This is a genomic window from Hymenobacter sp. NBH84, assembly GCF_014217645.1.
Taxonomy (GTDB): Bacteria; Bacteroidota; Bacteroidia; order Cytophagales; family Hymenobacteraceae; genus Hymenobacter; species Hymenobacter profundi.
In genome coordinates this window covers 1,027,917-1,258,602 of sequence record NZ_CP043644.1, presented here as the reverse complement: position 1 = coordinate 1,258,602, position 230,686 = coordinate 1,027,917, and the positions used below count along the sequence as shown (strand labels likewise).

General features: G+C 54.3%; 197 protein-coding genes, 3 tRNA genes, 1 other RNA gene and 2 pseudogenes (2 of these 203 only partly in view). 106 read left to right on the top strand and 97 right to left on the bottom strand.

Translation table 11 applies throughout. The features are described 5' to 3' along the window. The 23 genes from F1C16_RS05240 to F1C16_RS05130 form a co-directional block, all read right to left on the bottom strand. On the bottom strand, window positions 1-1,582 hold the 5' portion of the coding sequence (locus F1C16_RS05240; RefSeq protein WP_185283300.1) for an Ig-like domain-containing protein. 560 nt of this gene lie to the left of the window's left edge; the window shows 1,582 of its 2,142 coding nt (coding positions 1-1,582); it begins with the start codon at window positions 1,580-1,582; the stop codon falls past the left edge of the window. A gap of 125 nt (window positions 1,583-1,707) precedes the next feature. Beyond that, complete coding sequence (locus F1C16_RS05235; RefSeq protein ID WP_185283299.1) at window positions 1,708-3,273, bottom strand: hypothetical protein; 1,566 nt, start codon at window positions 3,271-3,273, stop codon at window positions 1,708-1,710. A 13-nt stretch (window positions 3,274-3,286) separates the two neighbouring features. Further along, entirely contained in the window at window positions 3,287-5,638 is a 2,352-nt protein-coding gene (locus tag F1C16_RS05230; RefSeq protein ID WP_185283298.1) for a hypothetical protein, read from the bottom strand. A 29-nt stretch (window positions 5,639-5,667) separates the two neighbouring features. Further along, window positions 5,668-9,228 carry a hypothetical protein gene (locus F1C16_RS05225; protein WP_185283297.1) on the bottom strand — a complete coding sequence of 1,187 codons (3,561 nt, stop codon included), beginning with the start codon at window positions 9,226-9,228 and terminating at the stop codon, window positions 5,668-5,670. Window positions 9,229-9,255: 27 nt separating this feature from the next. Then, window positions 9,256-12,294 (bottom strand): tape measure protein, encoded by a 3,039-nt coding sequence (locus F1C16_RS05220; RefSeq protein ID WP_185283296.1) that lies wholly within the window; start codon window positions 12,292-12,294, stop codon window positions 9,256-9,258. Window positions 12,295-12,318: 24 nt separating this feature from the next. Then, complete coding sequence (locus tag F1C16_RS05215; RefSeq protein WP_185283295.1) at window positions 12,319-12,591, bottom strand: hypothetical protein; 273 nt, start codon at window positions 12,589-12,591, stop codon at window positions 12,319-12,321. A gap of 104 nt (window positions 12,592-12,695) precedes the next feature. Further along, complete coding sequence (locus tag F1C16_RS05210) at window positions 12,696-13,076, bottom strand: hypothetical protein (protein ID WP_185283294.1); 381 nt, start codon at window positions 13,074-13,076, stop codon at window positions 12,696-12,698. Window positions 13,077-13,114: 38 nt separating this feature from the next. Further along, window positions 13,115-13,537, bottom strand: coding sequence for a hypothetical protein (locus tag F1C16_RS05205; RefSeq protein ID WP_185283293.1), 423 nt, complete (start codon window positions 13,535-13,537; stop codon window positions 13,115-13,117). Window positions 13,538-13,573: 36 nt separating this feature from the next. Further along, window positions 13,574-14,020, bottom strand: coding sequence for a hypothetical protein (locus F1C16_RS05200; RefSeq protein WP_185283292.1), 447 nt, complete (start codon window positions 14,018-14,020; stop codon window positions 13,574-13,576). Next, complete coding sequence (locus tag F1C16_RS05195; protein ID WP_185283291.1) at window positions 14,021-14,365, bottom strand: HK97-gp10 family putative phage morphogenesis protein; 345 nt, start codon at window positions 14,363-14,365, stop codon at window positions 14,021-14,023. After that, the gene (locus tag F1C16_RS23310; RefSeq protein ID WP_185283290.1) at window positions 14,355-14,681 is read right to left on the bottom strand and encodes a phage head closure protein; all 327 of its coding nucleotides are present in this window, start codon (window positions 14,679-14,681) and stop codon (window positions 14,355-14,357) included. The genes F1C16_RS05195 and F1C16_RS23310 overlap by 11 nt, the downstream gene beginning before the upstream one ends. Then, the gene (locus tag F1C16_RS05185; protein ID WP_185283289.1) at window positions 14,671-15,219 is read right to left on the bottom strand and encodes a head-tail connector protein; all 549 of its coding nucleotides are present in this window, start codon (window positions 15,217-15,219) and stop codon (window positions 14,671-14,673) included. The genes F1C16_RS23310 and F1C16_RS05185 overlap by 11 nt, the downstream gene beginning before the upstream one ends. A gap of 28 nt (window positions 15,220-15,247) precedes the next feature. Then, window positions 15,248-15,481 (bottom strand): hypothetical protein, encoded by a 234-nt coding sequence (locus F1C16_RS05180; RefSeq protein WP_185283288.1) that lies wholly within the window; start codon window positions 15,479-15,481, stop codon window positions 15,248-15,250. Between the two features lie 62 nt (window positions 15,482-15,543). Beyond that, window positions 15,544-16,674, bottom strand: coding sequence for a phage major capsid protein (locus F1C16_RS05175; protein WP_185283287.1), 1,131 nt, complete (start codon window positions 16,672-16,674; stop codon window positions 15,544-15,546). A gap of 30 nt (window positions 16,675-16,704) precedes the next feature. Then, window positions 16,705-17,448 carry an HK97 family phage prohead protease gene (locus F1C16_RS05170; protein ID WP_185283286.1) on the bottom strand — a complete coding sequence of 248 codons (744 nt, stop codon included), beginning with the start codon at window positions 17,446-17,448 and terminating at the stop codon, window positions 16,705-16,707. 86 nt (window positions 17,449-17,534) lie between these two features. After that, entirely contained in the window at window positions 17,535-18,878 is a 1,344-nt protein-coding gene (locus F1C16_RS05165; protein WP_185283285.1) for a phage portal protein, read from the bottom strand. A 48-nt stretch (window positions 18,879-18,926) separates the two neighbouring features. Next, complete coding sequence (locus F1C16_RS05160; RefSeq protein ID WP_219733416.1) at window positions 18,927-20,297, bottom strand: terminase large subunit domain-containing protein; 1,371 nt, start codon at window positions 20,295-20,297, stop codon at window positions 18,927-18,929. A gap of 229 nt (window positions 20,298-20,526) precedes the next feature. Next, complete coding sequence (locus F1C16_RS23305; protein WP_185283284.1) at window positions 20,527-20,892, bottom strand: N-acetyltransferase; 366 nt, start codon at window positions 20,890-20,892, stop codon at window positions 20,527-20,529. A 226-nt stretch (window positions 20,893-21,118) separates the two neighbouring features. After that, on the bottom strand, window positions 21,119-21,622 hold the full coding sequence (locus F1C16_RS05150) for a hypothetical protein (RefSeq protein WP_185283283.1): 504 nt from the start codon (window positions 21,620-21,622) through the stop codon (window positions 21,119-21,121). Between the two features lie 666 nt (window positions 21,623-22,288). Next, window positions 22,289-22,534, bottom strand: coding sequence for a hypothetical protein (locus F1C16_RS05145; RefSeq protein WP_185283282.1), 246 nt, complete (start codon window positions 22,532-22,534; stop codon window positions 22,289-22,291). Window positions 22,535-22,644: 110 nt separating this feature from the next. Further along, on the bottom strand, window positions 22,645-23,358 hold the full coding sequence (locus F1C16_RS05140; RefSeq protein WP_185283281.1) for a hypothetical protein: 714 nt from the start codon (window positions 23,356-23,358) through the stop codon (window positions 22,645-22,647). Window positions 23,359-23,394: 36 nt separating this feature from the next. Beyond that, window positions 23,395-24,054 carry a DUF3223 domain-containing protein gene (locus tag F1C16_RS05135; protein ID WP_185283280.1) on the bottom strand — a complete coding sequence of 220 codons (660 nt, stop codon included), beginning with the start codon at window positions 24,052-24,054 and terminating at the stop codon, window positions 23,395-23,397. 11 nt (window positions 24,055-24,065) lie between these two features. Then, the gene (locus F1C16_RS05130; protein ID WP_185283279.1) at window positions 24,066-25,352 is read right to left on the bottom strand and encodes a hypothetical protein; all 1,287 of its coding nucleotides are present in this window, start codon (window positions 25,350-25,352) and stop codon (window positions 24,066-24,068) included. 906 nt (window positions 25,353-26,258) lie between these two features. Between F1C16_RS05130 and F1C16_RS05125 the strand changes: the two genes are divergently transcribed. Beyond that, complete coding sequence (locus F1C16_RS05125) at window positions 26,259-26,483, top strand: hypothetical protein (protein ID WP_185283278.1); 225 nt, start codon at window positions 26,259-26,261, stop codon at window positions 26,481-26,483. A gap of 34 nt (window positions 26,484-26,517) precedes the next feature. On the opposite strand, the gene F1C16_RS05120 is transcribed toward F1C16_RS05125, so the two are convergent. The 3 genes from F1C16_RS05120 to F1C16_RS05110 form a co-directional block, all read right to left on the bottom strand. Beyond that, window positions 26,518-27,168, bottom strand: coding sequence for a hypothetical protein (locus tag F1C16_RS05120; RefSeq protein ID WP_185283277.1), 651 nt, complete (start codon window positions 27,166-27,168; stop codon window positions 26,518-26,520). 149 nt (window positions 27,169-27,317) lie between these two features. Then, on the bottom strand, window positions 27,318-27,851 hold the full coding sequence (locus tag F1C16_RS05115; RefSeq protein WP_185283276.1) for a DUF6169 family protein: 534 nt from the start codon (window positions 27,849-27,851) through the stop codon (window positions 27,318-27,320). Between the two features lie 197 nt (window positions 27,852-28,048). Continuing rightward, complete coding sequence (locus F1C16_RS05110; RefSeq protein ID WP_185283275.1) at window positions 28,049-28,951, bottom strand: replication initiation protein; 903 nt, start codon at window positions 28,949-28,951, stop codon at window positions 28,049-28,051. Window positions 28,952-29,313: 362 nt separating this feature from the next. Here F1C16_RS05110 and F1C16_RS05105 point away from each other — a divergent pair, with 362 nt between their 5' ends. The 10 genes from F1C16_RS05105 (at window position 29,314) to F1C16_RS05060 (ending at window position 34,955) form a co-directional block, all read left to right on the top strand. Next, window positions 29,314-29,637: an NUMOD4 domain-containing protein gene (locus F1C16_RS05105; RefSeq protein WP_185283274.1), complete on the top strand. Its 324-nt coding sequence runs from the start codon at window positions 29,314-29,316 to the stop codon at window positions 29,635-29,637. 570 nt (window positions 29,638-30,207) lie between these two features. Beyond that, window positions 30,208-30,459: a hypothetical protein gene (locus F1C16_RS05100; RefSeq protein ID WP_185283273.1), complete on the top strand. Its 252-nt coding sequence runs from the start codon at window positions 30,208-30,210 to the stop codon at window positions 30,457-30,459. A 30-nt stretch (window positions 30,460-30,489) separates the two neighbouring features. Then, complete coding sequence (locus F1C16_RS05095) at window positions 30,490-31,206, top strand: hypothetical protein (protein ID WP_185283272.1); 717 nt, start codon at window positions 30,490-30,492, stop codon at window positions 31,204-31,206. A 75-nt stretch (window positions 31,207-31,281) separates the two neighbouring features. After that, window positions 31,282-31,845: a phage antirepressor KilAC domain-containing protein gene (locus F1C16_RS05090; RefSeq protein ID WP_185283271.1), complete on the top strand. Its 564-nt coding sequence runs from the start codon at window positions 31,282-31,284 to the stop codon at window positions 31,843-31,845. Continuing rightward, a complete protein-coding gene (locus tag F1C16_RS05085; RefSeq protein WP_185283270.1) occupies window positions 31,845-32,408 on the top strand; it encodes an HNH endonuclease in 564 nt (187 codons plus the stop codon). The genes F1C16_RS05090 and F1C16_RS05085 overlap by 1 nt, the downstream gene beginning before the upstream one ends. An 83-nt stretch (window positions 32,409-32,491) precedes the next feature. Then, window positions 32,492-32,869, top strand: a complete 378-nt coding sequence (locus tag F1C16_RS05080; RefSeq protein WP_185283269.1) for a hypothetical protein — start codon at window positions 32,492-32,494, stop codon at window positions 32,867-32,869. Between the two features lie 259 nt (window positions 32,870-33,128). Continuing rightward, window positions 33,129-33,554 carry a hypothetical protein gene (locus F1C16_RS05075; RefSeq protein WP_185283268.1) on the top strand — a complete coding sequence of 142 codons (426 nt, stop codon included), beginning with the start codon at window positions 33,129-33,131 and terminating at the stop codon, window positions 33,552-33,554. Between the two features lie 456 nt (window positions 33,555-34,010). Then, entirely contained in the window at window positions 34,011-34,295 is a 285-nt protein-coding gene (locus F1C16_RS05070; protein WP_185283267.1) for a hypothetical protein, read from the top strand. A 29-nt stretch (window positions 34,296-34,324) separates the two neighbouring features. Continuing rightward, on the top strand, window positions 34,325-34,642 hold the full coding sequence (locus tag F1C16_RS05065) for a hypothetical protein (protein WP_185283266.1): 318 nt from the start codon (window positions 34,325-34,327) through the stop codon (window positions 34,640-34,642). A gap of 7 nt (window positions 34,643-34,649) precedes the next feature. Continuing rightward, complete coding sequence (locus F1C16_RS05060) at window positions 34,650-34,955, top strand: hypothetical protein (protein WP_185283265.1); 306 nt, start codon at window positions 34,650-34,652, stop codon at window positions 34,953-34,955. Between the two features lie 576 nt (window positions 34,956-35,531). On the opposite strand, the gene F1C16_RS05055 is transcribed toward F1C16_RS05060, so the two are convergent. The 3 genes from F1C16_RS05055 to F1C16_RS05045 form a co-directional block, all read right to left on the bottom strand. Continuing rightward, window positions 35,532-35,605: transfer RNA gene (locus F1C16_RS05055), tRNA-Arg, on the bottom strand. 52 nt (window positions 35,606-35,657) lie between these two features. Further along, window positions 35,658-35,731 (bottom strand) — tRNA-Pro (locus F1C16_RS05050). 102 nt (window positions 35,732-35,833) lie between these two features. After that, window positions 35,834-35,921 (bottom strand) — tRNA-Ser (locus tag F1C16_RS05045). A gap of 196 nt (window positions 35,922-36,117) precedes the next feature. Between F1C16_RS05045 and F1C16_RS05040 the strand changes: the two genes are divergently transcribed. The 22 genes from F1C16_RS05040 (at window position 36,118) to F1C16_RS04935 (ending at window position 71,323) form a co-directional block, all read left to right on the top strand. Continuing rightward, entirely contained in the window at window positions 36,118-37,089 is a 972-nt protein-coding gene (locus tag F1C16_RS05040; RefSeq protein ID WP_185283264.1) for a VWA domain-containing protein, read from the top strand. Continuing rightward, window positions 37,086-38,078, top strand: a complete 993-nt coding sequence (locus F1C16_RS05035) for a tetratricopeptide repeat protein (RefSeq protein ID WP_185283263.1) — start codon at window positions 37,086-37,088, stop codon at window positions 38,076-38,078. Before F1C16_RS05040 ends, F1C16_RS05035 begins: the two co-directional genes overlap by 4 nt. Window positions 38,079-38,211: 133 nt before the next feature. Then, window positions 38,212-39,396, top strand: coding sequence for an acetyl-CoA C-acyltransferase (locus F1C16_RS05030; protein WP_185283262.1), 1,185 nt, complete (start codon window positions 38,212-38,214; stop codon window positions 39,394-39,396). A 172-nt stretch (window positions 39,397-39,568) separates the two neighbouring features. Beyond that, on the top strand, window positions 39,569-40,924 hold the full coding sequence (locus F1C16_RS05025; RefSeq protein ID WP_185283261.1) for a sigma-54 dependent transcriptional regulator: 1,356 nt from the start codon (window positions 39,569-39,571) through the stop codon (window positions 40,922-40,924). Between the two features lie 570 nt (window positions 40,925-41,494). Then, window positions 41,495-41,605, top strand: coding sequence for a potassium-transporting ATPase subunit F (locus F1C16_RS05020; protein ID WP_195809197.1), 111 nt, complete (start codon window positions 41,495-41,497; stop codon window positions 41,603-41,605). Between the two features lie 82 nt (window positions 41,606-41,687). Beyond that, window positions 41,688-43,391, top strand: a complete 1,704-nt coding sequence (gene kdpA / locus F1C16_RS05015; RefSeq protein WP_185283260.1) for a potassium-transporting ATPase subunit KdpA — start codon at window positions 41,688-41,690, stop codon at window positions 43,389-43,391. Between the two features lie 124 nt (window positions 43,392-43,515). Next, window positions 43,516-45,549, top strand: coding sequence for a potassium-transporting ATPase subunit KdpB (kdpB, locus tag F1C16_RS05010; protein WP_185283259.1), 2,034 nt, complete (start codon window positions 43,516-43,518; stop codon window positions 45,547-45,549). 195 nt (window positions 45,550-45,744) lie between these two features. Next, on the top strand, window positions 45,745-46,311 hold the full coding sequence (gene kdpC / locus F1C16_RS05005; RefSeq protein WP_185283258.1) for a potassium-transporting ATPase subunit KdpC: 567 nt from the start codon (window positions 45,745-45,747) through the stop codon (window positions 46,309-46,311). A 215-nt stretch (window positions 46,312-46,526) separates the two neighbouring features. After that, window positions 46,527-47,618, top strand: a complete 1,092-nt coding sequence (locus F1C16_RS05000; RefSeq protein WP_185283257.1) for a porin — start codon at window positions 46,527-46,529, stop codon at window positions 47,616-47,618. 25 nt (window positions 47,619-47,643) lie between these two features. After that, window positions 47,644-49,614 carry a KUP/HAK/KT family potassium transporter gene (locus F1C16_RS04995; RefSeq protein ID WP_185283256.1) on the top strand — a complete coding sequence of 657 codons (1,971 nt, stop codon included), beginning with the start codon at window positions 47,644-47,646 and terminating at the stop codon, window positions 49,612-49,614. Window positions 49,615-49,624: 10 nt separating this feature from the next. Further along, a complete protein-coding gene (locus F1C16_RS04990; protein WP_185283255.1) occupies window positions 49,625-50,794 on the top strand; it encodes a sensor protein KdpD in 1,170 nt (389 codons plus the stop codon). 58 nt (window positions 50,795-50,852) lie between these two features. Further along, entirely contained in the window at window positions 50,853-52,637 is a 1,785-nt protein-coding gene (locus tag F1C16_RS04985) for an ATP-binding protein (RefSeq protein WP_185283254.1), read from the top strand. Between the two features lie 109 nt (window positions 52,638-52,746). Next, complete coding sequence (locus F1C16_RS04980) at window positions 52,747-54,030, top strand: hypothetical protein (protein ID WP_185283253.1); 1,284 nt, start codon at window positions 52,747-52,749, stop codon at window positions 54,028-54,030. Between the two features lie 345 nt (window positions 54,031-54,375). Continuing rightward, window positions 54,376-58,902, top strand: coding sequence for a glutamate synthase large subunit (gene gltB / locus F1C16_RS04975; protein WP_185283252.1), 4,527 nt, complete (start codon window positions 54,376-54,378; stop codon window positions 58,900-58,902). 223 nt (window positions 58,903-59,125) lie between these two features. After that, window positions 59,126-60,595, top strand: a complete 1,470-nt coding sequence (locus F1C16_RS04970; protein WP_185283251.1) for a glutamate synthase subunit beta — start codon at window positions 59,126-59,128, stop codon at window positions 60,593-60,595. Between the two features lie 150 nt (window positions 60,596-60,745). Beyond that, on the top strand, window positions 60,746-62,146 hold the full coding sequence (locus F1C16_RS04965; RefSeq protein WP_185283250.1) for a toxin-antitoxin system YwqK family antitoxin: 1,401 nt from the start codon (window positions 60,746-60,748) through the stop codon (window positions 62,144-62,146). A gap of 626 nt (window positions 62,147-62,772) precedes the next feature. Then, complete coding sequence (locus F1C16_RS04960; protein ID WP_185283249.1) at window positions 62,773-65,166, top strand: TonB-dependent receptor domain-containing protein; 2,394 nt, start codon at window positions 62,773-62,775, stop codon at window positions 65,164-65,166. A gap of 228 nt (window positions 65,167-65,394) precedes the next feature. Next, window positions 65,395-66,051, top strand: a complete 657-nt coding sequence (locus tag F1C16_RS04955) for a TIGR02117 family protein (protein ID WP_185283248.1) — start codon at window positions 65,395-65,397, stop codon at window positions 66,049-66,051. 178 nt (window positions 66,052-66,229) lie between these two features. After that, window positions 66,230-66,595: a hypothetical protein gene (locus F1C16_RS04950; protein WP_185283247.1), complete on the top strand. Its 366-nt coding sequence runs from the start codon at window positions 66,230-66,232 to the stop codon at window positions 66,593-66,595. Between the two features lie 150 nt (window positions 66,596-66,745). Beyond that, a complete protein-coding gene (hisS, locus tag F1C16_RS04945; RefSeq protein ID WP_185283246.1) occupies window positions 66,746-68,164 on the top strand; it encodes a histidine--tRNA ligase in 1,419 nt (472 codons plus the stop codon). A gap of 7 nt (window positions 68,165-68,171) precedes the next feature. Next, window positions 68,172-69,332, top strand: a complete 1,161-nt coding sequence (locus F1C16_RS04940; RefSeq protein ID WP_185283245.1) for an aromatic amino acid lyase — start codon at window positions 68,172-68,174, stop codon at window positions 69,330-69,332. A 65-nt stretch (window positions 69,333-69,397) separates the two neighbouring features. Beyond that, entirely contained in the window at window positions 69,398-71,323 is a 1,926-nt protein-coding gene (locus F1C16_RS04935) for a gliding motility-associated C-terminal domain-containing protein (RefSeq protein WP_185283244.1), read from the top strand. Window positions 71,324-71,326: 3 nt separating this feature from the next. On the opposite strand, the gene F1C16_RS04930 is transcribed toward F1C16_RS04935, so the two are convergent. Continuing rightward, the gene (locus F1C16_RS04930) at window positions 71,327-74,119 is read right to left on the bottom strand and encodes a PAS domain-containing hybrid sensor histidine kinase/response regulator (protein WP_185283243.1); all 2,793 of its coding nucleotides are present in this window, start codon (window positions 74,117-74,119) and stop codon (window positions 71,327-71,329) included. A gap of 739 nt (window positions 74,120-74,858) precedes the next feature. Here F1C16_RS04930 and F1C16_RS04925 point away from each other — a divergent pair. The 4 genes from F1C16_RS04925 (at window position 74,859) to F1C16_RS22810 (ending at window position 78,755) form a co-directional block, all read left to right on the top strand. Then, the gene (locus F1C16_RS04925; protein ID WP_185283242.1) at window positions 74,859-75,194 is read left to right on the top strand and encodes a YbaB/EbfC family nucleoid-associated protein; all 336 of its coding nucleotides are present in this window, start codon (window positions 74,859-74,861) and stop codon (window positions 75,192-75,194) included. Further along, a complete protein-coding gene (locus F1C16_RS04920; protein WP_258049033.1) occupies window positions 75,184-76,275 on the top strand; it encodes a glycosyltransferase family 2 protein in 1,092 nt (363 codons plus the stop codon). Before F1C16_RS04925 ends, F1C16_RS04920 begins: the two co-directional genes overlap by 11 nt. Before the next feature lie 178 nt (window positions 76,276-76,453). After that, a complete protein-coding gene (locus F1C16_RS04915) occupies window positions 76,454-78,022 on the top strand; it encodes a GH92 family glycosyl hydrolase (RefSeq protein WP_219733413.1) in 1,569 nt (522 codons plus the stop codon). Then, window positions 77,970-78,755, top strand: coding sequence for a glycoside hydrolase family 92 protein (locus tag F1C16_RS22810; protein ID WP_219733412.1), 786 nt, complete (start codon window positions 77,970-77,972; stop codon window positions 78,753-78,755). The genes F1C16_RS04915 and F1C16_RS22810 overlap by 53 nt, the downstream gene beginning before the upstream one ends. 64 nt (window positions 78,756-78,819) lie before the next feature. Here the strand turns inward: F1C16_RS22810 and F1C16_RS04910 are convergent, their stop codons facing one another. Beyond that, window positions 78,820-79,038 (bottom strand): PspC domain-containing protein, encoded by a 219-nt coding sequence (locus tag F1C16_RS04910; protein WP_185283241.1) that lies wholly within the window; start codon window positions 79,036-79,038, stop codon window positions 78,820-78,822. Between the two features lie 240 nt (window positions 79,039-79,278). On the opposite strand from F1C16_RS04910, the gene F1C16_RS04905 reads away from it, so the two are divergent. From F1C16_RS04905 to F1C16_RS04895, 3 genes are all read left to right on the top strand, one after another. After that, on the top strand, window positions 79,279-81,006 hold the full coding sequence (locus F1C16_RS04905; RefSeq protein ID WP_185283240.1) for a hypothetical protein: 1,728 nt from the start codon (window positions 79,279-79,281) through the stop codon (window positions 81,004-81,006). A 162-nt stretch (window positions 81,007-81,168) separates the two neighbouring features. Next, window positions 81,169-82,152: a pyruvate dehydrogenase complex E1 component subunit beta gene (locus F1C16_RS04900; protein WP_185283239.1), complete on the top strand. Its 984-nt coding sequence runs from the start codon at window positions 81,169-81,171 to the stop codon at window positions 82,150-82,152. Window positions 82,153-82,420: 268 nt separating this feature from the next. Further along, entirely contained in the window at window positions 82,421-82,960 is a 540-nt protein-coding gene (locus F1C16_RS04895; RefSeq protein WP_185283238.1) for a DinB family protein, read from the top strand. Between the two features lie 152 nt (window positions 82,961-83,112). Here F1C16_RS04895 and F1C16_RS04890 read toward each other — a convergent pair whose 3' ends face one another. The 4 genes from F1C16_RS04890 to F1C16_RS22800 form a co-directional block, all read right to left on the bottom strand. Further along, window positions 83,113-83,562: a thioesterase family protein gene (locus F1C16_RS04890; RefSeq protein ID WP_185283237.1), complete on the bottom strand. Its 450-nt coding sequence runs from the start codon at window positions 83,560-83,562 to the stop codon at window positions 83,113-83,115. A 121-nt stretch (window positions 83,563-83,683) separates the two neighbouring features. Continuing rightward, window positions 83,684-85,021, bottom strand: coding sequence for a RagB/SusD family nutrient uptake outer membrane protein (locus tag F1C16_RS04885; RefSeq protein ID WP_185283236.1), 1,338 nt, complete (start codon window positions 85,019-85,021; stop codon window positions 83,684-83,686). A 19-nt stretch (window positions 85,022-85,040) separates the two neighbouring features. Beyond that, window positions 85,041-87,029 (bottom strand): TonB-dependent receptor, encoded by a 1,989-nt coding sequence (locus F1C16_RS22805; protein WP_219733409.1) that lies wholly within the window; start codon window positions 87,027-87,029, stop codon window positions 85,041-85,043. Beyond that, entirely contained in the window at window positions 87,020-88,009 is a 990-nt protein-coding gene (locus tag F1C16_RS22800; protein WP_219733407.1) for a TonB-dependent receptor plug domain-containing protein, read from the bottom strand. Before F1C16_RS22800 ends, F1C16_RS22805 begins: the two co-directional genes overlap by 10 nt. A 236-nt stretch (window positions 88,010-88,245) precedes the next feature. On the opposite strand from F1C16_RS22800, the pseudogene F1C16_RS04875 reads away from it, so the two are divergent. Next, window positions 88,246-89,444, top strand: a pseudogene (locus tag F1C16_RS04875) (anhydro-N-acetylmuramic acid kinase). Window positions 89,445-89,596: 152 nt separating this feature from the next. On the opposite strand, the gene F1C16_RS04870 reads toward F1C16_RS04875, so the two are convergent. Further along, the gene (locus tag F1C16_RS04870; protein WP_185283235.1) at window positions 89,597-90,331 is read right to left on the bottom strand and encodes a bifunctional 2-polyprenyl-6-hydroxyphenol methylase/3-demethylubiquinol 3-O-methyltransferase UbiG; all 735 of its coding nucleotides are present in this window, start codon (window positions 90,329-90,331) and stop codon (window positions 89,597-89,599) included. A 170-nt stretch (window positions 90,332-90,501) separates the two neighbouring features. On the opposite strand from F1C16_RS04870, the gene F1C16_RS04865 reads away from it, so the two are divergent. From F1C16_RS04865 to F1C16_RS04850, 5 genes and pseudogenes are all read left to right on the top strand, one after another. Further along, window positions 90,502-90,894: a hypothetical protein gene (locus tag F1C16_RS04865; RefSeq protein ID WP_185283234.1), complete on the top strand. Its 393-nt coding sequence runs from the start codon at window positions 90,502-90,504 to the stop codon at window positions 90,892-90,894. A 470-nt stretch (window positions 90,895-91,364) separates the two neighbouring features. Continuing rightward, window positions 91,365-92,912, top strand: a pseudogene (locus F1C16_RS23300) (Ig-like domain-containing protein); the annotation flags it as partial. A 579-nt stretch (window positions 92,913-93,491) separates the two neighbouring features. Then, the gene (locus F1C16_RS22930; protein ID WP_258049031.1) at window positions 93,492-95,534 is read left to right on the top strand and encodes a T9SS type A sorting domain-containing protein; all 2,043 of its coding nucleotides are present in this window, start codon (window positions 93,492-93,494) and stop codon (window positions 95,532-95,534) included. Between the two features lie 544 nt (window positions 95,535-96,078). Then, window positions 96,079-96,555, top strand: a complete 477-nt coding sequence (locus F1C16_RS04855) for a nucleoside deaminase (protein WP_185283232.1) — start codon at window positions 96,079-96,081, stop codon at window positions 96,553-96,555. A gap of 156 nt (window positions 96,556-96,711) precedes the next feature. Next, entirely contained in the window at window positions 96,712-99,627 is a 2,916-nt protein-coding gene (locus F1C16_RS04850; protein WP_185283231.1) for a heparinase II/III family protein, read from the top strand. Window positions 99,628-99,702: 75 nt separating this feature from the next. Here F1C16_RS04850 and ffh read toward each other — a convergent pair whose 3' ends face one another. Beyond that, the gene (gene ffh / locus F1C16_RS04845) at window positions 99,703-101,061 is read right to left on the bottom strand and encodes a signal recognition particle protein (protein ID WP_185283230.1); all 1,359 of its coding nucleotides are present in this window, start codon (window positions 101,059-101,061) and stop codon (window positions 99,703-99,705) included. Window positions 101,062-101,304: 243 nt separating this feature from the next. On the opposite strand from ffh, the gene F1C16_RS04840 reads away from it, so the two are divergent. Then, window positions 101,305-102,618, top strand: a complete 1,314-nt coding sequence (locus F1C16_RS04840; protein WP_258049030.1) for a glycosyltransferase family 4 protein — start codon at window positions 101,305-101,307, stop codon at window positions 102,616-102,618. A 19-nt stretch (window positions 102,619-102,637) separates the two neighbouring features. Here the strand turns inward: F1C16_RS04840 and F1C16_RS04835 are convergent, their stop codons facing one another. Then, window positions 102,638-104,476, bottom strand: a complete 1,839-nt coding sequence (locus F1C16_RS04835; RefSeq protein ID WP_185283229.1) for a hypothetical protein — start codon at window positions 104,474-104,476, stop codon at window positions 102,638-102,640. Between the two features lie 341 nt (window positions 104,477-104,817). Between F1C16_RS04835 and pseB the strand changes: the two genes are divergently transcribed. The 7 genes from pseB (at window position 104,818) to F1C16_RS04800 (ending at window position 113,739) form a co-directional block, all read left to right on the top strand. Beyond that, window positions 104,818-105,840 carry a UDP-N-acetylglucosamine 4,6-dehydratase (inverting) gene (gene pseB / locus F1C16_RS04830; RefSeq protein ID WP_185283228.1) on the top strand — a complete coding sequence of 341 codons (1,023 nt, stop codon included), beginning with the start codon at window positions 104,818-104,820 and terminating at the stop codon, window positions 105,838-105,840. A 199-nt stretch (window positions 105,841-106,039) separates the two neighbouring features. Next, the gene (pseC, locus tag F1C16_RS04825) at window positions 106,040-107,200 is read left to right on the top strand and encodes a UDP-4-amino-4,6-dideoxy-N-acetyl-beta-L-altrosamine transaminase (protein ID WP_185283227.1); all 1,161 of its coding nucleotides are present in this window, start codon (window positions 106,040-106,042) and stop codon (window positions 107,198-107,200) included. Window positions 107,201-107,228: 28 nt separating this feature from the next. Then, entirely contained in the window at window positions 107,229-107,966 is a 738-nt protein-coding gene (locus F1C16_RS04820; RefSeq protein ID WP_185283226.1) for a cytidylyltransferase domain-containing protein, read from the top strand. Between the two features lie 98 nt (window positions 107,967-108,064). Beyond that, window positions 108,065-109,528, top strand: a complete 1,464-nt coding sequence (gene pseG / locus F1C16_RS04815) for a UDP-2,4-diacetamido-2,4,6-trideoxy-beta-L-altropyranose hydrolase (protein WP_185283225.1) — start codon at window positions 108,065-108,067, stop codon at window positions 109,526-109,528. A gap of 76 nt (window positions 109,529-109,604) precedes the next feature. Continuing rightward, window positions 109,605-110,672, top strand: a complete 1,068-nt coding sequence (gene pseI, locus F1C16_RS04810; protein ID WP_374940592.1) for a pseudaminic acid synthase — start codon at window positions 109,605-109,607, stop codon at window positions 110,670-110,672. 128 nt (window positions 110,673-110,800) lie between these two features. Next, window positions 110,801-112,087 carry a hypothetical protein gene (locus tag F1C16_RS04805; RefSeq protein ID WP_258049029.1) on the top strand — a complete coding sequence of 429 codons (1,287 nt, stop codon included), beginning with the start codon at window positions 110,801-110,803 and terminating at the stop codon, window positions 112,085-112,087. A gap of 56 nt (window positions 112,088-112,143) precedes the next feature. Continuing rightward, on the top strand, window positions 112,144-113,739 hold the full coding sequence (locus F1C16_RS04800; protein WP_185283224.1) for a glycosyltransferase family 39 protein: 1,596 nt from the start codon (window positions 112,144-112,146) through the stop codon (window positions 113,737-113,739). Window positions 113,740-113,781: 42 nt separating this feature from the next. Here F1C16_RS04800 and F1C16_RS04795 read toward each other — a convergent pair whose 3' ends face one another. Continuing rightward, window positions 113,782-114,528 carry a DUF92 domain-containing protein gene (locus F1C16_RS04795; RefSeq protein ID WP_219733404.1) on the bottom strand — a complete coding sequence of 249 codons (747 nt, stop codon included), beginning with the start codon at window positions 114,526-114,528 and terminating at the stop codon, window positions 113,782-113,784. A 77-nt stretch (window positions 114,529-114,605) separates the two neighbouring features. Between F1C16_RS04795 and F1C16_RS04790 the strand changes: the two genes are divergently transcribed. The 5 genes from F1C16_RS04790 to F1C16_RS04770 all read left to right on the top strand — a co-directional run bounded on the left by F1C16_RS04790 (window position 114,606) and on the right by F1C16_RS04770 (window position 117,937). Continuing rightward, window positions 114,606-115,385 (top strand): prolipoprotein diacylglyceryl transferase, encoded by a 780-nt coding sequence (locus F1C16_RS04790; protein ID WP_185283223.1) that lies wholly within the window; start codon window positions 114,606-114,608, stop codon window positions 115,383-115,385. Window positions 115,386-115,668: 283 nt separating this feature from the next. Continuing rightward, entirely contained in the window at window positions 115,669-115,920 is a 252-nt protein-coding gene (locus F1C16_RS23295; protein WP_185284223.1) for a YcxB family protein, read from the top strand. A gap of 29 nt (window positions 115,921-115,949) precedes the next feature. After that, a complete protein-coding gene (locus tag F1C16_RS04780) occupies window positions 115,950-117,347 on the top strand; it encodes a radical SAM protein (protein ID WP_185283222.1) in 1,398 nt (465 codons plus the stop codon). Then, window positions 117,344-117,628, top strand: coding sequence for a hypothetical protein (locus tag F1C16_RS04775; RefSeq protein ID WP_185283221.1), 285 nt, complete (start codon window positions 117,344-117,346; stop codon window positions 117,626-117,628). The genes F1C16_RS04780 and F1C16_RS04775 overlap by 4 nt, the downstream gene beginning before the upstream one ends. A 75-nt stretch (window positions 117,629-117,703) precedes the next feature. Next, entirely contained in the window at window positions 117,704-117,937 is a 234-nt protein-coding gene (locus tag F1C16_RS04770; protein ID WP_185283220.1) for a hypothetical protein, read from the top strand. A gap of 81 nt (window positions 117,938-118,018) precedes the next feature. Here F1C16_RS04770 and F1C16_RS04765 read toward each other — a convergent pair whose 3' ends face one another. Then, window positions 118,019-119,017 (bottom strand): phosphotransferase enzyme family protein, encoded by a 999-nt coding sequence (locus F1C16_RS04765; RefSeq protein ID WP_185283219.1) that lies wholly within the window; start codon window positions 119,015-119,017, stop codon window positions 118,019-118,021. 138 nt (window positions 119,018-119,155) lie between these two features. Between F1C16_RS04765 and F1C16_RS04760 the strand changes: the two genes are divergently transcribed. From F1C16_RS04760 to rpiA, 4 genes are all read left to right on the top strand, one after another. Further along, a complete protein-coding gene (locus F1C16_RS04760; RefSeq protein WP_185283218.1) occupies window positions 119,156-122,542 on the top strand; it encodes a S41 family peptidase in 3,387 nt (1,128 codons plus the stop codon). Window positions 122,543-122,713: 171 nt separating this feature from the next. After that, window positions 122,714-124,081: a DUF7033 domain-containing protein gene (locus F1C16_RS04755; protein ID WP_185283217.1), complete on the top strand. Its 1,368-nt coding sequence runs from the start codon at window positions 122,714-122,716 to the stop codon at window positions 124,079-124,081. Between the two features lie 109 nt (window positions 124,082-124,190). Next, window positions 124,191-125,660 carry a lipopolysaccharide biosynthesis protein gene (locus F1C16_RS04750; protein WP_185283216.1) on the top strand — a complete coding sequence of 490 codons (1,470 nt, stop codon included), beginning with the start codon at window positions 124,191-124,193 and terminating at the stop codon, window positions 125,658-125,660. A gap of 149 nt (window positions 125,661-125,809) precedes the next feature. Beyond that, window positions 125,810-126,556, top strand: a complete 747-nt coding sequence (rpiA, locus tag F1C16_RS04745) for a ribose-5-phosphate isomerase RpiA (protein ID WP_185283215.1) — start codon at window positions 125,810-125,812, stop codon at window positions 126,554-126,556. Window positions 126,557-126,591: 35 nt separating this feature from the next. Here the strand turns inward: rpiA and F1C16_RS04740 are convergent, their stop codons facing one another. After that, on the bottom strand, window positions 126,592-127,041 hold the full coding sequence (locus F1C16_RS04740) for a hypothetical protein (RefSeq protein ID WP_185283214.1): 450 nt from the start codon (window positions 127,039-127,041) through the stop codon (window positions 126,592-126,594). 302 nt (window positions 127,042-127,343) lie between these two features. Here F1C16_RS04740 and F1C16_RS04735 point away from each other — a divergent pair, with 302 nt between their 5' ends. Further along, a complete protein-coding gene (locus F1C16_RS04735; RefSeq protein WP_185283213.1) occupies window positions 127,344-127,529 on the top strand; it encodes a hypothetical protein in 186 nt (61 codons plus the stop codon). On the opposite strand, the gene F1C16_RS04730 is transcribed toward F1C16_RS04735, so the two are convergent. The 5 genes from F1C16_RS04730 to F1C16_RS04710 form a co-directional block, all read right to left on the bottom strand. Further along, window positions 127,483-128,271: an EcsC family protein gene (locus F1C16_RS04730; protein ID WP_308461648.1), complete on the bottom strand. Its 789-nt coding sequence runs from the start codon at window positions 128,269-128,271 to the stop codon at window positions 127,483-127,485. The genes F1C16_RS04735 and F1C16_RS04730 overlap by 47 nt on opposite strands. Window positions 128,272-128,332: 61 nt before the next feature. After that, on the bottom strand, window positions 128,333-129,361 hold the full coding sequence (locus F1C16_RS04725) for a Gfo/Idh/MocA family protein (protein ID WP_258049028.1): 1,029 nt from the start codon (window positions 129,359-129,361) through the stop codon (window positions 128,333-128,335). Window positions 129,362-129,507: 146 nt separating this feature from the next. After that, window positions 129,508-130,314, bottom strand: coding sequence for a M48 family metalloprotease (locus F1C16_RS04720; protein WP_185283211.1), 807 nt, complete (start codon window positions 130,312-130,314; stop codon window positions 129,508-129,510). Window positions 130,315-130,427: 113 nt separating this feature from the next. Next, window positions 130,428-130,613 carry a hypothetical protein gene (locus F1C16_RS04715; RefSeq protein ID WP_185283210.1) on the bottom strand — a complete coding sequence of 62 codons (186 nt, stop codon included), beginning with the start codon at window positions 130,611-130,613 and terminating at the stop codon, window positions 130,428-130,430. 149 nt (window positions 130,614-130,762) lie between these two features. Continuing rightward, entirely contained in the window at window positions 130,763-131,911 is a 1,149-nt protein-coding gene (locus F1C16_RS04710; protein WP_185283209.1) for a DegT/DnrJ/EryC1/StrS aminotransferase family protein, read from the bottom strand. Window positions 131,912-132,058: 147 nt separating this feature from the next. Here F1C16_RS04710 and F1C16_RS04705 point away from each other — a divergent pair, with 147 nt between their 5' ends. Further along, window positions 132,059-132,976 (top strand): DUF6565 domain-containing protein, encoded by a 918-nt coding sequence (locus F1C16_RS04705; RefSeq protein ID WP_185283208.1) that lies wholly within the window; start codon window positions 132,059-132,061, stop codon window positions 132,974-132,976. Window positions 132,977-133,013: 37 nt separating this feature from the next. On the opposite strand, the gene F1C16_RS04700 is transcribed toward F1C16_RS04705, so the two are convergent. The 5 genes from F1C16_RS04700 to F1C16_RS04680 form a co-directional block, all read right to left on the bottom strand. After that, window positions 133,014-133,946, bottom strand: a complete 933-nt coding sequence (locus F1C16_RS04700) for a glycosyltransferase family 2 protein (protein WP_185283207.1) — start codon at window positions 133,944-133,946, stop codon at window positions 133,014-133,016. Window positions 133,947-133,979: 33 nt separating this feature from the next. Continuing rightward, window positions 133,980-134,672: a cell division ATP-binding protein FtsE gene (locus F1C16_RS04695; protein WP_185283206.1), complete on the bottom strand. Its 693-nt coding sequence runs from the start codon at window positions 134,670-134,672 to the stop codon at window positions 133,980-133,982. 89 nt (window positions 134,673-134,761) lie between these two features. After that, window positions 134,762-134,965 (bottom strand): fructose-6-phosphate aldolase, encoded by a 204-nt coding sequence (locus tag F1C16_RS04690; RefSeq protein ID WP_185283205.1) that lies wholly within the window; start codon window positions 134,963-134,965, stop codon window positions 134,762-134,764. Between the two features lie 154 nt (window positions 134,966-135,119). Further along, window positions 135,120-135,216: signal recognition particle sRNA small type (ffs, locus tag F1C16_RS04685), an RNA gene on the bottom strand. Between the two features lie 117 nt (window positions 135,217-135,333). Beyond that, on the bottom strand, window positions 135,334-135,726 hold the full coding sequence (locus tag F1C16_RS04680) for a carboxypeptidase regulatory-like domain-containing protein (RefSeq protein WP_185283204.1): 393 nt from the start codon (window positions 135,724-135,726) through the stop codon (window positions 135,334-135,336). A 206-nt stretch (window positions 135,727-135,932) separates the two neighbouring features. Here F1C16_RS04680 and guaA point away from each other — a divergent pair, with 206 nt between their 5' ends. After that, window positions 135,933-137,465 (top strand): glutamine-hydrolyzing GMP synthase, encoded by a 1,533-nt coding sequence (gene guaA, locus F1C16_RS04675; protein ID WP_185283203.1) that lies wholly within the window; start codon window positions 135,933-135,935, stop codon window positions 137,463-137,465. An 89-nt stretch (window positions 137,466-137,554) separates the two neighbouring features. On the opposite strand, the gene F1C16_RS04670 is transcribed toward guaA, so the two are convergent. The 3 genes from F1C16_RS04670 to F1C16_RS04660 all read right to left on the bottom strand — a co-directional run bounded on the left by F1C16_RS04670 (window position 137,555) and on the right by F1C16_RS04660 (window position 141,727). Further along, window positions 137,555-139,423, bottom strand: a complete 1,869-nt coding sequence (locus F1C16_RS04670; RefSeq protein WP_185283202.1) for a DUF4153 domain-containing protein — start codon at window positions 139,421-139,423, stop codon at window positions 137,555-137,557. 256 nt (window positions 139,424-139,679) lie between these two features. After that, window positions 139,680-141,344 (bottom strand): beta-N-acetylhexosaminidase, encoded by a 1,665-nt coding sequence (locus tag F1C16_RS04665; protein WP_185283201.1) that lies wholly within the window; start codon window positions 141,342-141,344, stop codon window positions 139,680-139,682. A 71-nt stretch (window positions 141,345-141,415) separates the two neighbouring features. Continuing rightward, window positions 141,416-141,727 (bottom strand): DUF6686 family protein, encoded by a 312-nt coding sequence (locus F1C16_RS04660; RefSeq protein ID WP_185283200.1) that lies wholly within the window; start codon window positions 141,725-141,727, stop codon window positions 141,416-141,418. Window positions 141,728-141,914: 187 nt separating this feature from the next. Here F1C16_RS04660 and F1C16_RS04655 point away from each other — a divergent pair, with 187 nt between their 5' ends. Both F1C16_RS04655 and F1C16_RS04650 read left to right on the top strand, forming a co-directional pair. Then, window positions 141,915-145,139 carry an AsmA-like C-terminal region-containing protein gene (locus tag F1C16_RS04655; RefSeq protein ID WP_185283199.1) on the top strand — a complete coding sequence of 1,075 codons (3,225 nt, stop codon included), beginning with the start codon at window positions 141,915-141,917 and terminating at the stop codon, window positions 145,137-145,139. Window positions 145,140-145,183: 44 nt separating this feature from the next. Next, window positions 145,184-145,879 carry a hypothetical protein gene (locus F1C16_RS04650; protein WP_185283198.1) on the top strand — a complete coding sequence of 232 codons (696 nt, stop codon included), beginning with the start codon at window positions 145,184-145,186 and terminating at the stop codon, window positions 145,877-145,879. 117 nt (window positions 145,880-145,996) lie between these two features. On the opposite strand, the gene F1C16_RS04645 is transcribed toward F1C16_RS04650, so the two are convergent. After that, the gene (locus F1C16_RS04645; protein ID WP_185283197.1) at window positions 145,997-146,695 is read right to left on the bottom strand and encodes a DUF1361 domain-containing protein; all 699 of its coding nucleotides are present in this window, start codon (window positions 146,693-146,695) and stop codon (window positions 145,997-145,999) included. Window positions 146,696-146,883: 188 nt separating this feature from the next. On the opposite strand from F1C16_RS04645, the gene F1C16_RS04640 reads away from it, so the two are divergent. The 5 genes from F1C16_RS04640 (at window position 146,884) to F1C16_RS04620 (ending at window position 152,568) form a co-directional block, all read left to right on the top strand. Next, complete coding sequence (locus F1C16_RS04640; RefSeq protein ID WP_185283196.1) at window positions 146,884-148,617, top strand: ABC transporter substrate-binding protein; 1,734 nt, start codon at window positions 146,884-146,886, stop codon at window positions 148,615-148,617. A 233-nt stretch (window positions 148,618-148,850) separates the two neighbouring features. After that, complete coding sequence (gene hemL, locus F1C16_RS04635; protein ID WP_185283195.1) at window positions 148,851-150,179, top strand: glutamate-1-semialdehyde 2,1-aminomutase; 1,329 nt, start codon at window positions 148,851-148,853, stop codon at window positions 150,177-150,179. 163 nt (window positions 150,180-150,342) lie between these two features. Continuing rightward, entirely contained in the window at window positions 150,343-151,161 is an 819-nt protein-coding gene (locus F1C16_RS04630; RefSeq protein WP_185283194.1) for a hypothetical protein, read from the top strand. Window positions 151,162-151,283: 122 nt separating this feature from the next. After that, entirely contained in the window at window positions 151,284-151,820 is a 537-nt protein-coding gene (gene dcd, locus F1C16_RS04625; protein ID WP_185283193.1) for a dCTP deaminase, read from the top strand. A 193-nt stretch (window positions 151,821-152,013) separates the two neighbouring features. Beyond that, the gene (locus F1C16_RS04620) at window positions 152,014-152,568 is read left to right on the top strand and encodes a hypothetical protein (protein WP_185283192.1); all 555 of its coding nucleotides are present in this window, start codon (window positions 152,014-152,016) and stop codon (window positions 152,566-152,568) included. Window positions 152,569-152,661: 93 nt separating this feature from the next. On the opposite strand, the gene gldC is transcribed toward F1C16_RS04620, so the two are convergent. The 4 genes from gldC to F1C16_RS04600 all read right to left on the bottom strand — a co-directional run bounded on the left by gldC (window position 152,662) and on the right by F1C16_RS04600 (window position 158,061). Next, entirely contained in the window at window positions 152,662-153,000 is a 339-nt protein-coding gene (gene gldC / locus F1C16_RS04615) for a gliding motility protein GldC (RefSeq protein ID WP_185283191.1), read from the bottom strand. A gap of 134 nt (window positions 153,001-153,134) precedes the next feature. After that, window positions 153,135-154,259: a DNA polymerase III subunit beta gene (dnaN, locus tag F1C16_RS04610; protein WP_185283190.1), complete on the bottom strand. Its 1,125-nt coding sequence runs from the start codon at window positions 154,257-154,259 to the stop codon at window positions 153,135-153,137. A 231-nt stretch (window positions 154,260-154,490) separates the two neighbouring features. Next, the gene (locus tag F1C16_RS04605; RefSeq protein ID WP_185283189.1) at window positions 154,491-155,834 is read right to left on the bottom strand and encodes a DUF5103 domain-containing protein; all 1,344 of its coding nucleotides are present in this window, start codon (window positions 155,832-155,834) and stop codon (window positions 154,491-154,493) included. A gap of 166 nt (window positions 155,835-156,000) precedes the next feature. Then, window positions 156,001-158,061 (bottom strand): hypothetical protein, encoded by a 2,061-nt coding sequence (locus F1C16_RS04600; protein WP_219733402.1) that lies wholly within the window; start codon window positions 158,059-158,061, stop codon window positions 156,001-156,003. Window positions 158,062-158,522: 461 nt separating this feature from the next. Here F1C16_RS04600 and F1C16_RS04595 point away from each other — a divergent pair, with 461 nt between their 5' ends. Then, window positions 158,523-159,107 (top strand): hypothetical protein, encoded by a 585-nt coding sequence (locus F1C16_RS04595; RefSeq protein ID WP_185283188.1) that lies wholly within the window; start codon window positions 158,523-158,525, stop codon window positions 159,105-159,107. Between the two features lie 136 nt (window positions 159,108-159,243). Here F1C16_RS04595 and F1C16_RS04590 read toward each other — a convergent pair whose 3' ends face one another. The 3 genes from F1C16_RS04590 to F1C16_RS04580 form a co-directional block, all read right to left on the bottom strand. Further along, a complete protein-coding gene (locus F1C16_RS04590) occupies window positions 159,244-161,154 on the bottom strand; it encodes an ABC-F family ATP-binding cassette domain-containing protein (RefSeq protein ID WP_185283187.1) in 1,911 nt (636 codons plus the stop codon). A gap of 93 nt (window positions 161,155-161,247) precedes the next feature. Next, window positions 161,248-161,676: a hypothetical protein gene (locus F1C16_RS04585; RefSeq protein ID WP_185283186.1), complete on the bottom strand. Its 429-nt coding sequence runs from the start codon at window positions 161,674-161,676 to the stop codon at window positions 161,248-161,250. Between the two features lie 355 nt (window positions 161,677-162,031). Continuing rightward, window positions 162,032-163,546 (bottom strand): PD40 domain-containing protein, encoded by a 1,515-nt coding sequence (locus tag F1C16_RS04580; protein WP_185283185.1) that lies wholly within the window; start codon window positions 163,544-163,546, stop codon window positions 162,032-162,034. Between the two features lie 149 nt (window positions 163,547-163,695). On the opposite strand from F1C16_RS04580, the gene F1C16_RS04575 reads away from it, so the two are divergent. Beyond that, entirely contained in the window at window positions 163,696-164,214 is a 519-nt protein-coding gene (locus tag F1C16_RS04575) for a GNAT family N-acetyltransferase (protein WP_185283184.1), read from the top strand. Window positions 164,215-164,298: 84 nt separating this feature from the next. Here F1C16_RS04575 and F1C16_RS04570 read toward each other — a convergent pair whose 3' ends face one another. The 3 genes from F1C16_RS04570 to F1C16_RS04560 all read right to left on the bottom strand — a co-directional run bounded on the left by F1C16_RS04570 (window position 164,299) and on the right by F1C16_RS04560 (window position 166,637). Beyond that, the gene (locus tag F1C16_RS04570) at window positions 164,299-164,631 is read right to left on the bottom strand and encodes an ASCH/PUA domain-containing protein (RefSeq protein WP_185283183.1); all 333 of its coding nucleotides are present in this window, start codon (window positions 164,629-164,631) and stop codon (window positions 164,299-164,301) included. A 151-nt stretch (window positions 164,632-164,782) separates the two neighbouring features. Next, window positions 164,783-166,411 carry an amidase gene (locus F1C16_RS04565; protein WP_185283182.1) on the bottom strand — a complete coding sequence of 543 codons (1,629 nt, stop codon included), beginning with the start codon at window positions 166,409-166,411 and terminating at the stop codon, window positions 164,783-164,785. A gap of 43 nt (window positions 166,412-166,454) precedes the next feature. Next, complete coding sequence (locus F1C16_RS04560) at window positions 166,455-166,637, bottom strand: DUF2256 domain-containing protein (RefSeq protein WP_185283181.1); 183 nt, start codon at window positions 166,635-166,637, stop codon at window positions 166,455-166,457. Between the two features lie 138 nt (window positions 166,638-166,775). On the opposite strand from F1C16_RS04560, the gene F1C16_RS04555 reads away from it, so the two are divergent. Continuing rightward, a complete protein-coding gene (locus tag F1C16_RS04555) occupies window positions 166,776-167,780 on the top strand; it encodes a gluconolaconase (RefSeq protein ID WP_185283180.1) in 1,005 nt (334 codons plus the stop codon). A 97-nt stretch (window positions 167,781-167,877) separates the two neighbouring features. Here F1C16_RS04555 and F1C16_RS04550 read toward each other — a convergent pair whose 3' ends face one another. Both F1C16_RS04550 and F1C16_RS04545 read right to left on the bottom strand, forming a co-directional pair. Then, window positions 167,878-168,246 (bottom strand): DoxX family protein, encoded by a 369-nt coding sequence (locus F1C16_RS04550; RefSeq protein ID WP_185283179.1) that lies wholly within the window; start codon window positions 168,244-168,246, stop codon window positions 167,878-167,880. 161 nt (window positions 168,247-168,407) lie between these two features. Next, window positions 168,408-170,585 carry a hypothetical protein gene (locus F1C16_RS04545; protein WP_185283178.1) on the bottom strand — a complete coding sequence of 726 codons (2,178 nt, stop codon included), beginning with the start codon at window positions 170,583-170,585 and terminating at the stop codon, window positions 168,408-168,410. A gap of 181 nt (window positions 170,586-170,766) precedes the next feature. On the opposite strand from F1C16_RS04545, the gene F1C16_RS04540 reads away from it, so the two are divergent. Together F1C16_RS04540 and F1C16_RS04535 are read left to right on the top strand one after the other, a co-directional pair. Beyond that, a complete protein-coding gene (locus tag F1C16_RS04540; protein ID WP_185283177.1) occupies window positions 170,767-171,354 on the top strand; it encodes a 2'-5' RNA ligase family protein in 588 nt (195 codons plus the stop codon). A 72-nt stretch (window positions 171,355-171,426) separates the two neighbouring features. Further along, on the top strand, window positions 171,427-171,897 hold the full coding sequence (locus tag F1C16_RS04535; protein WP_185283176.1) for a hypothetical protein: 471 nt from the start codon (window positions 171,427-171,429) through the stop codon (window positions 171,895-171,897). Window positions 171,898-172,108: 211 nt separating this feature from the next. Here F1C16_RS04535 and F1C16_RS04530 read toward each other — a convergent pair whose 3' ends face one another. The 6 genes from F1C16_RS04530 to F1C16_RS04505 form a co-directional block, all read right to left on the bottom strand. Then, the gene (locus F1C16_RS04530; protein WP_185283174.1) at window positions 172,109-172,780 is read right to left on the bottom strand and encodes a hypothetical protein; all 672 of its coding nucleotides are present in this window, start codon (window positions 172,778-172,780) and stop codon (window positions 172,109-172,111) included. Further along, entirely contained in the window at window positions 172,780-173,550 is a 771-nt protein-coding gene (locus F1C16_RS04525; protein WP_185283173.1) for a hypothetical protein, read from the bottom strand. Before F1C16_RS04525 ends, F1C16_RS04530 begins: the two co-directional genes overlap by 1 nt. Window positions 173,551-173,574: 24 nt before the next feature. After that, the gene (locus tag F1C16_RS04520) at window positions 173,575-174,090 is read right to left on the bottom strand and encodes a hypothetical protein (protein WP_185283172.1); all 516 of its coding nucleotides are present in this window, start codon (window positions 174,088-174,090) and stop codon (window positions 173,575-173,577) included. A 236-nt stretch (window positions 174,091-174,326) separates the two neighbouring features. After that, complete coding sequence (locus F1C16_RS04515) at window positions 174,327-175,088, bottom strand: SDR family NAD(P)-dependent oxidoreductase (protein ID WP_185283171.1); 762 nt, start codon at window positions 175,086-175,088, stop codon at window positions 174,327-174,329. Window positions 175,089-175,165: 77 nt separating this feature from the next. After that, the gene (locus F1C16_RS04510) at window positions 175,166-175,582 is read right to left on the bottom strand and encodes an AraC family transcriptional regulator (protein WP_185283170.1); all 417 of its coding nucleotides are present in this window, start codon (window positions 175,580-175,582) and stop codon (window positions 175,166-175,168) included. Window positions 175,583-175,647: 65 nt separating this feature from the next. After that, window positions 175,648-176,406 carry an OBAP family protein gene (locus F1C16_RS04505; protein ID WP_185283169.1) on the bottom strand — a complete coding sequence of 253 codons (759 nt, stop codon included), beginning with the start codon at window positions 176,404-176,406 and terminating at the stop codon, window positions 175,648-175,650. Between the two features lie 120 nt (window positions 176,407-176,526). Between F1C16_RS04505 and F1C16_RS04500 the strand changes: the two genes are divergently transcribed. From F1C16_RS04500 to F1C16_RS04485, 4 genes are all read left to right on the top strand, one after another. After that, window positions 176,527-177,429 (top strand): AraC family transcriptional regulator, encoded by a 903-nt coding sequence (locus F1C16_RS04500; RefSeq protein WP_185283168.1) that lies wholly within the window; start codon window positions 176,527-176,529, stop codon window positions 177,427-177,429. Window positions 177,430-177,510: 81 nt separating this feature from the next. Then, window positions 177,511-178,350, top strand: coding sequence for an SDR family NAD(P)-dependent oxidoreductase (locus tag F1C16_RS04495; RefSeq protein WP_185283167.1), 840 nt, complete (start codon window positions 177,511-177,513; stop codon window positions 178,348-178,350). 189 nt (window positions 178,351-178,539) lie between these two features. After that, on the top strand, window positions 178,540-179,394 hold the full coding sequence (locus F1C16_RS04490) for an SDR family oxidoreductase (RefSeq protein ID WP_185283166.1): 855 nt from the start codon (window positions 178,540-178,542) through the stop codon (window positions 179,392-179,394). A 267-nt stretch (window positions 179,395-179,661) separates the two neighbouring features. Then, window positions 179,662-180,609, top strand: a complete 948-nt coding sequence (locus F1C16_RS04485; RefSeq protein WP_185283165.1) for an N-acetylmuramoyl-L-alanine amidase — start codon at window positions 179,662-179,664, stop codon at window positions 180,607-180,609. Between the two features lie 15 nt (window positions 180,610-180,624). Here the strand turns inward: F1C16_RS04485 and F1C16_RS04480 are convergent, their stop codons facing one another. From F1C16_RS04480 to F1C16_RS04450, 7 genes are all read right to left on the bottom strand, one after another. After that, window positions 180,625-180,954: a hypothetical protein gene (locus F1C16_RS04480; protein WP_185283164.1), complete on the bottom strand. Its 330-nt coding sequence runs from the start codon at window positions 180,952-180,954 to the stop codon at window positions 180,625-180,627. 175 nt (window positions 180,955-181,129) lie between these two features. Beyond that, entirely contained in the window at window positions 181,130-182,698 is a 1,569-nt protein-coding gene (locus F1C16_RS04475) for a DUF6770 family protein (protein ID WP_185283163.1), read from the bottom strand. A gap of 61 nt (window positions 182,699-182,759) precedes the next feature. Next, window positions 182,760-184,094: a M48 family metallopeptidase gene (locus F1C16_RS04470; protein WP_185283162.1), complete on the bottom strand. Its 1,335-nt coding sequence runs from the start codon at window positions 184,092-184,094 to the stop codon at window positions 182,760-182,762. 400 nt (window positions 184,095-184,494) lie between these two features. Continuing rightward, complete coding sequence (locus F1C16_RS04465) at window positions 184,495-185,466, bottom strand: deoxyhypusine synthase family protein (protein ID WP_185283161.1); 972 nt, start codon at window positions 185,464-185,466, stop codon at window positions 184,495-184,497. Window positions 185,467-185,594: 128 nt separating this feature from the next. Beyond that, the gene (gene hslV, locus F1C16_RS04460; protein WP_185283159.1) at window positions 185,595-186,134 is read right to left on the bottom strand and encodes an ATP-dependent protease subunit HslV; all 540 of its coding nucleotides are present in this window, start codon (window positions 186,132-186,134) and stop codon (window positions 185,595-185,597) included. 151 nt (window positions 186,135-186,285) lie between these two features. Further along, entirely contained in the window at window positions 186,286-188,016 is a 1,731-nt protein-coding gene (locus F1C16_RS04455; RefSeq protein ID WP_185283158.1) for a pyruvate dehydrogenase complex dihydrolipoamide acetyltransferase, read from the bottom strand. A gap of 154 nt (window positions 188,017-188,170) precedes the next feature. Further along, window positions 188,171-188,785 (bottom strand): histidine phosphatase family protein, encoded by a 615-nt coding sequence (locus tag F1C16_RS04450; protein WP_185283157.1) that lies wholly within the window; start codon window positions 188,783-188,785, stop codon window positions 188,171-188,173. A 77-nt stretch (window positions 188,786-188,862) separates the two neighbouring features. Between F1C16_RS04450 and F1C16_RS04445 the strand changes: the two genes are divergently transcribed. The 9 genes from F1C16_RS04445 to F1C16_RS04405 all read left to right on the top strand — a co-directional run bounded on the left by F1C16_RS04445 (window position 188,863) and on the right by F1C16_RS04405 (window position 198,549). Continuing rightward, window positions 188,863-189,291 carry a hotdog fold thioesterase gene (locus F1C16_RS04445; RefSeq protein WP_185283156.1) on the top strand — a complete coding sequence of 143 codons (429 nt, stop codon included), beginning with the start codon at window positions 188,863-188,865 and terminating at the stop codon, window positions 189,289-189,291. Between the two features lie 149 nt (window positions 189,292-189,440). Beyond that, a complete protein-coding gene (locus F1C16_RS04440) occupies window positions 189,441-190,652 on the top strand; it encodes a chorismate-binding protein (RefSeq protein ID WP_185283155.1) in 1,212 nt (403 codons plus the stop codon). A gap of 164 nt (window positions 190,653-190,816) precedes the next feature. Then, window positions 190,817-192,658: a 2-succinyl-5-enolpyruvyl-6-hydroxy-3-cyclohexene-1-carboxylic-acid synthase gene (gene menD / locus F1C16_RS04435; protein WP_185283154.1), complete on the top strand. Its 1,842-nt coding sequence runs from the start codon at window positions 190,817-190,819 to the stop codon at window positions 192,656-192,658. A 96-nt stretch (window positions 192,659-192,754) separates the two neighbouring features. After that, entirely contained in the window at window positions 192,755-193,579 is an 825-nt protein-coding gene (gene menB, locus F1C16_RS04430) for a 1,4-dihydroxy-2-naphthoyl-CoA synthase (RefSeq protein ID WP_185283153.1), read from the top strand. Between the two features lie 418 nt (window positions 193,580-193,997). Next, a complete protein-coding gene (locus tag F1C16_RS04425; protein WP_258049027.1) occupies window positions 193,998-194,735 on the top strand; it encodes a DUF2490 domain-containing protein in 738 nt (245 codons plus the stop codon). A 110-nt stretch (window positions 194,736-194,845) separates the two neighbouring features. Further along, window positions 194,846-195,313 (top strand): DUF305 domain-containing protein, encoded by a 468-nt coding sequence (locus tag F1C16_RS04420; RefSeq protein WP_185283151.1) that lies wholly within the window; start codon window positions 194,846-194,848, stop codon window positions 195,311-195,313. A gap of 84 nt (window positions 195,314-195,397) precedes the next feature. Next, window positions 195,398-195,820 (top strand): hypothetical protein, encoded by a 423-nt coding sequence (locus F1C16_RS04415; RefSeq protein ID WP_185283150.1) that lies wholly within the window; start codon window positions 195,398-195,400, stop codon window positions 195,818-195,820. A 114-nt stretch (window positions 195,821-195,934) separates the two neighbouring features. Further along, on the top strand, window positions 195,935-197,053 hold the full coding sequence (locus F1C16_RS04410; protein ID WP_185283149.1) for an AMP-binding protein: 1,119 nt from the start codon (window positions 195,935-195,937) through the stop codon (window positions 197,051-197,053). 263 nt (window positions 197,054-197,316) lie between these two features. Beyond that, on the top strand, window positions 197,317-198,549 hold the full coding sequence (locus tag F1C16_RS04405; protein ID WP_185283148.1) for a sodium:proton antiporter: 1,233 nt from the start codon (window positions 197,317-197,319) through the stop codon (window positions 198,547-198,549). A gap of 187 nt (window positions 198,550-198,736) precedes the next feature. Here F1C16_RS04405 and F1C16_RS04400 read toward each other — a convergent pair whose 3' ends face one another. Then, window positions 198,737-199,399 (bottom strand): hypothetical protein, encoded by a 663-nt coding sequence (locus F1C16_RS04400; protein ID WP_185283147.1) that lies wholly within the window; start codon window positions 199,397-199,399, stop codon window positions 198,737-198,739. A 183-nt stretch (window positions 199,400-199,582) separates the two neighbouring features. On the opposite strand from F1C16_RS04400, the gene F1C16_RS04395 reads away from it, so the two are divergent. From F1C16_RS04395 to F1C16_RS04385, 3 genes are all read left to right on the top strand, one after another. After that, window positions 199,583-200,032: an ABA4-like family protein gene (locus F1C16_RS04395; protein ID WP_185283146.1), complete on the top strand. Its 450-nt coding sequence runs from the start codon at window positions 199,583-199,585 to the stop codon at window positions 200,030-200,032. Window positions 200,033-200,060: 28 nt separating this feature from the next. After that, the gene (locus F1C16_RS04390; RefSeq protein ID WP_185283145.1) at window positions 200,061-200,930 is read left to right on the top strand and encodes a hypothetical protein; all 870 of its coding nucleotides are present in this window, start codon (window positions 200,061-200,063) and stop codon (window positions 200,928-200,930) included. A gap of 63 nt (window positions 200,931-200,993) precedes the next feature. Beyond that, window positions 200,994-202,046 carry a sensor histidine kinase gene (locus F1C16_RS04385; protein WP_185283144.1) on the top strand — a complete coding sequence of 351 codons (1,053 nt, stop codon included), beginning with the start codon at window positions 200,994-200,996 and terminating at the stop codon, window positions 202,044-202,046. Window positions 202,047-202,123: 77 nt separating this feature from the next. Here F1C16_RS04385 and F1C16_RS04380 read toward each other — a convergent pair whose 3' ends face one another. Then, complete coding sequence (locus tag F1C16_RS04380) at window positions 202,124-202,390, bottom strand: hypothetical protein (RefSeq protein WP_185283143.1); 267 nt, start codon at window positions 202,388-202,390, stop codon at window positions 202,124-202,126. Window positions 202,391-202,632: 242 nt separating this feature from the next. Then, the gene (locus tag F1C16_RS04375) at window positions 202,633-203,295 is read right to left on the bottom strand and encodes a response regulator transcription factor (protein ID WP_185283142.1); all 663 of its coding nucleotides are present in this window, start codon (window positions 203,293-203,295) and stop codon (window positions 202,633-202,635) included. A 132-nt stretch (window positions 203,296-203,427) separates the two neighbouring features. Here F1C16_RS04375 and F1C16_RS04370 point away from each other — a divergent pair, with 132 nt between their 5' ends. Then, window positions 203,428-204,195: a LytTR family DNA-binding domain-containing protein gene (locus tag F1C16_RS04370; protein WP_185283141.1), complete on the top strand. Its 768-nt coding sequence runs from the start codon at window positions 203,428-203,430 to the stop codon at window positions 204,193-204,195. A 212-nt stretch (window positions 204,196-204,407) separates the two neighbouring features. Here the strand turns inward: F1C16_RS04370 and F1C16_RS04365 are convergent, their stop codons facing one another. From F1C16_RS04365 to F1C16_RS04355, 3 genes are all read right to left on the bottom strand, one after another. Further along, the gene (locus tag F1C16_RS04365; RefSeq protein ID WP_185283140.1) at window positions 204,408-205,190 is read right to left on the bottom strand and encodes a LytTR family DNA-binding domain-containing protein; all 783 of its coding nucleotides are present in this window, start codon (window positions 205,188-205,190) and stop codon (window positions 204,408-204,410) included. Window positions 205,191-205,303: 113 nt separating this feature from the next. Beyond that, a complete protein-coding gene (locus F1C16_RS04360) occupies window positions 205,304-206,356 on the bottom strand; it encodes a sensor histidine kinase (RefSeq protein ID WP_185283139.1) in 1,053 nt (350 codons plus the stop codon). Window positions 206,357-206,456: 100 nt separating this feature from the next. Beyond that, window positions 206,457-207,137, bottom strand: coding sequence for a hypothetical protein (locus F1C16_RS04355; RefSeq protein WP_185283138.1), 681 nt, complete (start codon window positions 207,135-207,137; stop codon window positions 206,457-206,459). Window positions 207,138-207,391: 254 nt separating this feature from the next. Between F1C16_RS04355 and F1C16_RS22925 the strand changes: the two genes are divergently transcribed. After that, a complete protein-coding gene (locus tag F1C16_RS22925; RefSeq protein ID WP_258049026.1) occupies window positions 207,392-207,739 on the top strand; it encodes an SDR family NAD(P)-dependent oxidoreductase in 348 nt (115 codons plus the stop codon). Next, a complete protein-coding gene (locus F1C16_RS22920) occupies window positions 207,729-208,169 on the top strand; it encodes an SDR family oxidoreductase (RefSeq protein WP_308461656.1) in 441 nt (146 codons plus the stop codon). The genes F1C16_RS22925 and F1C16_RS22920 overlap by 11 nt, the downstream gene beginning before the upstream one ends. Window positions 208,170-209,123: 954 nt before the next feature. Here the strand turns inward: F1C16_RS22920 and gldG are convergent. From gldG to F1C16_RS04330, 4 genes are all read right to left on the bottom strand, one after another. Next, a complete protein-coding gene (gene gldG, locus F1C16_RS04345) occupies window positions 209,124-210,845 on the bottom strand; it encodes a gliding motility-associated ABC transporter substrate-binding protein GldG (protein WP_258049025.1) in 1,722 nt (573 codons plus the stop codon). An 80-nt stretch (window positions 210,846-210,925) separates the two neighbouring features. Next, the gene (gldF, locus tag F1C16_RS04340; RefSeq protein WP_185283137.1) at window positions 210,926-211,651 is read right to left on the bottom strand and encodes a gliding motility-associated ABC transporter permease subunit GldF; all 726 of its coding nucleotides are present in this window, start codon (window positions 211,649-211,651) and stop codon (window positions 210,926-210,928) included. A 151-nt stretch (window positions 211,652-211,802) separates the two neighbouring features. Further along, window positions 211,803-212,711, bottom strand: coding sequence for a gliding motility-associated ABC transporter ATP-binding subunit GldA (gene gldA, locus F1C16_RS04335; RefSeq protein ID WP_185283136.1), 909 nt, complete (start codon window positions 212,709-212,711; stop codon window positions 211,803-211,805). Between the two features lie 158 nt (window positions 212,712-212,869). After that, window positions 212,870-213,559, bottom strand: coding sequence for an SDR family oxidoreductase (locus F1C16_RS04330; protein ID WP_185283135.1), 690 nt, complete (start codon window positions 213,557-213,559; stop codon window positions 212,870-212,872). On the opposite strand from F1C16_RS04330, the gene F1C16_RS04325 reads away from it, so the two are divergent. Then, window positions 213,560-214,345: a GIN domain-containing protein gene (locus F1C16_RS04325; protein WP_185283134.1), complete on the top strand. Its 786-nt coding sequence runs from the start codon at window positions 213,560-213,562 to the stop codon at window positions 214,343-214,345. It abuts the gene before it with no gap. Between the two features lie 87 nt (window positions 214,346-214,432). On the opposite strand, the gene F1C16_RS04320 is transcribed toward F1C16_RS04325, so the two are convergent. Continuing rightward, window positions 214,433-215,146 (bottom strand): SDR family oxidoreductase, encoded by a 714-nt coding sequence (locus F1C16_RS04320; protein WP_185283133.1) that lies wholly within the window; start codon window positions 215,144-215,146, stop codon window positions 214,433-214,435. 114 nt (window positions 215,147-215,260) lie between these two features. Between F1C16_RS04320 and F1C16_RS04315 the strand changes: the two genes are divergently transcribed. Then, window positions 215,261-215,992, top strand: a complete 732-nt coding sequence (locus F1C16_RS04315) for an ABC transporter permease (protein WP_185283132.1) — start codon at window positions 215,261-215,263, stop codon at window positions 215,990-215,992. A 98-nt stretch (window positions 215,993-216,090) separates the two neighbouring features. Next, window positions 216,091-216,897 (top strand): ABC transporter ATP-binding protein, encoded by an 807-nt coding sequence (locus tag F1C16_RS04310; protein WP_185283131.1) that lies wholly within the window; start codon window positions 216,091-216,093, stop codon window positions 216,895-216,897. A 221-nt stretch (window positions 216,898-217,118) separates the two neighbouring features. Here the strand turns inward: F1C16_RS04310 and F1C16_RS04305 are convergent, their stop codons facing one another. From F1C16_RS04305 to F1C16_RS04290, 4 genes are all read right to left on the bottom strand, one after another. Further along, window positions 217,119-217,661: a YfiT family bacillithiol transferase gene (locus F1C16_RS04305; protein ID WP_185283130.1), complete on the bottom strand. Its 543-nt coding sequence runs from the start codon at window positions 217,659-217,661 to the stop codon at window positions 217,119-217,121. Between the two features lie 117 nt (window positions 217,662-217,778). Next, complete coding sequence (locus tag F1C16_RS04300) at window positions 217,779-218,396, bottom strand: bifunctional nuclease family protein (RefSeq protein ID WP_185283129.1); 618 nt, start codon at window positions 218,394-218,396, stop codon at window positions 217,779-217,781. Window positions 218,397-218,495: 99 nt separating this feature from the next. Beyond that, on the bottom strand, window positions 218,496-219,473 hold the full coding sequence (locus tag F1C16_RS04295; RefSeq protein ID WP_185283128.1) for an electron transfer flavoprotein subunit alpha/FixB family protein: 978 nt from the start codon (window positions 219,471-219,473) through the stop codon (window positions 218,496-218,498). A gap of 122 nt (window positions 219,474-219,595) precedes the next feature. After that, window positions 219,596-220,336, bottom strand: coding sequence for an electron transfer flavoprotein subunit beta/FixA family protein (locus F1C16_RS04290; protein WP_185283127.1), 741 nt, complete (start codon window positions 220,334-220,336; stop codon window positions 219,596-219,598). 74 nt (window positions 220,337-220,410) lie between these two features. On the opposite strand from F1C16_RS04290, the gene F1C16_RS04285 reads away from it, so the two are divergent. From F1C16_RS04285 to F1C16_RS04275, 3 genes are all read left to right on the top strand, one after another. Further along, the gene (locus F1C16_RS04285; RefSeq protein WP_185283126.1) at window positions 220,411-220,752 is read left to right on the top strand and encodes a tetratricopeptide repeat protein; all 342 of its coding nucleotides are present in this window, start codon (window positions 220,411-220,413) and stop codon (window positions 220,750-220,752) included. Window positions 220,753-220,853: 101 nt separating this feature from the next. Then, window positions 220,854-221,531, top strand: a complete 678-nt coding sequence (locus F1C16_RS04280) for a response regulator transcription factor (protein ID WP_185283125.1) — start codon at window positions 220,854-220,856, stop codon at window positions 221,529-221,531. Between the two features lie 205 nt (window positions 221,532-221,736). After that, a complete protein-coding gene (locus F1C16_RS04275) occupies window positions 221,737-223,134 on the top strand; it encodes a cell wall metabolism sensor histidine kinase WalK (protein ID WP_185283124.1) in 1,398 nt (465 codons plus the stop codon). 7 nt (window positions 223,135-223,141) lie between these two features. Here the strand turns inward: F1C16_RS04275 and F1C16_RS04270 are convergent, their stop codons facing one another. Next, window positions 223,142-223,579 (bottom strand): hypothetical protein, encoded by a 438-nt coding sequence (locus tag F1C16_RS04270; RefSeq protein WP_185283123.1) that lies wholly within the window; start codon window positions 223,577-223,579, stop codon window positions 223,142-223,144. A gap of 261 nt (window positions 223,580-223,840) precedes the next feature. On the opposite strand from F1C16_RS04270, the gene F1C16_RS04265 reads away from it, so the two are divergent. The 3 genes from F1C16_RS04265 to F1C16_RS04255 all read left to right on the top strand — a co-directional run bounded on the left by F1C16_RS04265 (window position 223,841) and on the right by F1C16_RS04255 (window position 229,551). Next, entirely contained in the window at window positions 223,841-225,133 is a 1,293-nt protein-coding gene (locus F1C16_RS04265; protein WP_185283122.1) for a TolC family protein, read from the top strand. A 42-nt stretch (window positions 225,134-225,175) separates the two neighbouring features. Beyond that, window positions 225,176-226,279 (top strand): efflux RND transporter periplasmic adaptor subunit, encoded by a 1,104-nt coding sequence (locus tag F1C16_RS04260; RefSeq protein ID WP_185283121.1) that lies wholly within the window; start codon window positions 225,176-225,178, stop codon window positions 226,277-226,279. 107 nt (window positions 226,280-226,386) lie between these two features. Continuing rightward, window positions 226,387-229,551 (top strand): efflux RND transporter permease subunit, encoded by a 3,165-nt coding sequence (locus F1C16_RS04255; protein ID WP_185283120.1) that lies wholly within the window; start codon window positions 226,387-226,389, stop codon window positions 229,549-229,551. Between the two features lie 65 nt (window positions 229,552-229,616). Here F1C16_RS04255 and F1C16_RS04250 read toward each other — a convergent pair whose 3' ends face one another. Then, window positions 229,617-230,686, bottom strand: partial view of a family 43 glycosylhydrolase gene (locus F1C16_RS04250; protein WP_185283119.1) — the 3' portion only. 13 nt of this gene lie beyond the right edge of the window; only the last 1,070 of its 1,083 coding nucleotides appear in the window; its start codon lies off the right edge, out of view; its stop codon occupies window positions 229,617-229,619.

The window sequence follows — 230,686 nt, the reverse complement described above, 5'->3', positions numbered from 1 at the left end:
CGGTTTGATTACCTGCCGTGGTAGCCACCATCTGCTGTAGGCCAACTGGTGTGCCATTGGCTACTACCACGTTAAGTCCCCCTTCTTGGTGTAAGCTAAACGACTGAGCTTCTACCCCACCGATTTTTACGCTGGTAACTGCTGCCATTGCATCGCCAGGACCGCCGCCGAATCTTACAGATTGCCCCGCCGCCGCCGAGCTGGGTAGTGCAGAGTTGAAAATTGGGATTGGGCCGGTTGGGCCGGTGCTGGTGCCAGACACAGAGAAAGCTCTAGCTGCCGACCTACCCCCCGGTGTCGTGACGGTAATCGGTTGGGAGCCGCTACCAGCATTAGCCGGAATAGTGACTGTTATTTGTGTCGGAGAATTGACCGTGTACGCAATAGCCGGGGCCGTGCCAAATAACACGCTGGAAACCGAGTAGAAGTTTGTGCCTGTGAGTACAACCGTGCTGCCAGCCGCGCCACTGCTTACGTTTGTGCTAGCAATACTTGGAACTTGTGAAAAATATGGGAATGGTAACGCAATAGCAGAGCCAATTATTTCACTCCATACTTTCACACGTCCAATCAAATATTGAACACGTGCTGAGAAGTGTAGGTTATCAGCATTACCAGCTAAACCAGTAAGAGCAAATGCCTTAGCAAAACTATTGGCTGTTACGTACTGATTTTGAGCTTGCTCTACGTTTTGTAAGTAACCGTGAAAACCCGCCAAGATAACCCGGTCATTCGCCGCCCGTAGGCCATCGGTAACGTAGTTGTTAAATACCGCTGTGAGCTTATCCAAGTAATACTGTGTCGTGTCGTTTACGTTTGCCTCTCCTTGGTCCCAATAGTTGATAGTCGTGTACGAAATGCCGGCCTGGGCCAACAGTGTGCGGGCACGGCCTACTACCGTTTTCGTGCGCGTATAAAGTCTGCCACTAGGATAATCCCATTCGACAATATTTTGTGCCCCCTGCGCTACTACTGTTAAATACAGGGTGCCAGTAGAATAACGGCGCTCGAATTCATCTGCAATACCAATAGCAGCATTTACACCATTTGCTCTGTCATTTACAGTTGGTTGAAAAGCTTCCCATTCCAGGGTAGTTTCGTTGAGGATTTTTACGCGTGAATATGTGCGAAAAGGCGAAGGCGAAATATTAGCGTCTGCGTAGGTTTTGAACACACCAACATTGTCACCATAACCTAGCGACGTTGCATTTGCTCCTTCTGCATTACTCTGTCCACCAATATTTATCAGATAATTGTTACCGCCACTGTTGCCGCCAGCTGTTACATTAATAGCAATTGGTGCTGATGTACGCGAAGCTCCTAGATTATCTGTCGCTTTAGCTGTTACTGTATAATTACCTGTTTGTACATTTTGCCATAAATAATTATAAGTACCTGTTGTAGCTGAGCCTAAAAGCGTTGAACCATTATAGATTTCCAGCAAGCTAATGGTACCATCTGTATCACTCGCACTAGCTGTTAATGTAATATTACTACCTGCTGTTACATTCGTCGCACTAGATGTTAATGAAACATTTGGTGATTGATTAGTTGTGCTCGAATTTCCGCTCAATGCATTCACATAATCAATAATCTCATTTATTTTATTTTTTATTTGGTTAAATTCAAGTGCAGTAAATATGTCACCTGTATTTTTTATTAGCCAAACCTAATTTAATTAAACTTGTCATTTATTATTATATTATTTTAATGTAATGTCATAGGTAAGCAGTAAGAAAATGCATAATTATTATCGTTGTCATTTCCAGTACCTTTATGTATTAAATAGCTATAACTTATTTCATCACCACCTAAAATCTTTGCTTCTGGTGAAATAATTAGCTGGTTGTTGTCAATTTGATAATGTGTTTGATAAATACCTCTCACACCACTGTTATTTGCACCCAGAACTTTAAGGTCAAAGGCGTATACAGTATCAGCAGGTAACGGTATAGATTGAGCGCCACTAGTTTCAACTAAATAAGGATTTGATGTAATTGGTAAGAATGTATTAACACCAATCTGTTCAGAAACCTTATTTTCAAGTATCGTTAGCCTGTTATCGTTAGTAGTATTATTATAATTAAATACGCTGCTTAGGCGTTGAATCTCACTCTCAGCAATTAAATTTTTACCATCTACTTTACTAACCTTGTTTCCAACATCAGTTTCAACAGCAGTTAGCCTATTTTTTAATATTGTATCATCGTAAGTAGTACCAGAACTAATAGGACGGTTTTCTAATACCTCTACCCTATCTTCCAATCCGTTTACCTCATTCTGAACTGCTATTACTTCAGTCTCAACAGCATCAAGGTCACTTTCTACCAGTTGGATTCTACCTCTTAACTCACTGTCATTGTAGACTTCACCAGCTGGCTTATTCTCAAGGGCTGTAATTCGAGTATTATTGGTTGTGTTGTCAAAGTTTTGGAGTCCAGCCAGTTTAGCCTTTTCAGCATCAGTCATTAGGCCAGAACCAGCAACCTTATCAACTTTATTATTTTCTAAATTGGTTAATCTATTTGCGTTGGAAGTATTGTCAAACTGTTGTGGTTCAGGCTTATTTTCCAGTGCTGTAACTCTATCTTTTATAGCAGTATCATTATAACGAAAACTCGCAAGACTAACACTGTAATTATCTTGGTCAGTATGGAGAATCAGGTTATCTCCTACTACTTCTAAGCTTGCTACATTTTCACCACCAGTACTAGTACCACCAGAAGCAGGAGCTGGAATAGTAGCCGTGAAATTACCTTTGTCTGTTGCAATAGTTAATATACCACCAGCAATAGTTACTGTCTGGATTGTATCACCAACATTATCAACCTTATTCTCAAGGCTGGTTATCCGGTTATTATTGGAACTATTATCAAAATTGGTTAAAGTAAGTAATCTTGCAATCTCTGTATCACTCAATAAACTTTTACCAGTAACCTTATCAACTTTATTATTTTCTAAATTGGTGAGACGAGTATTATTAGCAGTATTGTCGTAGGTTTCGCCACTTTCTACAACTTCCTTCCAGTTACCATTATCTGTTAGGACGTTGGAAACAAGACCTTTCGTTAGCTTGTATTTCTTTCCAGTAGCTTCAACCACTACCTCCATAAACCATTCACGACGGGCTGAAATGATAGCGTTAAGAGCTGCCATATCAGGGACCGTACGCAACCCACCTTTCCCATATTCGGCTAGGTGAGTTGGATAAATATCTTCTGTAGTGAATGGAGTTATTGGAGCACCTATATTGTTACCTTTAATATCTGACACTTAATATATATTTTTAATTAATTCTTAGGTTAAAACTTGAGCTAAACTGAATGGTATCGGTATAGAATAATTTGTAATTACGTAGGATACCAAACACGTCCTTTATAACAATATCCTCCACTGTGTAGGCACTGAAGTTATTAGGACCTTGCTGAACACTACCAGGATTACCGAAACCAGCTTGATATAAATAGTAGGGATATTTACCACCACTACAATTAAAGTTGCTTTCTAGTCCTCTACCACCACCTAAATCTTTATTAGATAGTACACCGTTGGCATTATTAGCCAGTTGGGCCTTTAATTCACCAGGAGTAAGACTAGATGCACCATAATAGCGGGCTAATTGAGTATTGATAGTTAATCCTCCTGTAAATACGTTGTTTTGGCTGTTTGTAGCCTCTATACTGAAACTTCTTGACTGTCCAGCATCTAGCGTGAATGTTGGTAAATCCAAGGTCTGAGAGCCATTATTTGCAAGTCCAGAACCAATAACATTACCATTAGATTTGATAGTAATAGTACTTGGCTTGGTGTTATTATTATTACCAATAGACCAACTAAAAGTATCGACCCCTGTAAAGGTTGTTCCAGCTTCTACCGTTCTACTACCAGCACCATTATAGTTAAATCCACTGAAGAAAGGAGCTTGATATTTTATCAGAATCTTGGTTAGTAAATCCTCTAAAGTACCAGTGAAATTTCCAGGAGTTAGACCACCAATAGTTTCTGTTATTCCAGTGAACCCAACTAATACTTTTTCATCATTCAACGAATCGATAGTTCCTGTTTCACCAGTTGGAGTAGGTCGGTTTTCTAGTGCTGTTACTCGCGTGTCTATACCAGTTAGTTCAGACTCATTTGTATCCAACCGATTAACAATAGCTGTATCATCAAAACCAGGAGCATTTTCTAAGGCTGTTAGACGAGAATCGTTGGAAGTATTGTCGAAAGGTTCTACAGCTGGTGCATTCTCTAACGTGGTAACTCTTGTGTCTATAGCATCTACCTCAGAACGTAGCTCAGTATCATCATAACCCGTTGGCTCAGGAGCATTCTCAAGGGCTATTACTCTATTGGTTAGGTTGGTATCGTTGTAGCCAGATAGAGTAGCTAAACGGGCTATTTCTGTATCAGCAATCAGGGACTTTCCAGTAACCTTATCTACCTTACCAGCTACTAGATTCCGTAGCTCAGAGTCATTGTAACCTGTCTCAACAGCATTCAATTTGGCCCGTACTTCAGGAGATAATTTGGCTTCTGTTACGCTATTGTCAAGTAGAACGTAATTCTGAATAGTGGCTAATCTTGCTATCTCATTATCTGATACTAGGCTATATCCAGTACGCTTTTCGACCTTGGTGTTTCCAATTGCATCTGTCTGAGCCTTAGTGTAGTAATTGCTCAAATCGACAGTACCACTACTTGTAGAGCCACTTGACGTACCATTAACCAGGAGCCAATAAGCGTTTGTGGCCGTTGGTGCTACAGTGCTATTAGCAATATCCTGACGAGCCATAAAGATTAGGCCCCCACTATGCACCAGCTGACCAAAGGAATAGCTATCTGGTACGTAAGGGATTACAGCAGTTACAATACCATCAATCCTGTTATTTAGGTTGGTTTTAGCTGTTTCAATGTTGCCTAATAAGTCTATATCAGCAGCTTCCAATACTTCTACACGTCCTCTTAGCTCAGTATCATCATAACCAGGATTTTCAACACCATCTGAAGCACCTAGTTTTTGCCAATATTGGTCTGTTACATTTCCAGTTGGTTCAGGAATGGCATTACCAGGAAAAGTAGATTTAATAAGTGTCTGTTTGGCTGCAAATAATGTTAGTGTACCATTTAAAACATACTTAACAATATCATCTTTTTGGTAACTATTTTCAAATGGATTAAACTCAACAATTCTTGAATATTTATCTTCTAAGCTATCCTTTTCTACCCAACGTCCCCCAATAGTATTTCCATTAAACGAGCCATCTACGGCAACATTTAATGACGAATTTGGGTCATAAACTAAACGGTATTCCCTTGATGGGTGCGGAAATTCTACAAAGCAAATAGTACCAAGACACAGAAAACGTGGGTCTAAATCTACCAGTGTAGCATATCCAGCTTCGTAACCAGAAAGCGTTGTATCATAGGTTCTTACAACCTTATATAAGGAACTTGAGTTATTACCTTTTGGCAAGGCATTAGCAACACCAGTTACCATAGTGCCGAAACTGACACTATGGTTTGCTGGTTCTCCATTAATAACTTTCTCTACCTCTAATTTTGTATTATATAAATCTTGTGGTGTTACAATTTGGGGTAACTGATAAATATAACTTTCTTTAATTTCTTCAATCGGCATCTTATATATAAATACGTCTAATTCTTATTTTATCTGTTAGCAATTCTAAATAGTTTCATACCACTAATATTTGCAACTCTATAATTTTTAACTCCATTAATGTTTGCAATACGTGCATTATTTGGAGTCAAGTTTTCATCCTCTTCACCATAATTTCCAGGAGCTAATTTCTTAAGGGTTATTTGGGCTATCCTCTCCTTTTCGCGTTTGAAGCAAGAGATTACCATAAAGCGTCCCGAGATATTTTCAGTAGGCAAATCCAGCATAGTTCCAGCCGTTAAAGCATCAAAACCAGGGCCTGAGACCTCTCCTGTGATTTCGTCGGTGGCTGTAGTTCTGAGTGCCATTCTATCCTGAGCGGCTGAATCCAAGAGCGGAGTATAAGCAGGATAACCAGGACGTTTCCAGCCACTTGTAGCAGTACCATCTTCCAAGCTAAGAGCGTGTTTCCAGGCATAAATAGACATACCACTTGGAATCTGGGGACTATCGTTGGCTCCTGCTACCGTTGGTTGGTCAGCATGTGTTAGCTCAATATCTTCTAATTTGATACCTGTTTGACTTTGGCGGTTTATTACGCTTATGTAGTCTTCAGTTGTATCCTTCCAATCCTGAGCAAAGGGTAGGACTGACAAGGCAACAGAACCAATGTATGTCACACTATTCCCAGACGTGCTAATTGGATTCAACACACGAATACGAATCTGATTTCCAGGCATTCCAAGGGGTAAATAGGTTTCATATTCCTTCCATTTGTCCTTAGAACTTAACTCAGTTTCGATAATAGGGCCGAACGGCTGACCATCAGAAACTACTTGAAATAAGAGTTTTGCAGTTACTTCTTCATCTCCGTAAGGGTCAACAGCATTTTCAACTTTGGCCTTTACCTTGAGCTGCATTAGTTCTTCTTCTTGGCCGGTTAAGTGTGGAGCTTCGCTGGAAAGGAGATAGCTACCATTTTGGATATTACCTGTGTATCCAGAGATTTTAACAGCTCTTTCACCAGCCTTTTCACCTTTGCCTATTGCCGTTCCGATAGCACCATTTAGTGTCCAATCGAGAGGTTTAGTAGGTGTTGACCAGTCTTGGAATCCTCCATTTTTCAATAGATTATCTTGAAACAGTAGAGGAACAGTAGCTTTAACCACGTTGGCACTGGCTATTACGTCTCTGTTTTGGTTGGCATTTATCCAGAATAATTCATTGTCAAGAGTAGCAGCACCAGGAGGCAAGATTCTAAGTGCATCCTGAGCCGTACCACCAGTAGTATTTCCAATCAACTTTCCAGCTGGACTCCATACCCGAGACTCGTATTCAAATGGAGCCTCATTCAAGCTCACTATGTACCAAGCTCCCTCACGTTGGTAGAGAAAAGCATTGAAGTTTCTGAGAATAGCATCTAAAACAGCCCTCATATCTACCGTATCTTCTACACTGATATTTGCTGTAGAATCACTGTCTTTTTTCTGGTAAGCTTCTCTATGCCCGTAAGCCAGCTGTAGAGGGTCGCCGGTTTCATTCATCAGACGGTCCCGTAGATTCAATCCAATGTTGACAGGAAAATTCACGTCACATCGAGAAAGGCAGCTTAGAAGGGTAGATAATAAGTTGGTACGTCCTACCTGTTTCTCTGCCTTGTGATTCAAAAAGAAGGTATTCTTCAATTGGCCTAATCCATCCGTAGCAGTTAGTTGAACCTCCTGACCAGGACCTAATAGCTTCTCACTGTAAGACGTTGCATCTAGATAGCCTCTGAATTGTATTTTACCCTGTCTATAATGGTCAACTCTATGGCTTCTGTCGTCCTTTAAAATAGTATCTACAAACTCCTGAGCAAACTGAGTCCTGAGGTTGAAAACAAGGTTAGCACCAATACTTTCAGGCAGATAACCAGCTTTACTACTACCAGAATCCCATGAAAGCTCAACCGGCGAACCTTGCCCTAGCACGTCGGTTACGTCTCCTTTCCAGTCTCTCTCAAAAATGTACGTTTCTAAGTTCCCACCTTTTAAATCTGAGTAGAGCAAACGCCAACGGGGTCTGTATCGGTCTTCTATCGTAAATGTGTCTACAGCACGTCGGTTTTGAGCATCTGTTACTAGGACCTCATATACACCAGGAGCAAGATTTTCAAACTGGCCTGAGCCATTACTTGCCGTGAAATTCGTGGTTGAGATTTGATACTTAAGAGGCAAACTGGGACTAGTAGCAATAATCCATGCACTACCATTTGTAGAACCAGCATTGTCAATATCGTTCTTTACTATATCGATAATCCGTAGGTCTCCACTTGTAGATTCTTGCTTGGTGTCTGTATCCAGGTAATAGAACCTATCAACGTCTCCCTCTATATCTGGATTTTGGAGATGAAAGAACCACTGACGGTAGATAGTGCCAATAAAATACGCGTCAATTGGTTGACTCTCAGGGATTACGTAGGTAAAATAACTTCCAGGCCAATTAGTTAGATATTCCCAATAATCATTACTCTTTTTGTAGGTTGGCTTTGGGTTTTTCTTATCAAAGAACTGGCGAGAATCAATGAATTTCTTAGCTCTATAATAGGTATCAAAACCATATCTTACTATCCAACCTTCTGCATAACTAGGATATTTTAATTGCACATTTTCACCTTTGTTGTTTTTAATTATAGCAGTAAAATTTGGGTCCCAATACAGGATATTATCTGGTGTTAATTCTTCCCATGTTCCAGCATTTACACCAGCTTGGTCAGGATATGGAATCTTGTTTTTGTTGTCTGCATAGTTCTTACCAATTAAATCCACTGTTGCACGATAATAACGCAATGCACTATATTTTTCCTGCTTATATGCTACAATACTCCCTTTAAGATATTGCTTTTCGTACTGGTAAAATGTTGGATAAGTAAGTGGTGGAGAGACTTCCTGAATACCTTGCTTATTGTAATTATCCCAAGACAATCCTTCGAGATGACTTGGTAAATCAAACGACCTTGGATTAAAAGCAATCTCATACTTTGCCCACGTCACTCGCAGAGGACCAGGCGTGAACGTACCAGGAGCTTGACCAGCACCAACAGTTACACTTTGAGTTGTAAGTTGGTTGTTATTAGCATCTTGTAAACGGGCTGCATAGGTTCCAGGCTTGACATTATTGAACGTAAATTCTACCTCACTACCAGGAGCTGTACGACTACCAAGACCAGGAATATAGACACTGATTGGCGGGGCAGAACTACTAACATACACTCTTATTGTACCATCTTCAGCAGTCAAATTTGAGGTATTGGTACTGCTAATAGATAATAATGTTAGGTCCGAAAATCCAGCACACTCAGTACTATCAGAATATTCCGTTTTAAATAGAAATCCAGTTGTTGAATCTGAAATAACTGTTGCTTTTTTACCGTCACCTTCGTAAATTGTACAGAAAGAGTCCAGTATTCTACCAGACTCTATTGTATAATCTATTTGCGAGATACTAAATTCACTTTCAGTTACAGTTGGATTTGCACCAGATTCACGTTTATCAGTATCGTAGAAGAAAGAATAATTTTGATAACCACCTTCGTAATTTAAACTATATGCGCGTAATAATATTTTTGCCATTGATTATAAATACTCTTAAATTCTATATTAACGGTAATTATTCATTCTATAACTTTCAACATTAAGAACTGATACCAATCCTCTACCATCTGCACGTAATTCAGCTGGTTTAAATGTTACTTCAATATTTAGTTTGTCCTGTTTGTTACTTGCAGCTGAAGAACCACTATAATTACTACCACCACTTGTAGACGGTCTGTAACTACCACCACTCTTACCAATATTACTTGCAGCACCTTTTACAGCAGTACCAAGAGCCACAAGAGCAATACCACCAGCAATAGCAGCTACAGGGTTAAGTGACTCCAATGCAGCTTTGATACCTAGGGTTGCGAAACCAGTTGAAATAGCCAGTTTACCTACGTTCACGGCCATATCTCCTAAAACACCAAGTAGCATCGCTGGTAGTGCCTCGATACCAGCAGCACCACTAATAATCTGACCTATAGCCTCCCCAAAACCAGACGCTATATCACTCATCCCTTGTACTAGGATTGCGGATAGTTGCTGGTTGAAATTGTCCAGTGGCGTTTGAACGTTGGCGAGTTGGTTGAAGCTCTGGATTAGACGTTGAACCTCTTCAGATTTAGCATCAAAACCGGCACTTAATAGCTTCTGGATGCTTGTGTAGAGAATATCCATCTGTGCTCCTGTGTAGTCGAAACTCTTACCAAAGGCCACACTTGCTACTGTAGCGTCGCCAAGAGCTTTATTCATGCTAATCGTGGTATCCAGCAGCACTTTACCCTTGTCAGCACCTTGGTAATCCAATTGAATAGGCACCTTCACAGGCTTCATTGCCAAGTCTGGTACTTTCAAATCCAGTTGCTCAAAACCTAGGTCTAAACTTTGGCTCAACTTTAGGAGCTGATTGTTGAGAGCTTGGAGCTTTGCGCTGGTTGGACTTACACCTAAATCACTCAGCTTTTTCAATCCATTTTCCAGGATTTTTATCTTCTCAGTAGCAGCTTCAGCACCAGGAGCCACAATACCCAATTTCACCTGAGTATCTACCCCGCGAAGTTTAGCAGCAACCTCTTGGAAGGCTTTTGCTATATCCTCACCAGCTTTTTTAGCAGCTTTTCCCGTATCGGTGTACTTCTTAATAAGTGCCTCTAGACGTGCAATTTCAGCCTTAGTGGCGTTGAAATCTGAGCTACCTAGTTCTTGTGTGTCCAGTAGTTCTCTTGCTGCCTTGAGCTGATTTTTCAGTACTTCCAGCGTTTGAACCTGTCTTTCCTGAGCACCAGTAGCTTTATCCGTATTCGTAGCTAATTGCGTGAATCCAGCATTAAGGTCAGCAATGATTGGAGATATGATTTTACCAATACCAACACCAGCACTTGAATATTCACCAAGAGTCGTTTTTAGGTCCTTTACAGTGGCGTTTTGCTCATCAAACTCCTTACGAACTTGAGCATATTGCTCCTGAAACTTTACAACAATATCGATATCATCGGTAGCCACTGGTGAGAGTGAAGCCAGCTTGATTTTCCCGGTCTTATTGAAGTTGTCTTGGACCTTTTGATATAGCTCAAGTCTCTTTCTTCTCTTCTCTAATTCCTCTGTTTCGTCACCAATCGATTTCCGAGCCTTGCTAACTGTCAGCTGTTGTTGGGCTGCAATGAATTCCCGAGTCCGTTTGGTGTTGATAGCAATAGCATTTCCGTAGGCGTCAATTTCACTCTTAGCACCAGGAACAGCAGCCGTAACTTTCTTAACTATCGTTTCAAGCTCCTTTTGCTCTTCTACATTCAGTGCTGTTTTGGCCTTTAACTCGTCGTAACGGTCTAAAAGAGGTTGGATACTGGTAGTTAACTCAGTAGTAGCTTTCTTCTGTTCTTGGTAAGATTCTAAGGCTCTATCACTGGCAGTAACAAAGTAGTAGATACCAGCACTCAAGGCAGCAATAGCAGCAATAGCCAAACCTACCGGACCAGTAGCCACCGTCACAGCCGTACCAAGCGCACTGAAACCAGCAATAGCAGTTGGGAGGATAGAGATTACACCACCAATCGCAAGCGCAAGAGGACCGATACCAGCAGCAAGACCAGCAACAGTCAGAATGGTAGCCTGAGCACTTGGAGGCAACTTGGAAAAGCTATCTGCAAGTCCTTCAAGACTGTCACCAAGACTATTAATGATATTCTCTACACCAAGACTTTTATTAATGGCCGTGCCAATGGTGCTCAGGCTCTTAGTAGTGCTATCACTTAGGTTTTCGAAGCTGTTATTTAAGCCTCCTGTAACCTTTGGTAGCTTACCTAATTCTGCTACCAGCGTATTAATAAAGTCCTTACTGTTTTTGCCGGTTTCTGCGAGTTTGGCGCTAATGGTTTCAGCGTCGATAGTCCCGTAGATTTTTAATAAAGCCTCACTGACAATTGGTGCAGCTTCAATAATTGGACGCAAATCAGAAGTCAGAACTTTTCCTTTGGCGGCAAGCTGAGATAACTGTGTATTGATTCTACCTAACTCAACCTTACCACCACCCGTTGTTGCTACTGCATTACCAAAGGCTAACAATGACTTACGAGCCTCTTCAGCACTTAGACCAACAGCTTGTAGACGTGTTGAGCCTTGGATTGCTTCTGCGAGTCCTAAGCCCGGTAATTTGGCTACTTCTTTAACTTTTTCAAGTTCCTCTGCTACGTCACCACCACTTTTATATACTGCTTTAAAGCCCGTTTCTAGTGCCTGTATATCTCCTGCACTCTTTAAGGCAGCGGCACCAAGTAATGTGAGAGGTAGCGTTACATTTCTGGTTAAACTTTCGCCTACTGAATCGAATACACCACCAAGCTTGCCTACTCCTTGCGCATACTTGTCCTGTGTGGCTTCTAAATCCTTGAAACTCTTGGCAATCTTGGTATTAGCAGCATCAAACCCAGCGGCGAAGTCATTACCAGCTTGTCTACCAGCAGCACCAGCACGGCGGGCAAAATCGGCTAAATCTCTACCACCTTGCGCCCCGAACCTTTGTATATTATTTGCAGCATCCTTTAGCCCTTGTTGTAACCCTTGGATATTTGCACTTATTAATAATTTTAAACTCTGTAAATCCACTAATTATAATCGGTAATCACTTATTTATTTTTCATCATCATTCGATTTTGGTTTAGGTTTTCTGTAGAAGTTATTAGCAATCATACGAGCCATAAATTCCTCATGTGACTCAGCATTAGCATTCACCTTTTTCTCTTCACCATCTATCAAATTGAGACGCATATATTCACTAGGTTTTAGCGGTTTCTTAGCAAGCATATTGAAAACTTGTACTGCTACTAACCTGTGTCCCTCTAATTCACGCTGTATCTTGTAATTGTGTGCCTTTACAGCATATTCGTATTCAGGCCACGTCATATCCCAAAACGTATCGGCCAATAAACCCATTTCACCTAAGGCATAATCTAAAATAGCCGCCCACGTTGTAGCGGAACGGCTATCATTAGTACCATCTTTGGAGCTTATTGGCCCTTTACTTTTTTTAGGCCTTCAGCTGTTTTATTCACCATTTCAGCAAATAATTGCAAAGGCTTTAGTAATTCAACACCTTCACTATCATCAGCATCTTCAAACCAGTTGATAACATCATCTAAATCGAAATCAATTGGAAGCTTTTCACGTTTGGCACCAGCAAATAAAGCACTATAGATAAATGCTTGTGTAATATCCAAGTTAGATAGTACACCATTTGTTGTCATTTTGGCTACCTCAGTCCAGTATTCATCATGGTCACACTCACGAATTTCACAGAAAGCTTTAGTTTGACGTGTGCCGTGAACTTGAAACGGTCTTTTTTTACCTGCTATTGTTAAATAATCAAATCCTCTAATTTTCTCACTCATATAATATTAGTTTCTACTAAATAGTATACGTTGGGAAATTAGGCAACAGGAGTTTCGGTTAGCAATAGTGGTGTATAACCTTGCAATGAAGCACTCCAAGTAACAGCGTCGGAAGGTCCTGAGCTATCGATTGAAACGTTCTGGATATAAGCTTTTGCACTGAAACGGAAACCACCAAAGGTATATTCAACATCTACTAGACTACCGTTTTTGAGCTTGGTGTATACATCCATAATACTCACGTTACTAGCCTGTTCAGCTTCATTAAACTCACGTAATACAGAATTCAAATCACCACTCCAAGACTCAGTACCAGGAACTTGCTGACGGAAACCATTCGAAGCAGCACAGGTAACATCTACCATTTCTACTTCAGTCGAAAAACTGAGACTCTGTACGCAACCTAGTACTACATCATCAAGCGAAATCACGGTATCTTTACCAGTAATATAATTTGCCATAATTTATTTTATTCTTTAATTTAAATAGTTAGTTTATTATTGATGCTGCTCTAATCCGAAGCTAAATCTTAAAAATCGGTGAACATCTATCATATCTTTTGTCTTATTATCTATTAGATTGTTAGACATAATTAATTGCGTCGGACTCATTTGGAATCCATTAGTTAATTCCAATCTCTTCCCTTCCAATACTTCTAATACCTGAGCTGCTATTTCTCCTGCTACTGTACTTGTGCTCTGTTGAATGCTTGGAAATCCTGTTACTATATCCAGCAATATTGTACACTCCCAAACTTTACACCTTGCAGCACTAGTAGCACCAGGAATACAAGACTGTTGAGATAGTAAAATATAGTGATTTGGGGCACTCTCAGGAACAAACTCGTAGATAGATATAGGAGTAGACACATAATTAATTTGCGCTTCACCTAGGGCCTTAAATACAGCTTTTTGGATAGTTAGAATAGGGTCGTAGGTTGGCACTTATTTAATATTATTAATAGCTTCTCTGATATTTGTCAGAAACTTATTTTTATGTAACTGATATGCTGGAAATAAGAATGGTTTTGCTACACTACCTCTCACTCCTAATTCAACCTTGGCAGCATAAGGAGCGTCGGCTACAACTTCATAACCAGCAGCATCTTTTACCACATGGATACTATTTTTCAACCTGCCACTTTTAACAGGAGCAAAAGATTTAGCGTCAGTTGCAATAGCTTCAGCAGTTTCGCGGTTTACTTTATCAATTTTGGCTTCTACGTCGGCTGCTATCTTATTTATTTGCTTAAGTAGTATATCTAATCCTTGGATATTATTAGTTGCCATTCGTAGCGTAAATAGTTATTTCAGTGCGGCGTTCGTCGGTTGTCATACTCGTAATTTTCATATCCTTATTACCCCAAATCAATCTATCAGCTGTTAGAAGCGTCGGACTGAAACGGGTATAAATCCTGAAAACTTCGCTGGAAATCTCTTTACCTAGTGCGAGTAACTGACTACCCTTTAATTGCTGGATTCTAGCCCACACAAGCACCTTTCTACCTTCGCCACTAGTTATCCAACCTCCTACCCCATCACTCACAGCTTCAGAAGGAAACACCAGTTGAATCTGCTCTCTAAACTGTCCTGCTCTAACTGCCATCTCCAATTACTCGGTAAGGGTTTAGAAGGACTTGGTAGTTAATTCCGAGTGCCTTATTTGAGGCTCCTGTGACAGAGTTTTCCCGGTTTTCGTACAAATCACTAGCTATTTTCAGGATAGCTTGGATTACGTCGGCTTCTGCGTTGGCTGTGAAGTTGTAACGGACTGTGTAGGTAGGTAGGTTATCGTAATCAATTGGATATTCCCTTGAAATTGATATTCCCTTTACATACTCATTCCAATACTGTCCTAACGTCGGTAGTTGGCTCAAATCAGTGATAAAACCACTTACAGACAGGATTTCACCAGCACCAGGAGGCAAAACAAAAGGCTCAGTGACAGTAAATGTTGTCTCTAAGACTCTACTTGCAAAAGGTTGATTGCAGTACTTTTCCGCTTTACCTCTTCCAGCACTCAAACAATGTAGCAAAAAGGCATCTTCAGCAGTATCCTCAGGTTGCAGCCTCAGTTGAGCTTTAAATAATTCAATAGATACAGGCTCAGTTGTTGGTTTTGTTATAGATTTTGTAATACTCACTTATTATAATCCTGTATTCTTATTATCGTTATTTCTGCTCTAAATCTTGTGTTTTAGCAGGTTTAGTCTCGCGGTTTTCGGCCTTTAGACGTGGTTTCTTAGCACTTTTTGTAGGCGTCGGCTCTTGATATTCTTTCACAAATCCTAGTCTTAACCAATGTGCGGCCCGTTCTGGACTTACTTCTAAAACAGTATTAACTAGGACCATACCCTCATTAGATAAAAATGTAGTCACGCTTATAAATTTCTTTTTCGTACTCATATTTGGATTCTATTGTGTTGGATATAATAATTTGAGCGTATGGCCCTAGTAATATTGTATTATTAAACAGCAGTTAGCGTAGCAATAGCGGCTGTGAACGTACCTTTAACGAATGCAGAAGGACGGGTTACAGCTTGCATTAGACGCTCTTCATTCACTACCGTTACCTTGTTGTTTACAAAGTCGTCTTCATTGCTATCAGTAGCTTTCAAAGTGATAGGCTCTACTTGGTAGGTATCTACACCCATATCGAAGGCACCAGCAAGGAATTCACCTTCATTGATTGCGTCAATTTCGATAATCTGAATGCGTCCTACGGCTGGGATAGTACCAGTGAATACAGAAGGCAATAGGTAATTACCATTCTCGTCTTTGGTCAATTCCAATCCAGCCACGTCGTTCGGGTGCATGAGGATAGCATTGGCACGGTAAAGCGAAGCGCGAACCTGAGCAACAGCAGCACGGAGAACGTCAATACGTTGTGGCTTATCTACCGTTAAACCAGGAGCGAAAGGGGCGGCAAGAGGGAAAATGCCTTGTAGGTGGCCGGGGGTACCGTCGCCGTAGATTAGCTCTGCATCTTCCTCGTTTAGAAGCATCTCTTTTGCACGGCCTTGAAGCGAAGCAACGAAAGCTGGTGCATCGTGAATCAATTCGCTCGAAAGCTTATAGTGCATTGCAATCTTCTCAGCACCTACAGCAACAGTTTGAGTCGAGAAACTAACTTTTGGCTTACGGGTACCTTCAGCAACAATAGCTGGCTTACCTTCAGGAGCAAGTTCACGGTCATACTTTAGGTATGGAGCGGCAATAGGCGAAAAACGCATAAAGTCGCGCATGTGCTTGGGGCGGTTTGGTAGTTGAATGTAACCAGATGTGGCAATTAGAGACTGTGATTCAGCTACAGTATTAGCGCGTAGCATGTCTACAGACGCTTTGGTATCGAGCTTAATTTCTACCGTCTGATTGCGCTGGCGAGACTTCAATTCACCAACCTTGGCTTCTACAGCCTTCAATAGAGGCGATTTGGTTTCAGTTTCAACCTCACGGCTCTCTTTCAACTTAGCTTCTACAGCGTCAAGTTGTGACTGAAGTTTAATTACCTGAGCGGCGGTGGCTTCAGCTTTGGTTTCTACTTTTTGAACGTCGGCTTTTACTTCTTTACCTAGTTGTTCGATTACTTCTTTTTCCACTTAAAATTTTGGATAATTATATTTTATTATTTATTTGTTATAACCTTTCGTAAATGCAGCAATAATATCTTCAGCAGTAATAACTTTAATCGGCTCAATAACTTCAGGAGTGGTAATAATAATTTCCGGCTCTTGGCTCTTGAGTGATTCTATCAAATCATTCATAGCTTTATTTATTTGTACGTGCTCTAAGGCTAATAATTCACAGGTTTCATCTGTTAGATTACCCGTTGTGAATGCTTTGTATAATTTCTGGCTTCTTTTGTTTAATGCAGCCAAATAATCTGCTTTCTCTTCTAATGACTTTACAGCAAGCGTCGGTGTATATTCGTTGCTACCGTGCGTTACTGAACTATATTCAAGTAAATGCGTCTCTAAAATTGTGCGTGTGCCTGAATCCTTATTAATCCGGTCCTTCATAGTGAAAAAACCTACACTGTGCTCATTAATAACACCGTCTACATAAAGAATTAAAGCATCTTTACCACGTTGTGTCTTAGATATTTTTGAATGGATTTTAAGACCATAATCATCAGATTCCATTGTAACGGGTTTGCCAATAGGCTCCTTTGTATCGTGCTGCCATAAATGCGCAATACGATTCTTACCAGATGGACCGTTTTCCTTAATAGTTTTATCGTACGCACTTGGAGCCATTATATCTCCATGTGAGTCTTCATTACCAAACTTAGAAGCATACAGAATAACATTGTTACCTGTCGTGTCTACGTCTACTATTTCAGCTCCGATAGATTTAATTTGATACTTATTCATTAACTATAATAGGCTCTTATAAATAAATACTCCGATTCTATGATTAAATCAGAAATATTGATAATAATTTTTAAATATTTTTATTATTATTCTTTTTCAGCGTCAGTTTCTCCCTTTTCTGGCGTCTGGGGCTGAAGTGCGTCGGTTGAATCTACTGGACCTAAATTTTTAGGGATTAACACTGTGTCCATTAGCTCTTCATTAATTTTTTGATAACCCATCAGCTCCCTTTTCTCATTTGCAGTCAGATACCAAGCCTTGTCTATCCAAACAGACAAATCTTTCTTATCTTCCTGTAATTCAGGTATTAATGACGTGTCAAAGTCTACGTAAATATTCTCACCAGCTTTAATAAACTTGTCTGTGAGGAATCGATTAAGCTTTTCCTGTATCTGACGTAGTAGCGGAATTATACATTTGGTGTATAGACCTTTACTGGCTTCACCAACATTGCTATATGTCGTTCCTTCGGCGGCACTTAGTAATTGTGTCGGGAAAGAATATATATCACAAATAGCATTTTTATCAAACCTAGCAGCCTCTATCAAATTTAAATCAGCAGAACTAGAACCTACTTTTAAATACCCTAATTTGGCGTCGGAGTAAGGAATATCATACAATGCGCGTCGGGGACTGAAGAAAGATTTAATCTTAGCCTTTATTGAATTAGCAGCAGCAGCATCAAGAGGTTCTGAGTTGGGGTCGTCGTGGAATAAAATACCCTGTGGACCTCCATTCTGATTATGTTTGGCACGTAAATCAGTACCAGATTCAGCAGCAACAATAAGCTTAATAGCTGCGGCCATAGGGGATGAACCATATTTTGAATCAGTAGCACTAATATATTTCAAGTGCATCACGTCTTCAGCTTTTAGATTCTCATAAGTTCCATCTGATTTATAGTATCTATAACCTGTCACATACTCTCTCCAACCACCACCAATGATTTCTACTTTACTTGGAGGCAAAGACCATAAAGCACCAATACGATTACCAGAAACTCTATTAGCCCACAAATACGCATTACCCTCAGTCAGTAAACTCAGTCCTAACTTGTAGATTAGTTCTCCTGTTGATTCTTTATCATTAGGATTCCATAATCTGTTCGTTACTTCATGATTCTCTAATAGCTTCGCCGGTTTACCTTTTGCATCCAGTTCCCATACTTTCCAAGGTATCTGTGAAGCAAACCTTAGAATATAACGGATGATTATATTTGGTGTACCATTTGTCTCGTAGATATTAGCAAAGTCTTTCTTATTACTCCAATCGATTTCAGCACCACCAATTACAGATAGTGAGATTGGGTTTGGTCTACCTAAACTATCTACTCCGAAACTTTTCTTTTCGGAGTAATCAACTAACTTTTGGTCATAAGATTTTATAGCAGCATTATACTTAGCCACTACTTCATTTAAATTCAGATTCATTAATTATAATATTCTACTTACTTATAAATACTCGTTAATTGGATACTGTTAGTAAACATTGGATACACGTTTCTCTTTAGTGAGTGCTAATTCTGTTATTCCCCATACCAAAGCGTCTACCCTATCTGGGCTTTTCTCGCCGGTACCAGCACTCCATGAAGTCATTTGATTCTCAAGCTCCCTCAGATTCTCAGTAACATGTCTGACTCTGGCTTGCTCATAAAGTGCTACAATAGGTTCAGCGCGTAATACCTTGCCCCTACTTGCTCTTACTGCTTTATACCTGGCTGTCTTATTCACTTGCCTCATGGTATTTTCCACCATGTCTCCACCTTGATTGACCTCAGCTACAAAGCAATCAGCCTCATGCTTTTCGTAGAGTGCGTTGGCTTCTAATGCCCATTCTCCCGGTGTGTAGACTCCTGAAGCATCATCTAGGACATATAAGAGGCCATCATAACCAATACCTACTGCTACAATGCCTGTTAAGTCACTACCCTTTGTGGCTGAAATAGCAGGGTCGATAGCAATGACAATGCGTCGGAGGTCAGGAACTTTAGAAGCTTGGACTCTGATAGGCTCAAGGTGTTTCCAAGTCCATAATGCTCCTTTGGTTTCCTCTAATAATTCACCATCTAATTCTTGTCTACCAATCGTGGTACCAGCATAAGCGTCTACTACAGCTGCCTTGAAGTTTGCTGATAGATTTTGGAGGTTATCTGTAGTCTTGCCCTTGGTAATATGTACGTCTCCCCTCTCCTTAGCCCGTTTCACCAAGTCTTTCAGGAGTGCTACTGGCCTTGGAGTAGTGGCTATTACTGTTCTGCTCTTCTTACCGAGACGCATGGTCATTGTCAGGTTTGACCATGTTGTTCCCTGTCCTTCTGTATCTACCTCACCTATACTGGCGTCTTTCCAGGCGGCTAACTCGTCACACCAGCAAGCGTGATGCTCGTGACCACGTAAACCATTCGGGCTTTCTGCGGTGTATACATTGAATTGACTACCGTTTTCTAACCAAAGTTCTCCTGAAGTTCTGTTGTAGGCTGTGTCTTGACTTCCCCCTAGTAGCTCGTGTGGCTTGAAGAGACTTAGGATACCTGAGCCACCTTCTAGCATGGTTAATCGAGCATCTTTCAGCGTAGAAGCTACCAGTGCAAAACGGCCATTCTTGGTCTTTCTAGCTTGGTCTACAATCCATTCAGCAGCAGTCCGAGTCTTACCCCATCCCCTACCAGCAAGAATCAACCATATATTCCAATCACCAGGAGGTTCAACTTGCTCAGGTCTCGCTAAGTATGTCCATCTAGTCTGAGCTTCCTCAAGAATCTGAAGCAGCTTAAGTTTCTCTTCTGGTGTTGGATTCTGTTGTAACCTATCTCGTATCTGTTGTTTTAATAATTCACCCTTTTCGTTCACCTAATAATTAATTCTAACATAATATTTAGCCTAGCCTTTAGTATCTAGACTTTTAGCTTTAGCATTTCTAAAATTGAAGCTCTTGAAATCCACTTTCTCACCTTTCCGAATCATAGAATTAATGGTATTTGTATCTGCTACCATCTGTCTAAATACTTCTCTCCAATCTGTCTTTCCTTGCCAATTCATCTGTATCTAATATTTCTGTGTCACTCAGTTTCCTCAGCAACTAGTGAGGCTCCGAGATTCTGAGGTAACAATCTATTAAGCCCCTATCATCTGGGTCACTGTATTCAATGAAACCATAACTAGCATATAGAGTCCTAGCCACTGAATTAGTCTCATGTACTTGAAGGACAATAGTATCTTTACCATTATCCTTTGACAATTGAATTACTTTATCTATAATTAATTTACCATATCCTCTACCCCGATAACTAGGAGCCACAAATAATCCTTCCAAATGACATTCAGATAGTATCTCTCTATCATTTAACCATAATTTGCACACACCAATAAGTTGATTACTATCTAACGCTACAATATCAATCAATTCATAACCATCAATACTGATTTCCAGAGTACATATATTCATTCTATTCACACTATTTACTATCTATTACCAACTTGATTATCATTACTTTACCTGTCACCGCATCATTGAAAAGCCGGAGCTAAGTCATCTGAAAGATTTTTGAAACAGATGATTCCTAAGCGGCCTGAGCAACAGCTGATTCTTTTTTCGTGCCTTACCAGTAGCTCCAAATCGTTACTAATTCAATCGTTGTTCCGTTGCTGATGTTGTTTAGTCGGGACCCCCGTTACTTATCTAATAGCTTAGTCAACTCATTATCAAGGTCATTATCACTCAATTTATTTAGACTCTCTCCATTTGTGGTCACATCTACTTGAGTTACATGCTTCAGATTCAAGTCATTAAATTTCCTCTCTCCTATCCATGCGTATCTTTGCCATAATGAATCAGTCTGAATAGCCATTGTCAAAAACCGCTTCTGATTTCTTAGTGCCTTTTTAATAAGACGTAAAAACTCAGGACCAAAAGCATCATTCTCATCAAATTCATCACGTATAGCCTTAGCTTTCCATTTCTCAAATGTGCTCTTACAAATTCTATACTGAGGTTCTAGCTTATCATTTATCTCATCTACCACTTCATAATCAGTGAACAGAATAATATTATTGTCATTCAGTACTACCTCAGCAGCATTAATAAATTCTGGCCCCAGCTTAGACGGTCTACCCCCTTTATTTGGAACATGAGGTAGAATAATAGTCTGAGTGATAGGTTGTTTATAATCTGCCATATATAATAAATACTGTCATTTTGTCTTTAATACAGAATTAGTTTAATAAATAGTTATTTTAAATGATTGGGTAGGTAGATTCTTATTCGGATAAGCTTCAAAACCTCTGAATATCCCTTGAGTATCGTTGTGAATAATCTTTAACTCTCTCATAAGGTCCACGAATATCTTAATACACCCACCAGCAGCATTGTCCACGTCATATCTACAATTGTATTCGTATTTCAATTTGAAGAATGCCAATGTGGGTAAATCAGCCGCTATGATGAAAGGTCGTAGCTTATCCTTGAAATCATCTTGAATAGCTTTTCTCTCTTGCCAAGTTTTAGTGTATAACTGGTTGGTACTTGGGAATTTTCCAATGTATAATACTTCTCCTATCACAGTCTTATATCTAAATATCTATCATTGAGCAACTTGTTTTCATTGCAACATAATTCTATAAGTTGTTGAACCAGAGCACTATTGTTACTATAATAAGCTGTGTAGATATGCCCTGACTCAAATGCAATAGTTATTAGATTCGATTGTTCACGCTTGATATAATTAATGGGGCCATGTAGAGTAGGTCTAAACAGTATCATTCCATTTTCTTCTACCTCTTGATAACCTAATATCTCCAAGTCTACTGTATCAATTGCCTCGTAGTATGTTTTCTTACTCATATTATCCAAGAATCATTATTTCTTCTCTACCTTCTCTACGTGCCTCCATTAGTGCGATACCAAACAATTCTTGAATCAGAGCACTTTTGTTCTTAAATCTAGCAGTGTAAACTTTATCTGGATTAGTTGTGGTAGAGTATTCTATTACATTCAAATCATAGGTTAGCCATACATTGAACCCGTTACCATGAATGCTTTCAATATCTTTTTCTGTTATTACTTCATATTGTTCTTTTACAGTTTCCATATAATTGATTGTATTTGTCTTATTCTATACGTCTAAATAGTCTGGACATGAAAAAACCTCTCACCAGAAGCAAGAGGTTTAGTGGTATTTTGAATTCTATGTTAAATACGTCACTTATTATGATTATTCTTTATATATATCCTTTTAACGTCTGAATTTGGGTAAACATGAGAGAATTTGGTTTGACGGTTATAGAAGAATGTATAGTTTTTAGTTCGCCCAATATAGATATAATGTTTTGTTGTCCTTATAATCTTGTTATTGTACTCAATCGTTACTATATCATTGTCTTCAGAGTCCCTTATTGCTCTACCACTCAAAGAACCAATGACAGCATTAACAGTTGTTAAATACAAACCCGTTGTTAACATCAACATACTAAAACCTTGTTCACGATAAGCAAGCTTTGCATTAAAAAAAGCTATCTGTATTAACATTTCAATTCCATATAGCAAAAATAATAATAACAGTGAAATTATTACAGAAAAAATTAATTCAATACCAGTACCAAAAAATATCAAACTAAATACTATAAAAAACACACCACAAAATATGTATTCAGCATAAGTATATTTATCAAAATGCTTATTAAATATTGAAAGCTTTTTCGAGTACATGTAAATCATATAAATTGACAACAACACAACACTGATAAAACCAATAGATGTTATATAATAAAAACTCAAGCTAAATATTTCAGACAAATCAAGATACGATATAACATCAATACCAAATGCCTCATAGAAGAATATTAATCTTGTGCTACCAAGGATAAACATTATAGCAGTAATAAAGGGTAGGTTATCCTTAATCTTGGTGAGCATAGTATCAGTCTTGATTTGTTGTTTGACAGTGTTTAGCTATTTATCTACTCTTGCATTACTCAGATTACCTCTCTTGCTCAGAATCCTTAGTTTAGCGTGAGTCTTGTGATATTGATAGAAGTCTTCTGCTAGGTTCTGATTCAACAGCGTATAGGGCAGCTTATTTGGCTCTACTAATCCGTTGAAGTCTGTTATATTCTTTTCCTGAATCCAGTTATCAGTTAGTTCCTTAAATGTTGGGGTTTCATGGTCTACGTGATGATTGTCTAGTGTTGCAGCTTGATTCGTGTAGGGGCAAGTAATATAGAATCTACCGTTGAATTCTTTATCTCTGAAATCGTATATCTGTTGTGCTATCGTATTTCTTAATGCCTTCACCAAGTCATTTCTGTCATTAGTCTTACTTATGTTGCTGATAATGAATGATATATCATCTTGGGAACCATCGATTCTCACTAATTCAAACTGAAGATTACCGTATGGACTTAGTGTTCTGGTGAAATAATTAATTCCTACGCCATTTTTAGTTTCGAAATCATGGTGAAACTGTTGAAAATAATCATACATGAAATTAAATTCAACTTCTGTCAGATTGTCATTGGCTTTACCATTATATAATATTCCTCTTGCGTAGGCTTCCGCTTTATTCTTTGGGTTAAATGGTAGATTAGCTACTGTAAATTTTGGGGCTTTCATTTGGGTTATTGTTAATTTTTTATGTTTGGAGTTATATCATATTGGGCATATTCGGCCCTTATGGTTTCTATTATTTGGTTGTAGTGCTGTTGTGTCGTGTATATAGCATCATGCAGGGTCACAAATGCCTTAATTCCTGCCTTGTACAGCTTTGCAGCCACTCCCTGAAGCATTATGTCAGATTCTAGCAGCGAGAGCATAGAGGTCATTTTTTGCGGCTCTCCTTTGCATTCATAAGGCACGGCCCCCTTCACCCTTAGAATAGCTTCAGAGACACCAGGAAAGTACATATGGAATAGACACCGCCACTTGTGGAACTTCTTTTCCTTGCTGTAGAAGACTTTTCCAAAAAATTCGGCCTTGAATGTGTCTGGACTGAACTTCTGATTGTGGTGTATCAGTAGGCTCTTGATATATCCGTAGAACTCGCCACTTTGAACCAGCTGTAGATAGTGCTCCATATCTGGTGTTAGCTCCTTATAGGCTTGCTTTAGGTAGAGACCAAACAGCAGAGGTTGGCTACAGCTAATGTCAGCTACTACCATTGGTTCACCATTGAGCGTCACGAACTGTCTGAAGTAGTGTGGTAGGCTTGTCATTATTGTATATGCTCTACCCTTATCCTCTTTCTCGATATGCACACAGAAGCGTTTAGGGTCTTGGATAGCATCACGTAGGGAATCCAGGGTAGTTAGCCACCGCGAGTAGATTTCTGGTGTTATTCTTCTGTTTTTCTCTTGACGCCAACCTTTGATTCTGTCCCTTACTTTCATGCGAGTTTGAAGAGCACGGTCAGCAAAGGCTTTAGCACCTTCATAATCTAGCTTCAGTAGACTTAGACTGGATTTGAGCTTTCCATACACACCAGGGAGCTTTTCTAATCCCTCATCTTCTGGATTGACCTCAGTAACAACTTGGGCTTTTGTGTCCCATTGTTTCCATCCTTGCTCTACAGCCTCATCTTTAATCTTAGCTAATGCTTTATTTCTGATTTCGATTTCACCGTAGCTGTTTACTTGTCTCTGTTGGATATACTTATATTTGATAATATTCCATTCAGCTAAATCCTCACGAACCTTGTCAATAAATTGGAATGGTTTACCGTTGATTTTGCTATTCCCTAGCACTTTTCTCATTCTTTCTATATTCAGCACTACCCAACCATAATCCAGTGTTGTACGGCGTTGTTTATGAATGATATTCGTGATTAGAAAATGATATTTCCACTCATTATTCTTTATGTAGGTCTGTGAATAGCCTTTTGAGAGCAACAGTGACTTGATATCAGTAGTATTCAATTGATACAATCTAGTTTTAAGAGGACGTGGCATTTGGCAGGCAGCATATCCATTAGAGGCATAGCGGTTTTAAATAGTAGGGGGCAACAAAAAAACCGACCGAACATGGCTGCCACCACATTCAATCGGTTTAGTTTGTCCCGAGAACGAATTATCTAATCAGTATTTGTCGTTAGTCGGGAAATATCTTTAGCTCACCTTGGCAGAAGTGAAGAACTTGAATAGCTCTGACCAAACATCACAGTTTTCCAGTTACCGCGATAGTGCTAGTGTGAACTTTTATTCTGTTTTCTTCACTTGCCGGATTTTCGTTGTACTCTGATTCAACGACAGCAGTAGTAGTTATTTTCTCTTATTTCTCTCCTTATTATCGTTCCACCACTACTATTACTACTCTACCATACTCTACTATTATCTCTCTCCTTTATCTCCATATCGTTCATATCTCCCTATACTGTATGCTTTTCTATATAACATATTAATAATCAATACTATATACAGTGCAAATTAGGTATGATAACAATATTGAATATATGTAATCAATAATTACCTTTGACACGTAGACATTATCAAACCTATTCTATTAGAAAGAGCATGGAAGAAAGCAATGCTGTAAGGTACGCGTACTCTGATTACCTATACAAAGAACGTACTGTCAGAATGGTAATGGTCAGTGACGAGATAATTAAACAAAACAAACTTCAATCACTATTCAACTTGCCAGAGCACCAGGACAAGTTTGTTATAGTATTTGTTGAGACATTCGGTGATGAAAGGCCAATCTATACACGCACACCTGAAGACATGGAATTTGGAAAAGATTTTAGAAGAAACTTTCCACCTAATAAGCTCAGAGGATTCAAATCTGCTTCCATTTAAAATTTTCATTACACAATAAACAACACAATGGCAATCGACCTCCAACAAATCCAGCAGCTTGTAGATAATGCAGCTAAGAATGAAAACGTACTGAATAGTGTCCGTAAGAATGTAAACAAGGTAACAGTCTTGATGGACGAAATCAACGCTGTTTTAGACCCATCCTACGTACCTGAACCAAAGGCTAAGAAAACCCCGGCTGAAGGAGCCAAACGCCCAGGGAGACCTAAGAAGGTAGCTACAGCTGAATAGATTCTACCGGCATCTCATAAAAAATCCCCAATCGCTATGATTGGGGATTTTCTGTTTTAGTAACTATTGGAGTCTTCGGCCCCATAAAGACAGAATTAGGTGTGCCTTCCTCAATAGTAGCCATTTGTGTGAGGATAGCGTGCTTACCATCAGCTAATTCTACTATATGGTTATTTAATAATCTTACTAGTTTAACGGACCAATCATCGAATAATGCTTCATATTTTTCAATATCAACTGGTGGGTTAAACGGTGTTGAGGCATGTAACAAGTCTCCGCAAATTTTATACATCTCAATTAGTTCATTTTCAGTCATCCATAAACCATCTGGTACGTCTGTTATCTTTCGACTACCATTCACTTTCTCATCTGCAACTTCTACAGCTCGTGGATAGTAGTTAGGATTGAATGCTTTTATTTTCTCTATTATTCCTTCAATACGCCAATGGTGCTGATAGCCAGGATATAGATTTGCATATTCAACTTCATGACCAGCCAAATTAGCATACACAATTATTTCAGCAGTTTTACGAAAGTTAAGTGCAATTACTTCGGTATTTGTCCCTTTGTAACCAGTGGTCCTTTCCCCTTCTCTTAGTGCATCAATAACCTCCTTGCGAACGGTTATCTCATACATTCGCTCATTATAAGCAGTCAGTATTTTGGTTACGTAAGCATCATCCATATTCGCAAGTAACTTATGTGTTTATGTTGATTTTAGCTTCACCACAAGCATTTTAGCATCAAGAGAAGGGAATCATAAGGCTCAAGAATTTGAGTGCAGCAGAGAAAAGAAAAGACCTCAACTAGCGCTAGTTGAGGTCTTTTCTTATTCTATGGAAGATATTGGTTAATCTTTTCCGTTATTTCTAAAACCGCGTTATCGACTGCTTTAGGATTTGGATGATTAACGTGGTAGAATAAGTAGGCAGGTAATTTAGCTTTATTAGCAATTTTACGTTGCACTACACTACCATCATTATATTCCTTGAACCATCTATCGAATCTTGTTTCCCTTTTAAATTCTCTCTCATCCTTTGTATCACAGACATAGAGAATAGTCAGCGTAGTGTCTGCATTGAAAGTACCAGCTAGGAATTTGGCTACAGTTGCGCCTATTCTTGGGTCTATTCCCCTAGGTAGCTCACCACCAACTAATTCTAGTCCAAAAGTCAGGCTATTCTCACCTATAGGATTGTCTCCAAAATAGCCCTGTGCATCAGTGTAGTAGAGGTTGTATCTATATCCCTTATCTGTTATAAAATAGTAGTCTTTACCATTCTCAGAATCTTTAATCTTGTAAGGGATAGGCTTTAACAAATTTGATGTCATTAATTTTATTGATTTGCGGATTAGCGTAGTGGTCACGAATGCGCTTCTTATCAGCAGCAATTGCTTCTACTATCTCAGTCCAGTTAATTTTTTCTTTTACGGTCTTCATAATTGTATCTTTCTCATTTAGAGTTAACGAATTTTAACTCTGATTTTGAGGTCAATAGAACTTTAATCAGCGCTAATTATAGTTCCAGTGCGTTAACCCACAAGTTACGCAATTAGTTCCAAACTCAATCTTTAAAAGAGTTACGGACATAAGTTAGAGTCAATTTCCTTAGGTCTTTTATGGCATTACCAGCTTTGTAGACACTCACCTTGTATAGAGTCTCCTGTAGCTTATTAGCCTTGTTAGCGTCTTTGCACACCATCTTTATAATGTCCCATGCTTCAGGTTTGGTCAGCTTGTATTTCAGGAGCCATGAATAGCAATCATTCAGAATTGGAGGCTGACGTTCCAACCAATCTACCCAGATAGCCTCCTTCTCCTGTATCTCTTCAGTAGGTATGGCTTTTGGTGCTTCCAGAGTCTTCCAGATGATAGCAACCACGCTCCTACCCTTCTTCTTCACTCGATAGGAGAACGTCAAACCAGCAGCCTTAAAATCAGCCTCAATCACGTCTAGAAAGTGACGCTTCAGGTTGGCAAACACAGCGTAGGTAGAAGTATCAGCAAAGAAGAATTGGCGTAGTTCCTCAAGTGGCTGAATGATTTCGACCTTGATGCTATTCCACGAATCCAAAAGCCACAGGAGACGGTAACTATGGGCATTCTTGAATTGTATTCGCGTGAAGTTGATACAGGAGCATTCACCAGTTGGCTTTAGGTGTTGCTGCATTTGGTTGTTAAACTGGCCTTGAATCGTAGCAGTACCATCTTCTATCCGTAGGTCCAGAAATAGAGGTTGCCCATCATACAAGCGAGAATTCAGCCGTTCTAGGGCCTCTCTCACCATCTTGTAACCCGCGCCCGACGCCACCGGCAGCACTTCACTTACTGGAATAGAAATCTCAGGTAACGCATTACGCTTGTGTATCCGTCGTAGAGCACTGATAAATATCTTAGTCTCAGCCAGCGTCATAGGTGTTCCAGGTTGGCGCACCAGCTGATTCGAGAGACAGGCTATAGTGTTCATGGTACTTTGGTGTTGATTACAAGACAAAGGTACGAATACTTTTGTAATATGCAACACCGTAGAGTAAAACATACCAATTGACAGTAATAAACAGCAATCTAATGAGTAAGGGACACCACGATAAACCCTGTTTTACAGTAGTATACAACCACCAATCTTGTAACCAGCACCAATCCAAGCCTCACTACCAACTGTTAATCAAGTAGTTACGCTGCCTAGAATAAGGAGAATAATATAAAGAGAATAATATTCCAGAGAATAGGAGCTTGGATTTTTTAATTTTTAAGAATTTAAAGTGAAAATATAGGAAAACGATTATGGATATTATTTCGTAAATTAGCATCTGAATTCAGGGAAATGCTATGGAAAATATTGTAGAAATTGAGCGTTGGTTACCAATACCTTACGCACCATATTATGAAGTATCGCAACTTGGTAATGTTCGGGAAGTTGAAACCGGACAATTAATGATTCCAGAAACAGCGCACCTAGTATTGAATATTCCTGTAGCACGTCTGGTAGCGAACGTATGGCACACACATTATCAAAATAAGCCAGTGCCTTTGAATCCAGATGCTAAACTTGTTTTCGTAGATGGTAACCCTGAAAACCTCAACTACAGGAATCTAGTATTTGATGAATTGTCTCAAGAGGATTTTGCTGAACTAGACGCTCTCAACAGCTAACAGAACTCCACTCCTACTTTCTTGCAACAGCCCTAAGAGCCTCAGCCGTAATTGGTTGGGGCTTTTTTGTGCGTTATACAGTATCGAATTGATGTTGGTACATGGTTTAGACAAATATCTAACAGCTTTCCCGACGTAGGCCCCTCCCCTCTTGAGCCGACGTGGATTACAATAATTATTAAATATTCAGAGCTGACAAATTGACATTAATTATTTTTCACCCACCCCCTATCGCGCTAAATAAATCGCTGGTATTTTTGAATAAGAAATTTGGTGTCTTAGCCGTTTCCAGTTTTCTTATTGTTATTTCATAATTCATATTGTTGTTAAAAGTTATTGATTGAGAGCCGGGTTTTTCATGTTCCCGGTTCTCTTTTAATAATCCCAGACACACAGATTGAAAAATAAATATCAACCTAGCTATTACGTTAGAAAATAAAGGCTAGTATTTTTGTCTAGAAGAAAATTAACTCTGCATATAAGTTCTAAATCTAGTGGTGTAACAACCGCTTTTTTTAGCAATGCAATAGAAATGATTCGAAATACTTATGATTCATATCACATACATACATGGAAAAACAAACCAGTAGAATTCAGGAGATAAGCGAAACACAGATTAAGAAAGAGTTTGACGGTCAGATATTATTGACTGAAGATGAAATAGGGGAACGATATAAGGACTATATAACAAACCTAAATTATTGGATGCGAAACAACTTGCCTCCACACTACAAATGCAAAAATAAATACTTCTACCCTCAACAGGTAATAGAAGAAATGCTAGGAATAGCTCAGAGTACCCCCAACAGCCCGCTAAACTAATAGGGTCTAGGGTTTTTAAATTACAATGTTATGCAAGAGTTAATCAAAATTGAACTAACAGATGGTTCACTAACAGAAAGCGCAAAGCTCAAGGATTATTTCACAACAATTTTCGAAGCTGAAAAGTCTGGTGAAAAATTCCCTGTAAATCTTGATGATGTTTGGCCTATCGGATATGGTAGAAAAAACACAGCAGTAAAAGCACTCAAGAAGAAATTTATAGAAGGTGTTGATTATCAGTCAGTAATCCAATTGGTGCAGCGAGAAGTAGGAGCTAGTAAAGAAATAGTTTATCTGCTATCCGTTTCGTGTGCTGAATATTTTTCAGTACGTGCTAACCGCGAAGTTTTTGAAATCTACAGTCAGTGCCGCAAAGCAGTACAGAATGTGGTAGCAGCCAAACCACAAAGTCAGCTGGATATTCTAGCAGGAGCAATCCAGGCACTACAGCACCAGGAACAACGCATGGTAGCAGTAGAAACCGACGTGGCCGACGTTCAGCAGGAGGTTAAGCAATTACTACATACCTACGAGAACAATGTAACTCCACAAGATTATTACACTGTCTCCTACTATTGCAGAAAAAATAATAAGAGTCTTACTCCTAGTGATTCTCAAAGACTTGGAAAATTAGCCTCAGCACTGAGTAAAGATTCAGAATTCCCAAAGCGTTCCGTACCAGATGCTAAATATGGTCAAGTTGGTATTTACCATGTGTCTATTCTAAAAATGGTAACTGGTTTCTAATAATTAATAACCGGAAAGGGTGTTGTAAATGTGACACCCTTTCTTTTAAACTCAAACAAAAAAACAAATAACGATATGCAAGTTTCACAAAAATATTACAAGAGAGAAGTGGGAGATTTTACCGGATTGGCAGTATTACAGGATGGTAAATTATTGGTCACAGATTACATACCTAAAGATTCATGGGAATATTTTGTACCCAACGTCTTATTTGCAGATGATGATGATGGGATTCCACAAAGTCTCGCCTATATTTTTAAACTAGGCTGTGAAGCCCACTTTAAACAAAAGACTGAGGCATTGAATAATCTAGCCCTTTATGCTGACGCAGTTGGAAGCCATAAACCCAACACAACCCGACAAGAAAAAATTGATTGGACTAATAATATGTTGGAAGCAGAAGGTAGTTATACTATTGGTATTGCTGCTAGTATTCTAAGACATGGAATCAGAGGTTTATTTAAGTTCCTAGTTGAGCGTAAGATGTTAACCAAAAGCGGAGGACGTTATCATATTGCTGAAGCGTACAAGGATAAAGGATATTTTGCCTCTGTTGACCGCACAATTGAAATCACTAGTCCAGGTATGTATTTCATCTGGGAACAGCTAACGAAAGAAAATTTGATTCCTCAGTACTAATGAATACCAATAGAATTGAATTAATGAAAATAAAACCAATCAAAGGAATAATTAAGAACCACATTTTCTCAATCAAGATTAGTAATCACAGTCTTGGGCTACCACTTCAGGAAGATGATAACTACACGGTCTTTACGGATGGGACTGTTTATTCTGAGAAAAGGAGAAAGTATTTGAAACCTGGGACTCATAAAGGTGGGTATAAATATTTCGGAATATGTACTAATGGTAAAAGTAAAAGTCAATTAGCCCACCGACTAGTAGCAAATACATTTATTCCAAATTTTAACGATTCCCCACAAATAGACCATATTGACCATAACAGACAAAATAACAATGTTAACAATTTACGTTGGGTTACTAATCAGAAAAATCAATTCAATACGAGTTCAGTTAAAGGTAGTAGTAGCCAATATGTTGGGGTTAGTTTGGCTAAAGATAGAAACAAATGGAGGGCTCAGATAGAAACAAATGGTAAAAATGAAAATCTAGGATACTTCAAAACAGAGATAGAAGCCCATGAAGCATATCAGACAGCTAAAGCCCAATTGCATACTATTTAAGCCTATGGAAATCCTGAAAATAACTCGCCAACTAGGTATTAAGAATAACCTACGTGACGCACTAAATTTAATTAATAACTAAGATGATGAATATAATTGAAAAATTCCTCAAGGAGCGTAGAGAATCAATGACTCCTGAGCAAATAGAGCAACGAGACAAGGAATACCAGGAGCGTCTTGAAATGGAGAGACTATCTGAAGAGCTATACGACCTTGAGCAAGAATATAAATCCAACGCTGAAGCCATTGAAGCTCTTGAAAAAGAAGGTGGCAATGACAGACAGATTAGCATGATTTGGGACACACAGCACCAACTAGAATGGAATATATATTCTATAAAGCATCAATTAGAACCTGAAAAGTATCCTATTATCAAAGGTCCAAGTTTCACCGTGGCTCAGGACGTGGTAATAAAGGTTAATGGTGTTAAGGTAAAAGAAGATGATAACGACCCTTTTTAATTATCGAATATGACAAGGATTGAACACTTTCTGTCTCAGGAATATACACCATCGGAAATCCAGGATATGCAGCAAGAGGTAAGGAACAAGAAACAATATCTTAAAATGCTAAAAAGTTCTGTTTTGGATTTGGAGATAGAAATAAAGAAGATTGAAAATAATATTGGCATTGCGCTAATTTATAACTAATAATTTATGGCTGTTACCAGATTTAAGAGTATTTAGGTTTGGACTGTAACACCATTAAACATATAATATTATGACATACGACGAACTAAACAAACTAAGCATTGAAGAGCTAACACTTAAACTAATACAAGTGCGTGAAGAAAACGAATTAATTAACACAATTGACTCTGTAGAAGATATTGTATTAAACTTCACCAAAGATGGTCAGGAACACGAAATAGAGGGAAGTAATATTATTGTTCGGAAAATGACACCTGAAGAACATAGGATACATTTCCTGCTTGATAAAAAGAAGCGTCAAATGACTGAATATGTTGCTGAAAATCTAAAGAACACTGATTTCTATAAAGAGATTCAGCAGCTAAAAGAGAATAACCAACGACTCCAAGCCGCTGTTGATGATTTGGTTAATAAGTTCTCAGGTACGCTAACAGCTAGTGGTAAAGGATTGGTTGCTATTATAAATAGTGATACCTATCATAAGAATTACCGCTAATCGGTTACAATAACAGCAGATGAATAAAGGGAGCCATAATAGGTTCCTTTTATTGTTTAATGAGATATATAATAATTAAAAGAATATTGGTCAAACGCTGGGAAGAAACATTTAGGGAAATCTGAATATTAACTCTGAATTATTCTAAAAGGCTTTGATTCTGATTAATAGAGCCACATTATTACAATAAAACTAATTATTTGGCGCGGTTTTCCAGATTATAATGTTCTCCGAATTAATAAATGAGGCTTGACAGGCAGCGTTAAACACCAATATCTTTGCATCGTTGGTTTTAATAATCGACACAGACATATTGGATTTACGCTGGTACTCGCACTACTGGTTAATAAATAAAACAAGAAACACTTTTAATAGTGGCAGGCTTGGTTGGTTAGGACGTGCGAGGTCCGACCAGCTGAGCCTTTTCTTTTTCACAACACTTAATAATTCAACAAAATGAAAAAAGTAATCGGAGGCAAACTGTATAACACAGCAACAGCCACATTAGTAGCAGGAGATGATGCTTGGAATGGTCAAACCTATGGGAGTGATTTCAGCAAGGACTACCTCTATAAGACTCAAAAAGGCAATTTCTTTCTCTACCACACTACCAGAATGCAAGGTGAGACGGAATATATAAAGCCAGTTACTAAAGAAGAGGCAATGGAAATCTTTGAGGAAATGGATAACCAGCGTCTTGAATATGCTGAAGCGTTTGGAGTAGAACCACAGGAGGCATAAACCCAATTTTTAATAGAACTTCTCAGAATTTGAATTTCACCACACTCAATAAAAACATGAAACTATCACGAAAAGTAACAACACAAGAATTTGTACAAACAATCCGCCAACGTCTTGCAACTGGACAAAAAGTGACGGTGCGATATGGTGCGATTGATGGATATTTTCTGATATTCAAAGAGGACGAAAATACCAGTGTAATGCATCCCAGCCGCCAAGATTTTATGTGGTTCTTGGAGCAAATTAACGCTAAAGAAACAATGGAGGAAATTGATGACGAAACTGCAAAAGGCGGAAATCCTTGCATCGAATCAACACTTTACACGCTAGACAACAGACTTAACTAATAAGACCATGTACAGACTTACAGAAACCAGCCACGCAATTAAGTACATGCAGTATGTTAGAGAAAGACTGTCTGAGAATATAAGAACTTCAGCACAGTATTACGACTGCTTAGAAAGTGTTGAGGAATGTATTACACCAGAATCTTTACTACAGGCTTGGATAGATAGCTTTAATGCTGGTGAAACTGAGGCTGAAATGTTTGATGTTCGTGAGAAGGACGTAAAGGAGGCAAAGCGTTTATTCCTCAACATTGCTACTACTGAGATTGAGGATTATGTAGCTGGAAAACGTTTAGCTGAGCAGGAGGACTAAGACTATGTTTAATATCATCCTTCGCAACACGCTACTACTTGATAAGATGGTAGCCACAATGCCAAGTGCAGTAAAAGTCTACCACCACTCAGCACCAGACTTAGCCGACGCTATAGAGCAACTGTTCAATAGCAATGAGCATGTAGATTTTCTGTGTGACCCTCAGCACGAGTTTGTGGCATATTTTTCTAGCACGAAAGGAATCATGGTTAATCTCATGGACTAGACTCCTACTCTACCACCGACGATGCAACGAAACCGGCCATGAGTGCCGGTTTTTGCATTTATAGGCTCACCAGCGAACGTTTAGCCGACGTAGAAGGGAATCACATTAGCCAACGCCCGAACGTCAATCCTGAGAGACCACTTTCCCGACGTTGAAGCCAACATTCAAAAATATAACAAAAGATAGTTACCCTACTATTGGTCCTACTTTCCTAAAACATGGTCTTATAAAAACAGATAGTAAGACCAATTTCATCAAAAAAGTAAGACCATCTTTTAACCTATGCTCATCAAAAACCGCGTTTCCAGAGTATAGAGCAAGAAAAAGCCCCTCATTTCTGAGAGGCTACGTGACCCCGATGTGATTCGAACACATGACCGGCTGCTTAGAAGGCAGCTGCTCTATCCAGCTGAGCTACGGGACCAAAAACAAAAAGCCGGCCGTCCGGCTAGGCGGACGGCCGGCTTCAGCACGGGTCGGGGTGGCAGGATTCGAACCTGCGGCCTCCTGCTCCCAAAGCAGGCGCGATACCGGGCTACGCTACACCCCGAAAAACAATTAAGAATTATGAATTAATAATTAGCAATTAAAATCGGCTCTGGTAGACCAAATGATTTTTAATTATTAATTCATAATTCTTAACTACAAACAGCGGAGAGAGGGGGATTCGAACCCCCGGTAGCCTTTAGAGCTACGGCAGTTTAGCAAACTACTGGTTTCAGCCACTCACCCATCTCTCCAGAAGACGGCTATTCCGTCTGATTGGTGCGCAAATATACGACTGGAATGGAGAAATCAAGCATTTTCAAAAAATATCTTCCTCGCGGCGGCGTTGTCGGAAAGGCCGTGCTACCTGGCAAGAGCTATATTTGCCAGTATGAGTAACGTGAGGGCAACCCCTTATCAAATGAGACCCAACGGCTTGGGCAAAATTCAATGAATTGGGCCTACCCTCTTGGCTGGCCCGAACTGACGGCGCTGCTGGTCTTTCTTTTTTTATACATGGGCTACGCCGTGCGTACGTGGCGCCTAGCCGCCCCGCTCCAACAGCGCGGTTGGCGGCTGGCGTGGAAGCTGGTGCTGCGCCTCACGTATTTCAGCTTGCTGCTGGTGGCGCTGCTAGGTCCAGCCTATGGACTCACCCAACAGCCCGTACGCACGGCCGGCAAAGATGTATGGCTGCTACTCGATGTGTCGCGCTCCATGGATGCGCCCGACGTGTCGCCTACCCGCCTGCTAAAGGCGCGGGCCGAGCTGAGCGAATTGATCAACCGGTTTCAAGCTGACCGTATTGGGTTGGTGGTATTTGCGGCTGATGCTTACGTGCAGTGTCCGCTGACGTATGACCAGAGCGCGTTGCAGCTGTTTGTGAATACCATCCAGACGAATTTGCTGCCTGCTGGCACTACGGATCTGGCGCCGGCGTTGGACTTGGTGCTGGCCCGGCTAAGTGCCACGCCCCAGCCCGCGGGAAGCCCGCCCCGGGCCACGGCATTGGTGCTGGTGAGCGACGGCGAGGATTTCGGGGAAAACCTGGAGCCCACGGTGCGCCAGCTGACCCGCTCGGGCGCCCGACTGTTTACTGTGGGGGTAGGCACGCCCGAAGGGAGCCGCATTCCGCGCAAAGGCGGATACGTGCGCGACGCAAATGGCCGCGACGCTATTACGCGTCTGGAGCCTAAAACGCTGCGCCGCTTGGCAGAACAAACCGGCGGGCAGTATTTTGAGTTAACGGATCAGCGCAACGAGTTTCCGCTGCTCGTGAATGCCCTAAACCGGGTGGAAGGCCAGGCCGAGCAGGTACGTACCGTGTCGGTGGCTGACAACCGCTACCGCTACCCCCTGGCCCTGGCGCTATTGCTTTTGGGGGTTGATATCTTGCTGACTGTGAAAATAATTCGTCCGTGAAAATCTTTGCTCTGTTGCTGGTTTTGTTGCTCAGTGGAGCCGGTGGGCTAGATCAACTCACTCGCATTCATCATCGCAACGTGGCCGTGCAGGAGGCGCAAGCAGCCTACGCCCGGCAGGATTTTGCGGCGGCGGCGCGCGCCTACCAGGCGGCCGTGGTGCAGTATGGCGCTACGGAAGATGCCATCATTCTGAACCTGGCGCATTCTTGCCTGCGGGCCGGCCAGTCGGCGCTGGCGCGCGCTTACTACGGCCAACTGCTAGACAGCCCTACCCGCACCGTGCGCAGCGTGGCGCAGCAGCAGCTGGCGCTGTTGGCCAGTCAGCGCGGCGAGTATGCTCAGGCAGTGAGGTTGCTGCGCCAAGCGCTGCTTGCCTCTCCTACCAATGCGGATGCCCGTTATAATTATGAGTTGCTCCGCGATTATCTGGCTCGTCGGCAGCAGTCGCCGGACATACCGCCGCCGGCTGTGCCTCCTACTGCCCCGGCTCCCAAAAAGCCTACCCCACCTCAGGAGCAACAGCAGCAGCAACGCCAGGCAGACACCGGACAGCAAGGCCAGCGCAACGACCCTACCTTACCCGACGACCCGCGTAATGCACCCCAGCCCCGCGCCGACCAGCAGGGTCAGCCCAACGCCAACCAACCCGATGCAGCGCCCGGCTCCGCAGCGCGGGGCGGTTTTCGGCCGGGTGGCGGCACCCGGCGCGAGGTAGCCACGGGCAACGCACCGGGTACTGTGCGCGGCCTCAGCAACGACGAAACCGGCCCTACCGCACGTCAGGGCGCTAGCCGGCGAGCCGGCACCGACCTGGCCACCGACGAATCCCAATTGCAGACCCAACGCGCCCGCTTGGAGCAGATGAACCTCAGCCCCGACAAAGCACGACAGCTCCTGAACGCGTTGGGCGCCGCCGAACAGCAATATTTGCAGCAGATTCCGCACAAAGCAGAAAAGAAACCCGATTCCGACAAACCAGCGTGGTGATTGTTGATAGGTTGATTCTTGATGTGGCGATGTACGAATCAATTTTCGACACATTAATTAGTTAGCATATCAACTCATTTAAGAATCAACACGTCAATAATCACCACATTAAATCCCACCCCACCCTTTTGTTATGCAAATCAAAGACGTAGTAATTGTAGCCGCTGTTCGTACTCCTATTGGTAGTTTCGGCGGTAGTCTGTCCTCTCTCTCGGCTACGGAGTTGGGCGGTATTGCCCTCAAAGGGGCCTTGGATAAAGCCGGTGTATCGCCTGATCAAGTACAGCAGGTGATTATGGGCAACGTGATTTCGGCCAATTTGGGTCAGGCGCCCGCCCGCCAGGCGGCCCGCAACGCCGGCCTCCCCGACACGGTGGAGTGCACCACTGTGAACAAAGTGTGCGCTTCGGGCACCAAAGCCATTATGTACGGTGCACAGGCTATTATGCTGGGTCAGGCCGACGTGGTGCTGGCTGGCGGCATGGAAAGCATGAGCAACGTGCCGTACTACCTCGACAAAGCGCGTTTTGGAGCGAAGTATGGTCATGGCCAGATGATTGACGGCCTGGTGCGCGACGGCCTCTGGGACCCCTACCACGACTACGCGATGGGCAACGCGGCCGAAAACACGGCCAAGGAAATGGGCTTCACCCGCGAGCAGCAGGATGAGTTTGCCATTGAGTCGTACACCCGTAGCGCCAAAGCGGCCCAGGAAGGCAAGAAAAAAGACGAGATTGTGCCCGTGACTATCACCAGCCGAGGCAAGACCACGGTGGTAGAAGACGATGAGGAATACCTCAAAGTAGACTTTGCGAAACTGCCCGGCCTGAAGCCTGCGTTCCTGAAAGACGGCGGCACCGTAACGGCCGCCAACGCTTCTACCCTCAACGACGGCGCCGCCGCCGTGCTACTCATGAGCCGCGAAAAGGCCGAGGAGCTGGGCGTAACGCCCCTGGCCCGCATCCGCGGTTTCGCCGATGCCGAGCAGGCGCCGGAGTGGTTTACTACCTCGCCTTCTTTAGCTATTCCGAAAGCGCTGAAGCACGCCGGCGTAGATGCGTCGGAGGTTGATTTCTACGAGATTAACGAGGCGTTTTCGGTAGTTTCGCTGGCAAATAATAAGCTGCTGAACCTGGAAGGCACCAAGGTAAACGTGTACGGCGGCGCTGTAAGCTTAGGCCACCCGCTGGGCGCCAGCGGCGCCCGCATCGTGACGACGCTGGTGAATGTGCTGCACCAGGAAGGCGGTAAAATCGGCGTAACCGGCATCTGCAACGGCGGCGGTGGGGCAAGTAGCATAGTGATTGAGCGGTTGTAGTCGATTAGCTGACGCCAGACCGTCATGCTGAGCTTGTCGAGGAATCTCGCGTGCTGACGACAGATAGTATCTCACATCAGCACGCGAGATTCCTCGACAAGCTCAGCATGACGGTCTTATTTTTTTCAAACCAACCTTAGCAACAATGGGCGCGTGCTACGCGCCCCTACTTATGCCTACTGGAACCATTCTGCTCATCGACGACGAAGCCGTGCTGCGCCAGGCCATTGCCCGCACTTTGGAGCTAGAAGGATACACCGTGCGCCAAGCCCCCGATGCTAAGCGCGGCCTGGAGGAGCTGCGCGCCCACGCCGAGGAGGTGCTGGTAGTGCTGTCGGACGTGAAGCTACCCGACGGTCGCGGCCTCGACCTGCTACCCCGCTACCGCGCCTTGGCGCCCCTGGCCGAGGTGGTGCTCATGACCGCCTACGGCACCATTGCCGACGGCGTGCGGTCCATGAAGGAAGGCGCCTTCGACTACCTCACCAAGGGCGACGCCGACGACCAGCTGGTGGTGGTGGTAGACCGCGCCGCCGACAAAGCGCGCCTGCAACACCGCGTGGCTACGCTGGAAAAAAAGATAGGCACGCAGTACAGTTTCGACTCGATGATTGGGCACGCGCCGGCTTTGGAACAGGCCAAAACCGTAGCGCAGCAAGTGGCCCTCACAGATGCTACCGTGCTCCTGGAAGGCCCTACCGGCGCGGGCAAGGAATTGTTTGCCCAAGCCATCCACCAGGGTAGTCCGCGACGGGGCAAGCCGTTTGTGGCTGTCAACTGCTCGGCTTTTCCGAAGGATTTGCTGGAATCGGAGCTGTTTGGGTACAAGAAAGGTGCTTTCACGGGGGCGCTGACTGACAAGAAAGGCCAGATGGAAGAAGCCAGCGGTGGCACTCTGTTTCTGGATGAGATTGGGGAGCTGGAAGCCGGCGCCCAAGCCAAGCTGCTGCGCGCCCTCGAAACGCAGGAATTCACCAAGCTCGGCGACAGCAAGCCTACCCGCGTGAACGTGCGCCTAGTGGCTGCCACCAACCGCAACCTGCGCCAGGAAGCCGCCGACGGTCATTTCCGCCCCGATTTGTACTACCGCCTGTCAGTCGTCACGATTCAGGTGCCAGCCCTGAGTGCCCGCCGCGCCGACGTGCCGGCGCTGGTGACGCACTTTGCCCGGCAGTTTGCGGTCAAGCTGCGCCGCCAGCCCTTAGAAATCAGACCTGAAGCCATGCAGGCGCTGGCAGCCTACCCCTGGCCGGGCAACGTGCGCGAGCTAAAGAATGTGCTGGAGCGCGCCTCCATTCTTACCCCGCCAAACCATGCCCTTGCCGTGGATGACCTGCCACTGGAAATTCAGCTGGCCATCACCACCAACGCCCCTACCCCCGACGACCCGCGCAGCCTGCGCAACGCCGAAAAGCAGCATATCCAGCGCGTGATGGTGGAAGCGGGCGGCAACAAGGCCGAGGCGGCGCGGGTACTGGGCATCGCGCACACCACGCTCTACCGTAAGTTGCAGGAATACGGGTTGTAAGAAATTTGCCTTGCGTCCGAACGATGTAGAGACGCATACTTGCGTCTCGTCGTTGAACGATGCAAGCGGCGGACGTTCACCAATGAGAATTTGCGCCTGGACGGTGTAGAGACGCATATTTGCGTCTCGTCGTCCGCGCCGTGTGGCCGATATCGGTCAACGACGAGACGCAAATATGCGTCTCTACACCGTTCAGGCGCTTCTAAGATTTCGTTCAGCTGTTCGCGGCCACGCCTTACCCGGCGGGGCCGCACGCGTTTAGCGGTAATCAACTCTGTTCAGCCACTAGCATTTCGCACACCGGACTAGCAAAACGCTAGTCCGGTGTCCTTCTTTATGGGGTAGCAGGATCTGCGCATTTTATTTTTTATTACTGCATATCAGCTAGTTATATATCAACTACACAAGAATCTATGGTGGTAGGGCTGGGAATTGCTCACTGGTTGGCATCACCAATACAAGCAAAAAGCATATGTCTACTCCCCTGCTTCTGCCGCTCCTTATGGCTACTGGTTGCGCCGGCTTCTGGCTGTTCTACCGTTCCATTTCCTTTTTCGAGCGCATCTGAAGGTGCGTTCTGACTTCTATCGCTACCCTACCATGATGCTTGCCCTGCTCCTGCTTTCTCTGGCCACTTTCGCCTACCTCAGCTACGTGCTACTGAAGCCAGAAAAATTCTAGCTGCGAGTTGCCGGCTGTGAGCTGCGCGTCATCCACGCTAGGTCTCACCCCGACAACTACCACTTGACAACTACCCACTACAATGACTATCGAACTTCTCGGCATCCTCCTGATAATGGGTGCCACGATGCTGCTGGCGGTGCCGCTGGGGCGCTACCTGGCCACCATCTACCGCGGCGATACAAGCTGGTCGGATTTTCTAGCGCCGCTGGAGCGCTTGCTGTTTCGCCTGGCTGGCATCGACCCTACCCGCGAAATGCGCTGGCAGCAGCATTTGCTGGCGCTGCTCACCATCAACCTGCTGTGGTTCTTCTGGGCGATGCTGGTGCTGACCACCCAAGGCAGCCTACCCCTCAACCCCGACCACAACCCCTCAATGCCCGCCGATCAGGCCTTTAATACGGCCATATCGTTTCTGGTGAACTGCAACTTGCAGCACTACTCCGGCGAGTCGGGCGTGACGTACTTCTCGCAGGTGTTCTGCCTGATGTTTCTGCAATTCGTGACGGCCGGCACGGGCATGGCGGCGTGCGTGGTGGTGTTCAACGCCCTGCGCGAAGGCACCACGGAAAAGCTCGGCAACTTCTACAACTACTTCGTGAAAAGCATCACGCGGGTGCTGCTGCCCCTGTCGTTGGCGCTGGCGCTGGTGCTGGTATTCCAGGGCACGCCCATGACGTGGGAGGGTAAAATGTCCCTCGTAACGGTGCAGGGCGACACCACGGCGGTGAGCCGCGGGCCGGCCGCTGCCCTCATCGGCATCAAGCAGTTGGGTACGAATGGCGGCGGTTTTTTCGGCGTCAACTCGGCCCACCCCCTCGAAAACCCTACCTACCTTACCAACGCCCTGGAAAACATGGGCATCCTGCTCATTCCGATGGCCATGGCCTTGGCCCTGGGGTATTACCTGCGCCGCCCGCGCCTGGGTTGGATGGTGTTTGGGGTGATGACAGCGGGTTACCTGCTACTCCAACTCCCTACCCTCTACCTGGAAATGCACGGCAACCCCGCCCTCACCGCCATGGGCGTCGACCAAAGCCAGGGTGCGCTGGAAGGCAAGGAGATGCGCCTGGGTGCGCCGGCCTCGGCGCTATGGGCCATCAGCACCACCGTCACCAGCAACGGCTCCGTGAATGCCATGCACGACTCGCTGATGCCACTCTCCGGTATGAACACGCTGCTGGGCATGATGACCAACTCCTTTTATGGGGGTGTGGGGGTAGGCTTCCTGAACTTCTTCGTGTTCATCATCGTGGCCGTGTTTATCTCGGGGCTGCTGGTGGGGCGCACACCTGAGTTATTGGGCAAGAAGGTGGAAGCCCGCGAGATGAAAATTGCCGTCATCATTGCGCTACTGCACCCGCTGCTGATTCTGGCCGGCACGGCCCTCACGGCCTACCTCTATGCCCGTAGCCCCGCGGATTACGCCGGCTGGCTGGCTAACCCCGGCTACCACGGCTTTTCGGAAATGCTCTACGAATTCACATCCTCGGCTGCCAACAACGGCTCGGGTTTCGAGGGGCTGGGCGACAACACGCCCTGGTGGAATATCTCCACCGGCGTGGTGCTGCTGCTGGCGCGCTACCTACCCATCATCGGGCCGGTGGCTATTGCCGGCCTGCTGGCCGCCAAGAAGTACACGCCCGAATCGGCCGGCACGCTCCGCCTCGACACGGCCACGTTCGGCCTGATGGTCTTCTTCGTCATCTGGATTATCGCCGCCCTGGCCTTCTTCCCGGCCCTGGCGCTGGGGCCACTGGCCGAGCACGTTTCAATTGGCTATTAGCTGCTGGCTGTTAGCTGTCAGCTTTCCTTCTAGCAACAAGCTACCCAATTCTCAACTGTCACTAGCTTCTGTTTTTTCTATTAAAAGCTAATAGCCTACAGCTATCAGCTAACAGCTTAATAATATGTCTTCTCTCTTTCAACCCGCGCTGGTAGCGGAGGCTACCAAGCAAGCCTTCGTGAAGCTCAACCCGCGCACGATGTTCCGCAACCCGGTGATGTTCACTGTGGAACTGGGCACGGTGGTGATGCTCGTTGTCACGCTGGGTCTGCTGTTTCGGCCCGATGCGAGCCAGGGTAGCTTCGGCTACAACTTCACGGTATTTGTGGTGCTGCTGCTCACGTTGCTGTTCGCCAACTTTGCCGAAGCCATTGCCGAAGCACGCGGCAAGGCCCAGGCCAACTCCCTGCGCAAAACCCGCCAGGACACGCCCGCCCGCCTGCGCCTCGACAACGGCAGCTTTCAGCAAATCAGCTCGGCGCAACTTCAAAAAGGCCAGATTTTCGTGGTGGAAGCCGGCGAAATCATCCCTACCGATGGGGAGATTGTAGAGGGCCTGGCTACCATCGACGAGTCGGCCATTACGGGCGAGTCGGCACCGGTGATACGCGAGGCCGGCGGCGACAAGTCCAGCGTAACGGGCGGTACCACGGTGCTGTCGGACCGCATTGTGGTGCTGGTGACTACGGCCCCCGGCGAGTCGTTTCTCGATAAGATGATTGCCTTGGTGGAAGGCGCTTCGCGGCAGAAAACGCCCAACGAAATTGCCCTTACCATCCTACTGGCTGGCTTCACGCTGGTGTTCATCATTGTGTGCGTCACGCTGAGCCCATTTGCCGATTACGCCCAGACGCCCATCGCCATTTCGGCTTTCATTGCGCTGTTTGTGTGCCTGATTCCGACTACCATTGGCGGGCTGCTCTCGGCCATTGGTATTGCGGGCATGGACCGCGCCTTGCGCGCCAACGTCATCACCAAGAGCGGCAAAGCCGTGGAAACGGCCGGCGACATCGACGTGCTGCTGCTCGACAAAACCGGCACCATCACCATCGGCAACCGCAAGGCCACCCACTTCTGGCCCGCACCGGGGGTAGACGCCCGGCAGTTCATAGAAGGCGCCACCGTCTCGTCGCTCACCGACGAAACGCCCGAGGGCAAGAGCATTGTGGCCCTGGCCCGCGAGCAGCAGATCAGCCCCGAGCAGTTGCAAGGCAGGCTGGAAGGCGCCGAACTAATCCGCTTCACGGCCGAAACCCGCAGCAGCGGCGTGACTCTCCCCGACGGCACGCGCATCCGCAAGGGCGCCGCCGACGCCATCCGTCAGCTCACCGAAAAAGCCGGCCACCCCTACCCCGCGGAAGTAGCCGAACGGGTGCAGGCCGTATCCGCCAACGGAGGTACGCCGCTGGTCGTCAGCCAAAACGACCAGGTACTGGGCGTGGTGGAGTTGCAAGACATCATCAAGCCCGGCATTCAGGAGCGGTTTGCGCGCCTGCGGGCCATGGGCATCAAAACGGTGATGGTAACCGGCGACAACCCCCTCACGGCCAAGTTCATTGCGGAGAAAGCCGGTGTTGATGACTTCATTGCCGAGGCCAAGCCCGAGGACAAGATGCAGTACATCCGTGCCGAGCAGCAGCAAGGTAGGCTGGTAGCCATGATGGGCGACGGCACCAACGACGCCCCCGCCCTGGCCCAGGCCGACGTGGGGGTAGCCATGAACAGCGGCACCCAGGCCGCCAAGGAAGCCGGCAACATGGTCGACCTCGACAACGACCCTACCAAACTCATTGAGGTAGTGGAGATTGGTAAGCAGCTGCTAATGACGCGCGGCACGCTCACCACCTTCAGCATCGCCAACGATGTGGCCAAGTACTTCGCCATTGTGCCGGCCTTGTTCATGACGGCCATTCCGGCCCTGGGCGCGCTCAACGTGATGGGGCTGCACTCCCCGCAGTCGGCCATTCTGTCGGCCGTGATTTTCAACGCCCTCATCATTCCGGCCCTGGTGCCGCTGGCCCTGCAAGGCGTGGCCTACAAACCCCTAGGCGCGGCGGCGCTGCTGCGCCGCAACCTGCTGGTGTACGGGGTAGGTGGCGTGGTAGTCCCGTTCGTCGGCATCAAGCTGATTGACCTGGTGGTCGGGCTTTTTGTGTAGTCAAAGAACATGAATTAAGACCGTCATGCTGAGCGGAGGCGCAGCCGTAGTCGAAGCATCTCTACCGCAGCGCTAATTATTTGAAAATAAGAACGTCATGCTAATCCGCCTTCGCATCGCTTAAGTAGTTCGAACGAAGCGGTAGAGATGCTTCGACAAGCTCAGCATGACAGTTACTAGCAAACATTAACAACCATGAAAACGCATTTGCTTCCTGCTTTCCGTCTCACGCTGGTACTCCTTATTGTATGCTGCGTACTCTACCCGGCCGTGGTATGGGCCGTAGCTCAAGCCGCTCCCGGCCACGGGCAGGGCGTACAGGTGTCGCATAAGGGCCGCGTGGTGGGCTTCGCCAACGTAGGCCAGAAGTTTGACCGGCCCGAGTATTTCAACTCGCGCCCCTCGGCCGTAGACTACCACGCCGACGGCTCGGGCGGATCCAATAAAGGTCCCAGCAACCCCGAGTACCTATCCACGGTACGCACCCGCGTAAGCGAGTTTCTGCGCCAGAACCCTACCCAGCAAGGCTCAGTACCCGCCGAGCTAGTGACGGCCAGCGGCTCCGGCCTCGACCCGCACCTCTCGCCGGCCGGCGCCTATGCTCAGGTAGGGCGCATTGCCCGCCTGCGCAACCTACCCGAAGCCCGCGTGCGGGCGCTGGTAGCAGCCCATATTCACGAGCCGCTGGTGGTATTTTTCGGCCCGGCCACGGTGAACGTGCTGGAGCTGAACCTAGCGCTGGACTCACTAGCTAACCGGTAGTTTATAATACATACGTTGACCTCACCCCCCGGCCCCCTCTCCTCGGGGAGAGGGGGAGCCTGACAAAAAGAGGGATGAGGGTATGAATAGTCTTTCCTACCCTCCCTCTTGCCACAACAACCTCTTACCCCAACAATGGTCTCCCCCTCTCCCCGAGGAGAGGGGGCCGGGGGGTGAGGTCACTTCACGCGCCTTATCTTGCGCAAAATCACCCCATGAAACACGTTGCATTGCTGGTGGCTGCGGCCCTAATCGGCCCCGCCGCACTGGCTCAAACAGATACCACCCAGGCCACGCCTACGCTTACCCCTCTCACCTTCTACGGTTTCGTGGATGGCTATTACGGCTACGATTTCAACCACGCCGCCACCCACGACCGACCCGCGTTCCTCTATTCCCACGACCGCCAGAACGAGTTTACCATCAACCAGGCACTGGTGGGCGTGCGCTACAACAACGACCGGGTACGCGGGGCCGTGGGGCTGCACGCGGGCACCTACGTGAGTGCCAACTATGCCGCCGAAGACCAGGTGCTCAAGCACGTATTCGAGGCGTACGCAGGCTTCCGGCCGTTTGCCAAAGCCTGGCTCGATGTGGGCATCTTCGGCTCGCACATTGGGTTTGAGTCGGCGTTGAGCAAGGACAACTGGACGCTGACCCGCTCGCTGATGGCCGAAAACTCACCGTATTACGAGTCGGGGGCCCGCTTCACCTACGAGGTGGCTCCGCAGCTCACGCTCACGGGCCTGGTGCTCAACGGTTGGCAGAACATCCGCGAAACCAACCAAGCCAAGGCCCTGGGCACCCAAATTCAGTGGAAAATCACGGACAAGCTGCTTCTCAACAGCAGCACGTTCTACGGCAACGAGCAGCCCCAGGACTCCGTTATCCGCCGCCGCTACTTCCACGATTTCTACCTCACCTACGCCGCTACCAGCCGCCTGAGCGTGGCGGGCGTGTTTGATGTGGGCAAGCAGCAGAGCCAGGGTCGCCGCGGCTACGACACGTGGCATACCGGCGCGGCCTTCGTGAAATACCAGCTCAGCGACCAATTTTCCACTACCCTGCGCGGCGAGTACTACTATGCCGAGCGTGGGGTGTTCATCAACAACATCACGCCGGCCCGCACCGACGTGGATTTCCGCACCAGCGGCGGCTCCCTCAACCTCGACTACCTGCCTACCCCCAACGTGGCCGTGCGGGTAGAGGGCCGCTACCTGCGCGCCCGCAACGCCATTTTTCAGCACGACGACGGTTTTAGCCGCAACTACGGCAACCTGACCACCAGCGTGGCGCTGTCGTTCTAAGCGGCGGACAATCCGCTACCTTCTCATGAGCACTGCTGTTTCCCCCGTCGTCTCCCCCTCTGCTACTACTTCCGTGCACGAGCGCGTGACGGCGGCGGGCTTGCTGGTGGCGCTGGGCATTGTGTACGGCGACATTGGCACTTCGCCGCTGTACACTGTGCGGGGCGTATTTGTGAGCCAGCCCGTGACGGAGGCTGTGGTACTGGGCACAATCTCCTGCGTCATCTGGACGCTCACGCTGCTGACCACGGTGAAGTATGTGCTCATTGCGCTACGGGCCGATAACCACGGCGAGGGCGGCATTCTGGCGCTGTACGCCCGCTTGCGGCAGTTGCCGGTACGGCGGCTCTACCTCCCGGCCATTGTGGGGGCGGCGGCCCTGCTGGCCGATGGCATCATTACGCCGCCTATTTCCGTGGCATCGGCCATAGAAGGACTGCGCATCCTGAAACCCGACCTGAACACGGTGCCTATTGTGGTAGCCATTCTGGTGGCCTTGTTTGCGTTTCAACAATTTGGCACCCAAATCATTGGCAAGCTGTTCGGGCCGGTAATGGCGCTGTTTTTCTCGATGCTGGCTGTGCTAGGCGTGGTGCATCTGGTACAGGAGCCCAGCATTTTACGTGCATTCAGTCCGCACTACGCCTTGGCTATGATTACGCAGGTGCCCGGCGCGTTCTGGCTGCTGGGCTCCATCTTCCTGTGCAGCACCGGGGCCGAGGCGCTGTACGCCGACATGGGCCACGTGGGTAGGCGCAACATCTACGGCTCCTGGACTTTCGTCAAAACGTGCCTGATTCTCAACTACCTAGGGCAAGGCGCGTGGCTGCTGCGCCACCTGGGGCCACCGTTGGGCGAACAAAATCTGTTCTTTTTGCTGCTACCCCAGTGGGCGCTACTACCCGCCATCGGGCTGTGCACGCTGGCTACCATCATTGCATCACAGGCCCTGATTTCGGGCTCGTTTACGCTCGTGATAGAGGCGTTGCGGCTGCACTTTTGGCCCAAGGTACGGGTGCAGTACCCTACCGAGCTGCGCGGCCAGGCCTACGTGCCCAGCCTGAACTGGCTGCTCTGCGCCGGCTGCGTGGGCGTGGTGCTCTACTTCCGCGAGTCGGGCCGGATGGAGGCCGCGTTTGGGCTGGCCGTTACCGTCACCATGCTCATGACCACCGTGTTGCTTGCCTATTATCTGCGCCTGCGCCGCACGGCCGTTGGCTGGATTGTGACGCTGATTGGCACGTATCTCCTTATTGAAGGCTCATTTTTGATAGCCAACCTGGCCAAGTTTGCTCACGGCGGCTGGTTGAGCGTGCTGCTGGCCGTGGTGTTGCTGCTGGTGATGCTGAGCTGGATAGCCGGCCAACGGATTCGCAACGAGCTGACCGAGTTTACGGGTCTGGCGGAGTGGGTACCCCTGCTCCGCCAGCTCAGCAACGACCATTCGGTGCCCAAATACGCTACCCATTTGGTATACCTCACTAAATCGGAAAACCCTGATTTGGTAGAGAACGGGGTGATTCACAGCATCTTCAAGAAGCGCCCTAAGCGGGCCGATGTGTACTACCTGGTGCACGTGACGACGACCGACGAGCCGTATACGCGTCGCTACCACGTTACGCACGTGCTGCCCAACGAGCTGGTTCGCATCGACTTTTACCTGGGCTTCCGCGTTGATCATGCCCTGAACTACATGTTCCGCCAGGTGGTAACCGAGCTGGTGCAGCGGCGCGAGGTCGATATCACGTCGCGCTTCGAGTCGCTACGGGGGCAGGATGTAACCGGCGATTTTCAGTTTATCATCCTCAACAAAACCCTACCCTACCAGTACCTGCTGCGCGGTTGGCAGCGCATGGCCCTGCGCCTGCACGGGTGGCTGAAGCGGCTGGGCGCATCCGAAACCGAAAGCTTCGGCCTCGACAATAGCACTTTTACCGTGGAAAACGTGCCGCTGCACATGCCGCCGCGCCCCGAGCTACACCTCACCCGCGACTAATCTTTCTCCGATGACCAGCACCGAGCAAGCCCTGCGCGATACGTCTGCCGAGCGGTTTCTGCACCTTGTGCAGGCCAAGCGCCGCGGTACCCTGAAGGTGTACCTGGGCCTGGCCGCTGGGGTAGGCAAAACCTACCGCATGCTGCAAGAAGCCCACGACCTGCACCAGCACGGCGTGGATGTGCTGCTGGGCTACATCGAAACGCACCAGCGCGCCGGCACCGTGGCCCAGCTGCGCAACGTGCCTCTGCTGCCGCGCAAGCAGCTGTTCTACAAAGGCAAGGCACTGGAAGAAATGGACCTGGAAGCCATTGTGCAGCGCCGCCCGCAGGTGGTGGTGGTGGATGAGCTGGCCCACACCAATGTGCCCGGCTCGCGCCACGAAAAGCGTTGGCAGGACGTGGAATACCTGGTGCAGCAGGGTATTTCGGTAATTACGGCCGTGAACGTGCAGCACCTGGAAAGCCTGCACGACCAGGTGCTGCGCATCACGGGCACCGACGTGACCGAGCGCATTCCTGACCGCCTCCTGAGGCAGGCCGACGAGGTGGTGAACGTGGACCTGACCGTGGGTGAACTGCGCACCCGCCTGGAGGAAGGCCGCATCTACCACGCCGCCAAAATACCCACTGCCCTCAACGGCTTTTTTCAGGCCGAAAATCTGTTGCAGCTCCGGCGCTTGGCCGTGCGCGAGGTAGCGCAGCTACTGGGCCAGCAGGTGGCTTCCGATGCCGGCGGCGCGCCCGCCGTGGCCGCCCCCCGCCGCACCGACGACCGGCTGCTGGCCTGCATCAACTCCAACGAGCGCGCTGCCCGCGAAATCATCCGCAAAACCTCGCGCCTGGCCGATCAGCTGGGCGCGGCCGTGTGGTACGTGCTTTACGTGCAAACTGCCCGCGAAACCGCCGACCGCATCGGGCTAGCTACCCAGCGGCACCTATTGAAAAACCTACAGCTAGCTACCGAGCTGGGCGCGCAGATTTTGCGGGTGAAGGACAATGACGTGGTAGGCGCCATTCGGCAAGTGGCGCAGGAAAAAAACGCTACCCTGCTGGTGTGCGGCATCACCGGCGAAAAAGGATTGTGGGAGCAGGTCAGTCGGCGTAGCGTGACGCACGACTTGCTCCGCGCGGTGGCCCGCACCACCCCTACCCTCGACGTGTATTTGGTAACGTATTGACGACAGCATTGCGCGTCGTGCGCCGCACGACCAAACCGACTTCCCGAACAGCTTCATCATGAATCTTAAAACGAAAATCAACCTGGGCTTTTTGGCGATGCTGCTGCTCGTGCTCAGCATTGGGGGATATGCGTGGTATTCGCTGCGCCAGCTCGACCGTAGCTCCCGCGATGCCCTCACGGCCAACGTATACTCTCTGGAGCTAGGCCACCGCATGCTCCGCAGCCTCGACCAGCTGGCTGGGCAGCCCATCCAAGACACCACCGGTACCGCCCAGCTGATGAATCTGGTGCAGCAGGAGGCCCGCAACGTGACCGAGCCCGGCGAGCAGCAGGTAGCCGATGCGCTAGTGCGTGGCACGCAACAGTTAGTGCGAACCCAACAGGCTGCGCAAAATGGTCAATTGCAATCAGCTGCCGCATCTCCCTTGGTGGAGCTACGGGCGCTTACCTACCGCGTCATTTCCCTGAACACGGAGGCGCTTACCCGCAAAACGGAAGCCGCCAACCAACGCACCGACCGGTCCAATCGTAACCTGTTAGTGTTCATCACCTTAGCCACATTGCTGGCGCTGGCACTGGCGAGCAGCGTGCCCGAAATAGCCGTGCAGCCTCTGCGCAAGCTCACGGCCGCGCTGGGCCACGCCACCGAGCGCAACTTTTCGGCCACCATTCCGCAGGAAAGTCGCGACGAGTTTGGGCAGGTAGCGCGGGCCTTCAACCAGATGCTGGCCCAACTGCGCGAGTACCGCACCTCCACCACCGCCGAGCTGATTACGGAGCGCAACCGCGCCGCCAGCATCGTAGACACCCTGGACGAAGGCCTGTTGCTGCTCGACGAAAACCGGCGGATTCTGCTGGCCAACCCCGTGATGTGCGAACTGCTGGCCCTACCCGCCACCCGGCTCGTGGGCCAGTCGGCGACTCAGATGCGCCTCGAAAACGATTTGCTGCACACGCTCCTCCTACCTCTGGATGCGCCCAACCAGGCTGCGGCCGTGGCGGCAGCTCCTCTGCTGCACATTGCCCAGCGCGGCGAGGAAGCGTTTTATCAGCTGGCCGCGCAAGACCTCGTTTCTTATAATGAGGCCACCGACAAAACCGAGTTGGTAGGCCAAATGCTGACCCTGCGCAACGTATCGGATTTCAAAAAGCTGGATCAGGTGAAGTCTGATTTCTTAGCTACGGTGTCGCACGAGTTGAAAACGCCCCTATCGAGCATCAACCTGAACGCCCGCCTGCTTCAGGATGAGCGCCTACCCGCCGACGAGCGCCAGCGCGTAACCACCCACATCCGCCAGGAAACCCAGCGGCTGCAACGTATGGTGGCCGAGTTGCTAGCCGTGTCGCGCCTCGATGCCGGGGCCGGCATTCAGCTTGATATGCGCCCTACTAGCCTGGCCGAAATCGTAGCTTACGCCACCGATACCGTGCGTCCTCAGCTCACTGACAAAAAGCTCCGGCTAGAGTTGGAACTGCCGCCTACCCTCCCCGCCGTGCGTGCCGACGTGGAAAAGACCACTTGGGTGCTCATTAACTTACTTGCCAACGCCATTCGCTATTCGCCTAGTGAAGAAGTACTGACCGTAACTGCCACCGCCACCGGCGGCTTTGTGCAGGTGCAGGTAGTGGACCATGGCCCTGGCATTGCCGCCGAACACCACGAGCGCATCTTCCAGCGCTTCGCCCAGATTCCGGACAAAGCAGGATACCGGGGTGGCTCGGGCCTGGGTCTGAGCATCGCCCGCGAGTTCATTACTACCCAGGGCGGGCGGCTGTGGGTGGAGAGCGAATTGGGCAGCGGCAGCCGATTCTGTTTCACGTTGCCGGTGGTGACTGGGTAGCCCGCGCACGCGCAAGCGGCACGTAGAAATAGCATAGACTTATTTTATTTGTTTACCCTGTTTCCAATAACTTTGTTTTATAATTATTTTCATTTCACCTCTTTTACCAATGCCCAGATTATTACCGTTTTTCTTGCTTTTATTAACGCTTTTTGCTTGTCAAAAAGAAGATGATGCGGATGAGCCAAAAAGCTACTCCGACAAAATTGTATTGCAGGATTTAGTGTTGGCCGGCGACTCTATTAAACTGACTTGGTCCAAATTGGAAGATGCTACCCTAAAGGAATACCGAGTAGTGCGACGTGAGGAAACAAATGGACCAGAAAGTATTTTAAATCGTTTTTATCCTCCTTCCGGCTCCTCACTGGCGACCGGATTTACGGATGACGCCGTGCCGTATGTACCTACCCTCGAATACCAGGTGGTGGGCGTATTGACCTCCGGACAGACGGTTACCAGCAACATCGTTACACACAAGCGCCCGGAGATTAAAATTATCAATGCCGTTCCGTTTGATGTTCAGTTTGACAGTCAGCGAAGAGTATTATATTTTTTCGAGAATGACGGCAAAATATCACAATATGATCTTGCCAAAAGTCAAGTAACCAAATCCATTAAAACCGATGCCACTATCGGGTACTGCGATTTTGCTACCTACAACGGCACGCCGGAGCTGTATGTGCCGCGCAACGATGGCTGGATTTTTATCTATAATGCAGAGACGCTAGACAAGATTGATCAGCTTAACGTCGGCTCGCCGGCTACGTGCGTGGTAGCCAATCATGACCTGCTATTTGTAGCGGCCAACAACTCGTCTTGGCCGTATCGTCCTGTTCAAGTATACAGCCGGGCCTCTAAAACGCTGGTATCGCAGAGCACCTATTATACCAGCGGTAACCCGCGCCTCAAGCGTATTCCCAACACGGACACTGAGTTGCTGAGCATAGGCAGCAGCAACCAGCAGTACTACAGTTTTTCTCCAAAAGGCGATTTACTCAACCAGTCTCAAGGCTATTACAGCAATTATCCGCTGGATGCCAACATCCTCGAGCTGTTTCCCTCGAGCCGAAAGTACTTGTCGTCTTCGTCGGGCGTTATCTATTCTATTTCCCAGGGCTACGAGGCAAGCCTACCGAAGGGGAATCTGGCCTACACCAGTTTCCTTATTGATGCCGCCGAGCGATATATCTACGCAGGCACTAGCACCAAAAGCGTGGAGGTGTACACCAACAATAACTACGTGCAAACACGCTCCATCAAAACGAAAGCCTACCCGTACCGCTTGTTCCAGGATGGTAGCAACGGCCTACTATGCATCAGCAGCACCACACCAAGTGCGAGTATTTACTATTATAATACGCCGAGTAAATTTGTAATAGAGCAGCTGCGGTAGCCCTAGCTCCAAGGCCTTACGCACGCCACGCCACGCACCCTGAGGAATACGCAGGGTTGCGTGGCGTTTTTTTTAGTTACTGCTGTTACGCAGCGTCGTCGTTCCGGGAGCGCGCGAGAGCAGTTGACGGGCGCAACTGGAGGATGAGCAGCAGTATCTTCATCATGCTAAGAGCACTTATAACTGAAGCATCATTTTATCGAAAAAACCCATTTTTATTGAAAATAATATAAATAATACCACTAAAACAAGCTACCCGTATGGCAAATCGAACATTTTGTTATAACTTAAATTTTTAGCTAGGCTGCACTACTTCTGGTTGCGGTATCAGGCTATTCTTTCGCGATGAAACTTACCGGTGACAACCAGCAGGGACTGTACCGTCCGGAATTCGAACACGACTCCTGCGGCACGGGCTTTATAACGGCCATTGACGGACAAAAATCCCATCAAACCATCTCCGATGCCCTCACCATGCTCGAGAACATGGAGCACCGAGGCGCCTGTGGCTGCGATTCCGACTCGGGCGATGGGGCGGGCATTTTGTTCCAGCTCCCGCACGAGTTTTTGCTCGATGAATGCATTGACCAGGCCGTGCGCCTACCCGAGCCGGGCCAGTATGGGGTAGGCATGCTGTTCCTACCCAAGCGCATTGCCACCTACGCCGCCTGCAAAACTATTATTACAGAAGTAGCTGCCCAATTGGGCGTGCCGGTGCTGGGTTCTCGCAAAGTGCCCGTCAACCCGGCCGGTATCGGCGAAACGGCGCTTTCGGCCGAGCCGCACGTGGAGCAGGTGTTCTTTGGCCGCCCCACCGGCTTAGCCACCGACGACGATTTTGAGCGCAAGCTCTACGTGCTGCGCCGCGCCATCAACAAGCGCGTGAACGAGACGGTGGATTTGGGCAACGAGACATTCTACTTCACCTCGCTTTCCTGCCGCGTCATTGTCTATAAAGGTCAGCTCACCACCTACCAGGTGCGCTCCTACTACCCCGACCTGTCGGATGCGCGGGTGGTATCGGCGTTTGGCATGGTGCACTCGCGCTTCTCTACCAACACCTTCCCTAGCTGGAAGCTGGCCCAGCCCTTCCGAATGCTGGCCCACAACGGCGAAATCAACACGCTGACCGGCAACCTGAACTGGTTCTACGCCGGCCTGCGCTCCATCTCCTCGGCCTACTTCACGCCGGAGGAAATGGAATTGCTGTTGCCCGTTATCGATAACAACCAGTCGGACTCGGCTTGCCTGGATAACATCATTGAGATTCTGCTGCACTCGGGCCGCTCCCTACCCCAGGTGATGACCATGCTGGTGCCCGAGGCCTGGGATGGCAATGACCAGATGGACGCGCTGAAAAAAGCGTACTACGAGTTCAACGCTACCCTGATGGCGCCCTGGGACGGCCCCGCCGCCCTCACCTTCACCGACGGCCACATCATCGGCTCGATGCTGGACCGCAACGGCCTGCGCCCTTTGCGCTACACCATTACCAATGATAACCGCATTATTGTAGCCTCCGAGGCTGGCGTACTGGATATTCCGGCGCACACTGTTGTGCGCAAGGGCCGCTTGCAGCCGGGCAAGATGCTGCTGGTAGATATCGAAGCCGGCCGCATCATCACCGACGAGGAAATCAAGCACCACATTGCCAGCCGGCAACCCTACGGGCAATGGCTGGAAAACTATAAAATCCGGCTGGAGGAGCTGCCCGAGCCGCGCCTGGCTTTCACTGGCCTCAACGCGGAGGCTGTGTTCAAATACCATCAAGTGTTTGGGTACAGCCGGGAGGACATCGACACGCTCATTAAGCCAATGGCCCTGGAAGCCAAGGAACCCATTGGCTCGATGGGTACCGATGTGCCGCTGGCGGTACTCTCGGACCGGCCGCAACACTTGAGCAGCTACTTCAAGCAGTTCTTTGCCCAGGTAACCAACCCACCTATCGACCCCATCCGGGAGCGGTTGGTGATGAGCCTGGCGACCTTCATGGGTAACAACGGCAACATCCTGGACGAGGACAAGATGCACTGCCACTGCGTGGCCCTGCAACAGCCGGTGCTCACCAACACCGAGCTGGAAAAGCTGCGCAGCATCGATACGGGCATGTTCAATGCCAAGACCCTGCAAACCTACTTCCGCGCTGATGGCAAGCCCGGTTCCTTGGAGGCTGGTTTGGCCCGCTTGTGCCGCTATGCCGAGGACGCGGTGGAGGACGGCTTTGAAGTGCTGATTCTGTCTGACCGCGCCCTGGACTCGGAGCACGCCGCCATTCCGTCGCTGCTAGCCGTGTCGGCCGTGCACCACCACCTGATTCGGAAGGGCTACCGCGGGGCCGTGGGCCTGGTAGTGGAAGCCGGCGACGTGTGGGAAGTGCACCACTTTGCCTGTTTGCTGGCTTTCGGCGCCACGGCCATCAACCCCTACTTGGCGCTGGCCACCATCAAGACCATGCAGGCCGCGGGGCAGTTTGAAACGAAGCTGGACGCGCCCGCGCTGGTGAAAAACTACATCAAGGCGGTGTGCGATGGGTTGCTCAAGATCTTCTCCAAGATGGGCATCTCTACCCTGCAATCGTACCACGGCGCGCAGGTGTTCGAGATTCTGGGCCTCAACCAGGAGGTAGTAGACCGCTACTTCTGCGGCGCCGTAACGCGCATTGGTGGCCTGGGCCTTGATGAAATTGCTCGCGAAACCCTCTACAAGCACCACCACGGTTTCCACGACAACTCGCCCGAGCAGGTGCGCTTGCTACCCGAGGGCGGCCTCTACCAGTGGAAGCGTCGGGGCGAAGCGCACTTGTTCAACCCTCAAACGGTGCACCTGTTGCAATACGCCACCCGCACCGACGACTACAAGACGTACCAGAAGTACGCCCGTCTCATCAACGAGCAGACCGAAAAGGCCTTCACCATTCGGGGCTTGTTGCACTTTGCCAAGCACCGCAACGCCGTGCCGCTGAGTGAGGTAGAGCCGGCTGAAAGCATTATGCACCGCTTTGCTACCGGCGCCATGTCGTTTGGCTCCATTTCGCACGAGGCGCACAGCACGCTGGCTATTGCCATGAATCGCATTGGCGGCAAGAGCAACACCGGCGAGGGTGGCGAGGACCCCATGCGCTACGAAAAGATGGCCAACGGCGACTCCATGCGCTCGGCCATCAAGCAGATTGCCTCGGCCCGCTTCGGCGTGACGGCGCACTACCTCACCAACGCCGACGAGTTGCAAATCAAGATGGCGCAGGGTGCCAAGCCCGGCGAGGGCGGCCAGCTGCCCGGCCATAAGGTAGACGAGTGGATTGCCAAGACGCGCCACTCCACGCCGGGGGTAGGGCTGATTTCGCCCCCGCCCCACCACGACATCTATTCTATTGAGGACTTAGCCCAGTTGATCTTCGACCTGAAGAACGCCAACCGCGCCGCCCGCATCAACGTGAAGCTGGTGAGCAAGGCAGGGGTAGGCACCATTGCCGCCGGGGTGGCCAAGGCCCACGCCGACGCCATCCTGATTGCCGGCTACGACGGCGGCACGGGCGCCTCGCCCATCAGCTCTATCAAGCACGCCGGCCTACCCTGGGAGTTGGGCCTGGCCGAAGCGCACCAGACCCTGGTGCGCAACCGCCTGCGCAGCCGCGTAGTGCTGCAAGCCGACGGCCAGGTGAAAACCGGCCGCGACCTGGCCGTGGCAGCTCTGCTGGGCGCCGAGGAATGGGGCGTGGCCACGGCCGCCCTCATTGCCGGTGGCTGCGTGATGATGCGCAAATGCCACCTCAACACCTGCCCCGTAGGGATTGCCACCCAAGACCCCGAGCTGCGCAAGCTGTTCACCGGTCAGGCCGACCATATCGTGAACCTGTTTCGGTTTATGACCGAGGAATTGCGCGAGATTATGGCCGAATTGGGCTTCCGCACGGTGAACGAGATGATTGGCAAGGTGCAGTACCTGAAAGTGCGCGATGACATCGACCACTGGAAGGCTCGTACCATCGACCTGTCGGGTATGTTGCAGTTGGTGTTGAACCCTGGCGGCGGCACCCTCTACAACAGCGAAACCCAAGACCACGGCCTCGACAATATCCTGGATTGGCAGTTGCTGGAGCACGCCCAACCAGCCCTAGAAGGGCGCGAGCCGGTATTTGCAACCTTCCCGGTCAAGAACACCGACCGCACCCTGGGCACGCTGCTTTCCAACGAAATTACCAAGCGCTACCACGCCGCCGGCCTCCCCGAAAACACCCTCAACTACAAGTTCACTGGCTCGGCCGGGCAGAGCTTCGGTGCGTTCTGCGTGAAGGGCCTGGCGTTTGAACTGGAAGGTGAGGCCAACGACTACGTGGGCAAAGGCCTGAGCGGTGCTCAGCTCACCATCTACCCCGACAAGAACAGCGGCTTTGTGCCGGAGCAGAACATCCTGATCGGCAACGTGGCGTTGTACGGCGCTACCAGCGGCGAGCTGTTTGTGCGCGGGCAAGCCGGCGAGCGGTTTGCGGTGCGCAACTCCGGCGCCACCGCCGTGGTGGAAGGGGTAGGCGACCACGGCTGTGAGTATATGACCGGTGGCCGCGCCCTTATTTTGGGCAAAACTGGCCGCAACTTCGCGGCCGGCATGAGCGGCGGCATTGCCTGGGTGTACGACGAAGACGGCACCTTCCGCGAGAACTGCAACATGGAAATGGTGGAGTTGGAGGGCCTCGACACCGAGGATGAGGACCACATCCAGACGCTGCTGCGCAAGCACCAGCACCTCACTGGCAGCCAGCTGGCGGCCTACCTGCTGGGCAACTGGCAGGAAGCCGCCGGCAAGTTCCGCAAGGTGTTCCCTGTGGAGTATAAGAAGGTGCTGAAAATGGCCAAATACGAACCCGCGCGGTAGGGGCGCCTTGCAGGCGCCCGTCGTGCTGGTGTTCACCCCACCCCCCGGCCCCCTCCCCTCCGGGAGAGGGGGAGCTAGCCGACGAAATATTACATAGTGAATGGTAAATGCTCGTTGAGCAGCATTCAATACAATACTTAAGTACTCAGAAAGCCCTATCGCCTGGCACCCCCTCTCCCGGAGGGGAGGGGGCCGGGGGGTGGGGTGAACACCAGCACGACCCATGTCCCACATCACCGGTTTCAAAGAGTTTCCCCGCGTTCTACCCCCCAAAGTGTCTCCTACCGAGCGGGTGCGCCACTACCAGGAGTTTATTGGGATGTACTCGGAGGCGGAGCTGAACCACCAGGCGGCTCGCTGCATGGACTGCGGCATTCCGTTCTGCCACTCGGGCTGCCCGCTGGGCAACATCATTCCTGAGTTCAACGACGCTGTGTACCAGCAGGACTGGCAGGAAGCCTACCGCATTCTGGCGTCTACCAACAACTTTCCGGAGTTTACGGGCCGCATTTGCCCCGCACCTTGCGAGTCGGCGTGCGTGCTGAGCATCCATAGCCAGCCGGTTGCTATTGAGGAAATCGAAAAGCACATCATCGAAATTGCCTTCGAGAAGGGCTTTGTGCAGCCTACGGCGCCTCTGCTGAAAACCGGTCAGACGGTGGCTGTGGTAGGCTCGGGTCCGGCGGGGCTGGCCGCGGCGGCGCAGCTGGTGAAGGCGGGCCACACCGTCACGGTATTCGAGCGCGACGACCGGCCGGGCGGCCTGCTGCGCTACGGCATTCCCGATTTCAAGCTGGAAAAATGGGTGATTGACCGCCGCATTGAGCTGCTGGAAAAAGACGGCGTGGTATTCCGGTGCAACGTGGAGGTAGGCAAAGACATTTCGGCCGATGAGCTGACCAATAGTTTCGATGCTGTGGTGCTGGCCGGGGGCGCTACCATCCCGCGCGACCTCACCATTCCAGGCCGCGACCTGCATGGCATCTACTTCGCCATGGACTACCTCAACCAGCAAAACAAGCGCGTAAGCCAGCCCGACTGGGCCCACGACCCCATCCTAGCCACCGACCAAGATGTGGTCGTAATTGGTGGCGGCGACACCGGCTCCGACTGTGTGGGCACGGCCAACCGCCAGGGCGCCCGCTCGGTGCGGCAGTTTGCTATGATGATGGAGCCACCCACCGAGCGCACCAAGCACATGCCTTGGCCTACCTACCCCTTGCTACTGAGCACTACTAGCTCGCACGAAGAAGGCTGCGAGCGGCATTGGGGTGTGAACACCAAGGCCTTTTTGGGCGATATGCAAGGCAACCTGCGCGCCCTGTTGGTCACGGACATCACCTGGGAAACCGACGAGCGGGGCAAGCGCGTAAAGTTTGAGGAAATTGCTGGCTCGGAGCGCGAAATTCCGGCGCAGCTGGCTTTCTTGGCCATTGGCTACCTACACCCGAAGCACGATGGTCTACTCACCGACCTGAAGGTGGAGCTGGACGAGCGCGGCCACGTGCAAGCCACTGAGCGCGACTACCGCACCAACGTAGACAAGGTGTTTGTAGCCGGTGATGCGCGCCGAGGGCAGTCGTTGGTGGTATGGGCCATTTCGGAAGGTAGGGAGGCCGCCCGGCAAGTAGATCTGTTCCTGACCGGCAAAACCGCCCTACCCAGCAAGGACGCAGTAGGCATGTTTGCTTAAAATTATTTCCCGCCGAGGTTCGCGGAGGCAAAACGCCGAGGTTCGCAGAGTTCTAACGATGGTCGTCGTTAGAACTCTGCGAACCTCGGCGTTTTGCCTCCGCGAACCTCGGCGGGAAATTTTCTTCCCCAACTTTCCGTTCTTGCCAGCATGAAACGTTTGCTGTTCCCGCTGCTGCTGCTGCCTACCCTCGCCTACCCCCAGAAACTGCGCCGCTTGGTCACGTACCAAGACTCGACTAAGACGAGAGTGCGCGAGGTGTACTCGGCCATTGTGGCCGGCGACACCGTGATGGAAGGCCCCTACAAGCGCTTCTACCGCTCGGGCGCGTTGGAAGCCCAAACCAGTTACCGCGCTGGCAAAGCAGATAGCGCCTATGTGGAGTTTTTTCCGGATGGCAAAAAGCGAGTAGAAGTGACCTTTCGGCAGGGCGAGCGGCAGGGGCCGTTCAAGACGTTCTACAACTCGGGCCAGGTGGCCCAGGAGGGCACCTACACCAACGACCAGCCCACCGGCACGCTGCGCTACTACCATCCGGATGGTAAAATCAAGATGGAAACCACCCTAGCCAATGGGCAGCCGGCGGGCACTGTGCGGGAGTTGTATCCGTCGGGCAAGGTGCGGTCCGAAATCACCTACGCCAACGGGCAGCCCAACGGACCATCCAAAACCTACTACGAAAACGGCCAGCTACAAAGCGAGTCGATGTACCGGGGCGGCTTGCTCACGGGCTCCTACAAAACCTACTACCCCAACGGCCAGGTAGAAACCGAGGTGCAGGCCGATGCTAAAGGCAAGGGCACCTACCGCAGCTACTACCCTTCCGGCAAGCTCCGCACCGAGGGGAGCTATGCCGCGGCTACCCTCCAGCAACGAGCCGTATCGAACCCATTGGGCGACAACAGCACCAAAGCCCCCACAGCCAACCTGGGCGGCACCAGCAACCTCGATGGTCCCGCCAAATCATACTACGAGAGCGGAGCCTTGAAAAGCACGATGACCTATAAGAACGGCACGCTGGTAGGCACCCAAAAGGATTTCTACGAGTTGGGGAAGGTGGAGCAGGAAATCGAGTACAGCAACCAGGCCCGCGACCGGAAGCTGACCACTTACTATCCAGCCGGAGCCCTGAAAGCAGAGCAACAGTTCAAGAACAATCAACCGGCGGGCACGTGGCGCACGTTTTTCCCCGATGGCAAGCAGCCCCATTTTGTAGACCCCTACCAAAACGGCAAGCTGGTAGGCGAACGGCTGGAATACTTCGAGAACGGCACCGTGCAAAGCCGCGTGACGTATGAAAACGGCCGCCCAACCGGCCTGAAGCAAGAGTTTTACCCATCGGGCAAGCTTAAGAGCGAAACCAACTACGCCAAAGGCCTGAAAGTCGGCCCCTACCGCCAGTTGCGCGAGGATGGTACTTTAGAGGAAGCAGGCGCCTTCCGCAACGGCAAGCAAACCGGCGTGTGGACGTATTACAAAGCTGATGGCAAAGCGGTACAGGAAAAGAAAACATTCCGCAACGGGCAGGTAGTAACACCGGGAGCCAAATAGCCAATTTATTCCGCCCCGAAGCGAAGGAGCATAAAAGAGGGAGTGAAAGGGAGCAGGCTAACTGATAAAGTTAGTTCTCCTTTCTCACTCCCTCTTTTATGCTCCTTCGCTTCGCGTAAGATTCTTTAGTTAAAGTATATCAACTAAATAGCTATTCGCAGGCAACCGTGCTGTGAAACCTCGCATCTACCATATCAAATACCATCTCTTCCGGTCTATATATAGAAAAACGAAAATAAATTTACCTAGTACCTTGCGTTGCATAGTACCTTATACTACCTTTGAATCACTAACCTAAGATACCTGCTGTGGCGCCCGATTCTCTACCGGCGTCGCCCGCCACGGCCACCGGACACCGCCCCGCCAACCGGGTTGGGCTGCTGATTGCGCTCTGGAAAAATTATACTTTTCCGAGTTACAGTCTTTCGTGTTTCGGTTTGTGGAGTTGCTTGCAAGCAGCTTCCCCCCTGCGTGTGTACTTACTCTGGTGGCAATGCCCCTCCCCCTTGACGGAACCGCGGCCGTTGGGCTGGCCTCGCATTGCCGGATTTTTCATCCAACTCACCACTCCGATGAACTCCTTCCTGACTTTTCGCCGGGCACTGCGGTGCCTGGGGCTCCTCGTTATGCTCTTTCCGCTGACCGCCTGGGCCCAAACTGCCGGCACCATAACCGGCACGCTACTCGATGCCGCCAACAACCAGCCCCTACCCTTTACGACCGTAGTGCTTCTGCAAGCGCGGGACAGCAGCCAAGTAGCCACCGGCACGCAAACCGCTGAAAATGGCACCTTTACCTTAGAGCCCGTGCAGCCTGGCTCCTACCTGTTGCGCACCTCGGCAGTGGGCTACGGCACTCTGCGCCGGGCGGTTACCATCACGGCCGCCGCGCCTACCATGCGTCTGGGCACATTGCGGCTGGCTTCTACGACCACCAAGCTAGGCGAAGTGACTGTGACGGGTGAACGGGCTGCTGTGGTGGATAACCTTGATAAGAAGGTGATTAACGTGGACAAGGACCTAAACAGCGCCGGCGGTACGGCCGTGGACGTGCTGCAAAACGTACCCTCCGTGGCCGTGGACCAAAACGGGCAAGCTACCCTGCGCGGCGCCGACGTGGCCATCTACCTCGATGGCAAGCCGGCTCCATCCAACTTCCGGCTGGAGCAGTTGCCAGCCAGCCGCATCGAGAACGTGGAGGTTATTACCAACCCCTCGGCGCGCTACCCCGCGGCCGGTGCGGGTGGGGTCATCAACATCACACTTAAAAAGCAGCAGAAAGACGGCTGGAATGGCCAGGCGGCCGGTATTCTGGGCACGCGGGAAAAGTATAACCTGTCGCTGAGCGCCAACCGCAAGCTGGGTAAGCTCAACTTCTTCGGCAGCTACGATGCCAACGACAACCACTACCGGGGCGAATCAGATCTGCGCCAGGCGGCTACGGTAGAAGGTCTTACCACGCGCACCGACCAGAACGGCCGCAGCCTACGCCACCAGCAATACCACGGCGGCCGCTTCGGGGTAGACTACGACCTCACAAAAGACCAAAAAATCACGGTTTCGGCCGATCTGAGCCAGAGCCGGGGTTCTTCGCGGGAAAATCTGAATACTATCCTCACCCGTGGTACCGATGCCCCACTGGCCCTGCGCAACCTGGGCTACTCCAACGAAAAGCAGCACCAATCGGTGTACTCGGTGGACTACCGCCGCACCTGGGCCGAGCACAAAGGCCGCGAGCTGACCGCCAACGTTAGCCTCGTAGATGTAGGCGTGGATGTGCAGGTAGGACAGCGCGTGCTGGATGGCCCCGCCTCCTACCCCCGCCAGGAACGCCGGCAGTTGTATGGCGTAGGCATCAACGTCCTGCAAGGTCAAGCCGACTACGTACACCCGCTAGGCGAGAAAGGCCGCCTGGATGTGGGCCTGCGTAACGAGTCGTGGTGGTCGGATGGCACAACGGACTACCTTCTGCAAGCTGGTGAAAACGAAGCCTTTGTTCGACTTGATAATCAGTCGTTTGCCTACCGCTACCAGCAGCATGTGCAGGCCGGCTATGCCACCGCCCAGCAGGAATTTGGCAAGTGGAGTCTGCAAGGCGGGCTGCGGGCCGAGCACACTACCCTCGATGGGCGCGTGCTACCCAACACTGGTCAGTTCACCCAGCGCTACCTCAATCTGTTTCCCACGGCTACCTTGGTGCGCACCCTACCCGGCGACCAGCGCCTGCAACTCAGCTACTCACGCCGCCTCAACCGGCCCAACTTCATGCAAGTGCTGGCCCTACCCATCTACAACGACCAGCGCAACTACCGCATCGGCAACCCCGTGCTGCGGCCCGAGTTCATCAACTCGGTGGAGCTGGGCCACCAAGCCACCTGGAAGCAGACCTCGCTGACGACCACACTGTTCTGGCGCCAGACCACGGATGCCATCCAGGCCATCCGCGCCATCGACACGGCGGCTACTCGCCTCAGTGGCCAACCCGATTTCATCACCCGCACCAGCTACCAGAACTTCGGCCAAACCAACAACTACGGCCTGGAAATGTCGTTGAATCAGCCCCTTGCAAAGTGGTGGAAAATCACGGCCAGCGGCTCGGTATACCGCAATGAGGTGACCAGCTTCCTAGGCGACGGCCGCAACCGCAGCACCGTCACGGGCACGGCTCGCCTGATGAACAGCTTCACGCCCACCAAACAGCTTGATGTGCAGCTTACTGCTAATTATCGGGCGCCGCAACTCACGGCCCAGGGCCGCTTAGCTGCTTTCCACGGCATTGATGTGGCCCTGCGCCAACGCCTGTTTGAAGACCGCGCCGCCCTTACCCTGCGGGTAAGCGACATCTTCAACACCCGTCGCAACTACACCCAACTGTATTCTGACGGCCTGGAATCCAACTTCCGCACCAAGTACGAAACGCGCGTGGGCTACCTCGGCTTCACTTGGTTCTTCGGCAACAGCAAGCCCTCCAAGAAAATCGACCAGGGGCCACAGGGCGGTGGCGGCGGTTTCGGTGGCTAAGGCTGATGAGTTGATGGGTTGATTATTGATGTGTTGGTGAGTTGATGTATCTGTGTCATCCTGAGCATTCCGCGCATCAAGCGGCGACGAAGGACCTTATCTTGTAAGAACGACTGGCGTACCAACGACTCGTTCAACTGGCATAAGGTCCTTCGTCGCCGCTTGATGCGCGGAATGCTCAGGATGACACAGATACATCATCACACAAGCACATCAGCTCATCACCCCATGCCGCTTGCTGCCCTGGTTTTATTGCTGCTCACCGGCACGCTGGTGCCCATCAACCGGAAATTCCGCGAAACACCCGGCGGTATTACGGTTTTTGTGGTATCCAACGGCCTGCATACTGATATAGTAGTGCCCACCCAGGAGGCGCGCACGGGCCTCGACTGGCGGCCATTGCTCACCGCGCCAAGCCAGCCGGCACGGCCGGCAGCCTACCCTTTCGTGGCATTTGGGTGGGGCAACGCCGGCTTTTACCGTAGCTCCCGCGGCGGGCACACGCCGGGCGTGGGCACTACCCTGCGGGCCGCCCTACCCTCGCCTACCTTGCTGCACGTGAGTTGGTGTGCCGGGCCACCGCAGCCCGGTACCCGCGTAGCAGCGTTGCGCATTTCGGCCGCGCAGTATGAGGCCCTGGCGGCTACCATTCGGGCCTCGTTTCAGGCTGATTCTGTGGGGCGCTTTGTGCCGGCCGTTATGCTTGGCTACACCGCTCAGGACCAGTTTTTTGAGGCACGCGGGCGCTACCATGTACTGCGCACTTGCAACGACTGGACGAACCGCATATTGCGGCGCGCTGGCCTGCGCGCTGCCCTTAAAGCGCCGCTAGCCGGTTCTGTACTTTACCAAGTACAACACGTTCCTAAAACAAGGAACCATTAAAGCACTTGAATAATAGTATGTTAGTTTTTATGCCGGTTTATCGGATTATTTTGATGAAAACTGATAATTTTCGATAAAAAGCTACTTTTACGTGCACTTTATATGAATCTAGCCGTTTAAGTATCATTATTCTCACTGCTCTTGCATTCGGGGTAGTAACGAATCGATCCAAATTACGATGCTGCATATTCACCGCGACCCACTGCCCGACCGCTTCCTGCTGATTCCGGCTTCCGATTCTTCGGAGTCGGCGGAGTTGGATTTATCACGGTCGTTGCACCGGGCTTCGCGTAGCGACAAACCTTCTATTTGGCTCGACTGTAGTCTGATTACGGATCAGCTTTCGGAAGATGCGGTAGACATTCTGTTGGCCTACTCTTTCATGCTACGCCAGCAAGGCCGGCAGTTGGTACTTTGCCACGCCAATGAGGCTATCCAGGCCGAATTTGCCCGCCACGACGAGGCCTCCCAGCCCAGCATTGTCTCCACCCTCCTCGATCAGCCCGACACGGAATCCGGGCAGGTCCACCATATCAGCTTGTAGCCCTAGACATCGGTCTACCGGTCGGGTTTGTGTACCTTCGCGGTTTCATTCACTTTAATGGATTAAAAGGGAAGAGTTGAAAATTAAGAATTAGCTAACTGGCCCATAGCCGGCTTTTTTAATTCTTAACTTTTGATTCTTAAGTTTTAATTGAATCAGATGAAACCCAGTATACCGCAAGGTACCCGCGACTTTGGACCGGCCGTAGTGGTCCGCCGCAACTATATTTTTGGCATCATTCGCCGCACGTTCGAGAAGTTTGGCTATGCTCCGCTCGAAACCCCTACCCTCGAAAACCTGTCGGTGCTGACGGGTAAGTACGGCGAGGAAGGCGACCAGCTGTTGTTTAAGGTGCTCAACTCGGGCAACTTCCTGAAAAAGCAGAAGGGCGATGTGGTGAAAGAGGAAGTGACGCCCGACGACTTGCTCGCCGGTGCCAAACAGGTGCTACCCAAAATCGCGGAGAAAGGCCTGCGCTACGACCTGACGGTGCCGTTTGCCCGCTACGTGGTGATGAACCGGGGCACGCTCACGTTCCCCTTCAAACGCTACCAGATCCAGCCCGTGTGGCGCGCCGACCGCCCCCAGCGCGGCCGCTACCGCGAGTTCTACCAGTGCGACGCCGACGTGGTGGGCACCGACTCGCTGCTCTGCGAGGCCGAGATTGTGCTCATGATGTGCGAAGTACTGAACGGGCTGGGCCTGACGGAATTTACTATCAAAATCAACCACCGTCGGGTGCTGAGCGCTATTTACCAGGCGCTGGGCGGCGAGGGCACCGAAACGGCCCTGTTCACGGCCATCGACAAGCTCGACAAAATTGGGCAGGAAGGCGTAGAGAAAGAGCTGCGTGAGAAAGGCTTCAGTGACGACGCGCTAGGCCGGTTGTTTGCGTTACTGGGCGTAGAGGGCACTTTTGGCGAGAAGCTGGAGCGCTTGCAGGCCGCCTTCGTTACGGCTGGGGTAGCGCCCGAAAACGAAGAAGGCTACAAAGGCCTGGAGGATCTGGCACGCGTGCAGGAGCTGCTGCAAGGCTTTGGCTTCTCGCAGTTCGACCACCTGGATTTTGACGTGACCCTGGCCCGCGGCCTGAGCTACTACACGGGCTGTATCTTTGAAATCAAGATCAACAACGTGAACATGGGCAGCGTGTCGGGCGGCGGGCGCTACGACAACCTGACCGGGGCCTTTGGCCTGCCGGGCGTATCGGGGGTAGGGTTTTCCTTTGGCGTCGACCGGCTCTACGATTGTCTCGACGAGCTGCAACTTTTCCCCACCGACGCCACCACTACCACGCGCTGTCTGCTGGTTAATTTCGATGCCGAGAGCGAAACCGCCGTGCTGCCCGTGCTGCGCCAGCTGCGCGACGCTGGTATTGCCAGCGAGCTATACCCAGAGGCCGGTAAACTGAAAAAGCAGTTTCAATACGCCGACCAGAAAGGTATTCCCTATGTGCTGCTGCAAGGCTCGGAGGAACGGGCGGCTGGGCAGTTCAAGCTGAAAACCATGCGTACCGGTGAAGAACGGACTGTTTCGCTGGCTGATGCACTCGCGGAGCTAACAAAGTAAGACACGTATGGCCGAGGACTTCCTCCTTACTCCTACCACTCCGCTCACGCTGCCTACCCTGCGCACACTGCTAGCCAGCGATGCCCGCGTGGTGACGGATGCTGGCGGTGTTCCAACTTCCAGCCCGGACACTACAGCGTCGGCTGCACCGCTCCTGGCGGCCGCCTGCGGGGTAGGCGCCGAAGCGCCTGGCGAGTTGGTGCGCCTCATGTTGCTGCTCCAAGCCGGGCAGCAGCAGCGGCGCGGTGCTTCGGCCGCCACCGTGCGCCGCCTACTCGACTTCTACAACCGCGAGGTGCTACCCGTGGTCTACCAGCAGGGCGGCGACCAGGCCGGGCTGGCCCATTTAAGTTTGCCGCTGTTTGGCTTGGGCGAGGTAAACTACCAGGGCTACCGCCTGCAAACGAGCGACGTGCTGGAGCTATTCGGCTGGGCACCCCTGCCGCAAGCTGATGCGGACGTAGCAACCTTACTGACCGGAACGAGTTTCACGCTGGCCTACGCGGTGCGGGCGTGGCTACGGGCTGAGCACCTGCTGTTGGTGGCCGACAGCCTCATTTCCTTGTCGTTGGCTGTATTGCGGGGTGATGAAGAGTTGGTTGCTTCACCTACCCATACGGCCTGCCATGCGGCGTTGGCTTATGTGCAGCAAGCGTTGGAAGCAGCGTTTACCGCTCCTACCCCCGATGAGCAGCATACCCCACGAAGCCCCCTCTCCACACCGGACGCGGCAGACGTTTCGCTGGCCCTGCGGACACTGTTGCTAACAGTAGCCGAGTTGGGCAGCCGTTCGGCTGGGCGCACGGAACAACTGCTACGTAGTGCAGCCCCTATGCTAGCAGGTTTACGCCACCCGGTTGGCAGCTTGCTGCGGCAGAACAATCAGCTTTGCGCCGTGCTGCCGGCAGCAGATGGCCGCTATGGCAACCCCAGCGCCGAGGTCGCCATCAGCGCGTATCAGCTACTCGATAATACGGAGCAATTGCTTGGAATTGAGCTGGTAATGACTTCACAACAGCTACCTGCGCAGCTACCCGTCGCGGCGCATTTGGTACTGGATGCCCGCGAAAAAATACCGCCGCTCGTTGAGCAGCAACCTGTGTACCCGGTGGTGCACGCAGCCGCGCAGTTTGTGCGCCGTTACGCTCAGCCGGGTCAAGCTGTTTAAGCTGGTCTTATCTATTCTTCGACTGTTTCAGACACGCAATCAGGCTTGGCCGCCGTTAACACCTCGTGAAACTCTACCAACTCTTTTTGTGTGGATTGCTGAACATCGTCGGGCTGACGGCGGCACGGGCGCAATGCCCTACCTCACCGCCCTCGGAGCAGGCGCGCTTCCGGTTTTTTGACGTCGAAACCAAACAGGAAATCACCGACCGGTTTTTGTGTGTGGGCAAGCGCATCCGGATTGTAGATGCCAGCAATCCGCGCCTCGTATCCGGCCAGGTGTTTTACCAGTGGCAAGCCAGCGTAGCGTGCCGCGGATTTACAGATACCACCTCGTTTTACACCCCTACCACCGCCGGCCCGATAGTACTGACGGTCAACATCAACCAAAACCAGACGGGTGGCGGCTCCTCGGGGTTGTTAGTAGCCTATCCGGCTTTCGAGGTGAAAACCTCCCCGCCGCCTACCTTCTCGCTCGTGAGCTGCACGCCGGGCGCGGTGCAAGTCACCATCACCGACCCTACCTACGACCGGTACACGGTGCAGGTAGGCAGCGGCCCGGCCGTGGCGGCTACCCGCAATACAACGACTACCTACCCTGTTCCGGCCGGCAGCCCCAGCACCGTGACTGTGGCAGGCTACTACGTGGCGGCTACCCTGTGCAGCAACACGGCTACGCAGTCGTTTACGCCGCCCGCTCTGGCTCAGGCAGCGCAGTTTCAGCGGCTGAGCCTGAACGGCACCACGGCCCAGCTCACGTTTGCGGGGTTGCAGGCTGGGTATCAGTACAGCTTGCAGTTGCGCGACGCCAGCGCACCCGGCGGCTACCGTACCCTGACGGCTCTTTCGGCGGCAGCTTCCACTTACTCGCTGCCCAATGCAACTGTGCCGGGCTGCTATCGACTACTGCAAACAGATGCCTGTCAGCCTTCCGTTACCAACCTACCATCCAACGAGCTGTGCACGGTGGCTCTCACTGCCACTGCCCAGAATAACCAGAACCTACTTACCTGGACTACCGACCAAGCCGGGCCTTTTGAGATGGTGCGCGATGGGCAGGTAGTAGCGCAGCTGCCCGCCGGCACCACCCGCTACGCCGATGCGGCCGTGACGTGCGGCACCAGTTACACCTACCGTGTGCGGGCCACTGGCGGTGGCCTGTCAGAATCCGGTGAGGTGCGCGCAACGGCGGTTTCGACGGACGCGCCACCCGCGCCGGTGCTGCTGGCCAGCTACACGCTTCGCAATCAGGTAGAACTGTCGGTGAGCGGCCCTGCAAGCGGCAGTTTGCAGTATACCTACCTGCGCGATGCCGCTACGCTAGCTACCACCACGGCCCGTTCATTGCGTGATTCCACGCAGGCGACGCCAGCGCGGGCGTGCTATACGGCCACCGTGCGCGATGCCTGCGGCAATACCTCAGCTCCCAGCGCAGCCGTATGCCCCGTCGTCCTGACGGCTGAATCTACTATCCCAGAAGGTACCACCGTGCGCCTGACCTGGACGGCTCTCGGTGCGCCTACCCCCGCCATGCCGGTCACCTACCGCCTGCTCACTCTAGCCCCCGACAATACGGTGCTTAATGCTCGCGTCGTGACGCTGCCTACTACCCTCGACCAGCCCACAGCCGACCAACAGGTACTGCGCTACCGGATAGAGGCCACAGGAGGCGGCCTGCCGGCGCCCAGTTATTCCAACGTGGCCACGGTGGCGCGTCGCCTGCAAGTAGTCATTCCCAACGCGTTTTCGCCCAATGGCGACGGCCAGAATGATGTCTTTGGCGTGAAAGGCCGCTTTCTCGGCCCTTTTCTACTGGTAGTGGTAGACCGAAGTGGCCAGGAGGTATTTCGGGCCACCGACCGTTCCCAGACCTGGGATGGCCGCATAGGCGGGCGCCTACCAGTACCTGCTACTTATGTATGGCGCTTCGAGGCAACGGATGCCACTGGCCAACGCACGGTAGACCACGGCACCGTCACGATTTTGCGGTAGTGTTTACTTTGGTTGTGTACTGGCCAATGGTGGGTATTCGCTGATAAGCTGTACGAGCAAGCGGCACAGGTCGTCCTCCTCAAAGGGTTTGGTCAAGCAGGCATTCATACCAGCAGCCAGATAGCTGGCTCGATCTGCTTCGAATGCATTGGCTGTCAGTGCAATAATAGGCACGCCGGCCCGCCGCTCATTGGTGCACAGCCGGATGGCCTGAGTTACTTCTACCCCACTCAATCCCGGCATCTGGATGTCGAGAATAGCTGCGTTGTAGTCGTTTTCTTGTAGTTGTGCCAGCGCATCGAGGCCATTACCCACGGCGTATACCAGCACGCCCCAGTGCTCCAGCATCACAGTGGCCAGCCATTGGTTCACCATGTTATCTTCGGCCAGCAGCACACGCACCCCATGCAGCTCCGGGTAGCCGGGAGCGGCTGGTTGCTCGGCTGGTTGTTTGGCGGCCGTAGTGTCTTCGGCGCGGGGCAGCGAGAGGACGAACGAAAACGTAGTGCCCTCATTGGGTAAACTACTCAGCAACAGTGTACCGCCCATATAGCGCACCAGCTGTTCGCTGATAGCTAACCCCAGGCCGGTCCCCCCAAACCGCCGACTGGTTTCGAGGCTGGCCTGTGCAAAGGTCCCGAAAATAGCCTCCTGTTGCTCGGGCGCGATGCCTATGCCCGTATCTGTTACCCAGAAGCGAAGCGTTAGGGCTGCGCTATTTTCGGCCAGCACGGTTACCCTTAGCTGCACACTACCCTGCTCCGTGAACTTAATGGCATTACCGAGCAGGTTAAGCAACACCTGGCGCAGGCGGTAGGCATCGCCAAGCAAGCGAGGAACGGGGGCGCAGTCCAATGGCTGAATAATCAACTGCAACCCTTTTTCGATGGCTAAAGGGGCTACCGTTTGACTAACCGCTTCTAGCAGCACATCCAGGCTAAAGGCCGCCTGATCCAGCTCCAGATGGTTGGCCGTTATTTTCGCCATGTCCAACACGTCATTAACCAGCGCCAGCAAGTGCTGCCCAGCCCGCTGCATCGTAGATAGGTATTCCTGCTGTTGGCTGGTGAGCGGGGTTTTCTCTAGTAGGGCAGCCATGCCCAGTACCCCATTCAGTGGCGTTCGTATTTCGTGACTCATACGTGACAGAAACGCTTCTTTCGCGCGCGCGTTGTCTTCTGCCTCCTGCTGCGCCTTTTTTAACGCTGTGATATCGGTACTGACTATTAACAATTCTGGCTCTTTGCCCAGCTGCGGCAGAGGATGCATGTACGTTTGCAGTATGCACGTTTCACCCGAGGCCATTTCCAGTGGCATTTCCGTCGTCAGCGACTTCTGCGACGTTAAGACTTGTTCACCTAGCTTACGAATCTGCCGAAGCTGCTGCTTCACAACAGCAGTTTGCTGACTTGCGGGCAGCATATGCTGGCTACGGGCGGCCATTTCATCGAAAGCTGCATTCCGGAATACTACGTCATTGTTGGCATTCTTCACGTAGATAACGCTGGGTAGCGAGTCTACGATAAGCCGGATGAAGGCTTCCTGCGCCCGCATCTGGGCCTCGGCCTCGCGCTGTCGTTCTTCGGCCGCAGACCGGGCCGTGATGTCAATCCCCGATCCTACCACCATCTGCAAGTCACCCACAGCGTTGATGACGGGGCGCAGGTGGCGCAAAATGCGTTTGTTGCCGGTAGGAATCCTGATGGTTTCTTCCCACAGCACATCCGTACGAGTTTTCAACGCCTGCTGGAAACGATCTTTTCTTTCCTGCGCCAATTCCGTAGAGCGTCCCCGAAGTTCAAAGTACTCATCGCTGGTCAGGCCCAGTACCTGCTGGCGCACTCGTGCATCAGAAATGGAAGAAGGATTGGTGAACAGGAAGCGGTGCTGATCATCGAATACGGCCACGTCGACCGGCAGCAGATTTAGGATAGACTCGTAGAACTCCCGCTGTCGTGCCGCGGCTTCCTCCGCCTCTTTGCGCTCAGTGATGTTCAGGCCGGAACTGACGACCATGCGCACATTTCCATCGGGTCCCATGATGGCCCAGCTACGCCGCAGCCAGTATTGCAGTTTACCGGTGGTATGATCAAGCAAATGCTCCTCCCACACCGACTCGCGCCGGTTGCCTATTGCTTCGGCGAATGCCCGTTCGCGCTGTTGAATAACCTCTTCTGGCCGCTGCCGCATCTGGCACAACTCACGGGTAGTTTTGCCCAGCATCTGCTGCCGCCGAGCGGGGTCTGGCTCTACAGTAGGGTTCACGAACAGGTACCGATGTTCCACATCGAATACTACTACCCCTGCGGGTACCTCCATCAGAATAGTTTCGTAGAACAGTTGTTGCTCCAACAACGCCTGCTTGGCCTGTAAAATCGTAGTGACATCGGTTAAGTAATACGTAACGCTGGTTTCGTCAGGCGTGGCACCGTCTACCATCAGCAGATAATGCCGTTCGCCTACCGTCAGCTTTTGTATGGGCTGCTCCGAAGCTGAAGCCGCTAGCGCCCGCAGACGCTGTGTCAACCTATTGTGCGCCTGCAACAACGTATTGCCGGCTCTATTGGCCCAGCACAACGTATCATCCGCATTCACCCGCAGAATTGGGTTGGGGTTTTGTTCTAAGACGTGCGTCAGCGTATGGAGAGTAGCAAATTGGGATGTGGTGGCAGCCAGTTGCTGTTCGAGTGCCGCTATACGGGCTTCAGCTGCAGCCAGCGCTTCTTCGGCCCGAAGCCGGCCGGCCTTCTCCACTGCGATATAGGCAGCGCATTGCTTAGGGGTGGGTGGTAGCATTGTATCCATAGGATGCGTAACATCTAGACTACTTCAAACATACCATTTGCAGACGCCTGCAGATGTATGGAGGACATTGTTTGCCCATAAACTACGCCAATACATTATCCAACTTCGCGATTTCCACCTATAGTACACTAAGGTGTACTACCGTCCCAATTTGGTTGATCCTTTTCGCCTGCATAAGTATATACTCCTTTAGTAGGCTTAATGGCTACGCATGAACCAAATAAGTAAGCATATTGGTCGGTCCAGAGGATTACCTAATTAGCTTGCTCGCTGTAATTTGCTGCTCATATCATATCCTATTTTATTGCGAATAATGTGCTTACCACGGAACATGACAGCACCACAGGACCGCAGTTGCTTTCTCATTAGCGCATTTCAATTCCCTGAATTAGATACCTAATCCTGGGCTAGCGCCGTTATGGAGCGGTTGTATAGTAGAATTCCGACTAAACAATTGCCCGCACTACCTTAAAACGGCTCCTTGCTTATTGTATTGCTGGTTACTACTCTACCCTCAAGAGCTAACAAGCCATAGGCATACGGCGTCCCGCTTCATTTCGCGTAAATTGCGCCCGCCGCAGCTTCCTTGCCACTTGGCGGATGGAGCATAGGCGGTTTGGGAGCTTTCGGTATGAGCACGGCTAGCACGGCTGCCACTTCTCGCCGTCAGCTGCGAGCTATTTCTTTTCAAGAACCGCGTTTCTAATGAATACGCACAGATTGTACGACTATGTTTGATATGATGGGCATGATGGGCAAAGTGAAAGAGCTGCAAGAGAAAATGCAGCAGGCCCAGGGTGAGTTGCAATACCTGACTGCTACGGCCGAATCGGGTGGGGGCTTGGTGAAGGCAACTGCCAACGGCCAGCGCCGGTTGCTGAAGCTGGAAATTGATGAGTCGCTGCTGACGCCGCAGGACCGCGATATGTTGGCTGACCTGGTGGTAGCGGCCGTGAATAAAGTGATGGAGGATGTAGGCGAACAAGCCAAGCAGGAGCTGAAAAGCAAAACTTCCGGCCTGCTACCCAACCTACCTGGTCTCGACCTGAGCAACTTTGGCCTCTGATACCGCCTCCACGCCCGGCCCGTGCGCCGACGTGGCCGTAGTCATTCTGAACTGGAACGGGCGCCGCTGGCTGGAACAGTTCCTACCCACGGTGCTGGCCCATGCCGACGGCGCCACAGTGGTAGTAGCCGACAATGCCTCTAACGACGACTCGGTGGAACTGGTAGGGCGTGCTTTTCCGCGGGTTCAACTCATTCAAAACACTGCTAACCTAGGCTTTTGCGAAGGATACAACCAAGCGCTGGAAGTCTTGCACACCACGGCAGCGTTTCGCTATTATGTGTTGTTGAACTCCGATGTGGAGGTGACGGCCAACTGGCTGCCGCCCCTGCGCGCGCTGCTGGAGCAGCAGCCCAGCGTGGCCGCCGTGCAGCCCAAAATCCGGCAGTATAGCGCCGATGTGGTGGAGCGGGCGCAGTTTGAGTACGCCGGTGCCGGCGGCGGCTACCTCGACCGCCTGGGCTACCCTTTCTGCCGGGGCCGCCTGTTTGACACGCTCGAAACTGACCGCGGCCAGTACGACGACTCACGCCCTGTGGCGTGGGCTACCGGCGCGTGCCTGCTGGTGCGCGCCACGGCCTGGCACGCTATGGATGGACTAGATACCGCCTATTTTGCCCACATGGAAGAAATCGACTTGTGCTGGCGCCTCTGGAACGCCGGGCACGAGGTGTGGTACCACGGTGGCAGCACCGTTTTTCATGTGGGCGGTGGCACGCTGGCGAAGTCCAATCCGCACAAAACCTACCTTAATTTCCGCAACGGTCTAGCGCTAGTCTACAAAAATTCTACCGCGGCCGAGCTACCGGGCGTGCTGGTGCAGCGCCTCCTGCTTGATTGGGTAGCTGCTTTACGCCTACTCACCCAAGGGCAAGTAGCCGATTGCCGGGCTGTATTGCGGGCGCACTGGTATGTTGCGCGTCACGTACGCGGCTGGCAGCAACGACGGCGCCAGTTTCCGCCCCGGCTGCGCATCGACGAACGGCTTGGCGTATACCGGGGTAGTTTGGTCTGGGCGTATTTTGCCAAGGGAAAGCGTGCATTCCCAGCGCTGAGCCGGAAGCTGTTCAACAAAGCGTAGCAGTAGTATGTACTGCTCAGCAATTTCTCAGACCGTCCTTCCAAACTTGTTGAGAAATCTTGCGTGCTGATGATGGATACTGTTTCTCGTCAGCACGCAAGATTTCTCAACAAGCTCGGAAGGACAGTTTGGGACCCAGACTTTCCAGCCATCCTTCTTTACTCATCTTTATCACGTTATGCCTTCTAGTTATTTTAAACGCATTGCCACCAAACAGCACGTTTTCGTCTGGTCGCTGTTACTAATCAGCGGCGTAGCGCAGGCGCAAGCACCCGAAAAAGATCTAGCGGCTTACGTAAACACGTTGCAGGGCACGAATTCCGACGCACATCTAACCCGCGGCAACACCTACCCTACCACGGCCCTGCCCTTCGGGATGCACACCTGGACGCCGCAAACAGGCGAGAATGGGAGCGGCTGGAAATATCAGTACGACAAAAAAACCATCCGGGGCTTTCAGCAGGCGCACCAGTGCAGCTCCTGGACCCGTGACTACTGCGTGTTTTCCTTTATGCCGGTGAGCGGGCCGCTGGTGGTAGCCGAGGACGTCCGCGCCACCGGCTTCTCGCACACCGACGAAACTGCCCGCCCCGACTACTACAAAGTAACGCTCGCCAACCACATTACCACCGAAATTTCGCCCACCGAACGCGGCGCCCACCTGCGGTTTCGCTTCCCCGACGCGGCCAGCTACGTGGTGCTTGATGGCTATACCGGCATCAGTGAGTTGAAGATCTGGCCGGAGGAGCGGAAAATAACCGGGTACGTCAGCAACAACAAACACAACCGGAACGCGCTCAAGAACTACCTAGAAGTGGTATTCGACCAGCCCTTCACAGCCTACGGCACTTGGGAAAACCGTAAGAACACCGTGCAGGAAGGTCAGCAGCAGGGCGCCGGCGAAGGCGTAGGCGTGTACCTCCGCTTTGCGGACGGCGCCACGGTGCAGGCCAAAACCGCTTCGTCCTATATCAGTCCCGAGCAAGCCGGTGTGACGCTGCAAGCAGAGCTGGGCAAATTTGAAAATCTAGACGATACCAAAGCCGCCGCTACCACCATCTGGAACCAGCACCTGGGCCGGATTAAAGTGGAAGGTGGCAGCGAGGAGGATAAAGCCACGTTCTATTCCTGCTTTTTCCGGGCCAGCCTGTTTTCGCGGCAGTTTTACGAGTATGACAAAACGGGCAAACCCTACTACTTCAGCCCTTACGACCGGCAACTACACGACGGGTATATGTTCACGGATACGGGCTTGTGGGACACCTTCCGGGCGCAGTTTCCGCTGAACGCGCTGCTCTACCCCACTATGCACGGCCGCTACATGCAAGCCTTGCTGGCGGCGCAGGAGCAGTGTGGCTGGCTGCCGTCGTGGTCGTTTCCGGGCGAAGAGGGCGGTATGATTGGCAACCACGCCATTTCATTGCTCACCGACGCCTGGATGAAGGGCATTCGTACGTTTGACCCCGAACAAGCCCTACGCGCCTATCACCACGAGGCTACCAACAAAGGCCCCTGGGGTCGCTCCAACGGCCGGCATGGCTTGCCGGAGTACTACGAGCTAGGCTACCTACCCTACCCCAAATACCGCCAGGCTACGGCCCAGACCCTGGAATTTGCCTACGACGACTTCTGCGGCTACCAATTGGCTAGCGCCGTTGGCAACACTTTCTACAAAGATTTTTTTCGCTCGCCAGATGTACAACTACCGCAACGTGTACGACCCGCAAACGGGCTTTATGCGGGGTAGGAAACCGAACGGCAAGTGGACAAAAAAATTCAACCCTTTTGCGTGGGGAGGCCCCTATACTGAGGGCAACGCCTGGCACTGGGAGTGGTCGGTGTTTCATGATATGCAGGGCCTCATCAACCTATTGGGCGGCCCCGCCAACTTCACCAGCAAGCTCGATTCGGTGTTTACGCTGCCGAGCACGGTAGATATAGGCACCCATCACAAGCCTATCCACGAGATGACGGAAATGGTGGCGGCCGGCATGGGGCAGTACGCCCACGGCAATCAGCCGATTCAGCACATGCCCTACCTTTACACCTACGGTGGGCAGCCTTGGAAAACCCAGCAACACGTGCGCGAGGTGATGCGCAAGCTCTACAACGCCACCGAAAACGGCTACCCCGGCGACGAAGATCAGGGCCAAACCTCCTCCTGGTACGTGCTCAGTGCTATGGGCCTCTACAGCGTGTGCCCCGGCACCGACCAGTACGTGGTGGGCAGTCCGGCCTTTCCCAAGGCCACCCTTACCTTAGAAAACGGTCAGCAGTTCACCATTGAAGCCAAGGACAACTCGCCGCGCAACGTCTATATCCAGTCGGCCACGCTCAACGGCCAACTTTACACCCACCATTGGCTCACATACGGCGACCTGACCAAAGGCGGCAAGCTGACGTTTCGGATGACCGATACGCCCGCACTAGACAGAGGCCTTTCCCCAGCCGACGCCCCTTTTTCCCTATCGAAAAAATAAAGAAAGGCCCGCAAAATTCGTTTCGCGGGCCTTTCAGTAGTGGTGCCGAATAGATAACGTGTGCCTACAAATCCCACACGGTGTAGCGCTGGCGGCGCATGGCTTGGCGTACGTTCATCCAGAACGCCAGCACGAAGTACAGCACGATGGGTGAGCCAAACGTGAAAAAAGATGCGTAGACAAACGACAGGCGTACGCTGCTGCGGGAAAAGCCTAAGCGGTTTCCCAAGGCGTTGCAGACGCCAAAGCTTTGCTTTTCGATGAAATCCGTAATTCGTCTCATGGTTTCTCGTTCGATAAGCGTGTATAGTACTCTAGCAGAAAGTCAAAATAACAGTATTTCAGCCAGGTCGCAAGCTCAACTGCGCAAATCGGGCAAAAACGCAGCCTTTAAGCAAGCTTTTGCGTTTGTTGACCGACCTTTCGTCTGCTTTATCCTCACCGTATGAGAAACTCGCTGCGCTTTGTACCTGCTTTGCTGACCGTAGCCGTCTGTGTGTTACCGGGTTGTACGTTGCCCCGGATGCTAAAGGTTGCGCAAAATGGGCAGCAAGTGCGCGTGGCGCCGAGTGTGCTGGAAAGCAACGGCGAAAATGTCTTGTTTGAAGTGACGGCGAAAGTGCCAGCCAAGCACCTGCACAAAGGCGCCGCCTACCAGTTGCAATTTGCCTACCGCTACAACAACGGCCTGTACCAAGACACGGTAGGCACGCTGCGTTTTATCTCGGGCGAGTACGTATACGACGACTCGGTGAAAAACCAGTTGGTCATTCGGCGGCAGTTGTCGTTTCCGTACGCCCAGCGCAAGTCGCCGGGCGAGTTGGTGGTGCTGCCCGTGGCGCGCGAGCTGAAGCCGGGCGGCAAGCAGCTGCCCGGCAAATCTTTTGTGGCGGCCCGCGGCATCGTGACCACCGACCGCCTAGTGGTGCGCGAGGATACGGCCATTGCCCTCCTACCTGAGTCGATAGACAACAATATGAGCGGCACGCGGGTGCTGCCGTTTTTCTTTGATGCGGGCCAAGCTAAAATCCGCAACTACCTGGGCACCAACGTAGCGGCGCTGGAAGATTTCATTGAGGCAAACCAGCAAACCGAAAAGGTGATGATTGCGGCCGGTCACTCACCCGATTCCCTTGACCGCCACGACCCGCACCTAGCCGACAAGCGCGTGCGCGTACTGCTGGACTACTACAAGCACCGCGTCGATACGGATTCCTACCTCAACTCCGTCAAAAATATCGACTTCGAAACCCAGGCTTACCACCGCCGCTGGGACCTGTTTCTGACGAAGGTGCAAAGCTCGGCCCTCAAGCCTGCGCAGATAGATTCGGTGGTGCAGCTCATCAACGATACGCCCGGCACTTACGCCCAGAAAGAGCAGAGCCTGCACCAGCTCAGCTACTTCGACTACATCGAGCAATACATCTATCCGGTGATGCGCTTCGGCACGGTGGCCGTGAAGTACACCGCCCCCAAACGCTACGATTCGGAAATTTACCTGCTTTCCAAGAAGATAGTGGAAAAGCAGACTGAGCTGGATGCCCTCACGCCCGAGGAGCTGCGCTACTCGGCCCAGCTCACACCTCTGCTGGCCGAAAAGCAACGCATCTATGAAACGTCGGCCGCGGCCACGGGCAACTGGCAGTCCTACCACAACCTAGCGGTAGTGCTACTGCAACGCGCAGAGAAGGAGCCAACTGACAAAGTGCGGCGGGCCTACCTACGCCGGGCGGCCGTCAACTTCACGCTGGCCGCGCACCGCAACCCCACGGCTCAGCAGTTTTTCTACGTAGCCACCGCCTACCATCGCGCCAACGACCGGCTAGAGGCCCTCCAGAACTACGACTATGCTATTAAGCTGGGCGGCCCGCGGCCGTTGCTGGAAAAAGTATTCGCTGATAAAGCAGCGTTGGAAATTGAAGTTGGCCAGCTCAGTGATGCTTATGCCAGCTTGGGCTACTCCGGTTCATCGTATCAAAACACCATGAACCGGGCGCTCATCTATCTGTTGAAAGGCAACTACCCCGACGCGGCCAGCATTTACCAGCAAGCGCAGGGAATGCGCCCCCAAGACGCACTGGTGCATTACTGCCTAGCCGTAGTAGCCGCCCGCCAACGTAACGAAGCCGCCGTGGGCACCTTGCTCCGCCAAGCCGTGCAGCTCGACCGCAGCTACGCCAACCGCGCCGTAGAGGACCTCGAATTTGCGGAGGTAGCGAAGTCGAAAGCATTTCTGGAAGCGGTGCGGTAGGAAATAATCTGTCATCCTGAGCATGTGGCGCATTAAGCCACATGCTCAGGATGACAAAAGGTAGGATACGAATCCGATTTGCCCAACCCGGCTAGTAGTCGTAGCTTTACGGGCCGGATATTGCCGGTTTTTCTGTTTTCTGATTGTTGTCATTTACTGTCTATGCGGACTATTCAATTCCGGGAAGCCCTGCGCGAAGCCATGACGGAGGAAATGCGGCGCGATGAGCGCGTGTTTCTGATGGGCGAAGAAGTTGCCGAATACAACGGCGCCTACAAAGTGAGCCAGGGTATGCTCGACGAGTTCGGCCCGGAGCGCGTGATTGATACGCCCATTGCTGAGCTGGGCTTTGCCGGCATTGGGGTAGGCGCGGCGGCCAACGGCCTGCTGCCCATCATCGAGTTCATGACGTTCAACTTCTCACTGGTTGCTATTGACCAAGTGATTAACTCGGCCGCCAAAATCTACTCTATGTCGGGTGGGCAGTACTCCTGCCCCATCGTGTTCCGTGGTCCTACGGGTAGCGCCGGCATGCTGTCGTCGCAGCACTCGCAGAACTTCGAGAACTGGTACGCCAATACCCCTGGCTTGAAAGTGGTAGTTCCTTCGGACCCCTACGACGCAAAAGGCCTGCTAAAATCGGCCATCCGCGACCCCAATCCCGTGATTTTCATGGAGTCGGAGCAGATGTACGGCGACAAGGGCGAGGTGCCCGAGGAAGAATACCTGCTACCCATCGGCAAAGCCGCTGTGAAGCGCGAAGGCAAAGACGTGACGCTGGTGAGCTTCGGCAAGATGATGAAGGTAGCCTTCGGCGCTGCCGAAGAGCTGGCCAAAGATGGCGTGGACGTGGAGGTAATCGACCTGCGCTCGGTTCGTCCTATCGACTACGATACCATCATCGAATCGGTGAAGAAAACGCACCGCCTCGTGATTGTAGAAGAAGCTTGGCCGTTAGCCAGCATCAGCGCCGACATCGCCTTCATGATTCAGCGCCGCGCCTTCGACCACCTCGATGCCCCCGTGGAGCGCATCACCTGCGCCGACGTGCCCCTCCCCTACGCCCCTACCCTCATTGAGGCTTCGCTGCCGAACGTGTCGCGGGCTATCAAGGCTATCAAATCCGTGATGTACGCGGAGAAATAAAGGCGCATATAATCTCCCGTCATCCTGACGAAGGAAGGACCTTATCTCACCAGAACGGCGTGTCCGTCTGAGATAAGGTCCTTTTGTGTTACGTATAACGATAGAAGTTATCAGCAGGCCGTCATTCCGAGCCTGTCGAGAAATCTCGCCTGCTCCCGCTAATGCTCTAGTGATTGAATTAGTGCTGCATGCGAGATTTCTCGACAGGCTCGGAATGACGGCCTTTTTTATTCTTTGATTTCCTGCCCTACCCTCTTTTTCCTACACAATGAATTACCGCCTGAGCATCCGCCTGGAGCAACTGGAATGTGCTACTGAACGCTTAATTCAATCGGCGGAGGCGCTGGGTGAGCGGGCGCACCAGTCGCCGGGACCGGGGAAGTGGTCGGCGGCGCAGGTGGTGCAGCACTTGCTGATTTCAGAAACTGGCATCAATCAGTACCTAGAGAAGAAAGTTCTGGAGGCCGAGGGCTTGCAACACGCTGGGCTAGGGCATTTTTTGCGCAGCCGAGTGTTGCGGGTCCTGCTGCGGGTGCCGTTTCTGCGTTTTAAGGCACCCACCTATCTCGCCTCCAAGATGCCCGTGTCGGCCCCGCCCCTACCCCAGCTACGCCAACAATGGGCTAGTGTGCGGCGGCGGCTGGAGCAGCTTTTAAATGAATATCCGGAACATCTGATGCGCCGCGCTATCTTCAGACACCCGCGTTCGGGCATGCTCACCATCGCGCAAACGCTGGATTTTATGGTAGACCACGTGCTACATCATCAGAAGCAGCTAGAGCGCATTGCAAAAGTGGTGAAGTTGTGATTTTTGGATTGCAGATAGAATTACAGTTTTCATCCTGAACGCAGTGAAGGACCTTATCACGCTAGAGGGACTGTCATAACAACGACTCGTTCTAGCGTGATAAGGTCCTTCACTGCGTTCAGGATGAAAACTGTAATTGTGTACTCTCTTTCCTACTTCGCTTCTTTCACGATATCCTGGTAGCTCTCGTGGCGGGCGGCGTTGGCCATAGCGGCGGCTAGCTCGGCGGGTGGCACCGTGAGCTTGCGGCGCTGCAAGTCCAACCAGGCGCCATCTACGGTGACGGTGGCCGCTACTACCCCATCGGGCTTGCGAATGGTGTGGATAATCCGCCAGCGCGAGCCGTCTGCGTTCAAGCCAGCCACTTCCGATGACACCGTGATGGACTCGCCCAGACGTACTTCACGCATGAAACGCGTGTCTTCCCGGAACAGAATTGGCCCCAGTTGGTGTTCCGCGAAATACTGCATCGTGAAGCCCGCTTCGGACAAATATTCCAGACGCGTGTGGGCGGCATAATCGGTGTAGGCCGAGTGGCGCATGTGGCCGTTGGGGTCCATATCAGCCCAGAGGGCGGTGTAGGTTTTTTCGTAGGCGGGCATAGATACAGAAGAGAATGTTGGGGAATAAAACGGGGAAGTATTCTGGTTGTTCAAAAAACAGCCCCGTCGGGTTTCTGACGGGGCTGTTTTTCTTGAAATAAACTTTCGTTGCTTACCCTAGCTAAATAGCCGGATCTTCAGGTACGTTGGGGTTAGTCAAACGTTCTTGCTGGGGGTAAGGATAAAAGTTGCGGGTGCGCTCGATGAGTGAGGCGGGTGGCGCTGGGCGTCCCAGACGGCGGCTGTCGGGTAGGCGCAGGCCGGTCATGAACAATTCGGCGGCCCGCTGCCGGTAAATTTCCGTGAGCAGGGCATCGGCGGTTACGGCGCCAGCGTAAGCGGGCAGCGCGGCCCCTACCCCAAACGCGTCGTCGCTAGGGGCCTGGGTACGCACGGCGTCGATGAGCGTCACGGCCTGAGCTAGGTCGCCGTTCTGGCGCACAATGGCTTCGGCCTGAATCAGGCGCATCTCGTCGGGCAGATAGACGGGAATGGAGGTATTCTGCAACGCGAAAAAACCGGCCACCGAGCGCAGTGTATCGCTGCCCAGCAGCGGGTCTTGCACCACATTGGTAGGATTGGTTAAGTAAAAGCTCAGGCGGGCATCGCGGCGGTTGACCAGTGGAGCGGGTAGGCCAAACAGGTTGCGCGGCCGGAAATTCCTACCAAACACAATGCTTTGGTAAATTGGGTTGGGATTCTGCGCATTGTAGACGAAGGCCGACTTACTTCCCAGGTTTACCAACGCGGCGGCCGCCGCGGCCGCCGCGTAGTTGCCAGCAGCCAGGTTGTAGCGCGCCCGGTGGGCATTGATAGTATTAGCCAGGTCCAGCGTGCCCGCCGTTACTTTGGTGGTAAACTCCGCCGAGGGCGCGGTGGTCGTAATGAGTTGTTGGGCCTCGTTGAGCAGGCGAATGGCCTCGGCCAACAGTTGGGTGCGCGGCACAAACGTGGCTTGGCCTGAGCGGTCGGAATTAAGCGGGGCCTGCTCGAAATTCTGCGCCAGTGTGCCCAGCGCAATAGCTTTGAATAGGTTGGCGTGGGCCAGCACTGCGTCGCGGGTGGCGGGGTCGGCACTGAGTACGGTAGGGGCGTTGGCCTGCAAGTCCTCGGCCATCGACATCACCCGGTAGAGCTGCGACCAAAGGTTGCCCACGTAGCTGTTGAAGTTGGGTAGGGCGGCAGTGCCGGTTTCAATTTCCAGCACGCTGGTGAAGGTAGCCACGCCGCGTAGCTCGCGGGTGGTAGCGCCCGGTCCCAGAATAACGGAACCTAGTGTGTTGTTGGCGTAATACTGTCGCATGCCCACGCTCAGGGCCAGCAGGCCGTCGCGGGTGGTGAGCACCACGGCGTCGGAGGGGCTATTGGGGTTCGGAATGTTAAGGTCGCAGCCGGGCGCTGTGAGCAGCAGCAGACTGCCGGCCGCCAGTGCGGCCAATCGGGTTCTATAGCGTTTCATCAAGAAGAAAATCAGCAGGTTAGAAGGAAGCACTTATGCCCAGGCGCACGGTGCGCGGAATGGGCACCTCCACGAAGTCGAAGCCACGCACTACGGTGCTCTGGCCGGCCGCGTTTATCTCGGGGTCGTAGCCGCTGTAGTTTGTGAATACGAACAGATTGCGACCCGTCAGGGTGGCGCGTATATTCTTCAATCCCAGAAACTTCGGCGCAAACAGGTAGCTCACCGAAGCCTCGCGCACTTTCACGAAGGAGCCGTCTTCAATCCAGTTTTCAAAGATGCCAAACAGCGCCGCGCTGGTGCCCTTGGGTACGTCGCCACGCAACTCGGCTTCGTAGCCGGCCAGGCCGCCGTAGATGTCCCGGTCGCCCACACGCCGCGTGAAGTTGAACACGTCGAAGCCCTGCACCGCGTCTAGCTGCACCCGGAAGGAGAGCTTCTCGTTCACTGTCACCTCGTTAATCAGCGAGGCCAGATACTTGGGGTTGGGGTTGCCAATGACTTTGTTGAGCACGGAGCCAGTAGGCTGGCCAGCCGCGTTGCGCTGAGGCACCCCGTTCACACCCAGCTCGCGTTGGGGTAGGCCGGCCGCGTTCAGCAGCAACGACCCATCGGGGTTGCGGGCAAAGTAGGTGCTATAGAACACACCCACAGGCTGACCATTTACAGCAGCCACTTGACCAAAGCCGCCATCGAAGGGCAATACGCCATTGCCTTCTATGCCATTCACCTCGTTGCGGTTGTGGGTGAAGGTGCCCGTAATATTCCAGAGCACTTTAGATATTTGAACAGGCACAGCGCGGACTAGCAACTCTACCCCACGGTTGTCCATGGTACCCACGTTTTCGTTGCGGTTGAGGTAACCTGTGCTGGGTGAGAGCGTACGGTTGAGCAGCAAGTCCGTCACGTGTTTATCAAAATACGTGGCCTCTAGCCCTACCCGGTTGTTGAATAGGCCAATGTCAAAGCCTAGCTCAAACTCCCGTTGGCGCTCTGGGATGAGCTGGTTGCCCAGGCGGGCACCTGGATACAGCCCCTGCTGCCCGCCTAAGCTCACCGGCGCATACAATGTATATTGTCCGTAGGGGTCTAGGGCCGTGAGGTTGCCGGCTTGGCCCCAAGAGCTGCGCAATTTCACCTGCGGAACCAGTTCGCCCAAGCGGCCTTCTTTCCAGAATTTCTCTTCTGAGAGGAGGTAGGAGCCGCTGGCTTTGAGGTAGCGTTGCCAGTTACGGTCCTGGTTGAGGTTGTCGTAGAAGGGTGAGGCGGCATCGAAGCGAATAGCGCCGGTGAGGTATAGGCGCTGACCCAACCCAAAGGTTTGCTGCAAGAAATAGCCTTCTATTCGGCGCTCGGCCCGATAGTCGTTGGCCAGATACGTGCCGCCCGTAGACACCTCTACCCCCGTCACCAATTGCTGCGACGCAATACTGGTGAGCATAGTGCGGTCGTACTGCCAGGTGCCACCCAGCGAAGTAGTCGACTCCAGCCAGTCGGCGAAGGTACGGCGGTAGCCTAGGGTCAGGTCGTTGTTGTATTGCAGCACCGTTTGGTCGCCGCGGCGAGCATAGCCGGCCGAGTAGGTAGGCGTAGTGTTGCCGGGCGGAATAAAGGCCGTGCCAATCTGCGTGTAGGTATCAAAACCAAACACATTGTCTACGGTAAAGCCTTCGAAGGGCGTGAGGTTTAACTGAACATCGCCAATCACGCGCGAGGTGCGCTGCTGAAACTTAAACCGGTTGATGGCCTCCAGCGGATTCGTGCGCGTTACGATGCTGGTAGGCGTGGTGCTGGGGTAGACGCCCGTGGCCTCATTGGGCTGCGGGTTGATGAAGTTGTTGCTGAAGATGAAGCCCGTTAGCGCCCCATAGGCCTCATTGATGCCGCCGTTGGGCACTTCGTTACTGGTACTGAGCGTGTAGCTGGCGCCGCCCGAAATGCTAGCCCAGTTGGTGAGCGTCTGTTGCAGGCGCCACGCGGCCGGTGTTGCGGTTGAAATCAGTAGCATCGATGATGCCCTGGTTTTTGAAGTACGGAGCCCGACAGCGTGTACTTGGTGCTTTGGTTGCCGCCTGATATCGACGTGTAGTTTTCGGTGCCGATGGCCGTCCGGAAAATCTGGTCCTGGTAGTCGTAGCGCTCCACGGGCACCTGCGTCAAGTCGGTAGCAGTGGTGTTGGCAAAGCGGAACGGGTACCGGTTGTAGTCCAGCTTCTTGCGCAGTTTCGACACGATGAACTCGCTGGAAACCGTAACGGAAGGCTTGCCTTCCTTGCCGCGTTTCGTAAAAATCTGCACGACCCCGTTGGCTGCCCTAGATCCGTAGATAGCAGCGGCAGCGGCGCCTTTAATCACCTCAATCCGTTCAATATCATTGGGGTTGATATCGGCCAAGCGATTTTGCGCATAGCCGCCTAGGTCTAGCAGCGCAGGCGAATCGTTGTTGATAATCACCCCATCCACCAAATACAAGGGCTCCGATGACCCCAGCACAGTGCTGGTGCCGCGCAGACGCACCGAAATACCGCCAGCTGGGTTACCCGAGTTCTGCGAAATCTGCGCGCCGGCTATCTTGCCCTGCAAGGCCTGGTCAATCTGGGTAGGGGCACCGGCCGTCAGCTCGCGCCCGCCCACTGTACTGATGGCATTGCCAAGCTGCTGCTTGCTAGTGGCTATGGAGGTACCCGTCACCACCACTTCTTTCAGTCCGATGAGGTCCTGCCGCAGCTGCACATTGGCCGTAACGGTAGGGTCGGCACCCAGCGTAATGGTTTGAGTGCTGTTGGCGTAGCCTACCGAGCTGACTACCAATTGATACGTACCCGGCGCAACGGCCGCACGCAGGTCGTAGACGCCGTCTGCGTTGGTAGCGCCGCCCAGCACCGTGCCCGTGAGGCGCACCGTGGCGCCCGGCACACCCTGGCTATTCGAAATATCCGTAACGGTGCCTCGGATGGTATACGTAGTGTTCTGCGCCCAGGCAGGCATACTGCTAAGTAGCAATAGTAGCAGCCACCAACCGGCAGCCCTCCGTGGCGGACTGCCTAGGCTTTTGGAAAGAGAAGCGTAGTGTTTGGTCATGCAGTAAAAGATTGGGGTGAAAGAAAGATAAACTGGTTGCGTGAGCCACTACTGTATGGCGTACATTCTCAGTCAATTGCTCAATGTAAGTGGTTTTGCCTTTTCTTGCAGCGCTTTCCCGGTACTTCCTTCCTCCTTTTTTCATGAATCCTAATCTACTTCACCTCCTCCGTATTGCCCAACAGCCCGCACGTCGGATCATCGGTCTGATGTCGGGCACCTCTCTCGATGGGTTGGATGTGGCCTTGTGCCGGTGCGAGGGAAACGGCCTCCACACGCGGGTGCAGGTGGAGCATTTCCACACAGTGCCCTACCCCGAGGAAGTGAAAAAACAGATTAGGGAGGTGTTTGCGAAGGCCGAAATCAGCTTCGAGCAGTTGTGCCTGCTACACCCTGGATTGGCAACCTACACGCCGATATGGTGCTGGACTGCCTGCACCAGTGGCAGGTAGCGCCTATCGAAGTCGACTGCATCGCAAGCCACGGCCAAACCGTCTACCACGCGCCCCGCCACCAGCACGGCCGCCCCGATTTTCCCAATGCTACCCTCCAACTCGGCGACGGTGACCACGTGGCCGTACGCACGGGTATCCTCACCCTCAGCGACTTCCGACAGAAGCACCTAGCCGCAGGCGGCGAGGGTGCTCCCCTAGCTGTGTATGGCGACTATCTGTTGTTTTCAAAGGAAGGCGAAGACCGGATTCTGCTGAATATGGGCGGCATTGCCAACTTCACATACTTGCCCGGTTCACTGCAATTAAATGGCATCTTCTCCACCGATGTCGGCCCTGGCAACACCTTGCTGGATGCCTTTACGCAGCAGTACTTCCCTACCCTTAGCTACGACGCCAACGGCGCGTTGGCCGCCCAAGGCCAAGTGCACGAAACCTTGTTGGCCGCCCTCCTCAACCATCCTTTCTTTCAGGCTGATTTTCCAAAAACTACTGGCCCCGAACTATTCAATAAAGAGTATGTGCAGCAAGCACAGATGCGCAGCGGCACACTGGCTCTCTCGCCCCACGATTTACTGGCTACCCTCACCCAGTTCAGCGCCGAGGGCATCGTGCGGGCTTTAGAGCGGTGCTTTCCTGTTCCCAATCTTACTGTTTACGCCAGCGGTGGCGGTATGCACAATCCCGTGCTGATGGCCGCGCTACGCCAGCGCCTACCCCAGTGCCGTTTCACCACCACCGATGAGCTGGGCATCCTGCCTGATGCCAAAGAAGCCGTACTATTTGCCGTACTAGCCAACGAAGCGCTGGCTGGTACGCCAGAAACCTTTCAGGGCGGCCAGGCTGGTAATCCTGCCGTGAGTATGGGCAAGATTTCTTTTGCTCGGTGAGGTAATGAGTAAAAAGACGTGTGTCATCCTGAGCGCAGCGAAGGACCTTGTCACAATAGAACGACAATCATAACAACGACTCGTTCAACAGGCACAAGGTCCTTCGCTGTGCTCAGGATGACACACGTCTTTTTACTCATCACCTCACCATCTTACAGCAGCGTAAGGCGAACCAAGTACTGGTCCTGCTCGTCGTGGTCCAAGAATTCGACGGTGTAGCCGGCGGCTTCGGCGTAGTCTTGTAGAATGCTGGCATCGGCAAACAGCCAGTGGAAGGGCGCGCCGGTTTCCTCCTTATAACTCATGCTATACTCTACCTCGCCGTAGTAAGGACCGTTGAGGTTGATAACCAGAGCGCCTTCCTCATCCTCGTAGAGGTAGGCAATGTCGGCGGAGGTAGCCAGGATTTGTCCGCCGGGTGCCAGCAAGGCACGAGCGTGTATCAGGAATTTTTCGAGGCCATCGAGAGTGCCCACCAGCCCCAGGCCGTTCATCAGCATCAGGATGGTATCGTAGGGTAGGTCGTTGGTGAGAATAGGGTCGAACAGGTCGTGGCAAGCTACCTGCTGCACGCCGCGCTGCTGCATCACTTGCACTGCGCCTGGCGAGGCATCTAGGGCTTTCACCGAATAACCGCGCTGTTGCAATTCTAGTGCGTGACAGCCGGCACCGGCGCCCAAGTCCAGTACCCTACCCTGGCAGGCTTCCAGAGCGGTGCGCTCTAGCTCGGGCATTTCCCAAAGGGTACGAAACAGATAGCTAGCCGGTAGGGGCTCGTCTTCGGCTACATTGCTGTGCACTGTAAGTGTAGCGGCTGTTTGGCCGTGGTGAAAGTCGAGCAGAGCGTGGCCCATGGGGTCGTGGGCGGAGGCGGGAGAAGAAGACATAGAAGTAGGCAAAAGACGCGGCAGGAGATAGAAGAACTACTCCCATCCGAGGCCGCAAGTTACGCCGCGTTGCGCGAGTGCGCCTGCACTTTTGCGGGTTGCTGTATCCTTCGCCGGGCACGTTGCGTTTGCGAGAAGTACACTCACTCCTACTTTATACACCTCCGGCCATGGCCAGCAACCTCGACTACCTGAATCCCGATCTGCTACCCCTCGAAGAAAAACTGAACGCCTATCTCGAAGCCGAGCAGGAATTTCGCCGGGCTGCCACGCAGGCTACCAACCTGCCCATCGACCATGCCGCTGCACCTGGCCCCAACGATTCGTTTGAGCAGCGTCCCGCCACCGGCAGCTTCGATCAGGAAACCAACGAAGTGCAGCAGGCGCTGGATAACACGCGTGCCGACCTAGACGCCCTGCGCCGTGAGATTGTGGATATGCTCCCTGTGCGAGACGAGTTTATAAAGGTAAACCTAGGCTATGGTCCTAGCCGGGTAGGGGCGTTCCGGCTACCTAACTCTTCGGCTGATGCGCCGGAGTACGAATTGCGCATCGTGCATTAACAAACTGCCGTTTCCCTACTCTATTTGCATCGATAAGCAAAAGCCCCGCTGCCCCTGTATCACTTACAGAAGCAGCGGTTTTTTTTTACTGCCTTAGATGTAGCTCCCTTTCAAAAAGAGACCCGATTAGGCATAAAAAAAGCGGAACCAACGGCTCCGCTCTTTCCCACAACCAAAACACCTAAAAACTATTCTTTCGAAATGGTTTTTACAACTTTGGTGCCAAATCAATAACGACGAGATCATAGTGTGTATTTACTTCTAGCTTTCTACTATTTATTTAGATAATGCCATTAATATTTATTAATGATAATAAATAGCAAAATCTGCTTCTAGGCATAGTTAATGCTCTTACTTTAGCGAAATCAAAGGCGTTTTTATAGCATTTTTTTTAAATTTTTTAATATAAAAATGCTATAAATATAAATTGTTAAAATTTCTCTTCCCTTGTTTCTACTACCCCCTTCCTTATGAAGAAAACTCTACGCAGAATATTCTGCCGACACCTTCACACTGTTAGTTGGCTTGTAGGTTCAGCAGCATTGCTGCTTACTAGTCAGCAGGAGGCACAAGCACAAACAAGTACCTTTCCGCGAATTGAATCTTTCAAAAATGGAACGGCTACCGGCTTTCAATTATACGGTGATGCCGTACTTACCGGAACAGGCGCTACTGGGTCTGACCCAACCGGCAACGGCTATTTGCGTCTTACTACCGCTACTACATATAAGGCTGGTACAGCTATAGACCAAAGTTCATTTCCAGCACCTCAGGGCTTTAGTATTTCATTTGAGTTTTTCTCTTATGGCGGCAATGGAGCGGATGGCTTTAGTGTGTACCTAATTGACGGAGCAACTCAAACCTTTCGCATTGGCGCTGATGGTGGTTCGTTGGGCTATGCTCAAAGAGGTACCGTTGCTGGGGTATCCAACGGATACATTGGGATTGGGATTGATGAGTTTGGCAACTACTCCAACGGTAGTGAAAGCCGTGTAGGTGGCATTGGCCAAACTCCTGACGCGGTTACCATCCGCGGCAGTGGTAATGGTGCTACTACTTCAGACTACCCCTACATCGCCAGCAGTGGCACATTGCCCTTTAGTCTGGACGTAGCGACAGCCCGGGCTCAAGATGGTAGTGCAAATTACCGTCGAGCCTTTATTGACTTTATTCCTTATACTAACAACAGTGGCTCGGCAGCTTACCGAGTTACCATTCGTATTCAGAATGGCAACTCGGTAGTCACTGCTTTAAGTAATATAGAGGTTCCGCCTCCCCCGCCTACACTGCGCATCGGCTTTTCGGGTTCTACGGGTGGTTCCTATAACGTACACGAAATCCGAAATCTGGCCATTGTCCGTCCGACAGTAGCCACCGATGATTACTTCGGCACCCGATATGATCAGCCTGTTTCTTACGATGTGACAAGCAACGACCAAGCCCCTGGCAGCAGCTTAAACAAAGGCAGCGTAGACCTAGATCCTACTACGGCTGCAATTGATCGTACGCTCACCGTTCCAAACAAGGGTACGTTTACAGTTGATGCAAATGGTATCGTGACGTTTACGCCTGTTAGTACGTTCGCAGGGACGGTTACAATTCCTTACACGATTAGAGATATTCTCAATACGCTTTCTAACGAGGCAAATATCACGGTAGCTGTATCTGGAGCCGATATTGCCACCAGTGTAAGTGGGCCTGCTTCAGCTAACCCTGGTTCAAAAATCACTTACACTGTCAACGCAACTAACCTAGGAGCATTAGATGCTCCTAACGTAACACCAAAGCTAACCTTAGCACCTAACCTGCCTGCTAGCAGCTTAACCCTCCCGGCTAACGCAACCTACGATGCGCCTTCTGGTGTAATTACGTTTCCTACAACTAGCACCCTAGCTGCAGGTGCTGACCCTATTAGCTACTCTGTCAGCCTCGTAGTACCAACCAGTGGAACTACTTCTATTACAGGCACTGCTACTGTTACTTCTTCAATTCCTGATCCAGTAGCTGCAAACAACACAGCGTCCGTTACTACTAACATTTCAGGCGTAGCAAACATTGCTACGGTTTGTGCTACCCCAGGAAAGGATGGCTTTGGCACCTTAAGTAATACTGCCTCTCCCAATACGTACTATCCTGGCATTTCTGCTACTACTAACACAGTTACAGTTGGTATAGCTAGAACCGGTATTGGCACAGCCTCTACTCCTATTGCCGTTGGCGACCTCGTATTGGTTATGCAGATGCAGGGGGCTACTATGGTAACTGCCAATAACAACACTTATGGTACGGTCACTAATGACGGCACCTACTCAGCTGGTAAATACGAGTATGCTATTGTACAAAGTGTAGCTGCTGGCACAGGTAGTAACCAAGTGTTAACGCTCACGAAAAACTTGATCAATACTAATACCTACGTAACAGCTGCACCTAATGGTACTGCGAGCAAGAAGGCCTTTCAGGTCATTCGCGTTCCACAATATTCGTCGCTCTCCCTCTCTGGCATTGTAAATGGTCCAGCTTGGAACGGAGAAACAGGTGGCGTTTTGGCGATAGATGTGGCTGGCAAGACCACCTATGCAGCAGGTTCTACTCTCTCTATGAGCGCTAAAGGATTTCGCGGGGGGGGTGGCTTTGCAGCAACTACTGCTACTACCACAGCTTACGTTAGCAGTTCTACCGTAGGCAATGGTTCTAAGGGTGAAGGCACAGCTGGCATTCCAACACAGGTATTTGATGGTACTTCGGTTAGTACAGTTGCAGGTAGCGATTATGTAGGTGGCAGCCACGCGGCAGGTGCTCCCGGTAACGCAGGTGGTGGTGCTACCGACTTTACGACCAATAACACTGGTAACGCTGGTGGCGGTGGCGGCAGCAACGCTAGCGCAGGCGGTCTTGGCGGCTATGGGTACAACTCGGGCAGTACAGGCATACAAGCACAAGGCGGACGGGCTGCTTCCACATCTACCACGCGCCTGCTAATGGGCGGCGGCGGCGGCGCCGGCTCTATCAATGTTGGAACAGCTTCCAATAGCAGCGGCGGTGTAGGCGGTGGCATTATCATCCTGCGATCCGGCCCAATAGCTCCCACTTCAGGAACTAGCTTGCTTTCGGTACAAGCTAACGGTGGCAACGCGCCTACTGCTGACAATGCGGTTAACACCACTTCCAACCTACAGGGCGCTGGCGGCGGCGGGGCAGGTGGTACTGCTATAGTTATGGCATTTCTACCTGATGGGACACCTGCCAGTTTGGCTAACGTGGCTATTAATGCTAATGGAGGCAATGGGGGCAATGCTGGCTATACAGGGTCTAATAGATTAACGCGAGGATATGGTCCTGGCGGCGGCGGCAGCGGTGGCATAGTATACACCAATACCACAACTGCTATTTCAACAAGCGCAGGAGTCGCAGGGCAGACACTGATCAACACCAATGGTAACAACACAGCACTTTCAACCTATGGAGCCGGCCCCGGGAACGCAGGTACTAGCACTACTAACACGGCAACTACCGCTACAGCTACCATCGGCGGCGCTGGTTCTTGCCTACCCGTTCTTACGGCTAGCCTGAGTACTTCTACTCCTAACGTAACCCGGGCCAACAGCACGACCGTTAACCCTGCCACTTACACGCTTACGGTATCCAACACGGGCGGCGTTGCAACAGAAATTAGCGCAGCAACAACGCTTGCGGCTAATTTATTTAAGTACGACAACACCTTCACGCCTACGGTTACACTGACGCTTGCCGATGGCAGCACCTCTACTGTTACAGGCTACACCGGCCCAACTAGCAACACAGGCACGCCAACGTTTAGCAATCTTACTATTCCGGCCGGTGCTTCACTAAGTATTCAGTTCCGGGCTACCATTGCTTCTGCGGCTGTTAACGGCACCGTTTACAATGCCTCTTCTACCATCTCTTATACTAACCCTATGCGCGATGGAACTACCGCAACTGCTACTGTAGCCCCGAAGGGCAACTATGCTGGTGGCACTAACACAAGCTTAGGTGCTGCGGGTGGTTCTAACTATGATGGCACCGTTGCTGCCAACACTGCCGAAAACGTTACTATTGTGCAGCCGTTGCCCGTGGAGCTAGTTCGTTTTGAAGCTACCACCGCCCACCTCGACGCCAAGTTGAGCTGGACCACGGCTTCGGAGAAGAACAATGCCTACTTCGAAGTACAACGCTCCCTCACGGGCACCCACTTCGAAACTGTTGGTAAAATTACTGGCCAGGGTAGCACCCAGCAGAAGACCAATTACACCTACACCGATGCTGGTGCCGGTCGTTTGTTGGACACCAAGACCATCTACTACCGCTTGCGTCAAGTAGACTACGATGGTCAAGAATCGTTCAGCCTGGTGCGCACGGTTGCCTTCGAGCAGTTGACGAAACTGGATGCAGCTCTCTATCCCAACCCCGCTAGCCAAACGGCCACGCTCGATCTGACGGGCCTGCCCACGGGTACCTACCAAGTACGCGTACTGGATCTAGTAGGACACGTTATCAGCCAGCAGACCCTCAGCGGCGGGCAGCTACACACCCTGCAGGTGCAACAACTGCCCCAGGGCAGTTACCTGATCATGGTGAATGGTGGCACGGTGCACCTGAACCTCAAACTGGTCCACAACTAATTCTTACCGGTAAAGCCCTGCGACGATGTCGCTTGTCCTTACCCAAAACTCAAACACCCTTCCGGCCACATGGCTGGAAGGGTGTTTTTGTGTGGCTGACTGGGCGGTTTACTGCTCTTCAAGAAGGGCCAGCCAACAAAAAAATGCCTTAGAAGCTCCTATGTTTGAGCAGTATCTCAAACATAGGAGCTTCTAAGAATAAAACTCGTTACCCCTAACATACTGTTGTTCACGGCGAACACCTTCTGAGCACCGGTGCGCTGAGCCAACAGCAAAATATGCGGCCGCAGATGATCGGCCCGTACGGCGCGACTGCCCAGCAGTCTAACGAGGGCCAGAAGAAAAACAGTAAAGAATCTGCGTATAGAAAAGGATGAGAAAAAGTAGCTCAAGATCCGTTCAGTTCATGCACTTCAAAAATGGCGAATCGGTTACTTGTTAATCGCTTATTGCTGAAATATTTTCTTCCGGGAGACTGCGCAGTTACCAACCTTCGTAACTTGCTGGTTTTGGCAAACTGCTTACTCCCCCTACCTCCTACCCAATGGATTCTCCCCGACCCGAGTTCATGCGCGAAGCCATTCGCCTTTCTATTGAAAAAATGCAGGCTGGCTACGGCGGTCCATTCGGCGCCGTGGTGGTAAAAGATGGGCAGATCATTGCCCGCGGCTTCAACCAAGTGACTAGTACTAACGACCCTACCTGCCATGCCGAGGTAGATGCTATTCGGAAAGCCTGCACGGCATTGGGCACGCACCAGTTGGATGGGTGTGACCTGTACACTTCTTGTGAGCCGTGCCCCATGTGCTTGGGCGCCATTTACTGGGCTCGTCCTCAGCGTGTTTTCTATGGCAACACCAAACAGGACGCCGCCGCTGTAGGTTTCGACGACCATTTCATTTACGATGAAATTGAACGGCCTCTCGCCGAGCGCAGCATTCCTATGGAGCAAGTACTACCCGACGAAGCGATTGAGGGCTTTCGGGCGTGGCAGCAGCATGAGAGTCGCACAGCATATTAGCTTCAACTGATTATACGGCTGGATATAAAATATGATAAATTATATTTTATATCCAGCCTTAATTCGTGTTTAAACTAATTATAATACTATAATACTCAGCTTTATGGCTTTCTAATTGATACAAATTGGTCTGAACGTTCTATCTACCAGACCAGCTTGAAAACTTCTCTACTTTATCTTTTCCTTCTGTGCTTTGCATGCCAAGCTGTGGCGCAGCAAGGCAGCTGGATGCCAGCTGACGCAGACTCTTCCTACCCTCGCACGCTGCTGAAAGCGGCCGAACTGCCCGCCGTACAAACGTCTTTGGCTACTTCGGCAAACTACGTGCTCTATAGCGGGCTGTTCAACAGCATCAACACTGCACCGCCTACCGATACGGCCAGTACCAATGGCCGGCGCGACCGGGCTACGTTTGCTAAAAACACGGCCTTTGTGCTGCTGCTGGACCGACGCCCAGTCTCCCCTGGCGAGTTGGTACCACTCACAGCCAACGAACGCGCTGCACTGCTCACCAACGCCACTACCCTGCTGGCTACCCTCAACTTTCAAGTGTCGGCGTGGCCCTCGTACAACGATTGGCAGTGGCGCTCCAAGGAGTTGATAGACTACCTGATAGCGTATGATTTGCTCCGTGGGGCCGGGGTTCCGGAACAAGAGCTGACTACTAGTCGGGCCAAATTGCAGAAGTTTGCCGGTAACCTGCAAACGCAATCCGTGGCGTCATTTTTTGGGATAAGGTTCTATAGTACCATCAAGAATAACCACACGCTGATGACTGCGGCGGCCCTGGGCATGGCGGCGGTAGTACTTAACGACGCAACCAGCACCATAGCCCACCAGCAACCCGCTACCTGGATTGCCACCGGACTGTATAACATCGACAACGTGCTGTGGCAGGATGCGCAACGGCAATCAGACCCGGCGGCGGTGGCGGGCTACGCCGAGGGACCGTATTACTTCAAATACGCGTTTCTAAACTGTCTGCCCTTCTTTCGGGCCATGGGGCATTTTCTGCCGACTGGTGCCCTACCCTACACCTTCAACGGCACCACGCGCACCATTCCTAACCCATATTTCGACCCGCGCTACGACCGCCTCTACCAGTGGATAACGGCTATTCTGATGCCTGATGGCCGCTTTCCAGCCTTGGAGGACTCTTATGTAGATATGGGCATGCCCGAGTTGGCACTGACCGGCAACCCCGCCTACGTGCGCCCGCTACACCTGAGCAAGCTGGCGCCCAACCAACTGAATTCGCTTACGGCTCAGCTCCGCGACATAACCGTGGACATGCGCGCCCCCTACCTCGCCGCCAACATAACCCCTACTCCTACCCCATCTATTCCCCTCACGGCTCTACCCCAAAGCGGAAACCTCATCTTCCGCTCCGGCTCCGACTCGCTGGCTTCCTACCTGCATTTGTATGGCAAAAGCCAGCAAGCGCGCACTACCTCCGGCGGCCACCGCCACGCCGATGTAGGCAGTTTTGCGCTGCACGCCTACGGCCAGCTGCTGGCCCTGGACGCCGGCTACCTCAGCTTCGACCGTCGCAATGAGGTGAAGGAAGCCACCAGCCATAACATGGTGCTGGTAGATGGTGCTGGGCCCGCCTCGGATGCCACTAGCGCCGTGGGCACCGTGCAGCACACCTTTCAAACTGAAAAGCTGAGCTATGGCGAAGTGCAATCGGCTTATGCGGGCACAACGGTGACGCGCAAGGCGATGTTTGTGCGCAATAGCTACTATTTGCTAGCCGATTTCGTGCAGTCCAGTGCGCCACATGCTTACACCTGGCAGTTGCACGGCTATGGCTTGGAAAACGGCACCGCCACCACGGGCACCTTCCAAAACAACCCGGCTGCCCACGAAGGCACGTGGCTTAAAAACGGCGTGCAGCTACTGGCCCACGTAACGGCCACGGCCGGTGCCACTAGCTACGCTACTACTACCAGCGCCCACGAAGTCACCTACAACACACCCGAGAACCACACCACCCTGCTCGTGCGCAAGGAGGGTAGCGCTCAAACGCAGTTTCTGGCGGCGCTGTATCCCTACACCGATCAGCCGACTCTTAGCCCCAGCACCACCAGCACGTCTACCACTGCCGGCCTGGCGTTAGCTTCTGATTTTCAGGATGTAGTTTTCGCGCAGTCTGATACAGTATTGGCCCGAGACGAAAGCGACCTGTTACCCCAGGCTGTTAGCGCCGATGGACTATTGACTTTTTATTCGCTTGATAAGGCCGATCAGTTTGCCCAGCTCTTTCTTCAACAGGGCACGACCATCCGCTACGGGTCAGCAACTATGCTGGCGTCGTCGCGGCGGGCTGATATCAGCTGGCAGCGCCTGAGCACCAATCTATATGGCGGCTACGTCAGCCGCGCTACTACCCTTATGCTGCCGATGGCTACCGCACCCCAAATCGTAATGGGCACCGGCGTCGCGGAGTATCAATACGATGCGGCCGCGCAGCAGTTACGCGTTACCTTAGCAGAAGCCACCGAGTTTCGGGTTGCCACCACGCCCGGCACACCACTACCTGTGGTGCTCACCAGCTTTGGGGCACAACGCCAGGAAGTAGGCGTGCAACTGCGCTGGCAAACTGCCACCGAAAGCCAAAACTGGGGCTTCACCATCCAACGCTCTACCGATGGCGTTACGTTTGCTACCCTGACTTCTGTAGCCCGAGCCGGCACCAGCAACGCCGCGCATCGCTACGCCTACCACGATGCCACTGCGCCCCAAACCCTGACGTACTACCGCCTGCAACAGCAGGATCATGACGGCACCGTTGGCTATTCGCCAATAGTAGCCGTCGCGGCTTCTCCCAGCACTCTAACCGTAGCTCCCATACCTGCACAAGATTTTCTAACGGTGACCTACCCCGATTCACCAGCCGAAATTCACCTTACCTTATTCGACCAACAAGGACGCCAGGTCTTGCAAACCAACTTCCGGCAGCAAACACAGCTCAGCGTAGCAGCACTGGCCAATGGCCTCTATATCCTACGCGCCACAGATACCAATGGGCAACCGATAGGTAGGGCCCAACGGGTGCTTATTGCACACTAAATACTACCAAAAAAGCAACGGCCCGCATCCAGTGGATGCGGGCCGTGTTGGCTTTATGCGGAGGTAGGCAAATTGCTAGAACTTACCGCCGCCTTTGCCCATGCCACCCATCATGCGGGCCATTTGGGCCATGCCGCCTTTGGTTTGGCTCATTTTGTTCATGGTACGCATCATCTTGCGCATGTCCTCAAATTGCTTCATCAGGTTGTTCACCTGCTGAATATCCGTGCCGCTACCCTTAGCCAAGCGGCGGCGGCGTGAACCGTTCAGCAGCTCAGGTTGAGCGCGCTCCTTAGGCGTCATGCTCTTGATGATGGCTTCAATAGGCTTGAAGGCGTCGTCGTCAATGTCCACATCCTTCATGGCTTTGCCCATGCCGGGAATCATGCCTACCAGGTCCTTTAGGTTGCCCATCTTCTTGATCTGCTCCAGTTGGGACAAGAAGTCGTCGAAGTTGAACTGGTTTTTGCGGATTTTCTGGTTGATGCGCTTGGCTTCGTCCTCGTCGAACTGCTGCTGCGCGCGCTCTACCAGCGAAATCACGTCGCCCATGCCCAAGATGCGCTGGGCCATGCGGTCGGGGTAGAACAGGTCCAGCGCCTCCATCTTCTCGCCCGTCGAGATGAACTTGATGGGCTTTTCTACTACCGCGCGAATCGAGAGGGCCGCGCCGCCGCGGGAGTCACCGTCGAGCTTGGTGAGCACCACGCCGTCGAAGTTCAGGCGGTCGTTGAAGGTTTTGGCGGTGTTCACGGCGTCCTGGCCGGTCATGGAGTCCACCACGAACAGGGTTTCAGAGGGGTTGATGGCCCGCTTCACCTGCTCAATCTCGCGCATCATCTGCTCGTCCACGGCCAAGCGGCCGGCGGTGTCGATGATGACTACCTTCTTGTTGTTCTGCTTGGCGTAGGCAATGGCGTTCTGCGAAATCTCAACGGGATTTTTGTTTTCCACTTCGCTATACACCTCTACCCCAATCTGTTCGCCCAGCACCTTCAACTGGTCGATAGCAGCAGGGCGGTACACGTCGCAGGCCACCAGCAGCACGTTACGGTTTTGCTTTTTAATGTGGTTAGCCAGCTTGCCGGCAAACGTCGTTTTGCCCGAGCCTTGAAGGCCTGAGAGCAACACCACGGCCGGCTCGCCTTTAATCACGATGTCCTGCTTCTCGCCGCCCATCAGCTCGGTCAGCTCGTCGTAGACAATCTTGGTCATCAACTGGCCCGGCGACACGCTGATGAGCACGTCGCGGCCCATGGCCTCGTCCTTGATTTTGTCGGTTACTTCCTTGGCTACCTTGTAGTTCACGTCGGCATCCACCAGGGCACGGCGGATTTCCTTCACGGTGGCGGCCACGTTGATTTCCGTGATGCTACCCTGACCTTTCAGGGTTTTAAACGCACGGTCGAGTTTGGTAGAGAGATTATCAAACATGAAATCGGAGAGTATGCAGAGGTACAGAAAGGGCAAACAGCAACCGCGTTGGTAAGCTGCGTTGCCCTATTTCTCGTTGGCTACCCGTGATGATATGAAGTCAGCAACTCCTGAAAAAAGCAAGTATCAGAAGCACCAACTTTCTCAAAACAGATAGGAGGTTATGAGAAGTTCTACAAAATTAGCCAGAAAACCCCGGAAAGCCGCGGCTGCGTACCTTCGCGCCTCCATTTGAACTATCCCGTGCCCGTATCTGCTCCCCGTCCGCTTCGTTTGCTGGTGATTACGTACTACTGGCCGCCCTCCGGTGGGGCCGGCGTGCAGCGGAGTCTGAAGTTTGTGAAGCACCTGCCGGCGCTGGGCGTAGAGCCGACCGTGGTGACCGTAGACCCCGAGCGCGGCGCCTACCCTGTGCTGGATGAGTCGCTGCTGGCGGAGGTGCCGGCTGGTGTGCGCGTTATCCGCACCGATACCTCGGAGCCGTTTGGCAGCTACAAAAAGCTCACGCGGCGGGAGCAGATTCCGTACGGCGGCTTTGCCAACGAAAGCAAAACCAGCTTCACGCAACGGCTATTCAAATTTGTGCGGGGCAATTTTTTCCTACCCGATCCGCGCCGGGGCTGGAATCGCCATGCTCTGCGCGCCGTAGCCCAGCTGCTAGCCCAGGGAGAAAAGTTTGACGCGGTGCTCACTAGCTCGCCGCCTCACTCCACCCAACTCATTGGCTTAGAGCTGAAAAAGCGCTACGGCTTCCGCTGGGTAGCCGACATGCGTGACCCGTGGACCGATATTTACTACCAGCAAGAGCTGCATCAAACGGCGCCCGCCCGCTGGCTCGATGCCCGCTACGAACGCCAGGTGTTAGAACAAGCCGACGTGGTGCTCACCACCAGCCCCGACACGCGCCGTCTGCTCCTGGGTAAGTCGAAGAGGCTGGAACCAAGTAAGTTCCACGTCATCCCGAACGGCTACGACGAGAGCGACTTCCGCCAGCCCTCTACCCCTCCTATCGACGCGCTGCTGATTACCCACACCGGCACCATCTCCGAAACCTACCACGTGCAGGAACTGCTGCGCGCCGTGGCCGCCTGCACCCAACGCTACCCCACGGTACCGCTACGGTTGCGCTTTGTGGGCAAGGTATCGGAGGGCGTACGGCAGCAGGTAGCCGTGGCCGGCCTGGCCGACCGTACCGAGTTCCTACCCTTTGTGCCGCACCAGGAGTCGGTGGGGTACTTGCTGCGGAGCACAGCGCTACTGATGGCCATTCCCGACGTGCCGAATAATCTGGGCATTTTGCCCGGAAAAATATTTGAGTACCTGGCAGCCCGCAAGCCTATTATCTGCGTGGGTCCGGCCGGCTCCGATGCCGATGATATTCTGCGTCAGTGCGGCGCGGGCCAGGCCTTTCCCTACCTGGATTACGCGGCTATGCTGGCTTATCTGGAAAAGCTGGTAGCCCAATGGCAGACCACTTCTAACCTGGATTTACCAGGCAATGCCCATACGCGCTATTCCCGCCGCGCCCTCACGGAGCAGTTGGTAGAGTTGCTGTAGGGGCGCCTGCAAGGCGCCCCTACCACGGTAGGCGGCTCAGCAGACGTGCTTTCAAGTCACGCCAGCCGGAGCGCGCTAGTTTCCTACCCTGCCATTCGCTGAGGGCTGTGGCCAAGCGTTGGGCCAGGGTGCGATAGTGCGCCCGCTGGTAGTGGCGCAGGTTATTGGTGACATCAGTGGGCTCGCGCACGAAGTCGCGCACGTCGATGAGGTAGCAGTTGTCGGCTTCCACCACAAACTCAGCCAGCGCTTGGTTCATTTGCTGATGTCGTGCTTTGGCACCGGTTTCGCTGGAGCCGGGCACTTCTATTTCGGCACCGTTGAGAAAGAAAATTGGGAGGGTAGGCGGTAGTTGGTCGCGTAGCCAGCGAAGATTTTGTTTGAAGTCAGCGGGTGTTTCCTGACCGACACACGTGAATTCCTGCTGAAATCGGCGCAAAAATGCTTCGTCCATCCCCCGGAATTTTCGCCGAGCGTGTTTGGCAGCCTGGGCTGCGGGGTCTTGCGTCGTCAGATTGTAGTACCCCCCGAACGGCACGGCTATTCCGGTACTTTTTTCGCGGTATAGCTCCTGGGTGTAATCCATCAACGGACTGTATACCAGTACGTCATAGTCGCCCTGCCACAGCTTCGTATCGAAGGCCTCAGCCCCGAGGAAGGGTAGGCGCGCCAAACGCTGCCGCTCCGATGCCGATAATTTACTACCCTGACGTAGTAGCTCCAAATGCTCTACATGCACGGGCACCTGGTTTTCGTTTACATAGTTGAATTCCTCCACCACTTCCAGCTGAAAGGCCTGCAAAAACGGCGTGAGCTGGCCCAAGTCGCAGCCACCTTTCAGCAGCACGCGCAGGCGCTTAGCGGAGTCTGGCGCGGCGGGAGTAGGCTGTTCCGACATTGGTGTTACGATAGTAATCCAGTCGGGGCGGTCGGTTTGGGTGAGTTCGGTGGCTACCTCGCCCTGCACCTCCAGACGCGGAAAACCTAGGTGGGCGTAGGTAAATTGCTCGATACCCAGATGCAGAATTCGACAGGAAAACACGAACTGTATCAGTCGGTTGCCTTCGTTCGCACTAGCAACGGCGGGCGCCTGCAAGGCGTCCCTACCTGCGTTATCTATCTGTTCTACGGCATACACCCCTACCAAGCCATAGTCGCCGAACTGGTCGCGCACGCGCACGGTACCCCAACGGGTAGTCGGGCTCTGGAAGCTGGCGCGCAACTCGTCTTTGGTGACACGCTGCTTGGTGAAATTGAGTTGGTTGGAGCGGTTAATCAGTTCCTCTATGCGGTCCAGATCGGGCAGCACCGCCACGCCTTCCCGGAACTCAATCTGCACCTGCGCGTCGCGTAGAAACGCCAGGTTGTCGTGGTAGGTGGCGCGCGCTTGCTGCTGGCGCTCCAGCAGCTTGTACTGTTCCAAGCGCGAGAAGGTAGGGTCGGGCTTGCCGGCGGCGCGAAGCTGGGGGGCCAGGTGGGGTAGGTCGACGGGGTCGGCTACTTGCAGGGTAGGGTTGTAATAGAGTGCCTCGGCCCGGTTTACGGGGTTGTCGTCGAGGAATAGGGCATTGGGAGCCCGCAGTTGCATATCTTCCAGCAACTGCTTGATAATGGCGCCTTTCGGCTGCCAGCTCACCCGCAGGAACACGAACAGGTCGCGGATACCCAGCTCCGTTAGCTTGGCTTCTACGGGAGCCAGGTCATTCTTGGAAACCACGGTATGCACCAGCCCGCGCGCGGCCGTATCGCGCACCAGCGCCAGGTTTTCCTCCACAGCCTCCACGGCACCCTCCGAGAGCGTGCCGCGCCAAAACGTGTCGTCCAAATCCCAGATAATGAGTTTAATAGGCTCCGGCATGGTGATTTCTGTTGTTCGTATTCGGTTTTCGGCGGTGTGCTGCCTACCCTTCTAACCAGCAAAGCTACTGAGTGTCCCGCGAAATGAGCCTGGGCCGCCTGTCATTTCGAGCGCAGCAAGAAATCTGAGTTTATTAGAACGAGTCATGCTGAGCGCAGCGGAGCGAAGTCGAAGCATCTCTACCGCAACGCTAATTCTAATCGTTGGAAATCACTCACAGTAGAGATGCTTCGACTTCGCTCCGCTACGCTCAGCATGACTCGTTTCTTTGTTGCCACCCAATTCATAACCTACCCCATCAACGAACAACTCCGTACTTTTGCCCTTCTACCAATTCCCTTATGGCCCTCGACCTTAATCATAAATCGGTGCTGCTGACGGGCGGCACCGGCTCGTTCGGTAAGCAATTTGTACGCACCGTGCTGGAAAAATTTCCGCAGGTACGGCGCCTCATCGTGTTCTCGCGCGATGAACTGAAGCAGTACGAAATGGCCCAGACGTTTCCTACCTCTCAGTATCCGGCCATGCGCTATTTCATTGGCGATGTGCGCGATGCGGCGCGCCTGAAGCGGGCCTGCGAGGGTGTAGATATTATTGTGCACGCCGCCGCGCTCAAGCAAGTACCGGCCGCCGAGTACAACCCCATGGAATGCATCAAGACCAACATTTTCGGGGCTGAAAACGTGATAAATGCGGCCCTGGATTGCGGCGTGAAGGAAGTAGTAGCCCTCAGCACCGACAAAGCCGCGGCCCCCATCAATCTCTACGGCGCCACCAAACTGTGCTCCGACAAGCTGTTTGTGGCCGCCAACAATATGAAGGGTAGCCGGGATTTACGGTTTTCGGTGGTGCGCTACGGCAACGTAATCGGCTCGCGTGGGTCGGTGGTGCCGTTCTTTTTGCAGCAGCGTCACACCGGCGTATTGCCCATCACCCACCCCGACATGACGCGCTTCAACATCTCGCTGGACGAAGGCGTGGACCTGGTGCTCTACGCGCTGGAACATGCCTGGGGCGGCGAGATTTTCGTACCCAAAATCCCTTCCTATAAGATTACGGAGGTAGCCGAAGCCATCGGCCCTAACTGCCGCCAGGAGATTGTGGGTATCCGGCCGGGCGAGAAGCTGCACGAGGAAATGATTACCGAAACCGACTCCCTGAGCACGGTGGAGCTACCCAAATACTACGTTATTCTGCCCTTCACGCCTATCTGGGACGTGGAAAAGTTCATCCAGCATTTCCAGGGCAAGCGCGTGCCGGTAGGCTTTCATTACGACTCCGCTAACAACGAAGAGTGGCTATCGGCAGAGCAAATTCGCGAGGAAATCCGCCAGCACGTAGACGCGGATTTTGAAGCGGTTTAAAGGTTGAGTAGCTGAATGTTGTCAACGCACCTGTCATCCTGAGCTTGCGAAGGACCTTATGCCAATTGAACGAGTCGTTGGTACGAGTATCGTGCTGACGTGAGAAGGTCCTTCGCAAGCTCAGGATGACAAACGCAACATCAACTACTTGCCGTTCTATTACTTAGCCGCTCAGTCACTCTATCACCCAGTCACTCCCATGCCTACCCCTCCCATCCCCTACGGCCGCCAGCACATCACCGACGAAGACATCCGGGCGGTGACGGAAACGCTGCGCTCCGACTACCTCACGCAGGGGCCGAAGGTGGCGGAGTTTGAGCAGGCCTTTGCCGAGTACATTGGGGTGCGTTACGCCGTGGCCGTCAGCAACGGCACAGCGGCCTTGCATTTGGCGGCGCTGGCGCTAGACGTGCAGCCGGGCCAGCGCGTGATTACGACGCCCATCACGTTTGCGGCTTCGGCCAACTGCGTGCGCTACTGCGGCGGCGAGGTGTATTTCGCCGACATCGACCCAGAAACGGCGTTGATTGACCTGACTGCCGTACGCCGTCTGTTGGAAGCTCATCCCAAAGGCCATTTCCACGGCCTGATTCCAGTGGATTTTGCGGGCTTGGCCGTGGATCTGGAAGCAGCGCGCCAGCTCTGCGACGAGTTTGGACTGTGGCTTTTAGAGGATGCGGCGCATTCGCCGGGTGGGTTCTTTGTGGATAGTCAGGGTAAGGAACAGCGGTGCGGCAACGGGCAGTTTGCCGACGTGGCCATCTTCTCATTTCACCCCGTGAAGCACATTGCCATGGGCGAGGGCGGCCTCATCACCACCAACGACAAAGCGCTCTACGACAAGCTGTTGCTATTGCGCACCCACGGCATCACCAAAGATACCGACCTGCTGGAGCAGAACGATGGCGGCTGGTACTACGAGATGCAGACGCTGGGTTTCAACTACCGCCTACCCGACATGCTGGCTACTCTGGGCCTTAGCCAGCTCCACCGCGCTGATGCTGGTCTGGCCCGCCGTCGGGCATTAGCAGCTTGTTATGATGCTGCGTTTAGTAAGATAGAAGGCGTGCAAACGGTAGCACCTGGCCGCGCCGGTCATGCCTACCACTTATATATTATTGAGGTAGAAGACCGCAAGGGCTTGTACGACTACCTGCGCGAGCGGCAGATTTTTGCGCAGGTTCACTACATTCCGGTGCATCTTATGCCCTACTACCGCGGCCTGGGGTGGCAGCCCGGCGACTTCCCCCACGCCGAAGCCTACTACGCCCGCTGCCTCAGCCTGCCCATGTTTCCTACCCTCACCGACGAGCAGCAGCAGTACGTTATCGACTGCGTGCGGGAGTTTGTGGCGGGGTAATTTTTCGTAGAAACGATGTTTTTTGCTTATGACTCTCGCAACTCCTAACATCGGTATCATCTCTCAGGCTCGCATGACCAGCACGCGCCTACCCGGCAAGGTGCTGCAACCTATTGCGGGACAGCCGCTGCTGCACTACCACGTGCAGCGCCTACGCCAAAGCGGATTGCCGCTGTACCTGGCTACCACTACCAACTGGGAGGATGATCGGCTGGCAGATTTTGCGGCGGCAAATAACATTCCCTGCACCCGCGGCGACGAGCACGATGTGCTGGGCCGCTACCACCAATGCGCACAGGAGCATGGCCTCGACGTTATCGTGCGCGTCACTTCTGATTGTCCGCTCATTGATGGGCCGCTGCTGGCCTCGTGCGTGCGCGAGTACGTGCGCCTGGCCAATCCCTACCTCTACCTCTCCAATGTGCTGCGCCGCACATACCCACGGGGCTTCGACTTTGAAATCTTCTCGCGGCAGCTGCTGGAAGAAGCTTTCCAGCGGGCTACCCTGCCCAGCGACCGGGAACACGTGACGCCCTACATCCACCAGAATCGGTCGGGGCAGGTGCATTTCCGCCATTCCAGCCGCGTGCCCGACCGCAGCCGCTACCGCCTCACGGTAGACACAGCCGAGGATTTTGAGTTGATTAAGACACTGATTGAGCAATACGGCGCCGACCAGCTCGACGTAGACACGCTAATTCAGTTATTGGAGGAGCACCCCGATCTGGTGGCCATAAACGCGCATGTGGAGCAGAAAAAGGTGTAATTGAGCAAAAATATCAGTTCATCCCGTCATGCTGCGCGGAGTCGAAGCATGACAGTCTAAACGCCTCCTATCTTTCATTCTTAATTCTTCCTTCTTACTTGAAACCTCGTCTCCTACTTCGCGCCGATGGCAATCCGCGCATTGGCTTGGGCCACGTGATGCGCTTATTGGCCTTGGCCGAAATCCTACGCGACCGGTTTCACAGCGTATTTGTGATACAGGAGCCCGACGCGGCCGTACGCGACTTGCTGCTGGCTACCTGCGACGAAGTAGTGGAAATGCCCCCTATGCCCGCTGGCGGCGAACCGGCTTGGCTGCGCCAGTACGCCCTGCGCCCCACCGATGTGCTGGTGCTCGATGGCTATGATTTTGAGTTGACCTACCAGCAGGCTGTGCGCCCAGCTGTACAGAAGCTGGTGTGTCTGGATGACCTGCACACGTTTCCTTCAATGGCCGACTTAGTGCTGAACCCAGCAGGGGGCGTCACGGAGGCCGAGTATGAGCTGCGCCAGCCCGGCGCCCGCTTGCTGGCCGGACCAGCCTACGCGCCGTTGCGCGCCGCTTTCCGGGAGGCGGCCGCCCTACCCCCTGCAACGGCCGATACAGGCACGGTGCTACTCTGCCTGGGCGGCGCAGACCCTACCCACCAAACCCAACGCGCTGCCACACGGCTGCTGTTGCTACCCACCGTGCGCCAAGTGCACGCCGTGGTGGGCAGCGCCTACGACCAGTGGGAAAGCCTGCAACAGTGGGCCGACGACCAGCCGCGCCTGTTGCTGCACCGCAACCTGCCCGCCCCCGCCCTACGCGACCTGATGCGTCAGTGCGGCACGGCCATCTGCTCGCCCAGCACCATCAGCTACGAATATTGCGCCGCTGGCGGTGGACTGCTATTTCTGCTACCTACTGCCACCAATCAGCACGACCTCGACCGGTATTTGCGCGGCGCGGGTCTGGCCCTCCCCTACCTTAGCGTGGGCAACGTCCTGACTTCGCCCGAAGCCGACCGTATTGCCGAGCAGCTGCGCGAGGCCCAGCACCAGCACTTCGATGGTTTGACACCCCAACGGCTGCGGCAGGAGTTTGCGGCCCTGCTGCTCCCCACGCTGCCCTTGCACTTACGCCCCGTAGTCGACGCCGATTCGGACCAGCTATTGGCCTGGGCCAATGAGCCAGCCGTGCGCCAGTATTCCTTCATCCCTACCCCCATCACCCGCGAAGACCACGAGCGGTGGTTCGTCAACCGCCTTCAGGACGAAGACACGCTCCTGCTGCTGGCCGAAGACGAAACTACCCATGAGTCGGCTGGCCTGATTCGGTTTATAGTGGAAGACGATACGGCCCTACTGAGCTATCTGCTGGCGGCCACGCACCGCGGCCGGGGGCTGGCAGCGGGGTTGCTAGTAGCTGGCGTGCGGGCACTGCTCCAGCAGTTTCCGGAAGTGCGGCGGGTAGAAGGCCAGGTGCTGGCAGCCAATGTGGCCTCGGTGCGAGCGTTTGAACGGGCGGGATTTGCGCAGCAGTCGGCGGGCGAATCTGTTACCTTTGCGTGGGTGGCTTAACGATTTTCGCGCACCGCGAACCTCTGCGCCTACCTCCGCGAACCTCTGCGCCTACCTCCGCGAACCTCTGCGAGAAATGACGCCTGCATCTTCCTTACCCATGCCTACCATCACCATCGGTGGCCGCGCCATTGGCCCCGACCAACCGCCGTTTATTATTGCCGAGCTAAGCGGCAACCACAACCAAAGCCTGGAGCGCGGCCTAGCGATAGTAGATGCCGTAGCCGCAGCCGGCGCGCACGCCATCAAGCTGCAAACCTACACCGCCGATACCATGACGCTGCCCGGCGCCTACCGCATCGACGACCCCAACTCCTTGTGGTTTGGCCGCGAGCTGCACGAGCTGTACCAGGAGGCCTACACGCCCTGGGACTGGCACCAGCCGCTGTTCGAACGCGCCAAACAGCACGGCATGCTGGCTTTCAGCTCGCCGTTTGACGAGTCGGCCGTGGATTTCCTGGAAACGCTCGATGTACCGGCCTACAAGATTGCCTCCTTCGAGAATACCGACTGGCCCCTGCTACGCCGGGTGGCTGCTACCGGCAAACCCGTTATTATGAGCACCGGCGCTAGCACCCTGGCCGAGGTAGCCGAGGCCGAGCAGGTGCTACGCGCCGCCGGCTGCCAGGAGTTGGTATTGCTGAAATGCACCAGCACCTACCCTGCCACGCCTCTCAATACTAACCTCCGCACCATCCCGCACTTGGCCCAGCTGTTTCCAGCCTCACCCATCGGCCTTTCCGACCACACCGCTGGGGTAGGCGCGGCTGTGGCCGCTGTAGCTCTGGGTGCCTGTGTGGTAGAAAAACACGTAACCCTGCGCCGAGCCGACGGCGGCGTAGACTCAGCCTTCTCGCTGGAGCCGGAGGAGGTAGCCGCCTTGGTAATAGAAACCGAACGAGCCTGGCAGGCTTTGGGGCAGATTCAATACGGCGTGCAGCGCGCCGAGGAAAAATCGCGTCTCTACAAACGCTCCCTCTACGTGGCCCAGGACATTGCTGCCGGCGAGGTCTTCACCCCCGACAACTTGCGCGTAGTGCGCCCCGGCCTGGGCCTCCCCCCCCGCTACTACGACCAGCTCCTGGGCAAGCCCGCCCGGCAAAATTTAGCCGCCGGCACGCCCCTGACGTGGGAAATGCTGTAAGTTCGTCATTTCGACCAGCGGGAGAAATCTCGCGTGCTGCTACCAGACAGGCATACTGAGCGCAGCCGAAGCGGTAGAGATGCTTCGGTTGCGCTCAGTATGACAGCTTTTTTTTGCGTTTCATCCCCATGTCTCCTCCTACCCTTCGCCTGCGCGACATCCTACAACTGCGCTTTTCGCCGTTGTTTGCCGGATTGCCGGCGCGCACGCTGGAAGGTATTTCGCCGCGCAGCGTTTGGAAGCGACTGGCGAAGGTAGCGGGCTATGCGGCATTGCGACTGGTAGGCAACATTTTCCGGCCCATCCGCAATGCGGAGGAACTGCACGGCAAGGTGTGGCTCTATGTGGTGAGTCAGAATAACTACGAAGCCCTGCATTTTCTGCGCGAGGCCCTACCTGACGCTGTGCTGGTAGCCGGGCAAAGCAAACAGATTGGCCGCTACAACCAGCAGGTAAATCGACTCTCGTTGCGGCGCAAGCTGCTCTATTATGGGCAGTTTCCAGGAGCGTTAGTTGGCTTGCGAAAAACGGAAGGACGGCTGGCGTGGCGTTTTTTCAACTTGATTTTCAACGCCATCGGTTACTATGAGGTGTACTGCCGCGCACTGCGCCATTACCAGCCCCGCGCCGTAGTATTTGCCAACGACCACAACGACGACGCCCGCGCCTTGCTGCTGGCCTGCCGCGCCGAAGGCGTGCCAACGGCCTACGTGCAGCACGCCAGCGTGAGCGCCAGCTTTCCGCCCCTCGGCTTCGATCTGAGCTTACTAGAAGGACAGGACGCATTAAATAAGTATCGTCAGTGCGGCCCCGTGCAAGGAAAAGTAGAATTGGTTGGAATGCCCAAGGCCGATGCGTTTCTCGACCAAAAAAACGAAAATTCACAGGTGCAACGCGTGGGTGTGGCCATCAACCTCCTTGACGAAACACCCGCTGTTATCGAGGCGGTGGACTACCTACTGCGTGCGTTCCCTACCCTCACCTTCACCTTCCGCCCTCACCCCAGCGACTCACGCACCTTTGCTGCGCTGCGTCAGCAGCATCCTACGCTACGCTTCTCCGACGCCCGCCGGGAAAGCGTCTTCGAGTTCCTGCATCAGCAGGATGCCCTCGTAGCCGCCGATACCTCCACCCACCTAGAGGCCACTTTATTGAACGTAGCCAGCATCTATTACCGCTTCGGCACCCACGCCGGCACCGACGATTACTACGGCTACGTAGCGCACGGCCTAGTCCCCCGCGCCCATTCATTGCCAGAATTAGACACCTTGTTACGTCAGTATCAACAGCACAAGCCGCTGGACCTTTACCAACGCGCGGCCTACTACAATGCTACCCTTGGCACTATAGATGAAGGCCACAGCCAGCAGCGCGCCGTGCGCCTATTGCGTAAGTGGCTAGGTGAGAAGCCCTAAAACGGAGTTTTCAGTACGTTTGAGACCTTTATACCTTTTAATACACTGGTTCCTTTATGCCCTTGTTACTACAAAATACTATTGCTCAACGCCGTTTATACCCTTTTTTTTTTATTCTGATTTGCTTAGTAGGAGCTGCGCTCCGGTTGATTCAATTTCCTACCCTTCCACCGGGCTTCAACCAGGACGAGGCTAGCAGTGCATATGAAGCGTACTGTCTGGCTGAAACCGGCATGGACCGGTGGGGCAATACGTTACCAGTCTACTTCCCATCGTGGGGCAGTGGCCAAAACGTGCTCCTGTCGTACCTGATGGTTCCAGTGGTGAAAATATTCGGTTTGTCCATTTCTTCTGCCCGTCTGATACCAGTTGCATTGGGCATTTTCACATTACCGCTGCTAGGCTGGGGGCTACGTCCACTTGGTCGTTACCCATCACTGTTGGGTATGTTTTTGGTAGCTGTGGTCCCTTGGCATTTTATGATGTCGCGGTGGGCGCTGGAAAGTAATCTGGTGTCTTTCTTCATGCTGCTAGGCTGCGTTTTATTATCACGCGCCCTCATCACGCATAAACGCCGCTGGATTATCCCAAGTTTATTGCCGTTCGCACTGGCGTTGTACGCATATGGCACTACCATTATTGTGTTGCCCATTATGGTAATGCTAATAGGCTATTGCTACCAGCGCCATATATGGCAACACCGAAAGGCCTGGCTGCTGGCATCGGTATTTTTTGTAGTAGTCGCTTTCCCTTTTATAATTTTTATTATCGAACATCATATACTTAACCATAATATGGCATGGGCTGATTCTTTGTTTTTTTCAACGCCTCTTCCACCATTTAATCGTTTAGCGCAGATTAATCCGGAGCAACGATTGGATGTACTATATGCTAATCGCACCTTTTTTAATTCAGGATTCCAAGATGGCAGTGTATATAATCTAATGCCGAATTTCCCGTTGCTGCTGCTCTTTTCGCTGCCGATAGGACTTATCGGCATGGTAGCGGCCGTATTCGTGCTTATCCGTCAGCTACGCCGCCGGACGACTCAGCCAAGCCATATAGTTATTACCATCTTCCTTTTCTGGGCACTGGGTACTCTACCTATGATTTTTTTATTCACGTTAAATGTCAACCGCTTCAATCACTTTTACTTACCTCTAATGGTATTGATGACTTGGTTGGTTGATTTGCTTATCGAACATACAAACACTTGGGTTTCTAAACCGTTGCTGCGCACGCTAGTAGTGATGTGGCTAGTGGTAGAAAGCGGCTTTGCAGTGCGTCATTACTTTACCTCTTACCGAAGTAGTGGCATCCGTACTCATTTTTATGAAGGATTAGACCAAGCATTTAACGCTGCTAAGCAGTTGCCTGTTGCACAAGTTCAAATTACTAGTGACGTACACTATATATACGCGTTGTTTTTCACGCAATATCCACCCCGAGATTTTCAACAGCACGCACAGTATTCAATCCGTAACGATAGATATGAGGTATTTTTCTTTGGCAAGTATGTATTTGACGACGCCTATCTTATCCCTAATCAACCCCACGGCTACTTAATGCGTCGCAATGAGTTACCTGCTAACACCACTGCTCGACATGTAATATTCCGCAATGAGTTGTGGGAAGTAGGAATATCGAGATAGCACAATTAATACTATCATATTATTGCTGCTGAACTATTCAACTTATAGACCAGCATTTACTGCCCAATACCACAATCCCGCTACCAGTCCTCCCACTAGCGTATTCAAAAAGTTAACCGCATTGTTGCTCAGGCGATGCTGCCGTTCCAGAGTAGCTCCTAGCACCGAATCGGTTAGGTTGCCTACAGTGCCAGCCAGCACCAGCCAGCCAAATTCCCTACCCCAGCCGACGCTCAGGCTATACAACCCCGCGATGAGGACGCTACCCGCCACGCCGCACAGCGTGCCTTCCAGACTAATTACGCCGTTCAGACCGCGCGTATCGGGCCGTAGCGTGAGGACGTTGTAGTAGCGCCTACCGTAGACGTTGCCTAGCTCTGAGGCCAGGGTGTCGGCAGTAGCGGCGGCGAAGCTTCCTGCTAGCAGCAGCTGAAATAGGGCAGCCTGGGCAGGTAGCAGCCAGCCGCACAAGCCGGCCAGAGCGGCCACGCCAGCATTGGCAACCACCTGGCCCGCCGTGCGCCGGCCTTTGTTTTCTTCTGCTAGCCCCAGCCGGCGCTTTTCTGCTAGGTGCCAGCCCGAAGCCGCAGAGCCCAGCAGGAAAAACGCGGCCAGCATACTCAACCCGCCAAAGCCGCCGCCCAGATAAATGAGGGCGCCCAACAGCCCGCCTGTGAGGGCACCGCCGGGGGTCAGCTTGCTGGCCCGCACACTGTAGAGCATGCCCGCGCCAAGCAAGAACAAAACGATACCAAGCCGTAGCAGCATCATCACGGGGGTAGGAAGCACAAGCCGCGTGAGCTGCCGCGCAATGGATTTTGGGAAGAATCAGCAATATTAGCCAATAGGCCGAAAAGTAACCTTCCATGACCTACCCCCTTCGTTTGGCGCTTGGCCCGGTTATACTGCCAGTACACTTGCTGCTGGAAATGCTGGCCTATACCATCGGCTACCGGCTCTATCAGCATCTACGCGCCCGTTTCCATGACCGTATCTCCGACGAGCACCGCCTCTGGATTTTCGTGGGCTGCGCGGCCGGGGCGCTGCTGGGCTCGCGGGTGCTGGGGCTGCTGGAGCACCCCGCACTGCTGCTGCATCCGCCCGGCGGCTGGCCCTACTACCTCACCAACAAAACCATTGTGGGCGGCTTGCTCGGCGGCCTCGTTGGCGTAGAACTCACCAAAAAGCGCCTGGGCGTCACTGCCTCCAGCGGCGACCTAATGGTGTTTCCCATCCTGCTGGCCATGTGCATCGGGCGGCTCGGTTGCCACTTTTCGGGCCTCGAAGACGGCACCTTCGGCACGGCTACCTCTCTACCCTGGGGCACCAACTTCGGCGACGGGGTAGCGCGCCACCCCACCAACCTCTACGAAATCACTTGGCTCCTGCTGCTGGGCGCGGCCCTGTGGCTCACCGAGCGCCGCCAGCCGCTGCCGGATGGCTGGCGGTTCCGGTGGTTTATGGTCGGGTATTTGGCGTTTCGGCTGCTGGTAGAGTTCATCAAGCCTACCCCCGCACCGAGTGGCTGGGGCCTTACGGCCATTCAGTGGGCTTGTGTGATGGGGTTGGGATATTATATTTGGTTGTGGTATTACTCAAGCAAACAAAACAAAATACGTAACAACTTTATTATTCATGGAAATTAAATACACTTTAAACTCAGAGGATTATCTAAATCACCAGCTCTATTTAGCGAGTCAATCAAGTAGAATTAATACAAACAGGAAAAAGAGTTGGCTGATTACGACTTTAGCTTTTACTTTCTTAGCCGTCCTATTCTATCAACAACACATGTTTGTATTGATGTACTATTTTTTATTTTTTACAATTATAAGTGGCTTATTCTTTCCGTATTATACTCGTAAACGCTATAAAAAGCATTACAAGAATTTTATAAAATAAAACTATAAAACGCGGTTTAACGAAGAAATTTATATTAATATAAAAGAAGATGAGTTATTAACAAAAGATAGGATTTCAGAGGGTCGCATGAGCTTATCTGAGTTATCTGAAATAGTTGAAGCACCAACTGCATTCTATTTAAAAACTTCAATTGCACACTCATTAATTATACCTAAAAGTGCGCTAAATCAACCATATGAATTAAAAAAACAGTTAACCAGTATAGCTAACAAATTTCAAATACCTTATAGCAACGCTAAAAATTGGCATTGGAAATAATCTATTTTCAATCTATAATTAATTTCTTCATGCCCGAACGCCCCTATACCTACTACGACTTCACCCTAAGCCTGTGCCCACATTGCCTGCGTCGGGTAGAGGCTAAGATTGTTTTTGAAGACGGCGGCGTGTACATGCTCAAGCGCTGCCCGGAGCACGGCCGGCAACGGGTGCTCATTGCCACCGATATTGAGTACTACAAGAGCATCCGCAACTATGTGAAGCCCAGCGAAACGCCACGCCGCTTCAACACCGCTACCCACTACGGTTGCCCCTACGACTGCGGCCTCTGCGCCGACCACGAGCAACACAGTTGCCTCACCGTTATTGAGATTACCGACCGCTGCAACCTGACGTGCCCTACCTGCTACGCCGAGAGCAGCCCTACCCACGGCCGGCACCGCACCCTGAAAGAGGTGGAGGCGATGGTAGATACGCTGGTAGAAAATGAAGGCGAGCCCGACGTGGTGCAGATTTCGGGCGGCGAGCCTACCCTGCACCCGCAGTTCTGGGAGATTCTGGACATGTGCAAGCGCAAGCCCATCAAGCACCTGATGGTGAACACCAACGGCGTGCGCCTGGCCAAAGACCCCGCCTTTGTGGCCCGGCTGGCTACCTACGAGGGCGCGTTTGAGGTGTATTTGCAGTTCGACTCGTTCCGGAAGGAGGTGCTGGAAACCATGCGCGGGCGCGACCTGCGCGAAGTGCGCCTGCAAGCCCTGGAAAACCTGAACCGCCACAACCTCAGCACTACCCTGGTCGTGACCCTGCAAAAGGGCCTCAACGACAACGAAATGGGCGAAATCATCGATTTTGCCTTGCAGCAGCGGTGCGTGCGCGGCGTCACGTTTCAGCCTACCCAGGCCGCTGGCCGCCTCCAGAATTTTGACCCCGCCACCGACCGCCTCACGCTCACCGAAACCCGCCAGGGCGTTATCGACCAGAGCCTATTTACGGCCGAAGATCTGCTGCCGGTGCCCTGCAACCCCGACGCGCTGGTGATGGGCTATGCCCTGAAGCTCGGCGGCGAGGTATTTCCGCTCACACGCTACGTGCAACCCGCCGAGCTGCTGCAAAGCGGCGGCAACACCATTGTATATGAGCACGATCCGCGCCTGCGTCAGCACCTGCTCAAGCTGTTCAGCACGGCTAATACGGTGGATACCATCACGCCCGAGCTAAACCAGCTGTTGTGCTGTTTGCCTACCATTCAGGCGCCCAACCTGAAGTATGAGAACCTTTTCCGGGTGATTATCCTGCAATTCATGGATGCCTGGAATTTCGACGTGCGCGCCATCAAGAAATCCTGCGTGCACATTGTGAGTAAGGATTTAAAAATCATTCCGTTCGAGACGATGAACATGCTCTACCGCGATGAGGAGAAACTAGCACGCCTGCAAGTGCTGCGCGATATTCCGGTGCTATGAACAACGAGCCCGAGAAGCCCAAAAGTCCTGTTGGCCGCATTCTGTTGCTGAATTTGGGACTAGTGTTGCTATTGCACGTTGGGCGGGAAATGCTGGCACCTCAGGAGGGTGTTTTCCCTCTGCTTTTTTGTCTGGCATTTGTGGATTTTTTAGGCGCGCTCTTCATTATAACACAGGGTGGTTCCGGCCGAAAAGTGGCCACATTTCTAATTGCGGCCCTGCTTGTATTTATTGTGGGATTCAGCGACTGTGCCAGTCACTTTCACCTCGACACCCGCTGATTAGTACTTGCCGTGAAATCTGAGAGGACTCCCCCCAAACCTGGTCATACTCTGCGCAACAACCTGCTGATACTGTTGGCAACCGCCACAGTGGCGGCTGTGCTAACTGGCCTGTTTCCGGAGCAGTCTATCTATACGATCTTGTTTGCCTATGGGTATGTGCTACAGGCGCTCGTAAATATTCTGATCGGAGTTGGGTATCTCGTGCAGCCTGCGCAGGGTAGCGCGGCACCGTATTTTCTGAGCGCCTTGTTGGTGCTGCTAATTGGGTTTGGCGCGTGCGCTGGCATCGTTACGATGGTACTTTGAGGTAGGGCTGCGTAAGCTCAAGGGCACACTAGAGAGACAAACAGATGCGACATAGCTACTATGGAGGCACAGGCTACAGTGCTACCCCACGCCATACCACTCCACCCACTGCTTAATCAGGGCTACGCGCTCTTGAATGTATCGAGGGGTGAAAAAGAAATTCGACCAGTCGTCGAAGTTTTCGGCGGCGAAACCCAGGTAGAAGGTCCAGAACATGACGCCGAGGTAGGGAATGGCCGCCAGCTCCGCCTCGGAGAGCGGGCGCACCTCGCGGTAGCCAGCCAGAAATACCGCAAACGCCCGCTCCGCTTCGGCAGGTGGCACCCCTTTATAGTATCGGTCTAGAAAGAAATGCACGAAAAAGCTCATCACGTCATTCACCAGATAGCCTTGCCCGGCGAAGTCAAAGTCGAAAAACGTGAGGGCATCCTGGGCATCGAAGTGAAAATTTTTGGGTAGGAAATCGTATTGGCAATAGCCGTAGCCGAAGGCACCAAGGTCGAATTCGGCGAGTTTTCTTTCCACGGCAGCCGCCAGTTCGCGGAGGTAGGTTAGGCCTTCGGGGTAGGCTTGAAACGATGGTTCCAGCACCTGCAAAGGCCCGGTGAGCGTAGTGGCTACGTTGTAGATGGGCCGCGGGTAGGGCAGTTGCAGGCCAGCCGTGCAGTTGTGCACACGCGCCATTTCGCGGCCCACCGTGCGTAGCTGCGCGTCGCTTAGGGTGTACACGCTGTTACCTTCGGCGTAGGCAAACAGCACGCCGTGGCGGGAACCCTCGGCCGCTGCAAAGTGCTGCACGTACTCCCCCGCTGCATCGGCCAGGGGTGCGGCTACACGGGCTCCGTTGTCGCATAACAACGTCAGCAAGGCCACTTCTCCCCGAATCTCGTCCAGGGAACGGTGCGCCTCACGATAGATTTTCAGGATGTATTTCGCGGCGGAGCCCTCCAGCACGTACGTGTCACTGACGCCTCGCAGCAGGTACCGGCACGTCAGGCCCGTGAAACCATACGCCTGCTCGATGTACAGGCGCAGGGCCGCGGCAGACAGGGTAGAATACTGGGTAGGGAAAAGGCTCATAGACGGTGATTTGCACGAAATACAGCCGTAAAAATGCAGTATCTGATCAACCAATAGTCGGCACGCAGCAAAAAAAAGCAGCCCTCCCCCTTTTACTTGCGTCGGTGATGCGTAGTTTGCCTTCTTAGCTGCTCTCCTATGACACCACACCTACGTTCTCGTTTGGGCCTGGCTGCGGCCGTTTTCCTACTTCCTACCCTACCCTTGCTGGCCCAAGCTCCGGCCGCGCAATCGGCTTACGCTGAGCCGGCTGTATCGCCAGACCGCCGGGAACTGGCCTTCGTATCGGGTGGTGACATCTGGACGGTGCCGGTGGCGGGCGGCGAAGCCCACCTGCTGGTGGCCCACCCAGCCACCGAGGGACGGCCGCTCTACTCGCCCGACGGCACCCAGCTGGCCTTCACCTCCACCCGCACCGGCAACGGCGACGTGTACGTGCTCACGCTGGCAACCGGCGCGCTCCGCCGCCTGACGTTCGACGACGCCCCGGAACAGCTCGACGCGTGGACTGCCGATGGTAAGTGGCTCTACTTCTCGTCCACCAGCCACGACATTGCCTCCATGAACGACATTTACCGGGTGCGCCTCACTGGCGGCACGCCCATGCCGGTAAGTGCCGACCACTACGCCAACGAGTTTTTCGCGGCTCCCTCTCCCAATGGCCAAACGCTGGCCTTTGCGGCCCGCGGCGTGGCCGACCGCCAGTGGTGGCGCCACGGTCACAGCCACTTAGACGAGGCCGAAATCTGGCTGCGGCGCGAGCAAAACGGCACCCCTACCTATACGGCCCTCACCCACGGCGGCGCCAAGGATTTGTGGCCGATGTGGGCAGCCGGCGGGCAGCAGTTGTTCTTCGTATCGGACCGCAACGGAGCCGAAAACATCTGGCGGATGGAAGCCAACGGTAACAATCCGCAACCTGTCACCAGCTTCAAGGACGGACGGGTGCTGTGGCCGACTATTTCCGCTGATGGTCAACTGATTGTATTTGAGCGCGACTTTAAAATCTGGTCGATGGACACCCGCAACGGGCAGGTGCACGAGGTAAATATTCGACGGCGGGGGGCGCCAGCGGGCAACGTGGTGGAGCGCCAGCGCTTCACGGACCGTTTGCAGGAGCTGTCCCTCTCGCCCGATGGTAAAAAGGTAGCGTTTATCATTCACGGTGAAATCTTTGCCGCATCAGCGGCCGAAGGGGGTGAAGCCGTGCGCATCACCACCACACCCGGTGCCGAGTCGGACGTGTCGTGGCTGCCCGATAGCCGCGGATTGGTGTATGTAGGCGAGCGAAACGGCGCAGCCCATGTGTACCGCTACGATATTGGGACCGGCCAGGAAACGGCCCTTACCAGCGGCACCGCCAACGATGCCGCTCCACGTCTCTCGCCCGATGGTCGCCAGTTGGCTTACGAGCACGACGCCAAGGAATTGCGCGTGCTGGACCTCACCACGAAGAAGGAAAAGGTGGTAGCCTCGGCCAGTTTCGACCGGCCACCGCTGCACGCCGACCGGTCGTTTACCTGGTCGCCAGATGGCAAGTGGCTGGCCTTCATGCCGAACCGGGGTAGGCGCTTCACCAACGTATCGGTGGTGCCGGGGACGGGTGGCGAGGCCCGGCCGGTGAGCTTTGTGGCGAATGCCAACAGCACGGCCGTATCGTGGAGCCCCGATGGCAAGTATATTCTCTTCGACACCGGCCAGCGCACCGAAGACGCGCAGATTGCCCGCATCGACCTGCAACTGCGCACCCCACGCTTCCGCGAGGACCAGTTCCGCGACCTGTTCCGCGACCCGGCCCCCTCCGTGCCTACCCCCGCCGACAAGAATACGGCCCCTACCCTGAAGCCCGCGACGCCCGCTGGTCCAGACAAGGCCACCACGGCCGCCCTCCTCGACTCGACGGGCACCAAGGGCAAAGCCAAAACCAGCCCGCTGAAAGGCCCCGTCAATATCAACTTCACTGACATTCGTCGGCGCTTGAGTTTGCTCCCAATTGGCTTGAACGTAGGCGCCCACCGCATCAGCCCCGATGGTAAGTGGCTGGTGGTCACGGGCTACGCAGCCAACCAATCCAACCTCTACCTATACTCGCTGGATGAACTGGGTAAGGAAGGCAGCGTGGCCCGCCAACTCACGTCCACTACGGGCAGCAAGCGCGAGGCGCAGTTTTCGCCTGATAGCAAGAAAATCTACTACCTCGATCAAGGTAAAATTCAGGTGGTGCCTGTGGAGGCTGGAGGCAAAGCGCAGCCCCTGGCCGTATCGGCCGAGATGGAGGTAGATTTTGACCAAGAGAAACTGGCCGTGTTCGATCAGGCGTGGAGCTATCTGCACGACCACTTCGCCGATGCCAAGTTCAACGGCGTGGACTGGACCGCCGAGCGCGCCCGCTACGCCCCCCTCATTGCTGGCGCCGAAACGCCTGATGAAGCCCGCCGCCTCACCAATCTGATGATTGGCGAACTAAATGCCTCGCACCTGGGCCTGAACCCTGGCAACTCGGGCAGTGGGGGCATTGCTCCCTCCACCGGCCGGCTGGGTCTGCGCTTCGATGCGGCTGAGTATGAGCAGCATGGCCGCCTGCGCGTGACGGAAGTCCTACCCCTCAGTGCGGGTGCTCTGGCCGGCATCCGCCCCGGCGAGGTGCTAGAAGCCGTTGACGGCGTGCCAATTACTCCTACTACCAACCTGGAAGACCTACTGCAATACAAAGTCAACCGCCGCGTAACACTGCGCCTGGCGGGTACCGTGGCCCCTACCCCGGCCGTGACAACCAAGCGGGGCAAGAAGCAAAAAGCAACCGTTGCGCCAGCTGCTAGGGCTACCCGCGAGGTGGTAGTGCGCCCCCTCAGCCGTGACACCGAGAAGGGTCTTGCTTACCGGCAATGGGTGGAGGAACGCCGCGCTTACGTGGATAAAGTCAGCGGCGGGCGGCTGGGCTACGTGCACATGTACGATATGTCGGCTAACTCGCTGGCCCAGCTTTACCTCGACCTCGACACCGAAAACCTGGGCCGCGACGGCGTGGTGGTAGACGTGCGCAACAACAACGGCGGCTTCGTGAACGTGTACGCCATCGACGTGCTCGCGCGCCGCAGCTACCTCACCATGACGCGCCGCGACCAGGATGGCCCCATGCCCGCCCGCGCCTCCCTGGGTCAGCGAACCGTAGAACGGCCTACCATCCTGGTTACCAACCAACATTCGTTGTCTGATGCCGAGGACTTTACGGAAGGCTACCGTGCTCTGAAGCTGGGCAAGGTGGTAGGCGAGCCCACCGGCGGCTGGATTATCTTCACCTACAACGTGTCACTGCTCGACGGCTCTAGCCTGCGCCTACCCAACACCACCATTCGCGCCGCCCGCGACGGCCAGATCATGGAAATGAATCCGCGACCCGTGGATGTGGCCGTGAAGCGCCCCATCGGTGAGAGCTACACCGGTCGCGACGTGCAGTTGGATACGGCTGTGAAGGAGTTGTTGGAGCAGCTAGGCAGCAAAACAGGTAGCACGGGTGGACAATAGATAATGTCATTCAGCCCATTGTACCTGTCATCCTGAGCTTGCGAAGGACCTTCTCACGGCAGAACGAGTCGTTGGTACGCCAGTCGTTCACGCGTGAAAAGATCCTTCGCAAGCTCAGGATGACAGGTACAATGGGCTGAATGACAGCCGCATTTACAATACATTTGCTTGATGCCTATCGTCCCCACACGGCCGCTTCCCAACGCCACTTTCGTTTCCCAAACAGCGCGGGTGACTTATGTACTGCGGCATCTGCGCATGGCCTACCCCACGCTACCGCACATCAGCATTGGCTACGAAGACACTCAACCTCAACTAACTGTAACGGAGGCCTCCAATAGCTTCTTCGAGCACCAACAGCCCTACCCTACCGCCCCCAATTACCGCAAGTGGTTAGGCCGCAAGATTCCCTTTTTCTTCGACCCAAACCCCGAAAAACCGCTATTGGAGCTGCTACCCGATGGCTGCGCCATCATCTATGCAGATATTATTTCGGCGGCGTTCTACCTACTCAGCGGTTGGCAGGAATACCACTCCGAGGAGCGCGACCAGCATGGCCGTTTTCCCTACGCGGCCAGCGTGCAGAAGCAGTATGATTTCGTGACGGTGCCGGTAGTGAACTACTACTTCGACGTGCTAAAAACGGCCGTGGAGCACGCAACCGGCCAGTCCCTACCCCCGCGCCGCTGGGCTAATAATGCACCCTTCGCCGCCTGCATCACTCATGACGTTGATAACCTCTACAGCGCCTGGAAAGCGCCCGCCAAAGCCGCCTGGCAACGCCGCGACTGGCTGGGTTTTGGGCGGCAGCTGTGGCGGCATTTCACCCGCAAAGATGCCTGGGACAATTTAGAAGAAGTACAAAAGGCCGTGGCGGCATATGGGGCCAAAAGCACGTTTTTTTTTCTCACCGAACACCGCGAAGCGGCTGATGGCACGCCCAATGCTGATTATAGCATTCAGCGGCATCTACCTCAGTTGCAACGGCTAGCTGCAACAGGTGCCGAAATACAATTGCACGGCAGTATTGGCACCAGTACTGATGCGCGTCGGGTGATGGAGGAAACATCGGTGCTGCCTATTAACCGGGCATTTCCTGCCATTCGCTTCCACTATTTGAGTTGGGAACCGCGCATGACACCCGCTTTGCTGGAGGATGTCGTGTTTGAGTATGATTCGACCTTGGGTTTTGCCGAGCATTTCGGCTTTCGTAATTCGTGTTGCCTACCCTTTCATCCGTTCAATTTTCAGTCCAGTGAAACCTCTCGCTTCCTCGAAATCCCCCTCAACGTGATGGACACCACGCTCCATCACCCGCGCTACCTCCAACTGTCCCCCGACGAAGTATTACCCGCGCTGATTCCGATGCTTCTGGAAATAGAACTGTTTGGCGGGGTGTGCACGGTGCTCTGGCACAACCAAAACTTCGACCCGGCCAACACGCACAATGGCCCGCGCCAGTTCCACGAGTTGATGCGCTACCTTCGCAGCCGGGGCGCCGCCTTCCTGACGGGCACGGAGGTGAATACAGCCATGTAGGGGCGCCTTGCAGGCGCCCGCCGCTGCATGTCTGCGCCTACCGTATCAACCACACATCAGCAACGAGAGGCGCCTTGTAGGCGCCCCTACATTTCACCATTTCACCGCTTTGGGTATCGTTCGGCGGCAGGGGCTGCGTAATACTATCATTTCCTACTTCGGGCTAGGGCTGGGGTTCGTGAACACCACGTTTCTGCTGCCACGGTTTCTGGAGCCGGGGCAGTTGGGCCTCACGCAGGTACTGGTGAGCATCGCCACCATTTACGCCCAGCTCTCGGCCTTCGGATTTGCCAGTGCGGGCATCCGGTTCTTCCCCTATTTCCGAGATGCCGAGCGGCGCCACCACGGCTTTCTACCGTTGCTGCTGGGTGTACCGTTGCTGGGCTTTGGGGTGATGACGGCGTTGTTTTTTCTCGGCAAGCCGCTGCTGCTCAGCCTCTACACCGAACGAGCCGCCATAGCCACTTACTACCCCTGGATAGCCGTACTAGCCCTCTTCACGCTGCTCTATTCCTTGCAGGACGCCTACCTGAAAGGACTGTACCATACAGCGTTTTCGTCGTTTTTGCAGGAGGTGCTGCTGCGCGTGCTAATTGCGGGCGTAGCCTTGCTGTTTGGGTTGGGCTACCTTTCCTTTCCGCAGTTTGTACTGGCTTATCTGGGGGTGAATAGCGGACTTACGCTGCTACTAACGGCCTACCTTGCCTATATTGGGGAGCTGCATTTGCAGCCTACGCGGGAGGTACTGCACGTGCGGCCAGTGCGCGAGCTGTTGGGTTTTGGGGCGTTTGCGCTGCTCTCGAATATTTCTGGCACCGTTATCACCACCATTGATGCGCTAATGCTGGGCTCCAAGGAAAGTTTGGCAGCGGCAGGCATTTACGCCATTGCCAGCAACATCAGCATTGCGTTGGTTATTCCTTCGCGGGCGCTCAACAAGATTGCGTTTCCCCTGCTGGCCGATTACTGGAAAGACGAGGACCTACCGCGCATGGCGGCCTTCTACCGCAACACCACGCGCTTGCTCACGGTGCTGGGCTGCTGGTTGGCGTTGGGCATCGGCCTGAACTTGGACTTTATTTACCACTTGATCCACCGGCCAGCCTACGCAGCGGGCACGGTAGCGGTGCTCCTACTCTTGGGAGGTCGACTATTAGACAGTATCACGGGCCTCAATGGACTAATTGTCGTCACCTCCCCGCGCTACCGTTATGATTTGATTTTCAACGCGTCGCTGGCACTCGCCACTGTGGGGTTGAACCTGTTGCTAATTCCTCGCTTCGGGCTGACAGGCGCGGCAATGGCGGCCCTACTTTCCTTGGCGAGTATCAACCTGGCGCGCACATGGTTTGTGTGGCATAGCTACCGTATGCAACCATTTACATGGCGAATTGCTGGGGTTCTCGTGGTTGCGGTAACAGCTGGCGCAGCGGCGTGGGCGGTGCCTTTCGTGCATTCCTACCTCCTCACGATGCTCTTGCGCTCTGCGGTGCTCACGGGGCTGTATGGGGGCTTGTTATTGGCACTGGGCTTGGTGCCGGAGGCCGGGCCGTGGCTACGCAAGCTGCGCGGCCGCTGAGTTTTGCGGTGTTCAGCCGCTCTTTCATTCCTATTTTATCTGGAATGCGATGCTTCGCTTCTTCTGAAATACTACTCTTCTACTCTGTCATTTCTTAATCGGATAGGCACTCATTACCTTCGCCCTACCCTTTCATCTCATCAACCGCCATGTCTACTACGCCTACCCTGCAAGAACTGGAAAAACAAGCCGCCGCTACTGCTGCCCTCCGTTGGGTGCGCGACGGCATGCTGGTAGGCCTGGGCACAGGTAGCACGGCGGCGCCTTTCATTCGGGCACTGGGTGAGGCAATGCGCACCGGCCAGTTGCGCGTGCAGGCCACAGCTACCTCCGAAGCCAGCGCGGCCCTGGCCCGCGAAGTAGGCATTCCGCTGGTGCCGCCCCAACGCGGCATGCGCTTCGACCTGACAGTGGATGGGGCCGATGAACTGGACCCACAGTTGCGCCTGATTAAAGGCGGCGGCGGGGCTCTGCTCCGCGAGAAAGTATTGGCTACGGCCTCCAACTACCTCCTGATCGTAGCCGATTCGTCGAAAGCGGTGTCGCAGTTGGGCAAGTTTCCGCTTCCCTTGGAAGTGGTGCCGTTTGCCCTACCCTGGGTGATGGATGCCGTGGCGGAGCTAGGTGCCAACCCTGTGGTGCGCGTCAGTAAAACCGACACCACGCAACACGTGCTTTCCGACCAGGGCAACTTGTTGGTAGACTGCCACTTTAATCAGATCAGCGACCCACAACAGCTCGCCACGCAACTCAAGACTATTCCTGGCCTGGTAGAACACGGGCTGTTTTTGGGTCTGGCCAACGCCGCCCTGGTAGCCTGCGGCGAGCAAGTGCAGGTACTGCATGCCGGTGCAACGCCGGTGCCCGTAGCATCTTTCACCGACTTTCCGGGGTAGCAGGAAAACGGATAGTAAGAAGTTGCCGCGTCTTATTATACAGCTACCCCCGAGAGTGCAGATGCAGAAAGCGACCCAGGAGAGCGAAACTTTACCTCTCGCAGCCAGGCATACGCCGACTCTACATCATCGAACGTGACCACCACAGGGCCATCTATCTGATACATAGCAACGTTAGTCCAGAACTGCGTTTCTATGTTGGGCGAGTACGTCCAGGCAAGGTATTCGATGGTGGACAGCTTTATGCGTGGTAGGCACTCCGTTGCCAACCACGAGGCCACTTCCGGCGACAGGCTGGTAACGCTGGTATTATCATTGAGCACGCGCACGTAGTTTTTCCGCAGAAAGCACCGTGCCACGGCTATGCAGCCCTCCTGAACCGATTTTCGGGTCAGGTCGCCTTGCCAATCCAAGTACAACCAATCATTCTTCACATCGTGGAAAACAGAAAGGGCTGATGTAGTAGCGAGTAACTGTAGATGCATAGGGTGGATGTAGGGTGAGAAAAGTAGCGGAGAGCAGTAAACACGTTTAGAATAATTTGATTATCGCCTCTTTTCAGGATCAGAGCAAAAGGCAGGCCTTTAATACAAGTTTTGTTTCGCGCTTGCGTGCAATAAAGCAATATAACAGTAGAATAAAACAAGTAATAGGCAGAATTTACCCGCAGATGCAGCCTTTTACTTTTTTGTTCCATTCTAATGCAGAAGACAAAATTTTATACCACTAGTAAATCCACCTATAACTTCTACTTCGTAGGTATAGGCCTCATAAAAAAAGCACTCTCGTGGCCCAGTCCAAACCAGCCGTAGAAAATCTGTTCCAAAATGAAATTTATTTAGAGGCCATCCTGCGCCAGCAGGCGCAGCAGATGGTAGGGCGCCCTGGCTGGCCTGATACAGTGGCCGCCATTTATCAGTGCTTACTCAATCAGATTGAAGCCGATGTATCGGCTGGCCCTTGCCCGCGCTAGTCAGCGGCTGGCTCTCTAGCTCCTTCAACCAACGCAGGCGGTAGCAGTTACGAGCCGTGCTCCCCAGCTGTTCTAAGAGTTTATAGTTAGCAACTGCGCCCACCGCAGCCCCTACCACCGGAAGCAGCTGTGCCAGCTTGGCCAAATCAATATAATCCCGGTACTCCTGCTGAAACGTACGCCAATCGAACTCAGCCGCTGTAGGTGGTAGCGTTTTCGCATACGCATCCCAATCGGCCAGCCGGCGATACACTGCGTTGCGCGTATGCTGACTGGAAAACGTGAGCTGAAAGATATGGAGTAGGTAGAGTCGCTCGGGGTACGCACGTACATCGTGCCCGTAGAATGCTGCTATATCGAACAACAGCTTCAGCTTAATCCCCAACAGCAACGGAAAATCGGCTAGCCCAAGCAAAAATCCGCCGGCGCCCGTGGCAGCGCCTTCCACGGTAGCCGCGTGGCGATAATGCCGAATGCGCTTATCTACCACCGTTTCCCGCTCCTGCAAAGAGGCCGCCAGCAAGGGCCGACGCGTGATGTAGGTAGAGCCCGCCAACACGCCGCGCACCATGTGCTTGATGGTGGCTGTCACAGCCTGATGCACGCGCTCGGGCAACAGGCCATTCAGCCGGGTTTGTACACGGTGCGTTAGTCGGTTCAGCCAGGAGGGCGGCCGTTGCATCCGTTTCTGCCACGCTTGCAGCTCGGCGTAGACTTGCTGTTCGTAGGGCGTTATCGTCATATAGCCGTCCGTTGGGTTCTCTGGCTATATACGGACGCGGACCTGCGCGGGCCGTGGCGCTCTACCCTCGCAACTGGTAGATGCGCTCTATTATCTCCACTACTTTTACGCCATCCGAGGCGTTTGTCACCACATCGGCGGGATGCTTTACTGCCTGCACGATGTCGTCAATTACTTGCACGTGGTTAGCGGCGCTACCCTGGTAGGTGCCGTAGTGGTTGGCTGGATTAGTAGGCGGCAATGGGGGCAACTCATAATTGCGCAGGTGACAGGCAGCCACCTGATCCAGATACTGGCCACCCAGGCGTACGCTACCGTGCTCGGCTACCACGGTCAGGGAGCTTTCCAGGTTCTGGTCCCACACGGCCGTGCTGTATTGCAAAGTGCCCGCGCCACCGCGCACCAAGTCAAACGTCACCAGCCCCGAGTCTTCGAACTCTGTGAGCGTTTGATGGTTGAAATCGTGAAAGCGGGCCGCGATGTTGGTGATGTCGCCGAACACCCAATAGAGCAAGTCTACGAAGTGGCTGAACTGCGTGAACAGCGTGCCGCCATCCTGCGCCTGCGTGCCGCGCCAGCTGCTAGGCTGGTAATAGCGGGCGTCGCGGTTCCAGAAGCAGTTGATCTGCACGAGGTATATCTGCCCAAGGCGACCTTCCTCGTAGATCTGTTTCAGCCAGCGGGCAGGGGGCGAGTAGCGGTTCTGCATCACCCCAAAAGCCAACCGGCCTACCCGAGTGGCGGCATCTACCACTGCCTGGGCATCGACGGCGTGCAGAGCCAGGGGCTTTTCTACCACCACGTGCAAACCGTGCTGCAAACCAGCCAGCGCCTGCGGTGCGTGCAGGTGATTAGGCGTAGCTATGGTCAGCACATCGGCAGCGGGGCCGACCGCCAGGTAGGCATCCAGCGACGCGAAAAACGGTACGTCGGGAAACTCAGCCGCTATCGAGGCCGACAAGGCCGGATCGATATCGATGAGGGCAACCAATTGCGCACCGGTCTGTCGGGCAACCAGCGCCGCATGGCGGCGGCCGATGTGCCCCACTCCACAAACAGCGAAACGGACGGCGGCAAGAGATTCAGCCAACGGGGTTTGGGAAAGAAGCGAAAGAGCCGCAAGCTGCAAAAAAACGTGGGGTTTTGCACGCTCGGCCCTACCCCACATTTTTGCGGCTACCCTGTTGACAAATGTCTACTACCCATAGAATGAATGACCGCAAACTGAGCAGCTGCTTACAGTAGCTTCTGCAATTCTAGGAAGTTGCTGTTGCTCACGGTTTTGCCTGTGCAACCAAGCTGCTGGGCGCTTTTCTGAATGTTGGTGACGCGTGAGCCGGGGTTGGGGTGAGTGCTCAAAAACTCGGGCGTGCTGCTGCCGCCTTGCTTTTCGGCTTTAATGAAAAAGCCCGCCGCACCATCGCAGGAGTAATAACGCGTGCCGTTGAGATAGATAGTGGAATACTTATCCGCTTCCGTCTCGAAGCCCCGGCTGAAGCGCAGCTGGCCTAGCCCGGCGGCAATCTGCGCCAGCTGCCCCGGATTCTTACCTAGCAAAATATTAGACAGTAAGCTGATACCGAACTGCTGCTGCAATTGCTGAATGCTGTGGCGCCGGTCGGCGTGCGCAATTTCGTGGCCCAGCACGCCCGCCAGCTGATTTTCGTTGTCAAGGAATTTAATAAGCCCCGAAAACACGTAGATGTGGCCGCCAGGCGTGGCAAAGGCATTCTGCGTGGCGTCGTCCTTGATAATTTGCACATCCCACGGGAACTGCTTGCGGTACTTGAGGTTGCCATTATCGAGCACGCGATTCACAACGCCATCCAGCAATTGATAGGCGCGTTTGTTTTTGCTGCGCTCCAGCAGTTGGCCCTTGGCGCGGTAAGTGGAGTCGGTTTGCTGAGCTACCTGGGCGCCTAGTGCAATATCTTGCTGAACAGGCAGCAAAATAAAACCCTGTTTGGGCTGATTGACGGCAGCAACTGCTACCGCCGAAACGATGGAGAGAGGCAACCAGAGCTTAAGGAAAGAACGGCGCATTGCGAAAAAGAAAAGAGGACTAAAGAGAGGTGAGTAGTACGAAGCAAAGAAAAAATGGTGCCAGCTCCACTCACTACGCTTCTCTCTTATTCTGCTTCACTTATGTTCACTTCTCAAATCAACAGTGCCCAATACCCCAAGTAAATGATCGGCAGCAGACTACCCCAAAAAGCCACTACTCCCCAGGCCGTTAGCGGCTTCCCGGCTAACCGACGACGTACCAAGGCTACTAGCCACCCGCAAAAAGGCAGCACCCAAAGCACGAGCAACAGCATCATAAATGGTATGAGCAAGGCCATACTACAGTGAGGTGTTGCGTTCCAAACAGGCATTGCGTGTTGATAGAACCACCCAGCATACCCTACTACTACGCTTGAAAGCACGAGCGTTACAATTAAGTAAATGCCCTCTTGATAACGCCACCACGGTTGCCTAACCATTTTTACGCTTAATCCGGCGTATGTCCTTCCGGTAACCCAGCCTGAACCGTTTCGGCAATATAGTCTACCTGCTCTTCCGTCAGGGTAGGGTGCACGGGTAGCGCCAGCACCGTGCGGCATAGTTGTTCTGCTACCGGAAACTGCCCTGTGTAGTAGCCCAGGTAAGCATAGGCTGGCTGCTGATGCACTGGCAACGGATAGTACACCGCCGTGGGCACGCCATGCAGGTGCAGGTAGGCCCGCAGCTGGTCGCGGTGGGTTTCGGTGGGTAGGGTGATGACGTATTGGTGGAAGGTATGCGTACTCTGTGGGTCGCGGGCAGGCGGATTTATCCCCGGCATATCCGCGAAAATCGCATCGTAGCGGGCGGCTATCCGCTGGCGGGCAGTAGTCCAGGTGGCAAGGTAGGGCAGCTTCACGCGCAGCAGCGCCGCTTGCAGCGTATCGAGGCGGGAGTTGAGGCCAATGTGTTGGTGGTGATACTTGCGCACCTGGCCGTGGTTGGCAAGCTGCCGTAGCAACTCAGCCCGTGCCGTGTCGTGGGTGAATAAGGCGCCCCCGTCGCCAAAGCCCCCAAGGTTTTTACTGGGGAAAAACGATGCGGTCCCTACCTCCCCTACCGTACCGGCCGGCCGCACCTGCCCATTGCCGAACATGTAGGCAGCGCCAAGGGCCTGCGCATTGTCTTCAAGCAAGGCTACCCCATGTTGGTCGGCTAGTGCCCGTAGTGCTTCCAGGTTGGCGCATTGCCCAAACAGGTGCACCGCCACGATGGCACCCGTGCGGGGCGTGAGGGCCGACGCTACAACTGCTGGATCTAGATTGAACGTGCCGGGCAGCACATCGGCTACCACTGGGTGTAGGCCCAGCACGGCGGCGGCTTCCAGGGTAGCCACGTAAGTGAAAGCCGGCACAATGACCTCCGCGCCGGGCGGGAGTTGTAGGCTCATCAGGGCCAGTTGCAGGGCGTCGGTGCCATTGGCGCAGGGGACTACCGCGGCCCCTTCCAGCTGCTGGCTTAGCTCGCTGGCAAAGGCTGCTACCTCGTTTCCCTGGATGAAATCGCCTGCCGTTAGCACCCGCTGGCACGCGGCGAGCAGAGCAGGTTGCAAGGGCGCGTGTTGGGCCGCGAGGTCCAGAAAGTGAATCGGTAGCATAGCTGGCAAGTTAGTGACGATCAGCCAGCCACCGACACGCCTGTGTCTCGTCTATTCGCAACCCTTATCTATCTATCAGCGTTAAAATTAGCTAATCCCATCGGGTTCAGCACCCTACCAGGCGACTGAGCCGCAACCCTCACTCCTATGCTGAAAAGAACTTTCTCCACCTCTGCTCTCGCTGCCAGCCTATTGCTGGGCGGCCTTACGTTCACGCAGGTTAGCTGCACCGAGAACCAACAGAAAGAAGTGTCGCAGGAAAGCGACCAAGCCTATAACGATTTCAAAAGCTTCGTTGACGAAACGGAGATGAAAGCGCAAAACGTTGCCAACGAAACCGAAGCCGACTATGAGCGCGAAACTGCACAACTGAAAGCCGATTACGATACCAAAGTAGCCGCTGTAGACCGCTACGCCGACAGCTACGACGACCAGCGCAAGCAGGAGCTCGACCAGCTGCGTAGCCGCTACACCACGGCTTCGGATGCCCGCACGACCGCCTGGACCAGCCGCCCCGCCGTATCTGCCGATGGTAGTGCTACCGTGGCGACCGATGGTACAAGCGTTAAAATGGGCAAATATTACAAGCCCATGACGTCGGAAATTGCTGTGATGACGCCGCAAAATGCCCAAGCGAAGTATAACGCCTTCGTAAACATGGTGGACCGTAATAAGTCCAGCTACGATATCGACGATTGGAACAACATCAACGCTGACTGGCGTGCCATGGACGCCCGTTACGACCAAATTAAAGACCAAATTTCGGCTGCCGATAAGCGTCAGATTGCCGAGGAAAAAGGCAAATACGCGGCCTTCAAGTCAGTGGATAAAACCAAAATCCGAGCGGAGCAAGGTGCCAACGCGGTAGCTAACACGGCCGAAGACGTAGCGCATGGTGCTAAGGAAACAGGCAAGGACATTGGGCAAGGCGCAGCCAAAGTAGGCAAAGATGTTGGCCAAGGCGCCAAAGAAGTGGGTAAGGATATTGGCCAAGGAGCAGCCAAAGCCGGTAAAGCCGTAGGCGGTGCCGTGAAAGGCGTGTTTAATGGTAAAGAAAACGAATAGTTCGTTTTCTTTTGCTAAGTCCTGAAGGGCCGGCTGCTTATGCAGCCGGCCTTTTTTTGTGTCTTGCTTTCTCCACCCTGGTCAACTCTTGTAGCACCCAATACAGCTTTAGCAGATCGAAATACACTAGGCGGGGCGTGGCCGAGCATAGGTTGGCGTGCAGATAGGAGCGTAGGCGCCGAAGTAAGGCAGCTACTGGCCGGCGCAGGCCTACCCGTTGCAAGCGTAGAGCCGTGCGTAGCAACTGACTATCGGCCCCTACCCCATCTTTGTGGTACAGCAGTACCAGGTTATAAACCGCTGCCCGCGACTTGCGCAGAAATTCAGGTGCCGGGTCCAGCCCGTCGTGCACCACGGGGTTGTCGAGGTGATGAATGGAGATGCCGGCCTGAGCCAGCTGCCACCCCAGCTTGCTGTCCTCGTGGCCGTAGCGGGTCAGGGCTTCATCGAAACCGAATAGCCGGAACACTTCGGCCCGAATAAGCAGATTGCTCGGAATAAGCTGGGCCGGCGGTAACAAGCGGCGGCGGGCGGCGGGCAGCGCTTCCCGCTGCTGGGTGTAGTACCAACGCAGACGCAAGGTGGGCTCGGTGGGCAGACTAGTGGCGCAGGTGATACCGCCTACCACCACCGACGCCAATGCCCGGGTGTCGTCGTAGCGGGTCAGAAACTGTGCATCGGGTAGCAGAACATCATTGTCGAGCATCAATAGCCACTCGTGGCGGGCAGCGGCGGCCAACTGGTTGCGGATGGCCGCGCGGCCTACGTTGCGCGGAAGCTCGTTGTAGCGCACGTTGGGCAGTAACCCCAATGGGCGGTTTTCAGCCTGAATTTCGGGTCGGGAGGCATCGTCCAGCAGGCATATCTCGACTGGTCCGTCCCAATCGGGCAGATGCATACGCAGCTGCTCTACCAGCGGCGCCACCGCCCGGTTATACACCGGAATCAAGATAGACAGGCTGGATTTCAATTAAAAATTAAGAAGTAAGAATTTTTTTTTCGCCTACTCCCCTGTTTGAAAAGCAGCAGTCGTAGAATCTAGCAGCTGGCCGTCTTGGCAGCGCAGCACACGGCGCGGGTATTGCTGAATAATCTGGTAGTTGTGCGTAGCCATGAGCACGGCCGTACCAGCATTGTTGATTTCCACGAACAGGCGCATAATGCTGTCGGCCACGTCGGGGTCAAGGTTGCCGGTGGGCTCGTCGGCCAGTAATAGCAGGGGCTCGTTGAGCAGGGCGCGGGCAATGACTACGCGCTGCTGCTCGCCTCCAGAAAGCTGATGCGGCATTTTACCAGCCGCATTGGCCAGCCCTACCCGCATCAGCACTTCCGAAATGCGTTGCTTCTTGCGGGCTTTGCCCCGCCAGCCGGTGGCATTCAGCACAAATAGCAGGTTATCGGCCACTGAGCGGTCGAATAACAATTGAAAATCCTGAAAAATGATACCCAGCTTACGGCGCAGGTAGGGCACCTTGCTGGCCGCCAACTTCTGCAAAGGGTAGTCGACCACGGCAGCCATGCCGCCGCCTAGCGGTAGGTCGGCGTAGAGGGTTTTCAGCAGGGAGCTTTTGCCCGAACCAGTGCGTCCTACTAGGTAGGCAAACTCTCCCTTGCCCAGTGTGAACGTCACGCGCTGCAACACGGTATTAACGTCTTGCATAATATAGGCATCGTGAAGCTCAACAACGGCGGACATAAGAAGCAAAAGTTAAAAAGACAGCGTTTAGACGTATTCAACGCTCTCTCTGAGAGTTCAAAAAAAAGCAGTTTACTACACTGCGCAAGTTACACCTCCAGCTTTTGCAGCTTCCCGAACGAGAGGCCTTCGATAACGGCAGCCAGCGGTTCTTCTTTGCCAGCTAGCCCGTAGCGGTGCAAGTCTTTGAGGGGTCGGTCGGCACGGAAGTAGGCAATGAGCACAAATTGCTCGTCGCGCAGCTGGATATAATCCGGAATTTTCGCCTTGCCTTTTACTTTGATGATGTACATGAGGAATGACTGGCTGAATAGCTGACTCTACCGGTCTAGCAGTGATACGCTTACTTTCACTGCGGCGTTCTGTTCCTACCCGCCGGAAAGCAACAATGCCCCAAAGCTACCGGTTTGCGCGGTATGGCGCTACGGGGCGTTGAGGCAAGGACAAAAAAAAGCGAGCCAAAATCGCACCGCTCAACCGCCTACCCTTGCTACCTTCCGGTCCTGGGGGAGTTCAGCAGGAGCTGGTCGTTCTGACTCGCCGGTGCAAAGATACGCACACTATCCGGTTTTGCTGCGCAACAGGGCAATATTTTCTTCGCAACAAGCCCTCTTAGCGCGCAGTAGCCTGATTGTCACGCTGAAAAAAATGCTAATTATAGCTAGTTGCGCTTGCCTTTGCCGTTCCAGTCCTTGTACGCCTTCTTGCCTTGTTTGCGCAGTTGCTTCTTGTATTTGTCGATGGGGGCCAGCGACACAACCGCTTCTCCTGCTTGGGGTACGTCGGCCTGGTTTTCCTCGTAACCGGCACAGTTCACGATCAGCACGGGCTGGGGTTGCCGGGTGGTCAGCAAAAACATGCCTTCTTTGTTGGTAATGGCCGTATTGTCGCGCTGGTCGCCGCGCACCAGTACTGTTGCTCCGGCCAGCGGCGCCCCGGCTATGGTCGTTACCTTACCCGTAAGGGTGTAGGGTGCGCGAGCAGTTTGGCTGGCCTGCGCCAGTACTGGCACCGTGCTAAAGCTGCTCAACAGGAGCAGAAAAAAAAAATACAAGATAAGCGGGGCGGGAAATTGACTTGGAGAAGGAACGCATGTGAAATGGGGTAAGCAGGTAGTACAATGAACTGATATTAAATGTATTATTCCTGCATGGGGAATCCTATACGCCAGTTTACGTACAGATCAATTATTTTCTGATTAGTTACCAAATTCTGCGCCAGCTATACAATCGTTCCATTCTGCACAGTACCTTTGAGCCCATGCCCGAACAGATTCTGATCCTCGATTTTGGCTCTCAGTACACGCAGCTCATCGCGCGACGCATTCGCGAGCTGAACGTCTACTGCGAGATTCATCCCTACACCCACGCCCCGCTCCTCACAGAGGATATCCGGGGCGTTGTGCTTTCTGGCTCGCCCTGCTCCGTGCGCGAGGCCGACGCCCCCAACCCCGACCTGAGCGCCTACCTAGGCCAGGTGCCGGTGCTGGGCGTATGCTATGGCGCGCAGTTGCTGGCCCACCAGAATGGCGGCGAGGTGCTACCCGCTACCATCCGGGAGTATGGTCGTGCCCGTCTCACGCATATCAACCAGCACCACCGGTTGCTGCACGGCCTGGAGCCCGGTTCGCAGGTGTGGATGTCGCACGGCGACACCATCAAAACCCTACCCGACGGTTTCCTGGCTATTGCCGGCACCCCCGACGTGCAGGTAGCTGCCTACGAAATTGAAGGCCAATCGACCTACGGCATTCAGTTTCACCCCGAGGTGACACACTCCACCGACGGCAAGCAGTTGATGAAGAACTTTGTGGTGGACGTGTGCGGCTGCCAGCAGGACTGGACGCCCGAGCACTTCGTGGACGCGATGGTGACGGCCCTCCAAGACACCATCGGCGAAACCGATCAGGTGATTCTGGGTCTTTCCGGCGGGGTAGACTCCTCAGTGGCGGCGTTGCTACTGCACCGCGCCATCGGGCCGCGCCTGCACGGTATTTTCGTAGATAATGGCCTTTTGCGTAAGGATGAGTATGAAGGCGTGTTGGAGGCCTACAAAGTACTGGGCTTGAACGTGCGCGGCGTAGATGCCTCGCAGGAGTTCTACGCCGCCCTAGCTGGCCTCACCGACCCCGAGCAGAAGCGCAAGGCCATCGGCCGCACGTTTATTGAAGTGTTCGACCGCGAGGCGCAGAAGGTGGAAGGCGCCCGCTGGCTGGCACAAGGCACTATCTATCCCGATGTGATTGAGTCGGTATCGGTGAAGGGGCCAGCCGTGACCATCAAGAGCCACCACAACGTGGGCGGCCTACCCGAAAAGATGAACCTGAAGATTGTGGAGCCGCTGCGGGCTTTGTTCAAGGACGAGGTACGCGAGGTAGGCGACGCGCTGGGCCTGCCCCACAACATCCTACACCGCCACCCCTTCCCCGGTCCCGGCCTGGGCATCCGCATCCTGGGCGACATCACCCCGGAAAAAGTAGCCATCCTGCAACGCGCCGATGCCATTTTCATTGATGGCCTGAAAGCGCACGGCCTCTACGAAAAAGTATGGCAGGCCGGCGTGATGCTCCTACCCGTGCAAAGCGTGGGCGTGATGGGCGACGAGCGCACCTACGAGCAGGTAGTAGCCCTGCGCGCCGTAACGAGCGTAGACGGCATGACCGCCGACTGGGCCCACCTCCCCTACGAGTTTCTAGCCGAGGTCAGCAACAAAATCATCAACCAGGTGCGCGGCATCAACCGCGTGGTGTATGATATTAGCTCCAAGCCACCGGCTACGATTGAGTGGGAATAAGAGAAATTTTGAGTTTTGAATGTTGATTTTTGAATGAAAAAAGGCTGCTGGTGCGTTACCAGCAGCCTTTTTTTTACTTACTGTATCTTTCAGTTTTCTCCTACCTCCAGCAACACCCGGCCGCTGTATTCATAGAAGATGGTGTCTTGCTTTTCGTTACGAGTGAGGTCTTGTATGAATAATTGCAGCTGTATTTGATCTTTGGCTGCTTGCAAGTGCAATGGGCGGTCTATACCCTCGTTTCCAGAACCGTACACACGCGCTAATGAATCAGCTAGGGTGCCAGGTGAGAGTGTGAGCTGCGTTTGCCAGCGGTGGTCGGCTTGCCTTTGCTCCAGCAGCAATTGTCGGCCACGGGCGTGAGTGCGCAACCGGAACGCCCCTTTTTGCGTGGCAACTTCGGTTAACACACTGTCTTTTTGCAAAGCATAGCGGTATGATTCCACGCGTCCAAGCCAGTAACGCCCTTGACCTAAGTCGTGGTGTTCGGCGCTGTTATAGAATCTGGCAGTCTGTTGCTCGTTATTAGCAGTGGTATACTGGCTGGTACGCGGCACGCCACTCACCGCAAACGGCCGCTCCTGATACCACTGCTGCTGCTTCCACTCATCCTGCTTTTGTAGTGAGTCGGGCAAACTGAGGGAAGCTGCGAAAAACGGCTGTAGCTGCGTAGTAGCCTCGCGGTCGGCGAAGAACTCGAATATGGAGGTAATGCGCTGCCGGACTTGCAACGACAGTTTCGGCACGCGCTGCCCCGCCCCGTCCAGCTTGCCATCCTTCAGCAAGCCATATTCCGCGCTGATTTCGCGCAGTTGGCTCAGTTGGCTGCGCTGGGCCACGGCAAATGCGCTCCACGGTCCGGCGGCCGACAACAACGCCACCATCGCCAGCGAGGCCGGAATCCAGATGATGCCTTGGCCGCGGCGCACCAGAAAGTACACGGCCATGCAAAACAGCCACGCCGCCAACACCAGCACAAAGTATCGTTCTTCGGTGATGCCGTAGTCGCGGATGCGGGTGCCGATGGCCACAGCCAGCAGCCCAAGCAACGGAAACAGCGCCCGGTAGAACCAGCGCGCAAACGTGCGAATCCAGGTGTTTTCGGCGGCGTGACGGATGGGGTGAATCAGCAACAAAGCAAAGATACCCGCCACAGAAAACGCCAGAATCAGGATGGACACCCAGCCTTTGGGCAGCGTCCAGAGTACCACAATACGGCCCAGGTAGGCGTACAGAATAACCAGGTAGAGGACTACCAGCGGCAGCAGCACAAACTGCGTGAACAGCTTCAGTCCTTTTGGGTAGGGGGCTGTCTGCTCCAGCTCAGCAAAGTTGTGCGGTATGCCGGCCAGGAAAAACCACGTATTAAACACCGTCGCCAGCGTCACAAACAAATAGCCATAGATGTGCTCATCCAGCTTGACATCGAACAGATTATCAATAGCGACCAGCGCCAGCGCACACCCCACGAAGAGCACCCCAGAGTAGACGCCGGCCAGCAGAATGCGCAGAAACAGCGTTTCGTTGTAGCGCCAGAAGCCGGGCGTATCGGCCGAGCGGCGCAGTTCGGGCAGGTAGGGACCAGCGGCCACGGCTAGGTGCATGCCCAGCAACAGCAGCGCCAGCCGCATGCCCCATTCCAGGTTGGGCTGCGCGGGCGCCAGCGCGTACCACAGAACTAGTAATGCTACTACTCCGACCTGCGCCCCCCAGCGCCTCGCCGGCCGCCATCCCCACCGCTCAGTAGCTAGGGCAACCGCCAGCGTACTCGAAAGTCCTAAACCAGCCGCGGAAAGGACCGGGAAAAGCCACTCCAGCTTTTGCTGTTCTTTGTAGTCAAGATGAATGACGTAGATGCCTACCCCGCAAAGCACAAACGCGCAGAGCAAGGTAAGTGGAAAGCGGCGCACCACCCGCACCGCTTCGGCGGCCAGGTGCTGGAGGGAGGGTAGTTTCACGGGGTAGGGATAAAAATAGCGACAATGCAATATAAGCGGTTGCTACCGTGTAGCCGTCTGCTTTCCTACCTCCTCTCAATGAAAGCAGCCCCTTTGCACAGCCGACAAGTGGCTGTGCAAAGGGGCTGCTTTCTAATGTTAAATCCGATTGTCATCCTGAGCGGAGCGCAGCGGAGTGAAGGACCTTATTACGCAAGAGCAACAAACGTAATAAGGTCCTTCACTCCGCTGCGCTCCGCTCAGGATGACAACCGGTTTACTTCTTGGCCTCTACCGGCCACTGGTAGGTAAACTTATCGTTTATGGGCGCGCCGAAGTAGTTCACGTTCAGCAGGTCCAGGCGCTTCTTGTGCACGTCGAGGCGGCGGTTGAAGTCGGCGTAGTTCTTATCCTTTTTGGAAGTCCAGCCTACCTCGGCCAGGGCAGTAGCGCGGGGAAATACCATATACTCCACGTACTCGGGCGTGAGCATATACTCGGTCCAGACGTTGCCCTGCACACCGATGATGTGCTTGGCCTGGGCTGCCGTGAGGCTATCGGGGGTAGGCTCGTACGAATACGACTTTTCGGTGGTGAGAAAGCCGCCGATAGCGATGGGCTGGGTTTTAGGGTCGGCCTGGTAATGGTCGAGGTAGCAGAACTCGCCGGGCGTCATAATGGCGTCGTGGTTTTGGCGGGCGGCGGCTAAGCCGCCTTCGGTGCCGCGCCAGCTCATCACGGTGGCATTGGGCGAGAGGCCACCTTCCAAAATTTCATCCCAGCCAATCATGCGGCGGCCTTTGCTGGTGATGAACTTGTCGATGCGGCGAATGAAATAGCTCTGTAACTCGTGCTCGTCCTTGAGGCCTTCCTTGCGCATCAGGTCCTGGCAAAAGCGGCTTTCCTTCCACTGCACCTTGGGGCACTCGTCGCCGCCGATGTGGATGTACTTGCTCGGGAACAGGTCCATTACCTCCGTCAGCACATCTTCTTCAAACTGAAACGTTTGCTCGCGCGGGAATAGCACGTCCTCAAACACGCCCCATTTGCCGGTCACGGGCACAATCTTGTCGGGGTTGCTGCCCAGGGCGGGGTAGCCCGCCAGCACCGACACGACGTGGCCGGGCATTTCAATCTCGGGCACCACCGTCACGAAGCGTTTCTGCGCGTAGGCCACCACGTCGCGGATTTCGTCTTGGGTGTAGAAGCCGCCATAGGGCTTATCGTCGAACTTATTGTCGGCGTAGCGACCAATCATAGTGTGGTCGCGCTTCGAGCCAATTTGCGTCAGCAGCGGATATTTTTTGATTTCGATGCGCCAGCCCTGGTCGTCGGTGAGGTGCCAGTGGAAGGTGTTCTGCTTGTGCAGGGCAATCAAGTCAATATACTTCTTCACGAAAGCTACCGGGAAAAAGTGGCGGCTCACATCGAGGTGCATGCCGCGGTAGGCAAAGCGCGGCTGGTCCTCGATGGTGCAGCACGGCACAGCCCACGTGACACCTGCCACCGGGGTAGGGCTGAACACTTCCACCGGCATCAACTGCAACAACGATTGCATGCCGTAGAACAGCCCCTGCGGCTCGCTGGCCGTGATGGTAATCTGCTTGGGCGTCACGCGCAGCTCGTAGCCCTCGGCGCCCAGCTTGTTCTTCTTATTGAGGTCGAAAAAGATACCCTGTTTGGCGGAGCGCTTGCCGGTGGCAATGCTGGGCCGACGACCGGTAGCGGTACCCAGCTGCTCGGCCAGCAACTCGGCCACTTGGTGCATCTGCGCATCGGTTTCAGACACGGTAATGGTGAGGTTGGCAGGCAGCGCGAAGGTGCCCGTCTGCTCGCGCAAGTGCGTGGGCTTGGGAATGATGGCGTAGCGCGCCGACGACTGGGCGCAGCTTAGCTGCACAGAGAACAGCGCCACAAGCAGTAGCAAAAGAGAAAATCGCATAAAGTAAGGTGCGGTTGGAGAAAAGAGCGCCCTAGTATACAGCCTTTTGCCGACACTACCCATTTTGGCGCCTACCCCAGCAGGCCTTCTACCTCTAGCAGCAAGGCCGTATTTTCCAAGATTTCGTGCAGCTGCTCCAGCTCCTGCCAGCTGATTACCAGGGCCATACGCTCGGCGGGGGTGCGCAGGGCAATGCAGCGGGCTTCCGGGTCACGGTAGGCGGAGTAGTTGCGCTCGTGCTCCTCCTCAATAAAGCGCCGAAACTCCTGGAACTCTGCCGTGGTAGTTACCAGTGCCAGGTTGCCAAAGCACAAGTGCAGGTGCCGGGTGCGCGGGCACCGCAGGCAGTAGCCAAATGCGTTGTGATGAAAGAACTGCGCCATACGCAACGTGAAAAAGTACGCGAGCTAGATCGCGAGTGAGAAATCAAATCTATTTAGATTATTTCTAAATAAAAAACGCAAACTTTTTTGTCCCCTTATTGCTGAGCTGACCACTCCTACTTTTTTTGCGTACAGTTGCACAGCGCTGGCTACCCTGATATTGCTGCTCTTTGCCTGCCCACTACCTATGAAATTTTTCACCTTCTGGCGGCTGTTGGCGGCTGGCTTTGTGCTACTCCTGTTGTTGCTGCTGGGTGGCGTGTGGCTGCTTGGGTCGACGTACGGACGGGAGCAGGCCAAAAGGCTGCTACGCCAGCGGGTGAGCGAAAACACAGATCTGGTGGTGTCGCGGTTTGAGGTGGATTTCTCGCCCCTGCGCGACTTTCCGCACTTCACCATCTCGGTGCGCAACTTTGGGCTGACCGATACGGCTCACCAGCAGCTGGTGCCCGTGCTGCGGGTAGGCCGCGCCGATGCCCATTTGGAGCTGAGTCAAATCCTGCGCGGCAAGGTCCGCGTGACCCGCTTGCAGCTCACCGACGTATTTTTTCATCAGCAAGTCGATTCGCTGGGCCGCCAGTGGGACCTACGCGGCAAACGGCGCCACGAGGCCGGCTCTGGTCCGCCCCTCAACTTCAAGCTGGACTCGCTGGTGCTTCGGCGTCTGCACCTCTCCACCCGCAACGACTACAAGCACAGCACCTTTGCGGCTATGATACATCAGGCGCGCCTCTCGGCGGTGGTGTACGATGGGCAGGCCCGCCTGCGCGGCACGCTGGCCGGGCAGCTGCAATACCTGCGCACGCGGGGCAACACGCTTTTTGCGCAGGAGCCAGTGCAGGCGCAAATCCGCTACCGCTATGATTTTCGGCAGCGCCAGGGCAAGCTCTGGCAGACCTACGCTACCCTCAACGGCGACACTGTGCGCGTGGGCGGCACCCACACCGCCGCCACCGACCGCGAAACCGGCTCGCGTCTCAACCTGCGCATGGTGGGCCAGCAGCCGCTGCTGGATGTGTTGCGCACTGCCCTACCCCCCAACCTGCACGCCTACTTGGCTGATGCGCACAGCCCCAGCAAGGCGCATATCCGTTACACCATTCAGGGCTTGAGTGGCCCTACCACCCGTCCCCACAACGTGCTCACGTTTCGGTTGCGCAACGCCCGCGTAGTGTGGCCCGATTCAGGCCGGGCCATCCGGCGCTGGGACCTGCTGGGCCGCCTAGACAATGGCCCGGCCCACGCCCCGGCTACCACTACCCTCTCCCTACCCCGTTGCCGCATCTACTCCTCAGCCGGAAAGCTGGATGCCGAGCTAACGCTCCACAATTTTGTGCGTCCCTACCTGGTGGGCCGGGTGCGTGGCCAGACTGAGCTGCGCAGCCTGGCCACTATTGTGGCTCCGGGCTTGTGGAAGGCCCAGCAAGGCACTGCTACCCTAGATTTGCGTTTGCGCGGGCCGCTGCCTACCGGGCCTAATCCCGCCCGTGCCCTACCCGCCATGCGCATGCACGGCACCATAGGGCTGCACAATGCTAATTTCGTTGTACCTACCCGCCACGCCCACATCACCAACCTGAACGTGCAACTGGGCCTACAGGACAGCCTCTGGACGCTGCGCAACTTATCGGGGCAGTTGGCCGGGATGCGTTTCCGGGCCAATGCCCGCACGGTGTATTTGCTGGATTATCTCACCGACCAGTACCCAACTACAACTGTGTCGGGCCGGTTTGTGGTGGAGGAGTTGCACGTGCCGCGCCTGCGCTACCTGCTGGCTAGGCCGGCACAAAAACGCATTAAGGCGGCTGGCAAGGGCAACGCAGCCAAAGCTATGACCCGTTATGCTAACCTGTTCCCGACGGGCCTGCACCTGAATGTGCAGCTACGCTGCAACCAGCTAACCCTACCTTCCGATACCCTGCACGACCTGGCCGTGCAAGTGCGCCATGATGGGCGACGCGTACAACTCACCAACCTGACAGGACGTGTGTGGGGTGGGCAAGTCAGCGGACAGGCGAGCTGGCCCACCGATACTACCGGCAAAATCAGGCCCGTGGACGCGCAGCTGGCGTTGCGTTTCGGGACCATCAATTACCGCCAACTCCTCACGCGCCTGAGCCGTCCCGCAGGACAGAAACGCGCCGCCCGCCGCGCCGCCGGTGCCGACCCTGACCCTTCGCTGCGCGAGTTGTTGCTGGAGTCGAGCGGACAGCTCACGTGTGAAATAGACCGGGTAAATCTGCTTACAGGTGAAAATCTACGCAAGCTGCGGCTGCGCTTCGATAAGCAGGGGCCGAGCCTGCGTGTGCCCTACCTCACGTTTCGGACCAGCGACGGGGGCACGGGCCGGGCGCAGGCCCGCGCCGACATTGAAGGATTGCGCCTCACCTCAGCCCACGCCGACGTTGATTTCACCTACCGCACGCTCAACGTACAGCGGCTGCTACGGCTGCTGGCGGGCCTCAACCCACCCGACGACTTATTTGCCCCGCGCAGCCCGGCCAAGCGGGCGGCCCGACGCGCGGAGCCCGCCTGGGGCGTGTCGCCGCTATTCGATGGGACCATTACGGCCCAGGTGCGCGTACGCGCCGACCGGGTGCGTTACGCCGTGTTGCAGGGCACCCAGTTTCGGCTGCGCTCTACCCTGCAAGCCGGCTCGGCGCGGGTGGAAGAGTGCACGCTTCAGGCTTTTGGGGGTGATGTGGCACTGCGCGGCCGCCTGCGCACCGATGCTGAGATGGGCCACCACCCCCTGCACGTGCAAACGCGCCTGCGCAACGTGCAGCTCCCCGCCCTGGCCGAGGTGGCCGAAGTACTCAACCTGAATGCCCTGAGCAGTGCCAACGTGCGCGGTACCATGCAGTGCGAAGCCGACCTGCGCACCGACCTCGACGCCGAGTTCCTCCCCCACCTCAGCCAAACCCTGGGCTACCTCAAAACTGACATCCAAAACCTGGAATTGCTGAACGTGGTGGTGTTGCAGGATGCGCTTAAGCTCATCAGCAAGGAGCGGGCCGGGCACCTGTACTTCGAACCTGTGAAAGCCGAATTCTTTCTGGACCGGGGCCGTATCCTGATTCCGCACTTGCCTTTGCACAGCAACCTTACCAGCATGTCGGTGAGCGGCACGTACTCGCTGAATGGCCCGGCCAACCTGTATGTAGGCTTGAACCCCTTTCAGGCGCTGTTTGGCAATAACCAGAAGCGAGTGGCGCGCATTCAGGCGGGCAAGCGGGTGCGGGCAGTACGGCAATTACTCTACGTGAACCTGCGGCGTGAGCAGCCCGGCCCTTTCAAAGTGCGCCTGTTTAAGAAGAAGGAACAACGGGAACAACAAGCTATGATTGAGCAGGAATACCGCACACTATTGCGTCAGCAGCCATTGGATACTACCATGCGATTGTTGCAGTAAATAGAATATTGTGCAGTTGATCATTGCCCATTCTACAGCTTGTCGTGCAACGTTTCCAAGCAATTCCTTCTCTACTGTCTATTCATCCTCTTATTGTTCTTTGCGATATGATTAAAGCTTATCACTTTGCAGGCAGCATATTGCTGCTATTGCCAGTTGCGGCAACGGCTCAACTCACACCTTCTTACCAGCAAACCGCACCATTAGTAAAATCTTCGGCACTGGCCCCGAAGCCTTCTTACCTGCGGTTGGGGGTAGGTACTGCTTATGATGTAAACGGATATTACCGTTGCACACGCTTGGCGCTGGAATATGCCCCTACCCTATCTCAGCATTTTGGAGCAGCCGGCCGGATAGTGGGTGTTTTTGGCAACCCCAGCGATAAGCTGCAACGGCAGTTACCTAACCAGAACTATAAGGCCGGTTTCATAGAAGCAGAGGGCGTTTACTACCCATTTGGCACCGATAAACGCGTATTGTTTGGGGTTGGTGCTGGCGGATTTGCAGGGTATTACGAAAAGAATGACTACAATTATTTAAAGGCTACCTCCGGGCAGGTAACCGATTATTTGTTAGTCTCTTACCGAGGCCCATACGCGGGCGTCCTCTTTTCTCTCAATCTCGACGCTGCGGTTGGTGCAAGACAGCTGTATCGTGTAGGCGCGAAAGCCACCGTGCAAAACGGTATAAATGGCGGCAGAACATCTACCTATAACCTTACCCTGGCACGACGCCTATGACCTAGCTTATTTTTAGTAGCAAAACGGCCCTACCTATGATCAAAAGCCTACTCCCCGCTGCTGTTTGCATTTGTGCGAATAGCAGCGGAGAGTAGGCTTTTGATGGTTCTGGATCTGTTAAAAATTGGCTGTTTCGTCGCTACGAAGCTGCCCTAACTGCCTCACCGTGAGGTAGCCCAGCAGCAAAAACACCCCGTAGAGCAGCGTGACGCCCCAAGTGCCCAAGTGAGCAAAAGGATGCAGGATGCGGCTCATAATATCATAGAACAGCATGAGTGGATTAGTGATAATGTCCCAGCTATTGAAGCGCAGGTAGCGGCCCAGATACACGCCGAAGCTACTGAGCAGCAGCGCTACGGTAGCAAATCCCCAGCCCACGGCCGCACCCAGGCGGCGCTGCACCAGCATTTGCATATCCAGCAGGGAGGCGTAGGCCAGCATCAGGCCGTTCCAGGCGCAGGAGAGCAGCAGGGCCAGGTCGTACCAGTAGGGCACTCCGGCGCGGGGCGTGAGGTGGAACAGGTCGGTGAGGATGTAGGGTGCGTTGGGGAAAAACAGCAGCCACACCGCCCCTACCGGCAGCAACACCCGCGCCCGCAGGGGACGGTCGGTGAGACCCAGCAACATGCTCAGGCCAAACGGTATAAAGGCCAAAAACAGGTTCCAAAGCAAAAATACGAAGGTCAGCTCCCGGGTATACACCACGCGGCAAGCAATCAGCATAAAGCTGAGGGCCAATGAGATGCCCAACAGTAGAATGAGCCCGAGGCGCCGACGCAGAAACGGCGCGGGTGCGTGTAGAGTAGTTGTGGCCATACGCTAAAGACGGCGCCGAGCCTATGGCGCCGCGGCCGGCTACCTGCCGGCTTGTTTCTCCGAAGATACAACGCCCGGCTCGAAAACCCGGCGTAGCACCGGCCCGACTTCTGTAATACCTTTGCGCCCGCTTCCGCCGTACACTCCGGCAAGCTTTCTCCCTTTTCCCTGATTTCTGCTATTTCGCTATGCGGCCTTTTTCTTTTATTCGACTGCTTTGTGTGCTGGGTAGCGCCTTGGCACTTCCCAACGTAGGCCACGCGGCCTGGGGAGCGCCCTTGCAAACGCCTACCCCTGCCACCCCCGAGCAGAACACGCGCTACCAAAACGGCAAGCTTCTCCTAGACCAGGGCAGCTACTTGCTAGCCATGAAAGAGCTGGAGCCGCTCACGCCGCCCGCTGCCCGCTTCGAGCGTGCCCCCGAAGCCGCCTACCTCTACGCCGTGGCTGCCACTCGCCTGAAAAAGTGGCCCGAGGCCGAGCAAATGCTCAATCTGCTGCGCACCGAGTACCCTACCTCCGCGCTGGTCCCCGACGCCCTGTACCTGCAAGTACAGGTTTCGTTTGAGCAAGGCGAACCCGACAATGCCTTGCGCACCTTGCAGCAGCTACCCGCCGGCAAGTTGAAGGCCGAGCGTGAGGCTATGGAAATCAACTACCTGTCGCGCCTTAATGACCGCGCCCTGTTTCAGACGCTGTTGCAACGCTATCCGCAAAACGCTACCCTGGGCCGCGTCTACGCCGACAAGCTGCTGGGCGGCTGGTACACACCCGCCGATAAGGCAACACTCGCGCGGCTGGTAGAGCAGTTCAAGCTGGACCCTACCCGCTACACGCCCCGGCAGGTAGGCGCTGCCAAAAAGAACAGCTACAACATTGCGGTGCTGCTACCCTTTGAGTTCACTGATGTTGCTCAGGCCCGCCGCACGCAGTTCGTCACGGACCTATACGCCGGCATGCGCCTGGCCCAGGACTCGTTGCAGCGGGAGGGCCGCCCGGTGCAGGTATTCGCCTATGATACCGGCGCCGACACCTTGCAACTCAAGCGGGTGCTGGCCCTACCCGAGTTGGCTTCAATGGATCTGATTATCGGGCCGGTGTATAAGTCGGGCAGCAAGATTCTGGCCCGCTACGCCCAGCAGAAGCAGATTATTACGGTCAATCCATTGTCGCAGGACGGGGAGCTGGTGCAGAACAACGCCTGGCATTACCTCTACGAGCCCAGCTCCGCCACCCAGGGACAGCAGGCAGCCCGCTTTGCGCTAAATACCTTCACCAACCGCACCGCCGCTATTCTTTACGACAACACCAGCGACGACGCGGCCTTTGCCCAGGCCTATAAAGCGGCCTACGAGGCGCAGGGTGGCAAAGTGAAGCTCATGCGCCGCGCCGTGGGCACCACCACCGATTCGGTGTTTGCGCAAGGTTTCGTAGGCTTCGATCTGAAGTCGGTGGGGCACTTGGTGGTGGCCTCTACGGGCCGGCGGGCGGGACCGTACACCTTCAAACGCTTGCAGGCCCAGAAGGTAACCATGCCTATCATCACCTACGCCGCTTGGCTTGACAATCCTAGCGTTAGCCTCAACCAACTTGATGCCCGCGACGTGTATATGCTCTACCCCCACTACCTCGACCCCGGCGCCGTGGGCGTACGTCGCTTCCAGCAACTCTACGCGCAGCAGTACAACCTGCCGCCGTCGGTTTTTGCCAACATGGGTTTCGAAATGCTGTACTACTTTGCCCAGCGCCTGCACGATGCCGGCCCGGCTTTTCAGCAGCAATTGTCTGATTCCGGCCCGGTTTCGGGCGCGTTGTTCCAAGGCATCGGCTACCCCGGCGGCGCCCACGACAACCAGTACGTGCCCATCGTGAAGCTGGAACGCATGAACGTGGAAGTGCAGAACCCCGTGGGTCAGCAGTAATTTTCAATTTGTCATCCTGAGCTTGCGAAGGACCTTCTCACGGCTGAATGAGTCGTTGTTACGATAGTCGTTCAGCCGTGAGAAGGTCCTTCGCAAGCTCAGGATGACAGATGATGATGGAGCGACACGAATGATAAATAGCAACCTTTTTCCCTTTCTACCCGCATCTTTCCGGCCTTTTGGCTGTTCTACTTCTTTTGCCACTACACGGGCTTCGGCCCTTTTCTGATTCTATGCTTTCTTCTGATTCAACGATTTCTCCTACCCTGACGCATACCCAAAGCGCGGCTCTGTTTGAGCAGGCTAAGCACCATATTCCTGGCGGGGTTAACTCGCCGGTGCGGGCGTTTCGGGCAGTGGGCGGCCATCCGGTGTTCATGCAGTCGGCGCAGGGCGCGTGGCTGACGGACGTAGACGGCAACCGGTACATGGACTTCATCAATTCCTGGGGGCCCATGATTCTGGGCCACGCGCCAGAGGTGGTGCTCACGGCCGTGCAGCAGGCCCTACCCCACTCGCTGTCGTTTGGGGCGCCTACCCGCCGCGAGGTGGAAATGGCCGAGCTGATTAAGGAGATGGTACCGAGCATCGAGAAAGTACGCCTGGTAAACTCCGGCACCGAGGCCACGATGTCGGCCATTCGGGTGGCGCGGGGCTACACCGGCCGCGCCAAGATTCTGAAGTTTGAGGGCTGCTACCACGGCCACGGCGACTCTTTCCTGATTGCGGCCGGCTCGGGTGCCCTCACCCTCGGCACCCCCGACTCACCCGGCGTTACCAGCGGCGTGGCCCAAGATACCCTTACCGTACCCTACAACGATCTGGAGGCCGCCCGCCAGGCCATTGAAGCCAACCCTGAGCAGATTGCGGCTCTCATTTTAGAGCCGGTAGTCGGCAATATGGGCTTGGTGGCCCCTGCCGACGGCTACCTGCAAGGCCTGCGCGATTTGTGCACCCAGCACGGCATCGTGTTCATTTTTGATGAGGTGATGACTGGTTTCCGCCTTGCGCCGGGTGGTGCCCAACAACGCTACGGCATTGTACCCGATATGACTACGCTAGGCAAGATCATTGGCGGCGGTATGCCTGTAGGCGCCTACGGTGGCCGCCAGGACATTATGGACCAGGTAGCGCCAGCTGGCAAGGTATACCAGGCGGGCACTCTTTCCGGCAACCCTATTGCCACGGCTGCTGGCCTAGCGCAACTGCGCTACTTGCAAAACCACCCCGAGGTATACGAGCAGCTAGAGCGCACCACCACCCGCCTCACCGACGGCACCCGCCAGATTGCCGCCGAGCTGGGCCTCAACTACACCGTGAACCAGGTAGGCTCTATGTTCAGCCTATTCTTCACCGACCAACCCGTAACAGACCTCGAAACTGCCAAACAAGCTGACTTAGAAGCCTTCGGGCGCTACTTCCGCGCCATGCTCAACCGCGGCATCTACTTGGCCCCCTCACAGTTCGAGGCGCTGTTCGTGTCTACCTCTATCACCGATGAGCTAGTAGAGCAGTACCTCACCGCCTGCCGCGAGTCCTTGCGCGAAGCGCACGGGATGTAGGGGTGGTGAAATTGTGAAGTAGTACGTAGTGAATAAAAAGTACGTCTGTCATCCTGCGCTTGCGCAGGATGACAGACGTACTTTTTATTCACTACGTACTACTTCACAATTTCACCACTTCACCTCTCTCCATTGCCTACCTTTGCGGCAAATCTGCGCCGCTATGTTTCAAGTCCGTTGTTTGTTTTTAGTTGTATTGCTGACGTGGTTGGCGCCGGTGATGGTATGGGCGCAAGTTGAAACACCTGCTGCGGCCAACAAGCGCCTGTTCGACCGCACTGTGGACGAGTTGAATTTCCGCACCATGGAAACCGTCTACGACAAAACGTTTACGCGTCGCAAGTTCCCGGTGTCGTTGCGCACGCAGCAGCAGCGCAGGCAGTTCGACGACTTCAACGGTAATGCGGACCTGAAAAAGCTGTTTTTGAACTACAACGACTTGTCGGAGCGCTTCAAAAACCGCTTTGGCAAAGGCCGCACCGATCTGGCCGAGTTTGAGCGCCAACTCAATGGCTTGCTGATCGACAAGAATTTCGAGTTCTTCATTAGTGTCATCCCGCGCGACGAACGCATTGCGCTTATTCGCGCCGAGCAACGTATCATCAAGCAGGCCACCGCTCAGTTCAACGCCTCGCAGGACCCCACGCCCGATGAACTGGCCACTGATGCCGCTACCGTGCCACCGGCTGATGCTACTACCCTACCCTCCGGCGATGCCTCGGAGCTAGAGGACGTAGCGCCCCAGCCCGAGGTTGTAGTGCCTAGCTCCGGCGGCCCCATCATCCGCTCGGCCGACGTTCCCAGCACCCACGACTGGTTTGACTATCTCACGCTAGCATTGGCCTTGGGCAGCTCCTTAGGCCTGCTCTATGTGCTCACCAGCGTGCTGCCCGAGATGCGCGCCCGCCTCAACGAGCTAGATCCTACTCACGCCACCCGCTCCTCCGACTCACTTCCCTCCGACCGATACGAGGACGAATAGGTTTAATTAATAATTGAAAATCAGAAAGTAAAGGATAAGGCATATATGCAGTTACAACAGCCATTTGACTGTCTTTACGCTCTCCATTCTTAATTATTAATTCTTAATTTTTAATTGAAAACATGATTCTTACCGATCAGCAGATTCTCGCCGAGATAGAGCGGGGCAATATTGTCATTGAACCGTTTGAGCGCAACTGCCTCGGCACCAACTCCTACGATGTGCATTTGGGCCGCTACTTGGCCACGTACAAAGACAGTGTACTAGATGCTCGTAAACACAACGAAATCAGCACGTTTGAGATTCCGGAAGAAGGCTTCGTGCTGGAGCCCGGCGTGCTGTACCTGGGCGTGACGGAGGAGTACACTGAGAGCCACGCGCATGTACCCTTCCTGGAAGGCAAGAGTAGCGTTGGCCGCCTTGGCATTGACATTCACGCCACGGCCGGCAAGGGCGACATTGGTTTCTGCAATACCTGGACGCTGGAAATCAGCGTGTCGATGCCTGTACGCGTGTACTACGGCATGCCAGTGGGCCAGCTAATTTACTTTGCCGTGCAAGGCGACGTGCAGACGTTTTACAACCGCAAAGCCAACGCCAAGTACAACGACCGCACCGACAAGCCCGTGGAGTCGATGATGTGGAAAAACAGCTTTTAGAGGACATCACTACCCAATAGTTGCCTGCGTACCGGGTGAGGCACAAGCTTGAGCGCTACCCATTGCAACCCAGTTGTTTGCTACTTCAGCTAAACTACTTCGCGCCCGTATGCGTTAGAAAGAACATGCTGGCGGGTAGCGCCTTGGCTATACTGGCTGGTATTTGATGTTGAACTGCTCCTACTGTATACTCATGAAAAAGCAAATTGCTACCGTTGCGCTGGTCTTCGTAGCCGCTCTTGGCGCGCAGGCGCAGCAGGTTTCTACGGTTATTCCCCGCGATAAAACGCAGAGTACGCCTCGCCTGAACGCCCAGGAAATCAAAGCCGACCGCCTCTCGGCCCAAATGGCCCGCGACCTACGCTTGAATGGTTACCAGTCGGGTCGGGTACAGGCTATTAATGCTGCTCAGGCCAAGAAAATGGCCACTATTGCGCAGCAAAACGCGGGTAACCAGAAGGCTATTGATCAGCAGTGCGACGAGGTGTGCCGGCAACGCGACGCCGCTTTGCGGGGCGTGCTGAGTAACGATCAGTACACCGACTATTATGGCCAGCGCGCTGCCTACAACAAAGTCGCGAAGGATTTTGCCATGCAAAACGCCGATGCTCAGTTCGTGAAATCAGTGCGTGACCCGGCACCAGTTAGCTCCAATGGCGCCACTATTAGTCCTGCTAGAAACACCACGGATCCGCGCCCGGCCGCTACCCGCGCCCGCGGCGCTGCAAAGGCCGACGGCAGCCGTTAACAACCGATACTCCGTCATACAAAAGGCCCCGCCAACTACATGGCGGGGCCTTTTGTATGGTAGGTATGATAGATAGAGCAATGGGCGCAACGCTTACTTGGCTTTGCGCTCTTCTTCTTCGATATGGTCCATCAGCTCACGACACACTTCGCGGATGCGCCGGGCCATTTTATCATCGCTGGTAGCGGTTTGCAGGCTCTCGGCCATGGCACCCATCGTATCCACGTAGAAACGCTTCATGTCGTCTACGGGCATGTCTTTGGTCCACAGGTCAATCTTCATGGTGCCGCGCTCGTCCCGGTCCCACAGGGCAATATTGATAGCCTTGGCAAAGTGAATGTTTGGCCCCGCATCGGTGGCCTGCCAGCTAATGGCCTCGGGTACCTTCTGGTCGTCGAGGGCAATGCTAAAGTGAATTTCGGACTTCTTCATAGTGAATGAGTAAATGGTTGAATGGCCAAATAGTTTTCTATTTGGTCGTTCAAAAGAAAAAGCAGAATGGTTTAATACGAAAAATGGTCAGCCGTGCGTACGACCAACCATTTAACAATCAAACTATTCAGCCCTTATACATAGTTGTTCAGCATCACGGGCATCACCAGCATTAGGATGTTTTCGTTGTCATCTGGTGTGGTGGGCATCAGCAGGCCAGCGCGGTTGGGCGTGCTCAACTCCAGCGTAATCTCCTCAGAGTCAATATTCGACAGCATCTCTTGCAGGAAGCGGGCATTGAAACCGATTTCCATGTCTTCGCCATCATATTGGCAAGCCAGCACCTCTTTGGCTTCGTTGGAGAAGTCTAGGTCCTCGGCCGAAACCGTCAGCTCGGAGCCGGCCAGGCGCAGACGCACTTGGTGGGTGGTTTTGTTGGAGTAGATGCTGATGCGCTTCACCGTATTCAGAATCTCCTGTCGGCCGATGATGAGGCGGTTGGGATTGCTCACGGGAATTACGTTCTCGTAATCGGGGTAGCGCTCATCAATCAGGCGGCACACTAGGCGCATCTGGTTGAAGCTGAAGAAAGCGTTAGAAGTATTGAACTCCACCGTTACGGGCGTAGCCTCTGAGGGTAGGGCGCCTTTCAACAGATTGAAGGCCTTGCGCGGAATAATGATGTTGGCGGTCTGGCCCGCGCCCACATCCGAGCGACGGTAGCGCAGCAGGCGGTGGCCGTCAGTAGCCACAAAGGTCACCTGGTTGTCGGCCAACTGCACCAGGATGCCCGTCATGGCCGGGCGCAGCTCGTCGGTGCTTACCGCGAAGATGGTCTTGTTAATAGCCCGTGCCAGCGACGACGACGGAATTTCTACCGGCGCCGAGCCTTTCACCACCGGCACGCGGGGAAAGTCGGTGGCATTCTCACCGGCCAGCTTGTAGCGGCCGTTTGAGCTAGCAATTTCGATGGTATAGGTTTCCTCATCCAGCGTGAACGTCACGGGCTGGTCGGGCAGGTTTTTGAGCGTATCGAGTAGGATGCGAGCCGGGGCGGCAATGCGGCCGCTTTCGCGGGCCTCCACGGGCAGCTCCGTTATCATCGACGTTTCCAGGTCAGAGGCCGTAATCGTCAGCTTGCCGTCCTCAATTTCGAAGAGAAAGTTCTCCAAAATAGGCACCACGGGGTTGTTCGTGACTACGCCATTGATGCTCTGGAGCTGCTTGAGCAAGGCGGAAGACGAGACGATAAATTTCATATCGGCGGGGTGTTTGGGCTTTAGTAAGTAGAGAGCAAAGATAGGAAACCGCTACCGGAGTTTTTTACTTGCCGGAACGTCATTTCATGTTGAACGTCATTGTGTGCAGCACCTTCTTTTAAATCGAACGTCATTCCGAGCTTGCCGAGGAATCTCGCGTGTTGATGGTGGATACTATCTCACATCAACACGCGAGATTCCTCGGCAAGCTCGGAATGACGTTCTTCTACCCTACCGCTTGTTCACATCCACCGACTGATAGCCAATGAGCAGATCGGCGCGGGTGCCAGGTGGGCGGTAGTACACCAAGAGGTCGTACTGGTTTTCGGTTTCTTGGTGCGAGCCTTCCCACATCACGCTATTGGGTCCTTGGGGAGTTTGGGTGGCGTAGATGTAGTTATAGTAACCCTGCTTCAGCAGCACGGTTTTGGTGTAAAGCTGCGCTGCGGCATCGTACGTCAGCCGGAACTCGTCGCGCAGTTGCCAGTCGGTGAGTTGGCCCAGCACGTACACCGGGCCGGGCGCGGCCTGCTCAGCGTGCAGTTGAAAGGTGACGTTGGCGTAGTCGGCATTGGTGTCGCCGTTGCCGTACTCGCGGCTCTCAAACAGGCGCTGCCCATTGATGTCGGGGTACTGGGTGTAAGCCTCCCCGGCGCGGCTGGCATCGGGGTTGAGCAACACGGCTTTCGGCACCGATTGCTGGTCTAGCTTCAGCATCCCTACCCCCATCACCTGCAAGGAGCGCATATCAAACGGCCGAAACTCGCTAAGCCCTGGAAACGTGTTTTCGAAGTTAAAGTACTGATACTCCAACCGCTGCTCTGCGTCCCGCACGAAGGTAGGGCGCAGGTTGTACTTGGCATTGTCCCACCGAAAGTTCTGGCGCAGAATCACTTTCAGCTCCTGCGAGGGGTTGATGATGGGGTAGCCCGCGTAGCTGATACCGAAGTTGAGCTGTTGCAGGGTATAGCGTTCAGCACCCGCCGCAATAGGGCCCGGCTGCAAAAACAGCTGCACGTTGGTATCATACACCAGCAGGCGGCGCGAGAGCAGGGGCGTGTTGCCGGGCCCCTGCACCACCAGCAGGTAGTTGCCGCTGAGCTTCACGCGCGGCACTTGCAGCTTGTAGTGAAAGTAGGGCACCTTCGTGCCTACCGACGTGCGGTAATCGGTAATGAGCTGGTCGTTGATCTGGTCCAGAAACTGAATATCCGTCAGAAGCGACGGCTTCCAGTCCACGTCGCAGTGGATGAGCTTGGCCGTGAGGCGTTGGCTCTGGCTGCCCAGCACATCAAACTCCAGCAGGATGGGTAGGCCCTGCGAAAGCGGCACCACGGGCGGCTGGAAGATGTCGGTGTTGCCGCTTGTGCCCACGTAGCACTGCACCGAGCGCACGTTGGGGTCGTAGATGTAATCCTGATAGCGCAGGGTTTTGTCGGCGTAGTACTCCGGCGTGGTTTGCTGGCCGGGGGTAGGCGCGGCCTGGCGCGTGGTATCGGTGCTGGTAATAGGCGTGCCCAGCGGTACGCAGCCGGCAGTCAGGAGTAGGGAAAGCAGAATCGGAGAAAGGCGCATAATGCGAATGTACGGCTGGGTGGGCATTTTGCTATTGCAAAGGCTACCGCATCACAAGGGAATCAATTCTCTCTCAAAAAGCGAAGCCTGATAGGGAGGTGCTCAGAAAACGAAAAACACAGCACGCCAGGTAGCACCACGCAGCTACGTTCATCAATTTCAGAGGTTATTTCAACCGGACCTCCACCAGCATATCGTTCCTTAACGCTCGCTGTAGTACAACCTTACCCTGTTGGACGACCTTTACCTGGAGCTTACCCTTGTCTCGGCGAAGGTCAACATCAAAGGTCGTGTTGAACGCTCTTACTTTGCTGATAGTGAGATAGTCCCACGTAGTTGGCAAATTTGGGCGTAGGGTGAAAGAATTGAACCCAGTTGGTTCGAGGCCGAGTATGCCTTCGGTGAAGATCCGGCAATACAAGGCGCTTTCGGCGGATAGATGCGCCATGCCGTTTTCCGGCCAAGCTTCCACGGCATAGGGTACCCGAAAACCAGTTAGCCGCGTGGTGGAGTAGGACACTAAGCGCTCCAAAGCCCGATCCGCTGCGCCCGCCTTAAAGGCTCCACGAAACGCATACAGGCTTCCTCGGTCCCAAAACACTTGCGGGGAATCCGTCCCTGGTTTCCGTTCGGTCAGGACGCCGTTGGCCGACCACAATTTACCGAACAACGCATCCAGCGTGCCGGCTTTGCGTTGGGTTAGGCCCACCACCAAGGGTAGGCAGATCCAGCTCCTTAACGTTGTATTTTCTTTGTAGTATTTATACGTGTGCAGGCCTTCTATCTCCGCCCCAAAATGCTTCTCAATAGCCGTTGCTACTCGCTGCGCCCGTTGTTGATAGGTTGAGCTCAGGGCGGCGGGCTTCTGCATGGCCCTCACTAACCGAGCCGCTTGAATCAACGCCCCATAGTATAAGGACGAGGTGGAAAGATTGGCTGAGCCAGAAGGGAAACGACCTTCCAACTCGTCGCTTTCCGACGCCACAATGCCCTCTGGCGTGGTTCGTTTATGGCAGTAGTCCAAGCACCACGTAATCAAGGGCCATAGCTCCTCAGCTTTTTTCTTATCGCCTGAGGCGAGCAGAAAGTGCGTAGCGCCAAACGCAATCATCGCCGCGTCGCCGCGGTCACGCTCTCCGAAGGGAAAGGTGACATCCATTTCAAACGAAGCCCAGATTTTGCCTCCGTCTTTGGGCAGGTTGCGCTGAAAGATGCGGTAGGCGTTCATGGCGGCCTGTACGCCGGTTTGATACCCCAAATAGGGAAAGAAGGGGCCGCTGTACTCGGCCTGGTCATTGGCCCAGATTCCGACGTAATAGTTGCCGCCACCCGGCGAATGGACCAGCCCGTAGCGGGAGCGAAAAATGCTTTCTGCGGCCCGGATCTTGGAGAAATAGAACAAAGTATTAATGACCTTGTCGGGCGAGTGCAGATGCAGATTGGTGGCGATGCTATCCAGGAACGTATCGCGGCTTTGCTCGATTGCGGCTACGGAGACGGGTGGCTCTGCTTCGTCGTTTAGCGTTGCGAGGAAGTAAATGCCAAAGTCATACTGCTTTCCGGGTTGTAAGGTGACGTTGCGCTTGGCATCGCTGAAGACTCTGCGGCGGTACGTGCCGTGCCAGCCTGCCTCTTCCTGCTTGAGTTCGGTGGCCCCAATTCCTACCGTATGGGGCGTCTTGCCGGTGTTAATCAAGGTCCACTTCTCCACCAAGCAGCGGTCTTGCATCGAAGGAAAGAACGAACGAACCACGGTAAGGCCGTCTCGTTCCTTGAAATAAAAGCTGATTTTGCCGTTGATCCTGACGGAGTCTAACACCCCGGTTTCGTACTTTTTGTCCGCCAGCGTGAGGACGGGCAAGAGGTCATCGGAGTAGGTATCGCGTAGGTAGGCGCGGTATAGCGACTCGTTCGATTTGGTGTATTTGCGCAGTTGCGGAAAGAGAATGTCGCGGGTAATGTGCACCTGCTTCGCCTTATCTACCTCGTAGCGAATGATGCCAGAAACCTGCGTGCCCGACAGTTCAATATTGTCGTTATGAGGAAGCCTGGTTTCACGGGTCAGGTCCCAAGTGATGCTATTGTCTGCATTCGGGCGCCAGAATAGCTCCTTTTGGTTTTTGAAGTCTTGCGCTTGACTTTGGGTGATACTGCCAATAGCTAAAACAAACAGGACGGCTAGGTAGGATTTCGTACTCATCAGATACATTGTGGTAGGAAACGGCATAGGGTATTTGCTTCTATGTACCGCCTAGATGACTAACTCAACGAGTGCTGGTGATGGACATCCCAAGTAGCACGCAGGCGGCAGCCAGAAGTAGGAAGAGCAAAATTTAGGAAAGTCGCATAGTGCGAATGTACGGCTAGGCGGCTATTTTGCTGCTGCTGATGATTTGTATGCTTTTCAGCGCTGCATTATTTAGGATTTGCTAGGACACAACAGCATTACAACCACCAAAATCTACACCTAATGTAGCTCGACGCAACCGCCCTGCTTCCCCATTTGACGACTTGGCCCTGAAAAATTACTGTAGCGCTTATAGCCCATGCAGAGTACATATAAACGCTGCTGTGTTGCGTATTAAGAAAATAGTGGCGCTATTACTACCACAAATTTGACAGCGCTTATAAGCGCGTTACCACCAATGCTAAAATAACAGCGTAATGAAATTTTCACGATATATAGTTATGCTGGCCTTGCTCGCCTTGACATCTTGCATGACAAACAGACTAATATTTGAAGGCGAAGAGTTTAAACAATATGATAAGCTTAACATTAAAACGGCAATACAATTAGAAAGAAAAAAACACTCAAAAGACATCACACCTAATTATCTAATCGAAATCGGAGAAGGAATTTATCCTAACAAGAACAAATATATTTTAGCAACACCAAAATCTTATAAAATCAAAGAGAAACCGGAGTTTAAACTTGAAACTGAATATTTTTATGCTGTAAATGATAATCTAGTAAAAGTAACTCTTTATCAATGGAATTATTTACAAAAAAAGAACAATGACTTTTTTGTAAAAGAAAATTATACTAATAAATTCAAAGCATTTCAGGTAAAGTTTGACGACTTAACTTCTAAATTGATAAAAGAATTTGGAGAACCTATTTCAATAAGCATTGAACAAGGAAAAATAGAAGACGAGACATTTAGAGATGACTTAAAATTTAAACGAGCAGACGGACTAAATGCATATTTGTTTATGTTTGGTAACAACAGTAATGGCTATAGACAAATAAGACTTGCAATTTATAAAGACTAATAATGGAGAAATCAGTGGTAACAGCCGTTTGTCGCAATCTTCCTACAGCAAGCCGTTCAACGTTGCCACAGAAACCAAAAAGCCCCGCCCGAAGCACAGAGCTTCCGGCGGGGCTTTTTGCATGCCAGTAACTACACTACATTTCCGCTAGCATTTCCCAACGGTCATTCAGCTGGGCCAGCTCTTTTTTCACCTGCTCAAATTTGAGAGTAGCGTCTTTCAGTTGGGCCGCGTTTTGGTAAATCTGCGGGTCGGCGAGTTGGGCTTCGTATTGGGCCAGTTCCTTTTCCCGCTCATCAATCTTCTTCTCTACCTCAGCCAACTCTTTTAGAGCTTTTTTCTGGTCGGGGGAGGGGGTTTTGGCGGGGGAAGCGTCGGCTTTCTTCTCCTCTTTGGGTAGGGGCTTGGGGGCCGAGGGCGAGGGTAGGCCGTTTTTCTTGGCTTCCTTCTCGCGGTCTTCCTGCCACTGCTCGTACTCGGCGTAGGTGCCGGGGTACTCCTTCAGCTGGTAGTCCTCGATGTACCAGATTTTGGTGGCCACGTTCTCCACAAAGAAACGGTCGTGGCTGATAACGATGAACGTACCCTCGAACTGGTCCAGGGCCTGAATCAGGATGTTCACCGACTGCATGTCCAGGTGGTTGGTCGGTTCGTCGAGCAGCAGGAAGTTGGCCTCCGAAATCAGGGTTTTGGCCAGGGCTACGCGACTTTTCTCGCCACCACTCAGCACCTTGATCTTCTTGAACACCTGGTCGCCAGTGAACAGGAAGGAGCCCAGCACCGTGCGCAGCTCCATTTCGTTGCGCTTGGAGCCGGCCTCAATCATCTCCTGCAAAATCTCGTTTTCGATGCGCAGGCTTTCCAACTGGTGCTGGGCATAGAAGGCCATAATCACGTTGTGACCCAACTGGTGGTTGCCAGCGGTAGGCGCCTCTGTGCCGGCCACCAGGCGCATCAGGGTAGACTTGCCCTTGCCGTTGGCCCCAATCAGCGCAATTTTGTCGCCGCGCTCGATGTGCACGTTGGTGTCGCGGAAGATGGTTTTCTCATCATACTTCTTGGTCACGTGCTCCATGCGCAGGATATGCCGGCCGGGCTGCACCGAGAAGCGGAACGAGAAGTTGACCTTGGCCGCCTCGGGTGCTACGTCCTCAATGCGGTCCATCTTGTCCAAAGCCTTTTGGCGGCTTTGGGCCTGCTTGGCCTTGCTGGCTTTGGCTTTGAAACGCTCAATGAAGCGCTCTGCCTGCCGGATGGCAGCCTGCTGGTTTTCGAAAGCACCCTTCTGAATCTCGTTGCGCTCCTCCTTCTCTACCATGTAGTAGGAGTAGTTGCCGGCGTAGGGCACCAGCTTACCGCCCGTTACCTCTACCGTGGTATTGGTGGTGCGGTCCAGAAACTCGCGGTCGTGCGATACGATGATGACAGCGCCTTCGTAGCCGGCCAGGTAGTTCTCAATCCACTTGATAGAGGGTAGGTCCAAGTGGTTGGTGGGTTCGTCGAGCAGCAGCAGGGAGGGTTGTTGCAGTAGGATTTTTGCCAGCATCACGCGCATGCGCCAGCCACCCGAGAACAGCTTCAGGGGCTTTTGCAGCTCCTCCGTCGTGAAGCCCAGACCTTCCAGAATTTCCTCGGTGCGAGCCTGCATGGTGTAGCCGCCCAGCGCCTCGAAGCGCTCCTGCAAGTCGGCTAGCTTATCTACCAGGTCGTCGGTGTAGTTGGTTTCAAATTCCAGCAGCGTCTCGTCGATCTGCTTCTGCAAAGCCAGCGCCTCGCCAAAGGCCTGCATGGCCACAATAAGGATAGGCTCGTGCGAGTCGTAGCTCAGTAAATCCTGGTTCAGGAAGCCCAGGGTCACTTCCTTGCCCATGCTGATGCTGCCACCGTCGGGCTTGTACTCGCCTACCAGGATGCGCAGTAGCGTCGATTTGCCCTGCCCATTCAGCCCAATCAGGCCGATTTTGTCTTTGGGCTTAATGTGGAGGTTGGCCCCGTCGTAGAGCGTGCGCGAGCCGAAGTGAAAGTCTAAGTCGTTGATGGAAATCATTACCTACTTTGCTGTAAGGAGGCAAAGGTACGACCTATCTCGTTGAGGTTTGGCGAGAAATTATCAGTGTCTATGCAGGCACCAATCCTTCAATCAATATGCTTTGCAGCTTCTGACTACTTTATTATCAAGAGAATAGCTAGTCAATTGAAGAATATAGCCGTGAGGATCTTCTAACGCTAGGTATTGACTACTTTCACCATCCCTATTCGAAATGATGATTTTTGGCTCGTCTGCTGATGTGTAAGAAGGCTGTAATTCTTTGAACCTAACAAAAATGCTTTGAAGGTCATTTACACCCCAAAAGCCTCTTACTCGCAAATCATAAGGTTCTGTGTATCCAGTCTTCACTATTACATCATGCTGTCCATCTCCCAAGTTGAACCGGAGTAAGCTGATGTCATTCACGTCTACAAGTTCGTAGGATGGCGAAATGCCGAATACATACTTATACCACTCTCGGATTTCCTCAAGGTATGCTTTTGTAAAGGCAACTTCTTGATGCACCATGTTTTCAATCATAAAATTCAGATTTTTTGTTGTTTATGATATTTCACATAAAGTTATAAATTAATTTATATATCATATACTACCTTCGCCGTAACGTACGGTAAACACCTCGCCAACACGGTTGCCTATAAACGGCGAAACCCCGGCTGTTGGCGCAGCCAGGGTTTCAGAAGTGGGTGCATGTACACCCTAACTTCTACTGGAATGAAAAGGGACGTACAAATCCGGATGAGTTGCACTTTGAGTGCAAGTTCCGAGTTACCAGCATCTTCCTAGTGAAGGTACTGGGAGCAATTGGCGGCGCTAGTGGAGCAGTCTAAAATGTCAACAAATATTGACGTTTGCTATACTGCATTACTCATCTCCCCTACTTCCCCGCATCCGCGCTGTTGCTCACAAACGCCACGCGCTTACTGTCCGGCGACCACGAGGGCGTGTTAATGGTGCCCTGCCCGCCGTAGAGGTAGGCAATGACCTTGGGCTCGCCGCCCGCGATGGGTAGCAGGCGCAGGTACACGTGCTTGTAGAACGGATGGTCGTTGGGAGACACTTCATCCTTTAGGAAGGAGACGAACACCAACCACTTGCCATTGGGGGAGACGTGCGGAAACCAGTCGTGGAAGTCGCCGTGGGTGACGGGCTGCTGGTCGGTACCGTCGGCGCGCATCCGCCAGATTTGCATGGTGCCGGTGCGCACCGAGTTGAAGTAGATATAGCGGCCATCGGGGGTGTACTCGGCGCCGTCGTCGAGGCCAGCAGCGGTGGTGAGGCGTACTTCTGGCCCGCCGGTGGCCGACACCCGGTAGATGTCGAAGTCCTTGTTCCGCTCGCCAGTGAACAGCAGGTACTGCTTGTCGGGCGACCAGCTGTGCAGGTAGGACGGCCCGCGGGGGGTGATTTGCCGAGGCGTGCCGCCGGTAGCGGGCACCGTGTACACAATGGAGCCACCCAGTTTATCCACGCCACTGCTCAGCCCCAGCATAGTCCCGTCGAAGGAAAGCACGTGGTCGTTGTTGTTGTTCTTGACGTCGCCGGTGGGTAGCACAGTTGGCTTTCGAGCGGCCAAGTCGAAATTGTACATCAGCCCGTCGCTGTTGTAGACCAGGCTTTTACCGTTGGGGCGCCAGTTGGGTGCCTGCAACGATTTGGGCGAGGTATACACGATTTCGCGGTGGCCGTTGGCTACGTTCAGTAGCTCAATGTGGCTGCCCAGGTAATCCCTATAGGGCGTAAGGCCGGCTGGGGCCGGAATAGCAATGCGCACGTCGCGGAACACGGCTTTCTCAACCACCCCGGCGTTGTGCGATGTTACAAATAAGCCCACATACACGGCATCTCCCAGCGCCACATCCGTTACCTGCTGCACCGTGAACGGCTGCCCGAACCGAGCCACGCGCATGGTGTAGGTAGTGCCGGTGCGCTCCAGTTGAATGACATCGGCCCCCGTGATGGTTGCCTGCGTTTCCGCGGTGGCGTCCCCCACTGTTTTGCGGAATTGTAAGGAAGTCAGCCCGTCGCCGTGCACGGCGGCGCTGATGTGAGGAGCATTGCCAGCGAGACTCTGGCGCACCATCCAGCCCAGCTTGCGGTGCGGCTCTACCCCCTTTGGAGTTTCGAAGTTGGCGCGGGCGTACAGAATAAAGTCGCCAGTGAGCTTCTTGTACACGAACTGAAACTCGTCGTGGTCACCCCAAATATTGGTGCCCGCACCCGTCACCTTATACTGTTGCGTGGCGGGCAGGTAGGTGGCACTGCCCGGTTTCACATTGGTGCCAATATCCTGGTGGTCCGTGAAAATGCCGAGGGTGGTTTGTGCATGCACTGCCCCCTGAACGAGGACGAACAACAGCAGCAAGGCAGTTTTTTGAAGGAAAGAGCGCATAAAGGTGGGTAGGATGGACGTTAGCCTGATGGCAGACAGAGGTGACAGAGCGGATACAGCTAAAGGTAACAGATTCACTGGCTACTACAGTGACTTTTCGCCGCGCCAACTCAGGCCTTTTTCAGAGCATCAGGCCGTATGTTTGCCGCATGATTCCTACCCTCGTCCCCGCTACCCCCGCCGACATTCCCGAGCTGGAAACCCTTGTTAACCAGGCCTACCGCGGCGAAGCTTCCCGCCAGGGCTGGACCACCGAGGCCGATTTGCTCGACGGTACCCGCATCGATGCAGTCGAACTACGCCAACTACTGGCAACACCCGGCGCCACTATCCTCACGGCCCGCGACGCAACCGGTACGCTGGTTGCCTGCGCCTACCTGCACGCGCAGCCGCCACGCTTGTACCTGGGCATGCTCTCGGTGCAGCCCACCTTGCAGGCGAAAGGGGTAGGAAAGCAACTATTACAAGCCGCCGAGCAACACGCCCGCCAGCACGGCTGCCACCTATTGAAAATCACCGTCATCAGCGACCGAACAGAACTGCTGGCCTGGTATGAGCGCCAAGGCTACCAGCGTACCGGCGCTACAGAACCCTTCCCTACTGCTACCCGCTTTGGGGTACCGCGCAAGCCATTGGTACTGCTAGTGCTGGAGAAGCAGCTTGCGTAGCGTTTTGGCATTCGGGGACACCTCAAAAAGAAAGGCCCTGACGATTCGCCAGGGCCGTTTCTTTTTGTAAGGTGCAAGGAAATACTACCACAAGCTGGTATTGGTGATGCCGGGCGGCAACGGCGGATGCTCGGCAAAGCCCAGCACGCACCAGCCGGCCTCTACCCCAAATGCGCCGCCGTGCAGCACGTAGCTGATCCAGCGGGTGAGGACACGGCCGGTATACTGCTCGCTTTCGGGCTCGAACTCACGCAGTAGCACCGCGTCGCCTACCTGAAAATTCCGGTCATTTTGGCGTACGTCGAAGGGCTTGGTGCGGGCCTCCACGGCCGAGAAGCAGGAAGGCCAGATTTTTAGCTCGTGTGTTTGGTGAGTAGCCGGCGCACCTTGAACGGGAAGAATTGCTATAGATGTCATGACGAAGAGTCGGTTTAAATGAGACAAGGGTTCCAATAGGAACCAGTTCGGGCTCAAAAAGTAAGTGTAAGAGCCACGTATTCACCTAAATATAACATAGGCATATCGAAATACGTGCAAACACCGACCCAACTTGCCACCACCTCGTCTCCTACCCTACCAGCGGACCACGGAACTGCGGAGCCTTGCGTTGCCGGGCGGCTTGCTCGTAGGCGTAGGCCAGCGGCAACAGCGCCGCCTCCTGCCAGGCCCCGGCCACAAACGACAGGCCCACCGGCAACCCGTGCGCCTGCCCCATCGGCACCGTGATGTGAGGGTAGCCAGCCATAGCAGCGGGCGACGAAAAGCCGGGGCCAGGCCAGTAGTCGCCATTCACGAGGTCGATGCAGGGCGCGGGGGCGTTGGTGATGCCCACAATGGCGTCGAGTTTGTGGGTTTGTAGGGCCGCATCGAGGGCGCGGCGGGCACCCTCGTGCGACTTGCGTAGGGCCTCTTGGTACTTTGCGCTGGCGAGGCCATCGGTTTTTTCGGCCTGTTCCAGAATTTCCTGCTGGAAAAACGGCATGGCCTTATCGGCGTGTTGGGTGTTGAAGGCAATAACGTCGGCCAGCGTTTTCACCGAGGCATTGGCCGTGGCTAGATACTTATTTACGCCGTCTTTGAACTCGTAAAGCAACACGTCGAACTCAGCGCCACCGAGCGGTTCAACCTCTTTCAGCAGGTCGATTTCCACCACTGTGGCACCCTGCGCTTTCAGCAATTCCACTGCTTGCTGGAAGAGCGGCACGGCGTCGTTGTTGCCGGTGAGGTGGGCTTTTTCTACCCCGATGCGCTTGCCTTTCAGGCCATTGACATCAAGGAATTGGGTGTAGTCGGTGTGTAGCTTGCCGGCGCTGGCTTGGGTAGCGTCGTCCTGGGCATCGGGGCCGGCGAGGGCGCCGAGCAGCACGGCAGCGTCGCGTACGGTGCGGGCCATGGGGCCGGCCGTGTCCTGGGTAGCCGAAATCGGGATGATACCCGTGCGGCTCCACAGCCCTACCGTGGGCTTAATGCCCACTACCCCACTGCACGACGACGGCGACACGATAGAGCCATCCGTCTCCGTGCCAATGGCAATGGCGCACAAATTGGCCGACACGGCCGCGCCTGACCCCGACGACGAGCCGCTGGGCGTGCGGTCCAGCATGTTCGGGTTTTTGGTCTGACCACCGCGGCTGCTCCAGCCGCTAGTGCTGCGTGAGGAGCGGAAGTTGGCCCACTCGCTCAGGTTGGTTTTGCCCAGCAGCACCGCGCCGGCTTCGCGCAACTTCTTCACAATGAATGCATCCTGCGCGGCTTTATGCCCGCTCAGCGCCAGCGAGCCAGCGGTGGTTTGCATCTGGTCGCCGGTGTCAATGTTATCCTTGATGAGTATTGGCACGCCGTGTAGCGGCCCGCGCACCTTGCCCGCTTTGCGCTCCTGATCCAGCTGGTCGGCAATGCGCAGGGCGTCGGGGTTCAGCTCGATGACGCTGCGCAGGGTAGGGCCGCTTTGGTCGATGGCCTTGATGCGCTGTTGGTACAGCTCCACTAGGCTGCGGGCGGTGCGCTGGCCGCTTTGCAGCTGCTGTTGCAAGTCGCTCAGGGTTGTCTCGTGCAGCTCAAACGCGTCAGGGGCGGTATCAGGTGGCGTGGTGGATGTCTGCGTAGCTGGCGCTTTAGGGTCGCAGGCAGGTAGGGAGAAGGTGGAAAGGGCCAGCCCGGTCAGGCCGCCGTTGCGCAGAAATACTCGTCGGTTCATCGGCTGAATTTTCTGCGTAAGATACGGGGCTAGCCGGGCTTTCCTACGCTGGCAACGAGGTCGTTTTGGGGCGGTTGCGCTGGCATTTCTCGCCGCAGTATTTCACTTCGTCCCAGCTGTTGCGCCATTTCTTGCGGTATTCGAAGGGGCGCCCGCACGTCAGGCAAATTTTGGTGGGCAGGTTGCCCTTGGTGAGCTTGGCGGGGAGGTTGCTGGCGGCAGGCATGGCGGGGTAGGGAAATCGACAGGGTAGGAAAACCTTCTTTCAAACGGCGTGCGCAGGCGAAAGGTGCGCACGCTATAACCCTACTTGGTGGCGCCGCCGTAGTGCTTTGGTACACTGTTCACCTTACCACTACTTTCCATGTCTGCTTTTGCTACCTTCCGGCGCCCCGCGCTGCACGTGTTTCCGTTGGCGCTGTTGGGCTTGCTAGCTACCAGCTGCAACGATGATTCCGACTCGGACCCCGATGCGCCCGACACTATCACCTTCACGCAATCGGCGCTTTACCCCGAGGGCGTGCAGTACGACGCCGCCAACAACCGCTTTCTGGTCGGCTCCCAAACCCGCGGCACGATAGGTCAGGTGAAGGATGACGGCACCTACAGCGTTTTTGCCGAGGATGCCCAATTAGTTTCTACCATTGGTATGCGCGTAGACGATGCCCGCAACCGCGTATTAGTAGCCGTGTCTGACCCTGGCTACAACACGGCCCGCACCACCGACGCTACCAAGCGCAAATTGGCCGCCGTGGCCATTTTCAACCGCGATAACGGCCAGCGCATTGCCTACGTGAACCTGGGCGCCCTGCGCCCCAACGCCGCCGGCCACTTCGCCAACGACATTGCCGTAGACGGCCAGGGCAACGCCTACGTGACGGACAGCTTTGCTCCCATTATCTATAAAATCGATGCGCAGGGCACGCCTTCCGTGTTTCTCGAAAACACCCAGTTGGGCGCGCCTGCCGGCTCGTTCGGCCTCAACGGCATTGTGTATCATCCGGATGGTTATTTGCTGGTAGCAAAATCGGATGAAGGCGCGCTGTTTAAAGTGCCGCTGAATAATCCGGCGTCCTTCACGAAAGTGACAACCAGCGTGAACCTAAAGGGTGCCGATGGCTTGCTGCTCTACGATAACACCACTTTGCAGGCTGTAGCCAATGCCCAAAGCACCGTGTACCGCCTCACCTCCTCCGATAATTGGACTTCCACTACCTCTACTGGCACCTTCACCACGCCGGCCGTGTACCCTACTACCCTCGCCCGCCGCGGCTCCGACACGTACGTGCTCTACTCCCACCTGAACGCGCTGCAAGCAAACCAACAGCCGCCCGTATCGGAATTCACGATTCAGGAAGTGGATTTTTAAAACCTACCCTTGGTCTTACAACACAGCTTCGGCTTTACCTTCGGCGGTCTGCTAGTAAAAGAGATTTACTGGCAGACCGCCGAAAGTAACAACCAACTTAGACTGTGGTAGTTGCTGGCCGCCGCAGCCACAATACCACCAGTAGCAAAAGCAGCAATACAATGGCTGGCACGCCGCCTGCCAGACCGCCAGGAATTTTAGTGGCGTGCAGAACAACGGCGCCGATCATGATGATAATCAACCCCAACGCGGCGGGTCGGACAAAGCGCGGTACCAGCAGGCCAATGCCCCCCAGTACTTCGGCAGCGGCAACAACATACGCCAACGCGCCCGGTAACCCCAGGCCACCAAACATGCCAACCGTACCAGGCAGGTCCATAAACTTTCTGGCGCCGGAGGCAATGAAAGCCAGGGCTAACAAGGCTTGCAGAACCCAGGCAATGATGTTGCGAGCAGATGCAGACATGATGAAAAATGGTTGTGGAGTTAAAAATGGGACTGAACGTAGCAATGCACTCTTGCTGCTATAATAGTAAGCATTGTTCGACTCAAAGACTACTACCCATTAGTAGGAAAGGCTATTCTATTGTTGGAGTTGATTGGTAAACCCAAGTCACTGAGCATATACTACTTATCTACCAGTTTATCCTGCTGCTCGCTGAGCGTTTTGCTGAGAGGTGCGGGCACGCCGGCGCTGTTCAACATACCGCTGACAATACCCTGGCGCCATAAGGTGAACACCGATACGCGGAGGTCGCGGGCGGAGGTCATGCGGCCTACCTGGAGCTTACCCTTGCGTGGGTTATCATCGCGCAGAAATAGGCCGTTGACAAGGGTTGTTTTCAAGCGAGAGCCGAGCGTTTTGTGGTCGGCACCACCTTTTTGGCTGAGCATGGTCAGCTTGAGGTCGGAGTAGCTGGCCCACATGGGGCCTGTTACCCGCTGGCGGTTGGCCTGCATGCGGAAGCGGATATGCTTCACTTGTCCGCTGCGGAACAACAACTGCTTGGTAGGCACCGTCATCGGGTTCAACATAGAGAGCTGTCCTTCGCTGAAAGTGCCCGTAATGGTGTGCTGCCCGTTGGGGTCGAGTAGATTGGCCGTGAGCGTGGCTTGCAGCTGGCAGCGGTTTTGCAGCCACGCCGTGGCGTGTACTACTGCCGGATGCGCCGCCGACATTCGGTGCGGGTCGTTGGAGAAATTCTCAATTGTGCCCGACACGCGGTTGATTGTCAGCTGACCTGGTTTGGCATTTTGCGGCGCCCGGTAGATGGTGTAGAGCGTCCCATTTTGCACATTGATGCGCCGTACGTCCAGCGTGAACCCCAGGTGGCGTAGGGCTTCGGGCGTTGCTACGGAGTGCTCAGGATTTAGGGCAAAACGACCATCGCTGCGGGTTTGGATGCGCGGTTGCCGGATGGTCAGCGTTTGCATAATCAGGCAGTGCTGATGCGTGAGGGCCGCATACTGAATAGCCGTGGCCCGCACCTGCGGAATGAGCACCGTTACGTGGGGCGCCTGGTGGTGCTTGCGCCGCGAAAGCTCCACTACCGATACCAGTGGCCGCAGGCGTATATTATTGATTTCCAGCAATCCACCACGCGTAGCTAAGTGTGCGCTTTGGCAGGCCAGTTGGTAGAACGGTGGGTCGAGCCGGGCCATTACCACGCCGGTGCGCACGTCCCACTGCTGGGCGTACAGCACCCGCTGCTGGTCCTGCGCCCCCACCGAATCGACCCGCAGGTGGCTACCCTGCACCGCAATGTGTTGCGACCGGGGCTGCTCCTCCACCCCACGAATGCGCGCCGAGGCATTGGCTAGCAACAGATGCTCTAGCTGCACCCGATCAAGCCACGGCGCCAGCAGTTGGTGGATGGGTGGCGGCGACACCCGCGGAGCCGTCATATCCAGGTCGCAGGCCAACAGCAGCAGCGTATCGGCCCGAAACTGGTGACGCATTAGGGCAGCCGTGTGCAAACCCGTGAGTAAAACCCGCGGCAGGTGCAGAGAGACGCGGGCATTGCGGCTGCGCACCTCGCTCAGCGGCTGCTGCGGCCGCACCACCACCGAATCGAACACCAGCGTACCCGGCTCGGACGCGAACCGCACGCTACGCAGTGCCAGGCGGTGCTGCGCAGCCGAGGCAACCAAGTGCCGTACGTGTGCGGTTACGGCTGCTGCGTAGCCTACCCGCTGCGAGTCGGCGGCCCCAGCAGCGCTAAGCAGGATATCGCGCGCCGAGAGGTCTGCCTGCTTCCAGGCTACACCCGTTTGCGGCGCAGGCTGGTAGGCGGTCTGTACGTGGCGAAGCGACAAGTAACCCAGTCGTATCCCTTCCAGGTGCAGGGGTAGGCGCTGGTAAAGGGGCTGCGACTTCTTGGCTGCGGGCAACCTTCCCAGCAAGCGAATATGCAGGGAATCAAGCACCAAGCTGTCGATAGGCACCGTGCCACGTTGCACCAACTGCCATAGGCCTACCCCCGTCAGGCGGGCGTGGCCTAGGGTGAGCTGCACGGGTGGCAGCGCGGCTGTATCGTTGGTAGCAGGGCCTACCGTACGCAGCTGCACCCCGCGCACATACACGCTTTGGTGCCACAAGCTGGTTTGCAGTTGTGCAATGTGTAGCTGGTAGCGACCGTGTGTACCTTCAGCTACCTGATTTTCCAGGTACTGGCGCAGCCAGGGGTCAAGAGCCAATAACGCTGCACCTACCAGCGCTACCAGGCCTAACACCACCCAGTACCACCACCGCCAGGTAGGCGGCGCAGGGGGAGTAACAACCGGAGCGGGAGAAGCTGACGACACGGAATAATAAAAAAGAAAGAATGCCTTTGTAACGTACAACTGAATCGTAACGGTTATCGCGCTCTTTGTTTTTTAGCTGCTTCTGCCGCGCTTACGTACTGTCAGAACAATTGCCTGGTTGCGCTGCTGGCCCTATCTTGCTGGTCGCATCCTACCCTTTTCGCCTTCTATTCATTCGTGCATGCTTGCTATTACTTCGCTGCTCAGCCCCAAATACGCGGCACATATCAACAAGATTATCAAAAGCTTAGAAGAAAAGTTTGGTCTTGATGATGTGCAGGCTACCCCCGACCCCCATATCACTTACCAGCTTGCCGGGGTACGCCAGTTGTCGGTCCTGAAAGAGGTGTTGCAGGAGGTAGCCCATACTACGCATTCATTTCCGGCCTTCACCACCGGCCTGGGCGTATTTCCAGGACCAAACCCAGTGATTTACATTCCGGTGCTCCGCTCCGATGAGTTGAATGCCTTGCACCAGCGCATTCTGCGGGCCACGGCGCCGCTGTGCCTCCACACCGATAAATTCAGCGCCCCCGACTGCTGGCTGCCGCACATTTCCCTAGCCCTGCACGACACCACCCCCGAGTTGCTGGGCCCCGTGCTGCAATACCTGAACGAGCAAACCTTCAACCTGAAAATCAGCATAAATAACCTAGCCATTCTGCGGCAGGAGGGCGAGCTATTTGTGCGCGAAAACGTATTCAAGTTTGCAGGGCATAAGCTCGATGAAGCTGCGCCTGTGCTGGAGGTTCCCGTGCCGAGCCTGTAAATTTCTGGGGTAGGGCGCGGCATTTCGCGCCCCGCGCCCGACCTTTGCACCCCAACCACTCCCTACTACCTGATGACATTCTACTCCATCGTACTGCTACTGCACAACTGGACGCGCTGGCTCGTCCTCATCTTTGGCCTTATTGCCATCTTCCGCGCATTTAGTGGCTGGCAGGGCCGCAAGCCCTACGTTGGCGCCGACAATGGTATGGCTGCCGCCTTTGTGGGCTCCATGCACTTGCAATTGCTGCTGGGCATTCTGCTGTATTTCTTCTTGAGCCCTGTGGGACTGTCGATGATGAAGGCGATGGGCGGTGCGGCTATGAAAGACCCGCAAGCCCGCTTTTGGGGGGTAGAGCACATCACGGCTATGATTTTGGCCTGGGCCGCTGCGCAAATCGGCCGTAGCAAGTCCAAGAAAATCAGCGACGCCGTGCTCAAGCACAAAACTGCGTTCATCTGGTTCACTATCTCGCTGGTGCTGGTGCTGATTATGATTCCGTGGGGCATCTGGAATCCTGCTCGTCCTCTGATTCGCCCCTAATCACGGATTTTTTCGGATTAATCGGATTTCGTGGACGATTGTCGTTCAAACAAGAAAGGCTTGCCACTGGCAAGCCTTTCTTGTTTAGGCTAGTTCAGGCAACCAATACAATCCATCAACCACTCAAGCATAAGTAAGCGTATCGTACTGGCGAAGGCGCCTTTCCGGCCCCTACCCACGCTGTATGCGGTTGTATAAGCTAGACTACTTGCTACCAGGCCACGCCTACCCGAAACCCAACAGGTAAGTAGTAGCCACTGGTGCCGTAGTCGCTCATGCCCCTGTTGTAATGGCTGCCGGGTAGGGTGGCGCGTGCGTGGGCTTTGCGCAGGCCGAAACCCATGTACACGTCCAGGAATATTGGTAAGTCGGGTAAGAAAAGCTGGCCGCCCAGCACAGCTGTGGCGCCGTACCGGTTTATGGTTTCCTTCTGATTGCGGGCGCGATATTCATAGTAGGTCAAGCTATTATCAGCTACCTCCGGCTGCCAACTCGACGCCCGAAACTCCAGTTCGAAGTGTTGGTAGTGAGGGCCATACCCAACATAAAACCCTTCTTGTGGCGTCGTCCGCTCGCTTAGGTAGATGCGGTGCTGCACGGCCAGGCCATAGCCCCGCACCACGTTGCGCCCATCGGTCACGTCGGAGGTGATGTTTTGCACCTTGCCACGGTAGAACTGGGGCGTTAGCACCAGTGCGTGCCGATACGCCGGCCCCCATAGCTTTTCTGCGCTGACATGGTAGCCGCTCGCCATCAGGGGCACCAGATCAACCTTCACGCTATACGTCCTGACCGGCGGCACCGGAGTCTGAGCCGCTGCTGTCAAACTACTGCACACCACGCCCCACCCCGTAAGCCAGCGCGTGAACATACCGGGGCGCATCAGTTAGTCGGCGTGATGGAGAGTTTGCTGAGCGGCGTGAGCGCACCATTGCGGTAGCGGTACTGGTAGAGTCCGCCGGGCCCGATAGCCAATAGCTGCCCCCGGTTCGGAATAACATCCGACACGTTTACATCGAACGTTTGCAAGGCCTGGAGTTCCGGCGTGTTTTGGGTGTCGAAGATTTTTAGTTGGTCTTTGTCGCATACAAACAGCAGCATGCTGTCTACCCCCAGCCCCAGGGGGTGCTGCATGGGGTAGGTGCGGGCCAAGCGCGGCTGACTGAGATTGGTGAGGTCGATGACCTGTAGCTGGTTGGGGCCACCGCCACAAGAGCGTCCATCGCGCAGGGTTACGTAGGCAAACCGCTCGTCTACCACCACCGGGTCGCAGCTCATCACGTGCTCGTAGAAAGCCACTTGTTTGGGCTGCGCGGGCGCAGAAGCATCAAAAATATACATGCCTTGCTGGGTGCCCAGAAACAGGTAGGGCGCACGCGGATAAATCGTTTCAATCCCCATATTCAGGGGCACTACCTGCCCACGAGCCGGAGCAGTGGGCGTAGTCAGGTCGAACAGGCGCAGGCTATGGTTATCAACCACGTACAGCGTATTGTTGAGCACCGTAAAACGCGCCAGGGAACCGCCTTTTCCGTCGCCAGCGGCCAGGTCGGCGCTGGCGGGGCTCATGTCGTTGTTGGCATTGCACGCGCCAAGGCTTAAAGCCAGCAGCGCGACGAACGAACGAGTGAGAAGAGTAGAGAATAAACGCATAAGTCGAAATGGATATAGAAGCGACTATAGTTTCTGCCAGCCAATTACCACGGCATCGGCAGGGCGGTTTTGGAGCTGATATTCGGCAGGAACATCCCCGGTTTCGGGCATGGGCAGCTCCGGTACGGCGTCTTTCACGCGGTTTACCAGCCGGGCCGCCTGCATGTTGGACATATCGAACGTGAGCAAGTCGGGGCCACTATCGGCGTAGAGCATGTTGCCCTTCATGGCCACATCCACGTTGCCCGGAATCCGCAGGAACGCCACCGGCCGCGGGTTGGCTGGGTCCTGGTTATTGATAATGTGCACGCCCTCGTACCGTTCGTTGATGAGAATGTATGGGTCGCGGAGGTAGATTTTGCCGGTGTTGTGCATGTTTTGCGGCGGCAGCACAGCCACAGCCTGCTCCAACTGGATGCGAGGCATCAGCAGTGGCTTATACTTGGGCAACGGAACTTGATCAACCGGTTGTACCAGCGGGCAGGCAGTCAGGCCCAGCAGCAGCGCGCTACCAAGCAGGCAAGCGTAGAGTTTGTGCATCTAATGGCAAGTATAGTGAAGTAGCTATTTTCTAGAGCCCTACCCAATTGGAGAAGGTTGCATGCAGTTCTAAATAAATTGTAGCCAATCAGTTAGACCGTGTATACGATAATCAAAAAAGGCGCCGCTGAGCAAGCCCAGCAACGCCTTTCGCTATTCAATCAGCCTGAATCGTTCGGCTAATTAATCGTCCACAAAATCCGATTAATCCGACGAATCCGCATAAATCCGTGATTCTAGATACCCTGCCCGCCGGTTACCTCAATGCGCTGGGCATCAATCCAGGCGGCTTCGTCGGTGCAGAGGAAGGCAACGACTGGCCCGATATCGGTGGGTAGGCCTACCCTACCCATGGCCGTGAGGCTGGCAATGTGCGCGTTTATCTCCTTGTTATCGCGGGTGCGGCCGCCGCCGAAGTCGGTTTCAATGGCGCCGGGCGCCACCACGTTGGCGCGGATGCGGCGACTGGCGAGTTCCTTTGCCTGATACTTGGTGAGCGTTTCCGTGGCCGCCTTCATGCTGGCGTAGGTGGCAGAGTTGGGGTAGATAATGCGCGTCAGACCCGAGGAAATGTTGATGATGCCGCCGCCATCGTTCATCAGCGCCAATGCCTTCTGCGTGAGGAAGAACGGGCCTTTGAAGTGAATATTCAGCATGTCATCAAACTGCTCTTCCGTCACCTCCGGGTAGGGCTGGTAGAGGCCCGTGCCGGCGTTGTTGATCAGAAAATCGAACCGCTCGGTTCCGAAGGTGCTACTCAGCGTAGCTGTCACCTGCTCGAAAAAGCTGTCGAAGCTGCTCACGTTGGAAGCGTCGAGTTGCAGGGCGGTGGCTTTGCGGCCCTGGCCTTTGATTTCAGCTACCACGGCTTCGGCTTCTTCGCGTTTGCTGTGGTAGGTCAGGAGTACGTCCAGGCCTTTTTGGGCCAGATTGAGGGCCATGTTTTTGCCGAGGCCGCGGCTACCGCCCGTTACGAGGGCTATTTTGGTGGTGCTCATGGGAAAGTAATGTGTTAGGTGAAGAACCCTACAAATGTCCGGGTAGCTGGGCGCTCCGCTCTGGTGAGTAGTTCAGATTAACTGGTGACCGTTTCCGCATCTTCTACCCGCTCCCTGGCCCACAGCTCCTCGCGGTACTGCCGGGGCGTGCACCCCACAAAGCGCTTGAAAAACTTGGTGAAGTTGGACGGGTCGTAGGTGAGCTGGGCGGCCACGTCGGCCACCGACCGGCCCGCATCGGCCAGCAATTCTTTGGACACTGCTACCAGCTTGCGCTCGTAGATGGCACAAGGCGCCTCGCCAGTGGTGTGCTTCAGCGTGTTGCTGAGGTGGGTAGGGTGAATGCACAGCTGCCCGGCAAAATCGCGGATTTCCAGCGCCTCCGTGGCCCTACCCGCCGCCAGATCATCGACGTGGGCGTGCACAAGGCGGGTGAAATCGGCAGTTATTTCGTGCTGGCGGGCCAGGATTTTCTTCGGAATGAGTGTCGGCATAGCAGGCAAGTGGATGAATGGCGTACAACGGAGCAGCTACCACTCACCCAACCTGCAACAGCCGCTTAATGTTGATGCGCCGCACTCGCCCGCTGCGTCACCTCGAACTGCCGTACCTCGCCTTTTTCCCAGGCATCGGCGCCGGGTAGCACGTCGGGCGCGGCAATGTCGGCCCGCTGGCGGCGCTTTTCGGCCGTCGAAATTTTCATGCGCCGGTCGCGCTGGCCTACCATAGCCGTATCAATCTGTCCGTCTTGGGTGAAACCCATCATGAGTTGCGGGCCGCCGTAGGGCAGTTCCTTGTCGCGGTCGGTGTGCCAGGTATGAATGGTTTTGCCGTAGGTGCTCACCACCTGCTCCATCAGCTCGTGCTCGGCTACATCGGGGATACCCGGCGCCACCAGTGTGCCCGATTTCACCTCGTATCGGTGGCTGTGCCAGAGATTCTTCTCCTCAACGGGCAGCTTTTCAAACAAGCGCCGCGATATAATGTATTCCACGCCCATGATCTTGGCATCGGCGGTATTCCCATCAAAAATCACCGCTTGGATAACGTCCTCATTCAGTTTGGTGCAGAAATGATGCGCCTCCATCTGTCCCTGCATATCACCACTATAAAAGTGAAAGCCATCGAGGTAGATGTTCATGTTACGCAGCGGCTCCTTGCCCTGCAATACGTCGGCGCCAGCTTCCAACACCTCGGTTTTGGTCGATTTTTCGGCGCCGGGCGCCTGCACCGGCGAGCGGGTGTTCTGGTCGCCGCAGGCGGCTAGGAGCAGGTTCGGCAACAGAGCGCAGCTAAGGTAGAGGCGGTTTGCTTTCATGAGATAGGGGGGTGCGTATTTCTCTACCCTACGCGCTACCCGGTGCTACGTTATAGCTGAGCTGTGCCTACAAAGCCTATATGCTGCATACTTCTCTGTTTGATTTACGTAGGTTTGTCTATGCAAAAGCCCCTGAGCCTCGAAGACTTTTATCAGCAGAAAATACACTGGCTGCCCGACAACCTGAAGCAGGACATCGGCCATTTCAACGTGTTTCGGCTCGATGATTTCGTGGGGCCAAACGCTTGCCACTTGCCTTACAGTCGCAAGGATTTCTATAAGATTACGCTCGTCACGGGCCGCAGCAACTACCACTTTGCCGACAAAACCATCGAAATCAGGGGCAACGCGCTGCTGTTTGCCAACCCCCTGGTGCCCTACGATTGGGAGCCGCTAGACGACCAACAGTCGGGCTTCTTCTGCATTTTCACCGAGGCTTTTTTGCAACGCTACCTGGTAGCAGGCGCGTTGGAGCTGCCCATGTTCAAGCCCGGTGGGCAGCCGTTATACTCGCTCACCGATGAGCAGCTACCCGCCATCACGCAGTTATTCAAGAAGATGGCAGCGGAGTTGGATTCTGATTACGCCTTCAAATACGACCTGCTGCGCAACTACGTGTTTGAGCTGGTGCACAGTGCGCTCAAGCTTCAGCCCGCCACTACTCTCTATAAGGAGAGCAACGCGGCCACGCGCATTGCTTCGCTGTTCACGGAGCTGCTAGAGCGCCAGTTTCCCATCGAAACGCCGGGCCAGCAGATGCGCCTGCGCAACGCCCACGCCTTTGCCGGACAGCTGGCGGTGCACGTCAACCACCTCAACCGCGCCCTGAAGGAAGTAACCGGCAAAACCACTACCCAGCTCATTGCCGACCGCCTCTTGCAAGAAGCCCACGCCCTGCTTCGGCACACGGTCTGGAACGTGGCCGAAATCAGCTATTGCCTGGGCTTCGAGGAACCGGCACACTTCAACAACTTCTTTCGCAAACGGGCTGGCACCACGCCTACCGCTGTGCGCGTTGTTTGATTTTCGCAAGCATTGGTTTGAACCAGGCAAGCGGGTAGCCCCTACCCTGCTCTACTTTTGCAGTGTACCATACACGCAACTATGAGCAACTCTAAAACCTGGTTTGTTACGGGCGCCTCGCAGGGCCTTGGGCTGGCGCTGGTGCAACACCTGCTGCAAGCGGGCCACCGCGTAGCGGCTACCTCGCGCCACCCCGACAACCTTATTCAAGTTCTCGGCAACGCTTCGAACACCTTCCTACCCCTGCACATGAACCTCGGCAACGAGGCTAGCGTGCAACAAGCCATTGAGCAGACCATCAACACCTTTGGCCGTTTGGATGTGTTGGTAAATAATGCTGGCTACGGGATTGGGGGCAGCGTGGAAGAACTCACCGACGCCGAAACCCGCCAGTCGTTTGATGTGAATGTGTTCGGGCTGCTGAACGTCATTCGGCACGCGCTGCCGCACATGCGCGCTGCACGCGCCGGACATATCATCAACATTTCATCTATTGCGGCGCTGGCGGGCGCTACCGGCTGGTCTGTATACTCGGCTACTAAGGCCGCAGTGAGTGCTCTGTCGGAAGGGTTGGCCCAGGATGTAGCCCCGTTTGGGATTCGGGTAACAACTGTTGAGCCCGGTGGTTTTCGCACCAATTTTCTCACGCCCGAGTCGCTAGTTTTTGCCGCGCAGCCCCTTGCAGAATATCAAACCGTGCGCGACACGCACGCCCGCTACCTGGCCCTGAATGGCGTACAGGCTGGCGACCCGGCCAAAGCGGCAGTGGCCATCGAGCAGTTGGCCGCCGAGCCTACCCCGCCCGTGCACCTGCTACTAGGCCAGGACGCCTACCGGCGCGCCACCCAGCAGTTGCACGCCCGCTTGCAGGAAACCGAAACCTGGAAACCCCTCACGGTTTCCACTGACTTCGCTCAATAACTGGGGCCAGGTTAAGAAAACGTGATTTTTCGGCTTCCGATACAGTAAACGGCCGCGTGGTGCGTCTTTGTAGGTGTAGCCAACCGGCCCTACCCTTTCTCACCTTCTCACCTACCGCTTGTATGCTTTATCTATTCGGAAGTCTGGCCCTCAGTGACGCATTATCTTATAACGAAACACTTCCAGCACATGACTCCTCAACACAACATCTGGTTTGTGACCGGCGCCTCGAAGGGCCTGGGCCTGACCTTAGTACAACACCTGCTGGCCCGCGGCTATGCGGTGGCAGCTACCTCCCGCAACCTGAACGAACTCCAACAGAACGTGCCGCCTAGCGAAGGGCGATTCCTACCTCTGCACATGGACCTCAGCAACGAGGACAGTGTGCGCGAGGCCATTGAGCAGACCGTTAAGACGTTTGGCCGCCTGGATGTGGTGGTCAATAATGCTGGCTACGGCCAAGTAGGCGCGCTGGAAGAACTCTCGGACGAAGAGGCCCACCGCAATTTCGATGTGAACGTATTTGGGCTGCTGCACGTGCTGCGGCACGCCACCCCGCACCTCCGCCAGCAGGGCTCAGGCCGCGTATTCAATATCTCCTCCGTCGGCGGCTTTGCAGGCAATTTTCCTGGCTGGGGCATCTATTGCGCCACCAAGTTTGCTGTAGCGGGCCTCACCGAGTCCTATGCGGCCGAGATGCAGGAATTTGGGGTGCAGGCCAGCGTGGTATACCCCGGCTATTTCCGCACCGATTTTCTGACCTCTGGCTCATTGGGCACGCCCCGGCAGCCGTTGGCCGCCTACCAAGCAGTGCGCGACTCCCAGCAGCAGCACGAGCAGGACATCAACGGCAACCAGCCCGGCGACCCGGAGAAAGCCGCCGCCGTACTGCGCGCGCTGAGCGAAGCCCCACAGCAGCCCGTACACGTTTTTCTGGGGGAAGATGCCTACCAGTTGGCCGACCAAAAAATAGCCATGGTGCAACAGCAAATGCAGCAGTGGCAGCACTTGGCCGCGGCCACCAATCTTTCCGTTGAGGCTTAAAAGGTGTTAAGTTAGTAGGGTGTTTTCAGCCAGAAGGCCCGCGGTTATCCGCGGGCCTTTTTTGTGGCAGACAACCAATATATCCTAAATCAGTTATTCTGACTACATCTGCCCGGTTTTTGCGGATTTTCCCTTTCACCTGCATCGTCTCCAACTCTTTTTTTTCTTTTGCGCACAGTTACCTTTCTTCTCCTGTCCTTTTTTGTTGCCATAAGTGCTTTTTGCCAAAGCACTTATCGCCGTGTAGTAGCCAAACCCGGCGACGGGGTGCACACGCTGCTCTACCGCCACGGCCTCACGCCGAGCCAACACGGCCGGCAGTTTCGGGAGCTGAACAAAAAGAATCTGACGAGCCGCAACGGCCTGATCGTGGGCCGCACCTACCTTCTACCCCGCAAGACGGCTACCCCCGCTAAGGCAGACAGCAGGGCCCGGACTGTCACCGCCCCGGCGTCTACTACCAGGCGCGCTACTATTTCGCCACGCACCCTGTTTGGCCCCAAATACGGTCCGGCGCCCGTGCGCGACCACCTCCTGCGCGGGGCGGTGTACTACCTCTCGCCCGGCCACGGCGGCCCCGACCCTGGCGCCATCGGCACGTACGGCACAAACAAACTAGCGGAGGACGAATACGCCTACGACATCACCCTGCGCCTGGCCCGCGTGCTGATGGCTCACGACGCTACCGTGTACATGATGGTGCAGGACCCCAACGACGGCATCCGCGACGAAAGCGTGCTGAAAATGGATAACGACGAGGTGACCTACCCCAATCAAGTGATTCCGCTGAATCAGTTGGCTCGCCTGCGCCAACGTATTACGCAGGTAAACAAGCTCCACGCCCGCCACAAGGGCGCCTACCAACGCCTACTGTGCCTGCACGTGGATAGCCGCAGCGCCGGCCAGAACATCGACGTATTTTTCTACCACCACGCCAACAGCAAGGCAGGCCTGAGCCTCGCCAAGAACATTCATAAAGTGTTCACGGCCCGCTACAAACGTGCCCAACCCAATCGGGCCACCTACTCCGGCAATGTTTCTACCCGCAGCACGCTATACGAAGTACGCACCAGTCATGCTCCGGCCGTTTTCATGGAGCTAGGCAACATCCGCAACGCCAAAGACCAGCGCCGCTTCCTAGTCGACGACAACCGACAGGCGCTGGCTAATTGGATTTGTGATGGGTTAATAGCCGATTACCGCGGGCGTAAGTAGGGTAGCCGCGAATCTTTAGGGGTTCATCAACAGGAAGAGCAAATTGTGATAGAGAATACCCTGTTCCCCATCGTGGATGCCATCCAGCCCGGCATCTTCCATCAGCGCTTCTACCTCTTCATATTCCTGCAAAAAGTCAATTTCCAGGTCTTCCGAATCGGCTGGTTGTGTGTGTACCAGGTAGCGGCGCTTCGGCTCTAGCGTGATGAAGAGCTTTCGGTACCGGGTTTGGGCAACGAGCAGCGCATCGTATGTCTCTATTGTTTCCTCGTCTACGTGCACGTAGAGGGTAGTCTTTTCGCTTTCGGGCGTGTGTTGCAGGAAACTGGTGAGGTCGATGGGCATAGTGCAAGAAGTAGCCGTATGGTACTGCTTCGAAGGTAAGTGTTTCCAGCTGTTTTGTGCTTACTGCAGAATGGAGCATTACACCTCACTACAAACTGTTAGTTGCTTTAGGCCTTTTAATTTCAAAAAGAAACCCCGACTCAGGCCGGGGTTTCTTTTTAAAGGAGTAGCGGTATCAGATATTAAGCTTTACCAGTTTCATACCTAGCTGATTTTTCTTTTTGTAGTAATCGGCTATCATCACGTAGCCAGGCTTGGCCGGATACAGGTAGGAGTAGTTAGCCGCACTGACCATATTGATCTTATCTTCCAAATACTGCCCATCGTCGCCGAAAGCAATGTTGCCGATAACGCGCTTGGTATCTTCTCCTTTCTCCTTGTCAAAGTTGATGTATACCACGTTGAACTGCGTACTAGCGTCGTTGCGCTGCATAAACTGGTAGTCAAAATCACCCTGCGACTTGATGACGTGCCCTAGCAAACCGGCGCTCATTAGACCAGAACCGGGAGGAAGGGTAGCATTAGATGGGTCTTTCTGATAAAACTTAACCTTTGAAAGCTTTGCCTCCGAATCGAGTTCGAAAACCAACATATTACCGATTTTTCCTTTCGAAACGCTAACCTTACCACCCATAGCCCGCAGTGCAATACCCATTCCGTCGCCCACAATCTTGAACTGTTCGGCCACGATGTACATCTTGCCGTTGGCCCCCTTCACAATGGATTGGGTGTAGTTCACGTAGTTATCTTCCAGGCTGGCCTTTGCTTCGGCGGGCATAAGGGCCATTACCTCTTTTTGCCAACCGTAGTTTTTAGTACTCACTGCTTTGCCCGCTTCGGAGAAGCGTTTGATAAAAAAGCCCTGACTTTTATTTACAAAAGGCTTATCATCAAGCTTATAATATTCACCAACGGCTATAAACTCACGCTTCTCCGCGTCGAAGGTAAACGAGCTAAGCGAAAGCTGTTCGGTTTTGCTTGTTTCTACCGGCACATCCAGCACTTTCTTTCCGGTAGCTGCATTAATGGCTATCATGGAGGAGCTTACTTGCTTCGATAACATGCCATCTCTCCGCATCATAATGCCCAGAATGTATTTATCAGTTGCTTCCGTGAGGCTGACCATCTCGTAGAGTTTCGACTTTTCATCGGAGGCCAAGCGCCATTTTGCCTTGGCATTATCGTCGTACATCACAAGGGCGTAGCCTTTCGCCATACCAGTGTAGCTGTTGCGCACAAACCCATGACCAGGCACCGGAAACAGATCCATTTTACCCGATACGCTGCTGGTTTCTCCGCCCTGCTTCATCTGGTTTTGAATGATCATCTTGTCGACTTTCGACAAGTCCTCGATTACCTTGCTTCCTAGCTTTTTCAGGCTGGTATCGTAAGTTTCAATTTCCACCGTTTCGTCCTTCAGATTGCAGAAGTAGAAGGCGAAGGCTGTACCGTTGAAGCTATTTTTTAGCAGCGTAAATCGGTTGGCAGGCTTTTGAATTGTGATGTTAGATACTTTGCCTAAGTCCTGATCATAGAAGTCGAGTACATAATTATCGGTTTTTCGGTCGGCTTTATCACCCCGACCAAACATCAGATACCCTTTCACTTCATTGCCAGCATAAATTGGTGACAACGCCGAGCGGGTCATGTTCTCGATGCCATCAAGCGTTTTGGTCTGCGCAAAAGTGGCTGCCGTTGCCAGCGCAAAGCAGGCAGTTAGAGCCGCCCGTTTAATACATAACATAAAACAAAGGGTAAGAAGTGAGGAATAAGCTGTTGTGAAAAAAGTGGAAGAGTAAAAGTTATCAGCGATGCGCGGCTGCTGTCTTCGGTGGCTGCGCCGAAAACAGCAGCTTATCGAATTTGCCTCCTGCATATTGCTTTTGGTACTGCACTTTGAGAGCCGCTGCCGCTGTCGTTTCAGTAGTCAGCGCACGAGCCGCATAGCGAGCGGCCAGGTCGTATTCGTCGGCGGGAACAGTTGCATCCAAACTGGTCTTCTCTGCGAAGCAGGCACTTATGCCTCTAAAATCTTCTAGCCGGAGGTTATACAAGCTCAGCAGCAGCCTATTGAAGCTGGCAGGATTCTGCTCTGATCTATTGGATACCACTTCGGTATAAGTATGATACTGCAAATGCTGCCGCAAGGCGTATAAGCTTAGCACCACTACCGAGCGTAGGTAAGTGTTCTGCGGCTGCTGAGGTAGGAGTTGCAATGCTTCGAACAGGGCGTGGTCGTAGCAGTCGTAGTCAAACCAGCTCTGCACAACCTCCAGCCGACTAATTTGGCGAATACGTGCAAATACCGGCGAGCTAACAGGCTGCGGCCCTTCAGCTACCCGGCCTTGCGCCAGTATTGACATGAAACGCATCCGTTTTGCACAATCGGGGTGCGACTTAAGAGTATCCGTTGTTTGCAAGACTGTTTTCTCCGATGCCTTCACCGTAAAGATGGACTGTGGCTTCGTGGGAGCGGCCTCAAACAATTTGGGGAAAGCAGTGCAGCCAAAGTAGGCTGATAGCGCTAATGGCGCCGTTGTTTCGGGCTCGTCAATGGTATCCAAAAGCTGCAATGCCCGGTAGGCTTGCGTGGCATCGTAGCCAGTATGGGTTAGCAGCACGTACCCGAGCGAATCTGCCTGCTTCTCGTGGCGACGACTGTGATAGTTGTTGTTGAGAGAAAAGCCTAATGCCAGTGCTTTGATTTTAGAGCTAATGTTATACTCTGAGTTGATAATGCGACGAAACTCTCGCTTCACCTCTTGGCTGTGTAGGGTAGTAAGCTGCTCCTGCATGCTACTCTCCATATGCCGACACGCTACGTGAGCTAACTCATGACATAAAATGAAGGCTAGTTGATCTTCGTTCTCCAGTCGAGGTAGCAGGCCAACGTTCAGCATCACGGTACCATTGCCTACGGCATGTGCGTTGGGCTCGGGGTTTCGGGTGAGTATTAGCTTTGCGGAAATAGGCAACTGCGAGTTAGCCTGCACGATGCGGTTAAATACCTGCTGCACGTACGGCTCCAGCTCCGAATCAAGTAAAGCCGAATAGCGAATGGAATTGAATACGTCCTCGGCTGCTTCTTGTACTACCTTTTGATAATGTTCGCGGTATTCCTTCGGGCCGCTTTTTGGCACTGTAAGATGTGCTTTTACCGCACTACGGTGTAGCACTGCTAGTTTGTAAGCCCGGGCTGTATCGTTGGAATAGTAAGGTAAATAAGGTTTCTCTTGTGCAACAGCCGAATAAACATGGGCTGTATATAGCAACAGTAAACACAACAGTCTCAGCATGAAAATGCTATATCGATATTCTAGCTTATGTTATTTATAAGATGATGTATAGGCTAAATCCATGCCATTTATATTAATAAAGTTATATTATCAGAGATATTTAACTTTGAGAATACATTCTGAAGTTGTATGCTAGTCGAACTCATCAGAAGTTGAATAGCATGCGTATCTCTTCATCCACCTACAGAAACGCCCGCCGCTGAGGATTCAGCGGCGGGCGTTTCTGTAGTAGTAACAACTAGACTTATTGCCCTAACACCATCGCAAATATCAACGGAGCTACAATCGTTGCGTCCGATTCGATGATGAACTTGGGCGTGTCCTGGCCCAGCTTGCCCCAAGTGATTTTCTCGTTCGGTACGGCGCCAGAGTAGGAACCGTAGGAAGTCGTGGAGTCCGAAATCTGGCAGAAGTAGCCCCACAGCGGTACTCCGTGGCGGCCCAAATCCTGGTGCAGCATGGGTACCACGCAGATGGGGAAGTCGCCGGCAATGCCGCCGCCAATCTGGAAGAAGCCTACGGTGCTGTCGTCTTTGGCTTGCTCCGTGTACCAATCGGCCAGGTAAATCATGTACTGAATACCCGTCTTCATGGTGTGCACGTTCTTGATATCGCCTGAGATAACGTGACCAGCGTAGATGTTGCCCAGGGTAGAGTCTTCCCAACCGGGGCAGATGATGGGCAGGTTTTTCTCGGCAGCGGCCAGCATCCAGGAGTCTTTGGGGTCGATCTGGTAGTATTGTTCCAGCTCACCCGACTTCAAAATCTGGTAGAAGAACTCGTGCGGGAAGTACGCCTCACCAGCTTGGTCGGCCTTTTCCCAGAACTTCAGTACCGTATTCTCTATGCGGCGCATGGCTTCTTCCTCGGGGATGCAGGTATCAGTCACGCGGTTCATGTGGCGCTTCAGTAGCTCGTGCTCATCGGCGGGCGTCAGGTCGCGGTAGTTAGGCACGCGCTCGTAGAAGTCGTGTGCTACCAGGTTGAAAATGTCTTCTTCCAGGTTGGCGCCGGTGCAGCTGATAATCTGCACTTTATCCTGCCGAATCAGCTCGGCCAACTGAATACCCATTTCGGCGGTGCTCATAGCGCCGGCCAGGGTTATCATCATTTTACCGCCCTCGGCAATGTGCTTGTTGTAGCCTTCGGCCGCATCAATGAGCGCGGCAGCGTTGAAGTGGCGGTAGTGGTGCTTGAGGAAGTTGGTTACGTTCATTTTTTTTAAGCTGTTAGCTATTAGCTGATGGCTATTAGCCTTTGAAACATTTTTGAAAAGCAAACCGACAGTATATACTGTACGAAAGCTAACAGCCAACAGCCAACAGCCATTAGCTACTAGCTTAATCAACTAGGCTCCTCGATAATGAGGTTGTGGTTGGTGTAGATGCAGATGTCGGCGGCGATGTGTAGGGCTTCCTCTACCATCTGGCGGGCCGTGAGGTGGGGCGCGTGCTTCTTGAGGGCCAGCGCGGCGGCCTGGGCAAACATAGAACCGGAACCGATAGCGGCCACGTCGTTGTCGGGCTCCAGCACGTCGCCGGAGCCGGCAATGATGAGCAGCTCGTCCTTGTCTACCACAATCATCATGGCTTCCAGCTTGCGTAGGTACTGGTCTTTGCGCCAGTCTTTGGCCAGCTCAATGGCGGCGCGCTTCAGGTTGCCGCCATAGCCTTCCAGCTTCTCCTCAAACTTATCGAGCAGGGAAAAGGCATCGGCCGTGGAGCCAGCAAATCCCGTCACGATTTTGCCGCCTTGCAGCTTGCGGATTTTGCGCACGTTATTCTTTGCCACGTGCTTGTCCATGGTAGCCTGGCCGTCGGCGCCAATGGCAATCTGGCCATTGTGGCGTACGCCCAGGACGGTAGTTGATCTTATCTTGGTCATTTAGGAACTAGTTAAAACGCTGTCATCCTGAGCGGAGCGAAGGATCTTCTCACGATAGAACGACCTGTCTTTAGATAATTACTATCTGACAATTCGTTTTATCGTGAGAAGGTCCTTCGCTCCGCTCAGGATGACAGCAGGGTGGTTACACTTATATTAGCATCCGCAGGGGATCTTCCAGCAGGCTCTTCACCGTTTGCAGGAAGGCCGCGCCGGCTGCGCCGTCTACCACGCGGTGGTCACAGCTCAGCGTCACTTTCATCACGTTGCCGATAACCAGCTCGCCATCCTTCACCACGGCGGTTTGCTTGATGCCGCCCACAGCCAGGATGCAAGCATCCGGCGGGTTGATGATGGCCGTAAACTCGTCGATACCGAACATACCCAGGTTGGAGATGGTGAAGGTGCTACCCTCCCACTCGGCGGGTTGCAGCTTCTTGCTCTTGGCTTTGCCGGCCAGTTCCTTCACCTCAGTAGCAATCTGCGACATGCCTTTGCCGTCGGCGTTGCGCACTACGGGCACCAGCAGGCCTTCGTCCACGGCCACGGCCACTCCGATGTTCACTACCTTATTCTGGCGGATTTTGTCGCCTAACCACGAGGAGTTGATAACCGGGTGTTGCTTGAGCGCTACGGCGCAAGCCTTAATCACCATGTCGTTGAAGGACAGCTTCACCGGCGACAGCTCGTTGAGCTTCACGCGGGTTTCCATCGCCTTGTCCATCAGGATTTCCATCGTCAGATAGAAATGCGGAGCCGTGAACAGGCTCTCCGACAGGCGACGGGCAATCACCTTACGCATCTGCGACACGGGCGTGTCGGTGTAGGTGCCTTCGGCAGCAGCGGGGGCTGGTGCGGGAGCCGGTGCAGCTTTGGGAGCCTCGGCAGCGGGCGCAGCGGCTGGAGTAGCCTGGGGTGCAGCAGCAGGTTGAGCAGCCGGAGCAGCAGCGGGTTGCGCGGCGGCACTAGGCTGGAAGTTTTCTACATCGCGCTGGATAATGCGGCCGTTGTCGCCGCTACCCTTCACCTGGCTCAGGTCGATGCCTTTGTCTTTGGCAATGTTCTTAGCCAGCGGCGAGGCAAAGATGCGGCCACCGTTGGCGTTAGCCGTTTGCGGTACCTCGGGGGTAGGCGCAGCGTTAGCACCGGCTGGGCCTTCGGATTTTACATCCGAAGCGGGCTGCACTGATTCAGCTTCCCCACCCGATTTACCACTGATAAGAGCTTCTACATCAGCGCCTTCCTCACCGATAACGGCCAGCACACCATCCACCGGAATGGCTTCGCCTTCCTTCGGACCGATGTACAGCAAGGTGCCATCTTCGTAGTTATCCAGCTCCATGGTCGCCTTGTCGGTTTCCACTTCGGCCAGCACATCACCCGATTTCACCTTGTCGCCTACCTTCTTCAGCCAGGCGGCAATGGTGCCCTCGGTCATGGTGTCGCTCATCTTCGGCATCCGAATTACGGTTGCCTTTTTGCCGTTGCCGGCGGGGGCCGACGGAGCAGCGGGCTTGGCGGCTTCGGGAGCCGGCGCTGGTTTGGGTTCTTCTTTCGGAGCTTCGGCAGCAGGAGCCGGGGCAGCCTCAGCAGCCGGAGCGCTTCCGCCGGATTCGCCGTTCAGCAGACCCGAAATATCTTCGCCTTCTTTGCCGATAATGGCCAGCACGCCGTCAACGGGCACGCTTTCGCCTTCTTTCGGACCTATATAGAGGAGAGTACCGTCGTCGTAGTTTTCCAGCTCCATCGTGGCCTTATCGGTTTCGACTTCGGCCAGGACGTCGCCGGACTTCACTGTATCGCCTACCTTCTTGAGCCACGCGGCAATGACGCCTTCCGTCATGGTGTCGCTCATTTTAGGCATTTTGATGATTTCAGCCATCTGCTTTTTGTGCTTGGGTTGGAACGCCAAATTTAGCCCGAATTTCCGGGCAGGCAAGTAATAGATTGTGTTGCGGGGCGCAATCTAAGGATTACGCCTATACCGTAGAACGTCATTCCTCGACCAGCTCGGAATGACGTTCTACGGTTATTGCTTACGCTAAGTGCGCAATGTCCATGAAATTGCGGGCCGTGAACATAGAGCCGGTATAATCCAGCAGATACAGGCACAGGTTGTGGTGCTCAAAGGCATCCATACAACTGAGAGGGTAGCCCAGCAGCTGGCAGAGCAGTACGCGCATGGCGCGGCCGTGCATGCACACCAGCACGGTTTCTTCCTCGGGGCGCGACAGAATCAGGTCGATAACCGGGCGCTGGCGGGCGGCTACATCGTCGGGGCTTTCGCCGCCTATCATCGGGATGCTGGTATTGCCCAAGCGCCACTGCTGCAATACGTGGTGGTATTCCTCGTCTTCCTCGGCCGTGATGCGGGTGCCTTCGCGCGCACCCCAACTGATTTCGTTGAGGCCCGCGTGCTGCTCGTGGGGTAGGCCCAGGTCCAGAAATGCCTGCACCGACTGGTGAGTGCGCTGCAGCACAGAGGTGTATACTTTCGCAAAAGGCACGTGGCCGTAGGCCGCGAAAAACTGCGCCGCCTGCCGCCGCCCTACCTCGTTCAGGCTGGAGTCGACGCCGCTGCCTTGCACGATGCCGCGCACGTTCAAATCGGTCTGGCCGTGCCGGATCAGGTAGATTTTTTTGACGCTCACTTTCCCGCTAGCTTTGCTGAATTCTCCCCAAAGTACGGATTTCAGGGCCGAAATCCGCGCTGTGCTGTTATCATTCTATGACGAATTCTCCTGTTGATCTGGCTGAGCTAAACGCCTGGAGCCGCAATACGCTCGGCGAACATCTTGGTATTGAGCTGACTGAGGTAGGCGACCGGTATTTGGTGGGCCGTATGCCCGTAGACCACCGCACGCACCAGCCCATGGGCCTGCTGCACGGCGGCGCCTCCGTGGCTCTGGCCGAAACGCTGGGTAGCATCGGCGCCGTGTTGCAGGTAGATAGGACCCAAAAAGCCTGCGTGGGTTTAGAAATCAACGCTAACCACATCAAAGGCGTGCGCGACGGCTACGTGATAGGCCGCGCCACCGCCGTGCACGTGGGCCGCACTACGCAGGTTTGGGAAATTCGCATCACCCACGAAGAAACCGGCGCACTGGTGTGCATTAGTCGCATTACGATGGCGGTGATTGATTTACCTAAGAAGTAAGTGTTCAGTTTGTCATCCTTAATATAGCGTCCGCTTGCGAAGGACCTTATGCCGGTTGAACGAGTCATTGGTGCGATGGTTGTTCTAGCGTAATAAGGTCCTTCGCAAGCTCAGGATGACAGCCGATTGACCTTTAATACAGCAAAAACATGCAGCAACTTGCCTGGAACCCGGAGCTGCCGACGGCGATGCGGCTGCGGCAGTTGGTGGCCCTGGCCCTTACCTCAGGTAGACCGGTGGCGCTGTGGCGCCTGCCCGGTGCTGCCCATGCCCGGTTGTGCCTTACCCTGAAGGCCGATACTGCCCTCACGGGCCTACCACCGGTGCTGGAGCCAACTGCACCCGCTGGTTTTGCCTTCTTTCCGTTCTGGGATTCCGACCACAACCCGCCGCTGTTCCTACCCGCCGACTTGTTTTTCGATCTGGCTACCCCTGATAAGATTCAGGTGAGTGCGGCGGCGGCGGTTCGGTTGCCGGAGTTGCGGCAGCGCTTTGCGGCTCTACCCCCCACGGCCCCGTTGCCGTGGCATATGAGCCCGCAGCCTATTCCCAAAGCCTCTTCGCAGGCTGATTATGAGTTGTTTGTAGCTGCTGGTGTGGCGGCCATTGAGCAGGGTAAGGTACAAAAAGTGGTATCGAGCCGGGCGGTGCGGCGGCCGCTACCGGTGGGGTTTGATGCGCTAGCAGCGTTTCAGGACTTGCAGCAGCGCTATCCTAATGCCTTCGTGTCGTTGGTGAGTGCGCCGGGGGTAGGCACTTGGCTGGGCGCTACGCCCGAGGTGCTGGCCGAAATTACCGAAGACTCTGTGTTTCGGACGATGGCCCTGGCCGGCACTCAGCTGGCCCAGCCGGGGGTAGCGCCCGCGGCCTCGTTGTGGACGGCGAAGGAGATGGAAGAACACGCCATGGTAGCTCGCTACATCGTCAACTGCTTCAAGCAGTTGCGCCTGCGTGAGTACGATGAGCGCGGCCCTCGCGTGGCCGCGGCCGGCAATTTGCTGCACCTACGCACCGATTTTGCCGTGCAGCTCAACCAAGTACCCTTCCCTAACCTGGGCACCGACATGCTGCGCCTGCTACATCCTACCCCCGCCGTTGCGGGTATGCCCAAGCAGCCGGCCCTGGAGTTCCTGCGCCGCCACGAAGGCTACGACCGCGCCTACTACGCCGGTTTCCTTGGCCCGGTGAACCTGCCTGAAACCGGCTCCTCACGCTTGTTTGTGAACCTACGCTGCTTGCAGCTGCGCCCCAACGAAGCCATTCTCTATGCCGGCACCGGCCTCACCGCCGACTCCGACCCTACCCGCGAGTGGCAGGAAACGGAGTTAAAATTCCAGACGATTGGGGCGGTTTTGGAGTAGGACAATGCATCTTTCCCTCTGTCATCCTGAGCTTGCGAAGGATCTTATGCCCGCAGAACGAGTCGTTGTTAGTTGTTACATCAATCGTTCTGCGGACATAAGGTCCTTCGCAAGCTCAGGATGACAATGGGTTTTGTATCAACTCAATTACGTATTCGCTATTCATGTCCCTCCAAGTCATCCACAACATCCCCGAAATTTGCGCGCAATTGGGCATTACCGACGCGGTGTTGTCGCCCGGCTCGCGGTGCGCGCCGCTGACCATTGCTTTTGCCCGTCACCCCGGCGTGCAGGTGCGTACGGTGCCTGATGAACGGGCTGCCGCGTTTATCGGGTTGGGCATTGCGCAGGCGCAGCGGCGGGCGGTGGCGCTGGTGTGCACGTCCGGCACGGCGGGGCTGAACTACGCGCCAGCTGTGGCGGAGGCGTATTTTCAACAGATTCCACTGGTGGTGTTCACCGCCGACCGTCCCCCGGAGTGGATCGACCAGCTCGATGGCCAGACTATCCGGCAGACGGATTTGTACGGTGCCCACGCCAAGGGCTCGTTCACCCTACCCGTCGATACCTCACACCCCGATGCAGAGTGGCACGCGGCGCGCATTGTAAATGAGGCCATCAACTTGGCGCAACGAGCACCCGCCGGACCAGTACAGGTAAATGTGCCGCTACGGGAGCCTTTTTACCCAAAAGCAGGCGAGGAATTGACGTTTGGGCCGGTGAAGGTGATTCGAGAAGAGATGAGTGCGCCGGTGTTATTGCCAAGCCAGGCGGCCGCTCTACGCGACACCATCCGCAACGCCGCACGTGTGTTGGTGGTAGCCGGGCAGCACCCGTGGGAACCTGCATTGCAACAAGCACTACACCAGTTTTCCATAGCGTTTGATGTGCCTGTTGTAGGCGACACCATTGCCAACCTACCCTCGGCAATAGGTCAGCAAGATGTATTTCTGGCTGCACAAAATCAGACGCTGAGAGAATCGCTACGGCCTACCCTACTAATTACCTTCGGGCAGTCGTTGATTTCCAAGGCGCTGAAATTATACCTGCGCAATACGCCAATTGCGCAGCACTGGCACATACAAGCGGCAGGCGAAGTGGCTGATACCTATCGCGCGCTCACCCAGATAATCCGCGTAGAGCCAGCCGACTTCTTTGCTGCTTTGACTGCAATTGATAGCACAGATAGTATAGGAGTCTCTGAAGCCGTTGATCCAAGTTCGATTCTTGGCACAACGGCTATGCGTCCGCCGTTTCCGGCCGACGCTACTCGTGTGGCTCCACCTGCCGTAGTACCTATTTCTGCTGCTATCGAAACCGAGGCACCCTCAGCTTTTTACACAGCGGCTTGGCAACGTGCCAATGCTCAGGCAACGGACTTTTTGGACACGTTCTTCCAGCAACCCAACCAGCCGTTCAACGAATTCGCGGCTATTCACAAGGCCCTACACTCCCTACCCGAATATACCGCCCTACACCTCGCCAATAGTATGGCCGTGCGTTATGCCAACATCATCGGCTTACCCAAAGGTAGGGCGGTGGAGGTGTTTGCCAACCGCGGCACTAGTGGTATTGATGGGTGCACCAGCACGGCGGTGGGCGCAGCGCTGGCCCAACCAGAGCGGCCGGTAGTGCTGCTCACCGGCGACGTGGCGTTTTTCTACGACCGCAACGCCTTTTGGCACAACTACCCTACCCCCAATCTGCGCGTGGTGCTGTTGAACAATCACGCCGGCGGCATTTTCCGGCTCATTGATGGGCCACGCCAGCAGCCCGAGTTGGAGGAGTTCTTCGAGACGCGCCAGCCGTTGCGAGCCGAGAATACGGCGCGTGATTTTGGGCTGCGCTACTTCGCGGTTTCATCTTTCGCAGAACTCGAATCGGCTTTACCCGTTTTCTTTGCAGCGGAAGGCGGCGCGGCCCTGCTGGAAATCACCACCGACAGTCAGACCAACGCCGCCTTTTTTGAACACTACCGCAACACTGTGAAAGCGGCTTTTGCGTAGTCTATTTTTTACTAAAAGAACGTCATGCTTCGACAAGCAGACGCCAGATGAGGCATGACGTTCCTGCTTTACTTTAACTGACCAACACCCACTTGTATGGCTGAACAACTCGACTGGAAACCCATTAAAGAATTTCAGGAAATACTTTTCTCTGAATGTGAGGGCATCGCCAAAATCTCCATCAACCGCCCACAGGTGCACAACGCCTTCACGCCACTCACGGTGCAGGAGATGATCGAGGCCATGGACATCTGCCGCAACCGCACCGATTTGGGCGTGATTATTCTCACCGGTGAGGGCGGCAAGGCCTTCTGTTCGGGCGGCGACCAGAGCGTACGGGGCCACGGCGGCTACGTGGGCGACGACACCGTGCCCCGCCTGAACGTGCTGGACCTGCAAAAGCAGATTCGCTCCATTCCCAAGCCCGTTATTGCCATGGTGGCCGGTTGGGCCATTGGCGGTGGGCACGTGTTGCACGTGGTGTGCGACCTGACCATTGCTGCCGACAACGCCCGCTTCGGGCAGACCGGCCCTAAGGTAGGCTCCTTCGATGGCGGCTTCGGAGCTTCCTACCTCGCTCGTATCGTGGGGCAGAAGAAGGCGCGCGAAATCTGGTTTCTCTGCGACCAGTACGATGCCCAGGAAGCCCTCGACATGGGTCTTGTGAACAAGGTAGTGCCGTTGGATAAGCTGGAAGAAACAACGGTACAGTGGTGCCGCAAGATTCTGCAAAAGAGCCCGCTGGCGCTGCGTATGCTCAAGTCGTCGTTCAATGCTGAGCTAGATGGTCAGGCCGGTATTCAGGAACTGGCTGGTAATGCTACGTTGCTTTACTACCTCTCCGAGGAAGCCAAAGAAGGCAAGAACGCCTTCTTGGAAAAGCGTCAGCCCGACTTCTCGAAATACCCCAAATTCCCGTAGACAGCACTCCGGACTGCGGTTTACTTGTCAGTTCAAGCGCCTGATACGCCTACTAAAAAGCAGGCGTATCAGGCGCTTTTTCATGAAAAAGTAACCTTGTCTTCATGTATCCTTCAGAGTCCCCTGCGTCAGTTTGCAGGAGTTGTGTTAGCCGTTCGTTGTAAAGGCAGGGAGTATAAGCTGCAAGAATCAGGGGTTTATAGTATTGAATGACATGTTTTAAACCACATTTATGCAAGCAGATTTCTAGCCTGCTCATACAAAAACAGCATGGCGCACTTCTGTTTCTGTCGTGCATGGCCGACGAGGCCGCACGACTGCACGCTAATGAGGAGCAATGCAGGTAAAAAAGATTCTTTTTATTGTTGTTGTCTGTAGTATAAGTACCCCAACATTCGCCCAGATTAGTCCGCCGGGCTTGGGTCAGGCGCATACTGCCGAGTGGCTGGCAGTAGGTATTCGGCAAGACCTCGATTCACTCAAGAAATGGCAATCCATGACCTACCTCGGGGTAGGCCGCAAGAGCAACCCGACGGATTATAATCCGCTGGATAAGTCGTCTATCCTGGTGTTGAACCAGGAGTTTTACTACCGCTTGCACAAGCACTGGCAAAGCTCCTTTGCCGTGAGCTACCGTCGCCAAGACGAGTACGCCGACCGCTACCCATACGAGCATGAGGATCCGGCTTTTGAGCAGGAGTTCAGAGCATACGGCCGCTTTTCGTACGTGCTGGAAAATGCCCGCTTCAAGTTTGTACCCACGTTCCGGCAGGAGTTTCGGAAATTCTATACCCCTACTTTCACCAGGGAAGCCGAGTCTTTTCAACTCCGCTCCCGCGTGCGGTTGCAACTGACCCTCAATCTGGACGCGGCTAAAGTACATCGCCTCATCATCAGCTCCGAACAGCTATTTTCGGCCAGTAAGCTGTCTGCTCCCAGCCAGTGGACGGGCCTTGCCTACCATGAAAGCCGCTTTGTGGGGTACTATTCGCTGGCGCCTAAGTCGTTGCCTTTCATTTTTGATGTGGGCTATATGGCCAATCGACTAGGCACTACCTCGCCCTCCTACGTGCACTATATTGCGCTGGACGTTATCTGGAAGAATCCCTTCGGCCATCGAACCACGCAACGCACCCATGTGGGCAATTTAGAGTAGTGTCATTTACCCTGTTCAGAATTCGGGCAGGGCAAGTACAAAATACCGGATGGTTTTGCCACGGGGTAGTAGGGGTTCGTATGAGAAATAGATTCCTTTTCTCTCCGACCATGAAAAACGAAAATCCCTACCCCCGTTTCTTCCTGATGCTGGCTGTGTCGTTTGTAGTCATGTATGTGGTGATGTACTTGAATACCTACGCGTTAGACCACGTGTATTTCAGCCTCACGCGCTTCTACATGACCATTCTGATGGTGACGCCGATGGCGCTTATCATGCTAGGGTTCATGCGCCACATGTATCAAAACAAGCAACGCAACCTGCTAATTGTGGCAGGTAGCGTGGTGATATTTGTAGCGGCCCTTACGATGGTGCGCTCTCAGACCTTCGTGGACGATTCGCGCTGGATGAAGGCTATGATTCCGCACTACTCCATTGCTATTCTGACCAGCGAGCGGGCCAACATACACGACCCCGAAGTACGCAAGCTGGCCGACAATATTATCGCGACCCAAAAGCGGGAGATTGGGGAGATGCAGCAGATGTTGCAACGGCTGAAACAGGAAAAAGCGCAGTAGGTGATTGGCAGTAGTGGCACATTACGCCTTGATGCTACGTAGCAGCTTATAGCCAGCCTACCCTATTCTTGTCGTACTATTGCTATGCTTGCTATCCGTCGCATCCGCCGTATGCATATCCTACAGTACCTGGTGCTGGGCGGGTTGATGCTGACGTTGGTATTGCTGACGGACCACCGGTTGCAAACGACCAATACCAGGCAAAATACTGCCCTGGTTGTGGTGTTGCTGCTGGTGCTGCTCGTGCTGGTGATGGGCGGTATCTACCTGGTATTCCGGCGTATGCGCCCCAACCTACGCCGTCCCGAAGCCGAGAACCTACGCATTTACCAAAGTGTGGTGCTGCTACGCAACAGCTTTCTGGCGCTGGTGAGTCTGCCGCCTCTGCTACTCTATCACCTTACCAGCGAGTGGGTGAACCTGCTGTTTTTCGGGGTATTACTGGTGGCGCTGTGCGTGCTGACGTTGCCGACCGAGCGCAAATTTCGCCGTTGGCTGCTAACGTGATACGGGACTTGCGACAGGCCACGAAAAGCAATTTTCTGCCTTTTGGTCGGGAGCTTCGTATGCGGTACTGGTTGTAATAAGTTGACCACCCGTTATTCGCGCCCTACCCTCTTTATGTCTGCCCCCTCGCTTCTCCCCGACTCGCTTGTACTTAATGGCCGCACATTTCACTACGCCGATATTCAGCAATACCCTGCCAACTCGCCTACCGAGCTGAATGGCTACGAGGCCCGCGTGCTGGACTTTTGCCGGCAGTGGCTGAACGGCACGCTGGAGTTTGAACTGCAAACTTCTGGCTCTACGGGGCAGCCCCAAACGGTGCGCATGACGCGGCGCCAGCTAGCCGCCAGCGCCGCCCGCACCGGCGACTACTTCGACCTTGGCCCCGATACGCCCCTGCTGGCCTGCCTGAACTGCGAGTTTGTGGGCGGCTTGATGATGCTGGTGCGCGGCTTTGAGCGCAACATGCCCATCACCATCGTAGAGCCCCAGGCCGACCCGCTGGCTCTGCTGCCCGCTGCTGCCACCATAGCCTTTGCCTCGTTTGTGCCCTTGCAGCTGCGTGCCCTTCTGGATGCCGGCCGGGCCGAGCAGCTCAACCAAATGAAAGTTATTTTGGTGGGCGGTGCTCCTACCGACGCAAGTCTCACGCGGCAGATTGAGCAGCTCACGGTGCCCGTCTACCTCACCTACGGCATGACGGAAACGGCCTCGCACATTGCCCTGCGCCGCCTCAACGGCCCCGAGGCCTCACCCCACTACCGTGTGTTGCCCGGCATCCATATCGAGCAGGACGAGCGGGGTTGCCTAGCCATCCGGGCCGATGTCACCAACGACCAGCTCATCATCACCAACGACCAGGTGCGCTTGCTCGATCAGCATACCTTCGAATGGCTGGGCCGGGCCGATTTCGTGATTAACAGCGGCGGCGTGAAGGTGCAGGCCGAAAAGGTAGAGCTGGTGCTGGAAGTAGCTTTGGCTGAGTTGAATGTGACGCGTCGTGCTTTCGTAGCTGGCCTACCCAATGAGCGCCTCGGCGAGCAAGTGACGGCCGTGCTGGAAGGGGCGTCCCTACCCTCGGCGCAGCAAGAGCAGCTCCTTCACCTACTAGCCCAGCGACTTGGTAAATACGAGCGCCCGCGCCAGCTGCTGTTTCTGTCACAATTTCAAACCACCGCGTCGGGCAAGCTCGACCGGCGCAGCACGTTACGCGAGGCCCTGAAGCAAGGCTAACCCTTTTGCTAGCAGCGCATCAGAAGCACTCCGAAACGTTGTGCTAATGATTCTGAAACCCAATACTTTCATAATTGCAGCCTATAGCCTTGCGTGTACTCCTGCTGCTTGTGCGTCGATGCAGGCAGCCGCCATCCTGCTAAAACACCACAAATTTTGGTGTTTGCATCCGCATAAAACAAGATACTCCTACCATAGTACATGGTTACGACAGCGACTGGGTTGTATTTCACGTAAGAGCTATTTTACGTTTTCCCCTCCTCATGTCGTTGTATAATATCGTGCTGGTGCTGCTGGGCATTTCTATTATGGGAGTGGCCTGGCTGCCACCGTTGATGGCTAAATACCCACTTTCCTACCCCATCGTTTTTATTGGGCTGGGACTGGCGGCTTATTCGCTACCCCTGGGCCTACCCGACCCTATTCCGCTACACAACAATACGTTAGCCACCCACCTGTTTGAGCTGTGCGTGATTGTGGCGCTTACCGGCACCGGCCTCAAAATTGACCGCTCCTTCTCTCTACGCAAGTGGCGTATGCCGCTGCTGCTGGTACTGGTGCTGATGCTGCTGACCATTGCCAGCTTTGCCCTAACGGCCTGGTGGCTACTAGCCATTGCGCCGGCCCCAGCCGTGTTACTAGCCGCTACCCTAGCCCCTACCGACCCCGTGCTGGCCGGCGACGTGCAGGTAGGCGACCCCGGCGAAGGCCAGGAAGACACCGTGCGCTTTGCCCTCACGGCCGAGGCTGGCATGAACGACGGCCTCGCTTTTCCCTTCGTGTATCTGGCGCTGGCGCTTATTCCGGCTGCTACTTCCCTGCAAGACCGTTTGTTTGAGTGGGCTTGGTACGATGTGCTCTACCGCGTTGGCATGGGCGTGGCCCTGGGTTGGCTGATTGGACAAACGATGGGCAAGCTGATTTTTCGGTTGCCCAAGCATATCGAGATAAAAGGCTCGGCGTATGGGTTTATCGTACTGGCCGTTACGTTCACCACGTATGGCCTCACGGAGCTGACGCACGGCTACGGCTTCCTCGCTGTATTTGTAGCAGCCATTACGCTACGCGGCAACGAGAAAGCCCATGAGTATCATCAGCAAATGCACGCTTTCACCGACCAGCTAGAACGCCTGTTTATTGTGGTGATTCTCGTGTTGTTTGGCGGTGCGTTAGCCAACGGGCTGCTCGTTACCCTTACCTGGACGCAGGCTGCGCTGGGCTTGCTGCTACTGTTCGTGATTCGTCCGCTGGGTGGTATGCTCACGCTGTATGGCTCGCGGGCTACACTGCCGGAGCGAGCCGCTATTTCCTTCTTCGGCATCCGGGGTATCGGCTCCTTTTTCTACCTGGCTTTTGCTCTGGAAAAAGGTGAGTTTGTTAATTCTGAGCAGCTTTGGGTGATAACGGGCTTCACCGTTCTCACCTCTATCGTCATGCACGGCATACTAGCTACCCCCGTCATGACCTGGCTCGACCGTCGCGCCGGACGTGGGTAGGGAGTGTGGGTTTGTGAAGTTGTGAGTGGAGAGTGCGTCTGTCATCCTGAGTGCAGCGAAGGACCTTATCACGCACGCACGACAAGCGTAACAACGACTCGTCCTCACGTGCTAAGGTCCTTCGCAAGCTCAGGATGACAGACACACTTTTATGCACAATCTCACAACTTCACAATCTCAAGAAAAGCTATAACCCTTTCTGAGACAGTAGCCGCTCCCGGCCGCGCACGATTTGGTATAAGTCGCCTAAGAAAAGCTTGACCCGGCCGATCAGGATTATTCCGCTTAGCTCGCGCTCTTCGCGCTGGTTCAGGAAAAGCATCTGTCGGTAGCCTGCGCCGGCGCCTACCCCTATCCACCGAAACACGCGCATGTGCCCTACCACGGAGGGCTCTACCATCCAGATATGATCGATGGGGGACTGCTGCCGGTCGCCGTCGGGTAGGCGGAAGCTGGAGAAGACCGTTCCGAAGCCGAACTGCGTGGGAGTACTCAGCTCCCAGCGTGGCGTGCCAATGAGCACGTACTCGCCGTAGACCGTTACGTAGCGAAAGCGCAACTCGCTATCGGTGCCGGGTGGCAGCCGGGGCGGTGGAGCTAGGCGCGCGGGTACGCCACCGCTTAGGAAATAGCCGCCCAAGCCCGCCCGCAACCGTCCACGCCACTCCAAGCCTACCTTCATTCCGTAGATGCCCACCAGCTTGCCGTTGAGGGGCGAAAAGCGCTGATCGAGTTGCACTACCACCTTGCGGTGTCGCTCCCTCCGGCTGCTATCGCGCGGGGCTATGCCAAGACCGATTTGAGCGGCAGCAGGCACAGTAACCAGCGCTGCTGGTAGGAGCAAAAGCAAACGAGTAAAGTAGTTCACGCCCTCGAAATACGCGGCACAGCGGTGCGAGTTAAGATTTCGGCCTACGGTTCACCTGCTTTTTTCGCTGCTTCACCTTTCTTCCTTACTGTTTCACCCACATTTGCATCACAGGCAGAGACCTTTACAGCGACATTTACGGCTGTATACTCACTCCTTGCTGCTATGTCTGACGCTGCCTTACCTGCTCTATTATTTCGCTTGGCTAATGCTGCGGCACTAGTTGGCTGGGGGCTCCTGCTGGTAGCGCCCCGCTGGCGCGTTACGCGCCATGTGGTAGGCAACGGGGCGTTGCCGCTGGTGCTGGCCGCCGCCTACGCGGCGTGCATCGGGTATCACTACCTGAGCGCCCACGGCGGCGAGGGTGGTTTCGGCTCCCTGGCCGAGGTAGCCGCGTTGTTCCAGAACCCGTGGGCACTGCTGGCCGGTTGGGTGCACTACCTCTGCTTCGATTTGGCCGTGGGCGCCTGGGCACTGCGCGACGCCCAGCGGCGCAGCCTACCCCACCTGCTCCTGGTACCCGCGCTGGTGCTCACCTTTCTGCTGGGTCCTGTAGGGCTGCTGCTATACGCAGGTCTGCGCCGGTTCTACCCTACCCCTGCCTTAGCTACCTAAAGTCTTTCCACCGCAAACGCTGCTTCCTATGAAAACGACCCTGGTTCCTGCCCCCGCTTTTCGGCTTTCGGCCCGTGGCCTACCCGCTCGCTGGCACCGCCCGGCCTGGCTGCGCCTGCTGCACGACTCCTACCCCCTACTCACTTGGGTAGGGTGGCTGCATGTGGCGGTAGTGGTTGGCGCTGTGGCACTCGGGTCCCTAGACCATCGCACCGTTACGGGGCTGAACGTGTGGATCAAGCCGCTTAAATTCGGCGCTTCGGGGGTGCTCTACCTCTGGACGCTCGGCTGGCTCCTGGCCGATTTTCCCGCAGTAGTTCAGGCCAAAACCCGGCGCATCAGCCGCCTGGCGGGCATCACCATGGCCGGCGAAATTATCCTGGTTTGCTTGCAGGCGGCGCGGGGCACTACCTCTCACTTCAACGTGAGCAGCGCCTTCAACGGAGCCGTTTTTGGCACCATGGGCGTGCTGATAATGGTGAATACTGCGGCCATTACATGGGCATTGTGGCTCACATTCCGGCATTGCCCCATCGGGTCGGTGGCGTGGGTGTGGGGCATCCGGCTGGGGCTGGGCTTGTTTCTGATAGGCAGCATGATAGGTGGCGCCATGAGCGGCCGCATGGCGCACACGGTAGGCGCTGCCGATGGTGGCGCGGGCCTGCCCCTACTGGGCTGGAGCACCCGCGCCGGCGACCTGCGGGCCGCGCATTTTCTGGGGCTGCACGCCCTGCAAGCCCTACCCTTTGCTGGCTGGCTGCTGGCGCGTATGGCCCCGCGCCTGCGGGCTGGCGTGCAAACCGGCGTTATGGCCCTGGTGGCGCTGGGCTACGCGGGCGCTGTGGGCTGGCTGTACTGGCACGCGCTGAGGGGGTTGCCCCTGCTGGCTCGCTCGTAATGACGTTATTTGGCCTGACGATTTACCCTAGCGCTTGTCGGGGCTGATCGTCGGGCCACATGTATGAAAGACTACCGCCTACGCCTACTGGGGATTCCGCTACTCGCGCTGTTGATCACGCTGCTGAGCGACGACCCGCACCGGTTCAGCTCGTGGATGCATTTTCTGGTGAATTGGAGCATTTCACTACTCTTCACAACGGTGCTGTGGCTGGGCAACCGGCTACTGTGGGAATTGCTGTTGCAGCGCTTTCCTGGCGTAGAGCACACGGCCCGCCGCCTGTGGTGGCTGGCGGTGGCCTGTGTGCTGTATACCAGCGTAGCCTCGGTGGTGCTGCTGGTCTTTTTACATTTGGTGTTACCCGCCTTTTTCCCCCTCGAAGCACGCACGCTGTTGGTCCAAGTGGCCTTCAACTTGATTCCGACTACCGTGGTGCAACTTATCTACGAAAGCCGTCATTTCTTTGAGCAATGGCTTTGGAACGTGCGGCGGGCCGAGCAGCTGCAAAGTGCCGGGGTGCAAAGTCAGCTAGAGGCGCTACGCAATCAGCTGGACCCACATTTTCTATTCAATTCCCTGAACACGCTGTCGGCGCTGATTGAGCCAGACAACGAGCCGGCCCAGCAGTTTGTGGAGCAGATGGCCGATGTGTACCGCTACGTGTTGCTGAGCCGTGACCAGGCCACCGTGCCCTTGCACGAGGAGCTGGCTTTTGTGGAAACCTACGTGGCCCTGCACAAAGCCCGCTTCCGCGACAATCTGCGCGTAGTCTATCATGTGCCGGATGCCGTGCAGGCGCGGCACGTGGCACCGCTTAGCGTGCAGCTGCTGGTAGAAAACGCTCTTAAGCACAACGTAGCGTCACAAGAGCAACCACTGCTGCTCACCATTGCCTACGACTCTAGCACCAACTACCTGACGGTACAAAACCCCGTACGCCCGCGCACAGCTGGCCTGCGCCCCCACACGCAAGTAGGGCTGGCCAACGTGCGGCGGCGCTACGAGTTGCTGCAAGCTCCTCAACCAGTGCAAGTGGAAACCGATAATGGTCTGTTTACCGTGCGGCTACCTCTCTTGTCCATCACCCCCACCACGCACCCACTTCCTACTCGCTGACGCCTTCTGAGGCTATTAGCTCTGCGTCTAGCAATGTATTGGCTATCAGCAAGGTGCCATGGCTGATTTCCTCCAGGCTAGTACCGGCAGCAGTGGCCGGCGGGTGACACACAACCAGGGAGGTATGTCGGCGGCGCAGCCATGCGGCCGTAACGCGTCAGTATGGGCAGCATGTCCAACGGCAGGAAGGAAATTCCGCTGCAATCAAGCCAGACCTGTTCTTTGCCGCTGCGGCTGGCTTGCCGCAGCGCGCTACGCAACAGCCCCGCATCGGTTGCTGCCGGTGCAGACTCCACCAAAATGACCAGATAGCTATTTGGAAGAATTTCCCGGTATACCTGCATGAGACTAGGGCTGGAATGTGAGGCTAGTGAAGCGAAGCGATTATTGCCGTAGATAACATCGCGCAGATAGAATTATTGTTCTGCTTACCCAAGCTAATTGCTCGCCTACACTTACTGATACAGCTGCCAAAGTAACGATTTTGCTGAATAAAAGGTTATATAAACTATTGATTTACAGATTATTACTATTACAAGCTGTTTGCACTATGTAATGATTCAGCAATGGAAAAACAATGCATTCGCTAGTCAATCAAGCCATGGGTGAGGGCATACTTAATCAGAGAGGCAGTGTTTTTTGCCTGGGTTTTTTCCATCATGTTTTGCCGATGCGTTTCGATGGTACGCTTGCTGTTGTACAGCTTATCGGCTATTTCACTGGTTGTAAGTCCTTCGGAAATCAGCTTCAGCACTTCCAGCTCGCGACGCGACAGAATAGACTCTTTTTTTACGGGTTCGCTGGTGATGGTAGGCGCGGTACTGCCGCTGGAGTTTTGCAGCTTGTACAGCATCTGGAAACCCAGTTCGGAGCACAGAAAGTGACGTCCGGCAGCTACCGTGCGGATACCAAACGTAATTTCCTCTCTACCAGCATTTTTCAGAATATAGCCAGAAGCGCCGGCCTCCAACATACGGGTGATGTAGGCTTCATGGTCCAGCATAGACAAAACCAGTATGTGCGTTTGCGGGTAGAGCGCACGCACGCGGCGCGTTGCTTCTTCTCCCCCCATAATGGGCATATTAATATCCATGAGCACCACGTCGACCGGCGCCTCTTGTAGCTTCTCCAGCAACTCCTGGCCATTGCCAGCCTGATCAATTATTTCAATATCGGGTTCCTGCTGTAGCAGGTAGCTAATACCATCCCGAATAATGGCATGGTCATCAACGAGTATTGTGCGAATCATCCTGAAGCGTGAAAGGAAAGGGCGGAAAATAGTATATACTACCTACGTATTGTACGCAATTTGAGCTAATTGCTGCACCTGATTTTCACTTGCTAGTTTTTCTCTTTCTATCTATTTAGTAGAATGCATACCATGACTGTTCTACTACTCGAAGACGAATACCCGGCCGCTGAGCGCCTGCAACGGCTGCTACTACAGGCGGCACCCGGGGCGCAGGTGCTGGCTGTATTCGATAGCGTAGCCGGCGCCCTGGCCTGGCTTGCTACCCACCCTGCCCCCGACCTGATTTTGTCGGACATTCAGCTGGCCGATGGGCTGAGCTTTGAGCTGTTTGAGCAGACCGTGGTGCGAAGCCCGGTCATTTTCACCACGGCCTACGACCAATACGCCATTCGGGCCTTTCGGGCCAACAGCATCGACTACCTATTAAAGCCTGTGAAGCTGAAGGAGTTGCAAGCCGCCCTCACCAAGCTACACCACTGGCCTACCCCTCCTACCCTCCCCGACCCGGCACAGCGACTGGAGCGCCTACTGGAAACGTTGGCCGCGCCCCAGCAGACCTATAAAACCCGGTTTTTGGTTCGCAGTGGCGAGCAGTTGCTCCCGTTGCCCACGGCGCAGGTAGGGTGGTTCCAGAGCCGCCACGAAACCACTACCCTCGTCACGCAGGAAGGCCAACGCTTCGTGGTTGAGTATACCTTGGAGCAGCTGGAGCAGCTCTTGAATCCCCAGGATTTTTTCCGCCTCAACCGGCAGTTCATCGCCCACCTGCCGGCCGTGCAGCGCCTGCACGTCTATTTCAACGGCAAGCTCAAACTTGACCTGCACCCCGCACCCACCGAAGAAGTACTCGTAAGCCGGGAAAAAGCCTCAGCCCTTAAGCAATGGCTGGAGCGGTGAGATGGTGAGTTTGTGAAGTTGTGAGTAGTGAATACGTGTGTCATCCTGAGCATTCCGCGCATCAAGCGGCGACGAAGGACCTTCTCACGCTAAAACGATAAGCGTACCAACGACTCGTTCTGCGGGCATAAGGGCCTTCGTCGCCGCTTGATGCGCGGAATGCTCAGGATGACACACGTATTCACTACTCACAACTTCACAAACTCACCATCTCACCGCTCCAGCCAGGCGCGGAAGGCGCTTACCCGCTCGCGGCTCACGAGCACGTCGCCCTCGGGGCTGGTGGGGGCGAGGGTGGTTTTCAGGCGGGAATTAGTGTAGTGGATGATATCCTGAATGGCTGTGTGGTGCACGAGGTAGGCGCGGTTAAGGCGGAAGAACTCACTCGGGTTTAGGAGCTGCTCTAGTTGCTCCAGCGTTTGGTCTACCACCACCCGCCGGCCTTCGCGGGTTTGCAGGAAGGTAGCCTTCTCGAAGCTGAAGAAATAAGCTACCTGCGCTACCGGAATCACCTTTAGGTGCTCACCTACCTTCACCACAAACTGCTGCTTATACTGCGGCTGGGGTTGTAGTTGCTGCATTAGCTGCGTGAGCAACGTAGCGTCGAAGGCAGGTACTGCGGCCGGCTGGCGGGCCTGTAGGCGGGCAACGGCGGCGGCTAGCTCGTCGGCATCGATGGGCTTAAGCAGGTAGTCGATGCTGTTGTGCTTGAAGGCGCGTAGGGCGTACTGGTCGTAGGCGGTGGTGAAGATGACCGGGCAGCGCACCTCCACGCGCTCAAACAGCTCGAAGCTCAGCCCATCGGCCAATTGGATATCCAAAAACAGCACGTCGGGCGCAGGCTGCGTGGCGCGCAGCAGCTCGGCGGCTTCCTCCACCGATTCGGCCGTACCGACTACCGCTAGGGGCACTGGCTGCTTGCGGAGCAGGTCGGCGAGGCGGCGGGCGGCTAGGGGTTCATCTTCCACCAAAATGGCGCGGAGAGGGGTAAGCATAGGGTAGGGGCGGCGGGCAGCCGCCCGTTGGTGAACGAGAAATCAGGACAAGATGAAGATTGCGAACAGGAAAACAACCACGCGCCCTAGCCATGGGCGGCTACCAGCTGCCCCTACCCCAGCATTAGCAGCGGCAGCACCACGATGAACTCGGTGGCTGTGCGTTCGATCCGTACCGGCTGGTCGGTGAGGAAACCGTAGCGCGCCTGCAAATTCCGCAGCCCCAGCCCCGTCGATTCGGCTGCGGCGCGGGGGCGCAGCGTGTTGGCAACGCGCAGCTCGCGGGCAGTAGTGTCTATTGCTACCGTGATATGCAGTGGGTTGCGCTGGCTGGTGGCGTTGTGTTTGAGGGCGTTTTCGAGCAGTAGTTGCACGGCCAGCGGTGGTACCAGCAGCCTATCAGCGTTGGCGCCCGGCTGTTGTATCTCCACCTGAATGCCCTCGCCCAAACGGGTGCGCTGCAGGTGCAGGTAGGACTCCACAAAGGCTAGCTCTTCGTCAAGCGACACCACTTCCCGCTCCTGGCTATCGAGCACGTAGCGGTATACCTTGGCTAGCTGCCGGATGAAGCGCGTAGCACGGGCGGGGTCGTTTTCTTCCACCAGCACCGTCAGGGCGTTCAGCGAGTTGAACAGAAAGTGCGGGTCTACCTGCCGGCGCAGCGAATCGAGGCGGGCCACGGCGCTTTCCTTTTCCAATCGCTCGGTTTGGATGGCAGCATCACGCCAGCCCAACAAAAAGGAGCGGCTGTGCAAAAACAGGGAAATAATGGCTACGAATAACAACGGCAGAAAAAAGATTCGTTGCCAGGACAAGTCACGCAGAATCTGATGGTAATAAAATAGTTGAAAGGCCGCGCTTACCAGAAAAATCACCAAAAACGATGCAACTAACGCATAACCAATTGACCATGCAAAACGCATCAGCGGCTGTCGAGTCCAGGAGGCATGCTGGTCAATCCAGGCGGGCGGATAACCGTTTACCAGCCATAGCCCAACCGCGTAGCAGAAGCTGTAACCGAAAGAAGCTAGAAAATCGGCACTTAAGACTGAGCAATCCTGACAGCTGTCGAAGCTAATGCCCAGCGCCAGCAGGCTCATGGCTCCCAGCATAATTGGCCACGCTACTTTGCTACGCTGATAACTGGTTTGCGAAGATTGTTTCATTACCATTAGCGGTGCGGTCATAATGACAACTGAGCGAGTAAGGAAGATACGTAGCAGCGGTTCATCACTTTGTGCTGCCTCTGTGTTATTGTGCGTAATGCTAGTTGATAGCCGCTCCGGAACTCTTCAAAAAATCCAGCACTTGGTTTTTACCCCAGTTGGGTGCCAGGACCGAAGCTGGCTGGAAGGCGTCAAACTTAACCTTGGCCTGCTCAAAAAGTGATTTAGCTGCCGCTGCCCCGCCACCGTAAGCCGCAGGCGTATGGTACACGTTGTTGGCGAGGATGAGGTAGGGGCGCGGATTAGCTGGATTCAGTGCCCGCGCCCGATTTGCTGCCTCTGTGGCTCGCCCAGCGTACTCCTGCCCGCGGCCCATAAAGTCGACGCGGATGCGGCTCTGGTCAATGCGTGCCTGCAACGTCAGTAGTTCCGATTCGTCGCCGCCCAGCTTGCGGGCCTGTGCCAGTGCTGCTTCAGCTTGGTCGAGCACTTGGTCAGTTTCTTTAAGCGGGCCGGTATTGGCGCATGTTGTGAGCGCGTAGGCTTGGTAGTAGCGGGGTAGCCAATCGGTGGGGGCTACGGTGGCGGCGCGCTCCAACTTGGCGGCGCTGGCCTTCAGGGCAGCAGGGTCGCCGGTTTGCATCAGCTCCTGAATGGTAGCCGCCATCATGCTTTGATAGCCGGCAGGGGCCGCTTGGGTAGTGGCCGTAGTGGTTTTGGTTTGGGCCGATGCCGAGAGGGAGGCGGCAGCCAGGGCGAGCAGAAAAAGCACCTTTTTCATAGTAGTAAGTGGTTGTGTAGATGTATGTTCCAAAAGTCAGCAACCCCGATGACCCATGAAATTTCTTGTACCTAAAGTGTCAGATAAGCCGGATGAAGTGTTGAAATCCTCCGATGATATTGCGGGAATCTGGTGTGGTTCAGCTTCCTGGGAATGATGCTCACGGCCAAGTAACCCTACCCTGCTGGTCGCGTTTGCTGAAGAGGCACAGCCGCCCTCTGGCTATCTTATCCACTCTTCTCACTTCCTTTTTCATGAAAAAACTAACCAACAAAACCGCCCTTATCACCGGCTCCGATTCGGGTATTGGTCAGGCCACGGCCATCTTATTTGCCCAGGAAGGCGCCAACGTCGTCGTGGTGTATCACACCGATGCCGATGGAGCCGAGCACACGCGCCAGCAGGTAACGCAAGCCGGTCAGCGGGCCTTGGTGGTACAAACCGACGTGAGCGATGCCCAGCAAGCCGAGCAGCTTTTCAAGCAGGCCCTGTTGGAGTTTGGCACTGTGGATATTCTGGTAAACAACGCCGGTGTGAGCGGGGCGCACAAGCCCGTGGTGGAGATGCAGCCCGAAGAATTCGAAAAAAACGATTCGTACTGATTTATTCGGGCCGTTTTACCTGGCGCGGCTGTTTGCCCAGCATCGCAAGCAGCACGGCGGCAAGGGCAAGATTGTCAACGTCACGTCCATTCACGAGGAGGTAGTGTCGCCCGGCACGGCCGACTACTGCGCGGCCAAGGGCGGCCTGCGCAACCTCACGCGCACGCTGGCCCTGGAGCTAGCCGAGGATGGCGTTAACGTCAACAACCTCGCCCCCGGCATGATCCTGACGCCTATGAACCAAAAAGCCCTCGACGACCCACAAAAACGCGAAGAAGGCGAGCAGCGCATCCCCATGAAGCGGGCAGGCCAGCCCGAGGAAATCGCCAAGCTGGCCTTGTTTCTATCCTCCGCTGATTCGGATTATGTGACGGGTTCCACTTATGTGATGGATGGCGGTTTCATGCGCATGGTAGCGCAAGGCGCGTAGTTGGTAGTACCCTTTAATGTGTCATCATGCGCTTGCGCAGGATGACAGGCTTTTTAACTTCCTACCCTCCGCACTCGCTCGGCTATGCCGAGTGAGCACTACGCCCAAGCAGCTCCGCTGCGCACGTCTGCACGCCGTTGAGCCGACTTCATGCAAGCGGCGCGGCCGGATTCGGGGCGTAGCCCCTCAAGCGTAGGCCGCACTCGTCACAGCCGAGCGAGTGCGGTAGGATGGCCCTCGTTCTATGGTGATAAGGTCCTTCGCAAGCGCAGGATGACAGATTTCTTACCCACACCTCTCTACCCACACACCCTCCTACCCTAATCCTCCGGTGGCGTGTGCATAATCCGCTGGATTAGAGGGATAAGAGGTAAAAAAATCTGCACCCGAGTGAGTGGCTTTCTATGATCTTAACCAGTGAAGCAACGGCGCAAACATTAATGCCAGTACCAGCAGTAGGCCGGTAGCCGCGACGATACGAATCGCGACGATTTTGCCTGCATTTACATAACTGTTCTCGTAATCTTTCAGCAGTACTTGCTGCACTCTAACTTTTCTCCGATGCCGCAGATACAAGTACAAAAAGCCTATTGGAGCAAATAGGAACCAACTAAAAACTCCCTCAAACAAGGCATTTATAATATATTCTAGCATTGCGGCTATTGCATAAACTAACAGGTTTACGATTGCTAATGCTAGTTCCCCTTCTTTTTCGAAAAGGGGGTTAAGAGCGGAGCCGTTAAGTTCTGATACCTATTCTTAGCCGATTGGTCTGGCTCTCTCCTTTTCGGAGAGAGGGCCGGGGGGGGTGAAGCGTAACGTCGAATAAACCAAGACCTAACGGCTCTGGGGTTGGAGTTGAGACGCGCTAGAACCTACCCATTATCCAACGACTTTTACCCCCTACCCCACACTCGCTTGATGCGCGACATTTAAAGCTAGTTTCTGGTTTTTCTAAAACCGGGCGTAGCGCCGCTTGCGCCACCATGCCCGGCCTAGGCCAAACAGGCCAAGCAGCACTAGCGGGGCCACCAAATTCAGTAGTTGCCAGCGTTGGCGCTGCTCGGCTACCTTCACCTTATCCAAGGGGCGGAGGGTGATTTGCTTGCCACGCACGGCGATGAGGCCGGTTTCGTCGAGGAGGTAGTCCACGGCATTCAGCACAAGCTCGCGGTTGGCAAATTCGGTGTTGGCGAGGCGGTCGTAGCCGAGGCGGAAGGGATTACCGGTTTTCGGGTCCACATCGTTGCGCACGAAGTCGCCGTCGGGGATGACGAGTAGCTTGGCGGGCTTGGCCAAGGGCGACTTTTCGGGCTGAAACTGCGTGGTGCCGGGCTGGGCTCGGTTGGCATAGAGCGAGCGGAACTGCCCTTCCAGCAGGTAGCCTACCGGCTCGAAGCGTTGCTTATACTGCTTGGGGTCGGGGGGTAGGCGGGCGTCGTTGAGGTTAACGGGCACGGGAGCAGGCAGCACGCGGGTGTAGCGCGAGGTGAACATGAGCGGGGTTTTGCGGATGCCTACGGCCTTCACCGTATCAATGCTGCTCACAAACTTGGTGTACACCGCATCGAGGTTGCGGGTAATGGGGTGCTGGCTGAAGTTGTTGATGAGGGGGTAGAACTGCCAGGGCAGCGGCTCCACCTGCGGTTTGTCGCCCAGGGTGCCCGTCACCAGCGGAATCACGCCGGAGTTGAGGTCCAGCATGAGGTCGGGGTTGATGCGCACGCCGTATTTGAACAGCATGTCTTCCAGGTTCAGCTGCAACGGAAACGAGAGCATGCCGCCACGGTTGGCGCTGTCGAGGTTCACGCGCATGGCATCTACGAAGAACAACGTATTGCCGCCCTGGGTGATAAACTGGTCGAGCTTGAACTTCTCCTCCTCGGTATACGCCGTGGCGGGCTTAGCCACGATGATGGCGTCGAGCGGGCGCAGGTCGCGCACTTTCGTCAGATTCACCCGAAACACGTCGTAGTTCTGGCGTAGGGAGCCGATCAGGTCGCCGGCTTCGGCGTTGTCTAGTTCGCCGTGGCCTTCCACAATGCCGATGCGCTTGCGCTGGCTGGGCTCCAGGCGCCGGATAGTGCTGGCCAACTCATACTCCAAGCCCTCAATACTTTGGTTGAGGCGCACGTCGGCGGGGGCAGCCTGGTTGCCGCGTAGTAGCAACACCGGCAGCTCCTGGCTACCTACTGACACCGTGGCCCACGGAAAGATGATTTTCTCGACCCGCTTGCCGTTCTCATTGGCGCCCAGGTTAGTAGGGCGCAGGCCTTTCTTAAGTAGGATTTCGTAGTACTGATTGCGCGCCTGCTCAGTGCCGGCCGCCGAAGGGTCCACGAACACGTAGTGCAGATTGCTACCTCCATAGATCTGCATTTCGTTTAGCGTCTCGCGGGTGGCTTGCTGCAAGCGCCGGAACGCGGGCGGAAAGTCGCCATCCAGGTACACGGTGATGGTGACGGGCTGCTTCAGATTCTCCAACAATTCCTTGGTGGCCGGCGACATAGAGTAGCGCTTCTCCTGCGTCAAGTCGACACGGAAGAAGAACTGCTGGGCCAGGAAATTGAGCAGCAGCAACGCGCCAATCACCACGAAAAACGTGGTCAGGTCGCGACGTTTGTTGTTAGCTGGTAGCTGCTGGCTGCTAGCTGTTAGCTCTTGTTCTGTACTCACAAATTCTGCACTCAAAAAAGATATTCAACTCAATACCCGAAAGCTAACAGCTAGCAGCCATTAGCTAACAGCTAAAAATATCACCAATTCCTACTCCGCAATGCCAGCCGCGTAGCCCACAGCAGCGCCACAATCATGCTCAGGAAATACAGCAGGTCGCGGGAGTCGATAAGACCTTTGCTTAGGTCGCGGTAGTGGGCCGCAATGCCGAGTTGGCTGATGTAGTAAGCCGTGCTACCCTCGAACACCGAGGCCAGCGAGTCGAAACCTGTGTATACCAGGAAGCACCCCACCACGGCCACCAGGAAGGCAATAATCTGGTCGCGAGTGATGGCCGAGGCGAAGATACCAATGGCCGCAAATACCGCCGCCAGCAGCCCCAGCCCCAGGTAGGAGCCCACCGTGGCCGCCGAATCGATGTTGCCCTCGGGGTTGCCCAGCTGGTACACCGAGTAGTAGTAGAGCAGGGTAGGAACCAATGCCAGCAACGCTAGTAGCAAGCACGCCAAGTACTTACCGCCAATAATCTGCCCATCCGTCAGCGGGCGCGTGAGCAGCAGCTCGATAGTACCCGCCTTCTTTTCCTCCGCAAACGTGCGCATGGTGATGGCTGGAATCAGAAATAGGAAAATCCAGGGCGCAATGTTGAACAGCGTTTGCAGGTCGGCGTAGCCGTAATCAAGCACCGAGCTATCAGGAAACACCCACACAAACAGTCCTGTAGCCACCAGAAATACGCCGATAACGACGTAGGCGACCGGCGAGCTGAGGAAGGCGTTAAATTCTTTGCGGAGAATGGAATACATAAAAAAGGATTGTCGTAACTCTTCTGTCATCCTGAGCCTGCGAAGGACCTCTCACGTTTAAACGATCTGGCGTCAAGTATTTACTATCTATCATACCGTTCTTCCGTGGTAAATTCCTTCGCAGGCTCAGAATGGCAGAAAAGTAAACATATTACTTCGTCAGATTCTTAAACACCTGCTCCAGCGACTGCTCTTCCTGACGCAGTCCCAGCAATACCCAGCCTTGGTCGGCGGCAAGGCGGGAGATGCTGCCGCGCAGGTCGGGGCCGGCAGCGCGGATGCGGTAGGTAGCGGGCGCTGCCTCGACCTCCACGGCCAGAATGCCGGGTAGGGCGCGCAGCGGCGCGGGGTCGATGGGCTGCTCAAACTCAGCGCGGATGAGGGTTTCGCCTTTCGTGCCAGCGGCTAGGTCGGCTACGGGCGAGTCGGCCACCAGTTGGCCGCGGTTGATGATGACCACCCGGCTGCACAGGGCCGTGACTTCGGGCAGAATATGCGTCGAGAAAATCACCGTTTTATCCTCCCCTACCTCCCGGATCAGGGTGCGGATTTCGCCGATTTGGTTGGGGTCTAGGCCAGTGGTGGGCTCGTCGAGGATGAGTACGCCAGGGTCGTGGATGAGCGCCTGGGCCAGCCCTACCCGCTGCCGGTAGCCCTTGCTCAGGGCGCCGATTTGCTTGTTCTGCTCGCGCCCCAGCCCTACCCTATCCACCATCTGCTGCACGCGGCGGCGAAGCTCGCTGCCCTTCAGCCCGTGCACCGAACCAATGAATTCGAGGTACTCGTGCACGTACATGTCCAGGTAGAGCGGGTTGTGCTCGGGTAGGTAGCCCACGCGGCGGCGCACCTCCAGGGGCTGCTCCGTCACATCGAAGCCGGCCAGCTTCACGGTGCCGGCTGAGGGCGGCAGGTAGCCGGTGGCAATCTTCATAGTCGTGGATTTGCCAGCGCCATTCGGCCCCAAGAATCCCAGGATTTCGCCTTTACCCGCCGTGAAGCTGATGTTGTTCACAGCGTTTTGAGCGCCGTAGGTTTTCGTGAGTTTCTCGACCTCTACCATGTACTTTGTTGAATCTTACTCTTAGCCGTCATCCTGAGCCCAGCGAAGGACCTTCTCACGTCAGAACGACTATTGAACGATAACCGTACCAACGACTCATTCTGCGGGCATAAGGTCCTTCGCTGGGCTCAGGATAACAAAACCATTTTGGCAATACTTTATTTCGGCTGCGAAGGCCGCATCTGAATCTCCGAAATCATGGTGGCCTTGGGGGCTTCCAGGGCGTGCACAATGGCCTCGGCAATGTCTTCGGGCTGCATCTTGTGCGGATCGGGTTCCTGGCTAGCTTCCATGCCGCCGAAGTTGGTTTCCACCGAGCCGGGCATCACGCACGTTACGCGCACGCCTTGCTGGCGCACCTCTTTGAATAGCGCGTCCGAGAAGCCACGTACCGCAAATTTGGTGGCGCAGTAGCCCGCCATGTTGGCTGTGCCTGCCGTACCGGCTAGCGAGGCTACATTAATGATATGGCCTTCGCCTTGCTCCTTCATGCGCGGCAGCACCGCCTTGGTGCAGTAGAACACGCCGTGCACGTTGGTAGCAAACATAGCGTGCCAGTCGTCGGACGAGAACCCATCAATTGGCCCCATGTTGCCGATGCCGGCGTTGTTGACCAGCACCTGCACCGCACCCAGCTTATCGATGGTAGCGGAATAGGCTTGCAGTACCGACTGCTCCTCCTGCACGTTGCACTCGAAAAAGTGGAAGTTCTCGTGCTGCAAATCGTCGGGAGCCGAGCGGCTCCAGCCGGCTACTACTGCGCCTTTGGTCAGCAGCGCTTCGGCTGTGGCTTTGCCAATGCCTTTGCTACCCCCTGTGATTATCGCTACCTTGCCGCGTAAGTCCATATGCCTGTCTTGATGTTTCAGATTGCGTTGCTGCCGCAAGTTAACCGCCCTACCCGGCTTTTACGCATCGGATTGGCTAGTAGCTTGCTTTTGTTGCTTACTGCCTGCGGCGACGGCCACGAAACCGACTGCCTGAAAAGCACCGGTCCTATTACCACCGAACGCAGGGAGGTAGCAGCCTTTGAGCAGATCTATATTCATGACAATGTTGAAGTGATACTAGTACAAGACTCAGTGACGTACGCTGAGGTGCGCACCGGTAAAAACTTGCAAGAAGACATCGAACTGACTACCTCGGGCAACCAACTGATTATCAACAACACCAGCCGCTGCAACTGGGCCCGTCGCTACGATACGCCGCGCGAAATCACTGTGCATACACCTTCGGTACTAGATGTTTTGCAGTACGATCAAAGTTCTCTACGCATTCCTGAGCCCTTCCGGGCTGACCGGTTTTTCTACCACTTTCTGGGTGCCGGTGATGCCGATTTGAACCTAGACGTGCAGTACCTGAATATGGATATGTATGAGCTAGGCGACGTGACTCTACGCGGCACCATTACTGGCGACGCGTCGACTGTTCTGGGAGGTAGCGGCACCCTTCATGCTACCAACTTGGCGGCGCGTAACCTCACCCTTCAAACTACCCGCAGCAGCATCGGCGACGCGCACATGCGCGCAACGGACACGCTGCGTGTATATCATGCTGGTGCAGGCACTGTCCATTACCGCGCCCCTACCCCCCACGTGGAGGTGACGGGCAAAGGCAAGGCGGTGGCTGAATAAGGCGAAATAGCAAACGTAAAAACGTCATTCCGACCATTCTGCGCATCAAGCAGAATGGTCGGAATGACGTTCTAATTTCTCTCCTTCCTAAATATCGCCCAGTTGCGGCCGAATTAGTAGTTCTTCCACCACGGCTTGCTCGGAGAGTTGGCAGGTTGCAAACACGGCTTCGGCCAGGTCTTCGGGCTTAATGAACCGCTCGGGGGGTAGGCCGGCTCCAGCCCAGCTGTCGGTATAGGTGGCGCCGGGTAGCACCGCCGTCACGCGGATGTTATGCTCCTTTAGCTCTTCACGTAGGTTTTTGGTGAAGCCGTAGAGCGCGTGCTTGGCAATGCCATAGGAGCCACCGTTGGGGTAGGCCATGAGACTGGCCGTGGAGCAAATAGTGAAAATATGCCCGTGGCGCTGCGCTATCATGCCGGGTAGTAGCGCTTGGGTCACATCGTAGGCGCTTAGCAGGTTGGCGGCCAGCATCTGGCGCAGTTGCTCCCCATCAGCAGGCTCGTCTTGCAGGCGGCCGGGTACGAAGGCACCAGCATTGTGCACCAGCACTTCTACCTCGCCCGGCAGCGCCCGTACAAATTTGCCAAACCGAACTGCGTCGGCATGGTTACTAAGGTCGGCGGGCAGGGTATGCAGCACGGCGCCCGGCGCGGCCTGTTGTACGGCGGCCGCTAGGGTAGCCAAGTCCTCTGCCGAGCGGGCGCAGGTGACGACCGGAAACCCGGCCTGCACAAACCGCTCTACCAAAGCACGTCCAATTCCGCGGCTGCCGCCAGTTACGACGATATTTTTTTGCATTCCTTTGTTTATATGTTGAGGTTTTACGTATGGTGCAACAGGCCTACTTCCGCGTGTGCGCATAGACCTGATTTTTTCGCAAGTTCCTGCTTTTCTCTTTCCGGACGCTTTTTTATGGTAAAGACCTTCGGCTCTTTTCTACTCTTTCTCCAAAGCATGGTTTCCCGCGGCGAGCGGTTCAAAACGCTTTGGGCCCGTACCATCGACGAAGCCATTCTCATTGGGGTCGATTCTGTTTTTATCGTGTCGTTGGTCAGCGCCTTTATCGGGGCCGTAACCTGCGTGCAGATTTCTTACAACCTGATCAACCCGCTCATTCCTAAAGCCACCATCGGCTATATGGTGCGCGAGATGACTATTCTGGAGCTGGCCCCTACTATCACCAGCATTGTGCTGGCCGGCAAAGTAGGCTCTAGCATTGCCGGTGGCCTGGGCACCATGCGCATCACCGAACAGATTGATGCCTTGGAAGTAATGGGCATCAACTCTTCTTCCTACCTGGTATTGCCTCGCATTTTGGCATCGCTGCTGATGTTTCCGCTGCTGGTTATTCTGGCTATGGGCTTGTCCATCATGGGCGGCTACATTGCAGGCACGCTATCGGGCTCTATCTCGGCACAGGAGTACATCGAGGGTATCCGTGAGGATTTCATTCCCTATAACATCCTGTTCGCCCTGATCAAATCGTTGGTATTTGCCTTCCTGATTTCGGCCATCTCGTCTTTCAAAGGCTTCAACACCCGTGGTGGTGCTCTGGAGGTAGGAGCAGCCAGCACCGGCGCCGTTACCAACTCCATTATCGCTATTCTGATAGCCGACTTCGTGCTGGCGGCTGTTCTGTTGTAATTGGCTTTTAGGGACTTGTAGGCTTGAAAACTTGGTTATCCTATCTACCAAGGCGTCAATTCAGGCCATGAGGCCCTAAAATCCCAAGACTTAAAACAATGATTGAGATTCATAATATTCAGAAGTCATTTGACGGAAACGCTGTGTTGAAGGGCATTAACTGCACCTTCGAAACCGGTAAGTGTAATTTGCTGCTAGGTGGTTCGGGTACTGGCAAATCGGTGCTGCTCCAGTGCATTGTGGGTCTGATGAAGCCCGATTTGGGTAGTATCACCTTCGACGGCACTGTTTTCACTAATAACAAGGTGAATATCCGGCAGGAAATCCGCCGCAAAATCGGGATGCTGTTTCAGGGTTCGGCGTTGTTCGACTCCATGACGGTGTATGAGAATACTGAGTTTCCGTTGAAGATGCTGACGCCCGAAATGACCAAAGAAGAGCGCCGCGACCGGGTGGAGTTCTGCCTGAAACGGGTAGGGCTAGAAAATGCCGGCAACAAAATGCCCTCCGAGATTTCGGGTGGTATGAAGAAGCGTGTGGGCATTGCCCGCGCCATTGCGCCCAATTGTACCTATCTGTTCTGCGACGAACCCAACTCCGGCCTCGACCCGCTCACCAGCCTCAAGATTGACGAACTGATTCACGAAATCACGCACGAATACAACATCACTACCGCCATCATCACGCACGACATGAACTCGGTGGTGGAAATTGGCGACCATATTATCTTCTTGCATAAAGGCATGAAGCTGTGGGATGGCGATAAGGACACTATTTTGAACGCCGAAGTACCTGAGCTGAAAGAATTTATCTTTAGCAGTAGCCTCGTGCGAGCCGCTAAGCGTGTGGATGACGAAGGCGGTTTGCAAGATGTACTGGACGACGACCCTGTGCAAGCTAAATAGTCTATAGTGAGGTATCAATAAAAAGGTCCCGCTGCACTAAGAGCAGCGGGACCTTTTTATTGATACTACCAATGGTGCGGGGCTGCGCTCCGTGTCTACTAGTGCAGATTTCTGGCCGGCCATCTTCCGCAGTATTCCAACATGTTGTTCTGACAGTGCAGGCTAGAGGCCTGCGCATAGTAGATACGGGGCATAGCCCCGCGTCATTGCTACTTTATACCCTACCATTGCTCCCGCCGCCGCAGCTCGGTAATGTGCGCTACGTGGTGCTGCCCGTGCCAAGCATACAATACCAGCGCCTGATCGAGCGTGAACGTACGTTGAGAGATAGGGTGATAGAACGTGCGCTGCCACTGCGCCTCCGTGAGCTGCCGCAACAGCGTAGTCCAGCGGATGTGCAGCGCCTCCAGCAGCGCCAGCGATACGGCGGGTTTGGTGGCAGCGGTGTCGGGCAGTTCGGCCCAAGCCTGCTCATCGTAGGGGCTGATGGTAGGGTTATCCTCCGTGAGAGCCAGCTTGAAACGCACGAAGCTATTGAGGTGGCTATCGGGGAGGTGATGCACTACCTGGCGCACCGTCCAGCCGCCGGGGCGGTAGGGTGTATCTAGCTGCGCCGGGCTAAGGCCCGTTACAGCAGCTCGGAGCTGGTCGGATAGCAGGGCCAGTTGGGCCATGTAGGCAATGCGGGCACCTTGCGCTAATGGCTCCGTGGGCAAGGTAGGTTGGCCGATGGGGTAGCGCAAGTCGGGAAGGTCTGTTGTCATGGATTGAGGTGAATTGGGAAACGCAAGGTAGCAGCAAGGCGTCAGTGACGGCCTTCGGGGTAAAACAAAAGCCTCTCCCAAGCTGGAAGAGGCTTTTTTGGCAGTGTCATGGCCGCGTTATTCCTTGTTGCGCTTGTTTAGCTCGTCGCGGATTTTGGCGGCTTTCTCGTAATCTTCTTTTTCCAGTGCCTGGGCCAGCATTTTGGTTAGCTCGTCCAACGACACTTGCCCGCTTGGCTCGCGTGGCTCCGGCGCAGGCTTGCTGCTCGTGGTGTCGTCATCGTCGTCATCATCCTCGTCCGACTCTTCGGGGTTTTCGTCTAAGTCGCTCAAGATGATACCAGCTTCGCTCAGTACGCTTTCTACCGTATAAATCGGCACGCCAAAACGCAGCCCGATGGCAATAGCGTCGCTCGGGCGGGCATCCAACTCGAAAGTAGTAGCCCCATCGGAGCACACAATTTTGGAGTAGAAGACGCCTTCCTTCAAGTCAGAAATTATGACTTCCAGAATGGCTACGTGCACCTGCTCGGCAAAAGACTTGAAAAGGTCGTGCGTAAGCGGACGATTAGGATTTATTTTTTCTATCTGAATCGCGATACTTTGGGCCTCAAACATGCCAATGATGATGGGCAACCGGCGGTTGCCCGTCTTCTCCCCCAAGATCAGGGCAAACGACCCCGATTGGGATTGACTGGAAGAAAGTCCTAGTATCTCGAGCTGAATTTTTTTCACAGGAGAAAGTATGTGCTGGTAATGAGGTGAATGCGCTTAATAGGATTGCAAAGAGCGTTTAATATAGATTACAACGCTCATTATCAATCGGTTTACGCCTTAACCTAGTTCCTTAACGGCTTGGGTTAGTTTCGGTAGTACGTCGAATACGTCGCCAACGATGCCATAATCGGCCGCTTTAAAGAACGGAGCCTCCGGGTCTTTGTTGATGACCACAATCACCTTGGAGGAATTGACACCCGCCAAATGCTGAATGGCGCCCGAAATACCGCAGGCAATGTACAGGTTGGGCGAGATGGTGATGCCCGTTTGGCCCACGTGCTCGTGGTGAGGGCGCCAGTCCACGTCCGATACGGGCTTGGAGCAGGCCGTAGCTGCACCCAGCGCCTTCGCCAGATCCTCAATCAGGTTCCAGTTTTCGGGGCCCTTCATGCCGCGGCCACCCGATACCACTTTAGCAGCTTCGGGAAGCAGTACGCCGCCCGCTTGCTCCTGCATCACCACTTGCTTGGGTGCGTCGGCAAAGTCGGCGTCGGTCAGGTTGGCCGAGAACTTCTCTACCGAGGCAGTTTTGCCGGCTTCCTGCTGGGCTTCAATGGAATTCTTTTTAACAGCAATAATCTTGCGGTCAGTGGTGAGGGCCACATCGGCCAGGGCTTTGCCCGAGAAGGCGCCGCGCTTCACCACAAACTGCCCGCCTTCGGTGCGGGGCAGTTCTACGGCGTTGGTCGCTAGGCTAGCTTTCAACCGAATAGACAGGCGCGAGCCTACCGCAGCACCAATGTTGGAGTTGGCCAGCACCAGCACCTGCGCGCCTTCCTGCTCGGCGGCGGCGGCAATGAGCTTGGTGTATGCACCGTTCACGAAGTCTTTCAGGCGGGGCTCCGCATCATACAGCACTTTGCTGATGCCCTGCTCTCCTAGCTTGGCTAGGTTGCCTTCAGTGGCCTCGCCTACGGCTACGGCTGTAGCTGTGGTGCCCAACTGCTGGGCTACCTGGCTAGCGTAGGTAGCCACTTCCAACGAAGATTTTTTCACTTCGCCGTTATCGCATTCTATAACTACTAATACAGACATGGTTTTGCGTTTTGTCATCCTAAGTGGAGCGAAGGACCTTATCACGTCCGCGCCACTTGAAGTAGGAAAACCAACGAAAGCAGCCGTGATAAGATGCTTCCTTCGTCAGCATGACAGTCAAACTAAATTACCTTGGCCTCGTTGCGCAAGAGCTTGATCAACTCGCCGGCGTTTTCGGCGGGGATAAGCTTCACGCCTTGCTTCTTGGGGGGTAGGGCAAACTCGGTTACCTCCGTGCGAGGAGCATCGCCGGTGGGCTCTACTACCTTCAGGGGCTTGGTGCGGGCCGTCATGATGCCGCGCATGTTGGGGATGCGAGGCTCGCACATGGGCTGCTGGCACGACGCCACGAAGGGCGTGTTCACCTCTACGATTTCCTTGCCGCCTTCAATTTCGCGCTCCAAAGTGGCGTTGTTGCCGCTCATGTCCAGTTTCATAGCCGGCGCTACCGTGGGGATGCCCAGCAGTTCGCCTACCATGCCGTGTACCTGGAAGCCATTGTAGTCGATGCTTTCCTTGCCCATCAGAATCACGTCGTAGCCACCGTCTTTGGCCACGTTGGCAATCTGCTCAGCCACGAAGAAGGCATCTTTCGGCGCGGCGTTCACGCGGATGGCGTCGTCGGCACCGATGGCCAGGGCTTTGCGAATGTTGGGCTCCGTATCGGCCTCGCCTACGTTAAGCACCGTCACGGTACCGCCGCCCTGAGCTTCCTTCAGCTCAATGGCGCGGGTCAGGGCGTATTCGTCCCAGGGATTTATCACAAATTGCACGCCGGCCTTGTTGAACTCTTTGTTGTCGGGCGTGAAGGTGATTTTAGTCGTCGTGTCGGGCACGTTGCTGATGCAAACGAGAAACTTCATTAGGCTGCGTTAGATAGACAAACAATACGGGAAAGCCCCTAATTTCGGGCGAAGATACAGAAAACTCCTACCCGATGGAAAACACACCCAGCCGCCTTTCGCAACTCCTTGCTTTCTACGCCGACGACCCGCACGATGCCTTCACGATCTACGCGTTAGCCACCGAATACCGGGCATCGGACCCACAAAAAGCCATGGAATATTATCAAACACTGCTGGATGAGCACCCCGAGTACGTGGGTACGTATTATCACGCCGGAAAGCTGCTGGCGCAATTAGAAAAGCCCGATGAAGCCGAAAAAGTTTTCCGCAAAGGATTGCAAGTAAGCCGCAAAGCCGGCCAGATGCACGCCGCCAGCGAATTGCAACAAGCCCTTAATCAGCATTTGGGTTTGGATTACGAGGATGAGGTATAAGGTTTTTGATGGGAACTGAGGGCTGAGAACTGAATAGGAACTCAACTACCACTCCTACCTAACTACTCATACGCCCATCCCCTACCCCACCAAGAACCCCCATGAAAATCCTACTGATCGAAGACGAGCCGAAAGTATCCGCGTTTATTCGGCGCGGCTTGGAGGAGGAACACTATGAGGTGGAAGTAGCTTACGATGGTACGTTTGGCCAGCGGCTGGCGCTCACGCACGCCTACGACCTGATTATTCTGGACGTGATTCTACCCAACCAGAGCGGCCTAGAGGTACTGAGAGCTATTCGTCAGCAAGACCAGCAGGTGCCCGTGCTGATGCTGACGGCACTGGGCACGACCACCGATAAGCTCCACGGCTTCGACGGGGGCGCCGACGACTACCTCGTCAAGCCCTTCGACTTCGCTGAACTGCTGGCCCGCGTGAAGGCCTTGACGCGCCGCCGCGGGCAAACCGCCAAAGGGGCGGTGCTCACACTAGCCGACCTCAACCTCGATACAGCCGCCAAAACCGTTACGCGCAACGGCCAACCCATCAAGCTCACCGCCCGCGAGTTCAACTTGCTGGAGCTTTTCATGCGCAACCGCGGTCGGGTGCTCAGCCGCGCCGAAATAGCCGAAAACTCCTGGGAAGAGTCCTTCGACTCCGGCTCCAATGTCATCGACGTGTACGTGAACTACCTGCGCAACAAGATTGACAAGAACTTCCCTACCAAGCTCATTCACACTGTAGTAGGCATGGGCTATGTGCTGCGGGAGGAAGGGTAGGCAAAGGGTATAGAAAGAGTAGAAAGTTTGTCATCCTGCGCTTGCGAAGGGGCTTCTCACGGGTGAACGAGTCGCTGTTAAGATGGTCGTTCTCGCGTGAGAAGGTCCTTCGCAAGCGCAGGATGACAGACGCTTTTCTTTATCCACCCTATTTTCTTAGCCCCCTATCCTCCCCCAACCTTCCTATCCTTCCTACCTTCTTCCCATGACCATCCGCAACCGTCTGACGCTCTTGTTTCTCAGCATGGTAGCTGTTATTCTGGCGGTGGCACTTACGGTGGCGTATGTGCTGCAAGCTCGCTATTCGCAGCGGGAGTTTCGGCAGCGCCTGCGCGACCGGGCGGAGGTGACGGGCTATATTTTTCTGGAACAGGATGAAATGCGGGCTGGGGCTTTTCGGTCGTTTCAGCATCGCTATTTGCAGGCTCTAAACAACGAGGTATTGCAGATTTACGATTCCAACCACCAGGTGCGGTTTCTGGAGGAAGATGAGCGGGTTACGCTATCCGATAAGCTACTGGCCCGCATTGTGGTCGATGGCGAAATGTACTTCACTATTGGCTCGCGGCAGGCCATCGGGTTATTTTACCACGATAACCAGGGCGACTATATTATAGTAGCGGCGGCAGAAAACAAGCTGGGCAGAGCACGCCTGCAAAACCTCGCCCTCATCTTGTCGCTGACGTTTGTAGGCAGCCTGGCCGTTATCTATGTGGCCGGGCGAATCTTTGCGGGGCGGGCGCTGGCGCCCATTGCGGCCGTCAACGACCAGGTGGACCGCATTACGGCCCGCGACCTGCACTTGCGGGTAGACGAAGGCCTGCGCCACGAGCAGGACGAAATTGCCCGGCTGGCCCACACCTTCAACCGCATGCTGGAGCGGCTAGAAGAGAGTTTTGAGGCCCAGCGCACGTTTGTCAGTAATGCGTCGCACGAGCTGCGCACTCCGCTCACGGCTACCATTGGCGAAGTACAAGTGCTCTTAAAGCGCGACCGGGAGCCAGCCGAGTACCGCGAGGCGCTGGCGTCGGTGCTGACGGAGTTGCAGCAGCTGAAAGACCTGATCAACAACTTATTGGAATTTACACAAGCTAGCTTCACCAACTTTACTGGCGACGAGATTCGCTTGGATGAGCTGCTATTCGAAGCCCGCGAAGCCATTATGCCCCCCCAGCGGCAGCGGGTGCAAATACGCTTGGGCGAGTTGCCGTCTGACCCTACCGCCCTGGAAACCACCGGCAACCACCAGCTGCTTGCGCGCGCCCTCACCAACTTGCTGGATAATGCCCTGAAATATTCGGGTAGTGCGCCGGTTACCGTCAGCTTTCACTACGCCGACAGCCGGGTACACATTCAGATAGCCGATCAGGGCATCGGTATTGCTGAGAAAGATTTGCAGCGCATTTTTCAACCCTTTTTCCGGGCCGATAATGCCCGCGGTGTTGTTGGACACGGGGTGGGGCTACCGCTCACGCGCAAAATTATTGAGCTACACGGCGGCCAGTTGCATATTTCCTCCCGCTTGCACGAGGGAACGGTGGTTGATGTGCAGCTGCCTACAGGCAACCCGACTCAATGCTCCACCACACAAGCTACTATTTGATAATATTTCAGCTCAAAAGCGCTACTGTAGGACTACTTGGGTGAGCGGCGACGCCCTGTTTCTGCAACCACAGGCAGGCGGTAGCTACATCATCGAACGTAGTCACTACCATCGGCTTTACGTGAATAAGGATACGCTCTGTGGCATCGCGGTCGGGAAATAGGCGGGGGTAGACCCAGGCAATGTAGCGCAACCCGGCCCCTACCAGCTCCCGCAACCACCATTGGTCCCAGGTCGACAGATCGACGGAGGTGCTGACGATAGTAGAGGTGTCGTTTAGAATTTTGCTGCTGGGCTGCTGGCGCAAAGCTTCCAACAGCAGCAAACCCGCCGCCTGAGACGATTCTTGTGTATGCACTCCCTGCCAATCAGTGTAGAGCCACCGGTTGATTTCATCGTAGTAAATGGATATACCCGGCGTGGTAGCAATCAGACGAAGCTGCATGAGCAAGAGCAATAAGCACTGGTAAGAACTACTGATGATCCGTGTGGACTGACGAAGCTAGTGAATAGAATGAAATTTAACAGAGTGATACTATAATTATTCCTATAAATTTCAATTTACTTTTATTTTAATTATCTCATTAACAAGAATATATTTCAAATATACGGTTTCTAATCCGTTTCTAATCCGTTTCTAATCCAACTCTAATATCAGCCTAATTCCGTCGGAGTACACTTGCATATCCAATTATCAGAACCGGATATGTCTCGCTTTCACTCGCTGCTGTTTTTTCTGTTGTTGCTGACCGGCACTGCCCACGCCACGGCGTTCCTACCCGTGGTGGCCGTGCCCGATACGGCCCAGTTGACCCTCGCTGAAGCCGAGCAGCGCTTCGCCCAAAACAACTTGTTGCTGCTGGCCCAGCGCTACAACGTATCGGCCGCACAAGCGCAGATTCTACAGGCTCGGCTCTGGGACAACCCTACCCTTTCGCTGGAGCAGAATACCTATAACCCCAACACGCGGCGCGCCTTCGACGTGACACGCCGAGGTGAGAGCATTGTGCAGGTGCAGCAGTTATTTGCCATTGCCGGCCGCCGAAAAGCTGCCGCCAACGTGGCCCAGCAGGGCGCTTTGGTGGAGCAGTTCAACTTGGAAGACCTGCTGCGTACCCTCAACTACCAACTGCGCACTACCTTCTTCGACCTGTACTACAAGCAGCAAACCGTCGGCACTTATAACACCGAAATCAACTCGTTTCAGCGGACGCTAACGGCCTACCAGAATCAGTATGAGAAGGGCAACATTGCCCTGAAAGAGGTGATTCGGTTGCGGGCCTTTTTGTTTGACTTGCAAACGGAGCGGCAGGCGCTGCTCTCCGAAATTGCCACGCAGGAATCGGATTTGCGGATTTTGTTGCGCGAGTCGTCGGGCACCTACTTCCGTCCCACGGTCAACGATTCCCGGTTACAAGCCTTGTCGTTAACGGGCTTTTCGGAGGAACAATTAGCCGATACGGCTCAGGTAGCCCGCGCCGATTTGCGCGCCCGCCAGGCCGATGTGGAACAGCAAAACCAAAACCTGCGCCTACAACGCGCCCTGGCAGCCCCCGATCTGGCCGTGGGCTACGTGTACGACCGCGCCGGCAGCTATATCCAGAACTACAACGCCGTGACCCTGGGCGTGGCCGTGCCGATTTTCAACCGTAACCAGGGCAATATCCGCACGGCGCAGGCCCAGATTGAGCAGAGCCGCGCCCAACGTGACCAGCAGCTGCTCACGGTGCGCAACGACGTGCAGGAAGCCTGGCGCCAGGCTCAGCAAACCGACGCGCTCTACCAAACGGCTACCCGCAACATCAGCGACTTTTCGCGCCTGATTCAGGGCATTGAGCAGAGCTACGCCAAGCGCAACATCACCATCGTGGAGTTCCTGGACTTCTACGAGAGCTACAAAAACAACATTGTGCAGCTCAACCAGTTGCGCGCTGCCCGCCTGCGGGCGTTCGAGTCGCTCAATTTCTCGGTAGGACGCACTGTCTTCAACGCCGAGTAAGACTGCCGATACTTTCAACAGACCAAACTAACCGCATACGATATGAACCGCTTTGCCACGTTGGCCTCTACCCTGGCCCTCCCGCTCGCCGTGGGTTTGGCGAGCTGCTCCACCCACACTGAAGCCGAACAGCCGCACAAAGCCGAGGCCGGCTTCTCGCTGTCGGACCAGATGTTGCAGGAGCTGAAGATTGATACGGTGCACGCCGAGCCCGTGCGCGACGAGCTGCTGCTGACCGGCCAGATTGCCTCCAACGGCGACAAAACCGTGAAGGTGTACCCACTGGTAGGCGGCGTGGTAGAACAGCTTTCGGTGGAACTGGGCGACCACGTGACCAAGGGGCAAGTGCTGGCTGTGATTCGCAGCGGCGAAATTGCCGACCTGCAAAACCAGTCGTCTACGGCCGGTTCCGACCTGGATATTGCCCGCAAGAACCTGCAAGTGTCCGAGGATCAGTTCGAAGATGGCCTGGCCTCGGAGCGCGACGTGACCCTGGCCCGCCAGGAGCTGCGTAAGGCCCAGAGCAACGTGGGTAAGAGCCGTAAGCAGCTGAATGTGTACGGCGTATCAGCCGATGGCACTTACACGCTACGCGCGCCCATTTCGGGCTTTATCACGGAGAAAAACGTGACCGACCACATGCAGTTCAACGCCGACAACGTGGGCAACCTGTTCACGGTCAGCAACCTGGACGACGTGTGGATTATGGCCAACGTGTTTGAGTCGGATATCTCGAAGGTGCACCAGGGTTACACCGCCCAGGTAACCACCCTCTCCTACCCCGACAAAGTGTTCACGGGCCGCATCGACAAGGTATTCAACGTGCTTGATCCCGACTCGAAGGTGATGAAGGTGCGCGTGCGCCTCGACAACCCCGGCTACCTGCTCAAGCCCGAGATGTATGCCCAAATCAAGGTAGAGAACACCCAAAACGAGAAGATGCTGGCCGTGCCGGCCCAAAGCGTGGTGTTCGACAAGGACCGCAATTTCGTGATGGTGTTCAAAGACCGCAGCCACATCGAAACCCGCGAGGTGAAGGTAGCCAAGACGGTAGGCGACACCAGCTACGTGGAGTCGGGCCTGCACGACGGCGAGCGAATCATCGCCCAGAACCAGTTGCTGGTGTACGACGAGTTGAATGACTGATTTTTTAGCTGTTAGCTGATGGCTATTAGCTATTAGCTTTTGTGCTACAAATCATCGACCCTACTTCTATAGAAAGCTAACAGCCAACAGCTACCAGCTAAACTCAAATGAATAAGTTCATCCAAGGCATTATTGCCTTTTCGTTGAAGAACCGCGGTTTCATCTTTCTGATGACGCTGCTGGCCATTGTGGCCGGGGTGGTGAGCTACCGGAACACGCCCATTGAGGCGTTTCCGGACGTCACGAACACCGAAATTACCATCATCACGCAGTGGCCCGGCCGCTCGGCCGAGGAGATTGAGAAGTTTGTGACGGCCCCGGTGGAAATTGCCCTGAACCCGGTGCAGAAGAAAACCAGCATCCGTAGCACTACCCTGTTTGGGTTGTCGGTGGTGAAGGTGATTTTTGATGATGGCGTGGACGATGCCTTTGCCCGCGTGCAGGTCAACAACATGCTGCAAGACGTGGACCTGCCCGACGGCGTAGACCCCGAGGTGCAGCCGCCCTACGGTCCTACCGGCGAAATTTACCGCTACACGCTGGCTAGCAAAGACAAAACCGTGCGCGAGCTGAAAGTCTTGCAAGACTGGGTGATTGAGCGCAACCTGAAAGCCGTACCCGGCGTGGCTGACGTGAACAGCTTCGGCGGCGAAGTGAAGGACTACGAAATCAGCGTGAACCCCAGCAAGCTCCAAGACTTCGGCATCTCGCCGCTGGATTTGTACAACGCCATTCAGCGCTCGAACATCAACGTGGGCGGCGACGTGATTAACGCCGGACAGCAGAACTTTGTGGTGCGCGGCATCGGCCTGCTCAACAACATCTCCGACATCAACAACACCGTTATCAAGAACGTGAACGGGGTAGGGATTCTGGTGAAGGACGTGGCCATTGTGCACGAGTCGGCCCTACCCAAGCTGGGCAAGGTAGGCCGCAACTACGACGACAACATGGTGGAAGGCATTGTGGTGATGCGTAAGGGCGAAAACCCCTCGGAAGTTATTGCCGCTTTGAAAGCGAAAGTGACGGAGCTAAACGAGAAGATCCTACCCTCCGATGTGAAGATCAAGACCTTCTACGACCGCCAGCAGCTGATTGACTTCTCCACGGAAACCGTGATTCACAACCTGCTGGAGGGCATTATTCTGGTAACGGTTATCGTGTTCGTGTTCATGGCCGACTGGCGCACCACGGTGATTGTGTCGGTGATTATCCCGCTCGCGCTGCTGTTTGCCTTCATCTGCCTGCGGCTGAAGGGCATGTCGGCCAACCTGCTGAGCATGGGTGCTATCGACTTTGGTATCATCATCGACGGGGCCGTGGTGATGGTGGAAGGGCTCTTTGTGGCCCTCGACCACAAGGCGCACGAGGTAGGCATGGAGCGCTTCAACAAGCTCTCGAAGATGGGCCTGATCAAAAAATCTGGCCGGGAGATGGGCAAGTCGATTTTCTTCGCCAAAGCCATCATCATAACCGCCCTCCTACCCATCTTCTCCTTTGAGAAGGTAGAAGGCAAGGTGTTTTCGCCGCTGGCCTGGACGCTCGGTTTTGCCCTGCTTGGCGCGCTTATTTTCACGCTGACACTGGTGCCGGTGCTGGCTTCGATTCTGCTCAAAAAGAATGTGCGCGAGAAGGACAACTTCTTCGTGCGCGGCATCAACCGCGGAGCACAGCGCTTCTTTGCGTTCACCTACGCCCGCAAAACGGCTAGCTTGTTGGTGGCTACGGTGGTGGTAGTGCTGGGCTTGGGCGCCTTCCACTTCCTGGGTTCGGAGTTCCTACCCGAGTTGAACGAAGGCTCGATCTATGTGCGCGCACAATTGCCGCTGAGCATTTCGCTGGATGAATCGAACAAGCTCTGCAACGAGATGCGGCGGGTGTTCCTGAGCTTCCCGGAGGTAGGCGACGTGGTGAGCCAGACCGGCCGCCCCAACGACGGCACCGACCCCACCGGGTTCTACAACAACGAGTTTCTGGTGCAGCTCAAGCACACCCCGGAGGTAGAAGCCGAAATGAAGCACAAGGACAAGCGCGAGGCCCTGATTGAGCACATGAAGCAGAAACTGGCCCGTTTCCCCGGCGTGGATTTCAACTTCTCGCAGCCCATCACCGACAACGTGGAAGAGGCCGCCTCGGGCGTGAAAGGCTCCATTGCCGTGAAAATCTATGGCACCGACCTGAAACTGATGGAAGCCAAAGCCCGCCAGGTATACGACGTACTGAAAGACATCAAAGGCATCGACGACCTGGGCGCGCTACGCAACATCGGGCAGCCCGAGCTGCACGTGGAGCTGGACGAGCGGCGCATGGCCCAATACGGCGTGAGCAAAGCCGACGCCAACGCAGTGCTGGAAATGGCCGTGGGCGGCAAGCAAGCCACCCAGATGTACGAGGGCGAACGGAAATTCCCCATCGTGGTGCGTTACGAGGAAGGCTTCCGCCAGTCGCCTACCCAGATTGCGGCCCTGATGGTGCCTACCATGAACGGCAACTCCGTGCCGCTATCGGAAATTGCCACCGTCTCGGACGTGAACGGCCCCTCCCTCATCTACCGCGACGACAACAAGCGCTTCTCGGCCGTGAAGTTCAGTATACGGGGCCGCGACATGGGCTCTACCATCGAGGAGGCCCAGCGCAAGGTAGATGCCGTGGTGAGCCTACCCAAAGGCTACAGCATGAAGTGGACCGGCGACTTCGAAAACCAGCGCCGTGCCACCCAGCGCCTCACGCAGGTAGTGCCCATTTCGCTGGCACTCATCTTCTTCATCCTGTTCATCTTGTTCGGCAATTTGAAAGACGCCGGGCTGGTGCTCCTAAACGTGCCGTTCGCCATCATTGGCGGCATTGCGGCGCTGCTCATCACGCACACCAACTTCTCTATCTCGGCTGGTATTGGCTTCATTGCCTTGTTTGGTATCTGCATCCAAAACGGCGTGATTCTGATTTCGGTGTTCAAGCAAAACATGCTGAAAAAGATGAGCCTCGACAACAGCATCCACGAAGGCGTGACCTCCCGCGTGCGCCCCGTGGTGATGACGGCCCTCATGGCCACCATCGGCCTGATGCCGGCGGCCATCAGCACCGGCATCGGCTCCGAAACCTCCAAGCCACTGGCTATTGTGGTAATCGGCGGCCTGATTACGGGCACCATTCTCACGCTGTTCATCTTCCCGCTCATCTTCGAGCGCGCCTACCGCGCCGAGCATACGCATTACGGTGATGATCCAGCGCTGCGCCAGCACCACCGCAAGCCGGCGCTGGTGGGAGCGTAGGCCCAGCAGAAAACACGAAACCCCAGTACCGGAAGGCGCTGGGGTTTCTGGTTTCTGAGTGATAGCTACTCCCCACTGGGCACGGGTAGGGCCGTGCCAATAGCCACAGGTGTCCCGAAATCGGGCATGCCGTCGCTTTTCCAGGTGAAGGGCTGCATGCGGGGCGTACGGGAGTTGCTGCACCCCTGTCCCGTCATTGGGTTGGCGTGGTAAATCAGCCAGTCCTGGGTGCCGTCTTTCGACTTGAAGAAGCCGTTGTGGCCGGGGCCGTAGGCCTGGTTAGCGGGATTTTTGGTAAAGACCGGGGTAGCCGTTTTGGTCCAGGAATCGGGTTTGAGCGGGTCGGCGGTGCTGGAGGCCGTGAGTAGGCCCAAGGCGTAATCGTCGGTGCTGCAATGGCTGGCCGAGTACACGATGAAGGTTTTGTCGCCGTGCTTCAGCGCCTCTGGGCCTTCGTTCACGAAGACAGGGCCGTTTTTTTCCCAGCTGTAGGTGGGCTGAGAAATCTCTACCCGCTCGCCGGTGAGGGTGGTGGGGCTACTCATCTTGGCGATGTACAAGCGCTGGGTTTCGTTTTCTACCCCGCCGCCAAAGTCCTTGTGGCCCGACCAAACAAAGTAGCGCTGCCCGTTCTGCTCCAGCACGGTGCCGTCGATGGCCCACTTATCGTCGGAGGTAGCTACTTTGCCTATTAATGACCACGTGCCGGTAGTAGGGTCAGCCGCCGGATTTTCCAGTACCCAGGTGCGGTGGCCGCCGCGGCACATCGGATCGGCGCTGAAGTACACATACCACTTGCCATCGAAGAAGTAGATTTCCGGTGCCCAGATGTCGCGGTAGCTGCCGTTGGGCGTCCAGATCACCTTTTCCGGGGCCGAGCCTACCTCCGACATCTTGGCGGTTTTGCGCAGGCGCAGGTCGCCGCCCGAGGTGCTCATGTAGTAGTAGAAACCGTCTTTCTGATACACCCACGGGTCTGGCCCCGAGGAGAGCAGCGGATTTTTGAAAGTGGCTGCCCCGGTAGTAGGCGGCGTGACGGGCGGCGTGGGCGTGGGTGTAGGATCCGAAGACGAGCCACCACCGCAGGCCATAACGCTCACCGTAACACTCCAAAGCAGAAATCGGCGGATGAAAT

Coding starts and splice junctions, on each gene's coding strand:
- F1C16_RS04960 (WP_185283249.1), top strand. CDS start 62,773: ATGCTCTTTCCGCTGACCGCCTGGGCCCAAACTGCCGGCACCATAACC.
- F1C16_RS04555 (WP_185283180.1), top strand. CDS start 166,776: ATGTCTGCTTTTGCTACCTTCCGGCGCCCCGCGCTGCACGTGTTTCCG.
- F1C16_RS05040 (WP_185283264.1), top strand. CDS start 36,118: ATGAATTGGGCCTACCCTCTTGGCTGGCCCGAACTGACGGCGCTGCTG.
- F1C16_RS04290 (WP_185283127.1), bottom strand. CDS start 220,336: ATGAAGTTTCTCGTTTGCATCAGCAACGTGCCCGACACGACGACTAAA.
- F1C16_RS05085 (WP_185283270.1), top strand. CDS start 31,845: ATGAATACCAATAGAATTGAATTAATGAAAATAAAACCAATCAAAGGA.
- F1C16_RS04870 (WP_185283235.1), bottom strand. CDS start 90,331: ATGTCTTCTTCTCCCGCCTCCGCCCACGACCCCATGGGCCACGCTCTG.
- F1C16_RS04890 (WP_185283237.1), bottom strand. CDS start 83,562: ATGCCCGCCTACGAAAAAACCTACACCGCCCTCTGGGCTGATATGGAC.
- F1C16_RS04940 (WP_185283245.1), top strand. CDS start 68,172: ATGGCCGAGGACTTCCTCCTTACTCCTACCACTCCGCTCACGCTGCCT.
- gldC (WP_185283191.1), bottom strand. CDS start 153,000: ATGAAGAAGTCCGAAATTCACTTTAGCATTGCCCTCGACGACCAGAAG.
- F1C16_RS04695 (WP_185283206.1), bottom strand. CDS start 134,672: ATGTCCGCCGTTGTTGAGCTTCACGATGCCTATATTATGCAAGACGTT.
- F1C16_RS04540 (WP_185283177.1), top strand. CDS start 170,767: ATGCTTGCTATTACTTCGCTGCTCAGCCCCAAATACGCGGCACATATC.
- F1C16_RS04440 (WP_185283155.1), top strand. CDS start 189,441: ATGCAGCAACTTGCCTGGAACCCGGAGCTGCCGACGGCGATGCGGCTG.
- F1C16_RS04720 (WP_185283211.1), bottom strand. CDS start 130,314: ATGCGCCGTTCTTTCCTTAAGCTCTGGTTGCCTCTCTCCATCGTTTCG.
- F1C16_RS04755 (WP_185283217.1), top strand. CDS start 122,714: ATGCCTATCGTCCCCACACGGCCGCTTCCCAACGCCACTTTCGTTTCC.
- F1C16_RS04395 (WP_185283146.1), top strand. CDS start 199,583: ATGTCTGACGCTGCCTTACCTGCTCTATTATTTCGCTTGGCTAATGCT.
- dnaN (WP_185283190.1), bottom strand. CDS start 154,259: ATGAAATTTATCGTCTCGTCTTCCGCCTTGCTCAAGCAGCTCCAGAGC.
- F1C16_RS04585 (WP_185283186.1), bottom strand. CDS start 161,676: ATGATTGAAAACATGGTGCATCAAGAAGTTGCCTTTACAAAAGCATAC.
- gltB (WP_185283252.1), top strand. CDS start 54,376: ATGAAACTTACCGGTGACAACCAGCAGGGACTGTACCGTCCGGAATTC.
- F1C16_RS05225 (WP_185283297.1), bottom strand. CDS start 9,228: ATGGCAAAAATATTATTACGCGCATATAGTTTAAATTACGAAGGTGGT.
- F1C16_RS05060 (WP_185283265.1), top strand. CDS start 34,650: ATGTACAGACTTACAGAAACCAGCCACGCAATTAAGTACATGCAGTAT.
- F1C16_RS04550 (WP_185283179.1), bottom strand. CDS start 168,246: ATGTCTGCATCTGCTCGCAACATCATTGCCTGGGTTCTGCAAGCCTTG.
- F1C16_RS22930 (WP_258049031.1), top strand. CDS start 93,492: ATGAGCGCTAAAGGATTTCGCGGGGGGGGTGGCTTTGCAGCAACTACT.
- F1C16_RS04900 (WP_185283239.1), top strand. CDS start 81,169: ATGCGGACTATTCAATTCCGGGAAGCCCTGCGCGAAGCCATGACGGAG.
- F1C16_RS04380 (WP_185283143.1), bottom strand. CDS start 202,390: ATGCAGGTATACCGGGAAATTCTTCCAAATAGCTATCTGGTCATTTTG.
- F1C16_RS04560 (WP_185283181.1), bottom strand. CDS start 166,637: ATGCCTGCCGCCAGCAACCTCCCCGCCAAGCTCACCAAGGGCAACCTG.
- F1C16_RS04905 (WP_185283240.1), top strand. CDS start 79,279: ATGCTAAAGGTTGCGCAAAATGGGCAGCAAGTGCGCGTGGCGCCGAGT.
- F1C16_RS05030 (WP_185283262.1), top strand. CDS start 38,212: ATGCAAATCAAAGACGTAGTAATTGTAGCCGCTGTTCGTACTCCTATT.
- gldA (WP_185283136.1), bottom strand. CDS start 212,711: ATGGTAGAGGTCGAGAAACTCACGAAAACCTACGGCGCTCAAAACGCT.
- kdpC (WP_185283258.1), top strand. CDS start 45,745: ATGAAAACGCATTTGCTTCCTGCTTTCCGTCTCACGCTGGTACTCCTT.
- F1C16_RS04405 (WP_185283148.1), top strand. CDS start 197,317: ATGTCGTTGTATAATATCGTGCTGGTGCTGCTGGGCATTTCTATTATG.
- menB (WP_185283153.1), top strand. CDS start 192,755: ATGGCTGAACAACTCGACTGGAAACCCATTAAAGAATTTCAGGAAATA.
- F1C16_RS04455 (WP_185283158.1), bottom strand. CDS start 188,016: ATGGCTGAAATCATCAAAATGCCTAAAATGAGCGACACCATGACGGAA.
- F1C16_RS04915 (WP_219733413.1), top strand. CDS start 76,454: ATGCCTTCTAGTTATTTTAAACGCATTGCCACCAAACAGCACGTTTTC.
- F1C16_RS04390 (WP_185283145.1), top strand. CDS start 200,061: ATGAAAACGACCCTGGTTCCTGCCCCCGCTTTTCGGCTTTCGGCCCGT.
- F1C16_RS04805 (WP_258049029.1), top strand. CDS start 110,801: ATGTCTCCTCCTACCCTTCGCCTGCGCGACATCCTACAACTGCGCTTT.
- hemL (WP_185283195.1), top strand. CDS start 148,851: ATGCTTTCTTCTGATTCAACGATTTCTCCTACCCTGACGCATACCCAA.
- F1C16_RS04295 (WP_185283128.1), bottom strand. CDS start 219,473: ATGTCTGTATTAGTAGTTATAGAATGCGATAACGGCGAAGTGAAAAAA.
- F1C16_RS22800 (WP_219733407.1), bottom strand. CDS start 88,009: ATGCCTGCCTGGGCGCAGAACACTACGTATACCATCCGAGGCACCGTT.
- F1C16_RS04590 (WP_185283187.1), bottom strand. CDS start 161,154: ATGATTTCCATCAACGACTTAGACTTTCACTTCGGCTCGCGCACGCTC.
- F1C16_RS04970 (WP_185283251.1), top strand. CDS start 59,126: ATGTCCCACATCACCGGTTTCAAAGAGTTTCCCCGCGTTCTACCCCCC.
- F1C16_RS04930 (WP_185283243.1), bottom strand. CDS start 74,119: ATGCTACCACCCACCCCTAAGCAATGCGCTGCCTATATCGCAGTGGAG.
- F1C16_RS04965 (WP_185283250.1), top strand. CDS start 60,746: ATGAAACGTTTGCTGTTCCCGCTGCTGCTGCTGCCTACCCTCGCCTAC.
- F1C16_RS04640 (WP_185283196.1), top strand. CDS start 146,884: ATGCGGCCTTTTTCTTTTATTCGACTGCTTTGTGTGCTGGGTAGCGCC.
- F1C16_RS04260 (WP_185283121.1), top strand. CDS start 225,176: ATGAACCGCTTTGCCACGTTGGCCTCTACCCTGGCCCTCCCGCTCGCC.
- F1C16_RS04630 (WP_185283194.1), top strand. CDS start 150,343: ATGTTTCAAGTCCGTTGTTTGTTTTTAGTTGTATTGCTGACGTGGTTG.
- F1C16_RS22805 (WP_219733409.1), bottom strand. CDS start 87,029: ATGCTACTGATTTCAACCGCAACACCGGCCGCGTGGCGCCTGCAACAG.
- F1C16_RS05025 (WP_185283261.1), top strand. CDS start 39,569: ATGCCTACTGGAACCATTCTGCTCATCGACGACGAAGCCGTGCTGCGC.
- F1C16_RS04600 (WP_219733402.1), bottom strand. CDS start 158,061: ATGCCGTTTCCTACCACAATGTATCTGATGAGTACGAAATCCTACCTA.
- rpiA (WP_185283215.1), top strand. CDS start 125,810: ATGTCTACTACGCCTACCCTGCAAGAACTGGAAAAACAAGCCGCCGCT.
- F1C16_RS04280 (WP_185283125.1), top strand. CDS start 220,854: ATGAAAATCCTACTGATCGAAGACGAGCCGAAAGTATCCGCGTTTATT.
- F1C16_RS05210 (WP_185283294.1), bottom strand. CDS start 13,076: ATGAGTGAGAAAATTAGAGGATTTGATTATTTAACAATAGCAGGTAAA.
- F1C16_RS04895 (WP_185283238.1), top strand. CDS start 82,421: ATGAATTACCGCCTGAGCATCCGCCTGGAGCAACTGGAATGTGCTACT.
- F1C16_RS04510 (WP_185283170.1), bottom strand. CDS start 175,582: ATGCCGACACTCATTCCGAAGAAAATCCTGGCCCGCCAGCACGAAATA.
- F1C16_RS04515 (WP_185283171.1), bottom strand. CDS start 175,088: ATGAGCACCACCAAAATAGCCCTCGTAACGGGCGGTAGCCGCGGCCTC.
- F1C16_RS05090 (WP_185283271.1), top strand. CDS start 31,282: ATGCAAGTTTCACAAAAATATTACAAGAGAGAAGTGGGAGATTTTACC.
- F1C16_RS04385 (WP_185283144.1), top strand. CDS start 200,994: ATGAAAGACTACCGCCTACGCCTACTGGGGATTCCGCTACTCGCGCTG.
- menD (WP_185283154.1), top strand. CDS start 190,817: ATGTCCCTCCAAGTCATCCACAACATCCCCGAAATTTGCGCGCAATTG.
- pseB (WP_185283228.1), top strand. CDS start 104,818: ATGGCCCTCGACCTTAATCATAAATCGGTGCTGCTGACGGGCGGCACC.
- F1C16_RS04310 (WP_185283131.1), top strand. CDS start 216,091: ATGATTGAGATTCATAATATTCAGAAGTCATTTGACGGAAACGCTGTG.
- pseI (WP_374940592.1), top strand. CDS start 109,605: ATGACGCCTGCATCTTCCTTACCCATGCCTACCATCACCATCGGTGGC.
- F1C16_RS04265 (WP_185283122.1), top strand. CDS start 223,841: ATGTCTCGCTTTCACTCGCTGCTGTTTTTTCTGTTGTTGCTGACCGGC.
- F1C16_RS04800 (WP_185283224.1), top strand. CDS start 112,144: ATGCCCTTGTTACTACAAAATACTATTGCTCAACGCCGTTTATACCCT.
- F1C16_RS04835 (WP_185283229.1), bottom strand. CDS start 104,476: ATGCCGGAGCCTATTAAACTCATTATCTGGGATTTGGACGACACGTTT.
- F1C16_RS05170 (WP_185283286.1), bottom strand. CDS start 17,448: ATGAATAAGTATCAAATTAAATCTATCGGAGCTGAAATAGTAGACGTA.
- F1C16_RS04605 (WP_185283189.1), bottom strand. CDS start 155,834: ATGCGCCTTTCTCCGATTCTGCTTTCCCTACTCCTGACTGCCGGCTGC.
- F1C16_RS05110 (WP_185283275.1), bottom strand. CDS start 28,951: ATGAACACTATAGCCTGTCTCTCGAATCAGCTGGTGCGCCAACCTGGA.
- F1C16_RS05180 (WP_185283288.1), bottom strand. CDS start 15,481: ATGAGTACGAAAAAGAAATTTATAAGCGTGACTACATTTTTATCTAAT.
- gldF (WP_185283137.1), bottom strand. CDS start 211,651: ATGTATTCCATTCTCCGCAAAGAATTTAACGCCTTCCTCAGCTCGCCG.
- F1C16_RS04520 (WP_185283172.1), bottom strand. CDS start 174,090: ATGCACAAACTCTACGCTTGCCTGCTTGGTAGCGCGCTGCTGCTGGGC.
- F1C16_RS05080 (WP_185283269.1), top strand. CDS start 32,492: ATGATGAATATAATTGAAAAATTCCTCAAGGAGCGTAGAGAATCAATG.
- F1C16_RS04980 (WP_185283253.1), top strand. CDS start 52,747: ATGCCCAGATTATTACCGTTTTTCTTGCTTTTATTAACGCTTTTTGCT.
- F1C16_RS04645 (WP_185283197.1), bottom strand. CDS start 146,695: ATGGCCACAACTACTCTACACGCACCCGCGCCGTTTCTGCGTCGGCGC.
- F1C16_RS04710 (WP_185283209.1), bottom strand. CDS start 131,911: ATGCTACCGATTCACTTTCTGGACCTCGCGGCCCAACACGCGCCCTTG.
- F1C16_RS04275 (WP_185283124.1), top strand. CDS start 221,737: ATGACCATCCGCAACCGTCTGACGCTCTTGTTTCTCAGCATGGTAGCT.
- F1C16_RS05135 (WP_185283280.1), bottom strand. CDS start 24,054: ATGAAAGCCCCAAAATTTACAGTAGCTAATCTACCATTTAACCCAAAG.
- F1C16_RS04415 (WP_185283150.1), top strand. CDS start 195,398: ATGCTTGCTATCCGTCGCATCCGCCGTATGCATATCCTACAGTACCTG.
- kdpA (WP_185283260.1), top strand. CDS start 41,688: ATGACTATCGAACTTCTCGGCATCCTCCTGATAATGGGTGCCACGATG.
- F1C16_RS05195 (WP_185283291.1), bottom strand. CDS start 14,365: ATGGCAACTAATAATATCCAAGGATTAGATATACTACTTAAGCAAATA.
- F1C16_RS05105 (WP_185283274.1), top strand. CDS start 29,314: ATGGAAAATATTGTAGAAATTGAGCGTTGGTTACCAATACCTTACGCA.
- F1C16_RS04760 (WP_185283218.1), top strand. CDS start 119,156: ATGACACCACACCTACGTTCTCGTTTGGGCCTGGCTGCGGCCGTTTTC.
- F1C16_RS04365 (WP_185283140.1), bottom strand. CDS start 205,190: ATGCTTACCCCTCTCCGCGCCATTTTGGTGGAAGATGAACCCCTAGCC.
- F1C16_RS05120 (WP_185283277.1), bottom strand. CDS start 27,168: ATGGATGATGCTTACGTAACCAAAATACTGACTGCTTATAATGAGCGA.
- F1C16_RS05140 (WP_185283281.1), bottom strand. CDS start 23,358: ATGCTCACCAAGATTAAGGATAACCTACCCTTTATTACTGCTATAATG.
- F1C16_RS05205 (WP_185283293.1), bottom strand. CDS start 13,537: ATGGCAAATTATATTACTGGTAAAGATACCGTGATTTCGCTTGATGAT.
- F1C16_RS04285 (WP_185283126.1), top strand. CDS start 220,411: ATGGAAAACACACCCAGCCGCCTTTCGCAACTCCTTGCTTTCTACGCC.
- F1C16_RS04865 (WP_185283234.1), top strand. CDS start 90,502: ATGGCCAGCAACCTCGACTACCTGAATCCCGATCTGCTACCCCTCGAA.
- F1C16_RS04370 (WP_185283141.1), top strand. CDS start 203,428: ATGACTGTTCTACTACTCGAAGACGAATACCCGGCCGCTGAGCGCCTG.
- F1C16_RS04305 (WP_185283130.1), bottom strand. CDS start 217,661: ATGACAACAGACCTTCCCGACTTGCGCTACCCCATCGGCCAACCTACC.
- F1C16_RS04420 (WP_185283151.1), top strand. CDS start 194,846: ATGAAAAACGAAAATCCCTACCCCCGTTTCTTCCTGATGCTGGCTGTG.
- ffh (WP_185283230.1), bottom strand. CDS start 101,061: ATGTTTGATAATCTCTCTACCAAACTCGACCGTGCGTTTAAAACCCTG.
- F1C16_RS05150 (WP_185283283.1), bottom strand. CDS start 21,622: ATGGCAGATTATAAACAACCTATCACTCAGACTATTATTCTACCTCAT.
- pseC (WP_185283227.1), top strand. CDS start 106,040: ATGCCTACCCCTCCCATCCCCTACGGCCGCCAGCACATCACCGACGAA.
- F1C16_RS04985 (WP_185283254.1), top strand. CDS start 50,853: ATGAATCTTAAAACGAAAATCAACCTGGGCTTTTTGGCGATGCTGCTG.
- F1C16_RS04595 (WP_185283188.1), top strand. CDS start 158,523: ATGCTGGCCTTGCTCGCCTTGACATCTTGCATGACAAACAGACTAATA.
- F1C16_RS04320 (WP_185283133.1), bottom strand. CDS start 215,146: ATGCAAAAAAATATCGTCGTAACTGGCGGCAGCCGCGGAATTGGACGT.
- F1C16_RS04820 (WP_185283226.1), top strand. CDS start 107,229: ATGACTCTCGCAACTCCTAACATCGGTATCATCTCTCAGGCTCGCATG.
- F1C16_RS04995 (WP_185283256.1), top strand. CDS start 47,644: ATGAGCACTGCTGTTTCCCCCGTCGTCTCCCCCTCTGCTACTACTTCC.
- F1C16_RS04475 (WP_185283163.1), bottom strand. CDS start 182,698: ATGTTATGTATTAAACGGGCGGCTCTAACTGCCTGCTTTGCGCTGGCA.
- F1C16_RS05215 (WP_185283295.1), bottom strand. CDS start 12,591: ATGACGTGGCCTGAATACGAATATGCTGTAAAGGCACACAATTACAAG.
- F1C16_RS04490 (WP_185283166.1), top strand. CDS start 178,540: ATGACTCCTCAACACAACATCTGGTTTGTGACCGGCGCCTCGAAGGGC.
- F1C16_RS05100 (WP_185283273.1), top strand. CDS start 30,208: ATGGAAAAACAAACCAGTAGAATTCAGGAGATAAGCGAAACACAGATT.
- F1C16_RS04330 (WP_185283135.1), bottom strand. CDS start 213,559: ATGGACTTACGCGGCAAGGTAGCGATAATCACAGGGGGTAGCAAAGGC.
- F1C16_RS04790 (WP_185283223.1), top strand. CDS start 114,606: ATGACCTACCCCCTTCGTTTGGCGCTTGGCCCGGTTATACTGCCAGTA.
- F1C16_RS04325 (WP_185283134.1), top strand. CDS start 213,560: ATGCCTGTCTTGATGTTTCAGATTGCGTTGCTGCCGCAAGTTAACCGC.
- F1C16_RS04465 (WP_185283161.1), bottom strand. CDS start 185,466: ATGAACGTAACCAACTTCCTCAAGCACCACTACCGCCACTTCAACGCT.
- F1C16_RS04705 (WP_185283208.1), top strand. CDS start 132,059: ATGCTGAAAAGAACTTTCTCCACCTCTGCTCTCGCTGCCAGCCTATTG.
- F1C16_RS05145 (WP_185283282.1), bottom strand. CDS start 22,534: ATGGAAACTGTAAAAGAACAATATGAAGTAATAACAGAAAAAGATATT.
- F1C16_RS04525 (WP_185283173.1), bottom strand. CDS start 173,550: ATGCGTTTATTCTCTACTCTTCTCACTCGTTCGTTCGTCGCGCTGCTG.
- F1C16_RS05095 (WP_185283272.1), top strand. CDS start 30,490: ATGCAAGAGTTAATCAAAATTGAACTAACAGATGGTTCACTAACAGAA.
- F1C16_RS04910 (WP_185283241.1), bottom strand. CDS start 79,038: ATGAGACGAATTACGGATTTCATCGAAAAGCAAAGCTTTGGCGTCTGC.
- guaA (WP_185283203.1), top strand. CDS start 135,933: ATGCCCGAACAGATTCTGATCCTCGATTTTGGCTCTCAGTACACGCAG.
- F1C16_RS04500 (WP_185283168.1), top strand. CDS start 176,527: ATGCAAAAGCCCCTGAGCCTCGAAGACTTTTATCAGCAGAAAATACAC.
- F1C16_RS04690 (WP_185283205.1), bottom strand. CDS start 134,965: ATGTACATCATCAAAGTAAAAGGCAAGGCGAAAATTCCGGATTATATC.
- hslV (WP_185283159.1), bottom strand. CDS start 186,134: ATGACCAAGATAAGATCAACTACCGTCCTGGGCGTACGCCACAATGGC.
- F1C16_RS04270 (WP_185283123.1), bottom strand. CDS start 223,579: ATGCAGCTTCGTCTGATTGCTACCACGCCGGGTATATCCATTTACTAC.
- F1C16_RS04765 (WP_185283219.1), bottom strand. CDS start 119,017: ATGAGCCTTTTCCCTACCCAGTATTCTACCCTGTCTGCCGCGGCCCTG.
- F1C16_RS04355 (WP_185283138.1), bottom strand. CDS start 207,137: ATGAAAAAGGTGCTTTTTCTGCTCGCCCTGGCTGCCGCCTCCCTCTCG.
- F1C16_RS04950 (WP_185283247.1), top strand. CDS start 66,230: ATGCTGCATATTCACCGCGACCCACTGCCCGACCGCTTCCTGCTGATT.
- F1C16_RS05075 (WP_185283268.1), top strand. CDS start 33,129: ATGACATACGACGAACTAAACAAACTAAGCATTGAAGAGCTAACACTT.
- F1C16_RS04660 (WP_185283200.1), bottom strand. CDS start 141,727: ATGGCGCAGTTCTTTCATCACAACGCATTTGGCTACTGCCTGCGGTGC.
- F1C16_RS05070 (WP_185283267.1), top strand. CDS start 34,011: ATGAAAAAAGTAATCGGAGGCAAACTGTATAACACAGCAACAGCCACA.
- F1C16_RS04445 (WP_185283156.1), top strand. CDS start 188,863: ATGACGAATTCTCCTGTTGATCTGGCTGAGCTAAACGCCTGGAGCCGC.
- F1C16_RS05000 (WP_185283257.1), top strand. CDS start 46,527: ATGAAACACGTTGCATTGCTGGTGGCTGCGGCCCTAATCGGCCCCGCC.
- F1C16_RS22810 (WP_219733412.1), top strand. CDS start 77,970: ATGTACAACTACCGCAACGTGTACGACCCGCAAACGGGCTTTATGCGG.
- F1C16_RS04925 (WP_185283242.1), top strand. CDS start 74,859: ATGTTTGATATGATGGGCATGATGGGCAAAGTGAAAGAGCTGCAAGAG.
- F1C16_RS04505 (WP_185283169.1), bottom strand. CDS start 176,406: ATGAAAGCAAACCGCCTCTACCTTAGCTGCGCTCTGTTGCCGAACCTG.
- F1C16_RS04565 (WP_185283182.1), bottom strand. CDS start 166,411: ATGAACCGACGAGTATTTCTGCGCAACGGCGGCCTGACCGGGCTGGCC.
- F1C16_RS23305 (WP_185283284.1), bottom strand. CDS start 20,892: ATGAATATATGTACTCTGGAAATCAGTATTGATGGTTATGAATTGATT.
- F1C16_RS04575 (WP_185283184.1), top strand. CDS start 163,696: ATGATTCCTACCCTCGTCCCCGCTACCCCCGCCGACATTCCCGAGCTG.
- F1C16_RS04535 (WP_185283176.1), top strand. CDS start 171,427: ATGACATTCTACTCCATCGTACTGCTACTGCACAACTGGACGCGCTGG.
- F1C16_RS04255 (WP_185283120.1), top strand. CDS start 226,387: ATGAATAAGTTCATCCAAGGCATTATTGCCTTTTCGTTGAAGAACCGC.
- F1C16_RS04480 (WP_185283164.1), bottom strand. CDS start 180,954: ATGCCCATCGACCTCACCAGTTTCCTGCAACACACGCCCGAAAGCGAA.
- F1C16_RS04730 (WP_308461648.1), bottom strand. CDS start 128,271: ATGACGATAACGCCCTACGAACAGCAAGTCTACGCCGAGCTGCAAGCG.
- F1C16_RS04855 (WP_185283232.1), top strand. CDS start 96,079: ATGGATTCTCCCCGACCCGAGTTCATGCGCGAAGCCATTCGCCTTTCT.
- F1C16_RS04530 (WP_185283174.1), bottom strand. CDS start 172,780: ATGCGCCCCGGTATGTTCACGCGCTGGCTTACGGGGTGGGGCGTGGTG.
- F1C16_RS04495 (WP_185283167.1), top strand. CDS start 177,511: ATGAGCAACTCTAAAACCTGGTTTGTTACGGGCGCCTCGCAGGGCCTT.
- F1C16_RS04580 (WP_185283185.1), bottom strand. CDS start 163,546: ATGCGCTCTTTCCTTCAAAAAACTGCCTTGCTGCTGTTGTTCGTCCTC.
- F1C16_RS04360 (WP_185283139.1), bottom strand. CDS start 206,356: ATGAAACAATCTTCGCAAACCAGTTATCAGCGTAGCAAAGTAGCGTGG.
- F1C16_RS04655 (WP_185283199.1), top strand. CDS start 141,915: ATGAAATTTTTCACCTTCTGGCGGCTGTTGGCGGCTGGCTTTGTGCTA.
- F1C16_RS04375 (WP_185283142.1), bottom strand. CDS start 203,295: ATGATTCGCACAATACTCGTTGATGACCATGCCATTATTCGGGATGGT.
- F1C16_RS04570 (WP_185283183.1), bottom strand. CDS start 164,631: ATGACATCTATAGCAATTCTTCCCGTTCAAGGTGCGCCGGCTACTCAC.
- F1C16_RS22925 (WP_258049026.1), top strand. CDS start 207,392: ATGAAAAAACTAACCAACAAAACCGCCCTTATCACCGGCTCCGATTCG.
- F1C16_RS05165 (WP_185283285.1), bottom strand. CDS start 18,878: ATGAATCTGAATTTAAATGAAGTAGTGGCTAAGTATAATGCTGCTATA.
- F1C16_RS04780 (WP_185283222.1), top strand. CDS start 115,950: ATGCCCGAACGCCCCTATACCTACTACGACTTCACCCTAAGCCTGTGC.
- F1C16_RS05125 (WP_185283278.1), top strand. CDS start 26,259: ATGGCAATCGACCTCCAACAAATCCAGCAGCTTGTAGATAATGCAGCT.
- F1C16_RS04715 (WP_185283210.1), bottom strand. CDS start 130,613: ATGGCCTTGCTCATACCATTTATGATGCTGTTGCTCGTGCTTTGGGTG.
- F1C16_RS04620 (WP_185283192.1), top strand. CDS start 152,014: ATGAAAAAGCAAATTGCTACCGTTGCGCTGGTCTTCGTAGCCGCTCTT.
- F1C16_RS04885 (WP_185283236.1), bottom strand. CDS start 85,021: ATGAAACGCTATAGAACCCGATTGGCCGCACTGGCGGCCGGCAGTCTG.
- F1C16_RS04740 (WP_185283214.1), bottom strand. CDS start 127,041: ATGCATCTACAGTTACTCGCTACTACATCAGCCCTTTCTGTTTTCCAC.
- F1C16_RS04315 (WP_185283132.1), top strand. CDS start 215,261: ATGGTAAAGACCTTCGGCTCTTTTCTACTCTTTCTCCAAAGCATGGTT.
- F1C16_RS04410 (WP_185283149.1), top strand. CDS start 195,935: ATGTCTGCCCCCTCGCTTCTCCCCGACTCGCTTGTACTTAATGGCCGC.
- F1C16_RS04775 (WP_185283221.1), top strand. CDS start 117,344: ATGAACAACGAGCCCGAGAAGCCCAAAAGTCCTGTTGGCCGCATTCTG.
- dcd (WP_185283193.1), top strand. CDS start 151,284: ATGATTCTTACCGATCAGCAGATTCTCGCCGAGATAGAGCGGGGCAAT.
- F1C16_RS04955 (WP_185283248.1), top strand. CDS start 65,395: ATGCCGCTTGCTGCCCTGGTTTTATTGCTGCTCACCGGCACGCTGGTG.
- F1C16_RS05230 (WP_185283298.1), bottom strand. CDS start 5,638: ATGCCGATTGAAGAAATTAAAGAAAGTTATATTTATCAGTTACCCCAA.
- kdpB (WP_185283259.1), top strand. CDS start 43,516: ATGTCTTCTCTCTTTCAACCCGCGCTGGTAGCGGAGGCTACCAAGCAA.
- F1C16_RS04665 (WP_185283201.1), bottom strand. CDS start 141,344: ATGCGATTTTCTCTTTTGCTACTGCTTGTGGCGCTGTTCTCTGTGCAG.
- F1C16_RS04990 (WP_185283255.1), top strand. CDS start 49,625: ATGACCAGCACCGAGCAAGCCCTGCGCGATACGTCTGCCGAGCGGTTT.
- F1C16_RS23310 (WP_185283290.1), bottom strand. CDS start 14,681: ATGGCAGTTAGAGCAGGACAGTTTAGAGAGCAGATTCAACTGGTGTTT.